The organism is Spiribacter sp. 1M189 (assembly GCF_040838345.1).
GTDB lineage: Bacteria > Pseudomonadota > Gammaproteobacteria > Nitrococcales > Nitrococcaceae > Spiribacter > Spiribacter insolitus.
Genome location: NZ_JBAKFF010000001.1, coordinates 733,775 through 961,835 on the forward strand (window position 1 = coordinate 733,775; position 228,061 = coordinate 961,835).

Consider the following 228,061-nt stretch of genomic DNA (forward strand, 5'->3'; position numbering starts at 1 on the left):
TTTCCACGAGAACGACTGCATGACTACGCCCATCACCACCATCTGCACTGGGTGGAAGACCCCACCAATACCGAGCTCTCCCAGGATCGCAATTACCTGCGGCATCGCGTCATCCCGCTGCTGAGCGCCCGGTGGCCCAGGGCCGCCGAGGCAGGCGGACGACTGGCCGGGCATTCGGCGCAGCAGCGGGATGCGCTGCGGACGTTGCTGGCCGATCATCGTCGTCAGTGGCCGGGCCCCGAGCATGGCCCGTTACCCCTCGATGCGCTTCGGCAGAGTGAGCCGAGCGTGCGCCCGGCCCTTTTGCGGGAGTGGCTCCGCGCCGGCGGGATGCCCGCCCCCGAGACATCCCGCCTGGAGCAGGGACTGGCGATGCTGCTGGAAGCCCGCGCAGATCGCCGACCTGCGCTGGTATGGGGGAAGTATCAGGTCCGGCGTCACCGCGAATGGCTCTACCGGCTGCCCTGGCCGCTACCGGAGGCCCCGGCGCCGGCGCCGGCCGAAGCCGCCGGAACGGTTTGCTGGGGCGGGCTCGGTCATCTTGTCGGCAAGACCGGTCCGGGACCCGGGGGATCGATCAGGGCCCCGCGGCCCGGGGAGCGGGTGGTCATGCCCCAGCGGCCGGCCAAACCGCTCACGGAACTGCTGCGCGAAGCCGGTATTGTTCCCTGGTGGCGCTCGCGCCTGCCGTTGCTCGAAAACGCGGATGGCGAGGTGCTTGCCGTGGGTGGTCTCGGCGTGACCGCCGCCGGGGTGGCGTTATGGGGAGGCGGCGGTATGGAGCCGGGCTGGATGCCAGTCGCGCCGGCGGATGGCCCCGATTGGAGGTGGCTCAGATCGCCCGCATGAAGGACGCCCGGACGGGCCGCAGATTGTGCGTCTTCCGGCCTTCTGCTAACTTTGTCGCCCGTCCCGTGGTGGCCTCCCGCCACCACGATCCGCCAGCAGGCCGACGGTATCATGACGCGATTCATCTTTATTACCGGCGGTGTCGTGTCCTCTCTGGGCAAAGGCATCGCCGCCGCCTCTTTGGGCAGCATTCTTCAGGCACGGGGGCTGAGCGTGACCATGGTCAAGCTCGACCCCTACATCAACGTGGACCCGGGCACCATGAGCCCGTTTCAGCACGGCGAGGTCTTCGTCACCGATGACGGGGCGGAGACCGACCTCGACCTGGGCCACTACGAACGCTTCGTGCGCATGCGGGCCAGCCAGGACAACAACTACACCACGGGGCGGATCTACGAGAATGTCATCCGCAAGGAGCGCCGTGGCGATTACCTGGGTGGCACCGTTCAGGTCATCCCGCACATCACCGACGAGATCAAGAGCTGCATTCAGCGGGGTGCCGGCAACGCCGATATCGCCTTGATCGAGATCGGCGGTACGGTGGGCGATATCGAGTCGCTTCCCTTTCTCGAGGCGATTCGTCAGATGGGCACGGAGCTGGGTCACGAGCGCTGTCTTTTCATCCATCTGACGCTTCTGCCCTGGATCGGGGCGGCCGGCGAGATGAAAACCAAGCCCACGCAGCATTCGGTGAAGGAACTGCGCAGTATCGGGATCCAACCGGATATCCTGGTCTGCCGCGCCACCATGGCGATCCCCGCGGAAGAACGCCGCAAAATCGCGCTATTCACCAATGTCGAACCGCGGGCGGTCATCTCCGCACTCGATGTCGACAACATCTACAAGGTGCCGGCCATGCTGCACGAGCAGGCGCTCGACAGCATCGTTGCCGAAAAGCTCGGCCTGGAACTGCCACCCGCCACCCTCAACGACTGGGATCACGTGGTTGAGGCCATGGAGGCGCCCACCGGCGAGGTCACCGTCGCGATGGTGGGTAAATACGTGGATCTGGCCGATGCCTACATGTCGCTCAACGAGGCACTGCGCCACGCCGGCATTCAGCACCGGCAGACGGTGAACATCCGCTATGTCGACTCCGAGGCGATCGAGCGCGAGGGTACCTCGCTGCTCAACGACGTCGACGCAATCCTCGTACCGGGCGGATTCGGCGAGCGGGGTATTGAGGGCAAGATCGCAGCGGCGGGCTATGCCCGACGCGAGGGGGTGCCGTTCCTTGGTATCTGCCTCGGACTGCAGGTGGCGGTGATCGAGTTCGCCCGCAACGTCGCCGGGCTGGATGGCGCGCACAGCACCGAATTCATCACCCATCCCCGGCATCCGGTGATTGCCCTGATCACCGAGTGGATGAACGCCGAGGGACTCAAGGAATACCGCGATGCCGATTCCGATCTCGGTGGCACCATGCGGCTTGGGTCGCAACCCTCGGAACTGGTGCGCGGGACGCGTTTCCATCGTATCTACGGCAAGGACGTCATCCGCGAGCGTCATCGACATCGCTATGAGTTCAACAACGGCTATGAGCGTCCACTCACGGAGGCCGGCCTGGTGATTGCCGGCTGGTCGGGTGACGGTCACCTGGCCGAAGCCATTGAACTGCCTGATCATCCCTGGTTCCTGGCCTGCCAGTTCCACCCGGAGTTCACCTCCACGCCGCGCGACGGGCACCCGCTCTTCGGTGACTTCATCGCAGCCGCCGCCGCTCACCGCAAGGCGCACGAGGAACGACAATCGTGAGCATGACCGTGCAGGGAAGCCCGGTCGGGCTGGATCAGCCCCTCTTTCTCATCGCCGGACCCTGTGTGGTGGAATCCGAGGCGCTCACCCTCGAGATTGCCGAGCGGCTCACCGAAATGACGCAGGCGCGGAATATCCCGTTCATCTTCAAGGCCTCGTATGACAAGGCCAATCGCTCATCGGCGCAGAGCTATCGCGGGCCCGGCATTTCCGCCGGGCTGGAGACGCTGGCCCGTGTGCGCGATTCCCTTGGCGTGCCGGTGCTTACCGACGTGCACGAATACACACCGCTTGATGAGGTGGCGGACGTCGTGGACTGGCTGCAGACACCCGCGTTTCTGTGTCGGCAGACCGATTTCATCCAGGCCGTGGCGGCCTGTGGCCTGCCCGTCAATATCAAGAAAGGCCAGTTCCTCGCGCCCTGGGACATGGGCAATGTCGTCGAAAAGGCGTGGGCTACTGGTAACCGTCAGATCACGGTCTGTGAGCGTGGTGTGAGCTTTGGCTATAACAATCTGGTCGCCGACATGCGCTCACTGGCGGTGATGCGTGAGACCGGCGCACCCGTCATCTTCGATGCCACCCACTCGGTACAGCTCCCGGGCGGGCAGGGGCAGGCCTCCGGCGGGCAGCGCGAACATGTACCGCTTCTCGCCCGGGCCGCGGTCGGTGCCGGTGTGAGCGGTCTTTTCATGGAAACCCATCCCGACCCGGAGACGGCGCTCTCCGATGGCCCCAACAGCTGGCCTCTCGATGCGCTGCCCGGTCTTCTGGATACCCTTGTCGCACTGGATGCCGTGGTCAAGCAGCACGGCTTCCCCGAAACGGATCTTCAACAGGAGTGAATCATGCCTAGCATTACCCGTGTCCATGCCCGCGAGATACTCGATTCGCGGGGCAACCCCACCCTCGAGGCCGAGGTGAGCCTGAGCGATGGCAGTGTCGGCCGTGCAGCCGTCCCCTCGGGGGCATCGACCGGGGCACGGGAGGCCGTCGAACTGCGTGATGGCGACAAGTCCCGGTACCTCGGCAAGGGGGTGCGACAGGCGGTGGCCAATGTGAATGGCGAGATCAACGACACCCTGAATGGTATGGAGGCGACGGAGCAGCGTGCCATTGATGAGCGGCTGATCGAGCTCGACGGTACCGACAACAAGGGGCGACTCGGGGCCAATGCGCTGCTCGGCGCCTCGCTGGCAGTCGCGCAGGCGGCCGCGAAGTCAGCCGGACAGTCGCTGTTCCGCTACCTGACGCCGGCGGAATCCTATGTCCTGCCGGTCCCGATGATGAATATCCTCAATGGCGGCGCGCACGCCAGCAACAGCGTCGATATCCAGGAGTTCATGGTGATGCCGGTGGGCTTCGAGCGCTTCAGCGAGGCGCTCCGCTGCGGCACGGAGATCTTCCACGCCCTCAAGAAGGTGCTGAGCGCGCGGGGGCTGTCCACTGCGGTGGGTGACGAGGGCGGATTCGCCCCCGACCTCCCCTCCAACGAGGCGGCCATCGAGGTCATTCTCGAGGCCGTGGAGCAGGCGGGCTACAAGCCCGGCGAGCAGGTCTGGCTGGCGCTGGATGCCGCCAGCTCCGAGTTCTGCGAGAACGGCGAGTACTTCCTTGCGTCCGAGGATCGGCGCTTCGACGCCGAGGGCTTTGCCGGTGTGCTCGCCGACTGGGTCTCCCGCTACCCCATCATCTCCATCGAGGACGGCATGGGCGAGGACGACTGGGCGGGCTGGGAAACGCTCACGCAGCGTATCAGCGAGGGTGTCCAGCTGGTCGGCGACGATCTGTTCGTCACCAATACGCAGATCTTCCAGCAGGGCATCGATCAAGGCATTGGTAATTCGATCCTGATCAAGTTCAATCAGATCGGGACCCTGACCGAGACGCTGGACGCCATCGCCATGGCCGACCGGGCCGGCTACTCCGCGGTGGTCTCCCATCGCTCGGGAGAGACCGAAGATACGACCATCGCCGATCTCGCCGTGGCGAGCACCGCGACGCAGATCAAGACCGGCTCGCTGTGCCGCTCGGATCGCGTGGCCAAGTACAACCAGCTCCTGCGCATCGAGGAGGAGCTGGGTGAAAAGGCTCGCTACGCCGGTGCGGACGCGTTCCCGAACCTGCGCCGCATGGGCGCCTGATCCGGTCCATGCGCTGGCTGGCCGCGGGGCTGCTTCTGATCCTGATCCTGCTACAGTCACGGCTGTGGCTGGGCGAGGGGAGCATCCCCGAGGTCATGCGTCTTCGCGAGGCCGTGGAGGCGCAACGCACCGAGAATGAACGACTGGATGAACGTAATCGCGCATTGGCGGCCGACGTGGCGGACTTACGTCAAGGACTGGATGGTGTCGAGGAGCGGGCCCGGCGGGATCTCGGCATGATCGGCGAGGACGAGCATTTCTACCGGGTCATCGAAGCCGATGAGTGAGCCACGTTACTGGGGCCTGGTCGCGGCGGCTGGACGCGGTCGGCGGATGGGTGACGACACGCGTCCCAAGCAATACCACAGGCTGGCGGGCCGCGAGGTCCTTGTCTGGTCCGTCGAGGCGCTGCGTCAGGTATCGGGGCTGGCCGGCATCATGGTGGTCCGGGCCGAGGATGATGATAACGACTGGGCGCGTCTGGACTTGTTGAGCGCCACGGACGTACGCAGCTGCCGGGGCGGCAGGACTCGCCAGATATCGGTGCTCGCGGGGCTTGAGGCCCTGCGTGGCTGGGGTGCCGAGGATACGGATCGCATCCTGATTCACGATGCCGCGAGACCGGCCGTGACACCAGCCGCCATTCGGCGCCTGATCGAGACCGTCGGCGATGACCCGGATGGCGGCCTGCTTGCCGTCCCGGCACGCGATACGCTCAAGCGCGCCGGCGAGGACGGGCGCGTCAGTGAAACACCGGATCGAACGGGGCTGTGGCAGGCCATGACCCCGCAGCTCTTTCCGCTTGGACGGCTTCGTGACGCACTCAAGGCTTGTGCGGATTCGGCGGTCACCGATGAGGCCCAGGCGATGGAGAGACAGGGTGCCCGGCCACTACTGGTGGTCGGTGATCCGGGCAATGTTAAATATACCTACCCCGAGGATGCGCGCTGGCTGGCGCATGCACTGCACCATCAACGAGAGGGGGCTGGCGGATGATGCGGATTGGCCAGGGGGTGGACGCCCATCGACTGGTGCCGGATCGCGACTTGATTCTGGGCGGCGTTCATATCGATTTCACCGAGGGGCTTGCCGCGCACTCCGATGGGGACGTCCTGCTGCATGCCATCAGTGATGCACTGCTCGGAGCCGCCGGCGCCGGTGATATCGGCCAGCACTTCCCGGATACGGATGACGCCTACGCCGGGATCGACAGTCGCATCCTGCTGCGGCAGGTGGCGTCTCACCTGCGTGAGGGCGGCTGGCGGGTGGTCAACGTCGACGCAACGGTGATCGCCCAACGGCCGAAGCTCCAGCCCTACCTCGAGTTGATGACGGCGAATATCGCCGGCGACCTTGGGGTCGGCATCGGGCAGGTGAACCTCAAGGCGACCACCATGGAGTGGATGGGCTTCACCGGGCGTGGCGAGGGTATTGCCGCCACCGCCGTGGCAATGATCGGGGACGCATGACCGCCCTGCCGGCATGGACGCGGGCCTGGGGCGATCCGATCGGGCATGCCCGGGTTGCGATGTGGCCCGAAGACTTTCAGGTCGACGAACGCCTCGGCTTCCTGCCCGAGGGAGACGGACCGCATCTGCTGGTGCGTATTCGTAAGTCCTGTCTGTCCACGGCCCGCGCGATGCAAGCGCTGGCGGGCTACTGGCAGGTGGAACGTCGCCAGATGGGCTATGCCGGGCGCAAGGATCGATATGCGCTCACCACCCAGTGGTTATCCGTACCCTGGCCACCCGGCGAGCCGCTCCCCTCCACCGGACCGATTCCTCTGGAGCACGAGCCGGACGCGAGCCTTGAGGTCATGAGCATTGCCCGCCATCGGCGGAAACTGCCGATTGGCGCGCTGGCCGGCAATGACTTCCGGCTGACGCTGCGCGATCTCGAGGTGTCCGCCGACGCGTTGCAGGCGCGTGTGGTGAGGATTGCGCGTCATGGCGTTCCCAACTACTTTGGGCCGCAGCGCTTCGGGCGCGATGGCGACAACCTGCTCCGAGCCCGTCAATGGTTCGCCGGCGAGCACCGGCCGCGCTCGCGGAATGACCGCAGCATGCTGCTCTCGGCGGCTCGCGCGGCGGTTTTTAACGCGGTCCTGGATACCCGGGTGCAAGCCGGTGACTGGCGTCGTGCCGAGCCTGGGGAGATCCTGATGCTCGATGGAAGGGGCAGCGTCTTCCTGGCCGATGCGGCTGACGCACCCCATAACGTTCGGCGGGCCGCGGGTCTGCGCGTGCACCCAACAGGACCACTGCCCGGAAGGCCGGGGCGGGGCCTCGGACTACCGGCACCCCTTGCGGCGCGGGAGAATCGAGTGATGCAGGATTGGGCCGACCTGGTTGAGGGCCTTTCTGACCAAGGTCTCGAGGCGGGGCGGCGGGCTCTGCGCCTGAGTGTGGGTGCGCTTGCGGTCAGACGTCTGGATGGGCGGACCTGGCAATTGGCCTTTCGGTTGATGCGGGGTGCCTACGCCACCACCGTACTGCGCGAGCTCATCGACTGGGACAACGCCTGATCAGCGTCGCAGGAGGACGTAGAGCGCCCCGGTGCCACCGTCCACCGGACGGGCGGAGCAGAAGGCAAGGACGTCATCGCGCTGGCGAAGCCAGCGGTCAACCTGTCCCTTCAGCACCGGGCCGGCATTGGATGAACGACGGCCCTTGCCATGGATCACGCGAATGCAGCCGAGATGCCGGCGATGACATTCATTGAGGAAATCCGTCAGCAGGCGCCGTGCCGAATCCACGGTCTGACCATGCAGGTCGAGTTCGGCCATGACACTGAATTCACCGCGACGGAGCCGCCGCAGTGTCCGGCGCTGCAGGCCGGGCCGTGCATAGGCCAGCGCCTCGCCAAGCTCCGCGCCGAGCTCGCTGCCATCGCGCTCGCCATGGGCAAGCTCCCTTAGTACGGCGCGGTCATCGGCATGGCGCTGGCCCGGCACGGGTGGCGGCCGTCTCCGGCGCAGTTCGGCGTTCTGGCGGGTACGAATCGGGCGCACGTCGGCCATCGCAGCGCGAAAAAGCGCGGTATCCGGGTCCTCGTCATGCATTGCTGGCTCCCGTGGCGCTTTGGGATCGGTATAGTACACGGGCGGTAGCGCTAGGAGAAAAGAGCAGCACATGAGAATTCTCGTCAGCAACGACGACGGTTATCGTTCCACGGGGATCGGCACACTCGCCGCGGCCTTGGCCGAGCGGGCCGAGGTGACCGTGGTGGCCCCCGAGCGGGATCGGAGCGGAGCCAGCAACTCTCTGACCCTCGACTGGCCGGTCCGTGTCCAGGAGGCCTCGCCCGGCGTCTACGGCGTGGAGGGTACGCCCACCGACTGTGTGCATCTGGCCATCACCGGCCTGCTCAAGGCGTTGCCCGATATGGTGGTCTCCGGCATCAATGCCGGCGGTAACCTCGGCGACGATGTGCTCTATAGCGGGACAGTGGCGGCAGCGATGGAAGGCCGGACACTCGGGCTGCCCGCCATCGCGATTTCGCTGGTCGGCAGTAACCCCCGGCACTATGATACCGCGGCCGAGGTGGCCCGCCGGCTGATGGACCGACTGCATAACGAGCCGCTTCCGGCCGATACCATCCTCAACGTCAATGTCCCCGACCGGCCCTGGGATGAGATCGGTGGCATCGAGGCGACCCGACTCGGGCAGCGGCATCGCGCCGAAGCGGCGATCCATGACCTGGATCCGAAGGGCCGTAGCATCTACTGGATCGGCCCGCCGGGCGCGGAGCAGGATGCCGGCCCGGGGACGGATTTCGATGCCATCAACCGGGGATATGTCTCGGTGACGCCCATTGAAGTTGATCTGACCCGTTATCCGGCCCTGGATCAGGTTGCCGGCTGGATCCAGGGACTGCGCTAATGGATGGACACCGGCTGCAGGGTATCGGGATGACCTCGCGCCGGACCCGCGAGCGCCTTGCGGCCCGCCTCGGTGATGCCGGTATCCGCGATGTGCATGTGCTCAACATCATCCGCCAGATCCCGCGACATCTGTTCGTCGACGAGGCGCTTGCCTCCCGGGCTTACGAGGACACGGCGCTGCCCATCGGGCACGGCCAGACCATCTCGCAGCCCTTTGTCGTCGCGCGTATGACGGAAATCCTCATCCGCAACGGCATGCCGGGGCGCGTGCTCGAGGTCGGCACCGGATCGGGATACCAGGCGGCGGTGCTCTCGGCGCTTGTCGAGCATGTGCACACCATCGAACGGATCAGGGCGCTGCACGAGCGAAGCCGGCGGTTGTTCCGTCAACTTGGCATCAGCAACATCCGCCAGCGACTCGGTGACGGGCATGCCGGCTGGCCCGCGGCGGCGCCGTTCGACGCCATTGTTCTCACCGCAGCGCCACCGGCGATCCCGCAGGTGCTCTTCGAGCAGCTCGGCGAGGGCGGCAAGTTGCTGGCACCGGTCGGGAATGGCGAGGCCCAGGAGCTGCGGGTCTACCACCGCGATGGTGACGCGCTTGTGGAAGAGGCGGTGGAGCCGGTGAGCTTCGTCCCCATGTTGGGTGGAACCGAGTAATGGCGGTTTTTACGCCGCTGTATGACCGGGTGCTGCGCTGGTCGGCGCATCGTCGTGCGCCCTGGCTGCTTGGTGCGCTCAGCTTTGCCGAGTCCTCGTTCTTTCCCATTCCGCCGGACGTCATGCTGGCTCCGATGAGCATTGCGCGCCCGAAGCGCGCGGTCCGTCTGGCCACGATTACGACGCTGACCTCGGTGGCCGGCGGGATCCTCGGTTATTTAATCGGCCTGCTGGGTCTGGAGCTGGTCCTCCCCCTGATCATCGATGCCGGGTATGAACCCGCCTATGAGCAGGCCCGGTCCTGGTTTACGCAGTGGGGCTTCTGGGTGGTCCTGGTGGCGGGCTTCTCGCCGATCCCGTACAAGGTCTTCACCATCGCCGCGGGCGCTATGGCGGTCGCCTGGCTGCCGTTCGTGATCGCCTCACTATTGGGGCGCGGCGCGCGGTTCTACCTGGTGGCCACGCTGCTGGCCTGGGGTGGTCCACGCGCCGAGCCATGGCTGCGTCGTTACATGGAGCGAATCGGGTGGTTGAGCGTCATCCTCCTGCTGGTGATCGTGCTCGCGCTGTCACTCTGAGGCTGCGGCTGGCACTGGTATCGCTGCTTATCGCCGTTGCCGGTTGCAGCGAATTCGACTACGCATCCGATCGCCATTTGCGTGAGGCCGGTATCAGCGCGGGCACGCCGGCGGCACACACCGTTCGTGAGGGCGACACGCTCTATCAGATCGCCTGGGCCTACGGCCTCGACTTCCGCGATGTCGCGCGCTGGAACGCGATCAATGATCCCTATGTCATCTATCCCAGTCAGCGTTTGCGTCTGCGCCCACCCCAGGGCACCACGGCGCGGAATACTGTCGCCAGGGCGCCGGAGGCAGCCAGCGGTTCGGATGATCCGGTCCGCCGGGACTCGGAGGAGCCGCGTGCGGTCACCCCGCGCGAACCCCTGAGCGGGCCGGTGGCATGGCAATGGCCGTCCGAGGGCCGGCTGGTCCGTCAGTATGATCCAGGGGCGCTCGGCAAACGGGGGATCGGTATCGCAGCGCCACCCGGCAGTCCCGTGAAGGCAGCCGGTGCGGGCGATGTCGTCTACAGCGGAGACGGTCTACCCGGTTATGGCAACCTCGTCATCATCAAGCACAACGAGCGGTTCCTGACCGCCTACGGCTACAATCGCGAGCTGCTGGTAGGAGAGGGTGATCGGGTTCGCGCCGGACAGACCATTGCGCGGATGGGTGCGAGCGGCCAGCGCGCGGGCGAGTTGCATTTCGAGGTGAGGGAACGCGGCGAGCCGGTCAATCCGGTCAGCTATCTGCCTTAGCGCCGGGTTTCATCGATCGATGATCAGCGCAGCGACGACGCGCCGACCCTCCGACATCAGCACGTTGTAGGTGCGGCAGGCCGAGGCGGTATCCATGATCTCCAGCCCGATGCCGGCCTGCAGCAGGCCGAGTATCAACTCGCGATCCGGAAACGTCTGCTGGGCGCCGGTCCCCAGCAGAACGACCTCGGGCTCCAGCTCGTGGACTGAGGTCAGATGCGCTTCATTGAGCGCCTGCAGCGAATCAGGTCCCCACTCGGTGACGAGCGTGTCGAGTGTCACCAACAGGCTCTCCGTGTGGCGGACGTCATTGATGCGGATCTCACCGTCCGCATAGCCCTGGATGTGATAGGCGCCCTCGGCGCCGTCTAGGCTCATCTTCATGCGCGCACGATAGCGAGCCGCAAGGGTCTCGGGCAAGTCAGGCCAGAACGCGTCGTTATTTGACACTGGCAGGGGGCAATTTTAGCGTTCACCGTTTATCATGATGGGGAGCGGAGGTGTTCCGCATGCACACTCAACCATTGGCCCGGGGTACTGCCTTGAACGAGGAATTCCAGCGCATCAAGCGCCTCCCGCCCTACGTGTTCAATATCGTCAATGAACTCAAGGCCCAGGCCCGCGCCCGCGGCGAGGATATCGTCGACTTTGGCATGGGTAATCCGGACCTCCCGACCCCGCGGCATATTGTCGACAAGCTGACGGAGGCCGCCCAGCGGCCGGATACCCACCGCTATTCGATGTCCCGCGGCATACCGCGTCTGCGCCGAGCCATCACGCGCTGGTATCACAGCCGCTATAACGTGGCGCTCGACCCCGAAACCGAGGCGATTGTGACCATCGGTTCAAAGGAGGGGCTCGCCCATCTGGCCCTCGCCACGCTGGGCCCCGGTGATGCAGTCCTCGTCCCCAATCCGGCCTATCCGATCCACCCCTATGGTGTGGTCATTGCCGGTGCGGATATCCGCCATGTGCCACTGGTCGAGGGCGGCGACTTCTTCACCGAGCTGGAGAAGGCCATCAAGGACACCTGGCCGAAGCCGAAGATGCTGATCATCAACTTCCCGGCGAACCCGACCGCGCAATGTGTCGATCTGGGCTTTTTCGAGCGTGTGGTCGAGATCTGCCGCGAGCATGGTATCTGGGTGGTCCACGATCTGGCTTACGCGGATCTGGTCTACGATGGCTATGAGGCGCCCTCGATCCTTCAGGTGCCGGGGGCCCGTGAGGTGGCGGTGGAGTCCTTCTCGCTGTCCAAGAGCTACAACATGCCGGGTTGGCGCGTGGGTTTTCTCTGCGGCAACGACAAACTGATCGCTGCGCTGGCGCGGATGAAGTCATACCTCGACTACGGCATGTTCACACCGATTCAGGTGGCGGCGATTCATGCGCTGGAAGGGCCGCAGGAGTGCGTGAGCGAAATTCGGGATACCTACCAGGGCCGGCGCGATGTGCTCTGTGACGGTCTCGAGGCGGCGGGTTGGCCGGTATCTCGGCCGAAGGCAACGATGTTCGTCTGGGCGCGTATCCCGGAACCCTACCGCGACATGGGCTCACTGGAGTTTTCCAAGAAGCTCCTGCGTGATGCCGGCGTGGCGGTATCGCCCGGTATCGGCTTTGGCGAATACGGTGACGAATACGTCCGGTTCGGTCTCATCGAGAACCAGCATCGGACACGGCAGGCCGTGCGTGGCATCAAGCAGATGCTGCGGCGGGATGGTCATGGGCAGTAACGAAAAGGGAGACAACCTCTTGGATCCGGTAAAGGTCGGGGTGCTTGGACTGGGGACGGTTGGCGGTGGCACCGTCAATCTGCTGGAACGCAATCGCGACGAGATCACCCGTCGCGCGGGCCGGCCCATCGACGTGGTGCGGGCGGCGGCCCGTCATCCCGATCGTCCGCGGACCTGCAGCACCGAGAATATCCATCTCGACTACGATGCCTATGCGGTGGTGGATGACCCCTCCATCGAGATCGTGGTGGAGCTCATCGGTGGCGAGACCCTGGCCAAGGAACTCATCCTGCGGGCCATCGACAATGGCAAGCATGTGGTCACCGCCAACAAGGCGCTGATCGCCCTGCATGGCAACGAGATCTTCGCCCGGGCGCGGGAGAAGGGCGTGACCATCGGTTTCGAGGCGGCTGTCGCCGGCGGCATCCCGATCATCAAGGCAGTGAGAGAGGGCCTGGTCGGTAACCGGATCGAGTGGCTCGCCGGCATCATCAACGGCACCAGCAATTTCATCCTCACCGAAATGCTCTACGCCGGCCGCGCCTTCGGCGACGTCCTGGCCGAAGCGCAGCGGCTTGGGTACGCGGAAGCTGACCCCACGTTTGACGTCGAGGGAGTCGACGCAGCGCACAAGCTCACGATCCTGGCCTCCATCGCCTTCGGCATCCCGCTGCAGTTCGATAAGGTTTTCATGGAGGGCATCGGTCAGATCAGCACCGATGACGTGGCCTATGCCTCGGAGCTGGGTTTCCGTATCAAGCATCTGGGTATCTGCCGGCGGGAGGGCGACGGCATCGGCCTGCGGGTCCACCCGACGCTGCTGCCGGAACGCCAGCTGCTGGCCAACGTCGATGGCGTGATGAACGCGGTCATGGTCAACGCCGATCCGCTCGGGCCCACCCTCTATTATGGGGCCGGTGCCGGTGCCGAGCCGACGGCCTCGGCGGTCGTGGCCGATCTGGTGGACGTCGTTCGGGAATTCACGCTCGAGCCGGAGAACCGGGTTCCCTACCTTGCGTTCCAGTCGCATTCGCTCTCGGACGAGCCGGTGGTGGGAATGGAAGCGGTGGAGACGGCCTATTATCTGCGTGTGGAAGCGCAGGACGAGCCGGGTGTCCTGGCCGACATCACCGGAATTCTCAGCAACGCCGGCATCAGTATCGAGGCGGTGATCCAGAAACAGCCGGCCCCGGGTGCCGAGACAGTCCCGGTCATTCTTCTCACCCATCGGGTTCGGGAGGCACGCATGAACGAGGCCTGCGAGCGCATCGAAGCGCTGGAGGCGATCCATGGCAATATCACGCGGATCCGTGTGGAGACACTGCTGTGAGCGGCGAGACTCGCTATACCGGCCTGATCGGCGCCTACGGCGACCGCCTGCCGCTGGCTGACAGCGCACGTCCCATCAGCCTGGGGGAGGGTAATACGCCGTTGATCCGGCTCGAGAACCTGCCGACCGCGCTGAGCCACGATGTCGAACTCTATGTGAAGTACGAGGGGCTCAATCCCACCGGTTCGTTCAAGGACCGCGGCATGACCGTGGCGGTGACCCAGGCGGTGGCCGAGGGCAGCGAGGCCATCATCTGTGCCTCCACCGGCAACACCTCGGCGTCAGCCGCGGCCTATGCCGCGCGTGCGGGGATCAAGGCCTTCGTGCTCATCCCGGATGGCAAGATCGCCATGGGCAAGCTCGCCCAGGCCATCATGCACGGGGCCGAAGTGCTGCAGATCCGCGGCAACTTCGATGACGGCATGCGCATCGTCAAGGAAATGGCGGAGCAGGCGCCAGTCAGCCTCGTCAACTCGGTCAATCCCTATCGCCTGCAGGGCCAGAAAACCGCTGCATTCGAGATCTGCGAAGCGCTCGACGGCGCTCCGGACTATCACTGTCTGCCGGTGGGCAACGCCGGAAACATCACCGCCTACTGGATGGGCTACAGCGAAATGGCGCTCACCCCCGGCCAGCAGGGAACAACGGCCTGCGGTTTCTGTGGCGGCGACTGCGCCTACCACCAGGGGCGGGTGGACAGCCGCCCGGTCATGGTCGGCTACCAGGCAAGCGGTTCGGCACCCTTCCTGCGTGGTGGGCCGGTGGCTCATCCCGAAACGGTGGCCACCGCCATCCGCATCGGTGCACCGCAGAGCTGGGACTATGCGCTCACGGCATCGCGCGAGTCCGGCGGCTGGTTCGATGAATTCACCGACGAGGCCATTCTCGAGGCCCAGTGGTTGCTGGCGAGCCGCGAGGGCATCTTCTGCGAGCCCGCCTCGGCGGTCTCGGTCGCCGGCGCCCTGCGGGATATCGAAAACGGCCGCATTCCGGCAGGAAGCCGCGTCGTCTGCACGCTGACCGGTCATGGGCTCAAGGATCCGGATGTCGCCCAGCGCCATGCCGAAGCGGCAGTGACCACGGTGGACGCGGACTCCTCGGCGGTTCGGCAGGCGATCCTCGGCAAGATGGCCTGAGGCCATGGCGAGGCGTGGTGAGCTGATCTGCCTGGCCCCGGGACTGCTCGGTCCCGTGCCGGCCACGTTGGCGGATGCCCTGCCGTCGGCCGGTCCGTTTCCGGTGCTGGAGGCACTGCTCGGCCGGGCTGGGCGGCGTCCAGCGGCTCGGGCGGATGGCGAGGGACTGCTCTGCGCGCTGGCGGAGCCTCCGCCCTCCGTGGGCGCGCTGCTGGCGCTTGGATTCGGCGTCGAAGGAGAGCGCGTCTGCTACCGGGCAGCCCCGACACATCTACGGCCGGATCGGGATCGGCTGCTCCTGTTCGCCGGTGACGCACTCAACCCGTCTGCCGACGAGGCCGCGCAGATTGCTCGCGATTTCAATCGCCTCTTCTCGGAAGATGGCCTGGAACTTCAAGCCGAAGACGGGAAATGGCTGCTTATTGCCGATGCAGCGCCTGGCCCGGATCTGCCGCCACTCTCGGCGGTTGCCGGGCGCTATCTCGATACCGTTATCCCGAACGAGGCCGCGGCGAGGCCCTGGCGCAAGCTGCTCAATGAAGTGCAGATGTTTCTGCACGACCATCCCGTCAATGCGGCCCGACAGGCGAGCGGGGAGTTGCCGGTGAACGGGCTCTGGTTCTGGGGCGGTGGGCGGCGTAATGATCTCGGCGTGGATCTGTCCATCCGTCGCATCCATGGCCACGATCCCCTAGTGCGCGGGTTGACCCGTGGCAGCAGCGGCGTGGAGCACGCGCCAAGCCTGCCGGCCCCCCGCTCACTGGCGGAAAGCGGGGCGGCGGTTTTCGTCTGGCCTGATGCGGAACGCGCCCTTCTGGGCGGAGACGCCGAGGCCTGGCTGGGTGCCCTGCAGCGGTTTGAGCATGAATACGCGGGAATCCTTCGTGATGTCGTCTTCCAGTATGGGGGGCGCGTGGAGTTGCGCACGGGGAATGGTTGGACCCACCTCATCGGCCCCGGCGACCGCTGGCGATTCTGGCGCCGCCCGCGCTCGCTGCGGGACTGGCTGGTGGTGGAATGAGCCAGACCCATGCGGTGGAAATCCGCGAGCGCGCCATCCCGACCGGTGGCGATGCGCTGCCGGCCACGCTCTCGCCGCTTCTGCGACGAATCTACCTTGGCCGGGGCGTAACAAGAGCCGATGAGCTCGACTATCGGCTGAATCAGCTTCCTCGCCCCGATTCGCTGAAAGATGTCGGGGCTGCGGGGTCGGTCCTCGCCGATGCCATCACCGGCGGTCAGCGGATCCTGGTGGTCGGCGACTTCGATGCTGACGGGGCGACCAGCACGGCACTTGCGGTTCGGGCCCTGCGTGCGATGGGCGCGGTCCATGTCGACTATCTGGTGCCCAATCGTTTTCGGTTTGGTTATGGCCTGACGCCGGAACTGGTGGAAGTCGCCCGGGATCACGCCCCGGATCTGATATTGACCGTGGATAATGGGGTCAGTGCACACGCCGGAGTCGCGGCCGCGCGGGCATTGGGTATCGATGTGGTGATCACGGATCATCACCTGCCGGGTGAGTCGGTTCCCGAGGCGCTCGCCATCGTCAATCCACATATCGGTTCCGCGGATTTCGACGGTCGTCACCTGGCGGGCGTGGGGGTGTGTTTCTATACCATGCTCGCCCTGCGTGCGGCCCTACGCGAGCGTGGCTGGTTCGGAGCGGAGCGTCCGGAGCCCGGACTGGTGGATAACCTCGATCTGGTCGCGCTGGGAACGGTCGCCGACGTCGTGCCGCTGGATCGTGTCAACCGCCTCCTCGTTGAACAGGGCCTGCGTCGGATCCGGGCTGGTCAGGCAACGCCGGGGGTGCTGGCGCTGCTCAATGCCGCCGACCGCGATCCGGAACGGATCAGCGCCATAGACCTAGGCTTTGGCGCCGCTCCCCGGCTCAATGCCGCCGGTCGCCTGGATGACATGAGTCGCGGCATCGAAACATTGCTGGCCCGCGGGCAGGATGAGGCCAACGCGCACGCCACGAGCCTGGAGGCGCTCAATCGGGAGCGTCGCATGCTGGAGCGCGAGATGCGGGAGACCGCCCTTGCCGATATCGAGGCCCATGTCAACGCGGCGGCCGGGGAGATGGCACCGATCCTCTGTCTGGTGGCAGACGATTGGCATCAGGGCGTGGTCGGTATTGTCGCGTCACGGCTCAAGGAGCGTTTCAGGCGGCCGGTGGTGGCCTTTGCACCCGCCGACAATGGCGAGTTGAAAGGCTCGGCCCGTTCCGTGCCGGGGTTGCATATGCGCGATCTTTTCGAGGCCCTGGATACGCGCAGCCGGGGCGAGCTGATCCTGCGTTTTGGAGGTCATGCAATGGCCGCCGGCCTGACGCTGCGGTCAGAGGATTTCGCCGCTTTCAAGGCAGGCCTGACCGAGCTCGCGCGGGAATGGCTGGGAGATGAGCCAGTGGGGGAAGCCCTCTGGACCGACGGCATCCCGGCACCGCAGGACTATTGCCTGGAGACGGCCTCGATGCTGCGCTATGCGGGTCCCTGGGGGGCAGGGTTTCCCGAGCCCGTCTTCCACGACCGTTTTCTGGTGCGCGGGCAGCGTATCGTCGGCGCGGATCACCTGAAGCTGCGTCTGAGCCCTCTCGGCGCAGCGGAGCGCGAGGTTGAGGCGATCGCATTCAACGCCGTAGACAATGGCTTTTCACAAGTACCCGGTGAGATCGAGGCGGTTTTCCGCCTCGACGTGAATCGCTACCGCGGGGTCGATCGGCTTCAGCTGGTCATCGACTACCTGGCCGCTGCCTGAACCGGCGACAGTCGGCCTGCCATCCGCGGACTGCCTCCGGCCTGAAGCTCGGCCAGGTCGGCAACCACTTCCACCGCTTCGTCCAGCAGAACATCCGGCAGCGCGTCCGGCTCCAGCGCGTCCAGACTCTCCAGCGGTTCGCGCCCATACGCCGTCAGCTGAGCGTTGACGGCATCGAGGCGAGCCGCCTCCGCCGCGTCGATTTCCGCACGGCGCTCGGCTTCATTGAGGGATACTGTCGTCCTTTCACGCTCCGACTCGAGCCGGGAGGCTTCCTTGGCCACCGCCTGGAGTGCAGGATCGAGCCGTAGCCGCCGCTGATGGTGGCGACGAAGGGTACTGACCATTCCATCCAGTTCGCTGAGCCGGTCATAGTCGGCGGAGCGGATCGTGTCCCAGGGCAGGGCGTTGTCCGCGGCGCGCTCACCCATTCCATCGCTGGCATGGGGGAATGGCATCTCCAGATCGGGTGTTACGCCCTCCAGCTGAGTGCTCTCGCCATTGATGCGGTAGAACTTTGCGATCGTCAGCTTGAGCCGGCCGCTCGGTGTCTGATCGTCACCCACGCCGAACCGCTCAAGCCCGACCAGGGTCTGTACCGTGCCCTTGCCAAAGGTCTGGTCGCCCATGACCACCCCGCGCCCGTAATCCTGCATGGCCGCTGCGAATATCTCCGAGGCGGAGGCGCTGCGACCGTCAACCATGACGCCGAGGGGGCCATCATAGACGGCGGGCTCGCCGGCCGGATCGGTCAGGACTTCGCGCCGGCCGTTACTGCGGTTAACCTGAACCACCGGGCCCTGGTTGATGAAGAGCCCGGTCATGCGTACCGCTTCTTCCAGCGAGCCGCCCGCATTACCGCGTAGATCGATGACGAGGCCGTCGATATCCGCCAGCGTTTCGCTCGCGAGTAGCTCACGGACATCGCGCGTCGTGCTGCGATAATCCTCGTCGCCGGCGTTCGCCGCACCAAAATCCGCATAGAAGGCGGGGACCTCGATGACGCCGATGCGCTGAAGGCCATTGTCCCGCTCCACTTCGCGGACTTCCGCCCGGGCCGCCTGCTCCTCAAGCTCAATCGTATTCCGGGTAAGCGTGATGACTCGCTCGCGGGAGTCACTGCCGCGCGTGCCGGGGAGTATGCGCAGATAGACCTCCGAACCCTTGGGGCCTCGGATCAGGTCCACGACATCGGCGAGCCGCCAGCCGACAACGTCCTGGATATCATCCGAGGCCTGGCCAACGCCGACGATGCGATCACCGGCCTTGAGCTGACCACTGGTCTCCGCCGGGCCGCCGGCGATGAGCTCGACGATCTCGACGAATTCGCCCTCGCTACTGAGCAGCGCGCCGATTCCCTCCAGGGAGAGCCGCATGTTGATATCGAAGTTCTCGGAGGTACGCGGTGACATGTAGCTGCTATGCGGATCGAACTCTCCGGCCCAGGCCGTCATGAAGACTTGGAAGACATCTTCCGCGGTGTACTGCGAGAGCGTTCTCGACAGACGCTTGTAGCGACCCTCCAGGGATTCCTGCACCTCGCTGAGGGGGCGGCCATTGAGCTTCTGCGTGAGGGCGTCGTTAACCACCCGCTTGCGCCAGAGTTCGTCCAGCGCTTTGGGTGAGTCCGCCCATTCGGCATTAGAGCGGTCGAGCTCGAGCGCTTCTGAGCCGTCGAAATCGAGACCGGAGCCGAGCACTTCGAGCGCGTAGTCGCTGCGCTCGTTCACGCGCTGCCGGTAACGCTCGAATATCGCGTAGGCGGTATCCAGGCGTCCGCTGTTGATTTCATCGTCAAGTTGATCGCTGCGCTCGGCGAAGGCCTCCAGATCGGCCTGGGTGAAGTAAAAGCGTTGCGGGTCGAGGGCATCGAAATAGGCCCGATACACCTTTCCCGAGAGCTGATCGTTGGTTTGCAGGTCGTTGTAGTGATACCGCGACAGCAGTTCGCCAACCACCTGCCCCGCGCGCTCCTGCAGGGGCGTCGGTTCAATCGCATCGGCGGCGAGTGAAAGGGCGGGCTGCGTCAACAGCAGCGTCGTCGCCAGCAGGGCGGATGTGAGTATGGCTCGGATCAATGGTGTTCCTCGTGCCTTCAGCAACTGTTACCAGTCTGACATCGTGCCGTGCAGGAAAATCCCCCGACAGATCTGCTAGCGTAGCCGCATCGCAACACTAGGGGAACCAATGTTCGTTGATTTTCGTTGGCCGAACTGGCAACGCGAAGCCACACCGGAGCTCGAAATCCTCAGCGCCGCCCCCGCGGATGAGGGCGTTGCCCGCGCGACACCGATCGTGTTCGTGCATGGCGCGTTCGTGGGCGGCTGGTGCTGGCAGGCGCATTTTCTGGATTACTTCGCCTCCTGCGGGTTCCATGCAATCGCCCCAAGCCTGCGTGGGCATGGGGAGAGCGGTGGGCACGAAAGGCTGGATACCTACGGGATTCGGGAGTACGTCGGCGATCTCGAGCGAGTCGTCGCCGATCTCGAAGGCCCGCCGCCCATCCTCGTCGGCCACTCCATGGGGGCGCTGGTCGTCCAGCGCTATCTGGAGCAGCACCCGGCATCCGCCGCGGTGCTGATGGCGCCGGTCCCACCACAGGGGCTATGGCCATCGACGCTGCGTATGGCCGTCGGCGATCCGTTGCTCTACGCGCAGTACGGGCTCATGCAGGCGTTTGGCTCGGGGGTGATCGACACCGATGTGGCACAGCGGGCCATTTTCTCGGAGCAGATGCCGGATGAAGCGCTCACGAATTATGCCCGGCGGGTTCAGCGCGAGTCCCAGCGGGCGCTTTGGGACATGAACGTGAATGCCGCGGGCCGTCCATGGCTGGCCTCAAAATCCGTCCCTATGCGGGTCCTCGCCGCGGGGGATGATGCCCTGTTCAACCTCGAGGAGACGCGCGCGGTGGCCAGCCTGTGGGGCTGCGAGTGGCGATCGCTACCGGGCATGGGCCATGCCATGATGCTCGAGTCGGGCTGGCAGCAGGCGGCCGACACCATCATCCGCTGGATCTGGGAGGCGGGTCTGCGCTAGCCGGGGCTACCAGCGGTATTTGTCCCAGAGCTCCGGATTGGCCCAATGGCGAGCGTTGAGCCAGTCCGGGGTGACCTTATAGTGGGCGATATCGAACTCATACCAGCGTCGACGGCCATCCCGATCCTGGCTGCTGGCCCATCGCTGGAAGCCCAGACCAATCAGTTCCTGCCGCCCAAGCTGCCCGTCAGCCTCCGCGCTGGCGATGACAAGGACACGGTCGGCATGCAGGTCACGCAGCCGACCCACCAGCTGGACCGCCGCTGTCGCCGATGGAAAAGCGGCAGCGCCGTCGATCACGGCCAGCGCGGCGCGAGGCAGCTTGTCGAATGACGCCTCCGCCACATCGGGATCGAGGAACATGACTCCCTGCCCGCCGAGCGCCGATCGAACGGCCGCGGCATCCGTAACGACCAGTGATGTGCCTTCACCGGCGGAGTCGATTGCGGTCTCCAGCAGCTCGAGCGTTTTCGGTATCTCTTTACTCACGCCGATTCCAGCGCATCGTGCAGGGCAACGAATGCCTCGGTGAGCTTGTGCCGCGGGGCCAGATCGATCAGTGGGCGAGCCGCCTGATGGGATTCGCGGACCTTGACCGATGCCGGCAGGAAGGGCTCGGCGACCGGGTTGCCGCGCTCGCGCAGCTCGTCGGTGAGTTCACGAGGAAGGCGGGCACGTGACTGGAACTGATTGACCACAATGGCCTCGATGTCGAGATCCGGATTGTGGTCGAGCCGTAATTCCTCGACGGCCGCGATGAGCTCGTCGAGCGCCTGCCGGGCGAAGGCATCGCAGTCGAAGGGCACGAGGCATCGATCCGCGGCGATCAGCGCCGAGCGGGTGTAGAAATTCAGCGCGGGCGGCGTATCGATATAGACCCGATCGAAATCTTCCAGCGCCGCGAGGGATTCGCGGAGTTTGTAGATCTTGTATCGGGACTCCAGCCGGCCCTGAAGGGTCTCGAGTTCGGGATGGGCGGCAACCACGGCCAGATTCGCGTACTGGCTTGGACGTGAAATATCCGCCAAATCGCGGGGATAGATACGAAAGCTCAGTGTATCTTCGAAGTAACCGGCAACTGTCTCCGCGGGGTCTTCCACGGGTTCGCCGAGCAGATAGTGCGTCGCGTTGGCCTGCGCATCGAGATCGATCACCAGGGTACGCAGGCCACGGTGGGCGGCGATCGCTGCCAGATTGCAGGTTATGGTCGATTTGCCGACGCCGCCCTTCTGATTGAATATTACCCGGCGCATATCGTCACTCCTGATAGACTGCCCCCGCCTGACCGTCAGTCTAGGCACGTCGTGTATCTGGGTCGAGAGTTCCTATGTTCAGCGTACTAAGACGCCTGCTCTTCATGATGCCACCTGAGCGCGCCCATGATCTGGCGCTGGGGTCGATGGATGGCCTCGCGCGGATTGGTGCGAAGGGGGTCATGCCGCCGCGCGTGGAGGACGAGAGGCGCGTGATGGGGCTGCCTTTCCGCAATGCCGTTGGCCTCTCGGCGGGGCTCGACAAGGATGGCGATCATATCCGCGGACTCGCGGCCATGGGGTTCGGTTTTGTCGAGTTGGGTACCGTGACGCCCCGTGGGCAGCCGGGAAACCCGACACCGCGTCTCTTCCGCCTGCCGGAGCGCGAGGCCCTCATCAATCGTCTGGGATTCAATAATCAGGGCGTCGATCACCTGTGTCAGGCGGTGAGGGCCGTCCGGGACCACGTCGACATCCCGATTGGGATCAATATCGGCAAGAACCGCGACACGCCGCTGGAGCGGGCATCAGAGGATTACTGTCACTGTCTACGGGCCGTACACGGCATCGCCGATTATGTGGTCGTAAACCTGTCCTCGCCGAACACCCCGGGACTGCGCTCGCTGCAGGCGGGGAATGAGCTGATCGGGCTCGTCCAGCGCCTGCAGGATGAACAGCGCGCTCTGCAAGCGGACGGCGCGCGTCACGTCCCGCTCGTGGTCAAGATCGCGCCGGACCTGACCGATGATGAACTGCGAGCGCTTGTCGACGCGTTGCTGGACTGTGGCATCGACGGCATTACCGCAACGAATACCACCATCGACCACAGTGCAGTCTCCGGCAGCCGCCATGCTGAAGAGACCGGCGGCCTGAGCGGTGCACCGCTTCGGGCTCGAGCCACGGAAGTCGTTCGACAGGTCCGCCGGCAGGCCGGCCCGGATCTACCGATCATCGCCGTCGGTGGGATCATGACGGCGGCGGATGCGGTGGAGAAAATGGAGGCCGGTGCCGATCTCGTCCAAATCTACACGGGTCTCATCTACAAGGGCCCGAGCCTGGTCCGCGAGGCTGCCGCCAACATCCGCGACCACTGCCCGGCGTCCCGGGACTTGTCCTGACGCCTCGCCCAATGGACAATCACCCCCGCTGGAGAGGTGGCAGAGTGGTCGAATGCGGCGGACTTGAAATCCGTTGAGTCCTCACGGGCTCCGGGGGTTCGAATCCCTCCCTCTCCGCCAGGCAAAGAAAGAGGGGCCTTGCGCCCCTTTTTCTTTGCCTGATGAAAGCCGGGGTTCGAACCCCCGGAGCAGGCAAAGGATGGTTCGACCAACTGCCGACAGGCAGTTGGGACGCCGAGCGTGGCGAGGCGCCCGAAGGGTGAGGCTCGAAGGGCCGAATCAATCCCTCCCTCTCCGCCAGGCAAAGAAAGAGGGGCCGTGCGCCCCTTTTTCTTTGCCTGATGAAAGCCGGGGTTCGAACCCCCGGAGCAGGCAAAGGATGGTTCGACCAACTGCCGACAGGCAGTTGGGACGCCGAGCGTGGCGAGGCGCCCGAAGGGTGAGGCCCGAAGGGCCGAATCAATCCCTCCCTCTCCGCCAGGCAAAGAAAGAGGGGCCGTGCGCCCCTTTTTCTTTGCCTGATGAAAGCCGGGGTTCGAACCCCCGGAGCATGCAAAGGATGGGTTCGACCAATCCCGGTCTAGAAGCGGTACTCGACACCGGCAGAGAAGCTGGGCGTATAGCGGAAACTCTCGAAGGTATCGCCGAGCATGCTGCTGCTGGCCGCCGTGCCCGACGTGGAGCGATCGGAATCGAGGGTGTCGGCAACCCCTTCAAAGGTGAGTCCCATGTCCAGTGACAGGCCGAGACGCCCCTGTGTGCCGAGGTCATTGTCCCAACCGACGCCAAGGTAGGTCCGCATATCCTCGGTGTCGAAGCCGGGCATGCTGAACGAGTTGGTCTCCAGGGGCTCTTCACCGTATAGCGCGCCACCCGTCATTCGCAGCCCGCTGTCGTGTATCGACCAGTCCACCAGCGCGGAAAACTGCATGGACTCATCCACCAAGGAAAACGCCGGGCGCCGAGTCTGACCGATATCCGACGAGTCGCGATTGACTCCGAAGCGGATGTCGAGGCGATCGCTCAGGTGAGAGGTGAGCTCGAGCTCAGGCTGAACCCCCAGTCGCCAGTCGGGCGACTGACCGTACACCACAGGAGCACTCGCCAGCGTTATGGCGACTGCCGTCAAAACCTTTCCTGTCATGCACTTAACGATCATGCCTCTATTATTGCGCAAACCGTTGGGAAAACGAACCCCTTTCAGCCCGATTTATGCCTGATACCGTGCTTTCCACTCAGCGTAGGGCATGCCGTGGATGAGTGCGCGCGCGGTTTCTTTGTCCAGCTCGATGCCGCGCTCGGCCGCGGCCTCCCCGTACCAACGCGCCAGGCAGTTGCGGCAGAACCCGGCGAGGTTCATGAGGTCGATATTCTGTACATCCGTGCGCTCTTGCAGGTGCGCGACAAGCGCGCGGAAAGCGGCGGCCTCGATCTCGGTGCGCTGCAGGTCATCCATCGCTTATATCCTCGGCAGACTGGTCCAATGCTTTTCGCGTTACATTATGGCAGGACACGAAGCAGTGTTTGGCGGAATCGGCTTCCTAAACATGAAAAGGGCAGGGTGATGCGAACGGCGGGAATAATCGGTGTGGCGCGAGTCTGCGCGCTGGCATGCTGTATGGCGATCCCTTCGCTCGTCATGGGTCTGAGCTACCCGCTGCCTCCGCCCAACGTGGATGTGGTCGGGCATGTGCAGAGGATCACGGCTGACCGTGAGGACACGCTGCTCGCGCTGGGGCGCGAATACGGTATCGGTTACGAAGAGATGCGTCGGGCCAATCCGGATGTGGATGTCTGGTTACCGGGGGAGGGGACGGAAGTCCTCATTCCGAGCCGGTTCATTCTGCCGGCGGCGCGGCGGGATGGCGTGGTCATCAATCTCGCCGAGATGCGGCTCTATTATTATCCGCCGGCCGATGCAGGGGAGACTCGCCGCGTCGAGACCTACCCTATCAGCGTCGGGCGCATGGACTGGGGAACACCGCTGGGCGAGACCCGAATCACCCAGAAGACCGAGGATCCGTATTGGTTCCCGCCAGAGTCCATCCTGACCGAGCGTGCCGCTCAGGGCCGGCCGCTACCAAGCGCCGTGCCACCAGGGCCGGATAATCCGCTTGGACGGCATAAATTGCGGCTCGATATTCCCGGCGGGGCTTACCTGATCCACGGCACCAACGAGCCGCGTGGTATCGGCATGCGCGTCACCCACGGCTGCATCCGGATGTTCCCGGAAGACGTGGAGTCACTGTTCGAGCGCCTCCCGGTCGGGGCGAACATTCAGATCGTCAATCAGCCCGTCAAGGCCGGCTGGATGGCCGGCGAGCTACTGATCGAGGCGCATCCCGTGCTGCCGGCAGACGCGGAGAATGCCTATGATCCGCTCAAACCACCGCCTATCCGGGATGCCGTACGCGCGGTCGCCGGCGTAATGGATGAGGGGCCGGCGCGCGTGGATCATGACCAGCTCGCCCGCACGGTCAACGCGGCGAGTGGCATTCCCGGCGTCATCTCGAGGCGGCCCGATGTCAGCCCGGAGGATACCGGTCACTGGTCGTCGGTGGTAAGGCAATAAAAAACCCCGCCGTGGCGGGGTTCTCGTGGGATCTACCGGAATAGATCCTACTTGTACATCGACTCTTCGAACATGCGATCGATCTTCTCGCTGTTCTCGTTAGCCGTGTCCTGAGCGGCGTTGGCGACCGTATCGGCACCCTCCGCGGTCACCATGGCCATGCTCGCTTCATCCATCGCGGCCTCGGACATGGCCCGGACCTCGTCGACCTGAGCCTGCAGATCATCGACGGAAGCCTGCGTGGCGCAGCCCACCAGCAGTCCCATGGAAGCGGTGGCAGCGCTCAGCTTGAGCAGCGTTTTGAGCGACTGGGTCATATAAAACTCCTTCGTATTGTCCTGACGTTTCAATCCGACGGACATCAGCGGCGGTCATTCGCCGTGATCGTCTGCGGCATGATTGCGCGCCGGCCGACGACTTTCAACCCCCGGAAAGGCTATTCAATCACCACCGGCGTGCCTATCTTGACAACGGAATGCAACGTTTCGATCTGCTCATTGGTCAGGGCGATGCAGCCCTCGGTCCAATGAAAGTCGCGATGAATGGCCGGGTTGCCGTTACCGATGCCGTGAAATCCAATATGGCCGCCCAGCGTCCCATCCTGCGGGAACTCTCCGTATTCGAGACCGATCTGGAGGGCATCGCTGTATTCGGCCTCTGTCATCGCGCCCCGCTGACGGGCATCGTCGAGATGGGCGAGGGTGGGATAGTTAATACCGATGAAAATATGAAAGCGGCTTTCCTGATTGAACCGGGTAATTCTGAATTCTCCTCTCGGTGTCGTCTGATCGCCCCTGAAATGCAAATCGGAAATCCCGCCCCGGCCGAAGGCGACATCGTCAAGGCGCATCAGCCGTTGGTCGCCACGCCAGACCTCGGTCACCGCCGCATCGGTATCGACACGAACCCAGACTTTGTCTTGACCGGGGGACGCGATTGCGGCGCTTGGGGTTATCAGCATCCATACGCCGGATATGGCGAGCAGCACCGCCGCCAGACGACTCATGGGAGATACCGGTAGAGATCGGCCATGCCGAATGGCCAATAGAGCGGCCGCGGCCGCTGCGGGCATTCGATGACGGGGATGAACTCGGCATAGGCGGCCTCAGCATCCGTATCGTCCATGATCTCGACGCACTCGACCGTCAGGCCGCGCCGCTGCACCACCGGCTCGAGTAGCTGCCAGGCCTCATCGCAGAGGTGGCACCCTGCTGTCGTGTAGAATCGAATGGATCCCATGTTCTGAACGTCTCATCAACACTTAGCCGAAAGCATAACGCGACTGCATCGCCAATGAGTATTACTGCGGATCTGCGCCTCAGCGTCGCCCCCATGATGGACTGGACCGATCCGGCGTGCCGGTATCTCCTGCGCCTGATCAGCCGGCATACGCGCCTGTATACCGAAATGGTTCCGGTCCAGGCACTCTGGCATGGCAGGGCCGAACGCTTTCTGGCCGGGCATCCCGCCGAGGCGCCCGTAGCGGTGCAACTGGGTGGCAGCGACCCGACGCAACTCGCCCATGCGACAGCGCTCGCCGAACAATGGGGTTACGATGAGGTCAACCTCAACGTCGGCTGCCCCAGCAGCCGGGTTCAGTCCGGGCGCTTTGGAGCCTGCCTCATGCGCGAACCGGAATTGGTCCGGGAACTGGTGGCTGCCATGCGCGAAGCGACGAAGCTGCCGGTGACCGTGAAATCGCGCATTGGAGTGGATGACGATGACCGTTTTGACCAGCTCTGCCGATTTACCGAGCAGATCATTGTCGGCGGGGCGGATGCGCTGATCGTGCATGCGCGGAAGGCTTGGCTTCATGGGCTCTCACCGAAACAAAATCGCGATGTGCCGCCGCTGCGCTACGAGACTGTCGCGGCGCTCAAGCACGACTTTGCCGATCTGCCGATCGTGCTCAATGGCGGAATCCGCAGCCTGGATCGCGCAGCGGAATGGCTGGGCCCGCTCGACGGTGTGATGATTGGTCGTGAGGCCTACCACAATCCCTGGCTGCTTGCCGAAGCCGATGCCCGCATTTTCGGTGATCGCGAACGGCCGTTGCCGGATCGCAAAACGGTGGCGCTTGCCTACCGGGATTACGTCGCCGCGCATTGGCATGCGCGAATCCCGGTGACGCGCTTCACGCGGCATCTGGCCGGACTCTTTCAGGGCCTCCCGGGCGCCCGTGTCTGGCGGCGGACACTCAGCGAGGCGGCCGGTCGCAAGGGCGCCGGGCCCGAGGTGATCGATGCCGCGCTCGCTGCGCGGGAAAGCGTGATCTCGACCGCCGACGACGTGGCGGGCATGGCCGTTTCGGTACGATAGACCGGCACTACTGAGGCAGGCCAAAAAATTTCCGGCTGGTGGATGCGGTCATTCTGCCGAGCGCGTCGGGATCGCCCCCCCTGAGCCTGGCGACGGCCTCGAGGACATGCGGCAGAAACGCGGGCTCGTTGCGTCGGTTTGCCGGTTTCGCAGGTAAACCACGGGGCAGAAGAAAGGGCGCATCGGTCTCGATCATTAAACGGCCGTCCGGGATATTGGGTAGGCATTCCCGTAGCGCGCCGCCGCGCCGTTGATCGGTCACCCATCCGGTGACACCGATATGCAGGTCAAGCTCAAGGCAGCCCTCGAGCAGGGCTTGGTCCCCGGTGAAACAATGCAGCACGGCTGCTGGGACATGCGGCCGATACTCTTTCATGATGGCGAGGAAATCGGCCTCGGCATCGCGCTGGTGAAGAAAGGCGGGACATCCCAGTCGGGCGGCGAGTTCGAGCTGTGCCGCGAAGGCGTGACGCTGAACGGGACGGGGCGAGAAGTCACGGAAATAATCCAGGCCCGTTTCCCCGATGGCAGCCGCCGCGGGCGCCTCGGACAGGGCCTCAAGCAACGGGACGCTGTCCTCTGACCATTCATCGGCATGATGCGGATGCACCCCGACGGTGGCGCGCATGGCGTCAGGATGTTCTGCCGCCATGGCAACCGCGGCGCGCGACTCCTCAAGACTGACGCCGGTGAGGATCATCGACGTGACCCCGGCGGCCGCGGCTCGCTCGATAGCGGCCGCACGATCTTCGTCAAAGCGCCGGTGGGTAAGGTTGACACCGATATCGACAAGGCCGTTGTACTTCATGCGGTCATTCTGCTGGAATTCCTGATGACGATGAATACCGAATACTGCGCTGACCAACGCCCGATGAACTGGGTGGGCGACTGGGCCGGACGACGCCGGTGCCTGACCCCCGAGCGTACTGCGCTGATTGATCCGGCGCGTGACCGGCGGCTGACGTATCGCGATCTCGATGACCGGGCGCGCCGCTGGGCGACCTGGATGGTCGACTCCGCGGGAATTGGGCAGGGCGACGTCATCGCGCTGCTGAGTCGCAATCGGCTGGAAGCCATCGAGATTTTCATGGCGGCGGGCAAGACCGGCGCTATCGTCGCGCCGGTCAGCCATCGCCTGAGTCCGGCGGAGGCCTCGGAGATTCTGTGTCGGCTCGATCCTGAGTGGCTGCTGGTGGATACCGACCTGATCGAGTATGCCGACAGTCTGGACGGGTCGGTTGCCGGCTTGCCAAGGCTCGTATTCGGTGGCACCGGGTGCAGCGCGGAAGTGGCGCTCGAAGCGGTCGTGCCGCGGCCCGTGAATCGCGCCCTGGCGCTGGCCGACCCGTGTCTGCTGGTGCATACGGGGGGCAGCACCGGACTCCCGAAGATCTGTCGCATCAGCCATCGACAGATGGTCTGGAATGCCATGGAGCTGCTGGTTGCGGCGCCGGACGGGCTTGCGGGCCGCCGCGAGCTGGTGCTCTTCCCGCTCTTCCACATCGGTGGCTGGAACACGATCCTGCCGATTCTATACGCCGGTGGATGCGCCGTGGTTCCGGCGGTATTCGATCCGGCGTCGGCCCTGAGCGCCATCGATGACTACGGGGTGAATCACCTCGGTGCCGTCGAGGCGATGCTCCAGGCCATGGCGGCGGCCCCGGCATTCGCGGCGGCATCACTGGACTCGCTGGAGGCCATTACCACCGCCGGTGCGCCCTGTGCCGAAGCCAGTATGCAACCCTTTCTGGCCCGTGGGATCACAGTCCGTCAGTCATACGGTCTCACCGAAGCGGGGCCGTCGAATTTCATCAACGCCCGGTCCGCGGCCGACCCAGAGAGCGCGGTCACTGAGCGGGCCAGCGTCGGCACGAGTTTCTTCCATTGCGATTACCGGATCGTCGACCCCGCCGACAACACGGTCATGGAAGGCGGCGAGTCCGGTGAACTGCAGCTGCGCAGCCCGCATGACTTCGACGGCTATCTGGATGATGCCGAGCAGGACCGGGCACGATGGACCGACGATGGCTGGATCCGGAGCGGTGACCTCGCCCGCGAGGACTCCGAGGGGCGCGTCTTCATCGTCGGTCGCATCGACAACGTGATTGTCAGCGGCGGGGAGAATATCGCCGCGGAGGAGCTCGAGGGGCTGCTCAGGCAGCACCCTGATGTTGAGGGCGTGATGGTCTTCGGAGTACCGGATACGCGCTGGGGGGAACGCCCCGTTGCCTGGTTGACCGGCCCGGCGCAGGATGCCCTTGCAGGCATTCGGTCATGGCTCGATGATCGGCTGGCGCGATTCAAGCATCCGACGACCCTGCAGGTCGTCGAGGCACTACCGTTGACCGGCGCGGGGAAACCCGACCGCCGTCGGGCCAGGGCGCATTACATGCAGACGAAAGGGGAGGGATGCTGATGACACCGGCGCGCATTCTGATCATCGCCGGATCCGATGCGGGCGGCGGCGCGGGCATTCAGGCCGACATCAAGGCGGTCACCGCGCTCGGTGGCTATGCAATGACGGCGGTCACGGCGCTGACGGCACAGAACACGCTCGGTGTGCAGGGCGTTCGCGGCGTTGAGCCGGCATTCATTCGTGAACAGATCCGGTCGGTACTGGACGATCTGGGCGCAGACTGTATCAAGACCGGCATGCTCCACGATGCCGCCGTGATTGATGCCGTGGTGGCGGAACTCGATGCCCGGGCCAACACTGTAACCGTGGTGGTTGATCCGGTCATGGTGGCCCAGAGCGGCGATCGGCTGGTGGCGGATGAAGCCATGGCGCATCTCCGCGATGTGCTCATACCGCAGGCCCGGCTCATCACGCCCAATATTCCCGAGGCGGAGGCCCTGCTGGGGCGGCCCATTGATGGCGTTGCGGCGATGCCGGCGGCGGCCGAGGCACTGCTCGACCTCGGTTGCCAGGCGGTGCTGCTCAAAGGCGGGCATCTGGCGGAAGAAGTCCTCGAGGATGTGCTGGCGACGCGGCAGGGCATCACCCACCTTCGCCATGGACGACTGACGACCACCAGTGATCACGGCACCGGCTGTACGCTGGCCTCCGCGATTGCCGAGGGGATCGGCCGGGGGCTCGACCTCGAGGTGGCGGTCCGGCGTGGACGCGACTATCTGCAGCGCGCCCTTGAGACCGCGGTTCCGCTGGGGCACGGCCATGGCCCGGTGAATCACGGTCATACGGTCATGCCATTCGGGCTGACGCCTGAGCCGCAATGATTGGCATAATGGGACGATGATTCGACTGTCCGCGAAAAGCCGATATGCGGTGAGCGCACTGATGCACCTCGCCATCCATAACGATGCCGGCGCGGTGCCCCTGTCGGAGGTGTCGGTCTGCCAGGGTATATCGATGTCCTACATCGATCAGATCTTCTGGAAACTGCGCCGCGCCGGGCTGGTCCGGGGCACACCGGGACCCGGCGGCGGCTATCGACTGGGACGGCCGGCCGAGGCGATTTCCATCGGTGAGGTGATCACGCTGATGGATGGCCAGGGGGGACCAAGGCGCGCGAATTCTCCGCTCGACGAGACACTCTGGTCAGGACTGGCGGAGCAGATCGAGAGGTTCCTGCGCGGCATCACCCTGGCCGATTTCGCCACCCGTCCGGAAATCCGCGAGGCCATGCGGCGTCAGTATGGTCGGGGGCCATGGCGGTGCGATGTCTGCGGGGCCCTGTCCAACCGTCGTCAGCTTCCCGGCGGAGCCAGTCGACCGTGACGTACGTAGTGACCGAACCCTGTATCCGGTGTCGTTACACCGACTGTGTCGAGGTCTGTCCAGTGGACTGCTTCCACGGCGGGCCGAATTTCCTCGTCATTGACCCGGTCGAGTGCATCGACTGTGCCGTCTGCGTGCCGGAATGCCCGGTGGATGCGATCTATCCCGACGACGAGGTGCCGGCGGATCAGCAGGAATATATTGCCCTCAATGAACGGCTGGCTCAGCAGTGGCCGGTGATCAAAGACCGCGAGGATCCTCCGCCGGACGCCGAGGAGTGGGAGAACGTCAGGGGCAAGCGCCACCGGCTCGAGGAATAGTCCGGGAGCGGCATCGTCTAGGCGGAGGCGGCCCCCTGACCGTAACGCCGCTCGACGTAGCGCTCGACAATCACCTTGAAGTCATCGGCGATGGTATCGCCCTTCAGGGTGACCGTCTTCTCGCCATCCTCGTAGACCGGCGCCACGGGTTTCTCACCGGTACCCGGCAGACTGATGCCGATATCCGCCTGCCGGCTCTCGCCGGGGCCGTTCACCACACAGCCCATCACCGCAAGGCTCATGGACTCCACCCCCGGATACTGTTCGCGCCACTCGGGCATCCGCTCCCGAACGTGGGTCTGGATCTCGTCGGCCAGCTCCTGGAAGAAGGTGCTCGTGGTCCGACCGCAGCCCGGACAGGCGGCCACCAGAGGAGTGAAATTCCGCAGGCCCATGGTCTGCAGGATTTCCTGGGCGACCACCACTTCCTGGGTTCGATCCCCGCCAGGCTCGGGGGTCAATGAGATTCGGATGGTATCGCCAATGCCCTGTTGCAGGAGCACTGAGAGCGCGGCCGTGGAGGCGACGATGCCCTTCGAGCCCATTCCCGCCTCGGTGAGGCCCAGGTGCAGGGGGTACTCACAGCGCGCGGCGAGATCCTGATAGACGCTGATGAGGTCCTGCACGCGGCTCATCTTGCAGGAGATGATGATCCGGTCGTGGGGGAGGCCCAGGGCCTCGGCACGCTCGGCGCTCTCCAGCGACGACACCACCACCGCCTCGCGCATGACCGCTTCCGGCGGCTGCGGATCGGCGCGTCGGGCATTCTCATCCATCAACCGTGAGAGCAGGTCCTGGTCAAGGCTGCCCCAGTTGACCCCGATGCGCACGGGGCGATCGAAGTCACGCGCGATTTCGATGATCTCGGCGAACTGCGGATCGCGGCGGCTGCCCTTGCCGACGTTGCCAGGGTTGATGCGTAGTTTCGCCAGTGCCTCGCCACACTCTGGGACCGCCTTGAGCAGGCGATGGCCATTGAAGTGGAAGTCACCCACCAATGGCACGTCGACGCCCATGTCATCCAGGCGGCGGCGGATGGCCGGGACGGCGCGGGCCGCCTCTTCGTTGTTGACGGTGATCCGCACCAGCTCCGACCCCGCCCGGGCGAGATCGGCCACCTGGATGGCGGTGCGGATCTCGTCGACGGTATCGGTGTTGGTCATGGACTGCACGACCACCGGTGCGTCGCCGCCCACCGTGACGTGGCCGACCTTCACCGGCACACTATGGCGTCTCTGATAACCGGGAATCTCATTCATACCCGCAATCATAAAGGATGGAAGCCGCATGATCGACGTCTACAGCTGGCCGACACCGAATGGTCATAAAGTCCACATCGCCCTTGAGGAGCTGGGCCTCGAGTACAATGTCCACGGCATTAACATCGGACAGGGCGACCAGTTCGGCGAGGACTTCCTGCGCATCAGTCCGAACAACAAGATTCCCGCCATCATCGATAGCGAAGGCCCGGACGGCGAGCCGATATCGCTGTTCGAATCCGGCGCCATCCTTCTGTATCTCGCCGAGAAAACCGGTCGACTGATACCGCAGGATGTCCGCGCCCGCTACGAGACCCTCGAGTGGCTGATGTTCCAGATGGGTGGCCTCGGGCCCATGCTGGGTCAGGCCCATCACTTCCGGCAGTACGCACCGGAGTCCATCGACTACGCGATCAAGCGCTACACCAACGAGGCTAGCCGACTTTATGGTGTGATGGATCGCAGACTCGCGGATCGCGACTGGCTGGCGGGCGGTGAATACACCATCGCCGATATCGCCTGTTATCCCTGGATCCGGCCGCATGAGAATCAGGGTCAGTCGCTGGACGATTACCCGAATCTCAAGCGCTGGTACGACGCCATCTCTGAGCGTGCCGCCGTTCAGCGTGGGGTTGCCGTCCTTGCCGATGCGCGTCCGCCGAAACTGGATGATGCGGCCAAGGAACAGCTCTTCGGCGCGACCCAGTACCAGAAGCGATGAAGGCGCTGGAAGAACTGCTTGGGGTGATGGCCACGCTCCGCGATCCGGAGCGCGGCTGCCCCTGGGACCGCGAACAGGATTTCCGCAGCATCGTGCCGCACACGCTGGAGGAGGCCTATGAGGTGGCCGATGCCATGGAGCGCGGCGATCGGGCGGCCATGCGCGACGAGCTGGGTGATCTCCTGTTCCAGGTCGTGTTCTATGCGCAGATCGCCCGCGAGGAGGGCAGCTTCGATTTCGACGCGGTCGCGCGCGGGGTGGTGGACAAGCTCATCCGGCGCCATCCGCATGTCTTCGGCGAACGCCGCGAGACAACGGCGGCGTCGCAGAAGGCCACCTGGGAGGCGATCAAGGCCGAGGAGCGTGCCGCCCGGACAGGTGGTGATCAGCCGCCCAGCGCGCTGGACGATGTGCCGCTCGGCCTGCCTGCGCTCACGCGCAGTCGCAAACTGCAGTCCCGAGCGGCGAGGGTGGGCTTCGACTGGCCTGAGCCCCACCAGGTGGCGGACAAGGTGCGCGAGGAGCTTGCCGAACTCGAAGAAGCGATGATGCACGCGCCGCGGGACCAGACCCATGTCCACGAGGAGATGGGCGACCTGCTTCTGGCCTGCGTCAACCTGGCCCGGCAGTTGGGCGTCGATCCCGAGCAGGCCCTGCGCGATGGCAACGTGAAATTCGAGCGGCGCTTCCGCGGGCTGGAGGGCATCCTGGCAGATGCGGGCGAGGCGCCGGAATCGGTTGACTTCGAGCGGCTGGAGGCGGCCTATCAGCAGGCCAAGGCGCGCGACGTAGGCAGCTGACCCGATTGTGGCGGCCGAACACCGAGGTCGATCATTGCAGAGGGCCCGGGTGAAATGATTAGGTGAGAGCTCTTACGTCATTGGACGCGATTCCCGGTAGAACGGCCGGTTCAAATGAAGGAGCGAGCATGAGTCTGACGGAAAAGCACTGCACCCCTTGCCAGGGCGGTATCGACCCGATGCCCCGGGGAGAGGCCGAACGCTACCTCGCCGATATTCCCGGCTGGGAACTCAATGAGGACGCCACGCGCATCAGTCGCCATTTCAAGACGAAGGACTTTGCCGAGGCGCAGGCGGTGGCCAACCGCGCGGGGGACGTCGCCGAGCAGGAGGACCACCATCCGGACATCCGTTTCGGCTATGGCTGGTGTGAGGTGGAGATCCACACTCATGCCATCGGTGGGCTGCATGAGAACGACTTCATCTATGCGGCCAAGGTCAACGAAGCCGTCGGCGGCTAGTCAGCGATTCCATTCCCCGGAGCGTCCGCCCCGTTTGTGATTGAGGCGGACGCCTTCAATGCACATACCCCGGTCCAGTGCCTTGCACATGTCATAGACAGTCAGCAGGGCGACCTGGACCGCGGTGAGTGCCTCCATCTCGACACCGGTGCTTCCCCTGGTTGCCGCCGTGACCTCGCAATGCACGGCGAGGTCGTCGGGATTCGGTGTCAGGCGCACGTCGATGTGGGTCAGGGATAGCGGATGGCAGAGCGGCACCAGGTCCGCCGTGCGTTTGGCGGCCATCACGCCGGCGACCCGCGCGGTGCCGAGCGCATCGCCCTTCTCCAGGTTGCCCTGTTGCAGCGCTTCGATGGCCTCCGCGCTCATGCGGATACGGCCCTCGGCCACGGCCACGCGGTGGCTGTCGGTCTTCCCACCAATGTCCACCATATGCGCCTCGCCACGCGCATTGAGATGGGGGAGTTCGCTCAACGGCCGTCCCTCAGCGAATACTTGGCGTCAACCGCCAGCTCATCATCGAGTTCATAAACCAGCGGATCACCGGTCGCGATCTCAACGCCGGTGATGGCCTCGTCGGAGAGTCCCTCCAGGTGCTTGACCAGGGCACGCAGACTGTTGCCGTGGGCCGCGATCAGCAGGGTGGGATAGTGGTTGAGGGCCGGCGCGATGTCGCTTTCCCAGTACGGCAGCACCCGGGCGAGCGTATCCTTGAGTGATTCGGTGGCGGGCAGCAGGCCAGGATCCAGCGCGGCATAGCGGGGATCATGCCGCGGGTGGCGCTCGTCGTCATCGGCCAGCGCCGGTGGTGGGGTGGCAAAACTCCGGCGCCATACATGAACCTGCTCGTCACCGTACTCCGCGGCGGTTTCGGCCTTGTCCAGGCCGGTGAGCGCCCCGTAGTGACGTTCGTTGAGACGCCAGTCCTTGATCATGGGAATCCAGAGCCGGCTGAGCACATCGAGGCTCATGAAGCCGGTGCGGATGGCCCGGGTCAGCACCGAGGTGTAAACGGCATCGGGCGCCAGCCCGGCCGACGCCATCAGACGGCCCGCCTCGGTCGCCTCCTCGCGGCCCTTCTCGCTCAGATCGACGTCATGCCAGCCGGTAAAGCGGTTCTCCAGATTCCAGATACTCTGTCCATGACGCAGCAGGATCAGACGTTTCATGCGCAGTGCGCCCCCTTCGTCGTTATCAGTCGAGCGGCTAGGATATCATCGCAGCCATGATCGATGAGGGGCAGGGCGTGCAGGACTGGCTGGCTATCTCGATTCCACGGCAACAGTTGTGGCTATGCCGGGGCGCGAAGCAGATCGCCGTATGGCCGGTATCCACGGCAGTTGCCGGTACCGGCGAGCGCCAGGGCAGTGGTGCCACGCCCAGGGGCTGGCATCGCATCCGGGCAATGATCGGCGCCTCGCTGCCGAAGGGCACGGTGTTCGTTGGCCGTCGTCCTACTGGCGAGATCTACCGTCCCGAACTGGCTGCGCGGGAGCCAGAGCGCGACTGGATCCTCTCGCGGATCCTGTGGCTGACCGGAACCGAGACGGGACGCAACCGCGGTGGGGCGGTGGATACCCTCCGCCGCTTCATCTACATCCATGGCACGCCGGAGACTGAACCCATGGGCGAACCGCGCTCCCATGGCTGCATCAGGATGCGCAGCGAGGATGTGGTTGCGCTGTTCGATCGCTGCCACCCCGGCATGCCGGTCCTGCTCGAGGATGGCGACTGATGCTCGGTCCACTCATGCTCGGCGTGGCGGGCACACGGCTCACCGGCGAGGAGCGGGATCGTCTCGCCCATCCCGCGGTGGGTGGCGTCCTGCTATTCGCTCGCAACTATGAAACACCGGAGCAGCTGCTCGAGCTGACCCGCTCGATCAAGGCGCTGCGCAACCCGCCGCTGCTGATCGCCGTTGACCAGGAAGGAGGGCGCGTGCAGCGCTTCCGGGATGGCCTCACGGCGTTGCCGGCGTTGGGCCGACTCGGGCAGGCAGCGTTGGAAGCACCGGCGCTGGCGCAGGAGGCCGCCCGGTCCGCCGGATGGATGATGGCATCGGAGCTGCGGGCACTGGGCGTGGACTTCAGCTTCGCGCCGGTCCTTGATCTGGATCGGGGCATCAGTCGCGTGATCGGCGATCGGGCCTTCTCGGGCTCCCCTGAGACGGTCGCGGCGCTCGCGCTTGCCTGGCAACGCGGGGCGCGCTCGGCCGGCATGAGCTGTGTCGGCAAGCATTTCCCGGGGCATGGCGGGACGGCACCGGACTCGCATGAGGCCAGCGCGGTGGATGATCGCGCGCTGGCCGATCTGGTACATACCGACCTGCTGCCCTTCCGCCGGCTCATCGACAACGGCCTCGCCGCGGTCATGATGGCGCATGTCGTATTCCCCGCGGTGGATCCGAGGCCTGCCGGATTCGCCCAGGCCTGGACCGGATATCTGCGCCGGACGCTGGGTTTCGAAGGGGCGATCTTCACCGATGACCTTGAGATGGCGGCCGCGGCGGTAGCGGGTGACCCGGCGGGTCGCCTGGCAGCCGCAATGGCCGCCGGATGTGACATGGCGATTTTCGGCAACGCAGGCCGCCGGGCCGACGCATTGCTGGATCGCTGCACTCACCCCAATCCGCTCTCGGCGCTACGACTCGCCCGTCTGCATGGTCGCGGCGGCGAGTCACTGGCCACGCTTCATGCAAGCCCGGCCTATCGGGAAGCCCGGAGGCAACTGGCTGGTCTCTGAACCCGACGCTATACTGACCGGTTAGGAAACCAACCGGGAGTCACAATGACGCAGGGTGTGGAACTCACCGCCTCGGAACTGGCCGGGGTAATGGAGCGGGCCGAGTGCCTGCATGACGCTAAGGCCATCGACGCCGCGCTGGACCGCCTCGCCGAACAGATCACCGAGCGGCTGACGGGATCCCGTCCGCTGGTGCTGGGCGTGATGACCGGCGCCATCGTGGCGATGGGGCGGTTGCTCAATCGGCTGGATTTTCCGCTCGAGATCGATTATGTCCACGCCACCCGATATCACAAGACCACAACCGGCCGCGAGCTGGTCTGGCTCGCCCGTCCGCAGACCCCTTTGCGGGATCGCCATGTGCTACTGGTCGACGATATTCTCGACGAGGGCCATACCTTCCGGGGATTGATCGCATCCTGCCGGGAAGAAGGGGCTGCGACGGTGCATACCGCCGTTCTTGCTGACAAGCCTAATCCCGGGCGGGTCCCCGGGCTGTCCGCCGACTTCGTTGGCCTGACCGTCCCGGAGCGTTATGTGTTCGGCTCCGGGATGGATTACAAGGGCTATCTGCGCAATATTGATGCCATTTACGCCGCCCACCCGGATGATGAGGACTGAGATCAGGCCCCGTCGGGTGTGATCTCATTGACGCGCACGAGAATGCCCAGCACTGGGTGATCGAGGTAGTGCTGCTGGTCGCTCCGCATCCGCCGGCTGGTACTCACGGCCCAGTGACGGTCCTCGGCCTCGGTGTAACGCAGCTCGGCCTCAACATGCAGAAAGCGCTGGCGATAAACCCGGATAAAACCGCTGATGCCCTCCGCCCGGAGCTGCATCGGCAGCGCGACTGGCTGGGCCTGGGCCGGGCCAACTCCCGGCTGTTCCCATGCGGCATGCCATAGTACGTCGAATCCTGCGCGACCACTGATCCGCCGTGCCGCGCGGCCGAGTGAATGCTCCGCTGCGGGGAGTTGCCGGTATCCGAGCGTGCCATTGTCATCGCGACGCAGCGGCCAGGCCATGGTCTCGGCCATGGCTTTCGCCTGAGGGCTGGGCCGCTCGGGACGTTCCGGATCAATGGGAGGTTGGGTGAAGAGCACCACCTCCACTCGATAGCGATCCGGGCCATCCGGCCCCTCGGCCGCCTGTCCCATGACAACGCCGGTACCCGTCAGCATCAACATCCCGAACAACGCGGCGAACAAGGGGCATTTCATCAAGCGGCCTCACGCAATGCCATGGAAGCGAGGAGCTGCTCGACAAGATCGATCCGCTCCTGCGCGGATTCGGTCTCACGCTGGAATCGCAGCCGCTCCTGTCCTTCCAGACGATACACCCCCGGCTGTTCCTGGACCATGCGGACAAGGGCGCCGGCATCCACCTGGGGCGCCTCGCCGAACTGAACGATCCCGCCACCGGGGCCAACCTCGAGGCGTTGAATACCCATGGCCTGAGCCTGCTGCCGCAGTCGCGCGACCTCCAGAAGGTTGCGCGCGGGCTCGGGGATGAGCCCGAAGCGATCGATCATCTCCACCTGCAGCTCGCGCAGTGCCTCAGCGCCCGTGGCGCTGGCGATGCGCTTGTAGAGCACCAGCCGGGTATGGACATCGGGCAGATAGTCCTCGGGAAGGAGCGCGGGGATATGCAGATCGACATCCGTACTCTGCTCGAGGGGTTGCTCCAGTGCGGGTTCCTTCCCGGATTTCAGTGACTGCACGGCACGGTCGAGGAGATCGTTGTAGAGGTTGAATCCCACCTCGTGGATCTGCCCGCTCTGACCTTCGCCCAGCAGCTCGCCGGCACCGCGGATCTCGAGATCGTGACTGGCCAGCGCGAACCCGATCCCCAGGTCCTCCAATGAGGCGATGGCGTCGAGGCGCTTGACGGCATCGGCCGTCTGGCTCCGTCGGGGTGGCGCGATCAGGTAGGCGTAGGCGCGATGATGAGAGCGACCCACCCGACCGCGTAGCTGATGCAGCTGGGCCAACCCCAGGCGGTCGGCCCGGTTGATGACGATGGTGTTGGCCGTGGGAACGTCGATGCCGCTCTCGATGATGGTCGTGCAGACCAGGATGTTGAAGCGCTGATGGTAGAAATCCAGCATCACCCGCTCGAGTTCCCGCTCGGGCATCTGCCCATGGGCGGTGCGCACGCGCGCCTCGGGCAGCAGCGTCGCCAGCTCCTCGGCGACGCGCTGGATGCTCTGGACATCGTTGTGGAGGAAGTAGACCTGGCCGCCACGATGCAGCTCCCGCAGGCAGGCCTCGCGGATCGTGGCATCGTCCCACTCGTTGACGAAGGTCTTCACCGCCAGACGCCGCGCCGGTGGCGTCGCAATGATCGACAGATCCCGCAGGCCGGCGAGGGACATGTTCAGTGTCCGCGGGATCGGTGTCGCCGTGAGCGTCAGCACATCGACATTGGCGCGCAGTCGCTTGAGCGCCTCCTTCTGACGGACGCCGAAGCGATGCTCCTCGTCGATGATCATCAGCCCCAGTCGCTTGAAACGCACCGATTTCTGCAGGAGCTTGTGCGTGCCGATGATGATATCCACCTTGCCGTCCGCGAGCGCGTCGAGGGTCCGGGCCTGCGCCTGTGACGACTGAAAGCGCGAGATCTGCTCGATGCGAACCGGCCAGTCGGCGAAACGGTCGGTGAAGTTCTGGAAATGCTGCTGGCAGAGCAGGGTGGTGGGCACCAGCACCGCCACCTGGCGGCCGGACTGCACGCCGGCGAAGGCCGCCCGCATGGCGACTTCTGTCTTGCCGAATCCGACGTCGCCGCAGACCACGCGATCCATCGGCCGTGTCTGCTGCAGATCCTGCAGCACGGCGTGAATCGCTGTCTGCTGATCGGGTGTTTCCTCAAACGGAAATTGCGCGGCGAAACGCCCGTAGTCGTCCTCCGGCACTTCGTGCGCCTCGCCCTGCTGCGCCTCCCGCCGGGCATAGATATCCAGCAGCTCCGCCGCCACGTCGCGCGCCTTCTCGGCCGCGCGACGTTTCGCCTTCTCCCACTGGCCGCTGCCAAGCCGGTGAAGCGGTGCGCCCTCATCCTCGGCGCCGGTATAGCGACTGATCAGATGCAGCGATGCGACCGGCACGTAGAGCTTATCCCCGCCGGCGTACTCCAGGGTGAGGAATTCAGTCGCCACGCCATCGACGTCGAGCGTCTGGAGCCCGTGGTAACGGCCGATGCCATGCTGTTCATGGACCACCGGCGCGCCGGCGCGCAGATCCGTTAAATCGCGGATGATCGCATCAGGGTCACGCTCCGGTGCCGACTTCCGGCGCCGCCGCTGTTCCGCACGCTCGCCGAAGAGCGCGGATTCCGGCACCACGGCAAGGCCCGCCTCCGGCAGTCGGAAGCCGACATCCAGCGGGGCCACGGTCAGGCCCAGCGGCGAGGGATTGGCGAGGAATGAGGGCCAGTCGTTGATCTCCCGAACCGAAAGTCCACCGGCCTGGAGCCGCTCGCGAAGCGCCTCCCGCCGGCCCGCGGTCTCCGCCGTCAGCAGCACGGAGCCATCGAATTCCTCGATGAAGCGCCGCAGCGGGGAAAGCCCGGATTCATCACCTGGCGCCACCGTCAGATCCGGCAGCGGACGCGCACCAAGGAGACGGTCGCGACTCCGCGCCACCTCGCGCGTGGGATCCGCCGGGATATCGATCCGGCCACCCTGGCGCAGGCCCTGCCGGACGGCATCGGGATCCAGGTAGAGCGATGCCGGCGCCAGGACCGGACGTTCGCGGTCGTGACGACGCTGTTCGTAACGCTCGTTGATCTGCGCCCATTCCGCATCGAGCTGGTCATCAACGGCGCCGACGCGCAGCGCCAGGGTCCCCGCCGGGAGGTAGTCGAACAGCGTCGCGGTTTCCTCGAAGAACAGAGGCAGGTATGACTCGATCCCGTTCGGGATGTGGCCGTCGCTGATCGCCTGGTAGACCGGACTGGCCGTGGGGTCGCCCTCAAAGCGCGCCCGATACTGCCTGCGGAATCGCTTGATGCCCTCATCGTCGGTGGGGAATTCATGTGCCGGGAGCAGCTCGACGGCGTCCAGTCGCTCGAGGCTACGCTGGGTCTCCGGGTCGAAGGTGCGGATGGTGTCGATTTCGTCGTCGAATAAATCGAGCCGGAATGGCGCCTCCGCCCCCATGGGATAGAGATCGAGAATGGCGCCCCGGACCGCGAATTCGCCGTGTTCCAGGACCTCGGACACACAGCGGTAGCCGCTCGCCTGCAGGGTACTGCGCATGGCTTCCAGTGCCAGGCGCTGGCCCCGCGCCAGGCGGACCACGGTCGCGTCGAGAAACGACGGTGGCGCAATGCGTTGCATGAGCGTGGCGGTTGGCACGATCACCACACCGGACTCCTTCCTTGGCAGACGGTGCAGGGCGCGCAGCCGCTCGGAGGTAATGTCCTGATGGGGCGAGAAGACGTCATAGGGGAGCACTTCCCAATCGGGCATGAGCTCGATGTCGTCGACGCCGAAAAACCGCAGCCCGCGGCGCAGCTGCTCGGCCTCTGCCGTCCCGGTGGTGATCAGGATCATCGGCCCGTCGTGTTGCCGGGCGGTTTCGGCGATGGCGAGGGCCGTGGCGTCACCCACGAGTCCCAGCCAGTCCTGCCGGTCGCCGGCGCCAGCGGGGAGGTCTTCGGTTATGAGCAGCGGTTTTGCGTTCGGCATTAGGATGCAGTCATGGATCAGGGGCAGGGAAGTCTACCCAAAGCGATGACGGTGCGAAACGGGATGAATGGCCGCGCTGCGCCCGGTAGACTGCGTTCATGGATTATGACGCACCGCTGGCTGCTGGCACCCTCGAGAGGCGCTATAAACGGTTTCTTGCCGATGTCACGCTTGCCGATGGCAGCCGGATCACTGCGCACTGTCCGAATACCGGATCGATGCTCGGTTGCGCCGAGCGCGGCATGCGCGTGTGGCTGTCGCGCAGCGACCGGCCCGGGCGCAAGTACGCCCACACCTGGGAGCAGGTGGAAGCGGTCGATGGCGTGCGCGTGGGGATACATACCGGCCGTACCAATCGGCTGGTCGCGGAGGCGCTTGAGGATGCGGCCCTCATGCCGGAAGTGGCCGGCGCCGGTCCGGTGCGCGCCGAGGTCAATGTTCCCGATGAGCCGATGCGCGCGGATTTCCGGCTTGAGGGCGACGGCCGATTCGTCGAGGTGAAAAACGTCACCGCGGCGGTCGAGGCCGGCATCGCGGTCTTCCCTGATGCGCCGAGCACGCGGGGCGTCCGCCATCTGGAGGTGCTCCAGCGGCTTGCCGAGCGCGGGGTCGGGGCGATGCTCATCTTCTGTGCCCAGCGCCCGGACGTCGACGAGATCCGGCCCGCTGATGTCATCGATCCGGCTTATGGCCGCGCCCTGCGCTCGGCCATCGCCGCCGGGGTGATGGTGCTGGGCGTCGGGGCAACGCCCACCGAGACGGGGATCCATGTGGACCGGCGGGTTTCGGTGGCCACATGATCAGACCGCTCCCGCTCTTCATCGGGCTGCGCTACACCCGTGCCCGCCGGCGTAACCGCTTCGTCTCCTTTATCTCGGCAAGCTCCATGCTCGGAATCGCCGTGGGTGTCATGGCCCTGATTACCGTTCTGTCGGTGATGAACGGCTTTGAGAAGGAACTCCGCGAGCGCATCCTGGGCATGGTCTCCCATGCAACCGTGCAGGGCCATGAAGGCGGGCTGAGCGACTGGCAGGCGCTGCTGCCACGCCTCGATGAGCGCAGTGACGTGATCGCTGCAGCCCCCTTCATCAATGGAGAGGTCATGCTGACCCGGGGCGCCGACGTCACCGGGGCACTGGTGCGGGGCATTGATCCGGCCCGTGAGACGGCGGTCTCGCGGGTGGCCAACAATCTGATTGAGGGAGACCTCGATACCCTTGCGGATGGCGAATACCGGATCATCCTGGGTAGCCGGCTGGCCGCGGAGCTGGGTGTGGGCACCGGTGATGCGGTCAGTCTCATCACGCCGGAGGTGCGCGCCTCGGCGGCTGGTATCCTGCCACGGCTTCGGCGCTTCGAGGTGGGTGGCATCTTTGAGGTGGACATGGCGCAGTACGACGGCTCACTGGCGCTGATCCATCTGGCGGATGCCCAGCGGCTGTTCCGCATGGCGGACACGGTGAGTGGAATCCGGCTCGAGTTCGACGATCTGATGTCGGCGCCGGCAAGGGTCCGCGAGATCGCCCGGGCACTGCCGGGCAACTACCTGGTCAGTGACTGGACCATGCAGCATCGGAACTTCTTCCGCGCCGTGGCGATGGAGAAGACCGTGATGTTCATCATTCTGATGCTGATTGTCGGGGTCGCTGCCTTCAACATCGTCTCCACGCTGGTCATGGCCGTGCAGGACAAGCAGTCGGATATCGCCATCCTGCGCACACTGGGAGCGCGACCGTTGACGGTCATGGGGATCTTCGTTGTCCAGGGCAGTCTGCTCGGCGTGGTCGGTACACTGTTCGGCACCGGCGCGGGCATTGCCCTGGCGATGAACGTCGAGACCATCGTCCCGGCGATCGAGCGGCTGTTCAGCGTGGAGTTCATCTCCGGCGATGTCTACCTGATCAGCGAACTGCCCTCGGATCTGCGCATGCCCGATGTCTGGCGGATCAGTCTCTCTGCCATCGCCCTGAGCCTGCTCGCCACGCTCTACCCGGCATGGCGGGCGGCGCGCACCGCCCCAGCGGAGGCCCTCCGCCATGAGTAGCCGTGAACCGGTGATCGACTGCCGCCACGTGGATAAGGCCTTCCGAGAGGGCGGGCTGGCTGTTGACGTCCTGCGCGGGCTGGAATTCCGTGTCGAGCCGGGGGAGCAGGTCGCAATCCTGGGCCGCTCCGGCTCAGGCAAGAGCACCCTGCTGCATCTGCTGGGTGGTCTCGAGGATCCCGATGCCGGGGAGATCCACGTGCAGGGACAGGCACTCTCGGGGCTCGGCCCGGCGGCGCGGGGCCGGCTTCGCAATCGTGCCCTGGGCTTCGTTTACCAGTTCCATCATCTCCTCGGTGAGTTTACGGCTGTAGAGAACGTTGCCATGCCGCTGCTGATTCGCGGCGATGCCATCCGGCCGGCCCGGGAGCAGGCGACGCGCATGCTCAAGGACGTCGGACTGGAAAAGCGCCTTCGTCATAAACCCGGAGAACTCTCCGGCGGCGAGCGCCAGCGGGTCGCCATCGCCAGGGCACTGGTCACCCGACCCGCCTGCCTGCTGGCCGACGAGCCCACCGGCAACCTGGACGGGCAGACCGCCGAATCCGTGCTCGCGCTCTTCCAGGATCTCAATCGTGCCAACGAAACCAGCGTCGTCCTGGTCACCCACGACCTGGAGGTCGCTGGGCGAATGGATCGACGGCTGAATCTCGCCGACGGGGTGCTGCAACCGGTCTGAGCCCCGTTGTTAGCCTGCCCTCCGGTCATTCCAGGGGGCGTGCATGGCAAGGGACGCGGGCGGGGTGCTGATCGCGCTGGCAACGGGACTGCTGCTGGCTGTGCTCCTACCCGCGCGCCTGACACCGGGCCTGCTGGTGATCGCGCCGCTCCTTCCCGCGCTCGCCCTCCACGACCGCCGAGCGCTTGCCGGATGGCTCGCCGCCGGCGTGATATATGGCCTGGTCTGGCAGGGGTGGGCCTATAGTCTCCGGCCGCCGGTGGATGCCGGGGATGCGGTCACGGTCGTCGGGCGAGTGGTCACCCTGCCCGAGGAAGATCACGGCCGGCAGCGTTTTCTGCTGCGCCCGGAAGCGATCGACAGCGAACAACGCGGCTTGCCTCGCCGTATCCGAGTGAGCATCTACGCGCCGTCGCCTCGTGTCAGCGCCGGCGAGCGCTGGCGGATGCAACTGCGACTGCGTCGCCCCCGCGGATTCATGAACCCGGTACGTTTCGACTACGAGCAATGGCTTGCGAGTCGGCATATCGATGCAACCGCCTATCTGCTCGTGCCGCATACGGCACAGCGGCTTGCTCCGGCCGCCGGGCTTATTCACTGGCGCAGCGAGCTCTCGGATCGGATCGGCGCCCTGAGCAGGACCACGGGGCCCGGCCGCGCGCTCCTGCAGGGACTCGTGACAGGCGACCGACGGGCATTCACCAACGAGATATGGGATGTGTTGCGCGCCACCGGGACGAGCCATTTGATGGCGATCTCGGGGCTGCATATCGGGTTGATGGCCGCCTTCGGCTATGGGTTGGGTGGACGCCTCTGGGCGTGGCTTCGCGTGCCGGGTCGGCGCCGGTTCACCGCGACATTGGCGGCGTTCTCGGCGGCCGGCGCCTACGCGGCGCTGGCGGGTTTTGCGCTGCCGACCGCCCGGGCCCTGGTGATGTTCACCGTCCTGGCCTTCGCCGCCCTTGCCGGGCGGCGTGTCGCGCCGTTTCGGATGCTTCTGCTGGCCGCTGTCATCCTGCTGCTGCTCGATCCGGCATCGGTGCTGGCCGCCGGCTTCTGGCTTTCCTTCCTGGCAGTCGCGGTCATTATTATGGTGGCAAGGGGACGGCGCCTGGGCGCCCTGAGCGGCCTGTGGAAAATCCAGATCGGGCTGCTGTTCGGGCTTGCCCCGATTTCCGGGCTTTTCTTCGGTAGCTGGAGCCCGCTCGGATTGATCGCCAACTTCATCCTGTTGCCGATTTTCTCCCTGGTCATCGTCCCCGGGGCGTTGCTCGGCAGCGCGTTGGGCGTCGTCTGGCCGTGGAGCGGGGAGACGTTGCTGAGCGCCCTTGCTCGCCTGCTCAATGGGCTTATGGCCGCAGGGAGCTGGCTGCACTCGATCGGCTTGACCGAGTGGCCGCTCAGCCCAGCCGGTGTCTGGCCCCTGTTGTGCATGGCCGCCGCGCTGATGCTGTTGCTTGCGCCGTCGGGCACACCCCTGCGCCTGCTGGCACTGCTCATGGCCGCCACGTTTTTTCTCGCCGAGCCAAAGGGCCTCCCCAGCGGCGCGGTCGAGGTGACGTGGCTCGAGGTGGGGCAGGGCAATAGTGCGGTGATCCGGACGGCGAATCATCTCCTCGTGATCGATACCGGACCGGCATGGTCCGGCGGTGGCAACGCGGCGGCCTTTACCCTGCTGCCGTTTCTTGCCGATCGCGGCATTCAGTCCATCGACCGGCTGATCGTCACCCATGCGGATCGGGATCACCGGGGTGGGCTCCCAGCGCTGGCCGAGGCGGTGGACATCGCGGCGGTCGATGCCGGAGAGCCGCTCCCGGCGTTTCCGGACGCGCGGGCCTGTCATGCCGGCATGCACTGGCAGGTCGATGGCATCCGCTTTGAATACCTGTGGCCGGAACAGGCCCGAAGCCGTGATGGAAACGCGGCCTCCTGTGTTCTGCTCATGGACGCGCCGGGCGGGCGGGTCCTGTTTACCGGAGATATCGATGCCGCCATCGAGCAGCGGATCGCGCGAGAGATCGAGGCGCCCGTGGCCGTCGTCGAGGCGCCCCACCACGGCAGTCGAACCGGCAGTAGCGGCGCGTTCCTTGATGCCGTCCGCCCGGCACACGCGGTCATCTCGGCGGGTTTCCGCAATCCCTATGGTATGCCTCACCCCGAGACGATCGAGCGGCTGCGCTGCCGACGCATTCAGGTGCACGATCTCGGTCGGACGGGCGCTCTGCGGCTGCGACTTCTTCCTGGCGAGGCACCGATCCTCCGGAGCATGCGCCTGCACTATGCTCGCCTGTCACATGAGTCGCCACGGCTGCGCCGCTTTCGGCAAGGCGGTCAAATCCATTATGATCGCCGTCACTATGCGGTTTCGGACGGGGAGATAGACCAGCCAACGTGTGGGAACTGATCAGCGCCGGCGGTTGGGTGATGGCCCCGATCATCGCCTGCTCCATTCTGGCGGTCGCCATCATCGCCGAGCGTCTCTGGGTTCTGCGCGGGTCGCGGGTCGCGCCGGCCCATCTGGTCCCCGAGGTCTGGCGCCTGCATACGGTCAGCGGGCTGGATTCGGTAGCGCTGCGTCGCCTGCGTGCCGGCTCTCCCCTGGGGCGGGTCATCGCCGCCGGAATCAGCCATGCCCACCAGCCTCGTGGCGAAATGCTGGAGCGCATCGAGGAAGTCGGCCGAATCGAAGCGCTGGGACTTGAGCGATACCTGAATACGCTGGGTACGATCGCGGCCATCACACCGTTGCTTGGACTGCTGGGCACAGTGATCGGCATGATTGATGTCTTCAGCACCATTGATGCGACTGGCCTTGGCGACAATCGTGCCCTCGCCGGAGGGATCGGCGAGGCGCTTGTCACCACCGGTGCGGGTCTGACGGTGGCCATCCCGACGGTGGTTGCCCATCGCTATCTCAGGGGGCGCGTCAACCGCCTGATCGTTGCCATCGAGCGCGAGGCGCTCAAGCTCGCCGAGGTCGTCAGCCGCAACGCAACCGCCGGAGGCAAGGCTTGAGACTGCCCACACGCGAACCGGATACGCCGGATATCAACCTGACCCCATTGATCGATGTCGTCTTCCTGATGCTGGTGTTCTTTGTCGTGAGCACGACATTCATCGAGGATCAGGCCCTGCAAGTCACGCTGCCGGTCGCCGATGCCACGGGAGAAGTCAAGCGGACGCCGGTGGTTGTGAGCATCGCCGCGGATGGCCGCATCCAGATCAATGGCGCGCCAGTGCCGGAGACGTCGGCGGGTCTGAGCCAGGCGCTTGAAGCGGTCCTCGCCGGCCGGACGGGCCGCGATGCCGTGCTGCTGATCCGGGCCGATCGCCGCGTTCCGCACGGCGAGGTGACACGCATCATGAGTAAGGCCGGGCGGCTCGGCTTCAGTACCGTCAGCATCGCCACGGCAAGGGAATCCACAGCCCCATGACCACGGCGCCAAAGACCGCGGAGACCCCGTCTTCACTACAGATCTACCGCCGGCTTCTGGGCTATGTCCTGGTTCACTGGCGCATCGCCATGATTGCCGTGGCCGGCATGATCGTCACCGGCGGCAGCGAGGCCGGGTTTGCATGGCTGGTCAAGCCAATGCTCGACTCTGGCTTCGTCGAGCGCGATCCGGCGGTGCTTCGGCTCATTCCGCTCGGCGTGCTCGGCATCTTTCTGATCCGCGGCCTGAGCAGCTTTGCCGCCCAGTACGGGACGGCCTGGATCAGTCGCCGCGTTATCGCCCAGCTCCGTGCCGAGGTATTCGACCGGCTGCTCACGCTCCCGCGGCGGTATTTCGACGATGCCTCCTCGGGCATGCTCCTGTCGCGCCTGACCTACAACGTCGAGCAGGTTGCCCAGGCGGGCACCAACGCCATGGTGATCATCATCCGTGACAGCGCCACGGTGATCTTCCTGCTTGGCTACATGGCCTGGCTGAGCTGGCAGCTCACGCTTACCTTCATGCTGCTGGGGCCGGTGGTCATCGGGGTCGTGTTGTATGTCAGCAAGCGCTTCCGCCGGCTGAGCCACAAGATCCAGCATTCGGTGGGGAGCATCGCCTATGTGGCCGAGGAGGCCATCGAGGGCAGTGACGAGGTTCGTATATTCGGCGCCCAGGATCAGGAGCGGGCGCGATTCGACGAGGCCAACCAGCGCAATACCCGTCAGTTCATGAAATTCGCCGGCACTCAGGCGCTCAGTACGCCGGTGGTGCAGTTCTGCGCCGCGCTCGCCCTGTCCATCGTGGTCTGGCTTGCCACCCTGGAAGGCAGCGTGACCACCGTCAGTGTGGGGACCTTCGTGTCGTTCATCACGGCGATGATGCTGCTCCTCCAGCCGCTCAAGCGCCTGACCAAGGTGCATGCGGAAATCCAGCGCGGCATTGCGGCCGGGGAGAGCATTTTCGAGATCATCGACGAAAACCCGGAACACGACCAGGGCAGTCATGCGCCGACGCGTGTCGAAGGCCGTATCCGCTTCGAGGGCGTGAATTTTGCCTATGAATCCGCCGGCGAGCGGGTCCTGCACGGGATTGATCTGGACATCCGCGCCGGCGAGACCGTGGCATTGGTGGGCAGGTCCGGAAGCGGCAAGACCACACTGGTCAACCTCCTGCCTCGGTTCTATGAACCCAGCAACGGCGCCATCCGGCTCGATGATGTCCCCCTGGCGGATTATCGACTCTCCGCGCTCCGTCGCCAGCTCGCCCTGGTTGGCCAGCAGGTAGTCCTCTTCAACGCCAGCATCGCCGAGAACATCGCTTACGGACAGGATCCCATGCCCTCGCGTGATGCGATCGTTGCGGCCGCTGAGGCGGCCAATGCGCGGGCCTTCATCGAGGCGCTGCCGAACGGCTTTGACACGGCGATCGGAGAGAATGGCGTCCTGCTCTCGGGCGGGCAGCGCCAACGCCTGGCCATTGCCCGGGCGCTCCTTAAGGATGCCCCCATCCTGATCCTCGACGAAGCAACCTCGGCGCTCGATTCAGAATCCGAACAGCACATCCAGTCGGCGCTGGCGCACTTGATCGAAGGGCGCACCACACTGGTGATCGCCCATCGTCTGTCCACCATCGAGCGGGCTGATCGCATTGTCGTGCTGGATGGCGGCCGTATCGTGGAGCAGGGCAGTCACGCCGAGCTGCTAGGGCGAAAGGGTGCTTACGCGGCGCTCCACCGGCTGCAGTTCCGGCAGCGCCCCGAGAGGGCACATGGCGATTGATCGCTATCCGGCGTTCTGGGACCGCAATGGTGTCAGCGCGGCAATGCTCAGCCCCCTCGAATGGGTGTTCCGGCGGGCGGTCGCCCGCCGTCGCGCCCGTGCCGACGCCGTGGCGCAGTGGATTGATGCGCCGGTGGTCGTGGTCGGCAATGCCAGCGTCGGCGGGACTGGGAAAACGCCACTGGTGCTCTGGCTTGTCGAGGCCGCCATGGCCTTGGGGTTCCGGCCCGGCATTGTTCTACGGGGCCATCGCAGCAGCGCCCGCGGCGTTGTGCCGGTAACGGCCGACAGCGATCCAACCATGGTGGGCGATGAAGCCGTGCTCCTCGCCCGGCGGACGTTCCGCCCGGTGGTGATCGGCGCGGACCGTGTCGCTGCCGGGCGGATGCTGCTTGAGACCGCCGCGGTGGATCTGGTCATCAGCGATGACGGGTTGCAGCATTATCCCCTCGGCCGCGATGTGGAGATCGCCGTCGTCGATGCCGACCGCGGGCACGGCAACGGCCGCTGTCTGCCCGCCGGGCCGTTGCGCGAGCCACTGGACCGGTTGAACGAGGTCGACCTGGTGCTCGGCAACGGGCGGCGGATGACCGAGGATGGCGGGATGTTCGAGATCGTGCCCGGATCGCTGCAGGCGCTGGCGTCATCCGGCGGGGTCGGCGAGCCGCCGGCACCCGGCCAAGCGGTTCATGCCGTTGCCGGCATCGGCCATCCGGAGCGTTTCTTTGCCACGCTGAGTGCGATGGGGTTTGTCATCCATGCCCACCCACTCGGCGATCATCACCATTTCCGGCCCGAGGATCTGCGTTTCGATGACGGGGCGCCGGTCATCGTCACCGAAAAGGACGCGGTAAAATGCAGGGCGTTGGCCCCGGTCAATAGCTGGTATTTACCCGTGGAGGCCCGGCCGGACGAGGCGACTGCGAGGCGTCTCAAGGACTTGCTGGAACTCGCTCAAGCGCGTTCTAAAAACCGCGAGGCAGGCTCATGACCGCGTTCACCGTTATCATCCCGGCCCGTCATGCCTCGACCAGGCTTCCCGGTAAACCGCTGCTACCGCTGGGCGGTCGGCCGATCATCGAACATGTCTGGAATGCCGCCGTGTCGAGCGGTGCCGATCGGGTGATCATCGCCACGGACCATACCGGCATTCGTGACTGTGCGACGGCCTTTGGGGCTGAAGTCTGCATGACCGGGACAGCGCACCGAAGCGGCACCGAGCGGATTGCCGAAGTTGTGCATACCGCTGGGCTTGATGATGAGTCCATTATCGTCAATCTGCAGGGCGACGAGCCGCTGATGCCGGGCTATCTCCTGGCCTTGGTCGCGGAGACACTTGCCGGCGCGCCCGAATCGGTGATGGCCACCCTCGCGACGCCGCTTATCGACGCCGACGAGTTGCATGACCCTCATGCAGTCAAGCTCGTGACCGGGCACGATGGCCGGGCGCTTTATTTCAGTCGCGCCCCCATCCCCTGGGACCGGGAAGGCCACCCGGCCTGGCAGATGTCGGTAGCCCGGCGTCATCTGGGGCTATATGCCTATCGGGCCGGTTTTCTCAAGCGCTATCCGATGCTGCCGAAAAGCCCCCTGGAAGAGCTGGAGCAACTGGAGCAGCTTCGCGTTCTACAGACAGGGGAGCGAATCCAGGTGGCGGAGGTCGTCGATCGCCCCGGGCATGGCATTGATACGGAGCGGGATCTAGCCGCGGCGGAGGCGGCGCTCATCCACCGCTCGTAATGGGTCAGCGTCACCCGCGCCCGCCTAGCGGACGGGGAAAATCCCTCGTCCGCTGTGCGAGACGCCATCAGTCGGCGTTGGGCTGGTCCGAGGTGTCACCATCCGCCGATGCCGCTGGCAGGCGAGGCCTCCCAGGCCAGCGCCGTGGATCGTCAGCCTGGGCAGATCGGGTCTGTGTGCATTCACTGCGGGCTGCCGTCTCCGAGTTGCCGCTACCGCCATTCGATCGGCGCCGTGTCCGGCTGCGGGGCTTCTGCTCCCCTTTACCCTCAGCCGCCGCCTTGCTCGCTTCGGCTGCCTCTGGCTCGGTTTTCTCCACCGGCTCGGCGTCTACCTTCTCGACCGGGCCGGCATCCTGTTCCTTCGCCTTCGCCTCATCAGGCGTTGCCGAGGTGCCTGCTTCGCTGCCCTGGCCGTTCCCACTGCGACGACGCCGGCGGCCGCCGCGCCGGCCACGCCGGCTACGTGAACCGCTTCCGGCGGCTCCAGCGGTCGCGGATTGACGGGCCTCGGCGCTCTCGGACGAGGTCTTTTCCGTGCTCTCGGTGGTTGACTCGACCGTCTCGGCGTCAGCAGGCTTTTGGTTACCCTCCGCAGTGGCCCGGGTTTTCTCGCTCTCCGCGCGTGGGCCAGCGGCCTTGCCATTGCCGCTGGTCGAGGCGCGCGAACGACGCTGGCCACTGCGTCGGCCGCCCTGACTGCTGCCCCCGCTGCTACCCCCACTGCTCCGACGTCGGCGGTCGCCGCTGCTGCGGCCGCGCTCACGCGGTGTACCGTCGCTGGCAGACGCCTCCGCCTCACCACTGGCGGTGGTGGCATGAGCGTCCGCGGATGCATCGCCGGCGGTTTCGGATTCGCCACTCACCAGGCGCTTGAGCCAGCCGATCAGGCCCGGCCCCCGTCCTGATTCGTCGGCGGCGCCGTTTCCCGTCGGCGTTGATGCGCTCGCGGCCGGTGCGCGCTCGGCAGGGGCGCTCTCCGCCTTGCGGGTTGGCGTTGGCGCCGGCGTGGCCGGACTGACACCACTCACCACTGGCTTCTCCGCCCGTGGACGTTCGGCCGTGAGCAATTCCTCGGCACGACTGGGCTGGATGTCTTCACCCGCCATCTGGTAACTCGTTTCGGCTTCCGTCTCCTCATCGGTACGCACCCGCTGCAGCTCGTAGTGGGGCGTTTCCAGACCGCGATTGGGAATGAGGATGACGTCGATGCCGTTCCGGGTCTCGATGGTATCGAGGATTCCCCGCTTTTCGTTGAGCAGGAATGTGGCCACGTCAACCGGCAGCTGCGCGACGACCTTGCCGGTTTTATCCTTCATGGCTTCTTCTTCGATGATCCGCAGCACCGAGAGGGCGAGGGATTCCACGCTGCGTACCGTCCCCTGGCCACTGCATCGGCTGCAGAGCTCAAGAGAGGACTCTCCGAGAGAGGAGCGCAGGCGCTGTCGGGACATCTCCAGTAGACCAAACCGGGAGATCCGACCGACCTGGACGCGCGCCCGATCCTGTTTGACCGCGTCACGGAGCCGGTTTTCGACCTCCCGCTGATTGCGGTTGGGGCCCATGTCGATGAAATCGATCACGATCAGACCGCCAAGATCGCGCAGGCGCAGCTGGCGCGCGATTTCCTCCGCGGCCTCCACATTGGTCTTGAGGGCGGTCTCTTCGATATCGGCGCCCTTGGTGGCGCGGGCGGAGTTGATATCGATCGAGATCAGCGCCTCGGTATGGTCAATGACGATCACGCCACCGCTGGGTAGCCGAACCTCGCGCTGGAAGGCCGATTCAATCTGGCTCTCGATCTGATAGCGGCTGAACAGTGGCACCTTGTCGTCGTAGAACTTGAGCTTCTGCAGGTTATGGGGCATCACCTGCTGGACGAACTCCCGGGCACGCTCATAGACATCGCGGTCATCGATGAGGATTTCGCCGATATCCGAGCGCAGGTAATCGCGCAGTGCCCGGATGATGACGTTGCTCTCCTGGTAGATCAGGAAGGGGGCGGACTTCGTCTCGGCCGCTTTCCCGACCGCGCTCCAGAGGTTGCGCAGGTAATCCAGATCCCACTGCAGCTCTTCGGCATTACGGCCGACGCCGGCGGTGCGCACGATCAGCCCCATGCCCTCCGGTACGTCGAGTTCCCTGAGGGCATCGCGGATTTCGTTGCGCTCAGGCCCCTCGATGCGGCGCGAGACACCGCCGGCCCGCGGGTTGTTGGGCATCAGGACAAGGTAGCGACCGGCGAGACTGATGAAGGTGGTCAGCGCAGCCCCCTTGTTGCCGCGCTCCTCCTTCTCGACCTGTACCACAACCTCGAGGCCTTCCTTGATGACGTCGGCAATGGAGGCCCTGGCGGGATCGGCGTCGCCGCTGAAGTACTCGCGGGCGATTTCCTTGAAGGGCAGGAAGCCGTGACGCTCGGCACCGTACTGAACGAACGCGGCCTCGAGGCTCGGCTCGACCCGCGTAATCCGCCCCTTGTAGATATTGGCCTTTTTACGCTCCCGTGCCGGTGTTTCGATATCCAGGTCGTAGAGTGACTGGCCGTCGACCAGTGCAACGCGCAGCTCTTCGGGCTGGGTTGCATTGACGAGCATTCTTTTCATGCCGAAATGATCTCCGGCGTCTGCCCCGTGTGTCCGCGCATGCGTCAGGCTGGCCGGCGCAGCACCAGTGGAGACTGGCGAGCGTCAACGGCAGGAGCGCCTCTTCAGAGGGCTCGGGGAGGCAACTGATTCGCAGAATCGCAAGACCCGTCATGGGGTATCCAATTGCGGGCGCCAGGGCAGGCGCATTGTCAGGTTGAATTTTGTCATCGTACCGGGCGACGGCCCCACGCCGCCGCCCGTGCAGCATTCTTTCCCGTCCGGAAGGGAGCGCACTCACACGCGTCTCTCTCACCCGCCAAACCGACGGAAGTGTAGCAATTTGCCGTTAATGCGTCCAAAAATAGCGCGAACTTGTGGCAGTCTTGCGCCTTGTCATCGAGCGGGAGCGTATATCAGTGGCAGGCGTGCGGACCGAGACCGTCCCTGAGGAACTCGCGGGGCAACGCATTGACAACTATCTGCTCCGCGTACTCAAGGGCGTGCCGAAGACCCGGATCTATCGACTCTTGCGGCGGGGAGAGGTGAGAGTGAATGGCGGACGGGCTCGACCGGCGACGCGTTTGAGCGCCGGTGATCGTGTCCGCATCCCGCCCGTGCGAGAGGCCACCGGCGGAGAACCGATGAAGCCCTCCGCACAGATCATGCGCCGACTCGAGGCCGCCATCATCCACGAGGACGAACGTATCCTTGTCGTTGACAAGCCATCCGGGCTCGCCGTGCATGGCGGCTCGGGCATCGCCTATGGCGTTGTGGAAGCGCTGCGACTGATGAGGCCTCAGGCCCGTTTCCTTGATCTGGCCCACCGCCTCGATCGGGAAACCAGTGGCTGCCTGGTGCTTGCCAAGCGTCGCTCCAGCCTGCGTGCTCTGCATGCCGAGTTTCGGGAGGGGCGGGTCGATAAACGCTACCTCGCACTCGTGCATGGCCGCTTCAGTGACGGCACCCGACGTGTCGAAGCTCCCCTGCGGCCCGAGGCCGGAAAGGGCGGTGAGCGCTTAATGCGGGTGCATCCGGAGGGGGTCAGCGCACGAACCGATTTCCGTTGTCTGCGGTCATACGGATCGTGGAGTCTGGTGGAGGCAATTCTGCACACCGGGCGAATGCACCAGATCCGCGCGCATGCGGCGTCCATTGGCCATCCGGTGGCCATGGATCATCGTTACGGCAGTCGTGTCGCCGACCAGGAGATTCGGCCCCTGGGGCTCCGTCGCCTGTTTCTGCATGCGTCGAGCCTTGGTTTCGAGGCGCCGCACTGTGGGCGCATCGAGGTCGAGACCCCTTTGCCGGATGAACTTGCCAAGCTGCTTGAGCGCCTTGCCGATGACTGATCAATAACATGGATCCAGCAGTTAGGAGTGGACCTGATGGGTGATGAGGAGAAATGGGCCAGAGAGAGCCTGCGCGAAATCGCCCTCGAGGGCATACGCGAGCGGCGCCGAGCCCGACGCTGGGCGATCTTCATGCGATTGCTCTTCCTGGCCGTCATCGTCACGTTGTTTTTCTTCACGCTGCGTCCCAGCCTGCAGATGGGCGAGAGCGCGGTCACCGGCCCGCATACAGCGGTCGTGCAAATCAACGGGCCGATCATGGCCGGCCGTCCCGCCAATGCGGACCGCATCATTCAGGGGCTGGAGGCGGCGTTCGAGGCCGCCGGCGCGCGGGGTGTGCTGCTGGAAATCAATAGCCCCGGTGGCTCGCCGGTTGCCTCAAGCCGGATCTATCAGGCCATCGACCGACTGCGCGAGGCCCACCCCGGGAAGCCGGTGCACGCCGTGGCCGGTGACATGATGGCCTCCGGGGCCTATTACGTTGCCGCCGCCGCCGATCAGATCCATGTCGACGGCGCCTCAATCATCGGCTCCATTGGCGTCGTGAGTCGGGGTTTCGGGTTCAGTGATGCCATCCAGCGGCTTGGTATCGAGCGACGCGTCTACACGGCCGGCGACGAGAAGGCCGGTATGGACCCGTTCACTCCACCCGAGCCAGGCCAGGTGGAGAGACTCCGGGGCATGCTTGACGGGATCCACGACCAATTCATTGCGGCCGTCCGCGAGGGGCGCGGCGACCGACTGACCGGCAATCCAGAGACGCTTTTCTCGGGTCGGGTCTGGACCGGAAGCCAGGGCATTGAGCAGGGGCTCGCGGACGGTTTTGGCAGCCCCGAGAGCGTCGCCCGCGAAGTGATCGGCGCACCCGATCGGGTGAACTACATGCCACGGCGCGGGCTGCTGGATCGGGCGCTGGAGCAGATCGGCAGCGCCGCGGTGGCCGCCTGGGTGGAGTTGCAAAGCCCGCTCAACCTGCGCTGATCAAGGGCGGACAATGCCGATGCGGGCAAGGAGCCTGGTGAGGGCAATCAGCGGCAGGCCGATGATCGCGTTTGGATCATCGCTCTGAATGCGCTCGAACAAGGCGATGCCCAGTCCCTCGGCGCGAAAGGCGCCGGCACAGTCGAGCGGCTTCTCAAGGTTGACGTAGCGCTCGATTGCGCTGCGGTTCAGTCGCCGGAAGTGTACGTGGGTCGGCACCAGCGCTACTTCGACATGCGCCGTATCGGGATCATAGACGGCGACAGCGGTGGACAGGGTGACCCGCTGACCGGAGGCATTCGTTAATTGCTCGATGGCCCGATCGATGCGCCCGGGTTTGCCAAGGATCTGCCCGCGGCATTCACTGCACTGATCCGAGCCGATCACGATTCGGTCGGGGTGTCGCTCGGCGACCGCCAGCGCCTTTTCTCGGGCCAGGCGACAGACATACTGGTCGGCCGTTTCGCCCGAAGCGATCGATTCATCGATCTCCGGGGCGATCTGTTCGAAATCCAGTTGCAGACGACCGAGCAGCTCGGCTCGATAGGGTGAGCTGGAGGCCAGTACGATTTCGGTCATTGACGTATCCTTCCGCAGCAGTTGGTTGATGGTCGACACTTTCAACGCGGGACGCAATGGAGTCATTGGCGCCGCACCGCGGGGCTTTGACAGGCATCGGCTCGCGGCCTACCATTCGACGGTTATGCAAGTGACTGAACTGCCGGCGCGAATCGAGCTCGATCGGCTCTCCCGCGGCCACCACGAATGGGCGGGATCCCTGCCGGCGGGGGCGACACCACGGCTCGCCGAGCTGGGTGCGTCACTGGGTAGTGCCGAGGCAGCGTTCTCGGTGGAGATTGGCGAGGACCGGCCCCGTGTCGAGGGCACATGCCTTGGCCGGGTCACGGTTCGGTGCGAGCGCTGCCTGGAGCCGATGGAAGTGACGGTTGCGGGCGAATTCGCGCTGGTGACGGTCGATCGAATCGAGGAAGCCGACGACCTGGGGCCGGATGAACCCGTCGTCGTCGCCTCCAGAGGGCAGCTCGACGTGTTGCCCATGATTGAGGACGAGCTCATTCTGGGGCTGCCGGTGGTATCGCGACATGAGCGCGCGGACTGCGACGGGGGTCAGCGGCACTTCGGGCCGCCGGGTGAATCGGCGCCCGCCAGAGACAATCCGTTCAACGTGCTCGAATCGCTCCGCAAGGGCGAAACGGGCGAAGATCACTAATCGAGTCAGATACAACGCAGGATCCATCATGGCCGTACAGAAATCGAAGAAGACCCCCTCCCGTCGCGGCATGCGTCGCAGCCACGACGCGCTCCAGGGGCCGACGCTGAGCGTGGACAGCGCTACTGGGGAGACCCATCGCCGTCACCACATCTCGGCGGATGGCTACTACCGCGGGCGGAAAGTGACCGCGGGCCGCGACGAGTAAGCCGTTGGCCAGACGGCCTAGAGGCCGCATCGGCTCCGCGCCGGTGCGGCCGTTGTTTATGGGCGGCACAAAGCGGCGTCTATGACTCAATCCTGTACGCTCGCGATCGATGCGATGGGTGGCGACTACGGTCCGTCGGTCACGGTGCCGGCGGCGCGGAAAGTCCTGCAGCGCCACCCCGAGCTCAGGCTGATCCTGGTGGGCGAACAGGCCGCTCTCGAGGCCGCTCTGGCGGGAACCAGTGAAGCGGATCGGCGACGTCTGACGATTCATCCCGCTTCCCAGATCGTGGGCATGGACGAGTCACCGTCCCAGGCGCTTCGCTACAAGCGCGACTCGTCGATGCGGGTGGCCATCAACCTGGTCAAAAGCGGTGAGGCCAACGCCTGCGTCAGCGCCGGCAATACCGGCGCCCTCATGGCCACGGCACGCTATGTCCTGAAAACACTCCCTGGAATCGACCGGCCCGCGATCTGCACCACCATTCCTTGTCGAGGCGGGCGCTTCCGCATGCTGGATCTGGGGGCCAACGTCGACTGCACCGCCGAGCATCTGTTTCAGTTTGCCGTCATGGGTGCGGTACTCGTCGAGGCCGCCGGTGACAGCGCCGACCCGCGCGTCGGCCTGCTCAACCTCGGCGAGGAAGAGATCAAGGGCAACGACCAGGTAAAGCAGGCCGCCCAGCTGTTACAGGACAGTGACCTTCAGTATGTTGGCTACGTTGAGGGAGACAACATGTTTCGGAACGTAGCTGATCTGGTGGTGTGCGACGGCTTCACCGGCAACGTGGCGCTGAAAAGCAGTGAGGGCGTTGCCGCGATGATCTCGCAGTACCTCCGCGAGGAATTCCAGCGCAACCTGCTCACTCGCATGGCGGGTCTGGTGGCTTTGCCGGTTCTCCGGGCACTGCGTCGAAGGCTCGACCCGAGGCACTATAACGGCGCCAGCCTGCTGGGGCTGCGCGGCGTGGTGGTGAAAAGCCATGGTGGCGCGGATGAGGTTGCCTTCGAGCAGGCCATTGAGACGGGACGCGTCGAAGCCATGGAGGCCATACCCACCCGCATCGACGCCCGCCTGGGCGAGCTGTTTGCCCGGGGGGCTGTTGAATGAACCGTTCACGCGTTGCGGGCACGGGGGGTTATCTGCCCGAGCGGATAATGACCAATGCCGAACTCGAGTCACTCGTCGACACCTCGGACGAATGGATCCGTGAGCGCACCGGCATCGCCCAGCGTCATATCGCCGCCCCCGAGCAGACCTGCTCCGATCTCGCCGAGGCCGCCTCGCTCAAGGCACTGGCCCAGGCCGGGCTGAACGCCGACGAGATTGATCTGATCATCGTCGCCACCTCGACGCCGGATCATGTCTTCCCGAGTACGGCTTGCCGCCTCGTCGAGCGCCTGGGCATGCCCTCCGGCGTGGTTGCATTCGATGTCGCCGCGGCCTGCTCAGGGTTTGTCTACGCGCTCGACGTTGCCGATCGATTCATTCGCACCGGCGGCGCGTCCCGAGCGCTGGTCATTGGCGCCGAGGTCTTCTCGCGGATCCTCGACTGGCAGGATCGCGGCACCTGCGTGTTGTTTGGTGATGGTGCCGGCGCCATCGTCCTGGAGGCGTCGGAGAAACCCGGTGTGCTCTCCACGCATCTCCACGCCGACGGGCGCCAGACACCGCTCCTCAATGTCCCCTGGGGGGTCTCGCAGGGCTATGAGCGCCTCGAGGATGAGCGCGGCAAGGTCAGCATGCGGGGTAACGAGGTCTTCCGAGTCGCCGTGCGCACACTTGGGGCACTGGTGGATGAGACCCTCGAGGCCAACGGCCTGGAGCGCGGCGATGTCGACTGGCTGGTGCCCCATCAGGCGAACATCCGCATCATGACCGCCACGGCGCGCAAACTCGGCCTGCCGCCCTCGCGAATGGTCAGCACGGTGGCCGAGCATGGCAATACCTCCGCGGCGTCCATACCGCTCGCCCTGGACCAGGCCGTTGGTGACGGCCGGATTCAGCGGGGTGATCTTCTGCTCCTGGAGGCATTCGGGGCCGGGTTCACCTGGGGCTCGGCACTGATTCGGTACTGAACGGAACCGGTAATGAAACAACGCTTAGATCTCGCCTTCCTTTTCCCCGGTCAGGGCTCGCAGTCCATTGGCATGCTCAGTGAACTGGCCGAACGCCATGCCGTCGTGCAGAAAACCTTTATAGAGGCCTCCTCGGCGCTCGGCGAGGATCTCTGGGCACTCGCCAGCACCGGCCCGGAGTCGTTGATCAACCGCACCGATCACACCCAACCACTGATGCTGACTGCCGGCATCGCGGTCTGGCGTGCCTGGCGCGAGGGTGGCGGCCCGCTGCCGGCACGTATGGCAGGGCACAGCCTAGGCGAGTACACCGCACTGGTGGCCGCCGGTGCCCTGGATTTCCCGGTGGCCGTGGAGCTGGTCCGCGACCGGGGCCGGTACATGCAGGCGGCCGTCCCGGAGGGGGAGGGTGCCATCGCCGCGGTCCTGGGCATCGACGATGCCAGTCTGGCGGTCATCTGCGAGGCCAACGCCGGTACGGAAGTCGTCGAGCCCGTGAATTACAACGCACCCGGTCAGACTGTGATCGCCGGCCATCGGGCGGCGGTCGAACGCACGCTCGAGGCCGCCCGCGAGGCGGGTGCGAAGCGGGCGGTCATGCTGCCCATGAGTGTTCCCGCGCATTGTTCGCTGATGACACCGGCGGCGGATCAGCTGGCGGCCCGGCTGGCGGATGTGCCGCTGCGTGCCCCCGATATTCCGGTCATCCATAACGTGGATGTCACGCTCAGCGCCGATCCGTCCGCGATTCGCCAACGGCTGGTCGCCCAGGTGCGCTCGCCGGTGCGCTGGACTGAGTGTATCCAGGCGCTGGCGGCGGGTGGCATCGAGCAGGCGGTGGAGTGCGGGCCGGGGCGCGTGCTGGCGGGTCTCAACCGCCGCATTGAACGGCGCATGAATATCCAGCCGATCCATGACCCGGACTCGCTGGCCAACGCTTTGAATACTCTGGAGGTCGAATGAATCTGCAGCTCAATGGCGAGGTCGCCCTGGTGACCGGCGCAAGTCGCGGGATCGGCGCCGCGATCGCAAAGCGGCTCGGGCGCAGCGGTGCGACGGTCATCGGCACGGCGACAAGTGACAGCGGTGCCGAAGGTATTACCGAGTCACTGACGGGTGCCGGCATTACCGGACGCGGCATGCGGCTGGATGTCCGTGACGCCGAACAGATTCCGGCGCTGGTGGCCGACATCGCGGGCAGCGAAGGTACGCCGTCCATCCTGGTCAACAACGCCGGCATCACCCGGGACAACCTGGCGATGCGGATGGGCGACGATGACTGGGACAGCGTAATCGAGACCAATCTTAACGCCGTATTTCGAGTTTCCCGCGCGGTACTCCGGGGCATGATGAAGGCGCGGCATGGCCGCATCATCAACATCGGCTCGGTGGTCGGGCTCATGGGCAATGCAGGGCAGACGAACTATTCCGCCGCCAAGGCCGGCCTGCTGGGTCTGACACGGTCGCTGGCCCGGGAAGTGGGCAGCCGCAACATCACGGTCAACGCCATCGCCCCGGGATTCATCGAAACCGACATGACCGATTCGCTGAACGACGGGCAACGCGCCGCGCTCACCGATCAGACACCGCTGCAGCGCCTGGGCCAACCGGACGACATCGCCGCCGCGGCCTGCTTCCTTGCATCATCGGCGGGCAGGTACATTACGGGTGAGACCATCAACGTCAACGGTGGGCTTTTGATGCCCTGACGGGTCGCTGAAGGGTCGCTGGCGGATTGCTGGCGGATTCCATAGAATACGGCGCGTTCGGGCACTGGCCCCAATTCCGCAATCCGAGAGGTAGGAGCGAGATGAGCAGTATCGAGGAAAGAGTCAAGAAGATCGTCGTTGAACAGCTGGGGGTGAAAGAGGACGAGGTGAACGCCGAAGCCTCCTTTGTCGACGATCTGGGCGCCGACTCGCTGGACACGGTGGAGCTGGTGATGGCCCTCGAGGAGGAGTTCGAATGTGAAATCCCCGACGAGGAGGCTGAGAAGATCACCACCGTCCAGCAGGCGATCGATTACATCAATCGCCATCTCGAGGAATAATCTCGGGCCTGGACCAGGGCTCGGACAACCCCAGGGTGAGCGGACGGGGCCGGCTTTGACCGGCCCTGTTTGCATGCCCGGAACACTGAGCGGGAGATTACGCGGGTGAACGGAAGAAGGGTCGTCGTCACGGGACTCGGCATTGTCTCCCCGGTGGGGAACGGGATCGAGCTTGCGTGGGACCGAATTAAAAGCGGCGAGAGTGGCATCGCACCGATCGCGCGTTTCGATACCGAACAGTTTGCAGTGCGTTTCGGTGGCGAGATCCGGGACTTTGATGTCACCGCGTATATCAGTCGCAAGGACGCCCGCAAGATGGATCCGTTCATCCATTACGGCATCGCCGCCGCCGTGGATGCGCTCGGCGACTCCGGGCTGGAGATCACCGAAGCCAACGCCGAACGCATCGGGATTTCGGTGGGCTCCGGCATCGGTGGCATCCACTCGATCGAGGAAGGCCATAAAAGCTATCTCGAGTCGGGGCCTCGCCGGATCACTCCCTTTTTCATCCCCAGCGCGATCATCAACATGGTCTCGGGCAACCTGTCCATCCTGCTGGGCGCCAAGGGTCCGAATGTCGCGACAGTAACGGCCTGCACCACGGCCACGCACAATATCGGCATGAGCGCCCGCATGATCGCCTATGGCGATGCCGATGCCATGATCGCCGGCGGCGCCGAATTCGCTACCACACCCACCGGGCTCGGCGGCTTCGCCGCGGCCCGGGCACTCTCTACCCGCAATGACGATCCCGAGGGGGCAAGCCGGCCCTGGGATCGCGACCGTGACGGCTTCGTCCTCGGCGATGGAGCCGGCATCCTCGTGCTGGAGGAGTATGAACACGCCCGGCAGCGGGGTGCCCCCATTTACGCCGAGGTTGCCGGCTTTGGCATGAGCGGCGATGCCCATCATATGACCTTGCCTGCTGACAGCGGGGAAGGGGCTCAGCGCTGCATGGACCTGGCATTGAAGGATGCCGGAATGAACCCTGATCAAATCGATTACATCAATGCCCACGGCACCTCCACCCCTGCCGGCGACCGCGCTGAGGTGCAGGCGGTGATGGGCAGCTTCGGGGAGCGCGCGAGACGGCTGCCGGTCAGCTCGACCAAGTCCATGACCGGGCATCTGCTGGGTGCCGCCGGCGGCGTGGAAGCCGTATTCACCCTCCTTGCCATGCGCGACGGAGTGCTACCGCCCACCATCAATCTGGATGCGCCGGACGAGGACCTCGATATGGACTTCGTGCCGCACGAGGCCCGCGACCAGAAGATAAGCGCGGCGCTCTCCAATTCGTTCGGCTTTGGTGGGACCAACGGCACCGTGATCTTCCGCGCCCTGGACGCGTGAGCCGGCGCGACATCGACTGCCTGGTGGATGGCCGTCCGGCGGCCAGCATTGCCGTGGCGGATCGTGGCCTCGCCTATGGTGACGGTCTCTTCGAGACCATTGCGGTGGTCGATGGGCAGCCCCGGCTGCTCCCGGCGCATCTCCAGCGTCTGCAACGGGGTTGTCAGCGCCTCGGCCTCCCTCCGTCGGACCAGGACGAGTGGCAGTCCGATCTCGATCAAATCGACCTGCCGTGCTACGGCGTACTGCGCCTCAGTGTCACTCGGGGTGTGGGTGGCCAGGGTTACGCACCACCGACATCGCTCCGCTGCACGCGGATCGCCCGTATCCTGCCCGCGCCGCGACGGCCGAGCGAGTGGTGGCGGGACGGCATCGACGTGCGCTGGTGCGACACCCGGCTCGCCATCCAGCCGGCGCTCGCGGGCATCAAGCATCTCAACCGCCTGGAACAGGTCCTCGCCCGCGCGGAGTGGCAGGACTCGACCATCGCTGAGGGACTGATGCGCTCGACCCGCGAAGAGGTCATCGAAGCGACCTCATGCAATATTATCGTTGACGCGGGTGACCGACTGCTGATCCCGGATACGCGGGCATGCGGCGTGGATGGCATCATGCAGCAGTGGCTCATCTCCCGCGCGCAGTCGAGCGGCATCGCCGTCGAGCGCGCAGCGTTGAATGCGGAGGCTTTGATGACATCTGACGGCGTCATGCTTACCAACAGCCTCATCGGGCTCTGGTCCGTCCGTCGCATCGAGCGCAGTCCTCTGCGGCGCTCGGCGCGGGCTCAGTGGCTCCAGGCGCTTATTGCCGACCATCGACTCGCCCTGATGCCCGGAGTGATGGCGCAGTGACCCGGCGGCGCGGCACCATCGCGGCCGGCGTGATGCTGCTGGCGCTGTCGGTCCTCGCAGCGCTTGCCTTCGCGCTCGCCGTCGAGCGGATCGAGGGGACGCCGCTGGAGACAGACGAGTCCGCGGTGATCGAAGTCCCCGCCGGGAGCAGTTTCGCCGCGGTTGCCGGGCAGCTCTCGGATCGCGGGCTGATTGACCACCCTTGGCTACTGCGTCTCTATGCGCGATGGAACGGTATGGCGAACCGCATACAGGCCGGTGAGTATGCAATTGAGCCCGGCACGACCGCGGCCGATCTGGTTCGGCGCATGGTCAATGGCGAGGTCGTTCAGTATTCGCTCACCCTCATCGAGGGCTGGCGTTTTGATGAGCTGCTCGCCGCCGTGCATGCGCATCCGGCCGTCAGGCGCACCCTCGAGGCCGATGCCACCGAGTCGCAGATCATGGCCGCGATTGACCGCGGCTCGATCCCCGCGGAAGGGCGTTTCCTTCCGGAGACCTATCACTTCCCGCGCGGGATATCCGATATCGATATCCTGCGAAGGGCGAATCGCGCGCTGGAGGCGACGTTGGACGACGCCTGGCAGAACCGGGCCGACGGGCTACCCATCGAAAGCGCGGATGAGGCGCTGATCCTCGCCTCCATCATCGAAAAGGAGACGGGCTTGGCCGAGGAGCGGCGCCGGATCGCCGGTGTCTTCAGCCGTCGGCTTGAGCGCGGCATGCGACTGCAGACCGATCCGACGGTCATCTACGGCCTGGGCGAGGCATTTGACGGCGATCTGCGGCGCATCCATCTGCGAACCGATACGCCATACAACACCTATACCCGCCACGGACTCCCACCCACGCCGATCGCGCTACCCGGGGCCGCAGCGATCCGGGCCGCCGTCGATCCAGCCGAGGGTGACAGTCTCTACTTTGTCTCCCGCGGCGATGGGAGCCATGTCTTCTCAGCCACGCTGGATGAACATAACGCAGCCGTGCGTCGCTACCAGCTGGGACAGGGAGGCTAGGCCCATGGGAGACGGGCGTTTCATCACTGTGGAGGGCATCGAAGGCGCCGGCAAGACGACGGCGATCGACATCATCCGCGACTGGGTGAAGGGGCAGGGGGGCGACCCGCGGCTCACCCGCGAGCCCGGCGGGACAGACCTCGGTGAGGAGCTCCGCGAGGTCCTGCTGCGACATCGGGATGGGGGCATGTCGGCCGAGGCCGAGGTGCTGCTCATGTTCGCCGCCCGCGCCGAGCACCTCGAGCGGGTCATCCGGCCCGCCCTGGCAGCCGGCCAATGGGTGATCTGCGACCGCTTCACCGACGCCAGCGTCGCCTACCAGGGCATGGGCCGGGGGCTTGGCATAGACCGCGTGCGGTCGCTTGGCGAATGGACCCACGCGGACCTCGCCCCGGACCTGACCCTGTGGCTGGATCTGCCAGTGGCACTCGGCCTTGAGAGGGCGGCGGGGCGCAGCCTGCCCGATCGCTTCGAATCCGAGCGAGCCGGTTTTTTCAAGGCAGTGCGTCGTGGCTACGCCGCCATCGCGGCGGATGAACCCGACCGGGTGCGGCGCGTTGACTCCAGTGGCCCGCCGGCTGAGGTCAGAGACGGCATTATCGCCGCACTGGAGGCCCGATTTGGTGGATGACGTCCGCGAGGTCGAGGCACCGCTGCCATGGCAGGCCGAGGCCTGGCGGCGCTTCCTGAGCGCGGTCGAGTCAGGACGCCTCGCACATGCCATCCTGCTCGGCGGTGCCGCCGGCACAGGCAAACGGCAATTAGCGCTCGCCATGATGGCCCGGCTGCTCTGCGAGGCACCCGGAGCCGACGCGGCCTGCGGCACCTGCCGCGGCTGCCGCCTGCGCATCGCCGGCAGCCATCCGGATCAGATGCTGATCGAGCCGGAGGCCGATGGCAGCGGCATCCTCAAGATCGAATCAGCCCGCGCACTGACCGAGTTCAGCCATCGCACGAGCCAGTACGACGGCTATCGCGTGGCGCTGGTGATGCCCGCCGAGGCGATGAACCGAAACACCGCCAACGCCCTGCTCAAGACCCTGGAGGAACCGCCGACCGGCATGGTGATCATCCTCGTCAGCCACGAACCGGGACGATTGAGCGCAACGATCCGCAGCCGCTGCCAGCACTACCGGCTTGGCACGCCGGCCCCGGCGCTGGCGATTGATTGGTTGCGGGCGCAGGGCGTTGCGGAGGCCGGCCAGATGCTGGAGTTGGCGGGCGGCAGTCCGTTGACCGCACTGGTGCTCGCCGGTGAGACGGGGACCCAGCGGCTGGACAGCCTGGTGACCGCCATCGACGATGTCGTATCCGGTCGCCGCGGCGTGGTGGAGGCAGCCGCGGAATGGCAGGCCGTGGGCGCTCTGGAGACGACACGGCTGATGCAGAGGCTCAGCGTTCAGCTGATGCGCGCCCAGGCCGACCCGGCTTCCGGCGTTGTCGGCCTCGCCGATGCGCCGGCGCTGCAGGCAAGGCTCGATCTGAAACGGATCAGCCGTATCTCCGATCGTCTGCTGGCGCTGCGCGCGGCCGCTGGGCAGAGTCTCAGCCGGGAGCTGTCCATGGAAGCGCTTTTTCTCGTCTGGAGTGAAGGATGATTGTTGACTCTCATTGTCATTTCCACCTCCTCGAACGCCCGGAGAGCGCTGATGTGGCGCTCGACGAGGCAAAACGGGCGGGTGTGGATGCCTTCCTGAACGTGGCCGTCGCTGCCGAGGAAAGGGATGTCCTGATCGCCTTCAGCGAACGTCACCCGGAGGTATTCACCTCGGTCGGGGTCCACCCCTGTGGCGAGGGTGCCGACCCATCAGCGGAGACGCTGGCGGCCATGGCGGATCACCCGGATGTTGTCGCCATTGGCGAGACGGGTCTCGACTATGGCGCCGGTCCGGGGGACTACGGCTGGCAACAGGCGCGTTTTCGCCGCCATATCGAGGCGGCACGACAGGCTTGTCGCCCGATCATCGTTCACAGCCGCATGGCGCCGGCGGACACGCTTCGTATTCTCCAGGAGGAGGGCGCCGAGGAGGTCGGCGGCGTTATCCATTGCTTTGTCGAGGATGCCGGGATCGCCCGGGGCATGCTCGATCTGGGCTTCTACCTGTCGTTGTCCGGCATCCTCACCTTCCGGCGCGCCGGGGCGTTGCGTGAGACCGCACGGGACCTGCCGATGGACCGACTGCTGGTGGAAACCGACTGCCCCTACCTGGCGCCCGTCCCGCACCGCGGACAGGAGAACCGACCGGCCTGGGTGCAGGAGGTCATCGAATGCCTGGCCGACCTGAAGAAAATGCCGGCGGTGCAGGTGGCCGATCGCACGGCGGAGAACTTTTTTGCCTGCTTCCCGCGGGCTCAAGCCGCGGTGGTCTCCGGCTAGACGAGCTGCTCGATGATGCGGAAGCCGGCCAGGTAGGTCCCCACGGCAGAGCCGATGGTGGCAAACAGGAATACCAACAGGGTCCTTGCAACCCGGTTCCGCCACCAGCCACGCCAGTCGGCGACCGCCTCACGGAGACTCCGGAAGTCCTCCACCCGCGGGCGACGGCTGAACAACTCAATCGCCGCCGCCACGAAGCCCGCACCAATCGTTGGATTGAGCGAGGTCAGGGGGGCCGCCAGAAAAGAACCGATGACGGTAAAGGGATGACCGCGGGCGAGAGCGGCGCCCAGTGCGCAGAGCCCGCCGTTGATCAGGACCCAGTCCGTGACCAGCTGCCAACCCAGATCGCTGCTGCGGCTGAAGCCAATACCGAAACCGGCCAGTATGACGGCCACGACCACCCATGGTATGACTTTCGGCCAGCGTGCCGGCGGCGGGATGGTCTCAAGCGCCTGGCGAACCGGCGTTGGCTCGGCGATCCCCTCGCTCAGCGCCGCCTCGAGTCCCGCCAGATGACCGGCGCCCACCACCGCCAGCACCCGGCGCGGCGGCGTCTCGGCCTCCTCGATCGATTCCAGCAGACGGGCGGCCATGTAACGGTCACGCTCGGCGATCAGCGGCTCGAACAGGGTGGATGAGCCGGCGGCGAATTCGCTGAACGTCGCCTCAAGCATGTCGCCCTGTTTGAGCTTCTCGATATCCGCGGCACTGACTTCATCCCGCGAGAACAGGCTTCCGAAAAGGCCCATGAAAAGGGACGGCCGCTGCCACCAGGGCACCCCCCGGTAGATGCGCTTGAGCGTGGTGCCGATATCGCGGTCGATCAACAGAAGGGGGAGGCGACGCCGCCTGGCGCCCCGCGCCGCCGCCTCGAGTTCGGCGCCGGGGCGGATATCGAACTGATCCGCAAGGCGCTGCTGATAGGCACCTAGCGCCAGACTGGCGATGACCATTCCAGCCCGGCCGCTGCGCAGCACCTGGAACAGATCCAGTTTCTCCAGGGCGGCGGGGTCGATCAGGCTCTGATAGCGGCTCTCGCAGAGCTCCACCGCCACCGCGTCATAGTCTTCGCGATCAATCTCCCGGCGCACGTCGACCACGCTCTGCGCCGAGACATGCGCGGTGCCAAGCAGCACGATTGTCGTATTACCGACGGTGACCTCGCGGATGAGATGGGTGTCCTCGGCCGGATGCATGTCTTCGCCTGCTGCTTGCCAGCCCGCGATTATCCACCAGCCGACCGCCCGGGTGCCAGCAGCTTGCGCAAATCGCCGACGGGCCGCGTATTGAGTACGTCACTGGCCGAGAGCCAGGCCCGTCGGGCCTGATCCACGCCGTGTCGCATGAAATCCAACTGCGCCGGGCTGTGCGCATCGGTCCCGATGACCAGCATGACACCGGCATCCCGGGCCGCCCGGGCATCCTGATCATTGAGATCAAGACGTTTCGGTTGGGCATTGATTTCAAGCGCAATATGGTTGTCAATGGCCGCCTCGAACACGCGGTCCAGATCCAGCGCAATCGGACCCCGCTGACCGATCAGCCGCCCGGTGGGGTGGGCGATGATGCGCATGAGCGGATGGGCCATGGCCTCAAGCAGGCGCTCCGTCTGCGCCCGGCGCGCCAGCGCCAGATCGCTGTGTATGGCACCGATGACGTAGTCTAGACGCTCGAGAATGGCATCGGGCAGGTCCAGCGCGCCATCGCTCAGGATATCGACCTCGCAGGACTTGAGGATGACCAGATCATCGAATCGCTCATTGAGGGCATCGATTTCATCGATCTGTCGGGCCAGCCGATCGGAATCCAGTCCGTGGGCCACTCGAACGGCCCGGGAGTGGTCGCTGATCCCGAGATACCCCCATCCGCGATCCTGCGCGGCCTCGGCCATTTCCGCCAGATCCGCCTTGCCATCGGATGCCGTGGTATGGGTATGCAGATTGCCGCGGATGTCCTGCCGTTCAATCAGCCCTGGCAGTGCATCGTTTTCAGCGGCCTCAATCTCGCCGCGATTCTCGCGCAGTTCCGGCGCAATCCAGGGCAGCGAGAGCGATTTGTAGACTGATTCTTCGGTATCACCAGCAACCGTTTGTTCATCCTTGAAAAGCCCATACTCATTAAGCTTGAATCCACGCGCCTGGGCCCGCCGGCGCAGGGCAATGTTGTGATCCCGCGACCCGGTGAAATAGTGCATCGCGGCCCCATAGGCGCCATCCGGCACGACCCGAATATCGACCTGCAGGCCACCCCGTAGACGCAGCGTCGTACGCGTCTCGCCGCTGGAGATGACCTCCGCGACATCGTCGTAGTGGGTGACGGCGCGCGAGACCGTCGCCGGATCGCCTGCCGTGACCACCACGTCGAGATCGCCCACAGTCTCCCGGCGACGTCGGTAGCTGCCTGCAATGGCCGCCTGATCGACGCCGGAGCGCTGTCGGATCCAGTCCAACAGCGGTTCCGCCATTTCCTCCGCGTCCGCCAGCAGGGTACGCGCCGGCGAATGACGGGCCTGGCGGTCGATCTCGTAGAGGATCCGCTGCTCGGTTTTCTCGCCAAACCCCGGCAGTGTCCGAATGCGCTGGTCGCGGGCCGCCTTGGCGAGCGCTTCAACGCTGGTGATGCCGAGGCCTTCATAGAGCGCATGGGCACGCTTGGGGCCGATTCCATTGATATCCAGCAATGCGGTCAGGCCGGCCGGCAGCCGGTCGGTGGCGGCATCGAGTCCGGCCAGATGACCGGTTTCGACGTAGCGTTCGATCTGGCCGGCAAGGTCATCACCGATACCGGGCAGTTCGCTGAGATCCTCGCCGGCGGCCAGCATGTCACGGATCGGGCGCGACTGATCGCGGACGGTGGACGCGGCGTTGCGGTAGGCGCGCAGCCGGAAGGGATTAGCCTCACCAATCTCCAGCAGGTCCGCGAGAGTCTCGAAGGCGTTGGCGATATCGCGATTACGCACGGGCATAGGGAATATGAAGTCCCGCCTGGACCCACCGTTCACTGCGTATAATATATATTATGTTAAATAATAGATTAATGGCGAAACGCCGATGAGACGGAGACCTGCTCCGGAACCTCAGGTACCCACTGCCCTCGAATAGCCATGGCCGCTGTTCACTACCGCAATCGTATCGAAGCCGCCAATCGGCTGGCCGACATCCTCTCCGACCAGAGCTGGACGGATCCGGTGGTGCTCGGCATCCCCCGCGGTGGTGTACCAATGGCAGACATTGTGGCAAGGCGCCTGGGCGCCGCGCTGGACGTCGTCCTCGTGCACAAGATCCGCGCCCCGGGCAATCCCGAATATGCCATCGGTTCGGTCGACGAGACCGGTCAGGTGACGCTTTCCGACGGAGTTGATGCGTCGGTGGATGATGATGCCGTCCACCAGGAGATCGAAGAGGAAAAGGCCGTTCTTATCGCCCGCCGTCGACGTTATGGCAAGCCCCGCCAGCGGCTTTCGAGCCGCGATGTCATCGTCGTCGACGACGGCGCGGCGACGGGCGCCACGGTCGTCGCCGCCGTGAATGCGGTGCGTAGGGATCAGGCGGCCAGCGTCACCATTGCACTCGGTGTCGCCGCGCCGGAGGTCATCCGGCAACTGAAGGAAGTCGCCGATGGCGTGATCTGCCCGAGTCAGCCAGCGGGGTTCATGGCGGTCAGCCAGGCCTTTGGCGAGTTCCCGCAGGTCAGCGACGAGGAAGTGGAAAGGATCCTCCCCGACTAGCCTGGGATAACGGCATCCCAGTGTTCGCGGATATCCCACTCCGCCGCGCTGAATCGCTCTGCCGGCACCTCAAGGACCGCGTCAATGAAGCGGGCCACCGCTTCCGGGCTGGTCAGCCCGCCCATCTCCTTGAGTGCGCGGAAGCGCTCCACGGCTGGGAAATCGGACGCATCCTGGGCCCGGATCAACGACTGCATGGGGGTATCCACCACCCCCGGGCGCAGACTGCCGATGGCGACGCCACTACCGGCAAGCTCCTGCTTGAGGACTTCGTAGACCATATAGAGCGCCGCCTTACTGGTGCAGTAGGCGCCCCATCCCGGTAGCGCACGATGGGCGGCGCCAGAGGAGATATTCAGGATACGGCCGCCCTCCTCCATCTGCGGGCTCATCAGGCGGGTCAGTGCAATCGGCGCCTCGAGATTGATCGCGAGGCTTCGGCGAATGGCCTGGGCTGACTGTGAGAGAAGCGGTCCGACCGGATCAATAACCCCGGCATTGTGAACGAGAAAGCGCACTGGCCGCTCGCCGACCGCCGCCCGCAGGGCCGCCTGGCCATCCTCCGTACTGATATCCGCCTGACAGGGCTCAACGCCCGTCTGCAGCGCTGCCAGCTCATCCAGGGGGCCGCGACGACGTCCCGCCACCACAACGATATGCCCCCGTCCCGCCAGTCGCAGGGCGAGCGCACGGCCAATACCGGTGCCGCCACCGGTGATGACCGAAACAGTCTGCGTCATTTTCATCCGCCCTCAATCCACACGCCGTACCGGCTCGCCGTCGAGCCAGCCACGGATATTCTCGACACTCTGATCCACGATCCGCTGTCGTGCGCGCTGGCTGCCCCACGCACTGTGCGGCGTGATCAAGAAATTCGGCAGCCCCGCCGCCAGCAGCGGATTGCCCGCCACCGGCGGCTCCTTAGATAGCCCATCCAGCCCTGCCCCGGCGATCTCGCCGGTGCGCAGCGCCTCGACCAGCGCCTTCTCGTCCAGCAGCGCGCCCCGGGCGGTGTTGATCAGCAAGGCACTGGATTTCATCCGCCTCAGCACCGCCGCATCAATCATCTCCCGGGTGGTTTCCGTCAGCGGACAATGCAGCGTCACGATATCCGCCTCGGTGATGCCGTCCTCAAAGCGAACGCGCCCTTCCCGTGGCGTCGTCACCCCGGGACGCTCCGCGATGATCACGCGCATACCGAGGGCCTCGGCCTTTCGCGCAACCGCCGCGCCCAGCGTCCCGTAACCGACCACGAGCAGCGTCTGCCCAGCCAGCTCCCTGATCGGATAGTCGAGGAAGCAGAAATCCGGTGACTGTTCCCAGCGCCCACGACCGACCGCATCGACGTAGTCCACCAGTCGTGTACACAGCGCCAGCATGAGCCCAATGGCGTGCTGACTGACCGCCTCGGTGCCGTAGCCGCGGCAATGGGTCACCGTTATCCCGCGAGCCCGGGCCGCCGCGACATCGATGTTGTCGACACCGGTCGCCACCACATTGATCAGACCAAGCGATGGGCAGGCGTCCAGCGTTGCCGCGTCAATCACCACCTTGTTGGTGATGATGATCTCCGCGCCGTCGATATGCTCGACACGCTGATCCGGCGACGTTCGGCCATGGCTGACCCAGTCGGGGCACAGTGCATCCAGCGCCCGGAAATCCAGATCGCCATGTTCCAGGGTATCTCGATCGAGGAAAACCGCCCGTGCCATGTTCTGCCCATATGCTGCCAATGCCTGTCCCAAAGCTTACCGAAGGCACCGGGTTATGCACAGTTGCGGTGCGATGGCGCTTTGCTGCGACGCGCGATGACGGGATAAGGCATTTGGGCGAATGTGACAAAGCATATTCTAATTTATAACCTGCAAGCTATTGTTATTATTGGATAAGTAAGATCTGGCGAAGATTCATCCAATTTGACGAGACCCCGCATGTTACAAGGGCTTTGGGCCGATCATCGGTAAAGCATCCACAATCTTATCCACAGGTTTTGTGGACAAGATTCGCAACCGCTATGCTGCTCGAATGCAGATCGGCCCGCACAAAATCGAAGGTGTCGTCTTCCTCGCCCCCATGGCGGGCGTCACCGACCGGCCCTTCCGCGTGCTCTGCCGCCGGCTCGGCGCCGCGCTCGCCGCCTCAGAGATGGTCGCCTCCAACCCCGCGCTGCGCGAGACACGGAAATCCCGCCTCAAGCGAGACCATCGCGGCGAACCCTCGCCCCGCGTTGTCCAGATCGCCGGGGCCGATCCCGGCACAATGGCAGAAGCAGCGCGATTCAACGCCGACCAGGGCGCCGAGATCATCGACATCAACATGGGCTGCCCCGCCAAAAAGGTGAATCGCAAGCTGGCCGGTTCGGCATTGCTCGCCGATGAGGTGCTGGTCGGGCGCATTCTTGACGCCGCGGTGGCAGCAGTGGATGTCCCGGTGACGCTGAAGATCCGCACTGGCCCCAGCGCCGATCAGCGTAACGCGGTCCGCGTCGCGCGAATCGCGGAAAAAGCCGGTATCGCCGCCCTGGCGCTGCATGGGCGGACCCGCGATCAGCATTACCGCGGCGAGGCAGAGCACCAGACCCTGGCAGCCGTCAGGCAAGTCATTGATATCCCGTTAATCGGCAACGGGGATATTACGACCCCAGCCGAGGCGCGCCGATTGCTCGAGCGTACGGGCTGCGACGCCGTCATGATCGGCCGCGCCGCCCAGGGCAGACCGTGGATATTCCGCGAGGCGCAGCATTTCATCGACACCGGCGAGCGCCTGCCCCCTCCCGCGGCCGCCGAGATCCAGGCCTGGATGCTGGGTCATCTGCGGGCGCTGCACGAATTCTATGGGCCGGTTCAGGGCGTCCGGGTGGCCCGCAAGCACATTGGCTGGTATCTGCAGGGGCTGCCAGGCGGTGAGGCCTGGCGCCGGGAACTGATGGGCGTCGATCAGGCTGACCGGCAGCTGAGCCTCGCCGCGGAGGCGATCGCCGCTGTGACGGGCTGTGTCGATCCGGCACAGCCCGTGGTCGAATCAGCGCATTAACCGCCGCCGCGGCTTGATCGGCAACTGGCCACGCCAGTAGATAATCATGAGCAGACCGAAGGCCATGCCGCCCAGATGGGCGAAGTGCGCCACACCCGACATTGAGCCGGTCACCCCGGCATAGAGCTCGAACGCACCGTAGAGGATGACGAAATACTTCGCTTTGATCGGTATGGGCGGGAATAGCAGCATCAATTGCTGATTGGGGAACATCATCGCGAAACCGAGCAGGATCCCGAAGACCGCCCCGGATGCCCCGATGGTGGGGTAGATGCTGCCGCTGTCCGCCGCCATGGTGGCGACGATGAGCTGAATCAGGCCGGCGCCCACCAGGCAGACCAGATAGTAAACCAGAAACGGTCGCGAGCCCCAGAAGCGCTCCAGCGCAGTGCCGAATATCCACAGCGCGAACATATTCACGAACAGATGCAGCATGCCGCCATGCAGAAATCCGTAGGTCAGCAACTGCCAGATCTCGAATCCGGGGATGCCACCCCCGCCGAGGCGGGCGTTCAGGCCTTCCGTGCCGAGGGGCCAGAGGCCGAAGCCGACCACCATGGCGGGGCCGAGCAGCAGATAGGCCACAAAGCCGAGCCCATTGGCTATCAGCATCGTGAGCACGACCGGCGTATCATTCAGATTTCGTGGTCCCATGGCGGCATGATACGGCGGCCAACGGGACGCACGCCACTTGTCCGCGACGCTGGCCGGCGTTAGCGTGCGCGCATCACCGCCGAGGACTCATCGGAACCATGGCCGACAACACGGGCATTACGGCTCATCCGCTGCGTGACGCGCTGCTCCGCGAGGCGCATGCGCGTCCGTTCGAGAGCCTCGACGGACCGTTGCAGGTATCCCACCTGGTACTGCATACCGGAACCAGTGGCCGCAGTGCGGAGGTCGCGCACATGACCGAGCTCTGCGAGCGGCTGCAGATTGATCCGCCCGACGCCGAGGCCGGTCACTTCATCCTCGAGGCCCGCGGATTTCGCCTGCGCTGGGAGCGTCACACCGAGTTCTCGACCTACACGGTGTTCGTCAACGGCGATGAATCGGAGCCGTTCGCCGCACCGGCCATGCAACGGCTTCCCGCTCAATGGCTACCGGGGCTGCCGGGCGAACTGCTTGCGGCGATGCATGTCAGCCTTGTGCCGGCGGCCCGAGCCGATACCAGCCAGGCCGCCCTCGCCCGCTGCTTCCAGCCCGATAGCCTCGCCGGCAGCCGGTGCAGTGGGGGCGCTGCCACGGTGTGGACGGACTTTCTCGCCGACAGCGACGGATTTCTGCGCTTCCTGGTGGTGGATGAGGCGCTCAACCCCATGCAGGCCGGACGACTCGTCCAGCGCCTTCTGGAGCTCGAGACGTACCGGTTCATGGCATTACTGGGGTTCCCGCTTGCGCGTGAGCTGTCCCCGGATATCACCGATATGGAATCCCGGTTGGGGACCCTCATGGACCGACTCTCCACCGTCGCCGAACTCGCCGATGAGCGCGAGCTGCTGACTGCGCTCTCCGAGCTCTCGGCCCGGGTTGAGCGCATGATGGCGCGGACCAACTTCCGCTTCAGCGCCACCGCCGCCTACGGGACGCTGGTGCGCCGGCGTCTGAAGGTCCTCCGCGAGCAGCGCATCGAGGGCATGAGCACGCTGGATGAGTTCATGGAGCGGCGACTGGCGCCGGCTTTGGATACCTGTGTGCATATGGGTGAGCGCCTGGAACGGGTTTCCAGCCGCGTCAGTCGCGCCGCGAATCTGCTAAGGACCCGGGTGGACGTCGCCCTCGAGGCCCAGAACCGTGACCTCCTCGATTCCATGAACCGTCGCGCCCGACTGCAGCTGCGGCTCCAGGAAACGGTGGAGGGGCTCTCGGTCGTCATCATCAGCTACTACGCAGTCTCGCTCTTTGGCTATGCGTTCAAGGGCCTGAGTGAGTCTGGGCTGGGAATCGAGGCTGATATCGCCACTGCCCTCAGCATTCCGGTGGTCGTCACCATCGTGGCCATCGGTATGCGCCGGGTGCGAGGTAAGGCTCTGCGCGACGATGCCGACGCGGGCTGAATGGCGCGAGGCCATTCGGCGCCGCTGGCCGCTGCTCTGGCGGATTTCCATCGCTGTAGCCATCGCCAGTGGCATGGTTGCCCTCTGGCAGGTGTACAACCTCGAGGCCTATACCGAGCTGGGCCGTCTGCTCGAGATCGGCAGCCGGCTCCGGGAACAGCCCTGGGCGGTTCCCGTCGTCATCCTGCTCTATATCGCTGCCGGGATCGCGTTTGTGCCGCTGACCGTCATGGTGGTCGCCACGATCATCGTCTACGGCCCGGTCGGCGGCTTCATGCTGGCGAACACTGGAACCATCGCCTCGGCAGTGAGCAGCTTTCTGCTCGGCCGTCTGCTGGGCGCGGAACCGCTGCGACGCCTCGGCGGCCCCACGCTGAAACGCCTTAATGCCCAGGCGGGGCGGCATGGAACAATGATCGTCACCGCTCTGCGCGTCATGCCAGTCGCGCACTTCCATGCCGTGAGCCTGCTCTCGGGCGCCTCGGCCATCGGCTTCTGGCCCTATCTCAGCGGCACGCTCATCGGCACGGTCCCGGGGATCGCCATCATCGCGGCGGTCGGCAACCAGACCAAGCGTCTGCTCCTCGAACCGGATCTGGGCGGTTTAATGGTGCTGACCACGTTAGGGGCGTTCAGCATGCTCGTCTTTTATGCAATGCGGCGCTGGATGCGCCGGTACGCGCCCGCCTCGGGCGATGATACGGAACAGTAATGACTGGTCTGCCGGGGCAAACCCCTTTAGACTTCGCTGCCAAAATCACCTGTGCAAGGAGGACTGAGAACCATGGATCACATCGGGCAAATGCAGCGCACCATCGAACGCCTGACCAGTCCCGGACGGGGCATTCTGGCCGCCGATGAGAGCTACCCCACCATCACCAAGCGACTGTCCGACCATGGCATCGAGTCCACCGAAGAGAACCGGCGTTTCTACCGTAGCCTGCTCTCCAGCACGCCGGGTATTGGCGAATATGTCAGCGGCATCATCTTTTTCGAGGAAACGCTGGGGCAGCGTAATGATGATGGCGTCATGATCCCGGAGGCCTGCGAACGGCAGGACATCGTTCCGGGGATCAAGGTGGACAAGGGCCTGGTTGAGCTCGCCGGCAGCGGCGGCGAGAAGGTGACGCAGGGCCTGGACAATCTGGGCGACCGCCTGGACGGCTACCGCGATCAGGGCGCGCTGTTCACCAAGTGGCGTAACGTCTACAGCATTACGGCCCATACGCCGGGAAGCCAGGCGCTCGAGGCCAATGCGGAGGTGCTTGCCCGGTATGCTGCCATCGCCCAGTCACGCGGCATGGTGCCGATCGTCGAGCCCGAGGTCCTCATGGATGGCGACCATGACATGGCGCGCTGCGCCGAGGTGACTGAAGCGGCCCAGAGCGCCGTTTTCTCGGCACTGCGCCGGCACAATGTCATCCTCGAGTGCATGATCCTCAAACCGAATATGGTGCTGCCCGGCAAGAGCCAGCCGCGGCCGAGCCCCGAGGTCTGCGCCGAAGAGACGCTACGGGTGCTGCGCCGGACGGTCCCGGCGGCGGTGCCGACCATCAACTTCCTCTCCGGGGGCCAGACCTGCGAGGAGGCCACCGCCAATCTCAACGCGATGAACCGTGCCGACGGAGCCAAGCCCTGGGTGCTGAGCTTCTCCTACAGCCGAGCGCTGCAGAATCCCGTTCAGGCCGCATGGAACGGCGATCCGGCCAACAAGGAAGCGGCACAGCGCGCCTTCCTGCATCGCGCCAGGCTCAACTCGCTGGCACGCAAGGGTGAATACGATCCGTCGATGGAGACGACATCCGCCTGATCCAGCGACGGCAGAAAGGCAGCAATATGAAAAGGCTGGCATCCCATCGGTGCCAGCCTTTTTTCATGGGCAGGTCACCCATTGGACGAACCGCATCAGCGAATCACGATAAAGAAGGCGCCACTGCCGCGGCGCACGTTCAGCAACAGCTGATCCGCGCCTTCCACACGATCGCGGAACTCCGCCAGGGAGCGCACATCCTGCCGGTTCACCGAGGTGATGACGTCGCCGGGGCGGAGGTATTCCGCTGCCGGGCTTCCGGGCGCCACCTCGGCCACCAGCACGCCACGGACTTCCCCGAACAGCGGTGAGCGCTCATCCACCTCGCTGAAGGTCGCCCCGGCGAGTCCCGGATGCATGGAATCGGCACTTACCTGCCTGGTCGCCGGATCCGCCACAATAGCGGTGGTCGTACGTCTCTCTCCGTCGCGCACATAAGCGAGGTTCACCTCATCGCCGATGCGCAGCAAGCCGATGGCATTGGCCATGGCGTTGGCATCGGATACTGGCGTCCCGTTCACCTCCACGATAACGTCACCCGCCTCGAGCCCGGCCTCTGCGGCTGGTGAATTGGGTGTCACCTGGGCGACGAGCGCGCCGTTCGGGCGCTCGATATCAAACGCCTCGGCCATCTCCGGGGTCAGATCCTGGACCCTTACGCCCAGCACCCCGCGCTGGACCTCGCCGTACTCGATGATCTGCTCCATGACCTGGCGGGCCATATTCACCGGGACGGCGAACCCGATGCCGATATTGCCGCCGCTGCGAGAAAGGATCGCCGTGTTGATCCCCACCAGCTCACCACGCAGATTGATCAGTGCGCCGCCGGAGTTGCCGGGATTGATCGAGGCATCGGTCTGGATAAAGCTCTGCAGTCGGGCGCCGCCGTTACCGGGAAGCGTCCGCTCCAGCCCGCTGACAACACCGGTGGTCACGGTGTGTTCAAGACCAAACGGATTACCGATGGCCATCGCATAGTCACCGACCCGCAACTCGTCGGAGTCGGCCATGGGCAGTGCGGCGAGAGCGTCCGCGTTGACCTGCAGCACGGCGATGTCCGTCTCGGGATCGGAACCGACAGTTTCGGCTTCCAGCTCACGACCGTCATTGAAGGTGATCTGGATCTGATCGGCGTTGGCAATGACATGGTGATTGGTGAGGATATAACCGGCATCGGCATCCACCACCACGCCGGAGCCCAGGGACTGCACCTGGCGCTGCCTAGGCTGTTCCGGCACGTCGAAAAAGCGCCGGAAGAACGGGTCGTTGAGCAGCGGATTGGATTGCGCCTCCACAGTTCCCGAGGTCGAGATGTTCACCACCGCCGGCGAAACCTGCTCCACCAGCGGCGCGAGACTGGGCATGCTCCCGTCGGGATTGATGATCTGACCCGGCGCGGTCATCGGCACAGCAAGCAGCAGCAGGGTGGCCACCGCCAGTAGGCGTCGAGCCGGGGCGAAACGGGTGAGGGTTGGCATCGTTACATGTTCTCCAGACAGCGATCACTCAAAAACCTTATTGTGGTCGCCAGCGGGTTTTTTCAAGGTATCCGGTTTACACCCGCCACCCATCGCCCCCACCCTCGGCGGTGAACGTCGCCAATACCAGTGAACGGAGTGAATATGAGCGATGAGACTCGACGCAAGGCCTTGCTGGTCGTCGATATGCAGCCCGATTTCATGGAAGGCGGGGCGCTGGCCACCGAGGACGGCAGCTCGATCATCCCGGCGGTCCGCGAGCTCATGCTGAGCGGACGCTACAGCGACATCGCCGCCACCCAGGACTGGCATCCGCCGGGCCATGTCTCCTTCGCCAATACGCACGATGCGGAGCCCTTCAGCGTGATCTCACTCTACGGGCATGATCAGGTGCTCTGGCCGGATCACTGTGTTCAGACCACGCCCGGGGCCGAGCTTCACGCCGACCTGCCCTGGGAAATGGCCAGTGTCATCATCCGCAAGGGCGAAGACCCCTGGGTGGACAGCTACAGCGGCTTTCTCAACAACTGGAACAGCAACGGCGAGCGGCCGGCCACCGGACTGGCCGGCTGGCTTCGCGACCGCGGCATCACCGCCGTCGACTGCTGCGGACTCGCGCGGGATTACTGCCTGAAATGGACGGCCCTCGACGGCGCCGCCGCTGGCTTCGAGACCGGCTTCCTCTGGGACCTCACCCGACCGGTGGACGGCAACGGCGACCCGGACGTGCGTACCGACCTGGATCAGGCCGGCGTGCGGGTGATCCGCGGCAACGGACTGGGCGACTGATCGGCCGGCCCCGGCGTCCGGGGTCAGTGTTCGCGTGTGGCCCGGAATTCGATGTCGGGCCAGCGCTCCTCGGTCAGCTGCAGGTTGACCCGTGACGGCGCGATGTAGGTCAGTGCCCCCGAGACATCCTCGGCCAGGTTCTCCTGCTGGCGGTCCCGGAAACGGGCCAGTTGCTTCGGGTCGTCGCTGTCGACCCAGCGGGCGGTGGAGACGCCGACCGGCTCGAACTGGCAGTCAACGCCGTACTCGCTCTTCAGCCGGAAGGCGACGACGTCGAACTGCAGCGCCCCCACCGCCCCGACGATCAGGTCATTACTGACCAGCGGCCGGAACAGCTGCGAGGCGCCCTCCTCGCAGAGCTCAACCAGGCCCTTCTGCAGCGCCTTCATGCGCATGGGATCCCGCAGCACCGCCCGGCGGAAGAGCTCCGGGGCAAAGTTCGGGATACCCGCGAACTTAAGCGCCTCGCCCTGGGTGAACGTGTCCCCGATGCGGATCGTTCCATGGTTGTGCAGCCCGATGATGTCCCCCGGATAGGCGGTTTCCACATGGTCCCGATCCGACGCGAGGAAGGTGATGGCGTTGGCGATCTTCACATCCTTGCCGATACGCACATGGCGGACTTTCATGCCGCGCTCGAAGGCGCCGGAGCAGACCCGCATGAAGGCGATGCGATCGCGATGATTGGGGTCCATGTTGGCCTGGATCTTGAAAACAAAACCACTCAGCGTGGTCTCCTCGGGCTCGACAACCCGCGACTCAGTCTCGCGTGGCTGGGGCGGCGGGGCATGCTCGACAAACCGATCAAGCAGCTCACGCAGGCCGAAATTATTGATCGCCGAGCCAAAGAATACCGGCGTGAGCTCGCCGGCGAGATAGGCCGCCTGATCGAAGGCATTGCCCGCCTCGCGCACCAGCTCGACCTCGTCGCGCAGCTCCTGCGCCTGGTCACCGAGCACTTCATCAAGGCGCGGGTTATCCAGTCCGTCGATGGATTCGCCCTGCTGGATGCCGCCGTCGTGGTGGGCATCGTAGAGATGCACTCGATCGTCCAGCAGATGGAAGACGCCGCGAAAGCGCTTGCCCATGCCAATGGGCCAGGTCACCGGGGCGCAGCGGATCTTCAGGATCCGCTCGACCTCGTCCATCAGGTCCATGGGGTCCCGGCCCTCGCGGTCGAGCTTGTTCATGAAGGTCATGATCGGTGTGGTCCGCAACCGGCAGACCTCCATCAGTTTGATGGTCCGGTCCTCAACGCCCTTCGCCGCATCGATCACCATCAGCGCCGAGTCCACCGCGGTCAGGGTGCGGTAGGTGTCCTCGGAGAAGTCCTCATGGCCGGGCGTGTCGAGCAGATTGACGATGCGCTCGCGGTAAGGGAACTGCATGACCGAGGACGTCACCGAGATGCCCCGCTCCTTCTCGAGCTCCATCCAGTCGGAGGTGGCATGACGGTTGGACTTGCGCCCCTTGACCGTCCCCGCGAGCTGGATGGCGCCACCGAAGAGCAGGAGCTTCTCGGTCACCGTGGTCTTGCCGGCATCAGGATGGGAGATGATGGCGAAAGTGCGACGGCGGGCCGCCTCGCGGGCAATGATGTTGTCTGACATTAATGCTGGATGCTGTTCGATGCAGGTTGGCCCGACACGACCCGGTCGAGCCACGATGGTTCGCCAGTCATTATGCCGGAAAAGCTCACGAATTTGACCCGGGCGGTTTACAATGGGGGCTGTGATTTCGAATACGGCACCATTCTGGCAACGCAAGACGCTGGCCGAGCTCTCCTGGCCGGAATGGGAAGCGCTCTGCGACGGCTGCGGTCAATGCTGCCGCCACAAGCTCGAGGACGCCGACACCGGCGAGGTGTTCCCGACGCGGGTGGCCTGTCAGCTTCTCGACACGCATGATTGCCGTTGCAGCGACTATGACAACCGCCACGCCGCGGTGCCGGACTGCATCCAGCTCACCGTGGAGAAGGTGGCCCGCTTCGACTGGCTGCCGGCCAGCTGCGCCTATCGCCGGCTTCATGAGGGACGCGACCTGGCCTGGTGGCATCCGCTGGTATCCGGCGACCCGGAAACGGTGCACGAGGCGGGGATATCCGTGCGGGGTGAACTGGTCAACGAGAAAGCGCTCGGCGACAACGCGGCGCTCGAGGATTACGTGGAGGAGACGCCATGGACATGAGTGCCTACCCGCTTCTGGAGGGGATCGACGAGCCGGCCCACCTGCGGGAACTGCCCCAGGGCCAGCTGCCGCGCCTCACCGAGCAGCTCAGGGACTTCCTGCTTGAGAGCGTCGCCCGCTCCGGGGGGCACCTGGCGGCTGGGCTCGGCGCGGTGGAGCTCACCGTCGCGCTGCATTACGTGCTCAACACCCCCTACGACCGGCTGGTCTGGGATGTCGGCCATCAGTGCTATCCCCACAAGATCCTCACCGGACGGCGGCGAGAGATCAGCCGGGTGCGCAAGATCGATGGCCCGGCGGGCTTCCCGGTGCGCGACGAAAGCCCCTACGACACGTTTGGCGTCGGCCACTCCAGCACCGCGATCAGCGCCGCCCTCGGCATGGCGCTCGCGAGCCGCAACCGGGGCGATCAGCGCAAGACCTGCGCGGTCATCGGCGATGGCGGCCTGACCGCCGGCGAGGCGTTCGAGGCGCTCAACCATGCCGGCGACGTCCGCCCCGACCTGCTCGTCGTCCTCAACGATAATGAAATGTCCATCTCCGAGAATGTCGGTGCGCTCAACAAGACCTTCGCCCGGCTGCTCGCCGGCGGGGTCTACGGCAACTTCCGCGCCGAGGCGAAGAACATGCTCGAACATATGCCCACCCCCATGCGCGAATTCGCCAAACTGGCTGAGGAACACGTCAAGGGCATGCTGGTACCGGGCACCTTCTTCGAGGAACTCGGCTTCCAGTACTTCGGCCCGGTGGACGGCCATGACGTCGACGAGCTGGTGACCGTCCTCGGCCGGCTGCGCGAGATGGACGGCCCACGGATCCTTCACTGCGTCACCCGTAAGGGCAAGGGCTACGCCAAGGCAGAGGCCAATCCCATCGCCTACCACGGCGTGAAGGCCTTCGACCCGGCCGCGGGCCTCAAGTCATCGGCCGAGCCGGCGCCACCCACCTACACCGAGGTGTTCAGTGACTGGCTCTGCGACATGGCCGAGCAGGAACCCCGGCTCTGGGGTATTACCCCGGCCATGCGCGAGGGCTCGGGGCTTGTGGAATTCGCCAGGCGTTTCCCCGACCGGTATCTGGACACCGCCATTGCCGAACAGCATGCCGTGACGCTGGCCGGCGGTCTGGCCTGCGAGGGCGAGAAGCCGGTGCTCGCCATCTACTCGACTTTCCTGCAGCGCGGCTATGACCAGCTCATCCACGACATCGCCCTGCAGAATCTGCCGGTGCTCTTCGCGCTGGACCGCGCCGGGCTCGTCGGCGCCGATGGCGCGACGCATCATGGCGTGTTCGATTTCAGTTACATGCGCTGCCTGCCCAACCTCACCATCATGGCGCCGGCGGATGAGCGGGAGTGCCGGCAGATGCTCTCCACCGGCCTCAGTCTTGATGGCCCGGCCTCGGTGCGCTACCCGCGCGGCAAGGGGCCCGGCGCCGTTCCGGACCAGTCCCTCGAAACCCTGCCGGTGGGTCGTGCCGAGATCCGGCGTGAGGGCCGGGATGTCGCCCTCCTCGCCTTCGGGACGATGGTTGCGCCGGCCGAGGCCGTCGCCGCGGAGATCGATGCCACCGTGGTCAACATGCGCTTCGTGAAGCCGCTGGATGAGGCCTGCATCCGTGAGATCGCCGAGCGGCACGAGCGAATCATCACGCTCGAGGAGAACGTCACCGCCGGCGGTGCCGGCGCGGGCGTCGCCGAGGCTCTCGCGGCCATGCGGCTCGAGCGCGAGCTGCTGCATATCGGCCTGCCCGACAGCTTCGTACACCACGGTGAGCGCGATGAGCAGCTCGAACTGGTTGGCCTCGATACGGCCGGTGTTCGTGACCGGATCGTGGCATGGCTCGGCCGTGAGGTTGTCAGCCCGGTCTCCAGCCAGTAGGGTTCAGCGACTTGGAAAGCCCTTCCCCCAATGCCGCCGCACTCCGACATGCCAGGGCCATGTCGCGGGAGTCGTGGCCTGCGGATACCCATGAATCAGAAATCCAGTTACAACTACGATGAACTGATCGCCTGCGGGCACGGTGAACTGTTTGGCCCGGGCAACCCGCAACTGCCCGTGCCCAACATGCTGATGTTCAATGCCATCACGCACATCGACGATGATGGCGGTGAATACGGCAAGGGGCTCATCGAGGCCGAGCTGGCCGTCAAGCCCGATCTTTGGTTCTTCGGCTGCCACTTCCCCGGCGATCCGGTCATGCCGGGCTGCCTTGGGCTCGATGCGCTCTGGCAGCTTCTTGGCTTTTATCTCGGCTGGATCGGTGGTCAGGGCAAGGGACGCGCGCTCGGCTGCGGCGAGGTCAAGTTCACCGGTCAGATCCTGCCGGATAACGCCGTGGTCAACTATCGGCTGGACGTCAAGCGCGTCATCCGGCGCAAGCTGTATATGGGGATTGCCGACGGACAGGTCACCGTCGATGGCGAGGTCATCTATCGGGCCATGGACCTGAGAGTCGGTCTATTCCAGAATCCGCAAAGCAGCCTCTAGGAGGATAGAATCTTGCGGCGAGTGGTGGTCACCGGCATGGGCATCGTCTCGTGCCTCGGCAACGACACGGCGACCGTGACCCGCGCCCTGCGCGAGGGTCGGTCGGGTATTCGTTTCAACGACGCCTATGCGGAGCGTGGCCTGCGGAGTCAGATCGCAGGCCGACCGGATATTGATCTCGACGCGGCGATTCCGCGCCGGGCCCGTCGCTTCATGGGCGATGCGGCGGGCTACGCCTATGTGGCCATGCAACAGGCCATCGAGCAAGCTGAACTGCCGGCGGAGTCCGTCTCCGACCCCCGGACCGGCCTGATCGTCGGCTCTGGTGGCGCCTCTACCGAAAACGTCGTACGCGCCGCGGATACGCTGCGCGAGCGCGGTGTACGCAAGATCGGGGCCTTCGCGGTCCCCAAGGTCATGGGCAGCACAACCTCCGCCTGCCTGGCCACCCCGTTTGCCATCAAGGGCGTCAACTACAGTATCTCCTCGGCCTGCGCCACGAGTGCACACTGCATCGGGGCGGCCATGGAGCAGATCCAGCTCGGCAAGCAGGATGTGGTCTTCGCCGGCGGTGGCGAGGAAGAGCACTGGAGCCTGACCATGCTCTTTGATGCGATGGGTGCCCTTTCCACGAGCTACAACGAGACGCCGGAACGGGCCTCAAGGCCCTTCGACCGTGACCGCGACGGCTTCGTGATCGCCGGTGGCGGCGGCATGCTGGTACTGGAATCCCTCGACCATGCACAAGCCCGTGGCGCGCCGATCCTCGCCGAGCTGGTGGGCTATGCGGCCACCTCGGATGGCTATGACATGGTGGCGCCCTCCGGTGAGGGTGCGCAGCGCTGCCTCGCCGAAACGCTGCGAATGGCCGAAGCGGGCCATGACCAGCCGGTGGATTACGTGAATGCCCACGGTACAAGCACCCCGGCTGGAGATATCACCGAGCTGCGGGCCCTTGAGGCGGTTTTTGGCGAGTCGATGCCGCCGGTGAGCTCAACGAAGTCGCTGACCGGTCATTCCCTGGGCGCCGCCGGTGTCCAGGAGGCGATCTACAGCCTGCTCATGATGCAGGGCAGCTTCATCGCAGGCACAGCGAATGTCGAGAACCTCGACCCGGATGCCGAGGGCTACCCGGTGGTGACCGAAACCCAGGCGGACCAGTCACTGGACCTGGTACTCAGCAACAGCTTCGGCTTCGGCGGCACCAATGCGACGCTGGCGTTCCGCCGATATGGGGACTGACGTCCGGGGAAAACGGATCAACCGCAGGGGATAACGCCTCAGACGAGGTGCCGTCCCCCGTCGAGGCCGATGCTGCGCCCCGTGATGTAGGGGTTGTCCAGAAGGAACTGTATCGTGCGAACGGCGGCCTCTTCGCCCGGCGCGATGCCCAGCAGGGATTTCTTCAGGGCTTTTTCCCGGTAGGCCTCGCTGTCTCCCTCGTTGAACATGATCAACGCCGGCGCAATGCTGTTCACCTTCACCCTGGGTGCCATCAGACGCGCGAACGACAGCGTCAGATTGTTCAGCGCTGCCTTGCTGGCAGCGTAGGCAATATGCTTCGCGCTGCCTCTCTCGACGACGTAGTCGGTCATGTGGACGATGTCCGCGACCGACTCGCTGTTTTCAAGTAACTGTCGACAGGCGAGATTGATGCGATAAGGCGTCATGGCGTGAATCTGCATCATCGTCGTCATCACCTCGGCAGGATCCGAGTCCGGGCTTTCCGGCAGCCAGTCCGAGGCGTTGTGAATGATCGCCCGGAGGGTGACCGTTTCTTCCTTGAGGCGGTTGAGAAAGTGCTCGATACCCTGGTCGGTGCCGAAATCGGCGTGGAGGCAACGGGCGCCGGCCTCCGCCAGCTCATCCACCGCAGGCCGACGGGTGCGATAGGTGGCAATGACGGGGAGGTCCTGTTCGAGGCAGTGCTTCGCGAACGCGAGCCCGATGCGCTGACCCGCACCGGTGATCAGGATGGGGGAAGTCATTGGCTGCTCCGGTTGATGGCTGTCGCGCAACCCTTGTCCTGCAGTCGCTGCAAATCAAGTGATGGTGCCCGGAGTGGGACTCGAACCCACACGGCCGAAGCCTCGGGATTTTAAGTCCCGTGCGTCTACCAGTTCCGCCATCCGGGCGAAGGACTGGAGGCTAGGGCCGGAATCGAACCGGCGTACACGGCTTTGCAGGCCGCTGCATCACCACTCTGCCACCTAGCCATCAAAAAACCCCGACCGCGGACGATCGGGGTGATCTGTCTGGAGCGGGAAACGAGACTCGAACTCGCGACCCCAACCTTGGCAAGGTTGTGCTCTACCAACTGAGCTATTCCCGCGTCGCAGATCACTATTCTAGTGAGAGCCGCTTTTCTGTCAACCCTGACTATTCCGATTCGCGGTCATTGCCGGATGTCTCGATACCATCCAGCGTCCGCAGGGCAGCGCCGAGATACAGCACCATGGAATAGAGCGTGAGCCCCGCGGCGATGTACAGCAGGACCAGGCCAACCGGCCAGCTCGGAATACCGGCAATCTCGTGGCGGTAGAGGAGCAGCACGATGGCCACCATCTGCGCCGCCGTCTTCACCTTGCCGGCCATGCCGACCGCCACACTGGATCGCTGACCGAGCTCGGCCATCCACTCCCGCAGTGCCGAGACCGCGATCTCGCGCCCGATGATGATCGCCGCCGGTACCGCGGTCAGTGCCGTCGGTGCCTCCACGACGACGATAATCAGTGCGATCGCCACGATGAGCTTGTCGGCCACCGGGTCGAGGAAGGCGCCGAAGGGTGAGACCTGGTTCCAGCGGCGCGCCAGGAAGCCGTCCAGCCAGTCCGTGAAGCTCGCCAGCGCGAACACAATCGCCGCGGCCGCGTTCGCCCAGGGCGCGGGCAGCAGAAAGAGCAATCCCAGCACTGGGATCATCAGGATCCGCAACCAGGTGAGGATGTTCGGCAGGGTCATTTCCATGGCTTTGAGCCTATCACGCCGTCGGTTACCCGTTGAGGTGTCCGTGAATGCGTTCGGCAAGTGCCGTGCTGATGCCGGGTACCCGGGAGAGATCCTCAACCCCCGCCCGCTTGATGCCCTTGAGCCCACCGAACTGCTTCATCAGCGCCTGTCGGCGTTTTGGACCCAACCCGGCGATCTCCTCCAGGCTCGACTGATTGCGGGATTTACCACGGCGACTGCGATGGCCGGTAATCGCGAAACGATGCGCCTCATCACGCACCTGCTGGAGCAGATGCAGCCCCGGTGACTCCGGTGCCAGGCGGATGCTGTCCGGTCGGCCGGCCACCAGCAGCACTTCCTCTCCGGCCCGGCGCCTTGGACCCTTGGCGATGCCCACCGGCATCACGCCCTCGATCTGCAGATCCTCCAGCACCCCCTCGGCCTGTCGCAGCTGTCCCTCGCCGCCATCGATCAGGAGCAGGTCCGGGGTGGTACCCTCCCCCTCGCGGAGTCGCCGGAAGCGGCGTTCCAGGGCCTGGTGCATCGCCGCGTAGTCGTCCCCGCCGGTAATGCCTTCAATGTTGAAACGCCGGTAGTCGTCCTTGATGGCGCCCTCGCGCCCGAAGACCACGCAGGAGGCGACCGTCGCCTCGCCACGGGTATGACTGATATCGAAACACTCGATGCGCTCGGGGATCTCGTCCAGCGAGAGCGCCTGCTGTAGATCCTCGAAGCGCCGTTCCATGATCGCCTCGCTGTCCATGCGGGCGCTGAGCGCATGCTCCGCGTTGCGCTCGGCCATATCCATCCAACGACGCCGGTCGCCACGCAGGCGCGAGGCGATCCGCACCCGATGGCCCGCATCATGGCCGAGGGCCTCCTCCAGGACTTCCCCGTCGGTCAGTTCATGACTGACCAGCAACTCCCCCGGCGTCGTCTCGCCGAGATAATGGCGGGCAATAAAGGCGTAGAGGATCTCCTGCGGTGTTGTCTCGGGGGGTGTGCGCGGGAAATAGGTCTGATTGCCCAGGTTCTGGCCGTCACGGATCACGAACACCTGCACGCAGGCCAGATTCTCGCGCAGCCGGCAGGCGATCACATCCACATCCCCGCGCGCCCCGGAGACATACTGGCGTTCCTGGATCCGGCGCAGGCTGGTGATGCGATCCCGAAGCCTGGCCGCCTGCTCGAAATCCAGCGCCTCGGCGGACGCCTCCATGCGCCCGACCAGTTCATCGACCACCTCGTTGCTCTGCCCCGAGAGAAACATCTCGACATGGCGGACGTCCCGGGCGTAGTCCGCCTTGCTGATGTAGCCCACACACGGCGCCGTACAACGGCCGATCTGGTACTGCAGGCAGGGCCGCGAGCGATGCCGATAGAAGCTGTCCCGACACTGGCGCACGGGAAAGACCTTCTGCAGATGATTGAGTGTCTCACGCACTGCGCCGGATGAGGGAAACGGACCGAAATGGCGCCCCTCCCCCCGCCGCTGACCACGATGGAAGGACAGCCGCGGGAAATCCTGCTGCGTCGAGAGATGGATATAGGGGTAGCTCTTGTCGTCGCGCAGCAGAACGTTATACCGCGGTCGATGCTCCTTGATGAGGTTGTTCTCGAGAATCAGCGCCTCGGCCTCGGTATGGGTGACCGTGACCTGAAGGTCGGCCACCTGGCCCACCAGGGCCTGGGTCTTGGCATTGTGGGCGCCCTTGCGGAAATAACTGCTCACCCGGCGTTTGAGGTTGCGCGCCTTGCCGACATAAATCACCGTGCCGGTGTCATCGAACATGCGATAGACACCCGGCCCCGTCGGCAGGGTCTTGAGCACCGGATCCGGATCGAAACGACGGCTCTGAGTCATGACGCCATTCTAGCGCGGCGGGCGGGAGGCCGATCCAGTCGTCTGACCGCCCCCCGTCCGCCGCATGGTCGATCAGGGCTCAGTCGTCACCGGGAATACCGCCCGCGGTCAGCGCCCTTGGATCGAGCAGCCGCTCGAGCTCATCATCGGAGAGGTCGGTCATCTCCCGGGCCAGCTCCATGAGGGGACGCCCCTCAGCATAGGCGCGCTTGGCGATTTTCGCGCCCAGCTCATAGCCGATCACCGTATTCAGTGCCGTCACCAGAATCGGATTCCGGCCCAGTGCCTCCTCAAGGCGCGCCTGATTGACGCTGAAGCCGGCCACCGCCCGATCGGCCAGGGCCCGCGAGGCATTGGCCAGCAGCGAAATGCTCTGCAGCAGGTTCTGCGCGATCACCGGCAGCATTACGTTGAGCTGGAAGTTCCCCGACTGCCCGGCCACGGTAATCGTCGTGTCATTGCCGATGACCTGGGCGGAGACCTGTGCCACGGCCTCCGGGATCACCGGGTTGACCTTGCCCGGCATGATGCTGCTACCCGGCTGGAGCGCCGGCAGGGCGATCTCCCCGAGACCGGCCAATGGCCCGGAGTTCATCCAGCGTAGGTCGTTGCTGATTTTCATCAGGCTCACCGCCACCACTTTGAGCTGGCCGGAGAGCTCCACCGCAGCGTCCTGGGCACTGAGGCTCTCGAAGCGATTCTCGCTCTCGCGGAACGGCAGCCCGGTGCGGCGCACCAGCGCCTCGGCCACCTTGCCGCCAAAGGCCGGGCGGGCATTGATACCCGTGCCGACGGCGGTGCCGCCTTGGGCGAGGGCATGGACCCGGGACAGCGCATCCCGCATGCGGGCCTGACCCTGGCGGATCTGGTAGGCCCAGCCGCCGACCTCCTGCCCCAGGGTGACCGGCATGGCGTCCATCAAATGCGTGCGGCCGGTGGTGGTGACCTCACGCAGCTCGGTGGCGCGCGCCTCGAGGGTTTCGGCGAGATGATCCAGCGCCGGCAGCAGCTCCTCGGCGCAGGCCACCGCCGCGGCGACATGAATGGCGGTGGGGATCACATCGTTGCTGCTCTGGCTCATGTTGACGTGGTCATTGGGATGGACGGTATCCCCCAGCGATGCCGTGGCGAGGTGGGCGATCACCTCATTGGCGTTCATGTTGCTGCTGGTGCCGGAGCCGGTCTGGAAGATATCCACCGGAAAATGGGCATCATGCGCACCGCCGGCCACTGCCTCGGCGGCCTCGACGATGGCCGCACTGATCTTCGCGTCCAGATCACCCAGCGCCTGGTTGGCCTCCGCCGTGGAGGCCTTGACCAGGCCAAGCGCCTGGATGAAGCGCCGCGGCATGCCCTGCCCGCTGATGCCGAAGTTGTCCACGGCCCGCTGGGTCTGCGCGCCATAAAGCGCATCCGCCGGCACCTGGAGTTCGCCCATGCTGTCCGATTCGGTACGGAATCCCTGCTGGTTCATCATCATCTCCCCGGTTCTTGTAAACTGATGTTTTCACCCACAACGGGTCGGAGGCCATGGAGCTCAGTCAACTTACCGCCATTTCCCCCATTGACGGCCGTTACGGACGTAAGACCACGGCGCTGCAGCCTCTGGTGAGCGAATACGGCTTGATCCGCCACCGCGTCATCGTCGAGGTGGAGTGGCTGAAGGCGCTGGCCACGGAGGGCGCGATCACCGAAGTGCCACCGCTCAGCGACGCCGCGGCGCGGGCGCTCACCCGGATCGCGACGGATTTCGACGAGGCCGATGCCGACCGCGTGAAGGCCATTGAGGCCACCACCAACCACGACGTGAAGGCGGTCGAGTACTTCATCAAGGAGCGCATGGCCGATCAGCCGGAACTGGCCGCCATCACCGAGTTCGTTCACTTCGCCTGTACCTCGGAAGACATTAACAATCTCGCCTACGCCCTCATGCTCCGTAGTGCGCGCAATGATGTATTGCTCCCGGCCGTGGATCAAATCATCGATCGCCTGGCAGGCATGGCGGCCGAGCATGCCGAGACACCGATGCTCGCCCGGACCCACGGGCAGCCCGCTTCGCCGACGACCCTGGGCAAGGAATTCGCCAATGTGGCGGCACGGCTCCGGCGCCAGCGCGCGCAACTGGCCGTGGTTCCGATCCTCGGCAAGATCAATGGCGCCGTCGGCAATTTCAATGCCCATGTCAGCGCCTATCCGGAAATCGACTGGCCTGCATTCTCGAAACGTTATATCGAAAACCTGGGACTGGACTACAACCCGTGGACAACCCAGATCGAACCCCATGATGGCGTCGCCGAGTTGTTCGACGCACTGGCGCGCGTGAACACCGTCGGCCTCGATCTGGTCCGGGATCTGTGGGGCTACATCGCCTTTGGCTACTTCCGCCAGCGCACCGTCGAAGGCGAGGTCGGCTCGTCGACCATGCCGCACAAGGTCAACCCCATCGATTTCGAGAATGCCGAAGGTAATTTCGGCATGGCCAACGCCGTGCTGGAGCACCTGGCGCGGAAGCTCCCGGTCTCGCGCTGGCAGCGCGACCTGACCGACTCCACGGTGCTGCGCAACATCGGTGTGGGGCTCGCCCACAGCGTCATAGGCTATGAGGCCATCATGCGCGGTATGGGTAAGCTGGCAGTGGACGAGGACCGGCTCGCGGCCGACCTCGATGCCAACTGGGAGGTGCTGGCCGAGGCGATTCAGACGGTCATGCGCCGGCACGGCATCGCCGAGCCCTATGAAAAGCTCAAGGCGCTGACCCGCGGCAAACGCATCGACGCCGCAGGCCTGCAGCGGTTCGTCGACGGCCTTGATCTGCCCGAGTCGGTGCGCGACGAGCTCAAGGCGCTGACGCCGGCCCGTTATACGGGGCTCGCGGCCCGTCTCGCCAACGATCTCGCAACGACTCGCGATTAAGGGCGAGCCACTGTAGGGCAATGATCGGCATGGCGGCCTGAATGCCGCCCTGGCCCACCATGGCGATCGCCTCCTCCGCGGGCAGCACATGCAGCCGGATGTCCTCGCCCTCGGCCGGGTTGCCATGGCCTTCTAGCCGCAGATCCCGGCTGTCCACCGGCGCGCAGAACAGGTGCACCGTCTGCGATGTGCCGCCGGGGCTGACCAGATAGTGGGTGATCGGCACGAGCTCGCCCAGCTGGCAGTCCGCCTCCTCCACTGACTCGCGCCGCGCGACGTCTTCCGGCGTCTCGCCCGGCTCGACGATCCCGGCGACCGTCTCCAGCAGCCATGGCCCCAGCCCGCTCTCCAGTGCGCCGATGCGGAACTGCTCCACCAATACCACCCGGTCCGTCCAGGGGTCGTAAGGCAAAACGCCCACCGCATGCCCGCGCTCGAAGCGCTCGCGGACCAGCGTCTCGCTCTGTCCACCCGCAAACAGGGCATGGCGGAGGGTAAAGCGGCTCACCCGGAAGAAACCGTCGTAGACCGTCTCCCGGGCGACGATCTCATAGTCCCTGCTCAAGGTTGCTCCTCCCTTGTGTCGCGTCAACGGGTGAAAAGCGCCATGGCCTCGGCATGCCCCGTGTGCGGAAACATGTCCATGATGCCGGCGCACTCCAGACGGTAGCCGTGCTCATGGACAAGCTGGCCGGCATCCCGCGCCAGTGTCGACGGCCCGCAGGAGACGTAGACAATGCGCTCGGGCTGCAGCCGGCCAATCGCGGGCAACACCTCGAGCGCGCCAGAGCGCGGTGGATCCAACAGCACGCGATCAATTGGGCCGCCGAGGGATTCCGCTGTGGGTTCCAGCGCGGTGAGATCGGCGGCCGTGAACCGGGCATTTTCGATGCCATTGGCGGTGGCGTTCTCGCGGCCGCGTTCGACCAGCGACTCGGCGCCCTCCAGCCCGATCACCTCCGCGGCTCGCCCGGCCAGCGGCAGCGTGAAATTGCCCAGCCCACAAAAAAGATCGAGCACTCGACTGGCCGACTCCGCGTCCAGCAGATCCGCGGCCTGGTTCACCATCTGCCGATTAATGGCGGCATTGACCTGGGTGAAATCGGTCGGCGCGAAGGCGAAATCGAGATCGAAGTCGGGCAGGCGATAGTGCAACCGCATCATCTCATGCCCCAGGGGCGCCACGGTGGACTCATTGCCCGGCTGCTCGAAGAGCAGAAGCCCCTGACGGGTGCCGAACTCGATCAATGCCTCGCGATCGGCCGGCGCCAGCGGGCGGAGATTACGGAAGACCAGCCCGACTTCCTCATCACCGGCGGCCACCTCAATCTGGGCGATCCGGTCGGGGATGCTGAGCCCGCGGACGAGCTCGGCGAGGGCCGGCAGTAGCGCCCCGACCCGCGCATCGAGCACATGGCAGCTGTCGATATCGGCCACGAACGGGCTGAAGCGCTCCCGGAACCCCACCAGAACCCGGTCACCCTTTCGTGGCACGTACTTCACACCCAGTCGGGCCCGCCGGCGATAGCCCGCCGTCGGTCCGGTGAGCGGCGCCAGCCAGTGATCCGGCGAGACACCGCCCACGTGGGTCAGCAACTCCGCCAGCGCATCGGCCTTGTGACGCACCTGCGCGGCCGGGTCCATGTGTTGGAGACTGCAGCCGCCGCAGACACCGAAATGGGCACAGGGCGGCTCGACCCGATCCGTGGATGCCTCGCCCACCACCTCGAGCGCCTGGCCTTCTTCCTGGCGCCGACGGCGGCGGCGGATCTCGGCGCTCACCGTCTCGCCGGGCAGCGCCCCCTGGATGAAGGCCGTCCGATCCTCGCGCTGACCGATGCCGCGGCCTTCGTGACTCAGCCGATCGATCTCGATCTCCATGGGCGCCTTCGGCAGGCGCCGGCCGCGTCGTCCCCCCATGCCGTCAGCCCGTCCAGGCCGCGAGGAACTGGTCGAGATGCGGCTTGCCGGCCTCGGCCAGGACCTCACGGACCCGCTCGCACTCGCGCTCATGCCCGGCCCTATCCAGATCACCGCGCATCAGCCGAAAGCGCAGCCAGAGAAGATAGGTATTCAGCACATCATGCTCACAGTAGTCGCGCACCCCAGGGAAGTTGCCAGCCGCGATCTCGTGGCGCACCGCGGCGCCACTCATGCCCAGCTTGCCCGGCATCCCGCAGAGCGTCGCCACCTGGTCCAGCGGTGCCACGGCCCGACCCGAATGGCCGGCGAGAATGTCCATCAGATCGGTGTGCCGGTCGTGGAAGCGGTTCTGGTAGTTGTTGAAGCGAAAGCTGCGGTCCTGATCGCCGTTCTCCCAGTACCGCGGTGCACTCAGGCCATGGATGAGCGCCCGATAATGCAGCACCGGGAGATCAAAACCGCTGCCGTTCCAGCTCACCAGGGTCGGTACGTAGCGTTCGATGCCCTCGAAAAAGCGTTCGATCAGCGCCGCCTCATCATCACCGCCATCACCCAGCGAGAAGACCGTGAAGCGATCGCCGATGCAGGCGGCCACCGAGATGACCACCACGCGGTGCAGCGGCAGGCGCAGGAAGTCCGTGCCCGTCTCCTCGCGGCGCATCGCCAGCAGCGCCTCGGCGACATCAGCGTCGTCGAGGCCCTCAAGGCCATGCAGGCGCCGACCGCCGGCCACATCCGGGACGGTCTCGATATCGAAGGCGAAGACATTCATTGATCTGGGAACACACCGCTGGAGAGATAGCGATCGCCACGGTCGCAGACGATGCTCACGATGGTCGCATTCTCCACCTCGCGGGCGATCTGTAACGCCGCCCAGAGCGTGCCGCCACTGGAGATGCCGGCGAAGATGCCTTCCTCGGCGGCAAGCCGACGGGTCATGTCCTCGGCCTCGTCCTGCGCCACCTCGACGATGCGATCGACGCGCGCGGGCTCGAAGATTTTCGGCAGGTAGGCCTCGGGCCACTTGCGAATGCCCGGGATGCTGGCCCCCTCGCGGGGCTGGGCGCCGACCATCTGAATCTCCGGGTTCTGCTCCTTGAGATACCGGGAGACGCCCATGATGGTACCGGTGGTGCCCATCGAGGCGACGAAATGCGTCACGGCGCCCGCCGTGTCGCGCCAGACCTCTGGACCGGTCCCGCGATAATGCGCGCCCCAGTTGTCGGGGTTGGCAAACTGATCGAGCACGCGGCCGCGGCCCTCGGCCTGCATCCGCATGGCCAGGTCGCGGGCGCCCTCCATGCCCTCTTCCTTGCTCACGAGCACCAGCTCGGCCCCGTAGGCCCGCATCGAGGCGCGGCGCTCCGTGGTCATGTTGGCCGGCATGATGAGCACCATCCGGTAGCCCTTCACCGCCGCCGCCATGGCAAGGGCGATGCCGGTATTGCCACTGGTGGCCTCGATGAGCGTATCACCGGGTCGGATCTCGCCGCGGGCCTCGGCCTGGGTGATCATGTTCATGGCCGGACGGTCCTTGACCGAGCCCGCCGGATTGTTGCCCTCGAGCTTGAGCAAAACGGTGTTGGATCCGGTATCCGCCAGGCGCTGAAGCCTTACCAGCGGGGTGTTACCGACGCACTGATCAACGGTTGGATATGTCATGCCGAGAGTGTAACGCAGTATAATCCGGTGATGGATATCCAGCCGATCGCCACCATCCGCAGCGACTTCGAGGCCCGGTTCGGGATCCCGCGACAGCCGGGCCTGGTCCCGGCGGCCACCGCAGAGGTGCTGTTCAACCCGCCCTACGACGACCCGGACGCGCTCCGCGGCCTACAGGGCTGCAGTCACATCTGGCTGATCTTTGGCTTCCATGCCATTGATAACAGCGAATGGCGGCCCACTGTGCGTCCGCCCCGACTTGGGGGTAACCAGCGCTACGGCGTATTCGCCACCCGAGCCCCGTTCCGGCCCAACGGGCTGGGGCTCTCGCTGGTCCGCCTTGAGGGGGTGCTCGACGAACCGGCCCGCGGCCTCGCCATCAGCGGCCAGGACCTGCTGGACGGCACGCCGGTCTATGACATCAAGCCCTACATGCCCGCCATTGAGGCGCTTCCCGATGCGCGCCCACCGATTGGCTTCGAGGGGCGACCCGAGACCATCGCCGTGAGCTGGAGCCCGGCCGCCCGCGCCGCACTCCCCGATACATCGCCACAGCTCGGCGAACTGATCGAACAGACCGTGGCCGCCGATCCCCGGCCGGCCTACCAGCGCGGCGATGGTGAAACCCGCTACGGCATGCGCCTGCACGGCCATGAGGTAACTTGGGAGGCCGACGGCACGCAGGCCCGGATCACCGCAGTGGCGCCGGTCACCGACTCGGATCGGGATACCCCCTAGACAAACCGGCGCGGAATGCGCCGCTGCCAGTTACGCGAGAAAACCCGCTGGCCGCCTTCCCAGGCATCCAGTTCGGCAGAGACTTGGAAGGCCTCGGTATCCGCCTGCAGTAACGTGCGTGTGCGGGTTTCCACGTGCCAGTCTTCGCGGCGCAGGGTGCGATGGGCGATTACCTCGCCTTCGATGCTGCCGAAATCATCGCCGACCGATCGATAGGACTCCCAGGTCCGGTCGCGCATGACCAGATCGACATCCTCGATGGCCTTGGCGCCCTCATCCATGATGACTTCCAGCTCCGAGGCGGAGGTCTCCAGATCGCGATGGACCCGCCACCGGCGCTCGGGCGCCCGTTCCTGGACCACCCGCACGGGCTCCTCGTAGTCCGGCGCCGCAAATGCGACCTGATCGTCCAGCTCGGTGGGGGTCCGCACCGGTAGATCCAGCGCGGTCCCGGCGCCGATGACCTGCAAGCAGACCGGCTCCGGCGACGGCCAGGCCAGCGGCCAGTAGGAGGTCGACAGCGACAGGCGCAGGCGGTGGCCGACGGTAAAGCGATGCCCCAGGTCGTTGAGCTCGAGCCTCACCTCATAGTCCTCGCCGGGCACCAGTTCGCGCGGCTGGTCATGACCGGCATAGTGGTTGAGGTTGAGAACGCCATAGGTCACGCGGGTTGCCTTGCCGTCAACGGCCACATCGGAGAGTCGGGCCGCCACCTGGGCCACCGGCCGGTCGACCCGAAAGCGCAGCCGCAGCACCGGCGCGCCGAGCAGCTCCAGCGGCGCATCGAGGGGATCGGTCTCGAACACCAGCGCACCGCCATCCTCTTCGCGCTGGTCGTAGGGCAGATCCGGCCCGGCGGCGTAGCTGCACCATTTGCCGGCGAACAGCCCCAGGCTGAGCGGTGACTGCAGGATGAAAGGCGCCTCGTCATCGGCCATCGGCTCCGGGCGCAGATGGCTGCCCCGCCCCGGGTAGAGCGTCCGTGTCGACACCATGGGGGACGGCCACTCCGCCTCCCCCACCCAGCGGCCGGGGCGATGGTGGTAGCGGGTGGCCGGCTCGGCCGCCTCCTGAACCCAGGCGCGGAGCATGGGCTCGTCCATGATCCGCGTGTCCTCGTCCTTGAGCCATTGATCCCACCAGCGCTTGGTCTCCTGCTGGAAGGCGATCGCGGGCCCGGGAACGCCCTGATGCGGGTACTTGTGACTCCATGGACCCACCAGCCCCTGCCGCGGGACGGTGAGATTCCGGAGCATACGGAATACGGCGTCGGTATAGCCGTCGGCCCAGCCGCTCACCGCCATGACCGGACACTCGATGGCGCTGTAGTCCTCGCAGACCGAGCCGTGACGCCAGTAATCATCGCGACTCTGATGCTCGAGCCACTCGATGATCCAGGGCTCGTTCGCCTCCAGGCGTTGATGCCAGAGCGTGCGCCAGGGCTCGCCGCGGAGGGCCGGATCCGGCGGCATACTGTTGTAGGCGAACATCACCGACGCCCACGAGAGATTGTCGCCGAGCAGGCAACCGCCCATATAGTGGACATCATCGGCATAGCGATCATCGGTGGAACAGACCGTGACGACGGCCTTGAGCGCCGGCGGCTGCATGGCCGCGATCTGCAGGCCGTTAAATCCGCCCCAGGAGATGCCGATCATGCCCACGCCGCCGTCACACCAGTCCTGCCGGGCCAGCCATTCGATCACCGCGTAGCCGTCATCCAGCTCCTGCTGACAGTACTCGTCGGTGAGCAGGCCCTCCGACTCGCCGCTGCCGCGCAGGTCGACCCGGATGCCGGCGTAGCCATGCTCGGCAAGCCAGCGGTGCATGGTTTCGTCCCGGGCCCTTGTATGGTCCCGCTTGCGATAGGGGATGTACTCGAGAATCGCCGGCACCGGCTTCTCGCCAGCATCGTCGGGTCGCCATATCCGGGCCGAGAGTTCCACGCCATCGGCCATCGGGATGCGGACGTCCTCTTCGATGCGCACTGCCATCAGCCCTCCTTCGTCGGCTTGCTCTCATCTGTCAGGGCGACATGGGCCGGCGGGGCGTTGCCGGCCTTGTCCTCGCCGAAATAAAGCGTCATGTGCGGGAACGGAATCGATATGCCCGCGTTGTCGAAGACTTCCTTGACGTAACGGTTGTAGGCCCGGCCGACCGCCCATTGCATGCCCGCCGTGCTGCGGATGCGGACCCGCACCTTCACTGAGCTCTCGGCCAGCGCCGTCACGCCGTCCACCTCGAGCGGACCCGTGACCTCCGGGGCGATGTCGCCATCGCCGCAGAGCCGTTCGTAGGCCTTTTGAAGGTGCTCGACGACGTCGCCGATGTTCTCGCGATAGGCCACTTCGTACACCCCGAGGTGGTAGCCGAAGTCGCGGGTGTAATTCGAGACCGTATCCACCGAGGAGAACGGCACGATATGCAGCGTGCCGGAGAGATCGCGAAGCCCCACGGAGCGGATGCTGAGTCGCTCGACGGTACCGCTGATCCCCGCCGCGGTAATGAAATCATCGGTGTGGATGGCGTCCTCGAGCTGAATGAACACACCCGTAATAATGTCCTGGACCAGCTTCTGAGCGCCAAAACCGATGGCCAGACCGATCACGCCGGCACCGGCGATCAGCGGACCGATGTTGATGCCGATCTCGGCGAGCGCCACCATTCCGGCCAGTGTGACGATGGCAATGGCAAGGGCATTGCGGAACAGCGCCAGCAGCGTTTTCTCCCGCGCCCCGGGCGCCCCGCTGCCGGTATCCGGGTTGAGCCGATCCTCGATCCAGCTCGCCGCCATGATCCAGACAGCGACCGCGAGTATGCCGATGCCGAGCAGTGCCCCCACGGCGCCCATGACACTCTCGCCACCGCTGCTCTCCATCCAGGCGCCGAGGTCGATGAGCCGCCAGGCATCCGCGATCAGGGCAAGAGCGATGACGGCCAGCAATAGATGAACCACACCGAGCAGCTTGGGAAGCCAGTGATTCAGCCGTGCCTGGATCATCGGCATCCGGGTCCGCACCGCTGCCGGCAGATAGCGGCCGATGCGAGCCAGACTACTCAACCAGTGCCCGATAAAGCCGGCAATCAGCATGATGACAACGCTCAGGGCGCTCGCCTCAACGGTGAATTGCAGAACGGCGGGGGGTGCCGCCACCAGCAGCGCCGCCATCACGATGCTGTAGAGCCCCGCCAGCAGATGCCAGACCGGCGCGAGCACACGCGTCAGCGGCCGGAGGAAAAGCCCCCTGCGACGATGACCGAGGTCAAGAAGCCAGGCCCGGACCGCCGCCCGGGCATCCCGTAGGGCGGCGAGGACGCCGGCCAGCACGATGACCACGATAATCAGCTGGGCAAGCTCGGCGAGTGCCGGGACTTGTAAGGCGATGCCGGGCACAGCGAATACCAGGCCATAGGTGCCGGCCCGAATCAGCGCTGACAGCCGGGATTCCCAGGATGTCGCGCCGGCATCATCCATCGGCAGGACCCGGGCCGAGCTGGCCCTTGGCTCGAGAAAGGCATTCAGCGCCAGTCGGCCGATCTCGGCGATGACGAAGGCCAGCGCGAACTGGCTTGCCGCCGTCGCCCAGGTTGGTGCCGGCACCAGGCCCACCAATACCGCACCGTATGCAATGGCGGCGACGACGGCGATCTTGACTGCGTGGATCCCCACTGCGGCGACGATCACGGTGGCACCACGCAGTGGTGCGAGCCCCGCTGCGCCGGAGCGCTGCCAGACCGCCAGGCGATCGATGAGTTGGTCGCCTTGCCCGCGCAGGATGCGCTGGAGGACAAGGATGAGGACGATCAGCGCGAAGAGCCTCAGGGCCGCCAACGCCTGAGTGGGATCCGCCAGCTGGGCGAGTATCCCCGGCAGTGCCGGCAGTTCCTCGGCGAGCTGTGACAGCCAGTCGAACAGGCCGCTGCGCCATTGATCGAGCTGTCCGGCCAACGCTGGCCATTGACCTTCACTCATGCCGGCTCCTCTCGGTTGAATTCAGAATATCGGCTCATCAGCAGATGGCGTAAACCGCGGCAGGATAACAAAAAGCGCTGGCAGAAAAATTTTGTTGCATCGCACCAACGCCATTGTTATATTGCACTGCAACAAGACATTGCAGCGTCTTGGATCGACAAGGTAACCGGAGGTATGACGTCATGACGAACGAAACTTTCAGCAAGGTTAACGAGCAGACCGAGAAGATGTTCATGGGCCCGACCCGTGATTACGCCAAGCTGGCCATGGACTATGCCGAGAAGATGATCGACGCCCAGATGGAAGCGGCGAAGACCTACACGGACATCGGCATGAAGCAGGCCCGTGCCGCCCTCGAGATCAAGGACACAGAGGCCCTCAAGGCCTATGCCGAGGAGCAGCAGAAGGTGGCCAAGGAGATGAGCGAGCGGGTCAAGGGCGATGCCGAGAAGGTGGTCGCCATGAATCAGGACTTCGTCAACGAGGCGCGCAAGCTCGTCGAGAGCAACGTCAAGACGGCCTCCGAGGCGGCGACTCCCAAGTCCAAGTAAGTTCGGCCCGGCCGGATCGGAAAAAAGGCCGTCGGGGTATTCCCGGCGGCCTTTTTGCGTTAATAATTGATAAAAATAAAAAAAAGATCCGTCAGCACCGGGAGGAGTCCGCCATGCAGTCCGCCGCCACGACCGCCGCTCAACATCAACCCATTGAGGTCCGCCGCGTCGGCATCGGCGCGCCATTCCGCTGGCTGGCCGCCGGCCTGCGCGATATGGTCGCCATGCCCGTTGCAAGCCTCGCCTACGGGGTGATCTTTGCCGTGGTCGGTTACGCCCTGGTCACCCTGTCGAGCAGCCGCCCGCACCTGCTCTCGGCGGCGGTTTCGGGCTTCTTTCTCGCCGGCCCCTTCCTCGGCATGGGCCTCTACCGGCTGAGCCAGTGCCGTGAGGCGGGTGAGCCCACGACATTTCGGGATTCGGCGACCATCTGGCGGAGTAACCCCTGGTCCATCGGACTTTTCGGCGTGCTCCTCGCTTTTGTGCTGCTGTCCTGGGAGCGGATCTCAGCGATCCTCTTCGCGCTCTTTCACGGCGCCTCGCTGCCGGTCACCGACGGCGGCTGGACGGATGTTCTCCTATCCGCCGCGGATCCGGCCTTTATTGCCGTCTATCTGGCCATTGGGGCGGCACTCGCCGCCGGCGTATTCGCCATCAGCGCCATTGCCCTGCCGCTCCTCATCACCGGGCCGATCGATCCGGTGACGGCCGCGATCACGAGCGTCAGGGCGACCCTGGCCAACCCGGGCGTGATGCTCCTCTGGGCGGCATTGATCGTCGCGCTGATCACCCTTGGCATGTTGAGCGCATTCATCGGCCTGATCGTCGCCATGCCCCTGGTCGCCCATGCCAGCTGGCATGCCTGTCGGGATCTGACGCTGGAGCGCTGACCTTATCCGTTGCGGCAGGTATGCTGGACGGATGATCGCCCGGTATACCCGCGCCGGCCTCCTGGCCCTGGCTGCCCTGCTCTCCCTGCCCGCGTCGGCTCAGCCGGATGGCGCGCCGGTCGTCCTCGCTCCGGTGGAGATGGCGGCGATTGAAGAACGGGTCGAGGCGGTGGGTGAATCCCGAGCCGAACGCTCCGTTACCCTCTTTACCCACGCCGCCGGCCGCGTCGAGACGGTTGACATCGAGGCCGATGAGCGCGTCTCGGCCGGTGATCTGTTACTCGCCCTGGAATCGGAGAGCGAGCGCAACGCGCTGGCGAGCGCCCGGGTCGAACTGGCCGACGCCCGAAAACTCCTCGATCGTTACGAACGCACCATCGGTTCGGGCGCGGTGCCACCCACCACAATCGACGCCGCGCGACGCGATGCAGAGCTCGCCCGTCTCGAGCTGGAGCGTGCCCGGATCGATCTGGCGGATCGCGTCCTGCGTGCGCCTTTCGATGGTCATACGGGACTGACCGAACTCGAGCCCGGTGACCGCGTCGATGAAGACACCGCGGTTACCACCATCGATGACCGGAGCAGCCTGCGCGTGCGATTCCGCCTCGCCGAGCGGTATTTCGGTGACCTCCGCCGTAACGACCGGGTGGAAATGCGCCCTTGGTCGGATCTCAGTCAGCCCGTGGAGGGCGTGATCCGGCGTGTCGACAGCCGCATTGACACGGACACCGGGACATTCGCACTCGAGGCCGAGGTGCCCAACCCGGACGATCGCCTGCGGCCGGGCATGCGCTTTCGGGTCGGCGTCACCCTGTTCGGACCGCAGCATGCCGGCATCCCCGCCACCGCCCTGCAATGGGGTGATGACGGCGCCTATGTCTGGCTGATCCGCGATGATCGGGCCGAGCGGACCGGCGTCAACCTGGTCGCCCGTGATGGCGACCGAGTGCTGGTGGACGGGCCGCTCGAGGCGGGCGACGAGGTGGTCAGCGAGGGTGCCCAGCGCATGCGGCCCGGCCTCGAGGTCCGGCGCATCGACGCCGCCGATCTGGACGACTATCCGCCCGTGAACGCCGTATCCGCGGCGGACCAGCGATGAGCGATGCGCCCCGCGGACTTCCGGCCCTCGGCATCCGACGGCCGGTGCTGGTGGCGGTGATCAACCTGCTCATCGCCATCGCCGGGATCGCCGCGCTGCTCGGCGTCGAAGTCCGGGAGCTGCCGGATGTCGACCGGCCGCGGGTGACCGTCACCGCCCAGTACCCCGGCGCGGCACCGGAGACCATGGACGCCGAGGTCACTCGCGAGCTCGAGGGGGCCGTGGCGCGTGTCTCGGGCGTGCGCTCCATCAGCGCGTCCAGCGAGGAGAGCAGCACCCGGATCGTGGTGGAGTTCAGCGCCGACGTCGATCTGGATGCGGCCGCCGCCGATGTCCGCGAGGCGGTCAGCCGCGTCGCGCGTGGGCTCCCCGATAACGTCGAGCAGGTCAACATCATCAAGGCCGATCAGGACGCGAGCCCGGTGGTGCGCGTGGCGGCGAGTGCACCCCAGCTCAGTCTGGATGCGCTCACCCGGCGGGTCGAGACCGACATCGTCCCCGCCCTTGTCTCTATTCCCGGCGTCGCCGATGTCCGGATCTACGGCGACCGGCAACAGCAGCTGCGCGTCGCCGTGGATCCGCTGCGTCTCGCCGCGCATGGGCTGGATGTCGGCGATGTGATCGAGCGCCTGGAGGATGCTGATCTCGACATCCCCGCCGGCAGCTTCCGCAGTTCGGCGCTCGAGCTTCGGGTACGGGCCGATGCCGCATTGGCCGCGCCGGACCGCATCGCCGCGCTGACGCTGGAACCCGGGCTGCGGGTCGGTGATGTCGCCAACGTCATCCTCGCCCCGGCGGATGCCCGCAGTCAGGTCCAGCTCAATGGCGAGCCCATTCTCGGCATGGGCATCATTCGCCAGGCGCAGTCGAATACCCTGGAAATCAGTGCCGCGGTGGACCGTGTGCTGGTCGAGCTCAACGACCGTTTCGATGATGTATCGCTGGTCAAGACCTCGGATGACGCCCTGTTCATCCGCGGCGCGATCATCGAGGTACTGATCACACTCGCCGCCGCCACGCTGATCGTCATCGCGGCGATCTGGCTTTTCATCGGCTCCATCCGGGCAACCCTCATCCCCGCCATCACGATTCCGCTGGCGCTCACTGGCACGGTGGCCGCGATCTGGGCGTTAGGCTTTTCCGTCAACCTGCTCACCCTGCTCGCCCTGGTGCTGGCGACCGGACTGGTCGTGGACGATGCCATTGTCGTGCTCGAGAATATCCAGCGACGCCGGCGCCTTGGGCTCGAATCCAGTGCCGCGGCGCTGCTCGGCACCCACCAGGTGTTCTTCGCCGTGGTGGCCACCACCGTGGTGCTGATCTCCGTGTTCGTGCCGATCTCGCTGCTACCGAGCACCGCCGGCCGGCTGTTCCGGGAATTCGGCGTGGTCCTCGCCGTGGCCGTGGGGATTTCCTCGTTCGTAGCCCTGTCCCTGGTCCCGGCGCTGGCAGCCCGCGTTCTGAGGACACCGGTCGAGCGTGGCCCGATCAACCGTCGATTGTCCCGGCTTGGTGAAATCATCGCCAACGGCTACCAGCGCAGCCTCGGCCAGCTCATTGCCCATCCCTGGCTCACTGCCGGCCTCGCCCTGCTGGTGCTGGGCCTCGCCACCGCGCAGTTCACCCGGATCGACCAGGAACTCCTCCCCCAGGAGGATCGGGGGCTGCTCTTCGTCGTTGGCAACGGGCCGGACGGGGCCGGCGTCAAGTACAGCCAGAATGAGGCCTGGCGCATGCAGGCCCGCCTCGAGCCCCTGGTCGAGCGCGGCGAGATCAGCCGCCTGTTCACCATTGCCGGGCGCTGGGACCCCAACCGGGTCCTGATCGTCGCGCCGCTCGCCCCCTGGGCCGAGCGCGAGCGCGGCCAGCAGGCCATCGCCGCGGATGTACGCGCCGCCCTCGCCGATGTGCCCGGCGTCAACATTCGGGTTGGCAGCCCCAACAGCCTGGGCCTGAGAGGCGTGGGCAGCGGCCTGGAAATTGCCTTGCTGGGCAACGACTACGCGCGGATCTATAGCGCCGCCCGAGCATTCAGCCGAGAGATCGAAGCGACATTACCGGGGCTTGGCAGCGCGAGGATCTCCTACTCGCCGACGCAGCCACAGCTGCGGGTCGACATCGACCGCCAGCGCGCCGAGGCGCTGGGCGTGCCGGTGTCGGGGCTGGCGGAGACCCTGGAGGCCATGATCAGCGGCCTGGAGATTGTCGATCTGAACATTGCCGATCAGGCCGTCCCCCTGCGCGTGGAAGCGCAGAGCGGGCTCGTCGATGGCCCGCAGGATCTCGGTAATCTGCGCGTCCGCTCCGACAATGGCGCGTTGGTGCCCCTGTCGAGCCTCGTTACCCTGCGCGAGGAAGGCGTCGCCGCGGAACTCGATCGCGAGGCCCAACGCCGCGCCATCAACATCGATCTCGCCATCGACGATGGCTACCCGCTCCAGACAGCGATCAGCGACCTGCGCGCGCTCGCCGACGAGACACTGCCTGCGGGGGTGAGCATGATCACCATGGGTGAAGCAGAAACGCTGGAGGAGACCCGACGCGAGGTCTTCATCACCTATGCACTGGCGCTGCTGGTGGTGCTGCTCGTGCTCACCGCCCAGTTCGAGAGCATCATGAGCGCCCTTGTGGTGATGGGGACCGTGCCGTTTGGACTGGCCGCTGCGGTATTCGCCCTCACGCTGAGTGGGACCAGCATCAATGTCTACTCGCAGATCGGGCTTATTCTGCTCATCGGGCTGATGGCAAAGAACGGCATCCTGCTTGTCGAGTTCGCCAATCAGCTGCGCGATCAGGGCGAGACACTGCGCGACGCCGCCCTCCGCAGCGCCCGGGTAAGACTGCGGCCGGTGGCGATGACCATGATCGCCACGGTCCTGGGCGGCCTGCCCCTGATCCTCGGTGGCGGCGCCGGGGCGGAGTCGCGCGCCGCCATTGGCTGGGTGGTCTTCGGCGGGCTGGGCATCGCCGCGGTCTTCACGCTCTATCTCACCCCGGCGCTGTATCTCCTGCTTGCCCGATTCGGCCGCCCGCGGGCCGCGGCGATGGACGAGCTGGAGCGGCAGCTGGATCAACCGGAGAGCGCGAGCACCACGAGCATGGCGGGCAAGGCGAACAGGTGACTGAGCACAATGGTGCCGGCCGCAAGTGCGCTGTCGCCATCCATTCGCTGGACAAGCACGTAGGAGGCCGCGGCCGTCGGGCAGGCCAGGAAGATGAGAGCCAGGCGGATCTCCTCGCTACCAAGCCCGATCCACACGGCGAGCCCGAAGCCCACCAGCGGCGCCAGTGCCGTTTTCATCAGTGCCCCGGTAACGGCCCAGCGCCGCTGCCCCCGAAGCCGCGTGGCATGCAGGCCTGCACCGATGCCGATCAAAGCCAGCGGTAGGGCCATCTGACCCACCGCCGAGAGCGTCCGGTCAAGGAATACCGGGAACTCCCAGCCGCTCAAGGCGATGAGGATACCGATCAGCGAGGCGATCAGGATCGGGTTGCTCGCCAGGCCGCGCAGCACTCGTTTGCTGGCCGTAATGGGATGCGACTGGCCCGGCAGCTGCAGGAGCACCACGGCCATGACGTTATAGAGGATAACCAGCGGGACGAAGGCGATCAGCGCCGCCGACTCGACGCTGCCCGCGGACTCGGTACCGGCGACCGAATAGATCACCACCGGTAGCCCGACGAAGGCGAGATTGCCACGGAATGTCCCGTGGACGAACGTGACCCGTGAGCGGGCCGGCAGGCGGGCGATCACCCCGACCAGCGCCGAGACCGTGATCAGGATGAAGGTTGTCCCCATCATCACGGCGAGGATCCCACCAACGCTGCCAAACGCCGGCGTAGCCCCGCCGATTCGATCAATGAGCAGGGCCGGCAGGCCCACCCAGTAGGTCAGCCGGTTGAGCTCCCCGACAGCCGGCGAGGAGATGAAGCCGGTCCGGGCCAGCAGCCAGCCCAGCAGAATGACCAGGACGACCGGCGCGAGGATCTGCAGAACGGCGAGCAGCGTGGCCTCCCCGCCTTAGCGTCGATCGTCGTCGCGGCGCTCGTATTCGCCCTCGATCACATGAACCGTCTTCTCATCCTGACCACCCGGCCCGTCGCCGGGACCCGGCCCGGCTGGCCCGAAGCGCACCGCCATTCGCGCCAGCGCCAGGCGCACCAGCCAATGGCGGGTCACCGGAATCAGGCAGAGAAAGCCGAGGAAATCAGTGATGAGCCCGGGTGTGAGCAGCATCGCCCCGCCGAGGATGAGCGCCACGCCCTCGAGCAGTTCCACCGCGGGCAGCGCGCCGCGGTCGAGGTTCTGGCGCGCCCGCGCCAGCGTCTGCAGCCCCTGCTGACGCAGCAGGGCCGTGCCGATGAGCGCGGTGAGAAGACAGAGCCCAATGGTGGGCAGTGCACCAATGATCCCGCCCACCTCGATGAGCAGAAACAGCTCTGCCAGGGGAATCGTCACGAAAAGGACAAGGAGAAGTGGCACGATCACTCCACGCTGGGATTCATTGGGTGGGAAGGGTAACATCGATTGCGTCACAACGGCGGATCGGAGGACGATGCCGATGGCCGCATGCAACACCCGAAAAATCGCCGCCTGCCTGTTATTCGCGGGCATCCTGCCGGCCACCGCGGCCGCCGGGTTCGATGAATGCATCGGCGGGATCCGCAGCGAGGCCATCAGTCGCGGCATCGAACCCGCCACCGCCGACCGGCTGCTTGCCAACGTTACACCCAGTGAGCGCGTCATCGAGCTCGACCGCCGTCAGCCGGAATTCACGGCCACACTCCATGATTACCTCACGGCCCGAGTCAACGAGGCACGTATCGACAAGGGGCGTGCGCTGCTCGATGAGCATGCCGAGCTGCTGCAGGCGATTCAGCGCGATTATGGCGTCCCCGGCCGTTACCTCATCGCCTTCTGGGGGCTGGAGACCAATTTCGGCAGTTACACCGGCCGAATGCCAACCGTCCAGTCGCTGGCCACCCTCGCCTGCGACCGCCGCCGGGGCGAATTCTTCCGCGAACAGCTCCTGGCCGCACTGCACCTCGTTGATGAGCGGACGCTCGAGCCGGAACAGCTGCAGGGATCCTGGGCCGGCGCCCTCGGTAACTTCCAGTTCCTGCCCAGCGTCTATCGCGAACACGCCGTCGATGCCGATGGCGACGGCCGCAAGGATCTGTGGGACAGCCTGCCGGATGCCGCCGTCTCCGCCGCCGCCTTCCTCCGCGCCCGGGGCTGGGCGCCCGGCGAGCGCTGGGGCCGTGAGGTGCAGCTCCCAGATGGTTTCGACTACGGCCTCGCCGAGCGCGAACAGCCACTGCGGGACTGGCGGGATGCCGGCATCCGGGCAGCCGACGGCGGGCCCCTGCCCGTCGCCGATCTCGAGGCCCGACTGCTCATTCCGGCCGGTGCCGATGGCCCGGCCTTCCTGGTCTACCGGAATTTCGATGTGATCATGCGCTGGAACCCGTCCCGGTTCTACGCGCTGTCCGTGGGGCTGCTGGCCGACCGGCTCATTGGTGCCCCGCCACTCAGCAATCCGCCCCCGGCGGAAGAACCCCTGCGCATTGAAACGGTCAGCGCAATACAGGAAGCACTCAACACGCGGGGGTTTGACGCCGGCCCCGTGGATGGTCGCATCGGCAGCAACACACGTCGCGCGCTGCGCGCTTTCCAGGCCGACGCAGGTCTGGTGGACGACGGCCATCCCGACCCCGACACCCTCGCCGAACTTGGCATCCACCAATCAGGGAGATGAGACGATGTGGAATGATCTGATGCGGCGCTGGATGGAACTGGCACTCTGGTGGGTTCCCGGCCAGCGCAACGATCAAAAGCCCGCCAGTCAGGAGGCCGCCGAGCAAGAGAAGGCGCCGCCGCGCGCCCCGGAGACCCCGGCACAGGCGCCCGCCGCGGAGGCCGAGCCCGAAGCGCGCGAACCCGCACCCCAGCCGGCGCCGGCCGCCGAGGCCAGTGGCGATCTCAAGGGAATCAAGGGGATCGGGCCGGCCATGCAGAAACGACTTGCGACGCAGGGGATCGCCACACGCGCGGATCTGGCGACGGCTGACCCGGACAAGCTCACCGAGGCGCTCAAGGCCGATCGGGCGGTGATCTCCCGCGCCCAGGTGGCGCGCTGGATCGAGGCCGCCCAGGCCTGATCGTCCGCCGGCGGACTGCCTCGGCCTAGTCGGCCTGCAGCACCGCCGTCACCACGGCCGCGGTCAGCATGACGCCAAGCAGCACCCAGCCGGCAATGGCCTGGGGCGTCAGCCGCTTGTGTCCAGAACGCTCTTCCGCCGGCCGGGCCGCGGCGCGTCGGCGGGACTGGATCACCAGAAAGGCGACCAGCGCCACGGCCGCGGTGAGCAGGATCTGTTTGATCATTATCCGGAATCTCCGTTGAGCTGACGGGCATAGACATCACCGGAGCCGGCGGTGTCGGCGTTGGCGCGCAACCAGTCACGCATCCACGCCGGCGACTGCCAGGCCGCCGAGACCATTCTCCGACGCTCGCCGATCGTGGCGTTGAATCGGTAATCACCCAGTGCCTGCAGGCGATCGATACAGGCTAGCGCACGTGCCCCGCTGCCGCTGACATACTCGAACGATAACGCAGGCAGCGGCTGGGCCAGTCCCGCAAGGACCGCCTCCTCCGCGCCTTCGACATCGATCTTGCAGAAGGCCGGCACACCGAAGCGCCCGATCAGATCCTCCAGCGTCACCACTTCGACCGTCACTTCGCGCTCCCATTGCACATCGGCAAAGCCCGGATTGGCCCGACCGATCTCCCGACGCCACTGGTGATTGAGCGTGGCCAATGTCGGATGCCGGTCGCTCATCGCGAGCGTCGCCGTCCCCCGGGATTCACCCACCGCCTCGTCAAGCACCCGGGCATCGGCGTAGCGCCGCAGCCGCCAGGCGAGCGCACGCCGCAGACCGGGCTGGGGCTCGACGGCCACCACCTGCCCGCCCAGCGCGGCGAAGGCCAGGCTGCGGTCACCCAGATGGGCGCCGATATCGAACACCGGTGCGCCGGGTCGCACAAAGGGCCGGTAGAACCGCCGCAGACCAGGCTGACGCCAGGGCGCGCCATAGATCAGCAGTGATCGGGCAAGGCCCATGAGCTGTCGCGCATTCATTGCCAGACTGTCACCCCCACCCAGACACCTCCCGCCACAATCACGGCGCCCAGCCCGGCGCCCACCAGCAGCGCCATGCGGCCACCGGCGACGCCGGCGGCCAGTCCGAGCTTGACCGCGGTGTTGGCCATGGCCGCAATGATAATGCCACGCTGTGCGACCTCCGCCTGCATCCCCTCCGACGCCATCCGCGACAGGGACAGCGTAATGGCATCCACATCGGTGAGCCCGGAGACGAGCGAGAGGGCATAGACGCCGGCATCCCCCGCGGTCCGCCGCAGGCCCTCGGCCGCCACCATGACAATGGCCAGCAGCACCGCGAAGCGCAGTGCCGTTGTGAGCTCGAAGGGCTTCTGCATCGGTGGATGGCTCGGCGCATCCGTAATGCGTCGGGCATTCAGGGCAAGCCCCAGGGTGGCGAGCCCGCCCACCACGGTGATCAGCGCCACCGGCGCGTACAGACTGGGCAGCATCTCCGGGCGAACGGCACCCACCAGCACGAGGATACGCGGGAACATGGTGGTACTGGCCATGACCACGGCGGCGGCGAACAGCGGCTGGTAGGCCTGTTGGCCACGCGCCGCCCGCGACAGCGTGAGGGTCAGCGCCGTCGACGAGGCCAGCCCCGCGAAGAACCCGGTCAGCAGAATGCCGCGCCGCGCGCCGGTGAGTCGTACGGCGAAATGCCCGACAAAACCGATGGCGCTGATCAGCACCACCATCAGCCAGAGCGTGTGCGGATTCAGGGTATCCCAGGGTCCGTATCCCTTCTGCGGCAGGAACGGCAGGATCACCGCGCTGATGAGCGCGAGCTGCAGGATGGCCCGCAGCTCGGGGCCGTCGATGCTGCGCAGCAGTTCATGCAACCGTGGCTTGAAGCCGAGCAGAACCGCCGTCACCACGCCACCGGCCATGGCCAGCAATGGCTCCTCGAGACTCGCCAGCACACCCAGCAGAAACGCCAGGATGGCCGCCACCTCGGTGGTGATGCCGTAGTCACCGCTCACCCGGACCATGCGGCGGTAACCGAGAATCACCAGGCCCAGCACGCCGGCGAGGGCCACGGGGACGATGGCGTGACCCAGCCGGTCACCGATCAGCCCGGCGACACCGCCGGCCAGCGCGATCAGCATGAAGGTGCGGATGCCTGCAATGCGCTCGCCCTCACCGGCACCGCGCAGCCGCCAGCCGCGCTCCAGGCCGATCACCGCGCCCACCATGAGCGCGACGCCCAGCCCCAACAAATGCTCGGTGTTCACCATTGCGTTACCCTAGCGGTTTGATCCCGCGGTGGACCATCCTCATGCGTAGACTCTGGCTGATCGATGCAAGTTACATCCATGCCAACAATCTTGCGCTGCTCGGCAGCCAGCGGCGGATCGACTACCTGCGCCTGCGCCAGTTGATCGAACGCGAGCTCGGACCACTATGGCGGGGCTATTTCCTCAATTCCGCTCAGGATGAGCCCAACGACGGTCGCGATCGCTTCCACAACTGGCTCCAGACCGCCGTGCCCCATGGCCCCAACCTCATCGTCAGGCTCTATGGACTGAAAAGCGAGCGCGTGCGCAATGCCTGGTGTGCCGACTGCGGCACCAAGGTGGACCTGCACTGCCCGCATGGCAACGGCAGCCATCGGCTTTTCAACCAGCGGCAGATGGGGGTGGACGTGGGTCTGGCTTCGCTGGCCCTGATTCACCGCGACCGCTACGACGGCCTGGTGCTCTCCTCAGGCGACGGTGATCTGATGGACGCCGTCGAGCATCTCTCGGAATATGGCAAGCGGATTGAGCTCGCCGTGTTCAGCACCGGCGTGGCCACCGACCTGCAGGCCCGATCCGATCGGGTGCTGTGGCTCGATGATCACCTGCCGGCACTGACCGGCGAGGACGACGGGGCGCCGACGGGCTGAACCCGCCGATGCCCCGCGCGCGGCGCGTCGGCCTCAGTCCCCGGCGCTCCCCGCACCCTGATGACCCAGCGCCCGGGCCTGATCCAGGCGCGGATGCTGGCTGCAGAAGGCCTCTGCCAGGGTCCCGGTACGGGTCTCCTCGGCATCCATCGCCTTGAGGGTCTCGGCGACCGCATAGGTACACGCCAGAACATCCCGGGTGCAGGCGCTCTCGGAGATGGTGTGCATGTTGCGGATGGGCATGCCCACCGAGGTCGCGGCGCAGTCGACGTTGCCGAGCACACCGGCCATGCCGTCGGTGCCGGTATCCGCACCCACCACGTCACGCTGCATGGGGATGTCGTTGTCCCGGGCGACCTGCTCGATGCGGCGATTGAGCTGCTCGCTCACGATGGCGCCGACGCTCATGGTAAAGCCCTTGCCCATCTCGATGGGGGCCATGCGCTTGTCGCCAATACCGGGGGCGGCGACGTAGTCGTGATTGACGTCCACGCCGATGATGACATCGGGGCGCATCTCCCCGACCAGCACACGACTGCCGAAGCGGCCGATTTCCTCATAGGTGGCCGCGGCAAAGAGCATGCGGATGTGCTTCGCACCCCCCGACTCGGCGACCAGTCGGGCGGCCTCGGCGGCGACGAAGCAGCCCAGGCCGTTGTCGAGATAGGCGCCGTAGAAGGTGTCGGGCCCGAACCCATGGCGGATCGGCCGGTTCATGAGGATGCTGTCCCCCGGACGGATCCCCAGCGCCTCGATCTGCTTTTTCTTGTCCTTGCCGTGGATCTGCAGCTCGACATAGAGCTGCTCCTTGCGCACGCCCTTCTCGCCGGCACGCAGTTTGGGATCCGCGAAATGAATGGCCCCCAGCGCCTCCACGGTGCCGCCGTCGAGGCGACGATACTCGCCCGGTGCCTCGGGATCCTCGCTGAAGATGCTGACCTCGTGGCCGAGCAGCGTGGTGGGCAGGAAGGAATCGCTGTTGATCCAGACCTTGCCGTCCTCGCCGATGCTGCGCACCTGCATGCGGATCTTGTCGGCATGGCCGATTACCATCACGGTGAACAGATCATCACGCCCGGGATGGGTGTCCAGGACCACACCGGCGTGCCCCTTGAAATTCCGTACCGCCCAGCCTTCGGGGGCAAAGCTCTCGAAATGGGGCTTGAGCACGCCCTCGGTCATCGCGGCCTCGAGGCCGATCGGGCTCGGTGCGGCGAGGATATCGTGCATGAGCTGGAACTGGGCATCCGGCATGGATGTTGTCCAGGGCTTGGCGTTATCGGCCATATTCAGGCTCCCTGTTGTCGTTTAACGCAGGTTGATCGACCGATAGGATAACGTGGAGCCGTCACCGGGAGCAGCCCGTCATCCAGCAAGCCCTGAAGATCGTTCCCGCCGAAGTGCGCCCCGCGGCACCGCACCGGGCCCTCTGGCAGGGTCCGTGGGGCACGCTGCTGCTCATCGGCAACGCCCGTGTGCTGGTCGCTGCGCGCTTTCAGGGAGGCTGCCCGGCCGGTGACACCGCGTCACCGCCCGATCCCCTGCCCGCCCCCTGGGGCCTGCATCCCACGCTGCGGCTCGCGCTCACGGGCACGGACTTCCAGCTCGCCGTCTGGCGATCCCTGACGCGCATCGCCTCCGGCGAATGCGTCAGTTACAGTGAGCTCGCCGCGGCGGTCGACCGGCCCCGGGCGGTGCGCGCCGTCGCCAGCGCCGTCGCGGCCAACCCGCTACCGGTGGTGCTGCCCTGTCACCGGGTCATTCGACGCGACGGCGGCCATGGCGGCTACATCGGCGGGGCGTCGCGCAAACGTCGACTCATCCATTGGGAGACCAACCACGGGAGTCACCCGAGATGTTCATAGAGCAGCCCGAGGCAACCCATTCGGCCGGCCTGGACCGGCTCGCGGCATTCCTGCCCCACGCCGGAGGTGACTATGCCCGCTGGCGCAACCACGACTTCGGCCCCGAGGGCGACAACCGCGTATCCGGCCTCTCCCCCTGGCTGCGCCATCGGCTGCTGCTCGAGGAGACGGTCATCGACACGGCCATCGATCGACACGGCCTGGATGGCGCCGAGAAGTTCATCCAGGAGGTCTGCTGGCGGACCTACTGGAAAGGTTTTCTCGAGCGCCGCCCCGTGCACTGGCACGACTATCATGGCGACTGTGACGAGGCGCGGCGGCAGCAGGCGAAAGACCGACGACTGGCCGCGGATATCGACCGCGCCCTCGCCGGGGAGACCGGCATTGCGGCTTTCGACGCCTGGGTGCACGAACTGCGCGACACCGGTTATCTACACAACCATGCCCGCATGTGGTTCGCCAGTATCTGGGTCTTCACCCTCGAGCTGCCCTGGGCGCTGGGCGCGGACTTCTTCCTGCGCCATCTGCTCGACGGCGATCCGGCCTCCAATACCCTCTCGTGGCGCTGGGTGGCCGGCCTGCATACGCCGGGCAAGGCCTACATCGCCCGGTCCTCCAACATCAACAAGTACACCAACGGCCGCTTCAACCCCGGCTATCAGCTCAACACACAGGTCACGCCACCCGAGGGCATCGAGCGACCGCCCGTGGGGCCCTCACCGACCGTCGCGGACTGGCGGTTGACGCCCGACTCCGGCCTGCTCATCACCGAAGAGGACCTGTTGCCGGAGACACTGCTCGGCGCTCCGGACTGGCCGCTGGTCGTGGCCGTGCAGACCACCGACTGGCGCAGTCAGGGCTCGGTGTCCGATCATGTCCGGCGCTTTGCCCGCTCGGGCCTGGAAGCGGCGCTCGCCCGCAACCCCGGCGCCCGACAGGAAGGCCCCGTCGAACTGATCAGCGAAGCCGATGCCGAGGCAGTGCGCGACGCCGCCCTCGCCGCCGGCGTCGATCAGCTCCTCACCCCGTGGGTCCCCACCGGCCCGAGCGCCGATGCCATGGCGATGCTGGATGGCGTCCTCGAAGCCGCCGGCATCCGCCGCCAGCCGGTCCTGCGGGACTGGGATCGGCTGCACTGGCCGGCCGCCACCCACGGCTTCTTCCGCTTCTGGAAGGCGGCCCGGCCGCTGATTGTCGAACGTCAGGCCGGGCGCCGCGCGTGATCGATCTGAAAGCCCAGGATCTCCCGGGCTTCCCGGGAGCGGGCCAGCAGATCCGCCTGGTCATGCCCGCCCAGAAAGACCTCGGCGAGCTCGTAGCTGTAGCTGTCCTGAAAGCGCAGGGCCGAGAGGTCCTGGCCGGGTTGCACGAGCACCCGGACCCGGGCCTCCAGGAAGCGCGTCCGCAGGCGCTCGACATCCGCTGCTGAGGGCACGCGGCTGACCCGGCCGGGCTGGAACACGCGCAGCATGAACTTCGCCGCCATGCGGTATTCGCCCTGCCGTTGCGGGAAATCCGGCGCCTCGCCGAGCCCCAGGTTCACCATCACCTGGAAGTGCGAGGCACCATCGACCATGTGAAAGATCGGCGAGTGCGACTTGGAACAGCGCGCGTTCACCTCAAGCAGCGCCAGGGCATCGCTGCTGCGATTCCAGAAGAATTCCATGTTGAACGGGGCATCGTCGTAGCCGGTCCGGGCCATCACGCGCGTCGCCGCATCGATCATGCGCCGCTGGACACGGCGCGGCAGGCGGGAGGGATACTGGTAGCGGTTGAAGCTCGAGCGGTGACGGCCTTCGCGAATGGAGTCCACCACGCCATAGACCGTCACCTCGCCGCCCTGCACGTAGCCCTCCAGCGTGCACTGCTGGCCGGCGCTGATGATGCCCTCGGCAATGCAGTGATAGCCGCCCACCGGGGCAACGTCTTCCGGCAGATCCGCCTTCTCGAGAATGGCGTTGAAGGGATCGCCAAACTGGTGAATGCCCTCGCGGATCTGCCGGATCGCCTCCCGGAATTCGCTGTGGTCGTGGATGCGAAAGCCGAGATACGAGGAATGGGCCTTGATGGGCTTCAGCCAGAAGGGGAACGCCAGACTGAGGTGCTCCGCCGGGTCATCTGCGAACGGGTCCACCCAGTCGAAGGGCGGGGTGAGATCGGGCACCGCGGCCTGCTGCTCGAGCCGGGCCCAGTATTTGTGCTCGAGCTTGAGGACCGGCACGAGCCCTGCCCCGGGCAGTGCGCGGCGCTCGCGCAGGATGGGCACCATCGTGCTGGTGGGGAAGTCCCAGTAGGTGCAGACCGCATCCACAGAGCCCGGAAAGTCATCGAGAATGCGTTCGCTTTTCTCGAGCATGCGATCCACCGGAAAGGTTTCCGGATGGATCGCCTCGTCGTGCGCCAGGAGCTGGCGGAAGCTCAGCGACTCGGCGCCCTGGATCGTGGCGAGCTGCTCACGATGGAAGCCATCGAGACCGTAAATGAAGACATTGCGGGTTCCATCCAACATCGCCTCCCCGGCCCGATTCCTCCGGGCCGTCTGCTAACCGGAACGCTTTAATGCCGAGAGGGTCGGCACCCCTGCAACCGTTCCGTCAGCATGCGCGATGGGAAGTTCCTCGTCACCATCATTAAGGACGTTCGCCCGTCCGACGATCAGCGGATCGACATTGCCGATGCGCGGGATGTCCTTGCCGTTGTAAGGCAGATGATGAAGGACATAGCGCATGGCATTGAGCCGCGCCCGCTTCTTGCAGTCCGACTTGATGACGATCCATGGCGCCTCGGAGGTGTCCGTGTAGAAGAACATCTGCTCCTTCGCCGTGGTGTAGTCCTCCCACTTGTCCAGCGACTGCCGGTCGATGGGGCTCAGCTTCCACTGCTTGAGCGGATGCGCCTCGCGGGCCTTGAAGCGCCGGCGCTGTTCATCGCGACTGACCGAAAACCAGAACTTGACCAGCGTGATACCGGAGCGGACGAGGTTGCGCTCGAACTCCGGCGCCTGGCGGATGAACTCGGCGTACTCATGATCATCGCAGAAGCCCATCACCCGCTCGACGCCGGCGCGGTTGTACCAGGAGCGGTCGAACAGCACGATCTCGCCGGCCGTGGGCAGATGCTGGACGTAGCGCTGGAAATACCACTGACCCTTCTCGATCTCGGTGGGCTTGTCCAGCGCCACCACACGCGCACCGCGGGGGTTGAGGTGTTCCATGAAGCGCTTGATGGTGCCGCCCTTGCCGGCGGCATCCCGACCTTCGAAGAGGATGACCACGCGGCTGCCGGTCTCCTTCACCCAGCGCTGGAGCTTGAGCAGCTCGCGCTGCAGATCGTATTTCTGCTTCTCGTAGGTCTTGCGCTTGAGTCGATACTTATAGGGGTAACCGCCCTCGCGCCAGTTATCGGCAAGCTCCTCGTCGGACATGCGGCTGCCGGTCTTTCGCGCGACCTCTTCCTGCATAAGCGCCTTGCGCAGCATGACCAGGTCATCCGGCGAGGCCTCCTCGACGATGGCCGAGATATCCTCGGCAAGCCGGGAGAGCGACTGCTTGGCCGCGCGGGCCCGCTTGCCCTTGCCGCTGCCGGCTTCCCGCGCCGTATCCGCGGCATTCGAGGCGATGTCACGCAGCGCGTACTCGGTGGTCTTCATCGCCCCCTCGCCGGCGCGACGGGCCTCGTACTCGCGGATCCCGGCCTCGCTCAGGTCCGGCGGCATATCGCCGGTGCTGATGTCATCGCGGCTGCGACTGCGCTCACTCCCCTTACTCGCCATGTCTTATCCTTTCTCCGGTTTACAGCACTTAAAGCCTAACCGATTGACTGGAAAAGAAAGCTGATCTGGGGCAAGTCCAGCCCGAACCCCTAGAGCAGGACGCGTTCGACCCCGCCGTCACGGGCCCGCTCGACGAATCGCGCCGACCAGTCCTCGCCCAGCAGCTGCCGGGCCATCTCGGTGACGATGTAATCCGCCTCTACGCCGGTGTCCTCGCGGTAGCGCGAGAGCCCCTGCAGACAGGCCGGGCAACTGGTCAGCATCTTCGTCGTGCCCGGTGCCGCCACCGGCTCGCCGGTGAGCGCCTCGAGCCCGCCGTTGATCTCCTCTTCCTTGCGGAAGCGGACCTGGCTGGCGATATCCGGCCGCGCCACCGCAAACGTGCCCGCCTCGCCGCAGCAGCGGTCATTGAGCGGCACGGACTGGCCCATCAGTTCGCTTGCCACCGATTCGCCGCGGCGGGTTTTCATGGGCGTATGGCAGGGCTCGTGGTACATGTACTGCACCCCTTCAACGCCATCAACGCCGAAGCCCTTCTCGAGCAGATACTCGTGGATATCCAGCAGCCGGCAGTCCGGAAATATCTGCTGGAATTCGTATTTCAGCAGCTGATCCATGCAGGTGCCGCAGGACACCACCACGGTGCGGATGTCGAGATAATTGAGCGTGTTGGCCACCCGATGGAAGAGCACCCGGTTCTCGGTGCTGATCGCCTGGCCCTTCTCGATGTCCCCCGATGAGGTCTGCGGGTAGCCACAGCACAGATAACCCGGTGGCAGGACCGTCCGCGCGCCGGCCTCCCAGAGCATGGCGAGGGTCGCCAGGCCGATCTGGCTGAAAAGCCGCTCGGAGCCACAGCCCGGGAAGTAGAACACCGCCTCGGCGGCCTCATCGGCGCGCTGTGGATCGGCGATGATGGGCACGATGCCCGGATCCTCCGCTCCCAGCAATTGCCGCATGGTCTGGTTGGGCAGCTTGCCCGGCATGGGTTTTTTAAGGAAATGCACCACCTGAGCCGGTACGCCGGAGAGATCCCGGGTCGGTTTTGGCCGCCGGCTCACGGCGCTGTCCGGTACGCCGCCACGCGTCCCGGCCATACCCGCCTGGCGGGCCAGGTAGTGCCCCAGGCGCTGGGAGCCGTAGCCCCACTCGATCATGCCCCGACGCATGATCTTGATGCGGCGGGCATCCTGGATGTTGAGAAACGCCATGGACGCCTTTGAGACCAGGCTCTCCCGGCGCTTGCCCCGCTGCTTGAGGGCATGGCGCATCTTGATGGTGACATCGCCGTAGTCGATATCCACCGGACAGGGCGTGAGGCAGCGATGGCAGATCGTGCAATGGTCGGCGATGTCGTTCATCTCCGCCCAGTGCTGCAACGACAGCCCGCGCCGGGTCTGCTCCTCGTAGAGGAACGCCTCGATGAGCAGGTTGGTGCCAAGGATCTTGTCCCGCGGCGAATACCGCAGGTTGGCCCGCGGAACATGGGTGGTGCAGACCGGCTTGCACTTGCCGCAGCGAAGACAGTCCTTGATGTCGTCATTGAGCGCGCCGAGCTCGCTCTGCTCGAGGATGAGCGCCTCCTCGCGCACCAGTTGCAGCGAGGGCGTGTAGGCATCGGCGAGCCCGCTGCCGGCGACGAGCTTGCCGCGGTTGAAGCGATCCTGGGGATCCACCCGCGACTTGTACTCGCGGAAGCGCTCGACCTGCTCGGCGTCCAGATACTGGAACTTGGTCAGGCCGATGCCGTGCTCGCCGGAGATCACACCACCGAGCGACCGGGCCAGCGCCATGACCTCATCCACAATGCCATCGGCTTCTTTCATCATCCCGTAATCATTGGAGTTTACCGGGATGTTGGTATGCACGTTGCCATCGCCGGCATGCATGTGCAGCGCGACGAACAGACGCCGCCGACGGCCCTCGGCGTGGATCTCATCGAGTCGCCGGCGCAGGGGCTCGAAATCGCGGCCGTCATAGATCTCATGGAGCTTGGCCGCCACCGATGCCCGATAGCTGATGCGCAGATCCCGGCGCAGCAGCAACTGAATCACGGTATCGCCGGGCTGGACTGCCTGGGCGGCTTCCTCATCAAGGCAGTCGAGGCAGTCCGCCACCGGCGCGTCGAGCTGATCCAGAATGCGCCGCCAGCGCGTCTCGGCCTCGTCGAGCCTCGCCAGCGCGGCCTGACGCTTGCGGGCGAGGATGCTATCCCCCTCGGCGCTTGCCTTGAGGTCCTCGCGGGCATGGTAATCGGTGCGGGCCTGCAGCTCGGTGAGCGGGCCGAGCAGCCAGGCCCGGGCCGAATCCAGGATCTCGAGCTTGTTGTGCAGGCTGCGGATGATGTTGATGCGCTCAATGCCCTCGCTGTAATCCGCCAGCCGGTGGATGGGGATGACGACGTCCTCGTTGATCTTGAAGGCATTGGTATGGGCGGCGATGGCCGCCGTGCGGCCGCGGTCCGCCCAGAAGGTCCGGCGTGCCTCCGGCGAGGTGGCGATAAAGCCATCCGCATCCCGCGCCTCGACCCGCGCTACCATGGCCTCGGCCGCGGCCTGGCAGGCGGCTTCGTCATCGCTCGCCAGATCCGCCAGCAACAGCATCCGCGGCCGCGTGCCACGATCGCCCTTGGGCGCATAGTCGACGGCGCGGATATAGCGCTCGTCGAGGTGTTCCAGTCCCGCCAGGGCGACGGTGGGGTTGGCCGCGACATCCTCGATGATCTCGACGATGGCCGGCACCGCCTGGTGCAGATCGCGGCCGTGGAATTCCATGCACACGGTCCGCATGTGCGCGGGCATGACATGCAGGATGAACCGCGCCGAGGTGATCAGCCCGTCGCAGCCCTCCTTCTGCACGCCGGGCAGCCCGCCGAGGAACTTGTCGGTGACGTCCTTGCCGAGTCCCGCCTTGCGCAGGCTCGCGCCGGGGAAGGCCAGTACCGTCGGCTCGCCCCGCGGCGTCCGGCCATCGGGCCCGTAGCGGGTGATGCGAAAGCGCACTTCTGCCTGGTCATGGATCTTGCCGAGGTTGTGATCCAGCCGCTCGACATCGATCCACTCCGCATCCGGCGTGACCATGCGCCAGCCGGCGAGGTTGTCCAGCGTCGTGCCCCATAGCACGGCCTTCTTGCCGCCGGCATTCATCGCGACATTGCCGCCGATGGTGCTGGCATCCCGCGAGGTCGGATCGACGGCGAAGACATAACCCGCGGCATCGGCGCGATCCTCGACACGCCGCGTGACCACACCCGCCTCGGCCCGGATGGTGGGTACCGGATCGGCCATGCCCGGCAGTGAACGCATTTCCACCTGGCCCAGGCCCTCGAGCTTCTCGGTATTGATCACCGCGCAGTGCTCATGCAGCGGGATGGCACCGCCGGTATAGCCGGTGCCGCCGCCGCGGGGAACTACGGTGAGGTCGAGTTCGACGGCGGCGGCCACCAGTCCGGCCATCTCCGCTTCGGTATCCGGTGTGAGAACGACGAAGGGTACCGCCACCCGCCAGTCGGTGGCATCGGTCTGATGGGCCACCCGGGTGAGGCCGTCGAAGGCGATGTTGTGCTCGGCGGTGACGCGGGCGAAGGCCTTGCGGGCCCGCTCGCGCAGGGCCTGTGTGGCGGGGAATGCGGCCTGGAAGTCCGCCACCGCCTGACGACAGCGGCCGGCCAGCGCCAGCGCCTCCGCATTGCCGTCGGCCCGGGCCTCGATCTGCTCGAGGCGATGGTTCATGGCGGCGACCAGCGCCTCGCGTCGGCCCTGATTGTCGAGCAGATCCTCCTGGATATAGGGATTGCGCCCCACCACCCAGAGATCGCCCAGCACCTCGAAGAGCATGCGCGCCGAGATACCGGTGCGGCGTTGGGAGCGCAGCCGCTCCAGCGTGTCCCAGCCATCGGCACCGAGATAGCGGTGGACGATCTCGCGATCGGAAAACGAGGTATAGTTATAGGGAATCTCGCGGATTCGGGCGGGGGCGGCGGTAGCCATGGCGGGCGCACTCCGGGGCGTCGTGAATGGGCTCATGGTACGCCAGTCGCGCGATGAGTGCCCGCGGCAACCTTGCGCCGGATCAAAACGATGCCGAAATCCGACTGCTGTTTTCGCAATGGGGGATATGAAAGAATAGCGCGCGATCTGAATTGCCCATGCAGCAAAAGAGAGCATCACTATGAGCACAATCCAGGTTCCCGCCGACGGCGCGCGGGTCACTCTTGAGAACGGCGTTCTGAATGTCCCCGATAACCCGATCATCACCTACATCGAGGGTGACGGCATCGGCGTGGACATCACGCCGGTCATGCAGCGGGTCGTGGATGCCGCGGTCGAGAAGGCCTATGACGGCAAGCGCAAGATCCACTGGATGGAGGTCCTCGCCGGCGAGAAGGCCAACAACGAGCTGGGCGCCTGGCTGCCCGACGAGACCGTGGAGGCCATCCGCGAGTACCTCATCTCGATCAAGGGCCCGATGACCACGCCGGTGGGCGGCGGCATCCGCTCGCTCAACGTCGCCCTGCGCCAGGTCCTGGATCTGTACGTCTGCCTGCGCCCGGTGCGCTGGTTCAACGGGGTCCCCTCGCCGGTGAAAAACCCCGACCAGGTAGACATGGCGATCTTCCGCGAGAACACGGAGGACATCTACGCGGGCATCGAATTCGAGGCGGGCTCGGAGGAGAACCAGAAGTTCAAGGAACTGCTGGCCGAGCATTTCCCGTCGGCCTACGCCAACATCCGCTTCCCCGAGGAATGCGGATTCGGTATCAAGCCGATCTCCCGCGAGGGCACCGAGCGCCTGGTGCGCGCCGCGATCCGTTATGCCATCGACAACAAGCGCAAGTCGGTGACCATTGTCCACAAGGGCAACATCATGAAGTTCACCGAGGGCGCCTTCCGGACCTGGGCCTACGAGCTCGCGGAGCGCGAATTCGGCGAGGAGACCTACACCTGGGCGGAGTGGGAGCGCACCGTGGCCGAGAAGGGCCAGGAAGCGGCCAACGCCGAGCAGGATGCCGCCGTGGCCGCGGGTAAAGTGCTGGTCAAGGACTCGATCGCCGACATCACCCTACAGCAGGTGCTGACCCGCCCCACGGATTTCGAGGTCATCGCCACCATGAACCTGAACGGCGACTACCTCTCCGACGCGCTGGCCGCGCAGGTGGGCGGTATCGGCATCGCCCCGGGCGGCAACATCAACGAGCAGACCGGCCATGCCGTGTTCGAGGCGACCCACGGCACCGCGCCGAAGTACGCCGGCAAGGACATGGTCAACCCCGGCTCGCTGGTCCTCTCCGCGGAGATGATGCTGCGCCACCTGGGCTGGAGCGAGGCGGCCGACCTCATCCTCACCGGGATGGATGCGGCCATTGCCAGCAAGCATGTGACCTATGACTTCGCCCGCCTGATGGACGGCGCGACCAAGGTGAGCTGTTCGCAGTTCGGCGAGGCGATGATCAAGCGCATGCAGGACTGAATCCCGTCTCGATGCAGCGGCTGCGGGGCAGACCATGAGCGGCAGCGAACACCACTACCAACAGGTGGCCTCCGCGGCCCGCTGCATTCATGACGGGTTCATCCGCTATAACCGCCAGTTCCGGCGGATCACCGCCCGGGCCGGGCGGCGCTTCGAGGAACGGGACTGGAAGGGGCAGATGGCGGATATCGCCGCCCGAGTCGAGCTCTACGAGCTCTGGGCCGGGCGCACCGTCAAGGCCCTGAATGCCGAGCTCGGTGGCGATCTCGCCGACCACGATTTCTGGGCCGAAGTGCGCGAGTGCTTCGGCCTGCGCGTGGAGGCGGTGCCCGACGCCGGCTTCATGAAGACCTTCTTTAACTCCATCACGCGCCGGGTGTTCGGTACCCGCGGCGTCAACGGGGCGGTGGAATTCGTCCAGCCCCCGCCCGAGGAAGGCATCGAGTCGCTCACCATGCGGCGCTATCCCTGCTGGAATGATCTCGACGCCGTCTGCGGGCGGGTCCTGCAGGACTATTGCTTCCGGCGGAGCTATGCCGAGAAGGCCGGCGATGCGCGCTGGATGGCCGACACCATCCGCGGGCAGCTCGGCGGTGCCGCAGCCGATGCCGACTGCCTGCGACTTGAGTTCATCGACACGCATTTTTTCCAGGGCACGCGGGCCTACCTGGTCGGACGATTGCGCCTGATGGACGGCACCCGCCCCATCGTCGTCGCCCTGCGCAACAGCGACGAGGGCATCCGAGTGGATGCGGTGCTGCTCACCGCCGAGCAGATTGGCGTGGTGTTCTCCTACACCCGCTCCTACTACTTCGCCGACCCGACCTCGGTGGTGGCGGCGGTGCAGTTCCTCAAAGACATCCTGCCGCGCAAGCCCATCGACGAGCTGTACACGGTGCTGGGCCGCCTGCGCCAGGGCAAGACCGAGCGCTATCGGCAGCTCATGCACCATCTCTCGGATACGCAGGATGATTTCGTGCATGCCGCCGGCGAGGCGGGGCTGGTGATGATCGTCTTCACCCTTCCCTCGTTCAATCTGGTCTTCAAGATCATGCGCGATGTCTTCCGGCCACCGAAGACCACCACCCATGATGACGTGCACCAGAGCTACCGCCTGGTCTCGCGGCATGACCATGCCGGCCGGCTCATCGACACCCAGCATTTCCGCAACCTCGAGCTGCCGCGCGACCGCTTTTCCGAGGCTCTGGTCGAGGAGCTGCGGCGCGAGGCGCCGCGCACGGTGGGCATCGACGGCGATCAGCTCGTCTTCCGCCATGCCTATGTCGAGCGCCGGGTCCGCCCCCTCAACCTCTACGTCCGCGAAGTGGACGAGGCGGAGGCGAAGCGGGTCATCCTGGATTACGGGCGCTGCATCAAGGACCTGGCCGAGACCAACATCTTCGCCGGCGACCTGCTGCTGAAAAACTTCGGCGTCACCAGTTCCGGGCGGGTGGTGTTCTACGACTACGACGAGGTGCTGCTGGTCACCGACTGCAGCTTCTACGAACTGCCCGAGCCGGATGAGGATTTCCCGCTGATGGACCACGGCACCACGCGCTTTGTGGGGCCGAAGGATATCTTCCCCGAAGAGTTCATCCGCTTTCTCGCCATGCCCGCCTCCCTGCGCCAGTCCTTCCTCGAGGCGCACAGCGACCTGCTCACCGCCGACTACTGGCGCGACGTCAAGCGCCGACGGCTCGCCGGCGAGGTCGCCGAGATCGTGCCCTACGCGCGCCAGAGCGTGGCGCCCCGGCGCATCGAGCTCTGATCCAAACCGGCGGCGGTCAGTCGTCGCCCAGAATGACCCGCGCGGTCTCCGGCGAGATCAAGCCCTGCTGCTGGAGCCGCTGAACGGACTGACCCATGGTCTGCATGCCCATGGCCTGGCCGGTCTGCAGGGCGTTGGGGATCTGCGCGAGGTTGCTCTCACGGATGAGATTACGGATGGCGGGGACGGCCACCATGATCTCGAAGGCCGCCACCCGGCCGCCGCCCTGGCGCTTTAACAGGCTCTGCGAGATCACCGCGAGCAGCGACTCGGCGAGCATCGCCCGGACCTGCGCCTGCTCGTCCCCCGGGAACGTGTTGATGATCCGGTCCACACTGCTCGCCGCGGTGCGGGTATGCAGCGTGCCGAAGACCAGATGCCCGGTCTCGGCGGCGGTCAGCGCCAGACGGATGGTATCCGGGTCACGCAGCTCACCCACCAGGATGACATCGGGGTCCTCGCGCAGGGCGGCACGCAGGGCATGCTGGACATCGTGGGTGTGGTGCCCCACCTCGCGCTGGGTGATGAGCGCGCGGTTGCAGCTATGGACGAACTCCACCGGGTCTTCGATGGTGAGGATATGCTCGGGGTACTGGCGATTGCGGTGATCCACCATGGCGGCCAGGGTGGTGGATTTACCCGAGCCCGTAGGGCCGGTCACCAATACGAGGCCGCGGGCGCGGTCGGCGATCTGCTGGACCACCGGCGGCGTGCCCAGCGACTGGAGCTGCGGAATCTCGCTGGGGATGGCCCGGAGAACGATGCCGGAGCCGTTGAGCTGCTCGTAGACATTGACGCGAAAACGCCCCGCGCCGGTGACCTGCAGGGCGAAGTCCACCTCGCGGTGATCGCGGTAATCCGCCCGCTGCGGCTCGTCCATGAGATCGAGGATGGCCGGCTCCAGGTCCTCGGCGGCGATCGCACCCTGATCGAGGGTCTGCAGATCGCCATCGAGCCGGACCAGCGGCGGCACACCCGCGGCGACATGGAGGTCGGAGGCCCCCATTTGGGCTGCCTTGATGATGAGGGCTTGAAGATCCATTGAAGCTCCCGTGGGCTTGATAGCACGGCCGGAGCCTATCATCCAGGCGTAACAGCAGCCGCGGACGCCACGCTAACAATCCCTGAACTTCCGGTCCTTTTGGTATCAGTGAAACGGTCTGAAATTCCATACCGAGTGCTAACCTCAATTTCCGCGAACGACAACGTCCACGGACGCAGGTGGCAAGCCGGCGAGGGAACTGGGGCTCGAACAGACGAGTCATCGGGGATGTGTGCCCTTGTCAGCCGGGACCGACATGGACTGCCAACCCAACGAACGATGGAGTACAGGAACGTGAAAATCAGGAATCTTAGAAACACCAACGCCCGCCAACTCATTGCCGAGCGCAAGGAGCGGGGGTTCACCCTCATCGAGCTGGTGATCGTGCTGGCTGTGCTCGGTGTTCTGGCGGCACTCGCGATTCCGCAGCTCACCGGACTGCAGGCAGAGGCGGAATTGCAAAGCACTGCCATCAATATTTCGAGTGAGGCAACGGAAGCATTTGCAACAGCTTTTGTCACCGATGGCTCTAGTGGGTGGGATTCCATTGCAAATGCATGCTCCACAGCCGCGGGTCTTTCCTCAAATGGGTCAAGTTACACAGTTTCAGAAACCGACGACAACGATGACCCGTCAGTTGAAATCACCGTCCCATACGACAATTCCGGCGTAATCTCCACGGCGACATGCTACGTCTACAATGACACCAGTACTTAGGGCTATTTAGCCGGATGGCGGGAGACTTCAACCTCTTTCGTGAAAAGCGCACTCTGCACCAAGACCAGAGTGGTATCCACTTCGCCCAGTCCTCGGTGGCACTTTCGGTGCTGTCGGAGGACGGGGCGCGGGTGGAGCTCTGCGTCAACCGGCCATGCGGTCGGGAGGATGCGGCGGCGGTTCTGGCTGATCTGGTCGCTGAGCATGGTCTGCGGGGAACGCCAGCCTACGTCACCCTCAGTCGTGGCGACTACGACACCCAGTATGTCGACCTGCCGGGGATCAGTGACGCGGAGCTGCGCGATGCCCTTCAGTGGCGGGTGACCCCGCCCGGTGTAATGAGCGCTGATGAGATCGTCGCCACCGGGATCCGGCTGAGTAACGACCGCGCCGGTGGCACCGACGGGGCACCCCTCGTCCGGGCCACGGTAATGCCACGCAGCACCCTTGACCGGATTACCGATGCCGTTCTTGGCGCCGGGCTGGATTTGCGGGCCGTATTCCCGCGGGAAACGGCGCTGATCACGCTGGCACGACGCGGCGTCTCGCACGAGGCAGCGGCCACGGGCCGGGACGATCCGGAACCGCCGGTGCTATCGGTGTTTGTCGGGCCGCGCAGCACCGGCATTGCGATCGCTCGGGACAATAACCTCTATCTGTCGCGAACGCTCCAGATGGAGGTTGCATCCGAGGCGGGACTCACCACCAGTCAGCAGGAGCTTCTGGTCAACGAGTGTCTTCGCACGGCGGAGAATTTCAATAAGCGCCTGTCAACGGTCGCTCTCACCGACGCCTGCATCGGGCCCGCATTCCATGGGATGGATGAGGTCCGTCAGGCGCTGACCGAGGCGCTTGGGATTGAGTGCCGGGTGTTGAGCCTGCCACCGGACATCGAACCGGCGGACGAGTCGACCGCCGCCACGGCGGCGACGCCTCAGGGCATGCTGGCCGTTGCTGGGACGCTGGACGTGTCCCTGCCAGAGAACGCCTCCCTCTATCGCCGGCCGCCCAAGACGCGTTCGGCTACCTCCCCTGCCGTGCTCACGGCGGGGCTGGCGGCGGCGACCGCGGGGCTTGTCGTTATCACTGGTATTCAGTCATTGCTGCTTAACAGCGGACAGCAGCAACTGGACGCGGCGCAGCGTGAGCGCGATGCGTTGCAGGAACAGGTCGCCTCGCTGCAGGCTGAGACGGAGGGCATCGAGAATGTCGAACCTTCGCCGGAACTCATTGCCGAGCGTGACCGGATAGAGCGCCGGCGGGCCTTCTACGTCACGATCCTTGACGACTTCGAAGGCGTGGACACCTCCCTGAAGGAAGGATTCTCCGGGCCACTGCAGGCCCTTGCCCAGACCCCCGTGGACGGCCTCTGGTTGCATGAGATTGCCATCGACGCGGATGATGTGACGCTCCGCGGGCATGCGTTGAGCCCGTTTGAGGCCGAGACATTGGCGGATCGGCTCGAGTCGCAGCCCGCCTTCTCGGACTGGTCGCCGGAATCCATTGATATCGGCGAACCCGTCGCGCAGGGCAACGACATCACTGCCAGGGCTTTCACCATTCGCGGCGATGGCCTGCTGGCTGTGGCTGCCCCTCGTAAGACGGATAACAACCGATCAACGCAGGAGGCCACCGGTTTACAGGCCCTGTTGCAAGGCCTTAGAAACAGCAATGAATGAACGCCTTCGACAGGTGCCGGTTCTCTGGGCCCGCTACGCCCGCCCGATTCGGCGGTTGGCCGCGTCAACCAGCGCCTGGTTGATGGGGCGGACAGCGCGCGAGCGCGTGCTGCTTTTCGGTGCCGTGTTCCTGATAATCGCCACCTTCTGGCAGCAATCATTCTTCTCGCCGGCTGCCACCGAACTCTCGGGTGTGAATGCCCGGCTGACGAGCGTGGAGACTCAGCGTGACCAACTCCGCGCCAGCATCGAGCGGCTCGAGCAACGCCGGCAAATGGCCGAAGACCCGGATCAGCCCGTGCGCGAGGAGATCGCGGCATTGCAGGATGAGGTGGAGGAACTCAATCAGGCGCTCGTCAAAAGGGGGCTCGACTTCATCGCCACCGTGCCGATGCGCACGGCCATGGCGACGGTCCAGGATCGCATCGAGGCACCGGATGCACCGAGGCTCATCAGTTTCGAGCGCCGCCCGGGCACTGGCATCACCACCACGGGTGAGAGTGCCGTGGATGATCTCGACATACGACATCGTGAGTTCCAGATGGTGTTTGAAGGCGGCTATCAGCAGACAGTGGCGTTCCTGGATTCCCTGGAAATGGACGATATCCAGCTTGTCTGGCGCTCTCTCGATTACGAGGTGACCGAGTATCCCGAGGCCCGGATCACCGTGAGGTTTGATCTCTATGCACCCGCCGATCTTGATTAGGCTTCTACCGGCAGCGGGGCTGATTGCCCTGCTCACCGTATCGCCCGTGGTCATCGGCCAGGGGCTGATCGATCCGACGGCACCCCCGGCGATCCTGCGGGCGTTGAATGAAGCACGGCCGGAGGATACGCCGCGCAACGCCGCGGCCACCGACGAACCGGCAGGTGCGCCAGAGGCGACCCCGCAACTGCCGGCAGGGCCGTCTTTGGTCGTGAGCGAACCCATTGCCGGCGAATGGCGGACGCGCGCTGTAGTGGGCAGGGAGATCATCAGCGCGGGTGACACGGTGGAGGTGGGTGAAGTGATGCGGGTAAACGAAGGGGGGCTGGTCATCGCCACCGACGATGGTAAGCGCAACGAACCGGTGGTGAAACACGACGTCATCAAGCATCGCCCCGGCGAACGGGCAGAGGATAACTAAGGAATGCGACCAACCCGAATCTTACTGCTGGTGGCGATGGCGCTCACACTGGCCGGCTGTGCGGCCACCGGCGGTATGTCCCCTGGCGAGCGAAACGCCGCGATCGGCGAGATGATGACCGGCGGCAGTCAGGCCGCCACTGCGACGGATGAGGATGTTCCGCCCCTGCCGGAGGCGGCCCGTGAGATGCTCACCCCGCCGCCGCTTGAGACTGACGCACCGGCCCCCGTGCAGGAGCCCCGCTTCGACATCACGGCAGACCGGGTTGCGGTCGCCGAGTTCTATCATGGGCTTGTGGAAGACACGCCGTATAACGTGGTCGTTCATCCCGAGGTGGCCGGTACGGTCTCATTACGCCTGAATGATGTCTCGGTGCCGGAGGTGATGGATATCCTCAGCGAGGGATATGGCTATCACTACCAGCGCACGGACGGATCCTACCTCGTCCTCCCCTCCGCCCTGGAGACGCGGGTCTTTCGGCTTGATTACATCAATGTCCAACGCGAGGGCGTCTCCGGGACAAGCATCACGGGCGGCGAGATCACTTCTTCCGAGGAGGAAGATGACGCGAATGACTCCGGCGAGGTCAACGGCAGTTCATTGATCACGCGATCGAGTTCGCGGATCTGGTCAGATATCGAGACGGCCATCGAGGAGATCATCGCCGGCAACCGCGACGACGGACCCGAGACGCAGAACGCCTCACCCGATCCTGAAATGGAAGGTCCGGACGAAGGCGATGCCGCCCGGGTGGTGATCAGCCCGGAGGCCGGCGCGGTGGTGGTGCGGGCGAGCCCGGAGGTGCTTGATCAGGTCGAGCGGTTTATGTCGGGGCTGCAGGCCACACTGAACCGTCAGGTTATCCTTGAAGCCCGGATCGTCGAGATCACGCTCAGCGATGAGTTCGAGGCCGGCATCGACTGGGATCTGGTGGGCAACACGTCGGGCCGCGAGACCACCGTCGACCTGACGCCGAGCGGTTTCCAGAGCGGGTCCGGTCTCTTCGAGCTCGGTATCGTGCGCAACGGCTCGTTCAACGCCACCATCGACGCGCTCCAGGAACAGGGCGATGTCATGGTGCTGTCCTCCCCGCGGGTGTCCACGCTCAACAATCAGAAAGCGCTCATCAAGGTGGGCACCGACAGCTTTTTCCAGACCGGCGTGCAGTTGGATACGACCATCTCCGATGGCAATACCCAGACCGATGTGGATCCCGAGTTCCGCTCGTTCTTCTCGGGCATTTCCTTGGATGTGACGCCGAACATCAATGCGGATGGCTTTGTCACACTTCATGTCCAGCCGTCGGTCTCCAACGTCACCGAAATCCCGCGCTCGGTGCAGATTGCCGGCGGTGAGACCATCGAGTTCCGGCTTGCCAGCAGCGATGTGCGTCAGTCCGACTCCATCGTCCGGGCCCGCAACGGCGACCTCATCGTCATCGGCGGCCTCATGGAGCAGCGCGAGGAGACCATTGATGCCGCGGTTCCCGGTCTCGGCCAGATCCCGCCGGTGAACCTGCTCTTCAGCCGCCAGCGCCAGGTATCCGAGAAGATCGAACTGGTCATCCTGCTGCGGCCGACGGTGGTGGAGGAAGACACGTGGCGGAGGGCGATCGATACCCAGTTGGAGCAGATGCTATGAGCATTCACTGGTCAATTCCGGCACTTACCATCACGGCATTGCTGTTGGGCATGAGCCCGGTCGCCCTCGCGCAATCCGAGAATCTCGAGCGTGCACCGTCTGAAACCGCTTCGGATGAGCGTGCCCTGACGCTCTACCATGAGGGCAAGCGGGCCATGGAAACGGGTGATCTGGCCACGGGCGCGAGGCATTTCCGGGAGGCGTTATCGCTGGATGATCGCCTGCAGCCCGCACGGCGGGACTATGCGCGCATCCTCATGGCCGCCGGTCGACCGGATCGGGCCCAGGCCGTGTTGGCACTGGGTCTGGAACTGTCGCCACGTGACGGGGCCACGGCCCGCATGCTGGCCCGGGTGGCCCGGGAGAATGGCGATCTTGATCTGGCCATCCGCGCACTGGAGTCGATACGACCGGATACGGACGCGGAGGAGACCACCCTGCGGGCGAACCTGGCGACCCTATACCAGGCAACCGGGAACTATAGCCAGGCTGCCAGCCTCTACGCCGAGTTGCGTACCGTGGAGCCGGCCGCACCGCGCTGGATTCTGGGTGAGGCCCTGGCGCTGGATTATGCCGGCGTGACGACGGATGCCGCCTTTGCCTGGTCGGCGCTGATCGCTCACGACGAGATCGACCCATCAGTCCGGCGCTACGCCGAGGCGCGCATCGCGGCGCTACGCGATGCCCAGGTACCCTACGGAGACTGACGGGAGATGGCCGTCGCGCGACCCACTCGCCCGCAGCGCCTCGGTGATCAGCTCATCGAGCGCGGGCTCATTGATGAGCAGGACCTCAAGCTCGCGCTGGATGAGCAGAAGCGCTCCGGCCTCGCCCTGGGCGAGGCGCTGGTACAGACCGGCCGCATCACCGAGCGACGGCTTAACGAGATTCTTGCCGAGCACTACGGCATCCAGGCGGCGGATCCCAACCAGTACTGGGTGGATCAGGAGACCGCCAGCCAGTTGCCCGAGGAAGCCGCCCGTCGCTTTGGCGCGGTCATCCTTGAGGAGCGCAGCGATGACTTTCTCGTCGCCACCGACGACCCGGGGGATGTCATGGCGCTCGACGAGATCGAGCGCATCCTGCCCAAGCCGGTGGAATTCCGCCTTGCCGGGCGGCAGGAGATCATTGATGTCATCAATCTCGTCTACGGCCGCTCCGACGAGCTGGAGAGCATTGCCGACGAGATCAGCGAAGAGCTCGAGGGCACGGACGAGATCGATCTCACCAACCTCACGGTGGGCGCGGGACGGGCAAGCTCGCCGGCGGTGCGGCTGCTGAAATCGCTGATGGACGACGCCATCCAGCGTGGTATATCCGATATCCATATCGAACCGGATCAGAAACTGCTGCGCATCCGCTCGCGCAAGGATGGCATCCTGCATGAGCGTCTGGTGCGCCAGGGTAATATCCAGAACGCCCTGATCTCGCTGCTCAAACTCATGGCCGGACTCAACATCACCGAGCGCCGGCTGCCGCAGGATGGGCGTTTCCACACCCGTATCCAGGGCCGGAGTGTCGATGTCCGCCTCGCCACCCTGCCCCAGCAGCACGGCGAGAGCGTGGTGCTGCGGCTGCTCGACCAGAATGCAGTGGTCACCTCACTGGACCAGACCGGCATGAACGACGAGATGCTCACCCGCTTCAGGCGGCTAATCGGCATCCCGAACGGACTGATCCTCGTGACCGGCCCGACCGGCTCGGGTAAATCCACCACGCTCTACGGCGCGCTCAGCGAGATGAATTCACCGGAGGTGAAGATCATCACCGTCGAGGACCCGGTGGAATACGCCCTCTCCCGCGTCACTCAGGTCCAGGTGCACGAGCAGATCGGACTGGATTTCGCCCGCGTGTTGCGCACAGCCCTGCGACAGGACCCGGACATCGTCATGGTCGGTGAGATCCGCGATTCGGAGACCGCCGAGATCGCCCTGCGCGCGGCCATCACCGGCCATCGCGTGCTCTCGACGCTGCATACCAACGACGCGGTCTCCTCGGCCAATCGGCTGCTGGACATGGGCGTGCAGCCATTCATGCTCGCTGCGGCGCTGCGCGGCGTCGTCGCCCAGCGCCTGCTGCGGCGGGTGTGCCCGCAGTGCAGCGAGCCACGGCCGGCGAACGATGATGAGATCGCCTGGCTGAAGCGCGCCGGGCAGGCGGATCCGGCCTCTTTGCTGATCCACGAGGGAGAGGGCTGCCCGTTCTGTGAGCATAGCGGCTACAGCGGCCGCGTCGGGCTCTTCGAGCTGGTGGAAGTGGATGATGGCATGCGGGATGCGCTTCGGCGGAGCAATATCAGTGAGTTTTCCCGGCTCGCCCACCAGTCACCGGCCTACCGGCCCATTCAGGACATGGCGCTCGAATTCATCCGGCGCGGTACCACCAACGTCATGGAAGTGATCCGGGTATTTGGCGAAGTGTCCGCGGAGGAGAACTGACGTGCCCCGCTTCCGCTACCGGGCGAGAACCGCGGAAGGCCAGCTCATTCGGGGCGAGGTCGATGCCGACGACCAGCGCGGTGCGGCGAACTATGTCATGAACCTCGGGGCGACACCGCTGGCGCTGGAACCAGAAAACGATGAAAAGGTTGGTGCCAGCACGGATGTCGGCGAGTTGCTCGCGCGCTATTTCGGCCGCCCCGTGCCACTCACCGACCTCATCATCTTCGCCCGGCATTTCCGTTCACTGCTGCATGCCGGCGTCCCGGTGATCCGCGCCCTGCGCGGTCTGGCGGATAATGCCCAGAATGACCGGCTGAAAAAGTCGTTGCTGGATATCGCCATTAACCTTGAAAGTGGTAGTGCCCTGGCGGAGAGCATGAATCAGCACCGCTCGGTATTCCCGCCGCTGTTCATCCACATGGTGCGCGTCGGGGAACAGTCCGGTCAGCTCGAGACGGCACTGGCACGCATGGCGGATAACCTCGAACAGGAGCGCCTCACCCGCGAGCGGATCAAATCCGCCCTGCGCTACCCGATTTTCGTCCTGATTGCGATTGTCGGGGCCTTCCTGGTCGTCAATCTATTCGTCATCCCCACCTTTGCGCAGCTCTTCGAGAGCCTGAATACCGAACTGCCCTTCGCGACACGCATCCTGCTCGGCATGTCGAATTTCATGCAGCAAAACGGCATTGCCCTGTTGGTGATGGCCGTGGCGGGCGGATTCTTCCTGCGCTCCTACCTGCGCACCGACGCCGGCCGGCTGCAGTGGGATCAGTTCAAATTGCGCCTCCCCATCGCAGGCCCGGTCCTGCGGCGTGCCCTACTGGCGCGTTTCGGGCGGACTTTTGCCATGGCCCTGCGCGCCGGCGTCCCGCTGCTCACCGCCATCGATTCGGTGGCTGAAGCCACCGATAACCGGTTTGTGAGCAAAGGCATCAAGGGGCTGCGCGCGGGTATCGAGCGTGGCGAGAGCCTGCACAGCGTCTGCAAGCAAAGCGGGCTTTTCACGCCCATGGTGCTGCAGATGCTCGCCGTCGGTGAAGAGACCGGCCAGCTTGCCGACCTGATGGATCAGGTTGCCGCGTTCTACGAAAGCGAGGTCGAAGCCGATCTGAAACGACTGCCCTCCTACATCGAGCCGATCATGGTGGGCTTCATCGGGTTACTCGTGCTCGTCCTCGCGGTGGGCATCTTCATGCCCGTCTGGCAGATGAGCTCTGCGTTCGGATGAGGCCGCAGGGCGGGTTCACATTGATGGAGATCGTCATAACGATCGCCGTGCTTGGGATCCTGGCGGGCGTCGCGTTCAACGTCAGTGGTATCGGTGGAAATCGAATCTCAGAAGTGCTCCGTGCAGAAGATCGAGTAAAGACAGAGCTCCGCAGAGCGCGAGCCGAAGCCTTATATCGGTTACCAGAGATGGATGGGAACAGTGAGCAACCCTTTATTGCACTGATCGACGCTTTTGCATCGGATGCTTCCGTCTGTCCTGAAGAGGTACCCTTTCTCCATCCTATCGGTGAGGTGGATGCCAACTCTGTCTCCTGCTCGGGTTGTGCCGGATGCCTTTCAGGCAACAATATAAAAATCAAAATATCGATAGATTCCACAGAGCGCTGCCTGCAACTGATCTCTGCAAATGGGAAGATTAACGAGATTGATTGCTGACAAAGAGTCAAATAATCTTCACTGCAGCCGTCAGTTTCGTGGCCGGCATCAGGACGGCGTAACCCTGATTGAACTCATCATCGCGCTCGTCATCATCGGTATCGCAATGGCTACCATTACCTCAATGGTCGTCTTCAGTTTTGATGCAATTAAAACCAATACAAATTATGCCGCGAGTATCCGCACGGCTGAATCCTGTTATGAGACGCTGCTGTCACTGCATGAAAACAATGCATGGCGGTGGAACCAGCCTGATAACAATGACACCCCATACGCAGGATGTAATGCAGAGGTATGGAGCGAACTGAACATTAACAGCATCGCCAGCGACTGGTTACCTGATAACTCCGGTCGACGAACACTCCTCGTAAACGCGTGTCGTAATGACAATTTCCCCAGCTCGCTGGAATGTCAACAGATCAACGTCGACGGTCCTTCCACATGGTTTAAAATCCCCGTAACTGACGGGAGCAATCTTGAGCTCCTGGTCCCCAATGATTGAGGGTTCATCGCGATGAGCGATATGAGAAACCGGGCAATGCGAAGTCATTACGGCTTCACGCTGCTGGAAATCGTGGTAACACTGATCATCCTCGGTATCGTTGCAGCCGTTGCGAGCACACCACTCATAACACTCATCCAGTCCCGAGATTCAATCAGTATGGCTGCCTCCGAGCAGTCGGATAACGACTACGCGCTTGCACGCATGGCAACGCAAATACGCCTTAGCGAGACCGATGGTATTGACCGCTGCAATGCAACGGAGCTCTGGATACGGGGTGACAGTGGCCCGGATGCCGCCGCCACGCAGTACACTTTCACGGCGGGTCAGATACTGGTGAGCGAAAAGATACTCGTGGAAAACGTGGACAATCCAGATGCGGGCGGTGAAAAACTATGTGACATTGTGGATGACGGTCTAAGGCTCTATCGTTTAGCCTTCCGGGTTGATGGCGAACTATTCGCCGTCCGAGCCTTTAAACGTGATGCTGGCCCCCAGTGACAAATAACCCGAGGTTAATCGTGTCAACCAACCCGAGTCGATCCACGCAGGTGAAGCAGGACGGTATAGCGATCATATCGGGCCTTGTTGTTATAGCGGGCGTCGGTACTGTCGCCGCAGGCACGATGGCGGCGATACAGAACAACACCGTCAAGGAGAACGAACAGCTCCGGCAGATGCAGGGTATCAGTATCGCTGACGCCGCTCGTACGAACATGGGGGCCGGCCGGGACAGGCAAACAGTGAGCTTCGAAGTCACGAACACGATGTACGAGCAGGACAAGTCGCAAGTTGTTGACGACGGAAGCGATGTGGAGGGCTACTACAGCTCAGGCCCGGCAAAGTTTGGGTACGAATTCTGGGTCGGCACCGGGGGGAACACGGAGGATGGTGGTTCCTCGGGCAGTGAAAGTTGGGGAAGTATGCCGCAGGCTTGTGGCCAAGATGGGGGCATCATTTGTGAGTGGGGCTCGGATACAACCGTAAAGGGTCCGATTCGATTCGATGTTCCAGGTCGGGAGGTCGTATTCAAGGTCGGAAAGAACGTGGACGTAACCTTCGAGGGACCCGTTGTCGTCAAAGGAACACTCGTATTCAGAGACTGGAACGAAGGCAAAAAAAGCTTGTGTTTTAGAGGCCCCGTTGCTGTAACGGGCGCTTTCGCACCGATGCCACTGAAGCCGTATGGTGGCGCTGGAGGGGATACGACATGCGGGACTGTATCAAGCGGAAAACACTCTACGTTCGAAAAAGAACTATACGTAGGAGGGGAACTTGACGGCAATGAAAACAAGATCTCGTTAGCGAACAACCCAGACTCGATAGACCTTCCTGGTGACGGTGGGTATACCCTAGCCGATGCAATCGATGGAACGGTGGATGTTGGTGGTCAGAGCATTACCTGGGCCTTCACTAATCCGGTTGTAGCGAGTGGATCTGACCTGGACGCTGGAGATGGCGACGGCTCGACCGGAGGTGGTGACGGAGCCGGTGAAGCAGAGGGGTCCAGCAGCAGTTCTTCCTCGTCCACCTCGTCGGCGTAATACTTGATCTTTCCTAACGCGGTTGGATAGTGCCCATTGCTTGGAGTAGCGCCTTACTTCGCTATTATTCTCGGCGCGCTTCTAGGCAGCTTCCTCAACGTCGTCATCTCACGCGTCCCGGCGCAGATCGACTACGCCGCCCGACAGACGGACCGCGCTGAGGGCGAGCCAGGCTCCCCTCCCCCGCCGGGCATCGCCTGGCCGGGTTCACACTGCCCGGCCTGCAAACACCCGATCCGCATCCGGGACAACATCCCCATCATAAGTTGGCTGATGCTGCGGGGGCGCTGCCGCGACTGCAGCGAGCCGATTCCGCTACGCTATCCGGTCACCGAGCTCTTCACCGCCATCATCACGGCGGTTGTCGTACTGCGCTTCGGCATCGGCGACCTGACGCTCCTGCTGCCCATGCTGCTTTTGAGCTGGTGGCTCATCGCCATGGCGGTGATTGACCTCGAGACCCGCCTGCTCCCGGATGCGCTCACCCTCAGCGGGCTATGGTTAGGGCTGTTATTCAGCGTGTCCACTGGCTTTATCAGCCCCACCATGGCGATCATTGGCGCCGCGGTAGGCTATGCATCGCTCTGGCTGATCAACACGGGCTACGTCTGGCTGCGAGGACATGACGGGCTGGGGTATGGGGACTTCAAGCTCTTTGCCATGATCGGGGCCTGGGGTGGCGTCGAAACGCTCTTGGCCACCAGTCTGATCGCCCCGATCTGTGCGCTGCTGATCGCTGTGGCCCAGATCCCCCGCCAGGGATTCAGCAGCCGCCGGGAGATGCCATTCGGCCCCTATCTCGCCCTCGGCGGCTGGATCGCCATTATGGCGCCGCCTTCTATTGCGGTCTGGCTACCGCCTTGGGCGGGGTGACACGGATCAGCCGTAAAGCACGGCGATCTGCGGCTCAACTTTCCTGAAGTGCTCGATCATCATTGGATCGAAATGGCGGCCCGCATCGCCAATAAGCTGCTCCCGGGTTTCCTCGCGGTCCCATGCCCGCTTGTAGGCCCGCTCTGAACGCAGGGCATCATAGACGTCAGCAATCGCGACGATGCGCGCCTCATCAGCGATCTCTGTTCCTCGTTTGCCACGGGGATAACCCGAGCCATCCCACTTCTCGTGATGATCGAGGGCGATCGTCGCCGCCAGTTTGAGGACCCGTCGGCTGGAATGCTCGAGGATGGAGTGACCGATCCTGGTGTGTTCCATCACTTCTTCGAACTCCTCTGCGGTGAGGCGGCCCGGCTTGTTCAGGATCTGATCCGGGATGGCGATCTTACCGAGGTCATGGAGCACCGATGCCAGGGCGAGGTCATCGATTTCCGAGCTCGGATAACCGAGTGACTGCGCGATCAAACGCGTGATGTGCGCGACCCGCTCGACATGCGCCGATGTCTCCGAGGAGCGGAACTCCACCACCTCGCCGAGCCTGTGAATCACCTCGAACTGGGTATCCAGTATCTCCTGATGGAGGCTGTTGTTCTCCATCGCCCGACAGATGTGACTGAGGAAGACGTTGATCAAGGAGTGGTCAAAGCTGTCCAGCAGTCCCACACCGTCGAAGAGCAGCACAAAGGTGCCGAGACTGTCCGACGAGAAGGCACAGGCGAGCGCGTTATCCTCGAGCACCGATCGTTTCTGACTGAACGCCGTCATCACTGTCTGCATGTGATCTGATCCGAGAACGCTCTCGGCATGCAGCTCCGGGAGGAGTTCGAAACGGCCGGTACCGGCAATCGACCGAACGTTGCTCCCTACTCCGTCCATGAAGAATGCAGCGGCGTCGATGTCCCCTTCGGATTTCAGGAGGACCACATCCGGATTGGACTGCATGAGATTCGAGAACTGGGTGATGGCGGTCTGTACGAACGTCCGCTGGCTCTCCAGCCGGTAGAGGTCGGCTGCTTCGCTGATGATTTGGTTGAAGCCCTCTCGACTCGCACGAATGGTCCGGCTGTCGCAGTAACTCTTGATCGACGTGTGGACGGCCGTGTAGAGCTTGGTCGCGGTCAGCTCCGTCTTCTCTTTGTAATCGTTGATGTCGTACCGCCGGATGACCTCTTTCTCCGGCGCGGAGCCCGGCTCGCCGGTCCGCAGTATGATGCGCGTGCTTTTCTCGCCCAGCGTCTCGCGGATGAACTCGACGATCCTGAGGCCCGCGTCGGCCTGATCCATCACCACATCCAGCAGCACCAGGGCCACATCCGGATGCGCTCGCAGGAGCGAGAGGGTCTGGGCAACGTCGTAGCTGTCGAGAAACTCGATTGGCTGCCCCAGATAGACATAGTCGTCCAGGGCCAGCTTGCTCATGACGTGAACTTCCTCATCGTCATCCGCGACGAGGACTTTCCATGGCTTCGAGACGACCTCGCCCCGTGTCTCGGTCTCCGGCGCAAAGCTCAGCCGATCATCGCTCATCCGTGTCGCCTCATGGTGAATACGAACCGGGCACCGACCGCCGGCTGTTCGAGTTTTATCGTGCCATTCAGGCGGTTTTCCACCAGCTCGCGCACGATCGACATGCCTAGCCCTGTCGACGCCGGGTCATCACTGCCGCTGACGAAGGGATCAAATAATGTCTCGACCATGCCCTGTGGTATGCCTGTCCCGTTGTCCGTGTACAGCACTTCAACCATTCCGATATTGGCCGTGGCCTCGATCTCAATCCTTGCCGGACGGGCATCCACCCTCTGCGAAAACCCGTGACGAAGGGAATTCACGACAAGATTCGAGACGATTTGGGAGAGTACGCTCGGGCTTTCAAATACGACAATATCTTTCGGTATATTCACCAATACGTCGACATTTCGCTTCTCTAGAAGCGGCTTTAGCTGCTCGATAATATCTAAGATATAAGCATGCAGCCAGAGCTTTTCCCGCTCGTGCCGACGTGCGTCCTTGGAAAAGCTTCGAAGCCCATTAATGATCTTCGCCGCTCGGGCCAGGTTGGAGTCGACCAGCCGGGCTGCCTCGCCAGCCGCATGCAGGAACGCCTGCATCTGGCGTTGGGTGAGTTCGCCGCGCGCAAAACTCGTCTCGAGGCCTGCGATTTTGTCGCTCAGGTGCGAGGCGCTTGTGATGCAGACGCCGAGGGGCGTGTTGAGCTCATGAGAGACTTGAGACACCAGGTCGCCCAGCGGGGCGAGCTCCTCCATCTGCTTTACGAGTCGTCTGAGCCTCGAGAGCTCATCTTCAAGGGCCTTCTCCCCGGCGATGTCCTCGCACTCGATCCAGAACTGATCATCCCCGCACTGCAGGGCCCAGAACCGAAGTCCATCATGATCCAGCGTGACATCCAATGCAGCCGGTTGGGAAAGTTCTCGAAAGATTTTTTCAGGAATACCTGGAAAAATGGCATGCAGGGTCGTGACACGACTTGCCGAATCATCCATCAGGTCTCGCGCGGGGTGGCTGGCCGATTCGATGTGGCCCGTCGAATTGATGATGAAAATGGCCCGGTCGTCGATGCCCTCGATCGGAACGGCCAGATGCCAGATGCCCGGCGACACCGGTTTTTCGCTCATTGTTTTATTTTGGCCCGTGAAACCGGATGAAATCATCCAACGGTAGCGGGCGACCGAAGAGATAACCCTGGACCGCCTCACAGCCGGCCTCGCGCAATACCTCCAACGTACACGGGTCCTCGACGCCCTCGGCGAAGACCTCCATTTCGGCGGCATGCGCTTCGCGGACGCTCCTCTCCACCAGTGCGCGCTTGTCGCTGTCCGCGACCAGGTTCTCGACCCAGGAGACATCCAGCTTCAGACGCGAAAAGGGTTGATGATGGGTGGTGGGATGCGGCTCGCCAATCCGCCAGTCATCCATGGCAAAGCCAATCCCGTAGGCCTGCAGTCGCGCACAGGCGTCGATATCTTCGTCGGTGAGCTCCATGGCCTCGGCTTCGGTGAGCTCGAAGGTGACGAGCCCTGGCACCAGTCGCCCATCCCTGGCGGCCTCCTCCACCGCATTGAGCAGCCAGTCGCTGCGCAAATCGGATGCGGTCAGGTTCATGGACAGACCGAAGCGCTCATCCAGGGACTGCAGTCGGGAAACATCCAGACAGACCCGCTCCAGCACCATGCGCGTCACTCCCCCGATCATCCCAAATTTCTGCGCCAACGGGACGAACGCCTCAGGGGCAATAATATGGCCATCATCGCTGCGCCAGCGCAGCAACGCCTCGGCCCCGATCAAATCGCCGCTCGCAGGTGAGAAAACCGGCTGGTAGACCAGGAAGAACAGACCGCGGTCGATGGCCTCGCGCATGGAACCGACGGTCACCGGAGGGCCGGTATCGTCGGCGTCGGCCATCAGGGCCAGAACATCCGTCTGGAAGCGGTCCAGCGCTTCGATCAGTCGCTCATCCGGCAGCACATTTCGCACCCGCCGGTCTTCCTGCCCCTGTTGAATCCGCAACCAGCCTTCGTCACAAAGCCAGTGCAGATGATAATGGATGCCTGCTTCGGAATAAGGCAACTCGTAGATGAGCTGCTTCATGGTCAGGCTCTTGCCGCGCTCGTGGCCGACCGCCACCTCGATACAGATATCCAGTGGGATGTTGGAGGTCGCCGCTGGCAGTGTGTCACCGATGTGATAGCGAATGGCCTGTGCCAGTAACGCGGCATCCAGCGCGCGGTGGGTATCCTGGCTGGCTTTTTCACCGGAATCGCGATTGTCCATTCGCCCCTCTGCGGTATGTTCTCGTCTTGCTGCCACTCGTTCGCCTTGGATTTCTCAGTCGTTTATTGGATATTCAGACCTGAAATCCCTGTTCATCGTTCAGTCTGCCCTTGACTCTCCAGGAGCAATGCCTACTCAAGGCGGCTCGGCAATCGGGATGCCGGTGCCCGTTGGCAACACCTTTCCGCCGTCGGAATATCAGCGCAATAACCCCTCCGCGGTCATCGACCCACCTGTGACGCTCATGCCGCTTCTACCCGGTTCCGGCCATTCGACTTGGCCTGGTAAAGGGCGTCATCCACCCGACGGAACCAGGCGCGCAGGCCCTCGCCCATCCGGTACTGACTCACACCCAGTGAGATACGCACCGGATCCAGATCGCGGCCGATGGGTGTCCGCTCGACCTGCCGGCGCAGCGATTCGGCCACCGAGACCGCACCACGACGATCGGTGTCCGGGAGGATCAGCGCGAATTCCTCGCCCCCCCAGCGCACCAGATAATCTGATGCGCGCAGCCGAGATCGAACACTCTTCACGACCGATTTCAGCACCTTGTCGCCGACATGATGACCGAATTCGTCGTTGATCGCCTTGAAATGATCCAGATCGAAGAGGATCAGGGCCAGGGGGTGCGGACCGGTGTCAGCCCGGCGGATTTCACGTGCAAGGATGTCATCGGCGAACCGTCGGTTGTGCGCACCGGTCAATGGATCGTGGTTAGCGGCCTGCCAGAGTTCGCGCTCGAAAACCCTCTGCTCGGTGCGATCTCGCAGGATAATGACGGCACCCATCGACTCGCCGTGGCCGATCGACATGGCCTTGGCCGAGACCTCCAGGTGAATCGTGCTGCCGTCCGAGTGCCTGACAGTGACCCGTTGATCCGCAAGCGGTACGCCCGTGCGCATGACCCCGCGGATTCGCTCCAGGAGATCAACCTCTTCGACGATCATAACGGCGTCGAGGGGACGCTCGATGCGGGCACGCCGCAATGGATCGAGCCATTGCTCCCAGGTCTTCTCGCAAAGCAGTCGCCCCCGATCGATCTCCAGCATACGTTCTGCTGCCGGGTTCATGAGCGTGACTCGGCCCGCGGGGTCAATCCCGACGATGCCCTCGCTGATGCTCTCGAGGATACGTCGATTCGCATGCTCGAGCTCTATCTCATGGGTAATCTCGCGCTGGACCGAGACATAGAAATCCTGGCCGGTCTCGGCATCCTCAAGGCGGGAGATGCTCCAACGCACGATATAGGGCTCACCGTTTTTGCGGTAATTGACCGTTGAGCCCTCGAAGGCCTCGCCCGCCAGTAACTGCTGGCGCAGGCGCTGCAAAACCGTTCGGTCGGTCGCCGGCCCCTGCAGAATACGCGGCGTTTCACCAATCAGCTCTTCAAGCGAATAGCCTGTCTTCCGACAGAAGGCGCGATTGGCGTAGACGATTCGGGGGCCGGGGGCGGCCAGTTGTGTCTCAGTCACGAGCACGGAGTCGTATACCTGCTCAACCAGTCTGGCGAGCACGGATTGGTCGGATAGTGATTCCATGATGATGACATTAAGAACAATCTAGTAGATAGGCTAACGCTAAACACCGAGCGGGCCCACACTGTCATCACTCGATAAAGCCCATTAATTCCATGGATGAATCTTAAGATGTTTGCTCTGCCGGTACATGCTACTTTGGCGGAATGAAGCGAAGCATCCGATTGCTCGGCCTGGCCGTTGTGATTCTTGGCCTCGGTTTCGGCGTCACCGCGAACTTCTACCAAGATCATCTGGAGACCGTGGATGACGAGCGCGAGCGCGCCAGAAACGCACTCCAGCAGGCCGGCGACCTGATCGCTGAAAGGACGGCCGAAGCCGTTGTCACCCGAGACCTTGCGGCGATTCATCGGGAGCTGGAATTTCTCGCGACGGTGCCGATCATTCAAACCGTGCAAATCTACGATTTCGCCGGCAACCCGCTACTCGAGGTTCAGAAAACGGGTCGGGAATTGTCTTTTTCAGAGGCTTCCGACAGTCAACTCCAATCGCCGCAGTCCGGTTTTCATGCCCAGTTTCCCGGCCTCACGCATGTCACGCCCATCCACCTGGATCGGGCCACCATTGGCTGGGTCGAGGCCGCCGCCAATCGTGAGCTCACCGAGTCGCGGGTCTCGTCGAGTTTCTGGCGTTTCCTGCTCGAATCCTTCCTCGTGTGGTGCCTGCTGGGATTGCTGGTGGTCATCATCTTTCTCCAGGCCCGCTTCCAGCATCGCCTGGAGCGGCGGCTGCGCATTGATGAGGTCACCGGTGAGCTGTCCCGTCACGGATTCAAGCAGCGTTGCGGCAACGGCCAGCGCCAGGAGAGCGGTGTACTGTTCCTGCTCGACCTTAAGAATCTCAAGTCGATCAACGACGGCCATGGCATCACCACCGGCGACCGTGTTCTGTGGAAGGTCGCGGCAGCGCTCCGGGCTTATGTGGGCCCACATGCCGATATCGCTCGCCTCAGTGCAGATGATTTCGCCATCGTTGCCCCCTGCAGCGACTGGACATCCGCCGAGCAGCTCGCCGGCGAGCTGATTGACGCAGTCAGGTCCGCTGACCTGAGTGATATCAGGGACATCGGCCGAATCCGAGCGCATGCCGGCATTAGCCTCATCGGGCCAGAGGATGATCTTTCGCAGCGGCTCTCAGAGGCGGACATGGCGCTGTGTCAGGCCAAGCAAACCAGCCCATCCGGATTTATGCGGGCCGACGACGCCTTCCTCGATGCCTCTCGGGAACGGGGTGAGACGGTAACCGAGCGCGATATCCGACGGGGACTGAAACAGGGCGAGTTTGCCTACTTCATCCAGCCGCTGATGGATACCTACGTTAATGAGATTGTTGGCTACGAGGCGCTGATCCGGTGGCGCGTCGACGGCGAGACCCTCTCGCCGGCCGTTTTTCTTGATCGCTTCAAGGAGGCGATCAAGGACCCGGAGTTATATCAGTGCGTTGTCGCGATGCGCCGTGAGCTCTCGCAGCGCGCCGCTCGTAATGGCGTCGGTCTGCTCGCCTACAACATACGTCTTGAGGACCTGCCAAGGCTGGCCACGAGCGAGCGGTTCCTGAATGATTTCGGTGCCGACGCCGGCAATGGCCTTCAGATCATGATCGAGGTCTCCGAGAGCGGCCTCCCCCGGTCATTGGGTGACGACCTCTCCGATCTTAAGTCCGCCTGGACGCGGATTCATGATGAGCGAAGCGTCCTGGCACTCGATGACTTCGGCGCCCTGGAGAGCAATCTCTACCGGCTGCGGGAGCTCGATATCGATTACGTCAAGATCGACAAGGCGCTGATCTCGACCGTCGAAGCCGACCCCAAGGCACAGGCCATCGTGCGCTCGATCGCCACGCTCTGCAGGGATCTGCATATTGCGGTCATTGCGGAAGGCATCGAGCGCGAAGCCCAGGCACGCATTATCCGCACGCTGGGCATCACCTTACAGCAAGGGTTCTACCATGGCCGGCCCCAGCCTGCGGACCATTACCTCAACCCATAAATCGGGCCCATCTGCCCCCGCCCTGCTCCTTCGCCCGATAAGCCGCCTGGTCCGCGCGCCGCAGTAGCAGATCGCCATCCACCGGGGCATGGGGGTCAAAAGCGGCCATGCCGAGGCTCGCTGAAACCTGCACGATGACCGGCGGGGAATCCAGCCTGATCGGCTCTTCGACGACGGCAAGGATATCCTCGATGGCATCGTCGGATCGGTTACCGCCCAGCACCAGCACAAACTCATCACCCCCGAGCCGGGCTGCCGTCTCACTGCGATGGAGATGCGCCTGGAGCCGCTCCGCGACTTGAATGAGCACCTTGTCACCGGCTTCATGTCCATGCTGGTCATTGATCGGCTTAAATCCGTCGAGATCCAGCATGCACACGCGAAACGAGGCGTGCCGCTCTTCGGCCCGGGCCATGGCCTTCTCGAGCTGATCCGCCAGCAGGCGGCGGTTCGCCAGGCCCGTCAGCGGATCGTAGCTTGCGATCCAGCGAAGCTCCGCCTCGTAGCGCAGGCGGGCCCGGATATCCCGAAAAACGGCCACATGATGCTGCGTTTCCTGGGAACCGTCCCGGACCGTGGAGATGGAGGCTTCCGCAGGCAGCGACTTCCCCTCGCGACTGCGATAACGCACCTCACCGTTCCACTCACCGCTTCCGTGATCCAGCGCCTGGACCATCTCGGGTAGCAGCGTCTGGCTTTCCGTCGGGAAGAAAATCAGGCTGACGTGACGATGCTGGATTTCATCAAGGGTATAGCCAAGCAGTTCGGTGAACGCCCGATTGACATCCAGTACACGATGGTTGGCATCGGTAATGATGATGCCTTCGCGACACGCATCAAAGACACTCGCGGCGAGCTTGAGCCGGGTTTCCGACTCTTTTTCCTGATGCCTTGCCCACCAGATTGCCGCTGAGACAACGAATATGACAAGCAGTACGCCGAACAGCCCGATAGCCAGCTCGTGACGCACCACAAATTCCATCAGGCTCGAGCGGGGCCAACGCCGCGTAGACTGTCCATAGTCCCTGCACCGTAGTCCTTTAGAACCATATGCATCCATGAATTTCGCAAACGAAGTTCAGGGATAACTTTTATCGGATACTGGTTATTGCACCCATCCCAAGATGACATGGGATCGCCCCTCGCGGGGCGATCCCTCCGGGCGCATTAAAGACTAAGCGGCTTGCGTAGGTGAAGCGCTCGCTAGCCCATTTTCACCTGATAGGCATGTGCTGCCTTGAGCACAACCGACTCACACCAGTGTCGGCCAACCAGCTGCATACCAACCGGCAGCCCCGCAGAGAAGCCGACCGGTATACTGATTGCTGGATGACCCGAAATATCGAAGGCAGCGGTGTTCTGCAGATTGCCCAGGGCTCCCGCAAGAATACTCGGTAGGCTATTGTCGGCGGGACGCTTGAAGGCCTTCATGGCGGTGGTAGGCAGCACCAGCAAGTCACACTGCTCGAGCGCCGCATTGTAATGTGCCGTGAGACGGCGACCGAGGTTCTGGGCCTTGCCATAGTAATGCCGATTGTATTTTTCCGACATGTAATGACCGGCCAGCACGGTCATCTTCACAGTGTCGCTGAAGTCGTGACCGCGCGCACGACGGGCACGACCGTAAAAATCCATCAGGTCCGTGCTGTAGTGACCCTTGGAGTTAGTGCCGTAGGCATCACCACGGATCATCAGTTCAGTCGCCCCTTCAAATGCGATCGCGGACCACAGCGCCATGGCATCACGATGCATCGGCACTGAGACCTCCAACGTGCTGGCGCCGGCCCGTTCAAGCACGGCAATCCCCTCGCGGACGGCATCGTCTACATCCGGCTCGCTGACGCCCGGAATGCCAAAACCTTCGGTCAGTACGCCAATCCGAAGCCCGCTCAGGTCCTCAGCGAGTGAGCCAACATAGTCACCGACCTGGACGTCATACTGTCGAGGATCCAGCCCGTCGGGTCCAGCAAGCACCTCGAGCATCCGCGCACAGTCCTCGGCGGTCCGCGCCATGGGCCCCACATGATCGATGGTCTTCTCAATGGGGAAGATGCCCGTATAGGGCACCAGCCCATGCGTGGGTTTGAGTCCGTAACACCCGCTCCAGGAGGCCGGAAGACGGATCGAGCCGCCTTGATCACCACCGAGGGCCATATCCACCTCACCGTTGGTCACAACAACCCCACTACCGTTGGAAGAGGAGCCAGCGAGGCGCTCAGGATCATGTGGGTTGACCGGCTGCGGCTCGGGATAACCCGTGCATCCCCCGCCGTCGAAGCAGAACGCTGGGACTGCCGTCTTGCCGACGATATGCGCGCCGGCATCGAGCAGCCGAGTCACAACCGTCGCATCTTCCTGGGGAACAAACCCCTCCATCACCGCTGAACCATTCAGCATGGGTACGCCGGCGAGCGAGATATTGTCCTTGAGCGCCACCGTCCGACCTACCAGCGGCCCCTCTTCGGCACCGGGGACCGAGCACTTCCAACTCCAGCCATTCAGCGGGTTGTCATCCCCGGTGGGTCGGTAGCCGATCTCCAAGCGCGGATACTTGACCGGCAGACGCTCGTCCGCTAACTCGTCAATCCGGTCATAGATCGCCATCGCCTCAGAGATCGCTGACTCGAAAGCGCCCAGCTCCTCTGGAGTTAGATCAAAGCCGTACTCGTCGGATACGGACTCAAGCATCTTCAGACCAGGTCTCTTTACTGTCATTGCAGTCCCCCCCAGGGGCAGTATTGATTAGAGTAATGAACCGCCCCGGGTATCGCGGAGGCTCACTGGTTTAAGTCATGCCGCCTCAGGGACAAGTGCTTCGGTGCGGCGCTATTAGTTTGCCTCAGCCTCTGCCGGTGGGGTATACCCGAACCATTCCATCAGCCGATGCTCAATACCCCAGCCGACTTAAAAGGTATAACAGCGAATAGAACGGCTGCGCTCGATGTATCAGCGGACGGAGAGGATATCGACGAAAAGAAAGCACCCAGATTAAGTTTCCTCCACTTCTTCCTCGACCACGAACTCATCAGCGAAGCCACACTCCTTCATGATCGCGCTCTGCTGGAGTGCCTCGTATTCACCTTTGAGCTGCGAGAGCTCCTGCTCCTTGTCATCCCCACCTATGAAAAAAAGCCTCTCGCGGGGCTATTTTTGTATCTGGCGGAGAGGGTGGGATTAACTCGCCCCTCGCGGGGCTCGCCCTCCGGGCGCCTCGCCGACGCTCGGCGTCCCAACGGCCTGTGGCCGTTGGTCGAACCCATCATCTGTTCCTTCGTGGGTTCGAACCCCAGTTCTGTCAGATACAAAAAAAGCCCCTCGCGGGGCTATTTTCGTATCTGGCGGAGAGGGTGGGATTCGAACCCACGAAGGGCGGTTAAGCCCTTACTCCCTTAGCAGGGGAGCGCCTTCAGCCGCTCGGCCACCTCTCCGATGTCAATGCGGAGGATACGGGATCAGCACCTCATTCGTAAACCGGCCGCAATGGACTCAGGCTTCCTTCGGGGTTTCATCGTCATCCGCCGGGCCGTTCTCCCCGCGGATGCGCTCGTAGATTTCTTCCCGGTGAACGGTGACGTCCTTCGGCGCCTTGACACCGATCCGCACCTGATTGCCCTTAACGCCAAGGACAGTCACTGCGACGTCGTCACCTATCATCAGGGTTTCGCCGACCCTGCGCGTCAGAATGAGCATTCCGACATCTCCTCATTGTTCTGCAACCGCACGCCGGTTGGACTGCCGGCCGGCCGCATAAGATCCCTGCCCAAATGAGTAACCGGCCCTGTACATCGACAGCCCCCGACCGGTTCGCTTTTAGAATTTATTTCCACTGATTGTATATTCCTGCGCGGGGGCTGTCTCCCCCGCATCACCAACCAGTCGGCCTAATTCTTCGCCGGCTCACCCTCGACCGTTACCGTCTGACCGGACTTGTCATCGAGTTCGAAGGCCTTATGTAGCGCCCGTGTGCCGAGCTCCAGATACTTCTCGTCGATCACCACCGAGATCTTGATCTCCGAGGTGGAGATCATCTGAATATTGATGCCTTCGGCTGCCAGGGCGTTAAACATCAGACTCGCCACGCCCGCGTGTGAGCGCATGCCGACGCCCACCAGCGAGAGCTTGACGATACTGCTGTCGCCGAAGACCTCGCGGGCACCCAGTACACCGGCCTGCTTGCGCAGGATATCCAGGGCGCGTTCGTACTCGCTCTTGTTGACGGTGAACGTAAAGTCGGTCAGCCCATCATTGCTGATGTTCTGCACGATCATGTCGATTTCGATGTTGGCATCCGAGACCGGCCCCAGGATCTGGGCGGCGATCCCCGGCGTATCCGGCACACCAATCATCGTGAGCTTGGCCTCATCGCGATTGAACGCGATCCCGGCGATCAGGGGCTCTTCCATACTGCCCTGCTGCATGTCTTCTCCTTCCATCGTGATCAGCGTGCCGGGGCCATCCTCGAATGAGGAGAGCACCCGCAACGGAACCTGGTACTTGCCGGCGAACTCGACGGCGCGGATCTGCAGGACCTTGGAACCGAGGCTCGCCAGCTCGAGCATCTCTTCGAAGGTGATCTGCTCGAGTCGTCGGGCGGTCGGGACCACCCGAGGATCAGTGGTGTAGACGCCATCCACATCCGTATAGATCTGACACTCATCCGCCTCCAGTGCGGCCGCCAGCGCCACCGCCGTGGTATCGGAACCGCCGCGGCCCAGGGTGGTGATCGAGCCGTTCTCATCGACTCCCTGAAAACCGGCGACGACGACAATGCGACCCGAGCTGAGGTCATCGCGGATGATCTCGGCGTCAATGTCCTGGATCCGCGCCTTGCTGAACGCGCTATCGGTGAGGATGCGTACCTGCGCCCCGGTATAGCAGCGCGCCGGCGCGCCCAGGCGCTCCAGCACCATGGTCAGCAGCGCGATGGTGACCGTCTCGCCGGTGGAAAGGATCAGATCGAGTTCCCGGGGGCGGGGGATCGTCGTCTGCGCGGCAGCGTGGGCGAGATCGGTCAGCCGATCGGTCTCGCCTTTCATGGCAGAGACCACGACCACGACATCATGCCCGGCATCCCGCGATGCCATCACCTTGCGGGCGACGTTTTCGATCCGTTCGATGTTGGCGACGGAAGAGCCACCAAACTTCTGGACAATCAGGGGCATGCCTATCCTTTCTTGTTTTCCAGGTGATCCTGAACCCAGGCTGATACCGAGGCCAGTGCGGCGGGGAGCGCCTCCGGATCACTGCCGCCGGCCTGGGCAAAATCCGCCCGACCACCGCCACGACCGCCCACCTGGCCGGCCACGTGATTCACCAGGTTGCCGGCCCGCAGCCGATCGGTGAGATCCGATGTGACGCCCGCCACCAGCCGGACTTTCTGGTCGTCGCTGGCCGCCAGTACGATGACCGCGGTGCCGAGCTTGTTCTTGAGTTGGTCGACCGTATCGCGAAGCGACTCGCCGCCTTCCTCGATCCGGGCGGCGAGTACCCGGACACCCTCGATTTCGAGGGCATTGTCAGCGAGCTCACTACCCGCCTGGCTCGCCAGGCGCTGCTTGAGCCGGCCCAGTTCCCTCTCCAGTTCACGGACCTTGTCGGTCTCCTGATCGAGCCGCATCAGGACGTTATCCGGTGACACCCGGAGCCGGTCGGCGGCCTGCTGCAGTGTGCGGGCCTGTGTCTGCATCCTCTCGATGGCCGCCGCGCCAGTCACCGCCTCGATACGGCGCACGCCGGCAGAGACGCCACCCTCTGTCGTGATCGCGAACAGACCGATGCGGCCCGTACTCTCGATATGGCAGCCGCCACAGAGCTCGGTGGAGAACCCGCCAAAACGCACGACCCTCACCCGATCGCCGTATTTCTCGCCAAATAATGCCGTCGCGCCCATTTCAATGGCGCGGTCGTAATCCGTCTCAAAAATCTCGGCGTCGTCGTCGCGGCGAATCCAGGCGTTGACCAGCACCTCGATGTCCTCGAGCTCGTCTGCCGTAATCGGTTCGAAATGCGCGAAATCAAAGCGCAGCCGGTCGGACGCGACCAGCGATCCCTTCTGATGAATGTGCTCGCCGAGCACCTCGCGCAGCGCGGCATGAAGCAGATGCGTCGCGGTGTGGTTGAGCGCCGTGCGATGGCGGCGTGCCGCATCGATCCGTGCATCAACCGCATCACCGAGCTGCAGCCGGCCGCTGACCATCTGCCCCAGATGACCGCGGGCCTGCGCGTAGCGCTGGGTGTCCTCGACCTTGAATTCCACGCCGGAGGCGATCAGGTACCCGGTATCACCCACCTGACCGCCGGCCTCGGCATAGAACGGTGTCCGGTCGAGGATGACCATCCCCTCGTCACCGGGCTCAAGGGCATCGACTGCCCCGCCATCGCGGTACAGCCCGATCACCTGGGCGGCGTCCTCGATGACATCGTAGCCACTGAAGGTGGTCGTACCGCCAAAATCCGCCGCACCACCGTACTCGGCGCGGAAAACGCTCGCCGCGCGCGCGCGCTCACGCTGCGAGGTCATGGCTGTCTCGAATCCTTCCATGTCCAGATGCAGCCCCTGCTCTCGGGCCACGTCCGCGGTCAGATCGACTGGAAAGCCATAGGTGTCGTAGAGCTTGAAGACTGTCTCGCCGGGCACGGTATCGCCATCGAGGTGCTCGAGGTCATCGGCAAGCAACCGCAGCCCCTGCTCCAGCGTTTCCCGGAAGCGGACCTCCTCCTGACGCAGTACGCGCTCGACCAGCTCCCGGTTGTTGGGCAGCTCCGGATAGGCTTCGCCCATCTCCGTGATCAGCGGCGCCACCAGCTTCCAGAAAAAGGGCTCCTCGACACCGAGCTTATAGCCATGGCGGACGGCACGGCGAATGATCCGGCGCAGGACATAGCCGCGTCCCTCATTACCCGGCAGCACTCCGTCGACCACCAGGAAGGCGCAGGCGCGGATATGGTCGGCGATCACCCGCAGTGAGCTGCTCTCGCGATCCTCGGTACCGGCGAGGCGCGCCGCGGCGTCGACCAGGTTGCGGAACAGATCGATATCGAAGTTGTTGGTCACGCCCTGGACCACCGCGGCGACCCGCTCGAGCCCCATGCCGGTGTCGATGGACGGCTTTGGCAGCGGCGTCAGCGCGCCGTTGGCGCCGCGGTCGTACTGCATGAACACCAGATTCCAGATCTCGACGTAACGGTCGCCATCCTCCTCCGGTGTCCCGGGAGGGCCGCCGGGAACCTCCGGGCCGTGGTCATAGAAGATCTCGGAACAGGGGCCGCAGGGCCCGGTATCGCCCATGGACCAGAAGTTGTCCGCCGCGCCGATGCGAGAGAACCGCGACGGATCCACACCCACCTCGTCGAGCCAGATGGACGCCGCCTCGTCGTCCTCCTCGTAGACCGTCACCCACAGACGCTCGGCGGGGAGCTCCAGCGTTTCGGTGAGGAATGCCCAGGCATATTGGATGGCATCGCGCTTGAAATAATCACCGAAACTGAAGTTGCCGAGCATTTCGAAGAACGTGTGATGCCGGGCGGTGTAGCCCACGTTCTCAAGATCATTGTGCTTACCGCCGGCGCGCACGCAGCGCTGTGAGCTGACCGCCCGCTGGTAGGGACGCTGTTCACGCCCAAGGAAGACGTCCTTGAATGGCACCATCCCGGCATTGGTGAACAGCAGCGTTGGATCATTCGCCGGCACCAGTGGGCTGCTGGGGACGATCTCGTGACCGCGCTCGGCGAAGAACGTCTGGAATGCCCTGCGAATATCTGCGCTGCTCTTGTTCATGCCCTTTCGCTTTTAGCTGCCCGTGTCCGCATCGTCTTCGGCGGCTGCATCAAGCACTCGCCGGACCTGTTCCGCACTGAAACCCCGATTCGACAGAAATCTGGCCTGCCGCGACCACTCGCGCCGGTCCGCCGGCGCCATCCCGAAGCGACGCCGCCAGGCCGCGCGACAATGCACAAGCCAGCTATCGTCGACAAGTTCGAGCGCATGGTCAATGATTTCGGCGCTCACCCCACGCGCCTGGAGCTCGGAGCGGATCTTGAGCGGTCCCTGGCCGTTCTCGACACGGGTACGCGAGAACACCTCCGCGAACCGCTCGTCGCTGAGCAGCCCTTGCGACTCCAGCGCATCAAGTACCGGGAGAATATCGTTCCGCATAAAGTCACGCGCCTCGAGCTTTCGTTGAAGCTCAAGGCGCGAATGCTCACGTCGGGCGAGCAGGCGAATACTGCAATCGTGTATCGCCGCCGCGTCGTCGTCTGCCTCTTCCATGCGGCTCAGGCGTCGGCCTCGCCCTCTTCAGCCGGATCTTTCTCCTGATCCCGTACCGGTGCCTTCAGCAGTTGTTCGCGAAGGGCACGGTCGATGGACTCGGCGATCTCCGGATGATCCTTGAGGAAATTGCGGACATTGTCCTTGCCCTGGCCGATACGGTCGCCATTGTAGCTGTACCACGCGCCGGACTTGTCGACGAGGCCGTGCTTGACACCCAGGTCGATGAGCTCGCCCTCGCGGGAGATGCCCTCACCGTAGAGGATCTCGAACTCGGCCTGGCGGAAGGGCGGCGCCATCTTGTTCTTGACGACCTTGACCCGGGTCTCGTTGCCGATGACCTCATCGCCCTTCTTGATGGCACCCACACGGCGGATGTCCATGCGCACCGACGAGTAGAACTTCAGCGCATTACCGCCGGTGGTGGTCTCCGGGCTGCCGAACATCACGCCGATCTTCATGCGGATCTGGTTGATGAAGATCACCGTGGTGTTGGAGCGCTTGATATTGGCCGTGAGCTTGCGCAGCGCCTGGGACATGAGCCTTGCCTGCAGGCCGACGTGCGAGTCACCCATCTCGCCTTCGATCTCCGCCTTGGGCGTCAGCGCCGCAACGGAATCGACGACGACGATGTCGACGGCGCTGGAGCGGACCAGCATGTCGGCGATCTCCAGCGCCTGTTCGCCGGTATCCGGCTGCGAGACGAGCAGCTCGTCGACGTTGACGCCGAGTTTGCCGGCGTAATCGGGGTCGAGTGCATGCTCCGCATCCACGAATGCCGCCGTGCCACCAGCGCGCTGGGCCTCGGCAATCGCCTGCAGGGTAAGCGTCGTCTTACCGGAAGATTCCGGGCCGTAGATTTCGATGACGCGGCCGCGCGGAATACCGCCCACACCCAGCGCAACATCCAGTGTGAGTGAACCGGTGGAGATCACCGGCACATTGCCGACGGCACGGGCATCGCCCATGCGCATCACCGCGCCCTTGCCAAACTGCTTTTCGATCTGGCCGAGGGCTGCGCCCAATGCCTTCTTGCGATCTTCGTCCATGCTCAACCCTTGGTAGATAAACCGTTAATCGAACCAGAATTATCCCATAGTCCCGGTAAACCGCCCACCCCGCCGGTCGCCACTCAGACACCGTCGAGCCGACGGGGAGCGGCGAGCGGCAATGTCCGCAGCCGCTCGTAACGCGGTCCGTTGTCGGGCATGGGCTCAACACCGCGCATGAGCGCCACCTCGCGCACGGGCCAGATCGGGATGCCCCCGGGAATCGGGGGTGAAGCGGCCCGCCGGGCCAGCGTGACATGGGGCCGGAATGGCAAATGGCCAGGCTGGTGACCAAGCGGCCTGAGCGCCTCCACCAGCGCCGCCTGGAGCGTGATCAGCGGCACCGGACGGTCCGGCAGCCCCATCCAGGCAATGCCGCCATGACGCCAGTGCCCGGCCACCTCGAGCCGCAGCTCGAAGCCTGGCGAGGCGGCCACCACCCGTCCGACCGCCGCGAGGATGGCCTCCGCCGTGTACCCCTTACCGAGGAAGACCAGCGTCATATGCCAGTCCGCCGGGTCGACGCGCCAGGCCTGCTCATCACCGGGGGCAAGCTCACAGTGAGCAAGGCCGGCTCGTACCGGCTGGGGCGGATCGAGCGCGATGAAATGGCGGATGCGCGGGTCAGGCGTCGACATCAACGTCAAGTCGCCTCAGCAGGCCACCGAGGGCAAAGGCCACGCTCTGCCGACGCACGGCTTCGCGGTCACCGGCAAAGACAACCGATTCGGCGGCCACGGCCCGGCCCGGGGCCGCCCAGGCGAACCAGACCAGACCGACGGGCTTTTCAGCACTCCCGCCACCCGGGCCCGCGACGCCGGTAATGGCCACTGAAACACGCCGCCCATCACCACCCCGAGCGCCTTCCGCCATCGCCTCGGCGGTCACCTGGCTTACTGCACCCGCGGTGGCGAGCGCCTGGTCAGGGACGCCCAGCAGCCGCTGCTTTGCCGAATTGCTGTAGGTAACCAACCCGCAATCGAACCAACGTGAACTGCCAGCGAGATCGGTACAGGTCTTCGCCAGCCAGCCGCCGGTACACGACTCGGCGGTGACCAGCAACAGCTCCCTGGCGAGCAGAACCTCGCCAACTCGCGAGGCCAGCTGGTGCAGCGCCGGATCCGTCGCGTCCTCACCCACGCCGGAAATCAGCGAACCACCGTGACCGGACAGGCCGCATGGTGCAGCACACGCTGGCTGACGCTGCCGAGCAGCAATTCCTTGAAACCGCTGAGCCCGCGCCGGCCGATGACGATCATGGGCGCTTCCTCCTCCGCGGCATGCTCAACAATCGCCTCGGCGGGGCTGCCGCCAATGATCTGCTCCTGGACCTCGACGTCCGTCGCGCCGATCACCTCCCGGGTGGCGGCGAAGGCCTTCTCGGCGCTCTGATCGCGCAGCCGCGCAAAGGAATCCGGCGAGAAGTACTCAAGATCCTCGGGATGGGGCGCCGCGGTGGGCAAGCCGAACATCTCCACCGGATCGGTCGGAAAGGCATACAGCAGCCGCAGCGGGATGCCCAGCCCCTTGGCGAGACCCGCGGCATAACGCGCCGCATCGCTGGCACCTTCGGATCCGTCCACCGGAACCAGGATGACTTCAGGTTGGTGATTCATGGTCATGACTCCTTATGATTTCACCCGGAGATTGCAAGGCCCATCTCGGTCATCATGGGCTCAAACACCCCACCGACGAAATAGGCAATGAGCGCGGCTCCGCCACCCATCAGCAGGGTCTCGATACCGGCACGCATCCGACCCTCGCCAACGATCACGCCCTTGACGAAGCCGATCCCGAAGAAGGTGATCGCCGTCAGGGTACTGCTCACGGCAAAGGCGATGTCCACACCGAGCATGGGGAGCATGAATGGCAGCAGCGGAATGGCCCCCACCAGCACGAAGGCCCCAAAGGTCCAGAGCGCAGCGCGGATCGGGTCAACGCCCTCGAGCTCCAGGCCATGCTCCTCGCGCAGCATGGTATCCACCCAGAGCGATTCGTCGGATGAAATCGTATCGACGATCTTCTCCAGGACATCACCCTCGAAGCCCTTGCGGGCAAAAATCTGCCGAATCTCCTCGCGCTCGCCGTCGGGCACCTGTCGGATATGACGGTTTTCGGTGGCCCGGGCCTGAGCGACGGCGTCGCGATCGCTCTTCACGCCCTGGTAGTTGCTCACGCCCATGCTGAAGCCATCGGCAATCAGACTGGCGAGCCCCAGGCTGAACGCGACGACGCCCGGAAGCCCGGCACCGGCCACACTGGCCACCACGGCAAAGGTGGTCACGCAGCCATCGATGCCACCCAGAATGGCATCGCGCAGGTAACTCGGCTGACGGCCTGCAGCGAGTCGACGCTCAATGTCTTCGGGATGATGACTGTGCTCGAGTTCTGCCATCCGTGATCCTGCCGGCGTATCATTAGGGGGATCGAAAGAATGCCACAAAGCCCAGGCTTTTCGGAGGGACGCGGATCATGGCTTTTCGCATTGCCATCAACGGCTTCGGCCGCATTGGGCGGAGCGTGCTGCGTGCCATGCAGCAGCGCCAGGACGCCACGGGACTCGAGATAGCGGCGATTAACGAGCCCGCCGATCCGGAGTCCATCGCCCTCCTGACCCGCTATGACAGCAACCATGGCACCCTGAGCGAGAATGTCACCCTGATACCGGAAGGCATCCGTGTCGGAGAACAGCGCATCAAACTGCTGCCCGGCGTCGACGCCGCCGATGCACCCTGGGCGGCCTACGACATCGATGTGGTCATGGATTGCTCGGGTCAACCCGGGACCCGGGCTTTGGCCGAGGCGCATCTGAGCGCCGGGGCCGGGCGTGTGATCTATTCCCAGCCCGCCAGTGCCGATGTGGACATGACTGTCATCCCCGGGTTCAATCACCACAAGCTACAGGCGGAGCATCGCATCCTCTCCGCCGGCTCCTGCACCTCGAACTGCATCATCCCGGTGCTGGATGTCCTCGGCAGTGCCTTTGGTATCCGCCGTGGCACGGTCACGACCATCCATTCGGCCATGAACGATCAGCCGATCTCGGATACGCTGAGTGGCGACCGACTACGGCTCAATCGCGCGGCACTGAATGCCGTCACGCCGGTGAATACCGCACTCGATCGGGGAATCGCCCGGCTCATGCCGGAGATGGACGGACGTTTCGAGTGCCTGCATCTGCGCGTGCCGACCAGCATGGTCTCGGCCCTGGATCTGACGCTGGAGCTGGATTGCGGTGCTCGCCCCGCCGAGGTGCTGGGCTGCCTCAACGACGCCGCCAATGGGCAATACCGAGGCATCCTGGGGGCCTGCCCGGACCCGGTCAGTTCGCTCGACTTTGCGCATGACCCGCGCTCGGTGATCGTCGATCTCACCCAGCTCCGTGTCATCGACAACCAGCTCATCAAGCTCGTCTGCTGGTTCGACAATGAGTGGGCCTTCGCCAACCGCATGATCGACATCGCGCTGCGCACCGCCGGCTTCCCGTCCCTGGAGCAGCGCCGTGGCCCGATGACCGCGGTCCACTGACCCAGATCAGAAATCGAGCGGTCGGACCCGCAGGGTCCAGACCGCCGGGCCCTCCTCCACCGGCGTGATCTCGAATCGACCCGGGTAGGTGCTCGCGATGTAGCCGGGCAGGTGCTCGGGCGGCGACGGGAAGACCAGCAGGATATCCTCACCGGGTTGCAACGCCATGAGGGTATGCTCAACCAGGGCGAGCCGGGTCTGCGGCCGATGCAGGCGCAGGTCGATGACGCCGCCCGGATAATGCGTCGCGCCCATTCAGAAACCGAGCGCAGAGGTGTCATCGAAGCCGGTGGAATCGCCAAGCGCGGAGATCAGCGCCGGCTCATCCATGGCGGCGAGGGCCGCCGCGGCCTCGCGCTGCGAGTCGGCGGCGATCGCGAGCTTGCGCACCTCGCCGCCACCGGCCGCGTTGAAGACCAGATAGTAGGTACCGTAGGAGGCAAAGAGGATGTCAATGCTCCATTCCGTGCCCTGGCCGTCGACCAAGCGACGCATCCCTTACCTCCATGAATGCTAGAGTCCGCGGTTTCACTGCCAAGGATTACATGGACTCAACGTCGCAGAAAGGCCCCTCGACGCCGATCGTCCTGCTACTGCTCTGGTCGACCGGGCTGTATCTGCGCCTGACGGTACTGGTGGCGCCACCGCTGGCCCCCCGTATCGCGCATGACCTGGACCTGGGCCAGGCCGCCACCGGGGCACTCACCACCCTGCCCATCCTCATGCTGGCCGTGGCCGGACTGGCCGCTTCCTGGCTGATCAGCCGCATCGGCGCCCGGCGCACGCTGATCGCGGCGCTGGTGCTGGTGGCATTCAGTTCCTCGGCCCGCGGGCTGGGTGACGTGCCTGCGCTTTTCATCGCGACGGCCGTCATGGGTATCGCCATCGCCGGCATCCAGCCGGCCCTGCCCACCCTGCTCACGGAATGGTGGCCGTCACGCATCGCACTGGGCACAGCGGTCTATATGAACGGCATGCTGGTCGGCGAGGTGATCGGCTCGACGCTGACCCTGCCGATCATGCTGCCGCTCGCCGACGGCGACTGGCGTCTGGCGCTGGTGTTCTGGTCGCTGCCGGCGCTGATTCCGGCTTTGGGCGTACGCCTTCTCAGCCGCCCACGGCGTCCCGACGATGATGACTCCGGGCACTGGCTGCCAGACTGGCGTAAACCGCTTGTCTGGCAACTGGGCATCCTGCTCGGCGCGAGTGGCTCTATCTTTTTTGGCACCAACGCCTACATGGGCAGCGTACTGGCGGGGCGTGGCGACGGCGAACTGCTCACCGAAGCGCTCGTCATGTTCAATACCACGCAGCTCCTCGCCTCGGCGCTGATGTTCTGGCTTGGTCGCCACTGGATCGGCCGCGCCCTGCCGCTGATGATGCTGATGGGGGTCGGTCTGGCCGGGCTCACCGGCTTTGTCATACTGCCGGGCTGGGCCGGGCTGGCGATGCTGGTGCCGACGGGCCTCGCTGCCGGGATGCTGCTGATCCTGATGGTCGCACTGCCGCCGCTCTACACCCGCGGTACCGACACCGCCGCACTGGCCGCCACCATGTTCGCGGTCGGCTCGATCACGAACTTTTTCGTGCCACTGCTTGGCGGGGTGGTTGCGGACATCACCGACAGCCCGCCTCTCGCGATCCTGCCCATCCTGCTCTACGGCGCCGTGGCCCTGCCGGTGGTACGACGGCTCCCCGAGCGTCCGGACTTGTCCCACGAGTAGAAATGCATGGGTGGAAGGTTGACCCACTCGCACTCCACAAGGGGCTCGCCCATGATGGCGCGACCACGGCGCAGGACGGCATCGCGAAACTGGTAGGCCATGAAGCGGCCGCCCGGCGCCAGCACCCGCCAGACCTCGGCAAGAATTTGATGGGCAGTTTCCTCGGGCATCGTGGAGAATGGAATCCCCGAGAAGATCACATCCGGTCGGGGCAGATCATGGGCCCGGAGAATGGCGGCGAGATCCTCGGCGCTGCCCTCCGCCACGATCAGACGGGGGTCGCGGATGGCCTGCAGACGGCGTACAAATTCCGGGTTCGTATCCACCGCCAGCAGCTGCGCGTCCGCCGGCATTTCCGCCAGGACCGCTCGTGTCGTGCCCCCGGTGCCGGGGCCGAGCTCGACCACGGTCTGGGCCTGTCCTGCGTCGATAACCCGGCCGATGCGCCGCTCGAGGAAGCGTGAACTGGGAACCAGCGACGCCACTTCCCTTGGCCGTGAGAGGAATCCTCGCAGGAACGCCAGCCGCTCGCCCATATCCGCCATACCCTCATGACTCCCTTGATTGCCATGCGCCCACAGGGCATCGTTGCCCCATGATCATTCGATTCCTGCGCAGCATGATGGGTGGCAACGGTGCGGACAATCCCCCGAACGTCGCCGCCGAGACGGAATATCAAGGCTATACCATTACCGCGATACCGATGAGCGACCCAGGCGGATGGCGGATCCGCGGGCGGATCAGCATCGAGGTCGACGGCACACCACGGGCAACAGAGTTCGTCCGGGCGGATGTCTACGGCAGCCAGGAGGTCGCCGCAGAAATGACGATCACAAAGGCGCAGCGCCTGATCGACGAACAGGGGCTGCGCCTATTCGGAGACTCCCACTAGCCGGGTCAGATCATATACTGGCCGCCATTGATGCTGAGCGTCGAACCGGTGACGAACGCGGCTGCATCGCTCGCCAGATAGGCTACCGCCTGACCGATCTCTTCGGCCTCGCCCAGGCGATTCACCGGGATCTGGCCGACGATCTTCTCGAGCACGTTTTCCGGCACGGCGGCGACCATCTCAGTGCCGATATAGCCCGGGGCCACCACATTGGCGGTGACGCCCCGACGCGCGTTTTCCTGAGCGACCGACTTGGTGAAACCGACCAGCCCGGCCTTGGCAGCCGCGTAGTTGGCCTGGCCCATCTGGCCCTTCTGACCGTTGATCGAGGAGATCTGGATGATCCGGCCGAAGCCGCGGTCGCGCATGCCGTTGATGACGGCCCGAGTCATGTTGAACGCCGAGGTGAGGTTGGTGCGGATGACCGCGTCCCAGTCCTCGGCGGACATCTTGTGCAGTGTACCGTCGCGGGTGATGCCGGCGTTGTTCACCAGCACATCCACCGGACCGTGCTCGGCCTCGACACCGGCCACACCGGCTTCACAGGCCTGGAAATCGGCAACATCCCACTTGCTTGTGGGGATGCCGGTGTCGCGGGTGAACGCGGCGGCCGCCTCGTCATTGCCCTGGTAGGTCGCCACCACCTGGTGCCCTGCATCGCTCAGCGCCCTGGCGATGGCCGCGCCAATCCCCCGGGTCCCTCCGGTGATCAATGCCGTTCTTTTCATCCTGCGATCCTCCTCAATCGTCGGCTAGATTGTCGCCCCGACCTTAACCACCCCAGCGCCGCCCTGACCAGCCGCACCGCAACATAGCCATTCCAATGGCGGGTCGAAAAGGTACAATCCGGGGTTTTTCCGACCTGCCACGGGAGCATCATGAACGGCAGTGCCGAGCGTCGGGTACGACGCCTGCAGGAGCATGGAGAGCGCGGACTGCTCGCCGGCAGCCGCCAGGGCCTGGAGAAGGAAAGCCTGCGCGTGACGCGGGATGGCCAGATTGCGCAGACACCGCATCCGGCGGGTCTGGGGTCGGCGCTGTGCCACCCGGAAATCACCACCGACTACTCCGAGGCGCTGCTGGAGTTCGTCACGCCGGCCTATGTCCATGGCAGCGAGGCGCTGGCGCGGCTGCGCGACCTGCATCGCTACACCTATGCGCAGATCGGTGACGAGCTGCTCTGGGCCACTTCCATGCCCTGTATTCTGGGCGGCGATCGAAGCATCCCCATCGCCGACTACGGCCGCTCCAACATCGGCCGCATGAAACATGTCTACCGACACGGGCTGGACTGGCGCTACGGCCGCAGCATGCAGGCCATCGCCGGCATCCATTTCAATTACTCGTTCAGCGAAGCCTTTCTGCGCGCCGTCCAGTCGCGCGAAGGCGACGATCGCTGCTTCGCCGCCTTTCGCTCGGATTTCTACTTCCGCCTGATCCGCAACTTCCAGCGCTATGGCTGGCTCCTGCCCTATCTGATGGGTGCCTCACCCGCGATCTGCAAATCGTTCACGGGGGGCCGGAACCTGGATTTCTCCGAATTCTCGCCCAACACCTTCTACGCCCCCTATGCGACTTCGCTGCGCATGAGCGACATCGGTTACAAGAACAATGCCCAGGCCGCGCTGGAGATCAGCTACAGCGACCTCGACGCCTATGTCGAGAGCCTGCGCACGGCGATCGGCACGCCGGATCCGGAATACGCCCGTATCGGCACCTGCGTGGATGGCGAATGGCGGCAACTCAACACCAACGTCCTGCAGATCGAGAACGAGTACTACAGCTTCGTGCGCCCCAAGGCGATCGCGCACTCGGGCGAACCACCAACCCATGCCCTGCGACGGGCCGGCGTTGAGTACATCGAGATACGGGCACTCGATCTCAACCCGTTTGACCCGGTAGGCATTCATCCCGACCAGATTGCATTCCTCGAGACACTGCTGCTGTTCTGCCTGCTCCAGGACAGTCCGCCCATCGATGCGCTTGAGCAGCATCACATCAACGCCAACCAGGGTCTGGTCGCCCGAGATGGCCGCAATCCCGCCCTCACGCTCTACCGCGGAAATGGCGAACGCGTTGGGCTGCGCGAGTGGGCCGCCGAGCTCTTCGATGCCATGAAAGGCCCCGCGGAGCTCCTCGATGAGGTCCACCAGGACGGCCGTTACAGCCGGATTCTCGAATCGTACCGACTGTCGGTGGACGACGCCGATCACACGCCATCGGCGCGGATCCTGGAGGAAATGCGGACGAAAGGCGAGGAATTCGTCGAATTTGCCCTGCGCATCTCCGCCGCCCACGCGGAGACCATCCGCGACTGGCCGCTCACCGAGGACACCTGTCAGCGCCTCGGTGCCGAGGCGACACGCTCACTGGCCGAGCAGGCGGCCATGGAGGCAGCCGACGAGCCATCTTTCGAACGCTTCCTCGCCGACTACTTCGCCCGGGAGTCGACCGGCGGTAGTTGAATCGTCATCACCGCCCTCGCAGTCTCGAGGGCATGGAGATGCCCGCACTATCATCACTGGCCGGCCTCTTCCTCGGGGCCGCTCTCGCCTTCCTGGCAGTCGTCGATGGCCTCGCCCCGGCGCTGAATCGCTATCAGCGGCATATCGCCGACACGGCGGATGGTGACCTGAGAGCCCAATTCGTCGATCTGCCACCCCGCAAGCTGCTATTACTGGCGCTGGGACTCGGCGCCTCGCTGGGCACCGCCGTTGCGCTGTTCCTCCCCTGGCCGATCGCCGTCGTCGCCGCGCTCGGTGGACTCGCACTGCCCCGCGTGGTTGTCGTCATCATCCGTCGGCGGCGCCAGCGTGCCATTATCCGTCAGCTACCCGATGCCCTGCAGGCGCTCGCCGGATCACTGCGGGCCGGTACCAACATCGGCCGGGCCATGGAGCTCGTGTCACGCCGCTATGCGCCGCCGCTCGGCGAGGAGTTCAGCCTGATGCTGAGCCGGCAACGCCTGGGCGAGGACCTGGAGAGCGTGCTCGAAGGGTTCGTCGACCGGGTACCCACCGAGGAGACCGCACTCTTTCGCAACGCCGTACTGATCTCTCACCGGGTCGGCGGTGATCTCGCCGATACACTTGAGACGCTGGCCTCGACACTGAGAGAGCGTGCCCAGGTCGAAGAGCGCATCGATGCACTGACCGCCATGGGACGCATGCAGGGTCGTGTCATGTGCCTGTTGCCCGTAGGCATTGGTGCCATGCTCTATCTCCAGCAACCGGAGATGATGCAGCGGCTTTTCACCGATCCCATTGGATGGGTGGTCCTCGCCGTCATCAGCATCATGATGGGGCTTGCGGTGATATCGATCCGGCGTCTGGTGGCCATCGATGTCTGAATGGAATGCGCCGCTCGCCGTCGGCCTGCTTGGCCTTGCCGCCGGGGCGGCCGTTGTCGGCCTGATCGAGCTCGCCACCCCGCGACACTGGCGACGCAACGATCCCTGGCGTGATCCATCCCCGCCACTTTTTCGCCTGCTCCTGCCGATTGCCCGAGTGATTGCCGAGCGCTTCGACCTCCCCCGCAAGGGGCAACGCCGCGCCCTCCAAAAGCGACTGGAGCGGGCGGGCATGGGCTACGCATTGCTACCCGCCGAACTCGCGGTCCTGCGATGGCTCACCGCGGCGGTCTGCCTGGTGGCAGGTGTCGCGGCAATGCCAGCGTCGCGATCCATGGGACTGACCGGCCCCTGGCTGCCGATTGCAACGATGGTACTGGGTCATGCGTATCCGATGATCTGGTTGCGCGACCACGGCCTGCGACGGCAGAACCGCATCGCCCGGCAGTTCCCGGCGATGCTGGAACTGCTGGGGCTCTCGGTGCGCGCGGGTCTGAGCTTCAGCGCCGCGCTCCCGCAATGTACCGCGCATCTCGAATCCGGCCCGCTGCGTGAGGAGATGCAACGCGTGGCGCGTGAGATCCGCACCGGCACGAGCCGCCAGGAGGCCCTTGAGCGCATGGCGCAACGCGTTGATCTGAATGCCGTACACGGGTTCGTCGCCGCCATCGGCCAGGCCGCGGAGACCGGTGCCGCCATCAGTCAGACGCTGACGGACCAGGCGGCACAACGTCGGCGCGAGCGCTTCGCCGCTGCCGAGAAGAAGGCCAACGAGGCCCCCGTGAAGATGCTCCTGCCGCTGGTCGGGCTGCTCTTCCCGGTGACCTTTCTGATCATCGGGTTCCCCATCGCCCTGCAATTTCTGGAGGGAGGCCTGCTTTGAAGCCGTTGATACCGGATGGATCCATTATCACCTGCCGCACCGCTGACGCCGAGGCAAGGCTCCGAATCATGCTGGCCGACCGGTGGCTGTCACGACTCGTCGGGTTGCTCACGACGGCCTCGCCACCGCCTGCGGACTCCGGCCTGCTCCTGCTACCAGGGGGCAGCGTGCACACCCTCGGCCTGCGCTATGACATTGACGTCGCGCATCTCGACGCCGATCTACGGGTGCTGAGGCATCGGTCGGCCGTGCGGCCGGGCCGCTTCGTCCGGGCGCCGGCTGGAACGCAGGCCACGCTTGAAACGGCCGCCGGCGTCCTGCCCGCGGACCTTACCGGCCACTGCTTCGAAATCGCGCAGGTGGCGGCATGAGGCGCCGATCCACCACCATGACCGCACTGTGCCTGCTGGCCATCGCACTGCAGGGCTGTCTTGCCACCGCCGGTCTCGATCGCCCAGCACCGCTCGAGCAGCTGGATAGCGCCGATCAGGCGCTGGCGCAGGGTGACCTGGAGACGGCCCAGCGTGGCTATGAGGACGCCATCGCGGCATCACCGGATCTCATCTCACCGCATTTCCAGTTGGGGCTGATTGCCTATGGCCGCGGTAACGATCGCTCGGCGATCCAGCGTTTCAACGCGGTCCTCGAGCGCGATCCCGGCCATGTCCTTGCCACCTACAACCTCGCCATGGTGCATCTGCAACGTGCCCGCGCCCTGCTGAAGCGCCACGAATCACTGGCCCCGGTGAGTGCCGGCCGCCCCGGGCTGCTGGCCGTGCGTCGGGCGATTGAATCGTTGGGGCAGACCCGGACCGCCGATCGCTGAGCATGCCTGGGCTGCTCTCCGGCCTGCTCGGCATCATCGCGCTACCCCCGACTGATCTCACCCTTGCCGGCCTTGTCTGGCTGGTGCCGTGGCTGAGCCGAGTGAATCGGCCTCGTTATGAGCGGATCGTCAACGCACTGCTCAGCATCGGCCTGCCACTCGGCTATGCCCTCGGCCCCTTGCTGTCCGGCGAGACCGCTGCCGTCCTCGCTGCCCTATGCCTCGCCATGGGGCCGTTCGCGCTGGTCGGCGCGATGGTGGCCGACGCGGATGGCCAGACCAGCGGACAGCGGATCATTCTCTGTCTCGGTGTCCTGTGTCTGCTCCTGAGTGTCGTTCGGCAGTTCGGCATGCCGCTTTCCCTGAGCGTTTTTGCGCCGGTGTCGGGTGCCCATCTGCAGCTAGTCCGGGCGGGCGGTCTGATCGCGGCCGATCTTCTCATCGCCGGATTCCAGTGCCTGCTCGCCGTGGCAGTGATCCGCGTTTCGACACGGCAATGGCAGCGCCGGAAAGCACTTCTCAGGGTGAGTCTCGCCACAACGACGCTCATTCTTCCGCCCCTGCTGGTCCAGCTTACTTCGCAGACCGGTCAGCGCTTTCCAACGCGGACGATCGCTGTCGTTCAGACCGATCTCAAACCCTGGGAGCGGGACCGGGCCAGTGCCGATGGCATGCTTGAAAGAATCCGCGCGCGCCAGGCGCGTCTGCAGCGGACGGCGCAGGCGCTTGGCGCGGATCTGGTGGTATGGCCCGAGTCGTCGGCACCGGGCTATCTGTCCCCGGCCTGGAGCGCCGGCGAGGCCTCCGGTCTGCGGCATTTCCGTCATGGCTACCGCTATGCATCCCCCGGGTCGGTCGCGAGTGTTGTCCGCGCCCAACGAGCCGGTGGAGACGTCCGGCTTTGGCCCAAACACCGGCCCATCCCCTTTGCCGAATCCTACCTTGCCACCCTGGGTAAGCCAGAGATGTCGACGACCCCGACCGCCGCGGGGCTCATGCCGCTGATCTGCTCCGACGCCAGTCACCCGCGGGCGCTGCGCGCGGTTACCGACGCCGACACCGGGCTGATCATCAACCCGACCAACAATGCCTATCTCGGCAGCCCGTTTCTGGCTCGAATTCATCAACGTGCCATCCATCGTGCGACCGCGCGGGCGGGTCTACCGACACTGGTGGTCGCCAACGGCGGCCCAAGCGCCCTCCTCCACCCCGACGGCCGGCAAGAAACGCTTCTCGGTGCCTACGAGCAGGGCGTCGCCCGGGTGACGGTGACACCCCGACGAATGGGCATTGCGCTGCCAGGAATCGCTCTGTCGGGACTCATCGCTGTGAGTCTTGGCATGCAGATTCTGCTTGCCGACGGGCGGATTGCCGCCGCGCGGGCCCGTCATTGCCGATGGCGGATGATCGGCTGGCTCCTGATCCTGCCAACCTTCACCCTCATGAACGGGCTGGCGCAGCCCTCGATGCTGATTGCGCAGGCGCAGGCGGACATCGGCCGTCCGCCAACCGCCCCGGCCGGCACCATGGCCATCCATTCGCCGGAGGCGCCGCATCGGGGCAGCATCGCGCTCCTTGCCCGAACCTTCGGCCTGGCCGTGGACTGGCGGGACGTCCCAGAGGACCCCGAGCGCGCGAGTGAGTGGCTCTGCCGCAAGACAGGGCTGAGGCTCCCCGAAACCCCGATCGGAGCGGTCGCTGCACCGGCATTGGGATTTTATGTCTCGAGCGATGGCCCTCAGGCCGTGCGCTGGATTCCCGGCGGTGAACCGGTCGCCTGGGATGCGGCATCCGGCGAATTCCAGCCGGTTGCACCGGCCGCCGTTCGCTGGCTGACCACCGCCGAGTCATCGGATCAGTGCCGCCCGGCGGCGATGCCGGCTTGTAAGACCGACGGTACTGGGCGCTGCGCCGATCGCCCCATAACCTCGAAGACGAACGCATTCACCCGTCAAGCCTGGAGGTCCCGATGACCATTCACCGCCGACCCTCGCAATGCAACGACAGCCACCATCGAGAGCAAGGGCAGGGCATGTCCGAGTACATCATCATCACCGCGCTGATTGCCGTCGCCGGGATCGGCATTTTCTCGGCATTCGGCGACACCATCTCCAGTCAGGCCGCGGCGATGGCCCGAGAGATGGCCGGCCAGGACGGCAGCAGCCAGGTGGATCAGGCGGACAGCGACTCACAGCGCGCCGCTGACCGCGCTTCCCAGGAGGAAACGCTGCAGAATTTCAATGAGCAGAACTGATCCACAGGGCGGCCAGATCATGCCGGTACTGCTGGCAAGCCTTGCCATCGGCGTCGCCGCGATTTTCATCAGCCATCGGGTGAGCCGGGCGCTCACCCAGGAATCGGTTGTGGTCAACGCGGCCGATGCAGCGGCCTACAGCGGTGCGAGCTGGACCGCCCGTCGTCTCAACCTGATTGCCTACACCAACCGTGCGCTGGTGGCCAATCATATTGCGGTTGGCCATCTCGTGGCCTACATCAGCTGGTTGCGGTACATGGACAAGGGGGTGGAGCGTGTCAACCGCTACGCTCGCTACCTGCCCTATGTCGGCGCCGCGACCACGGCTGCTGAACGCACCGTCGCCGCCGCCCTGCTCGGATCCGAGAAGGCCGCCGGTCTCACGATCCGTGGCGTCGACCTGCTGCATCGCTTGATGGCGGTGACTCAACTGGACGCCCGTCAGAACCTGCGACCGGCCCGAGTGGACGAGGTAATGCGTCGCGTCGCGCACCAGTATGACGAGGCGCTGAAGATCAACCACCAGAAGGCGACGGACGCCATCCCTCAGCCCTATCAAGCCGCCATGGAAGGCCTGCTGCTCGGCCGCCGGGTCTCTGCCTATTTCAAACTCGAGCGCAGTCGCACGGGCGGTGATCGCGGTTATTTCACCCGTCTGGTGGCCCGGACCATCGACCACGACCCCCGACTGCGGCGCTGGTTACGCGGCAGCCGATCGCGCACGGCGCGCGGCTTCGGTGGCGGCGGACGCACATGGCGTCTGTCACTTCCGCTCACCGTGCGCTTCCGTAAGCAGGGCAATACCCACCAGCCGCCCCTTCCCGATGCCGGTGGCTGGCGTTCGGCGGACCGGCTGCAGGTGGGTTTTTTCAACGCCGAGAAGCTCGACTGGGGCAGCTGGATAACGCTGGCTCGGGGCCGTGCCGATGCCGACCGGCTGGCGGGAAATTACCGCGGCGTGCGCAATTACACCCGCCTGCGTGATCGCCGCCCGGATGAGGAACTTCTGCAGATCCCGGCACTGGTGACCACCCCACTGCCCGGAGGAGACGAGGCGCCGGCGATCAACGCCCATCTGAGCGTGGCCAGTGTGCGCTATCACATCCCGAGTCAGTGTCGCCGGGGCTGTCCCGCGCCGGATGAAACGGCGAGCCTTTTCAATCCCTACTGGGAAGCCGCCCTGGTACCACCATCCCTACCGGGGCTGCCGTGAAGAGACAACGCGGCGCCGCGCTCTCCGAGTCTCTCGTCGGCCTGATGGCCATCCTGCCGGCGTTCTGGGCCATGGATTACCTGGGCCGGTTGCACGATATGCAACGTGCGACCGTCGCCAGCGCACGGTATGCGGCCTGGGAAGAAACGGTCGGGCGGAGTGCCGGCCCCGTCATGGATCGCCTCATCGATGACCGAATCCACGGCAGCGACCGCACCGGGCTGGTGAGTGATCGCCGTCTCCGCTCGCTGCAACCAGGCGCCAACCCCCTATGGAAAGACCGAAGCGGTGACCTGCAGCCCGATGACCCCTCGTCACCGCGGAGACCCCGGCGGGGTAAGGCCGCGTCGCTGCCGGACTCTGGCCTGGCGGTGCGAACGCTCGCTCATGGCGATTCGGTACCGCGGCTTGCCGGACTCGGCGGCCTCTCCGGGGGGATGCTCGGTCTGGAGCGCGAGGAGATGCCGATACATCAGGTGGATCTCGCCGCGAAGCCGCGTCTGGAAGGCAGCGACGATGCGGGTCTCGTCCGCTTCACGGCCAGGGCGGCCATCAGTCCCGGTGCCTGGCAGGCCCTGGATGATCGGGAATTCCAGCACCGCACCGAGCGCATCGTCGCCAGTGAGCCCGTCGACACATTATCGCAACCCGCCCAGCAACTGGGCCGTTTTTTCATCTTCAAGGAGGGACGCTATGCCCGATCCACGGACTTCATCCCACCATCCCGAATCCAGCCGCAGAGGCGCTAGGGCGATGGTCGCCACCACAGCCGCATTGCTACTGACTGGACTGCTGACAGCCGCCTCAGCGCACGCTGCATTTGACTGCGAGCTCCGCCTCGACACCGTCACCCTGCCCGGCGATGCCACGGAGGTATTGCGCGATGAAACCCTGAGAATCAACGATCAGCCATTCTGCTATGTCGGCTTCGAGACCGATCTGCCGCCGGCCGAGGTCATTGATCGCCAGGCGGCCGTGTGGAAGCAGGAGGGCGGCCAACTCTTCGGTCCGCGGCCCGGATCCAATGATCGTCCGCATACGCTCTTCTTCGCCGCCGACGGTGAAACCCGGCATCTGGAGGCCATCAGGGAGGACGAGTCGACTGCTGTCACGGTGAGCATCATGTCGGCGACGGCCGACGAGCTGACTCCGCCGCCCTCCTCCGCTCTGCCATCCGGCCTCCGGCCGCTCTACGAACAGCGCAACCGTCATGGATCCACGACGGTGATCGATACGGCGATCGCCCCGGCACCCGCACTGCAGCGGCTCACCGATCACTTGCGCGATCGCGGATGGGTACTGACGTCCCGCGCCGAGGGTCCGCTGGGCCTCAAGACCCGCTCGATGCATCGCCGCGAGCACCGGCTCGAGATCGGTGCTCTGCCGGATGGCGAGCGGACCGCGATGGTCGTCAACCGGATTCGTCGGGGGCTCAGCGATGAGTAGCGCCGAGTATCTGGCCGTGACCGCCGGAATCGCGGGTGTCTGGACCGGCATCGAGGGGGTGATCGGCTGGCTCGACCGGCACGAGTCCAGCCTGCTCTGGAGCCTCGCCCTCCCGCTCTAGGCGAGATTGCATCGAGGACGCTGCCATGAGTCCACTCAAACGCGGTGCATTGCTGACGCTGGGTGCGCTGGCCGCCGGCGCTGCCGGCGTCTGGTTCGGCGACCGCCATCTCGCGCAGCGCGCAATGGCGCTGGAGGCGTCTTACCGCGAGGCGCATGAAACCCGACAGGTCATTGTCGCCGCCCGCGATCTCGCCGAGGGCAGGCTATTGGCCGAGGATGATGTCGCACTGCGCGAGGTGCCGGCCACTTATTTGCACGATGACGCCGTCAGCGCAGCCGGCTGGGGCGGTCTCGCCGATGCCCGGCTGCGTACCGCCATCGCCGCCGGAAAACCGATCCTCCCGAGCCATATCCGCAACACCGTCCAGACCCGATTGGCCGAGCGGATCTCACCGGGGGATCGTGCCATCACCATCCCGGTCTCCGGCGGTGGGGAGATCGCCGGGCTGCTCACCCCCGGTGATCGTCTGGATCTTATGCTGACCCATCGCAACGCCGCGGAGCGGCAGACCGTCCCGTTGCTCGATGACGTCCCCATCCTGGCCACGGGAGCGCAGTTCAACCCGGATCCGGAAAGCGATCCACGCATGGGTTATGACGATCTCACACTGGCCGTCTCCCCGGTGGAGGCTGCGCGGATCACCCACGCGCTCGCGATTGGCGATATCCGGGTGGTGCTGCGCGCCGACTCGGATGATGGATCGGTCCGCGACTACCGTATCGACGCCCAGGCGTTGACGGGCGGGGAGCGTACCGAAGACGAAGTCGACAGCCATCCACCTGTGGAGCTCATCATCGGAGGCCGGCAGTGAAACGACTCGGCTCGCTCATCTTTCTCCTCAGCGTGCTCTGGAGCGGCGCAGCCCACGCGATCGAAATCACTGTGGGCCACTCCCACGTCGTCGAAGCCGAAGAGGTCACCCGCGTGGCGCTTGGTGACGGTGATCTGGCCGAAGTCGAGGTCCTTGGTAATGGCGAGGGGGTTCTCCTCATCGGCCGGGCGCCGGGTCGCACCGATCTGCGCCTGTGGTCCGCAGACGGCGACCCGCACCATATGCCACTCACCATCCAGCCACGCTCCCAGGAGCGCACGGATCAGCGGCTAGAGCAGCTTGCGGGTCGGGTTGATGGCATTGAAATCGAGCCGACCGCGCAGGGTTATCTGGTCACCGGTGAGCCCACCACCGAGCGCGACCGACGTCGCCTTGACAGGCTGCTGGACGCCTATCCGGATGTAACGGACTTCACCGATCGTCCCGCTGCCACAGAGACGCCGACGGTGCAGGTCAAGGCGCGATTCGTCGAGCTGCGCAAATCCATGCTGCGTCAGATCGGACTCGACTGGGCCACGCGTTCACCCGGGATCAGTTTTGCCTACGCCTCCGATCTGTATACCAACGACGTCTTCCGCGGCAGCGCCGGGGATTTTCTGCCCACCGACGCCCTGCCTCTGGATATCGGCCAGGGCAACGGCTATCTGGGAATCGGGGTCAGCCTGACTGCGATGATTGATCTGCTCGGACAGTCCGGCGAGGCACGGGTCATCGCCGAACCCATGCTCTCCGCGCTGAGCGGTTCCACGGCGGAGTTCCAGGCCGGCGGCGAGGTTCCGATCCCGGTACAGGGGGAGGACGGGAACACCTCCGTGACCTTCAAGGACTACGGGATCCTGTTGAAGGTCGCGCCGAGAGTGGGTCATGACGCGCATATCCGAACCAGCGTCGAGGTCGAGGTCAGCGATGTCGATGAGTCGATGACCGTGCTGGGCGTCCCGGGTTTCTCCGTCCGCAGTGCCGTGACCGAGATGAACGCACGCAGTGGTGAAACACTACTCATTGCCGGGCTCATTGATGATCAGCAGTCGCAGGCCGTCAGTCAGGTGCCGGGGCTGGGTGACCTGCCAATCATCGGTGAGCTCTTCAAATCGCGCCGCTTTCAAAACGAGCAGACCGAATTGGTGGTGCTGATCACCCCTACCCTGGGCACGGCCGCCGGTGGTCGCGACAGGGTCGGCGCGACGAGTCCCGCCACTGACGAACGTATCACTCCCTCCACCCGTCTACCCCTGGAGCCGCTTACCAGTGAGTGAATTCACGCTGCATTACCGGGATGACACCGGCGCAAGGACACTGCCACTCGCCCCGGCATCGAAGCACCTCATCGGCACCAGCCGTCGCTGTGACCTGCGCCTTAGCGGCAGTGGCATAGCCCGACGCCATGCCGAGCTGAGAGTGGATGAGCAGGGCACGCACATCCGCGTGCTGGGCAATCGACTGGCGATGACGGTCAACACCGAGCCAGTCCGGCAGGCGGGCCCGCTGGCGCCCGGCGACGAGATCACCATTGGTGATGTCCAGCTGCAGCTGGACGCCGCCGCCGAGGCGGCCGGCACGGCGCCGGTCGAGGCCGAACGCTTCGAATCATCGGCGCCGGCGTCGACGCCCGCTATCGAGCCCCAGCATGCCCCCATCTCCCCGGCACTCGTCCGTCGCTTCCAGGAAGCGATCAGTGAGCGACTTGATCTGTACCGACGCGACATCCTGCAGTCGCTCTCCACGGAACGCCTGCGCGAAGAGGCCACCGCTACGGCCTGGGCGTTGATCGAGGCGGGAGAGCTCGCATTGCCCGCCGAGACGGATGCCGAACGGGTGGTCGCTGCGGTGGTGGCCGAGACGGTGGGCCTGGGGCCGATTGAGGCGCTGATGGATGATCCGGCGATCAGCGAGATCATGGTCAACGGGCATGAGCAGATCTATGTCGAGCGTAACGGGCAGCTGGCGAAGACCAATTTGCGCTTCAGCTCGGCCGGCTCGCTTGCCAGTGTGCTCGATCGCATCGTCTCGCCACTGGGACGGCGCCTCGACGAGGGCTCACCGCTGGTGGACGCACGCCTGCCGGATGGCTCCCGCGTGAACGCGATCATCCCGCCCCTGTCGCTGACTGGCGCAACGCTGACCATCCGTCGCTTCAGTCAGCAGCATATCGGCCTCGACGAGCTGATCGGTTTCGGTGCGCTGGACCACGCCATGGCCGCGTTCCTGAGGCTTTGTATTCATCGCCGACGCAATATCCTCATTTCGGGCGGGACAGGGACCGGCAAGACCACCGTGCTGAATGCATTATCCGCGCATATCGACGAATCGGAGCGCATCGTCACCATAGAGGATTCCGCCGAACTCCGACTCCAGCAGGATCACGTCGTCGCGTTGGAGTCACGGCCAGCCAATATCGAGGGCAGCGGCGCCGTCCCGATTCGTGATCTGGTGCGCAATGCCCTTCGAATGCGTCCCGACCGCATCCTTGTGGGTGAGTGTCGAAGCGGTGAGGCACTCGATATGCTGCAGGCAATGAACACCGGCCATGACGGCTCACTGACCACGGCGCATGCGAACTCACCGAGGGACGCGCTGGCACGGCTCGAGGTCATGACCCTGATGGCCGGGATGGACCTTCCAGCCCGTGCCATCCGCGAGCAGATTGCCTCGGCAATCGACCTTGTTGTCCAGCTCAGCCGATTCGGAGATGGTTCGCGTCGGGTCACCGCCATCACCGAGGTCGCCGGCATGGAGGGCGAGCAGATACTGCTCAACGAGCTGTTCGTTTTCGAGTCCGGGCCGAGCGGTCGTCAGGGATCCGGCGGACGCCATCGTCCCACCGGCCAGCTTCCTGCATTCTATGAGGACCTGCGGGCCGAGGGCGTTGTGCTGGACCTGACACCGTTCCAGCCGCCATCGGTTTCGTGATGAGAGGCCGCGTCATCGACCGGATCAGTCGCCCAGGTTTTCCATGATGCCATTCCAGAGCGGATCGATGTTCTCCTTGAACCGCTCATGAAGGCCGACACCCTCGGTCGTGATACGGCTTGGCCGGTTATGCGAATCGATCGGGTGTCGATACGCGGTCTCCTCGGGAGAGGCGAGCTCCCGTCCGATGACGTCCATGTCGAGGCCGAGGAATTGCCCGATGCGCCGGGCCTCGGCATATGGGTCATGGACAAGATCCTCATACCGCACCCAGAGCACCGGGTTGGGCAGCACAACCTCCATGAATTTACAGCAGACCGTGTATTTCGCGATGTATCGACCAATCTCGTTGAGGTCGAAATAGGCCCTGTTACCGGTGCTGTAGTATCGGAAATAGATCGTCACGCCAACATCCAGCAGGTCCCGCGTACACAGAATGACCGGCATATCCGGGTACCAGAGGCCGAGTACCGGCAGCAGCCCGAGGTTGGTGGGCATGGTATCCAGCCAGTAGCGCTTGTCGTCCATAAGTGAGCGCCTTGCGAGGTAGCCCCATGCATCCGCCTGCGCCCGGGAGCGCTCCACCGAGGCCAGATACTCCACCCGATCCCGTCCGCCGAGCTGTTCGTTCATCGCATAGCGGGTCATGAACGACTCGCCCAGATTGCCGACCTGCGGATGCCGCGCGAGCAGTGCCTCGACAAGGCTTTTGCCGCTCCTGGAGGGGCCGAAGATGAAGGCGAGTCGGGAATCAGATAGACCGTAGTCGGCGCGCGTCGCGTAATAGCGCCGGGAGAGCCCCGCCTTCTGCCACGTGCGCAAAGTCTTCGCAGGATGCTGGCCCTTGGAGACGCGCCGGCTGAATAGCAGCGTGTTCGCCCGGCGGTAGGCCAGGAAAGCCTCGCGATCATGGCCGCAGGCGAGATGAAGGTTGCCAAGGGCGAAGGCACTGAGCGCCTGGCCATTTACGCTCAGCCGGGGATCCTTGCTCATGCGTTCCAGGCGCCCGAAAAAGGGGCTGGATTCGTCCGGTCGCTCCAGTCTGGAATATTCGTAGAGCAGTCCGGGACTGCGCGGCTTCTCCTCGAGGAGCGAGCGCAGCGTTCCGATGGCGGCGGCCTGGTTGCCGTCGTCGCGCTCGCGTTCAAACAAAAGCCGTCGTGTTCGCCAGTGATCGGGGTGCTGGTCAAGGAGTCGCCGGAAAACCCGGTCGCTGGCCTCGCGCTCGCCCAGCTTGTCCATCACACGCGTTTTCAGCGATAACAGCAGCGGATCGTCAGGTGCGACGGCGAGGGCGCGCTCGATTGGCTGGCGCGACTTCTGCCAGCGGCCCAATGTCGTGAGCACCCGGGCGTCGAGCCGGTCGACATCGAAACATTGGCCGAACTGCGCCCTGAGCCGCTCGACCTCGGCTTCGGCATCATTCGCGAGGCCCGCGTCCAGCAGGCCTTCAACCCGCTTTCTGGCCGCTCTCAGCGCCTCCGGCCCGCTGATTCTGTCCGGTCCGTCCAAGACGCAATTACATGAACCCGAGCTGCAGCCGGGCCCGCTCCGACATGCGATCCTGGGTCCAGGGCGGCTCCCAGGTAAGTTCCACTTCGGCGGCTTCCACGCCGGTGACCTGCTCGACCGCCGCCTTGACCAGAATCGGCATCTGACCGGCCACTGGACAGGCCGGCGATGTGAGCGTCATGAGCACATCGACGAAGCCATCCTCATCGACATCGATCTCGTAGATCAGACCAAGCTCATAGACATCCACTGGGATTTCGGGGTCGTAGACCCCGCGCAGCGCCGTCACGACCCCTTCCTGGATTGTTTCCACCGATGGACGCTCGGCCATTCGCCTACTCCGTGGTGACCTCGCCCTTTTCCTCCAGGGCGGCCTGCAACGTGTGCCAGGCCAGCGTCGCGCACTTCACCCGCATCGGGTAATCCCGAACGCCGGCGAGCACGCCCAGCTTGCCCAGCGACGGGTCGGGCTGGGCGTCATCATCGGTCACCAGATGGTGGAAGCGGTCAAAAAGCGACTTCGCTTCCTCAACGGTATGCCCCTTGAGGGCCTCGGTCATGATCGAGGCCGACGCCGTGGAGATGGCACAGCCCTGCCCCTGAAAACCGATATCCTCGATCCGGCCCTCATCGTCCAGCCGCAGTTCGAGATGGATCTGATCACCGCATAGGGGGTTATACCCATCCGCTTCATGATCATGCGGATCGATCCCGTGGAAGTTCCGGGGCTGTTTGTTATGGTCCAGGATCACTTCCTGGTAGAGCTCACGCAGATCGGACATGGCTAGCCAAAAAACTCCCTGACGCGTTTGAGACCATCGACCAGCGCGTCGACATCATCCCGGTCATTGTACAGCCCGAAGGAGGCACGCACGGTAGCCGCGACGCCGAAGCGCTTCATCAGCGGCTGGGTGCAGTGATGGCCGGCCCGCACGGCGACGCCCTCCATATCGAGGATGGTCCCCATGTCATGAGGGTGGGCCCCGTCGAGGACGAACGACACCACACCCGCCTTATGCGGTGCGGTGCCGATGACCCGAAGCCCGTCGATCTCCGCCAGCCGCTCGTTCGCGTAGCCGAGCAGGGACTGCTCGTGCGCCACAATGGCCTCGCGGTCCGCCGCCTCGATGTACTCGAGGCCAACACCCATGGCGATGACACCGGCGATATTCGGTGTGCCAGCCTCGAAGCGCTGCGGCGGCGGCGCGTAGGTCGTCTCCTCGAAGCTCACCGTGCGGATCATGTCACCGCCACCCTGATAGGGTGGCATGACATCCAGATGCTCGAGCCGACCCCACAGCACACCCGATCCACTGGGCCCGTAGGTCTTGTGGGCCGAGAAGACATAGAAATCCGCTCCCATGGCCTGCACGTCCACCGGCATATGCGGCGCCGACTGCGCCCCGTCCACCAGCACCGGAATATCCCGCTGGTGCGCCGTGGCGATGATTTCTTCCACCGGATTGATCGTGCCCAGCGTATTGGAGACATGGACCACACTGATGAAGCGGGTCCTGGCGCTGATCCGCTCGCGCAGGCCATCCATGTCCAGGCTGCCATCATCGAGCACCGGCGCGACCACCAGTCGCGCGCCGGTCGCCTCGGCAATCATCTGCCAGGGGACGATGTTGGCGTGATGCTCCATCCCGGTGATCAGGATCTCGTCATCGGCCTCGAGCCGCGGCCTCACGAATGACTGGGCGACGAGGTTGATGGCTTCGGTCGCGCCACGGACGAAGACGACCTCGCGCTCGTCCGCGCCGTTGATGAACCGCTGCACGGTCCGCCGGACGGCCTCGTAGGCCTGCGTCGAACGCTGCGAGAGTTGGTAGACCCCGCGATGGATATTGGCGTAGTACTGCTCGTAGCACTCCCGCTCGGCATCGATCACGCACTGGGGCTTCTGCGCGCTCGCCGCGCTGTCCAGAAACGCCAGGCGCCGGCCATTCATGGGCCGCTGCAGGATCGGGAAATCCGCCCGCAGACGATCAACGTCGAGGACGCTTTCCGTCGCGGGCCGCTGCGATACGCTCACGCTCAAAGAATCTCTCCGATGTCCGCATCTTCCACGCCAAGACGCCGCATGAGGACGCGGCGGACGTGATCGCGGACGCCACTGACACGGAACATGTCAACAATCTCGCCGGCAAACGCCAGGGTCAGCATGCCCTGGGCTCCTTCGGCGCTGATGCCCCGGGTGCGCAGATAGAACAACGCCTCCTCGTCGAGCTCCCCGACGGTGGAGCCGTGAGTGCACTTGACGTCATCCGCGAAGATCTCAAGCCGCGGATTGGAGTGCGCCAGGGCCCGCTTGCCGAGCACGAGGTTGCGGTTTTCCTGCACGGCATCGGTCTTCTGCGCGCCCTCGAACACCTTGACCAGGCCGTCGAACACGGTCTCGGAACGCCCCTGGAGGATGCCCTTGAAGCGCTGCCGGCTGAAGCAGTTCTCCACCCGGTGATTGAACCAGGTGTGGAAGTCGGTGAACTGCCGGCCCTCGGTGAGGTAAATGCCGTTGCAGTCGATCTCGCCGCCCTCACCTTCCAGATCGGCCACCAGATCAAGCCTCGCGAGCCGACCGCCGTCAGCAACGAACGCACCCCGCAGAGAGGCATCCCGCTGGGCCGCCAGATTGACCGTGCCGATATTCATCGTGGCCACGCCGTCTTCCTGCAGGCGGCTGTAGTCGAGAATCGTGTTCTGCCCGGCCGAGAGCTCGCTGACCGGACAGACGAGTGCACCGGCCTGGTCATCACCGATGAATCGCTCGACCACCCGCACCTCGGCGCCATCCTCGGCCTCCACCACAAGCCGCGGGTAGATCGCGCGGCGGTCGGCCTCGGCCGTCGTGATATGCGTGACGGCGATGGGCTTTTCGATCATCGCGTCACGGGCCACATGGATATAGGCGCCATCCACGAAAAACGCCGAATTGAGGGCGGCGAACGGATGCCAGTCGATGTCGGCGCGGGCCCCCAGGGCCGCGGCCAGCCGCTCCGGCGGGTTGCCGTCATACTCGCTGAACGGCGTCACGGTCAGCCCCTTCGCCAGGTCGGCCAGATCCGAGAGGTCGGCGGCGAGTCGCCCATCGACAAAGACCAGGCGATAGCTGTCACCGAGATCGCCGAGTCGCTCTATCAGCTCCTTCGATGCGACTCCCTGAGAGTCGGCGAGCGGGAAGTGCTCGGCGGTCACCGGGCGCAGGTTGGTCTTGCGCCAGGCTTCCTCACGGGCACCCGGAAAACCCCGCGCCTCGAAGGCCCGGATACCACGCTCGTGGAGGGTATCGAGCCACTCGGGCCCGACGTCGGTGCGCCCCTCGAACTCTTCGAGGTAGACGCTCTTTGGCTGCACAGCTGCTTCCATTGGTCTCGTCCCCCGCGCTTACGCTGCGGCCTCGTCGATGCCCTCGTAGCCCTTGCTCTCGAGCTCTTTGGCAAGCTCCTTGCCACCGGTCTTCACGATCCGGCCGTCCATGAGGACATGCACCACGTCGGGCACGATGTAGTCGAGCAGGCGCTGATAATGGGTGATCACGAGGAATGAACGGTCCTCGGAGCGCATGGCATTGACGCCCTCGGAAACAGTCCGCAGGGCATCGATGTCGAGGCCGGAGTCGGTCTCGTCCAGAATGCCGAGCTGCGGCTCGAGCACCGACATGTGGAAGATTTCGTTGCGCTTTTTCTCACCGCCGGAGAAGCCCTCGTTCACGGGGCGCTGCAGCAGCGTCTCGTCGAGCTTCACTCTCTTGGCCCGCTCCCTGACGAGCTCAAGGAATTCCATGGCGTCGATCTCGCCCTCGCCACGGTGCTTGCGCATGGCATTGACCGCGGCCTTGAGGAAGTAGGTATTGGAGACACCGGGGATCTCTACCGGGTACTGGAAGCCCAGGAAGACACCCTCGCGCGCCCGCTCCTCGGGATCCATCTCGAGCAGGTCCTGGCCGTTGAAAAGGACCTCGCCCTGAGTGATCTCATAGGCGTCGTCACCCACCAGCGCCTTGGCCAGCGTGCTCTTGCCGCCGCCATTGGGGCCCATGATGGCGTGGACCTTGCCGGGCTCGATGGTCAGGTCGAGGCCCTTGAGGATTTCTGCTCCCTCCACGTTGACGTGCAGGTTGCGGATTTCGAGCAGTGCCATTGTTTTGCTCCTGAATCAATTCGTTCGAAAAGGTTAACCCCGGCGGGACAGACTGCGTCCGTCCCGCCATCGGGAAGAATTAGCACCCGCGTCAGCCGACCGAGTCCTCGAGGGTGATCTCGAGCAGCTTCTGTGCCTCGACGGCGAATTCCATCGGCAGCTCGCGGAAGACCTCCTTGCAGAACCCGTTGACGATCAGCGACACGGCGTCCTCTTCGGAGATGCCACGCGACATGCAGTAGAGGATCTGATCCTCGCCAATCTTCGAGGTGGTCGCCTCGTGCTCAAGCTGCGCGGTGCTGTTGTTCACATCGAGATAGGGGAATGTATGCGCACCGCACTCCGAGCCCATCAGCATGGAATCGCACTGCGAGTAGTTGCGTGCATTCTCGGCCGTCGGCGCGATCCGCACCAGACCCCGGTAGACCTGCTGTCCCTCCTGGGCGGAGATGCCCTTGGAGACGATGGTGCTGCGGGTGTTCTTGCCCATGTGGATCATCTTGGTGCCGGTATCGGCCTGCTGGCGCAGCCGGGTCACGGCAACGCTGTAGAACTCGCCCACCGAGTTGTCGCCGCGCATCACCACGCTCGGGTACTTCCAGGTGATCGCCGAGCCGGTCTCGACCTGGGTCCAGGAGATCTTGGAGTTATCGCCGGCACACAGGCCCCGCTTGGTGACGAAGTTGTAGATGCCGCCCTTGCCGTTGGCATCGCCGGGGTACCAGTTCTGGACCGTCGAGTACTTGATCTCGGCGTTATCAAGCGCGACCAGCTCCACCACCGCGGCATGCAGCTGGTTCTCGTCGCGCATCGGCGCAGTGCATCCCTCGAGATAGGAAACGTAGCTGCTGTCCTCGGCGATGATCAGGGTGCGCTCGAACTGACCGGTATTGGCCGCGTTGATACGGAAATAGGTGGACAGTTCCATCGGGCAGCGCACGCCCTTGGGGATGTAGACGAACGAACCGTCCGTGAACACCGCCGAGTTGAGCGCGGCAAAGAAGTTGTCATTGGCCGGGATCACCGTGCCGAGGTACTTCTTCACCAGCTCCGGATGCTCCTGGACCGCCTCCGACATGGAGCAGAAAATGATGCCCTGCTCCGCCAGCTTTCCCTTGTACGAGGTCGCCACCGAGACCGAGTCGAAGACCGCGTCCACGGCGACACCGGCAAGCATCTCCTGCTCATGCAGCGGAATGCCGAGCTTGTCGTAGGTCTCCTTGATCTCGGGGTCGATGTCATCAAGGCTCTGTGGCTTGTCCTCGTCGCGCTTGGGCGCGGCGTAGTAGGAGATCGCCTGGAAGTCGATCGGGTCGTAGTGGACGTACTGCCAGTCCGGCTCCGGCATGTTCAGCCAGTTCCGGTACGCCTCGAGCCGCCATTCCAGCAGCCACTCCGGCTCGTTTTTCTTGGCCGAGATGAAGCGGATGACATCCTCGTTGAGACCGGGCTCGACCCGATCCTCCTCGACATTGGTCACGAAGCCGGCTTCGTAGCCCTTCTGGGTGAACCGTTCGATGGTCTCAGTGCTCGCGGACATGACGCACTCCGGTAAATTCCAGCGTATGAACCTGACCGCTGCCACCGCCGTCCTCGGCGGTGGTCATTTCGGCCAACGTGATTTCGGACAACGCGTTCAGCACCACATCGTTGATGCGGCTCCAGACGTTGCTGATGTTGCACTGACTGCCGTACTGACAGGCCTCCTGCCCATCCTCGATACAGTCGGTCAACGCAATCGGCCCCTCCAGTACGGTGATGATCTCGGCGATGGAGATCGACTCCGGCCGTCGGGCCAGCCCGTAGCCCCCCTTCGCACCCCGGTAGGAGACGAGCAGGTCACTCCGGGCAAGATGCTTGAGAATCTTGCTGACAATGGGCTGCGGCAGCCCCCTCGCCTCGGCGAGGGCACCGGCATTGAAACGGGCCTCGGGTTCCCGCGCCATCAGCGTCAGGATCCCGATGCCGTAGTCCGTTTCGCGGTTCAGCCTGATCATATGGGGAGATTATAAAGTAATCAGGACTGCTTTGGTACATTTTAAACTGGAAAATTTACCGCAGCGCCTCATCGGCACTGCCCGGGTCCTCCTCGCCGGCCACGGAATACCACTCCTCTGCTGCGGCCGCCCGCGACCGGGTCGGGTCAATCGCCGACCGACCACCGGACACGGCCGCCGCCAGTGAGGTGATCCGCGACCAGTCGCCCGCGGCCACCGCATCGCCGGGCGCCAGCCAGCTGCCACCGACACAAAGGACATTGGGCAGCGCCAGGTAATCGAGGTAGTTACCCGGACTGATCCCGCCGGTGGGACAAAACTGCACCGCAGGAAAGGGTCCGGCCAGGGCCTTCAGCGCGCCGACCCCACCGTTTGCTTCAGCCGGGAAGAACTTAAGCCGGTCAAAGCCGGCCTCAACCGCTCGCATCAACTCAGAGGGCGTCGAGATGCCGGGCAGCAGCGGAATGTCGACATTCAACGCCGCACCGATGAGCGTGTCGGTCAGGCCGGGGCTCACCAGAAAGCGGGCCCCGGCATCCCTGGCCGCGATCGCATCCGCCGCCCGGGTCAACGTGCCGACACCGACCAGGGCCTCGGGCACCTCGCGGGCAATCGCCTCGACGGCCGGAAGCGCCGCCGGCGTGCGCAGGGTCACCTCAAGTACCGGCAGCCCACCGTCCACCAGCGCACGAGCCATCGCCGGCGCGGTGTCCGCAGCGTCGATGGCGAGCACCGGGATAACGGGTGCACGCGTCATGAGCGCATGAATGGACAACAACGTTTCGCTCATGACCCAACCTCCTCTTGCGGGCTAAAGCTGATGGCGCCGTGCTCGGCGCTCCCGGCCATGGCACGGAATGCCGCGAACATCTCCCGGCCAATGCCATGTTGCGGCTCATTGGTCGCCGGCGTGGACGAGCGGTTCGCCCATTCGGCCGCTGGCACCCTGACCTCGAGAAGACCAGCCTCGGCATCGAGCCGGATCACATCGCCATCGCGGATTCGGCCGATCGCTCCTCCACTCACCCACTCCGGGTTGAGGTGAATGGCCGCGGGCACTTTCCCGGACGCTCCGGACATACGGCCATCGGTCACCAGCGCCACGCGCTGACCCCGAGACTGCAGGACGCCAAGCTCCGGGGTGAGCTTATGGAGCTCAGGCATGCCATTGGCCCGCGGCCCCTGTCCGCGGACAACACAGACGAAATCGCCCTCTAGCTCACCGGCACGGAAGGCAGTCAGGACCTCCTGCTGATCATCAAAGACCCGGGCCGGGGCTTCCACCACACGGTGCTCGGGCTTGACGGCGGAAACCTTGATGACCGCACGCCCGAGATTGCCCTGCACAACCCGAAGCCCGCCATCCGGGCTGAACGGCTCCGCCACGGGACGCACCACATCGCTGTCGGCGGACTCCGCCGGGGCATCCCGCCAGGCGACGCCGCCCTCGGCCAACATCGGTTCTCTGGCGTAGGCGGCCAGGCCCTCACCGGCCACGGTCATGACATCCTCGTGCAGCAGGCCTGCGCCAAGCAGCTCGCGGACGAGAAAGCCCATTCCGCCCGCGGCATGAAAGTGATTCACGTCCGCCTGGCCGTTGGGATAGATCCGCGTGAGCAGTGGCACCATCCGCGAGAGCGCATCAAAATCGTCCCAGTTGATGTGAATACCCGCTGCCCGGGCGATCGCCACCAGATGAATGGTGTGATTGGTGGAGCCACCGGTGGCCAGCAGGCCGACAATGCCGTTGACGATGGCCCGTTCGTCGATCACACGGCCGATCGGGGTGTATTCCTCGCCATGCGCCGTAATCTCCATGATGCGATGACCGGCGGCGATGGTCAGGGCATCACGTAGGGGCGTGTTGGGGTTGACGAACGCCGAACCCGGCAGATGCAACCCCATGACTTCCATCAGCATCTGGTTGCTGTTCGCCGTGCCGTAGAAGGTGCAGGTGCCCGGACCGTGGTAGGACTTTGACTCGGACTCCAGCAGCGCATCGCGCCCGACCTTACCCTCCGCGTAGAGCCCGCGGATGCGCGCCTTCTCTTCATTGGGCACGCCGGTGGTCATCGGCCCGCCGGGGACAAAAATGAACGGGATGTGACCGAAATGCAGGGCACCGATGAGCAGCCCCGGGACGATCTTGTCGCAGACGCCGAGGCAGAGGCCGCCGTCGAAGGTGTTGTGGGAGAGCGCCACCCCGGTGGCCATGGCAATCACATCACGACTGAAAAGGGAGAGCTCCATGCCCGTCTGCCCCTGGGTAACGCCGTCGCACATGGCGGGTACGCCGCCGGCGAACTGGGCGGTACCCCCCGCCTCTCTGACCGCCTGCTTGAGCAGGGCGGGAAAGCGCTCGAGGGGCTGGTGCGCCGAGAGCATGTCGTTATAGGCCGAGACGATCCCGACATTGGGCTTCTGCAACCCCTTCAAGCGCGCCTTGTCGCCGTCGGGTGCCGCCGCGAAGGCATGGGCAAGGTTGGTACAGGACAGACTCGTGCGCATCGGCCCGTCGTCAGCGGCGGTCTGCAGCCGCTCGAGGTAGGCACGGCGATCGTCGCGACTGCGCTGGCGGATACGCTCGGTAACCCCGGCGACCGCTGCGTTGAGCTCTGGCATGCATTCCTCCGTTGTTCGTTCACGCGCGTCGACGTAATTTTACTACATGCTCATCGTTTTTGCCGCAGCTGTAGTTCAACTATAGCGATCTTCGCGTTACTATAAATGTAGTTTTACTACAGCTATGCACGGGGAGGCGTGGTGCAGTCACCGGAACCCTTCGACCTGATCCTGTTCGGCGCCACCGGCGACCTGGCCATGCGCAAGCTTCTCCCGGCTCTCTATCGCCGTCATCGCGCGGGCCAGCTCCCGGACGACGGTCGAATCATTGCAACGGCGCGCAGCGAACTCGATCGGGAGACCTTCATCGAGCGGGTCGACGGTGCCTTCCAGGAACGCCTGGATGCCGAAGAACGGGATGCCGACGACTGGCAGGGCTTCGTCGAGCGCCTGCAATTCGTCTCGGTGGACGCCGCCGAACCCCGGGGCTTCGGCGATCTTGGCGCCGTGCTGCGTGATCGCGACGACCGCACGCGTGTTTTCTACCTAGCCGTCGCCCCCCGGCACTTCGTTGACATCTGCGAACACCTGCAGGCCGAGGAGCTGGTCACTGATCGCTCCCGGGTCGTGCTGGAAAAGCCGCTGGGCCACGATCTGGCCTCCGCCCAAGCGATCAGCGAGCGCATCGGCGCCATCTTTGCCGAGGATGCGATCTACCGGATCGACCATTATCTAGGCAAGGAGACGGTCCAGAACCTGATTGCGCTGCGTTTCGGCAACATGCTGTTCGAACCGCTCTGGCGCCGGGACTGGGTCCGGGACGTACAGATCAGCGTGACTGAACAGGTCGGCGTAGACGGGCGCGCCGGGTTCTACGACCGCACCGGTGCACTCCGCGACATGGTGCAGAACCACCTGCTGCAGCTGCTCTGCATCATCGCCATGGAGCCGCCGACCAATATCGGGGCTGACGCGGTGCGCGACGAAAAGCTCAAGGTCCTGCGCGCCCTCACACGCCTCGAGGGGCAGCATGCGCTGCGCAACACCGTCCGTGGCCAGTATCGCGCCGGCGCGATCGCCGGCCAACCGGTTGACGGCTATCTCGACGAAGAGGGTGTCCCGGAGGACAGTCGCACCGAGACCTTCGTGGCGATTCGTGCGGAGCTTGCCAACTGGCGCTGGGCCGGCGTGCCTTTCTATCTGCGAACCGGCAAACGCCTGCAGGAACGCGCCGCCGAGATCGTGGTGAATTTCCGCGATGTGCCGCATTCCATTTTCGATGTCACCTACGGCGCCGGCCAGCCCAATCGACTCGTCATCAAGCTGCAGCCGGATGAAGGGGTACGGCTGCATATGATGGCGAAATCGCCCGGAGATCGCATGCAGCTCCGGCCCGTATCGCTCAATCTGGACTTTGCCGAGGCCTTCCAGCAACGCCAGGCCGACGCCTACGAGCGGCTGCTTATGGACGTCCTGCGAGGCCGCCTGACGCTTTTCATGCGGCGTGACGAGCTCTATGCCGCCTGGGATTGGGTCGAACCGATACTGGATGCCTGGAACGAAGCCGGTGATGCGCCCAAGCCCTACACCGCCGGAACCTGGGGGCCGGCGGCATCGAGTGCCCTGCTCGGCCGTGAGGACGCAAGCTGGCACGAGGAGAGCTGAACATGGGGATCGGACGCGCGACGCCGGCCACACAAACCCTGGAGGCCGCACAGCGGTTCGCCAGCCCGGCGCAGACGGCTGGCGCGCTTGCACAGCGGGTGAGCGAGGTCATTCGCTATGGCGTAAAGGCCCGCGGGCGAGCCAGCCTTCTGGTACCGGGCGGGCGGACCCCCATACCGGTATTCGAGCGGTTGCGGACGCTCGCACTACCCTGGGACCAGGTCTACGTGAGCCTGACCGACGAACGCCGCGTGCCTGAGGATGATGAGGCCAGCAATGCCCGGTTGGTGCGCACCCACCTGCTCCAGGAAGATGCCGCGCGCGCCCACTTCTACCCGCTCCACCGTGAAGGCGTCGGGGAACGCGCCGACGAGGCGGCCTGCGGCGCGGCACTTGGCCTGCTCCCACGCCCTTTCGATGCGGTGATCCTGGGGATGGGCAGCGATGGCCATACCGCCTCGATGTTTCCGGATGATCCGGCGCTGTCGCGGGCACTGGATACCGCCACAGACTCGCGCTGCGTCGCGACACAGGCACCGGATGCCCCCTATGCACGCCTGACGCTTACGCTCAATACGCTGCTGCAGAGCCGCTGGATAGCCTTGCACATCACCGGGGCGGCGAAGTGGGCAACGCTACGGAAAGCAGTCGACGGCGGAGATACGCACCGATTCCCCGTCCATGCCCTGCTCAACCAGCGCCATGTGCCAGTCCATGTCTACTACTCGCCCTGACACGATGCCCGTGCTGGTCGCCGATATCGGTGGCACTAATGCCCGCGCTGGCCTCATCACTGAGCCCGGGCGCGAGCCGGGCACGGTTTTCAGCCGGCCCACCGCGGACTTCCCTGGCTTGGCCGGCTTCCTGCAGGCGGCGATGGCGCAACTCGGCGGCGAGCATGTCCCTTCCCGGGTCATATGCGCGGTCGCCAGTCCACTGAATGACGATACCGTGCGCCTGACCAATGCGGGATGGACATTTTCCATCTCCGCGACCCGACAGACCCTGAGGCTCGATCACCTGGTGCTGGTCAACGACTGGGTGGCACAGGGCTGGGCGGTCACTCGTCTGTCCGAGTCGCATCGGGTGCAACACAACGCCGGCCACCCGGCGGCGGATGCCCCACTGCTGGCCCTCGGGCCCGGCACCGGGTTGGGCAGCGCTTTGATTACCCGGCTCGGCAGCCAGTGGTCGGTATTCGCCACCGAGGGTGGACATATCAGCCTCGGGATCACCAGCCGGCGCGAGGCGGAAATCGCCCTCTACATTCACCAACGCTTCGGCCACTGCAGCGCCGAGCGGGTTGCTTCCGGCGTTGGCATGGAGGCGGTCCACGACGCGCTCCGGGCGATCGATGGCCATCCGCCACGAGCGCTCAGCGCGGAGGCCATCGCACGGAAGGCCGTTGCGGGCGATCCGCTGTGCGCCGAGGTGCTTGAACGGTTCACCGCCGCCCTGGGCTCGGCCGCCGGCGATCTGGCGCTCGCCACCGGTGCTCGGGGCGGGATCTATCTGGGCGGTGGCATCATCCCGGCACTCGGCGATGCGTTCGATTGGACCTGCTTCCTTGAGCGGTTTACGGCCAAGGGGCGTTTCCACGACTACCTCGCCGCCATCCCGGTCTATGCCATCCAGCACCCGGCACCGGCGCTGCTGGGGCTGTCCGTCTACCTGGAGGCGCAGGCGTGAGTGAAGCGGAATCCAACGACCCGGCGCGGCGCGGTCAGAACACGCCGCTGCTTGAACAGGTCCGGACCTTGATGCCCGAACTCTCCCCCTCGGAGCGCAAGGTGGCCCTGCATATCCTGGCGCGGCCGCATGCGGCAATGGATCAGGCCATCGGCGTCATCGCCGCCGCCGCTGATGTCAGCGAACCCACCGTGGTGCGGTTCTGCAAGCGGCTTGGCTATCGTGGTGTCCAGGGCTTCAAGATGGCCCTCGCCCGCAGCCTGGCCACCGGCCTGCCACCGACGCCGATGGGCCTCGAGAGTGATGAGCCGCTGGAAGAGCTCGCCGCCAAGGTGATGGACCGGCAGATCGCCACGCTGATCCACACGCGCAATCAGTTGCCGCATGATCGCCTGGAGCGGGCAATTGATCTGCTCGCCGGAGCAAGCCGGATCGAACTCTTCGGCCACGGTGCGTCCGGGCTCGTTGCCCAGGACGCCCAGCACAAGTTCTTTCGCCTGGGGATGCCCGTGGCCGCCTATACCGATCCCCACAACCACGCCATCTCGGCCACCGTGACGCCTCGGGATGCGGTCATCATCGCCATTTCGCACACCGGCCGCAGCGGCGATCTGCTGCAGAGCCTGCGGGTCGCCCGTGACCGCGGCGTTCCGGTGATCGGTATCACGGCGCCTGGCACGCCACTGGCCCATCTCGCCAGTGTCACCCTGAATGCCGAGGTCGACGAAGATACCGACATCTACACGCCAATGCTCTCCCGTCTCGCCCATCTGGCCCTGCTGGATGTCCTTGCGGTGGGCGTCGCCCTGCGCGGCGGCTCGCACACCCAGGCGCGCCTGGCCCGCATCAAGCAGACCCTCAACCAGCGACGGGAAATCCCGGATTCGGATTGACCCAGGCCTTGGGGAACTGGCTCTCGAGCTGGCCCTCGCGATTGAGGCGCGCCACCCCCAGCCCATGGCCGGCATGGGTCAGCAGCACAAAGCCCGGGCCGTCCAGCGGTTTCGCCGCTTTCACGTCATCCAGCGCGATCGGCTGACGCCGCAGAAAGGCGGCCGTCTGAGTAGCATCCAGCGCCACACAATTGCGGGTTGCTGCCGGAGCGAGCCACAGGGCCAGTGCGGTGGTGGGCTTGAAGGGTTTGACCTGTAACCCGATCGCCGCCAGCCCGAAGGCATCCGGCTGTGCCCGGGCCGGCCATGATTGCCCGGCGACACGGTAGTGGAGATACCGACCGCCATCCGGCCCGGCCTCCAGCCCGCGCAGACAGGCGGCATCAATGCCAAAGCGGGTGAGTACGGCGTCGGTCGCCGGATCCGCCGGTAAGGTCTGGGACGCTTCATGGGCGGGCTCTGCCCGAGATTGACCCATCGCCTCCCCGGGCGCCCCGTGGCGATGAAGGACGACGACGAAAAACCCGCCGGTATCCGTGATGCCCGGCCATATCCGCAATGCCCGAGCCAACCTCGGGTCATACCGCTGCCCCGCCCATTCCTTAACACCCTCCGAGACGGCAAAGCCCTCGACCGAGGCCGTCTCCACGCTCAGGCGATCCCCATGGTGGCGCAGGATGGCATCGACCACGGCCTCATTTTCTTCCGGTGCGTAGGTACAGGTGGAATAAACGATCCGCCCGCCGGGCCGACACAGGCGCACGGCCCGATCCAGCAGCCGCGTCTGCCGTGCGGCGAGATCATCCCGCTCGCGCTCATCGATCCGGCGCGCCACCTCGCGTCGATGCCGTCGGTATTTCCGCCAGGTTCCCTCGCCGCTGCAGGGCGCATCCACGAGCACCCGGTCGTAGGGGCCGGTCACCCCGGGCAGCGACTCCCCTGCTCCCCGGTGGATCAGGACATTGCGTAGCCCCAACCGCCGAACGAGCTGACGCAGTGCGGGGAGCCGTCCGGACTGGAGTTCATTGGCCACCACCAGGCCGCGATTGCCCATGGCGAGCGCCACTTGGGCCGTCTTGTTGCCGGGTGCGGCACAGAGGTCGAGAACCCGTTCACCGGGCTGTGGATCCAGCAGTCTGACCGGCAGTTGTGCCGCCTCCTCCTGGACCTGGAACAGCCCGGCGAAATAGCCCCAGTGCTGCCCCGGGGATGCATCGGGACGAAGCCGCAGGCTGCTGGCATCCCAGTCAGCCGGGGACGCCGGCAAGCCCGCATCGGCAAGAAGACTGATGAGTTCGGTGGCGTTGATGCGCTCGGGATGAGGTCGCAGGCTGACGGGCTGAGGGTGTAGCAGCGCGGCTGCAAAACCGGGCCAGTCCGGGCAGATGGAACTATAGCGCCGCAGCGCCTCGACCGGACTCAAGGCCTCAGCCAGTCCCGCATGTAGGCCCGCACCAATGGCGTATGATCCTCACCAGGCAGCCCATCCAGCGCGGCCTCCACGGCCTCGTCGCCGGCCTTCGCACGAACCCGTTGCATGAGGGCGTGGAAGAACTCGCGGTCGAACTCGGGATGCCCCTGGATAGTCAGGGTGCGGCCGCGGCGGCTGGCATACCAGGGACACTGGTCGCTCGTCGCCAGGCGCTCAAAGCCCGGCGCCGGCTCGATCACCTGATCCTGATGCACCGCCAGCAGCGATAGGGCTTCGCCCGGGCCGCGTCCGCCGAACGGCCGTTCACAGCGCACCGGGTAGGCACCGAGATGCCAGCCGAGCCCGGATCGCTCCGTCCGTCCGCCAAGCGCCGAGTGAATGAGCTGGTGGCCGAAGCACACACCGATCAGTGGTATGCCCGCGGCGTCGATTTCCCGGACCAGCGCCTGCAACGGACCAACCCACGCCGGATCCTCGTGGACACTGGCGCGACTGCCGGTCACCAGCCAGCCATTCGCGTCATCGCAGGACGCCGGCCATTCGCCGTCGTGAACACGGTATCCCACGGCCTCAAGATCCTGCCGCGGATCCGCCAGCAGGTCCTCGAACAGGGCGAGATAGGATGACCAGCGCGTCGTCAGCTCCTCATGCAGATCGTCACAGAGGAGGACACCAATGCGCTTGATATCCGTGGATCGGTTCATCTTTTCAGGATGCCACCGTCCGGGACGGTCCGCGACCCCGGGCGGTCATCCATCGGCGGATCGCGGTGCGCAGACCCCGCCGCTCACCAGCGCCCTTTGCCGCGGGGGAGCGGGTTGGCTCGTTGGGCACACCGGGGGCGACCGCCTCGCGGGCACGCCGTATCTGCCCGTGGAGATAGTGCGAGAACGCGCCCTGGGCGCCGAGCCGCGCAATGAAACGCAGCATGGCGTCACGCAGGGACTCGCGGTGCAGGCGCTGACGGAGCGATAGCCCGATCTCGGCAAGTTCCGCATCCATTCGACCCGCCGCACCGTAGACACGAACGAACTCATCGAGCCGCTCGATCTGGGCCTCCAGATCCCAGCCCAATTCGTCGGCGATCAAAAGGAATTGCTCCTGCACCGGATACTCCGCAGTTTTCGGTGAATGACTGAAACTGCGGACATTTTCGCGCTGCAACATTGAACCGACAAGCGACGTTTCGGCATGACGCCGTGTCCTGTCGGGCAAAGAAGAAATCGCCAGCGATGGCTCAGCCCGGAAGAACTCCGATCAACCGCCGCCAGCGCCATCACGCGCGGCAGCTGAGAGGTCGCAGTCATATTTAGAACGCGTAGCCGATTTCTACCGAGGCGATATCCACACCCGGGTTGCTGTTGTAGAAACGGGCGTTTGAGGTGTGCTGGAGACGCAGCCCGAGAATAAGCCCGCCGCGCGGCGCCCAGGCGACACCGACATGGCTGGTGAACTGCAATGGCCCACCCAGATCCTTGCCGTTGCCGTCATGCCGTGAGATCAGCGTTGGCTGCAGACCAAGAGTGAATCGCAGCGGAGCAGCGGACAGGCGACGCTCGATGGCCGGCCCGACCGCCGCAACGGCGGTATCCCGATGACTCCCGGACCACAGGCCGAGCACCATGTCCCAACGTGCGTTCCAGCGCCGGAGACCAAACCGGTCAAGCACTGCGCGCTGCATGACCGGCGCGGACCGGCGATAGTAGAGCTCGAAGACATCGAAGCCGTCACCGCTACCGCTGCGCAGCCCGGTCTCACGCATCAGCGGCGCTCCCTGTGTCTGCGCGGGAGCGGGCGATGCCAGCGCCAGAGAAGCCACCAGCCCCAGTGTCAAAACACCAAGCCATCCCCCAATGCGGTGTCTAACCCCCATATGATTCCCCTGATCAGAATGTAGGGGGAGGATTATAGCGGGATTCCTTCATGCCAAGGACCGCTGCGCGGAAGAGCTGCCCATGGCGCCGGCAGAGCGCGTCGATGTCGCGATCGTATCCGCCACCAATGACCGCCGCGACCGGGATCCCCCGGCGGCGCGCCGCCTCCATGACGAATCGATCACGCCGAAACAGACCGGAGTCGCTGAGACACAAGTGCCCGAGGCGATCCGCCGAGTGCACATCAACCCCGGCATCATAGATGACGAGACTCGGCTGCTGCTCGTCGAGCAGACGCGGCAGCACTCCGGCCAGCGTTTCGAGATAGTCGTCGTCCCCAAGGCCGCTCTCGAGTGGCATGTCCAGATCGCTGACGGCCTTGCGGGCAGGGAAATTTCGCGCCGCATGCATGGAAAAGGTGAAGGCCCGCGGCTCGTTGGCGAGCAGTCGCGCCGTCCCGTCGCCCTGATGGACGTCGAGATCGACGATCAGCACCCGGTCCACCACCCGTCCCGCCAGTAATGTTCTGGTCGCAACCGCGATGTCATTGAGCAGACAGTAACCACTGGCGAAGTCGGCGTGGGCGTGATGGGTTCCACCCGCGGCATTCAGTGCCAGGCCATTCTCAAGGGCAAGCCGCGCGGTGAGACAGGTGCCGCCGGTTTCCAGGCGAACCCGCCGGACCAGCGCCTCCGACCAGGGGAAGCCGCTTCTGCGCTCGGCCGCGCGATCAAGCGTGCCGGCGAACAGCGCGTCCAGGTAGTGGGCCTCATGCACGGTCTCCAGCTCAGCACGCGAAGCGAGCGGCGGCAGATACCACTGAAATTCAGATTCAAAATGAACCAGCTGATGTTTCAGAATACTAAATTTGGCCATCGGAAACGGATGGGATGCCGGCATCCGAATGGTGTAGTCCGGGTGATGGACCGCGGCGATTCTCATGTCCCCCCTCTTGCGTCTGCGTATGTCCCGGCGGGATCAAACGGGCGATTATCGACTCTAAGCTCAGGGTGTACGAACCAGTCAAAAATCTGCATTCCAAAAACCACGACTGAATGGACATATCAACCCGAACAACTCAGCGCCTTACCCAGGGACTCCACCTGAGCATGGGGATCGTGAACGAACTGCTGGATGCTCGTCCACGAGAGCTCGATGAAGCCATCCACAGGGCACTCGAGCGACTCGGCCGATTCACCGAGTCGGACCGCACCTATGTGTTTCGCATCCGCGATGACGTTGCGCTGGACAACACGCATGAGTGGTGTGTCGATGGCGTCGAGCCGATGATCGGTATGTTGCAGGACCTGCCGGTGGACATCGCCGATGTCTGGTGGGAGACGTTCGCACGCGGCGATGTCATTGAAATTGCCGACGTGGACGCCCTCTCCGATGCGCGGCTCGAGAAGGGCACCCTGCAGGCGCAGGGCATTAAGTCCCTCCTGGCTGTCCCCTTGGTCATCCATGGCGAAGTGGCCGGATTCATGGGCTACGACTCAGTGCATTCCTACCGGCGGTTCCTGGCCGGCGAGATCGACCTCATACGCAATGTCGCCAAAGTGGTCGCTTTTACCCTGGACAAGCGCGATCTCGACAAAAGGGCTCGGCGGGCTTTTCTTGATCCGGTCACGCGCATGCCCAACCGTCACAGCCTGGACAGGGCAATGACCGGCCGACCCGCGAATGCGAAGACGCATGGATCTCATGACGCGTTGATCTTTATTGACCTGGACGACTTCAAGCAAATCAATGATCTGCATGGTCATGCCGTGGGCGATATCGTCCTGCGAACACTCGGCCAGCGGATCGATCGCCTGCAACGGGCGGATGATGCAGGCTATCGCTACGGCGGCGATGAATTTGTGGCGATCATTAGCGACCTGGACAGGGATTCCGAGAAGGCTCGTCAGGAGGCGATGGCGGTCGCCCAGCGACTGGTCGAAAGTATTAATAAACCGATCAACATCCCGATGGATAGCGGCGCCGAGCAGCTAACCCTCACGGTGCATGCAAGCGCCGGCGTGGTCGTCGCCGATGGCCCGGCAGCCGATTGGGAGACGCTGCTGGAGCGGGCAGATCAGGCGATGTATCAGGCCAAGGCCGCCGGCGAGCCGGTCGGTCTGGACTGAGATATGGCCATCGCCGCGACGATCGGCGGATAAACCTCCTGCCGCGCCCGGTTCAGGGCGACCCCACTTGCGCTTCATATCGCCGGGCACGACACTCTACCGTCGCTTATTTGCGCCATCGGGGCCCGTATGCAATCGGTCGTCAACATTGCGCTGCCGTTCTTTGCGCTGATCTTCACCGGCTATCTGGCGGCACGGGGTCGGATGCTGGGTGAGACAACGGTCGCCGGGCTCAATACCTTTGTGTTCTATTTTGCGCTGCCGGCGCTGCTACTCATCAAGACCTATGAGGCACCAGCCGCCACCGGGGCGGTGCCCGAACTGCTGGCAAGCTACTATCTGCCGGGCATCATGCTATTTTTCGTGGCGCTTTTGTTGGGACGTCGACTCTTCCGTCTGCGCCCCGCCGATGCCGCCATTCAGGCCCTGGGTGGCGTGTTCTCCAATGTTGGCTTTATCGGCCTGCCCCTTGTGATCCTGCTCTACGGCAGCGAGGCAGCGCTGCCAGCGGTGCTGATCGTGATGGGCGACACCATCATCATGCTGGGCCTGGCGACTGCAGTGATCGAGGCCGATCTTGGCAGTGGTCGGCGAAACCGGGCGCTACTTAAGCAGATCAGCGTTGGCGTCATCCGTAACCCCATTGTGACCGCCGGCCTGATCGGCGTTACCCTCAACCTGATCGCCGTGCCCGTGCCGGAACCTATCCTGCGCTACGGCGGTTTGCTGGCCGACGCCGCTGGACCATGCGCCTTGTTCGCGCTCGGCGCGACCCTGGCGGGGCGCCCAGTCACCGAGGGCGCGCTTGAGACCGGCTATCTGGTGTTGCTTAAACTCTTCATCCACCCGGCGCTGGTCGCGGCCATGGCGGTCTGGGTGTTCGACCTGCCGCCGGTCTGGGCGGCGGTCGCTATTCTGCAGGCAGCGCTGCCCATCGCGGCCAACGTCTATGTGCTCGCCCAACGCTACCAGCGCCGCGCCGAGGCGGTATCCACGGCGATATTCGTCACGACGGCGGTCGCCGTGGTGACCATTTCGGCACTGGTTAGCTGGCTCGGGTAATAAGAGACTGTAAGGAATGGTCGGGGTGAGAGGATTTGAACCTCCGACCACCTGCACCCCATGCAGGTGCGCTACCAGGCTGCGCTACACCCCGACTTGAGATTGGAAGGATACACTAGAGCCTTTACGACGCCAATATTGCCCGTCCTCCACCGAATCAGGGAGCCTCGGCGTAGAGCGCCTCGAAACGGTCATTATACTGTCGAAAACCCGCGAGCAGCACCGGATCGAATTTGTTCTCCATCCCCAGCATTTCCTCGACGGTTGCCTCATGAGACCAGCCGGGTTTGTACGTCCTGGCCGACCGCAGCGCATCGTAGACATCGCATAGGCTCATGATTCTGGCTGCCAGCGGTATCTGTTCGCCCTCAAGCCCATCCGGATAACCGCCGCCCTGCCAGTTCTCATGGTGACTGCGCGCAATATCGCGGGCCAGCGACATGGTGGGCCGATCCATGCCCTCACTCCGCTCCATCATGGTGGTGATGATCTGTGCCCCGAGCACGGTGTGCTTCTTCATTTTCTCGAATTCCGCCGCGGTCAGCTTGCCGGGCTTCTTGAGAATTCCGTCGGAAATGGAAATCTTCCCCAGGTCGTGGAGCTTGACCGCATTGGCGAGCTCGTCGACTGAAAAAGTGAGCTCTCGGGCGCGTTCTGTGCCCGCAAGCCATCGGTACACCTCGGCCGCGTACAACGACACCCGATCAATATGCTGCCCCGTCTCCGTGTCGTGCGCGAGGGACATCACCGCCACACCGTCGAAGAATTTCTTCCGAGCCTGCTCCAGACTGTTTCGGTACCACTCGCCCAGCACGCTTGTCCCATAGAACGAGACCATTCCACCAACAGCGATCACCACCCCATGGAACGCCCAGGTCTTCGGCTGCAGCAGATAGGGCGCACCATTGGCCGGCAGTGGTGCCACTATGTCCGCATTGATCAGGACGATGGAGATCGCAAACAGCCCGAGCTGGAACAGGACCAGTGCAATCAGCCGCGTCAGATCGAAGACGATGGAGGCCATGGCGAGTGCGATGAACAGGAAGATTGCACCGATCGAGGCGATACCGGTGTTCAGCAGCGCCACGGAGCCCATCGCCGTGAAAAGACCATAAAGAACAAGACCAATGCGGGATGGACGCCAACGCGCATGGACGCGCCAGAGCAGGAATATGCCAATTGCAACGATCCACATCGCGGCGAACTTTGGTTGGAACCCTTCGATGGTGACGCGAATGAACGACAGCACCATCACCAGCCCGGCACCAACGACCATCGCAGCCATCACGCGCTTGAGGATCGCCCGCTGGAGGTCGTCGGAGACGAGGTTATCGAGCCTGGCGCCGGGGTACAGCCTCACGGCGATTCCTCCACCCGCATATACCTGCGCCAGACACCATCGAACTTTTGTTGACAAAACATGAAGCTATCCAGAATACGTGGATCGAATTTGTGTCCCATCCGGGCTATCTCATCAACCGTATCCTGATGTGACCATGCCGGCTTGTAGGGTCGCTCAGACCGCAGCGCATCGTAGACGTCGCAGATACTGACTATCCTCGCTGCCAGCGGGATTTCACGACCAGAAAGACCGTCCGGATAACCCCCACCGGTCCAGTTTTCATGGTGCCAGCGCGCGATATCCCGGGCCAACTCCAGGGTCTCCCGATCCACCCCCCGACACTTATCGGCGATCTGCTCGATCAAACGCGCACCAACATCGGTATGGGTCTTGATGATCTCGAACTCTTCGGGCGTGAGGCCACCGGGTTTCTGAAGCACGCTGTCAGGGATCGAAATTTTTCCGAGATCGTGGAGCCGCGAGGCTTTTTTCAGTTTCTCCAAATCGAAATCGGGCGTCCAATCTTCACCATAGGTACCTTCCGAGAGCAATTCGTAGAGAATTTCTGAATAGTCCTCAATGCGGAAAATATGCTCACCCGTTTCCGTGTCACGAGCGAGCGACATCAGCCCCAGGCTATGATAGAAATTCTGCCGCGTCCGGTCCGCGATCTCGAAATAGAATCGGACCAGAACAGCCGTGGCATAGACGACCACCACTGATGCAATGCTCAGCAGAATGGAGTGCAACACCCATATTAGGGGGTTGGTGAGGAACGCCAAGCCAGTGGACGGAACCGGAGTAAGGCGACCCGTTTGAATCAGAAAAGTCACACCCATGAGAAGAATGAATTTAAGCAACACCAGCCCCAGGACATGCTTCAGACGCAGGCCAATGGCGGCCATCGATACCGCCAGCATAAAAAAGACGGGGCCCATCGAAGCCATTCCCACAACGACGAAGGCCCCAAACGCCATCGCCGTCCAGCTCAGCCATAGCAGCAATGAAATCTGACCGATCGATAGCCAGCTGCGGAAAAGATACGCGCCGACTGTCAGGCCGCTGGCGACCCAGAGGAAAGCGAACAGTGGCTGCCAGCCCTCCATCACGACCCGGGAAAGCGTCACGATCAGCAGTGCGAGCGCCGCAATCGTAATGGCCGCCAGAATATTCTGTATGATCTTTCGGCGCAGATCCTCCGCGGCCTCGTTGAACGAAATCCCGCGGATCCCGACAAATGCCTCAATATCCGGATTAGGCCGCCCGGGAATCAGTGACCTCATCCGCCAGCCCCCTCCCCGCATGCAAGCCGCGGGGCGTCGCGGGTCCTCGAAAAGGCGACGGTGGGGCCGCTTTTCGCCTTCGCACGATAAAGCGCATCATCGGCGGCCTGAAGAAGAGGCTCGGGATCGCAAGGACCATCATGTTCGCAATGCGCGAGGCCGACGGAAACACTCACCTCGCAATGACTTCCATTGGAACCGGTGAATGAACGATGACGGAACGCGGCGCTGATCCGTTCGGCGATGCCCGATGCCTCAGCCTCTCCCACCCCACCGAGCACAACGGCGAACTCATCGCCCCCCAGCCTCGCCACTCTATCGCGCTGGCGTATCTGCTCACCGACTACCTCAACGACGAAAAGAAGCACCTCATCGCCAACCGGATGGCCGTAACGATCATTGATCGCCTTGAAGTCATCCACGTCCAGCAGCAGTAGTGCACCACCTGCATGGGGTGGATCCTCGGCTATGCGACTAATGAGTTCATTAAAACCGCGTCGATTCAAAACGCCGGTTAGCGGATCCTGAATATCTCTTTCCATGAACTCGTCAATGAGCCGCGTGCTGATGCGGGAATTATGGCGCACTCCACATAGTATAATGACGAATGCGAACAGCGCCGACGCACCATGCAGATCGCTGGACCGCACTACATCATCGGCGAGGAGCGTTTTCGGTTGCACACCGAAAATAATTGGTGCAAACCACTCTAGCGCAGCAATATAAACGATGAGTGCCATACCTGTGGCCATCGCCCATTTCCAACCAAGAAAAAGCCCGGACGTTATCAGTGGTGCAATGAGAATCATCAGAAAAGGCGATTGCAATGCGCCGGTCACTGTGATCAGACCCGCGGAGGCAAGCGATATACCAATGATCAAAACCCAGCCACTCGCCAGTGGCCGATGTAGCCCGACAAGAGACATTGATACAAGCCCAGAAAGCAACATAAGTGTTGTAAATAACTGTGTTATTCCTGGGCTCATCTTATCGAGCACCAACAGCAAGACAAATCCCCCCACTGACATGATAATGGCCCAGTGGGTGAGCAGATTCGTGCGATTCGCCTCGAGAATGAGTTCCAGACTTCTACGATCCGCCATCACACACCATTATTGCAGCCGCCAGTTCAAAGTCAGGAAAACGCCCTGCCGCGTGTAGCTTGCCCCAGGGAATGTCGAATCGTTTTTCTTTTTTCGGAGCTCGAGGCCAAGATCGAAATCCGGCGTCAGCGCGCGGACGACATTAACGAATCCCATGCGGATGTTGTTCTGGCCGCCATCGGTTACGCCGCCACGATAATCCTTGATCCGATTGAGATAACCGATGGCGAGGCGCATCCGCGGCGTCAGGCGATGACTCAGCCCTGCCCGATGCGTCGTGCGTTCGGTAACCGCCTGCCGAATCCTGCCCGCACCGAGCTCACTGCCTTCCTCAAATCGATGACGACTGCTGAAGCGCAGCCGGGAGCGCTGACTCATGCGAATGGAGAGTCGGGCATCCCAGGACGTGATAGTCCGCGAAGCAAGCCCCGGCGAGTCGAAGTCCTTCCGGAGCGGTCCGGCCATCACCCTTCCGGATACGCCAGAGGACGGCTTCCAACTGATACCGGCGAGCAGGGCGGTGTCATGACTCGATAGCGAACTGTCGGCCCATTGATAGCGGAAATCGACATAACGCCCCTCTAGAATCAAACGGGTCGTCTCGGTTGCCTCCCAACCCAGCATCGCCTCGAGTCGGGGGCTGTTGTAGTCCTCCGACTGCGTGTTGGATCCATTGGCCCCCGGTATCGATGAGGCCGCGGTGCGGTTATTGGCATAACGATTCCAGCGATACCCCATACCGAGTGCGTACGAACCCGCTCCATCGAAAATCTTCCGCTCGTACGTTCCGCCGAGCGTCGCGACTTCCTGGATATCGCCCTGCTCATCGGCAACGCGATTGTTCTTGTTCACCGGTCTGGTCCATCGCCGCGCAAGGAGGCTCAGGTTCAGGTTACCGGCGTCGCCCAGCGTCTGGTACCGATCTGCCGAGAGGCGGTGATCCACGCGGCTGTGATCGCTGGCACGGCTGTAATAGCGAAGGCGGGGGGCATAGCGCATGGAATAGCGTGCCGATGGCGTCCCCGCGCGATAACCGAGCGCCGGGGCAATCTCAGTCACGCTTGACCCCTTTTCCTCCCCGGAGGGGGCCTGACGTATATTGTCATCATAGCCCTGTGCCGCCCCGAGCCCCCAATGGAATCCGGGCGGTGGCGCTTCATTCATTCCTGCGCTGACCTGTGCGTTCACGAGCCCCCAGGCGATGGGTATCGCCAGAAACATCAGCTTGCGCTTCATCATCGCCCTTGCGTTCTTATGTCGCGCTGGATCAACCGCTCAATGTGAGGCTGGCGCTCACTCATCGCCTCCGGCGGCAAGGGTCTTGCGTAGAGAAATCCCTGATGCTCGCTGACCCCCATATGGAAGAGCTTCCGCGCCTGATTGACGGTCTCCACCCCCTCGGCAACCACCCTCAGGCCGAGTCTCTGCATCATCGTCACCAAGCCTGCAACGGCCGCCTCGGACCGAGGGTTGGAATCGAGCTCATCGATCAGCTTTTTGTCGAGCTTGACAATGGACACCGGCAGATCCGCGATTCGATCAATATTGCTCGCTTCACGCCCGAAATCATCGAGCGCCAGCTCAACGGCTTGTGCCGTCAGGCTTTCTGCCTGGTTCTGCAAATGGCTCTGTATCAGTTCACCCGATGCGCTGGCTTCGCTAAGCTCGACGACGAGCCGATAACTGAATTCCGAGCGGATCCGTTCAGCCAGGCGGATCAAGCGATTGAGGTTCTCTTCATGGTATATGAAGTCAAGGCTCAGATTGAGGCTGATGAATTTTCCAATGTCTTCCGGCAACGCCTTCAACACTCGACAAATATTCGTCTCAATATGGTGAAAGCCATCCGGATATTCGACGAGTTTCTTATAGTCCTGCAAAAAGACGGGCGGCGCGTGAATGGTCCCATCTGCGGTAACCCAGCGGATCAATGTTTCATACCCCGCCAGAACACCAGCACTCATGGACACAATCGGCTGAATGAAAAACTGGATTTCGCCGTTTTCCAGTGCAGCCTCTACCGACGCCGCATCAACCAGTTGCCCTCCGACCATGCGTGCCGCGAAGAAATCCTCGTCGGCGAAGCAACTCCGATTCTTACCCATGCGCTTCGCCGTGCGCATTGCTTCATCAGCCCATCGAAGCGCGGAATCAATCTCGTCGCCCGGCATGAGCCTCGCGATCCCGCCAGAGACCGTGCATTGAACCGTCGTACCGCATAGCGTCACGTCCCCGGCGGAAATTGAGTCGCGTATCCTTTCATCCAGATGCTTTGCCGCCGCCCAGCCCGGCCAATCGGTGATAACCGCAAACTCTTCTCCTCCCATCCGCACGGCAATCGCACCAGGGCCCTTCGTCGCGTCAAGCGTCCGAGCCACGACGCGCAACAGGGCGTCACCGACGGTATGGCCCCAAAGATCGTTGGTACGCTTGAAATCATCAATATCGTAGGAGAGCAAGGCGATGTCATAGGGGCTCTTGTTCTCCGGGAACAGCCGCTCCAGGATCCTGCGACTGAAAACGCCGGTGAGCGGATCGGTCACGCTCTGCACTGCAAGTTCCCGGGATCGGTCAAGCAGGTCCGACTGCTGCTGCCTTAACCCCCGCAGGATATAGAATGTCACCAGCAGCCCGCCGGCGATCAGTGCCAGCATCAGGATGATGAGCCGGACATAATCCTCCCAGCCCGCCAGGCGTGCACTGCGCTCCCGATCCCGTTTCTCAATAATGGCGTCGAGCGCGCCCAGAACGCCGCCCCGGATCGTGCCGGACGCCCCCGCAAGCGAACGATAGAGCGGCATCCAGTCTGCGGATCGATGTTCAGGCGCCAATGCGTCAAAGCGCATCGCCCATTCGTCGCGACGCTTCAGAAGCGTTTCCGTGAATTGCGAGAGGGCCGGCCCACCGAGCTGATTGGTGATCGAGGCGACCGCGACACCGATCCGGCTGTAGAAGATGTCGAACTTCTGCTTCAACTCGGCGAAGTCCTCATCCGACACCCCGCCATCCTTGGCGCGCATCGTGAGGTAATGGTCGAACGTGTTAATGAGACGCAGGTAATCTGTCTCGAGCTGGAAGATCGTCCAGCTGTAATTGTCACTACCAATCGACCGGTTCTCTGCGATGTCCTTTTGAACATCAACGGCCAGATAGACAGCCACCGAAAACAAGGCGACCAACAGGGCCGCAAGCAGCGTCACCGTCAGGCGATCATGGAGCCAGCCAAACCTTGGGCTAACGACCTCATCAGTGCCCGCGCGATGAAGATCAACATTGACGCCGGCCGCGCCTGGCGCAGCGGGCACACCAACTGACGGCGCCACCGGATGTTCTGGCATGCCGTCGCTACCGATGAATGATGATTTCTTTCAGTTGCCAGACACTGAGACTATAGAACCTTTCCTGCTGGAGTGCCGGGTCGGAATCGAACGGAAACATCAGCCAATAGGGGCCTTGCTCTCGCACGCTCATCCGCCGACCATCCCGGAGAAAGGCGATGATCGGTGCGTCTTCCATCATGGCGGACATCGGGAATTCAACCTGATAGTCATTGAGCGCCCGGAGGGTGAGGCCCTCCGGTACCTGCTCGACTACAGAAAGCAGATCCGCCAGCGTTGGGCCCTCAAACGAACTGGTGCCGTCGGTCCACGGCGTCGCGGTCTGGAATGAGCGCTGGGGTAATGCAGCCAGCTCCTGATCGTCGAAGCGCTCGACAACTTGGCCCGTCTCGTCGCGGATGACGAGGGTCGCCGCCGACACCGACGATAGGTAGAGAACGCCGCCAAGCATTATCAATACAAGCCAGCACGGGGAAAATCTCTGCAAGATCATAAAATTACCGTGGAATTCCTTATTATAGTGAGTGCCCTAGGGCCTTGGCGCCGCGATCCTGACCGGAACGCCATGCCCCTTAGCCCTTAATTCGAACTTCACCTATAAGGTATACGGCAATCAACCTGGGCAGCCAGGAGATGCCCCTGAAAACCCCGTCCTTTCGATCGGTCAGCTTTTGTGTGTTTTGTTCGCTGTGCGACTTTTTGGGCCTTCGCTATATGCGAAAGCCCAATTAACTAACAGCTGAGACGCTTTGGGATTGCTTACGGTGCTTTCAGCGCTTGAGCTCGGCGAGGACTGCTTCGAGTTCGCTGCGCATCTGACGGATCACCTGCTGGCGCTGGTTGGCGTCGTCCTTGGCCGTTTCGCCGGAGAGCTGCTGGCGGGCACCGCCAATGGTAAAGCCCTGCTGATAGAGCAGACCCCGGATCTGACGAATGAGAATGACGTCCTGACGCTGGTAATAGCGCCGGTTGCCGCGCCGCTTGACGGGATTGAGCTGCGGGAACTCCTGCTCCCAGTAGCGCAGCACATGGGGTTTGACCGCGCACAGCTCACTGACCTCACCGATGGTGAAGTAGCGTTTCGCCGGGATCGGCGGCAGCTCGTCGTTACTGCTCGCGTCCAGCATAGGCCTCCACCCTCGATTTCAGTTTCTGCCCAGGCCGGAAGGTCACCACCCGCCGCGCAGAGATGGGGATCTCCTCGCCGGTCTTTGGGTTGCGTCCCGGGCGTTCATTCTTATCCCGCAGATCGAAGTTACCGAATCCGGAAAGCTTGACCGGCGTGCCATCCTCGAGGGCGCTCCGGATTTCCTCGAAGAAGCTCTCGACAAGTTCCTTGGCCTCACGCTTGTTCAGACCGACTTCTTCGAAAAGCCGCTCGGCCATATCGGCCTTGGTCAACGCCATTCGTGCCCTACTCCCTCAATTCCGCACCGAGCGACTCGCCCAGTGCGCGAATAACGTCCTGCTGGATGCGATCAACTTCTTCATCGGTAAGAGTGCGGGAATAATCCTGCACAATCAATCCCATGGCGAGACTTTTACACCCGTCTTGGACGCCCTTGCCCCGATAGACGTCAAAAAGCTGCAGCGACTGCAGCGACTGCCCGGCGGCTTTACTGATGCACTCACGCACCGATTCCGCCGTCACCGACTCGGCCACGACCACGGCGAGGTCCCGCCGGATGGCCGGATAGCGCGAGATCGGCTGGAATGCCGGCAGGGATCGATCCTGGAAGGCGGACTGCTCCAGCTCGAAGAGGTAGACCCCCTTGTCGAGATCCAGATCACGCGCCTGTTGCGGGTGCAGCGCCCCGACCCAGCCGATTGGCCGGTCATCGAGATAGACCCGCGCCGCCTGCCCCGGATGTAATGCCGGATGGCTCTCCGGCCTGAAGTGGCACCGCCGCTGGGGTGAGGCGAGCGTGATAAGCGCCTCGACATCGCCCTTGATATCGAAAAAGTCGACCGGCCGACTGGCATCGGCCCAGTGCTGGACATGCGCGGAGCCGGTCACCACACCGGCAACAACCGGCGTCTGCTCCAGATCTTCAAGCGTGCCACGGAAACGCAGCCCGGCCTCGAACAGCCGGACACGGGCCATCTGCCGATTTTGATTGTGAATGACCGCGCCAATCAGCCCGGGCCAGAGGGAACTGCGCATCACGCCCATGTCGCTCGATAGCGGGTTGGCCAGCGCGAGCGGCGTGTGTTCCGGATCCAGCGCCGACTGCAACCCCTCGGAGACGAAGCTGTAGGTGATGGCCTCCTGGTAACCGCGGTCCACCAGCAGCGAACGGATCCGAGCCAGCGTCACCCGCGACTCGGATTCCGGCGGAATACTCGCGGGCAGCGCCGTGCGTCGCGACGGAAGGCGGTCGTAGCCATGGATACGGGCGATTTCCTCGATGAGATCCACCTCGCGGGCAATATCGAAGCGCCAGCTCGGTGCAACGATTTCCCAGTGCTCGCCCTTCTCCTCAGGCACCATGCCAAGGCGGGTAAGCGTCTCGCGCATCGCCTCCTCATCGATCGCCGTGCCGAGCAGCGCATTGACGCGCGTCGGGCGGACTGTCACCCGCCGCTCCTGCGGCAGATGCACCGCGTCCACGGCCTCCGTCACCGGACCGGGTTCTCCCCCTGCATGGGCCAGCAGCAGCGCCGTCGCACGCTCCATCGCCTCGCGACAACGCTCGGGATCAACGCCCCGCTCGAAGCGATGGGAAGAGTCCGTATGCAGCCCGTATTCCCGGGCCCGTCCGGCGATGGCCGCCGGCGCGAAGAAAGCGGCCTCGAGGAAGATATCGGTCGTGCCGTCACTGACCGCCGTCGCCTGGCCACCCATCACGCCAGCCAGCGCCACCGGCTTTTGCTCATCGGCGATCACCAGCGTGTCCGCGCCCAGCGAGACGGTGTCGCCATTGAGCAACTCAAGACGCTCGCCGGGTCGTGCCTGCCGGACCCGTATACCGCCAACGAGCATCGCCAGATCAAAGGCATGCATGGGCTGTCCCAGCTCAAGCATGAGGTAATTGGTGATGTCGACCACGATCCCCAGCGGCCGAATGCCCGCCCGGCGCAGGCGCTCAGCGAGCCAGGTAGGGGTCGGCGCCTGGGTGTTGACGCCATGAACCACCCGGCCGCAGTACCGCGGGCAGTCCGCCGGGCTTTCCAGCGTCACCCCGAGGGTCGCCTCGGTGGTGGCAGGAACCTCCTCGATCGCGGGCACGGCCACCGGATTGCGCGTGAGCACGCCGACCTCGCGGGCAACGCCGGCCATGCTCAGGCAGTCGCTGCGGTTGGGCGTGAGCTCCACCTCGATCACCGGATCGTCCAGATCCAGCCAGTCGCGAAGATCCGCGCCGACCGGGGCCTCGGCGGGAAGCGCCATGAGCCCGGCGCTTTCCTCCGAAAGCCCCAGCTCCCGCGCCGCGCAGAGCATGCCGAAGGACTTGATACCCCGCAGCTTGGCCGCCTTGATCTTCATGGCCTCGGGCAGCCGGGCCCCGACCCGGGCAAAGGGCGCCTTCAGCCCAGCGACGGCGTTCGGTGCGCCACAGACAACGGTTTTCGGTTCATCGGTACCATCGTTCACCTGGCAGACCCGCAGGCGCTCGGCGTCGGGATGCTGTTCGCATTCGGTGATCTCACCGACGACAACATCGCTGAACGCCGGTGCCGCCGTTTCGACGGCATCCACCTCGAGGCCTGCCATCGTGAGCCGTTCAGCCAATTCTGAAGTGGCCTCCGGGACCGCCACCCATTCACGTAACCAATGTTCGCTGATTCTCATGCAGCGCTCCTAGCGGAACTGACGCAGAAAGCGCAGATCATTCTCGAAAAAGATTCGCAGATCGTTTACCCCGTAGCGCAGCATCGCGAGCCGCTCGACGCCCATGCCAAAGGCATAGCCCGTGTAGCGCTCGGCATCGATGCCAGCGGCCTCGAATACGGCCGGGTGCACCATCCCGCAACCGAGTATCTCCAGCCAGCCACTGCCGCTACAGACCCGGCATCCGTCGCCATAACAGAACATGCACTCCACATCCACCTCGGCAGAGGGCTCGGTGAAGGGGAAATAGGAGGGCCGAAAGCGCAATGCCAGATCGGCCTCGAAGAACTGCCGGACGAAGTCCTCCAGTACGGCCTTGAGATCGCCGAAGGTCACGCCCTCGTCCACCACCAGCCCCTCGACCTGATGGAACATCGGCGTGTGGGTGAGATCGGAGTCGCAACGATAGACACGACCGGGCGCGATCACGCGGACTGGGGCGCCTTCAGCCTCCATCACCCGGATCTGTACCGGGGAGGTGTGCGTGCGCAGCAGATGACGTGCGTCGAAGTAAAAAGTGTCATGCATCGCCCGGGCCGGATGATCCGCCGGAATATTGAGCGCCTCGAAGTTGTGGTAGTCATCCTCCACCTCAGGGCCTTCGGCAATCGCGAAACCGACGCCGCGGAACATCGACTCGATGCGCTGTAATGTCCGGGTGATTGGGTGCAGCCCGCCCGGTGACTCGGCGCGGCCCGGGAGTGTGACATCCACCCGATCGGCCTCCAGCGCGGCATCGAGCTCGGCTTGTTCCAGCGCAGCGCGGCGTGCCTCAATCCGCTCGGTCACGCGCTGCTTGGCGGCATTGATCGCCTGACCAGCGGCCGGTCGCTCGTCGGCTGGAAGCTTACCCAGCTGCTTGAGCTGCTCGGTCAGCCGGCCTTTCTTGCCCAGGTAAGCGACCCGGACCTCCTCGAGCGCGGCCACGCTGCCGGCTTCATCGACGGCGGCCTCGGCCTGCTCGGTCAATGCCTGGAGCTCGTCACTCATGGTTCATCCCGTCTGGAGACAAAAAAAGGGGGAAGACAGCGGCCTTCCCCCGGCTGGCCGTCCCTGCCGGGACAATCAGGCCAGCGCCGCCTTGGCGCGCTCGGCGAGCGCAGCAAAACCGGCCTCATCGTGCACGGCCATATCGGCGAGCACCTTGCGATCGATCTCGATCTCAGCCTGCTTGAGGCCGTTCATGAGCCGGCTGTAGGAAAGCCCGTTCGTGCGGGCGGCCGCGTTGATGCGCTGGATCCACAGCGCGCGGAATTCGCGCTTGCGTACCCGGCGATCCCGGTAGGCGTACTGGCCGGCCTTAATGACCGCCTGGTTGGCTACCTTGAACGTCTTCCGACGCGCACCGTAATAGCCTTTCGCCTTGCCGAGGACCTTCTTGTGGCGGCGGCGTGCAATGACGCCACGCTTTACTCTGGCCATCTTCCGAATCCTCTCTGTTCAGTATGATTTCAAACGTATGGCAGCAGCCGCCGGATGGCCGGCGTGTCCTGCTCCGATACCAGCGTGGTGGCACGCAGCTTCGCCTTCCGCTTCGCATCCTTTTTGGTGAGGATGTGATTGTGGAAAGCATGCGCCCGCTTGTATCGACCGCTCGCGGTCTTGCGGAAACGCTTGGCGGCGCCACGGTTCGTCTTGATCTTAGGCATGAACCGTTTCTCCGTTGCCACAAACAAGAACTCCCGGCGGTGCCGGGAGATCACCCGATGGAGGCCGGAGCCTCCGCTATTTCCCCTTCCGGGGAGACATCGTCATCACCATCAACCGGCCTTCCATTCGGGGGCGCTGATCAACGGTGGCATGATCCTCAAGGTCCTTCTCGACCCGCTCGAGCAGCTCGGCACCCAGCTCCTGATGGGCCATTTCACGGCCGCGGAACCGCAGCGTGACCTTGACCTTGTCACCATCCTCCAGAAACTTTTTCAGGTTCCTGAGCTTGACGTCGTAGTCGCCCACGTCCGTTCCGGGCCGGAATTTCACTTCCTTGACCTGGATCTGCTTCTGCTTTTTCTTGGCGGCCTGCTGCTTCTTCGACTGCTCGAATTTCCATTTTCCGAAATCCATCACCCGGCAGACGGGCGGATCGGCGTTGGGATCGAGCTCCACGAGATCCAGATTCACGGTCTGTGCCCGCTGTACGGCTTCGGGCGTTTCGACGATGCCGACCTGTTCGCCGTTTTCGTCGATCAGGCGGACGCGGGGCACCTGGATGTCTTCGTTGATCCGCCGGTTCTCACCGGCGCCGGGCTGCTGGCGACGTGCCCCCGGCTTTCTGCGTATAGCGATGCTTCAGTCCTCCACAAGCGTTCGGCCCAGACGCGCCATCTCGCCATCCAGGCGTTCAGCGAATGCCTCAAGCGACATCGCGCCAAGGTCCTCGCCTGCCCGGGTGCGAACGGCGACCTGGCCCGATTCGCGCTCCTGATCTCCGACGACCACCATATACGGCACCCGTCGAATCGTATGTTCGCGAATCTTAAAGCCGATCTTCTCGTTCCTCAAGTCGCACTCGGCTCGAAATCCCCGCCCGGTCAGATGCTTCCGCACGCTCTCGGCATAATCGGACTGGCGATCAGTGATATTGACCACCTGCACCTGCACCGGCGCAAGCCAGACCGGCCAATCACCGCCATAGTGTTCGGTAAGTACACCGATGAAGCGCTCGAAGGATCCGAAAATCGCCCGATGCAGCATCACTGGCACCGCGCGGTCACCCGCCTCGGTGACGTATTCGGCATCCAGTCGTCCGGGCATCGAGAAATCGACCTGCATGGTGCCGCACTGCCAGACCCGATTGAGGCAGTCGCGCATGGACAGCTCGATCTTAGGCCCGTAGAACGCGCCCTCACCCGGATTCAGCGTCCAGTCCATCCCCTTGGTCTCAAGTGCCTGCTCGAGCGACGCCTCGGCGCGATCCCAGAGCGCGTCCTCGCCGACACGTTTGTCCGGACGGGTTGACAACGCCACCTGGACATCATCAAAGCCGAAGTCGCGATAGACACTGAAGGCCAGGTCGAGAAACGCGGCGACCTCGTTCTGGAGCTGATCCTCGGTGCAGAAGATGTGTGCATCGTCCTGGACGAAATTGCGCACACGCATCAGCCCGTGCAGCGTTCCCGACGGTTCGTTGCGGTGGCAGTTGCCGAACTCCGAGAGCCGTAGCGGCAGGTCGCGGTAACTTTTCAGCCCCTGGTTGTACACCTGCACGTGGCAGGGGCAGTTCATGGGCTTGACCGCGTAGTCGCGATGTTCGGAGTGCGTCGTGAACATGTCCTCCCGGAACTTCTCCCAGTGGCCCGAACGCTCCCAGAGGCTGCGGTCAACCAGCTCCGGCGTGCGGATCTCCTGGTAGCCATGCGCCTCGAGCCGACCCCGCAGGTAGTCCTGGAGGATGGTGTAGACACGCCAGCCGTTGGGGTGCCAGAACACCATGCCGGGGGACTCGTCCTGGAGGTGGAACAGATCCTGGCTGCGGGCAATGCGGCGATGATCGCGCTTCTGCGCCTCTTCCAGGAATTTCATGTGCGCTTTGAGCGCCTTGCGGTCGGCAAACGCCGTGCCATAGACCCGCTGCAGCATCTCGTTGTTCGCGTCGCCGCGCCAGTAGGCACCAGCCAGCTTGGTGAGCTTGAAGGCCTTCAGAAACCGCGTGTTGGGGACATGCGGCCCGAGGCACATGTCGACGTATTCCTGGTGATGGTAGAGCGCCATGGCCTCGACGTCGGCGAGGTTCTCGACCAACTCGACTTTGTAGTTCTCGCCACGCTCGCGGAATAGCTGAAGGACCTCGTAGCGCGGCGTCACCTGCTTGATGACGTCGTACTCCTGATCAATCAGCTCGGCCATGCGCTGCTCGATCCGTTCCAGGTCCTCCGGATGAAAGCCGTCGTCAAAACGGATGTCGTAGTAGAACCCGTCCTCGATGACCGGGCCGATGGCCATCTGTGCCTCGGGGTAAAGCTGCTTGACGGCCTGACCGAGCAGGTGGCAGCACGAGTGCCGGATAATATCGACACCCTCGGGATCTTTGGGGGTAATGATCTGCAGCTCGGCATCCGCCTCGATCAGATCACAGGCATCGACCAGCTCGCCATTGACCCGTCCGGCAACCGTTGCCTTGGCCAGGCCGGGGCCGATGTCACGGGCAATATCGAGAACGGAGACCGCCTCAGCATAGTCACGCTGACTGCCGTCGGGAAGGGTTATCTGGGGCATCGAAAGGCTCCACAGTGGTGACCGATACCAGGGGCCACATGCATTTGTTCGCAGAAAAGGCGTGGTAGGCGCGAGTGGATTCGAACCACCGACCCCCACCATGTCAAGGTGGTGCTCTAACCAACTGAGCTACGCGCCTGTCGTTGAGAGGGTAAGTATAGCGGGATTGGGCGGCGTTGCCAATTAGCGGATCCCAAGCATGTATGCACGAAGCTGTCGCTCCTCCCGCATCACATAGAGGACCAGAACGTCGCTCTCACCCTCGCGATAAAAAATGCGACACGGTGGCACCACCAGTTCGCTGTATACCGAGTCAGGGAGCTCCGGAGGGATTCGCTCGGATTGAGGGAAGTCTCCCAAGCGCTTGGTCTTGTTGAACATTTCTTGGACCAAACGACTTGCGGCAGCAGGACTATCCAGGGCAATATACTCAGCGATGGCATCCAGCCCCTGAAGGGCAGGCTCCGTCCAGACTACTTCAGCCATTTAGCCATTTTTTCCGTGGCCTCACTCTGGCTGTACGTTCTTCCCTCAAGTACCGCACGCTCTCCCCTTGAGAGCCCCTCAAGCAGTTCCAGTCGGCGCTGCATGAACTCGTAATCCTGCACATCGACAAGGTACGCTGATGGCTGGCCGTGCTCGGTGATCAGGACCGGCTCTTTGGACCCGTGCAGCTCAGCCAGGATCTTTGTCGCTTGGCGCTTGAGGTTCGTAACAAGTTCAACTTTCACGGGATGACCCTCAATCAGGCTAAAAGTGACACTATAGTATCACTTCCCGGGCGGGACAATCGGCCAATTTACTTGTCGCGACCGGCCAACATCATTGCCGGCGGATAGCTTCAGAGAGCAGCCGCAGGCCGACCTCACTGATCCGCTCATCGGATTCGCGGGCCCGCACGACGAGCTCGATGGGTCCGAGCGGCACACGATCGCCGATCTCCGGTCGCGGCAGCTTGCGTTGCATGTAATCGCCGACGCTAAGCCCCGCCCCGGCCGGGTCGATCACCGCACCATAGGCGTCCACCAGCGTGGCCACCGGCGCGGTGGGCGCAATGGCGAAGTCGCCGAAGGCCGCGCTATTGGTACGGCTCTCCTCTGCGGAGGCAGCGAACAAATGATCAAGCGCCGAGGCATAGCGCGGCGACATAAAGATGTAGACGTAATCATCGGGCTGCAGTCGCCCTGCCTTGCGGAAATGCATTGAGCGGCCTTCCCGCAGCACCAGCGCCGGCCGTGCCCATCGCGGCAGCCGGGCCCCACCCACCACCGGGCTGCCTGGCATGACGTGGTAGACGACGAGTTCGTGATGGGCGCCACCCGGCAGTTCCAGCTCGATCTTCTCGACCGGCCCCAGGCGCTGCGGGACGATCATGCCGAGCCAGCGCGCCACCGGCTTGATCGTCCAGCCCTGCACGAGCATCGAGGTCAGCACCATGATGAACGCCGCGTTGAAGAAGAGCTGCGAGTTCTGAAGCCCGCCCAGGAAGGGCAGGATCGCGAGCAGAATCGACACCGCCCCGCGCAGCCCAACCCAAGAGATGAACGTCACCTCGCGCAGCGAAAACCGAAACGGCAACAGACACAGCCCCACCGTAAGCGGGCGAGCGACGAACATCAGGAAAAGGCCGAGGCCGACGGCCTGTATCGCGATATCGGGGAATTCCGAAGGCGTCGCGAGGAGCCCGAGGACGAGGAACATCAGGATCTGGGCAAGCCAGGTCATCCCGTCCTGGAATCGCCGCAGCTCGGTTCGCTGGGGCACCGCCCGGTTGCCAGCCACGAGCCCGGCGACATAAGCGGCGATGAACCCACTCCCACCCAACTGCGCGGTGGCGGCGAACACAAGCAGCGCACCCACCAGAACGAACACCGGATACACGCCGGCATCCAGCTCGATCGCGTTCATGAGCCGATGCAGCAGGTAGCCACCTCCCAACCCCAAAGCGATACCAAGCCCCATCTGCAGGCCAAACCCGATGAGAAGCGAGGTGGTAAATCCGCCCAGTCCGCTTTGCTGCGCCACCAGCTCGACGAGCGTTGCCGCGAGGAAGATCGCGATGGGGTCATTGGAGCCTGACTCGACGCCCAACGTGCCCCGAACGCGGCTCCGCAGCGTAATACCGCCGGCCCGCAGCAAAAAGAAGACGGCTGCGGCATCCGTCGAGCTGATCAACGCACCGAGCAGCAGCGCCTGCGGCCAGGTGAGGTCAAACAGGCAATGGGCCGCCACCCCGAGCAGTCCCGTCGTCAGCACGACCCCCACCGTAGCCAGGGTGATGGCGGGAGCCGCAACCCGGCGAAAGGCCGCGATACGGGTACCAAAGCCTGCATCGAAAAGGATGACGGCAAGGGCGATACTGCCGATGAGATAGGCGCCCTGCTGATCATCATAGGCCAGCCCGAGGCCATCCTCGCCGGCGATCAGCCCGATCAGCAAAAAGACCAGCAGCAAGGGCGCGCCGAAGCGAAAGGCCAGCACACTGGTCAGGATGGACACCAGCACCAGCGACGCACCGATCAGGACGAGCGGTGCCAGCCAATCAATCATGCATAGACCTCGAAGCAATCGTGGGATCGCCTGGCGCGCCAGCCGACTGCTCGGCCGCCACGGATGCGCCCGGCGAATTACGCGCCCTGCTTAACGTAGCCGATTCGCCCTCGCGGAGAAACCGCGGGACGCCGCCAGACGTCAATCGGGCAATCCGAATGACAATGCAAGAGACGGCGGCTGAGACCATCCGCGCGCTGAGAGAAGAAGACGACCGCCGATAATGCTCTACGCTGATACGAGCGCTGTTCTACCGTTTTACCGGGCTGAGAGGAATAGTGCCGCTGTCGAGGCGATTTTCATGGAGAATGCCGGGCAAATCGGACTCAGCCCGCTCGTGCGCGTGGAGGCGGCCTCGGCCATCGCCCGTTGGCACCGCACCGGCGAGATCACCGCATCACAGGCCCGACGGATCGAGTCCGCGCTGCAAGCCGATATCGCGGCTGACCGCTATCGACACGTACCGCTGCCGGGCGACGTTTTTGAACAGGCGCTGCAGTGGCTATCGCTGCGTGAGACGAGATTACGAACTCTGGATGCCCTCCACCTGGCAGCGGCAGCCCAACAGGAAGCTTGCCTGCTGACCGCGGACCAGAAACTGGCGGAGGCAGCGCATGCTCGATGTGGTGTGTGAGACACTCGAGTCCATCGCCAACGCTCGCTGAGCCCCCGATTCGCCAGCCCGAGGCAAAACCTAGCCGGATACGCCACGCTGACTACCCGACCGATCCAGTTTTGCGGTCCACCATGCGATAACAGGCGTCAGCACTACCGTGGGGCCAAGCCAGACCAGGATGGATGGCAAATGGCCCAGGTTGACCACCGCGGTGGCAGTCAGGGTGGCAATCGTCCCGGCAAGCATGCGGCTTAGATGGCGGGCTATCCTCGGCGTACCAGCAATCGGGCCACGCTTCCAATGCCGCCAGTCGCCTAACGACAGCGTAACGCCGATCATTCCGAATACGATCAAGACGATGGATGGGTGGAATTCACCGGTGCTAAGAATGAAGAGGCCCCAGCCAATCATGCCCGTGCCGATGAGCGCCATCCCCAACCCAGCCGCTCGGTCGAGCTTGCCGTCGGCACCGCTGCGCACCATGGCAGCACGCCAACCCGTGAAAACGAGATAGAGCGTAAACAGGCTTATCGCCAGCAGGAAGGCATTAAAACGCAGCAACCCGAGGACAATGGCGCTGACGCCGACCGCCAGCATGGCCAGCGCGTAGATTCTTCCAAACCGCCTGTGGGCGCTGGCGCCCTTTCGACTGAAAATAGCGACCCCGGCGGAGGCGAGTGCGATCGCGCCCGCCGTAATGTGCGTAAACAGTATGATATTGAACATGAGTATCAGCACTGGACCTGACTCCCGGTGACAAACCAACGGCATCGCCAAACTAATCGGGGAGAAAAGATCGTGACGAGGGAAAATGCGCGAATGGGGACATCATTACGCGGACGAGGGGCTTGGTGTCGTTGACGATGCGTGAACGCCTAATGGCCACGCTACCGTACCTGGTATTGCCTCTGGGCAGCGGTTTAGTCCTTGGCGTGATCGGCCCTTTCGGCACTTATGAGCGCCTGCCCCTGCAGCTGAGAGTGCCTTACTGGGTGATCGTCTTTTCACTCAATTGGCTGATTGCTGATGCGCTCATCCGCCGTGTCGAACGGATGTTCAATCATCACCGACGCGGTAGCGCCCTGTTCACCCCTCTGGCCGGAGCGCTGCTTGCCGCGCCACCCGCGACTGGCCTCGTCGCCCTGGCCAATGCGGTCTCCGGCATTGGCTGGCCGGAGAATATCGTGCGCCTGGCCGGCCAGGTTCTGTTCCTGCTCATCGCAGTATCCATCGCGGCTTTCCAGTGGCGGAGAATCCTTGCTCAAGGCTCCGATGACAAAATCGGTGAACCACCAGAGACGCCGACGGACGAGAGCGATCACCCTGACCCGACGATCCGCATAGATGATTCGGGCGTCAAAATGTTCATGGCGCGACTCACCGATTCATGCGGTGAGTATCCGCTGTGTCTTCAAATGCAGGACCACTACTTGATCACCTATCGCGAGGCGTCGTCTGAGATGATTCTGTGCCGAATGGAGGATGCCGCCCGCGAACTCGAGTGCCTCGGTCGGCGGGTGCATCGATCCTGGTGGGTTGCGGAACGCGCAATCGAGGCGGTCGAGCGCGATGGAAATCGCATTTGCTTGCGGCTGATCAATGGGCTTCGAGTTCCAGTTGGCCGCTCGTTCCGCCATTCCCTGAAGGACGCGGGCTGGGTCTGAATGCAGTGGCGCTGGCACCAACTGGTACGATCTGACCGCGTGTACTGCCATTTTTTTTAAAGCTGGAGTCTTAGCATCATGACCAATGCGCCATCCCTGATCTTCTTTGCGGGCAGCGCCCGTGAGGATTCGGTGAACAAGAAAATTGCCCGTGTCGCCGCCAGGATGGCGGAAGCGGCCGGTGCCGATGCCACTTTCATCGATCTGCGCGATTACCCCATGCCGCTTTACGACGGTGATCTGGAAAGCCGGGATGGCCTGCCCGAGGCAGCGGTGGAGCTGAAAGCCCTGTTCCGCGACAGTGACGGATTATTCGTTGCTTCGCCCGAGTACAACAGCTCTCTGCCACCGCTTTTGAAGAACACCATCGACTGGGTATCGCGACGAGCCTCGGCGGATGAACCACCGCTGGTTGCCTATAAAGGCAAGGTGGCGGCGATTGCTGCTGGCTCTCCAGGCGGATTGGGTGGTCTGCGGGGGCTCGTGCCGCTTCGCATGCTGCTCGGCAACCTCGGCATGCATGTCGTGCCCCAACAGCTCGCCATCTCGGGCGCCGCGACTGCGTTTGATGACGATGGCCAATTGATGGAGCCCGACCGTAAGGCTGCGCTGGAGGGCGTGGTCAAGCAATTTGTCGAGACAGCGCAGGCGCTCAAGCCAGGCTGAGCCATCCGTCAGCGCCCCCGCACGGGTCGCGTTGATGCCGGCATCATGCGGACTACCGCATGTCCTGCAGGGCAATGGACTTTGCAGCGCTGATAAAAAATATTCAGACTATCGCGCCACTGTTCAGGTCACCATTCCGACGAGCCCCGCTTGGGCGCGACACCACATTCAGCATTGGGGAGGAGAGAACGCCGTGTCCCTTTGGCTCATTGTGCTCATGGCGCTGTTGCCGCTGGCGACGGTCGCCGTTTTCCTTGTCATACTGCGCTGGCCCGCCAAATATGCCATGCCCCTTGCCTACGCAGTCGCCGTGGCTGTCGCCCTGGGTTTCTGGGGCACTGATCTGAACATTGTCGCTGGGGCCTCGGTCAACGGGGTCGTCATCGCGCTGAATATCCTGTTCATCGTCTTCGGTGCCATCCTGCTCCTCTACACGCTGCGTGAGAGCGGCGCCATCGAAGTCATCCAGCGGGGCTTTGAGGATATCTCGCCGGATCGTCGTATCCAGGCGATCATCGTGGCCTGGCTGTTTGGCGCACTGATCGAGGGCGCCTCGGGATTCGGGACGCCGGCGGCCATCGCTGCCCCGCTCCTCGTGGCCCTCGGCTTTCCTGCAATGGCCGCCGTTGTCTCGGCGATGATCATCCAGTCGACACCGGTCTCCTTCGGCGCGATTGGCACCCCGATCATCGTTGGCGTCAACGCGGGCCTGTCGGACCAGTCGGTCACCGACCGAATGGTCGAGGCCGCCGGCATTCCCTACGCCGAGTATCTGGACCAGATCGGCATGCAGGTGGCGATGCTGCACGGCCTCGTCGGTGTCTTCATTCCGCTGATCATGGTGGGGATGCTGACGCGGTTTTTCGGCGAGAAACGCTCCTTCATCGAGGGTCTGCGCGCCTGGCCGTTTGCGCTGTTCGCGGGCATCGTTTTCGTGGTGCCCTACTACACGGTCGCGGCTTTGCTCGGCCCGGAGTTTCCGGCACTGATCGGCGGCCTGATCGGTATTGCGATCGTCATACCGGCTGCCCGCCGCGGCTGGTTCATGCCAAAGGACACTTTCGACTTCGAGCCCCGGGATCGCTGGCAGCCGGAGTGGATCAGCGCGCTCCAGGACGCCTCGGGGCCCACGCGTGACGGGAGCAAGCCACTGTCCCAGTTCCAGGCTTGGCTGCCCTACATCATCGTGGCGGGTCTGCTGGTCATCACGCGAGTGATACCCCCGGTCACGGATGCCCTGCGATCGGATGCCGTGACGCTGTCCATTCCCGATATTTTCGGATCCGGTATCAGCGCCGCATCCCAGCCCCTCTATCTGCCGGGCTTCGTGCTGCTCGTGACCTCATTGATCACGTATTTCCTTCATCAGATGTGGCACCACGGCAACTATCGCCGCGCCTGGACAACCGCCGGCAGGACCATCGTTGCCGCCGGCTCGGCGCTGATCTTCGCGGTGCCGATGGTCCAGGTCTTCATCAACTCTGCGCCCGACGGTCACGACACCGTGGCTGCGATCCAGGCTTCCCTGGCGAATGGCGTGACGTTGGGGACACTGGATCAGATTGCCAGCATGCCGGAGATGCTCGCCCAGGGCGTCGCCGCGCTGACCGGTCAGCTCTGGCCACTCTTCGCGCCCACCGTGGGCGGGCTGGGCGCTTTCCTCGCCGGCAGCAACACGATCAGCAACATGATGTTCTCGTTCTTCCAGATCTCCACGGCGGAGCAGATCGGCCTCGGCTCGTTCGGCGCCTCCATGGTGGTGTCCTTGCAGGCGGTTGGTGGCGCCGGTGGCAATATGGTGACGGTGCATAACGTGGTTGCCGCCTCCGCCACGGTGGGACTGCTCGGCCGCGAGGGCGACGTCATCCGCAAGACGCTCATCCCGATGGCCTATTACATGATCGCCGCCGGTCTACTGGGAATGGCCATCATTAACGGTGGTCTAAATGCCTGGTATGCCGGTTGGGTCGGCTTCCTGGCCGTCGCGCTGGTGTTCATGCTCACCAATCGAGGGAGGAAATAGCGATGGCCGTGATCACCTGCATTGATGATCTCAAGCGCCTTTACAAGCGCCGTGTCCCGAAGATGTTCTACGACTACTGCGAGACCGGCAGTTGGAGCGAACAGACCTTTCAGGAGAATACGAGCGACTTCCGCTCGATCTACTTCCGCCAGCGCGTCGCCATCGACATGACCCGGCGCACGACGGCGGCCCGCATGCTGGGTCAAGAAGTGAGCATGCCGGTTGCCCTGGCGCCGGTGGGGCTGACGGGGATGCAGCATGCCGATGGCGAGATACTGGCGGCACAGGCGGCCGAGGAGTTCGGGGTGCCCTTCACGCTCTCCACGCTGTCGATCTGCTCCATCGAGGATGTCGCGGCGAAGACCACCAAGCCCTTCTGGTTTCAGGTCTACACGCTCTCCGATGACGATTTCATGCGCCGGCTCATGGAACGCGCCCGGGCGGCGAACTGCTCGGCAATCGTCATCACACTGGATCTCCAGGTCCAGGGCCAGCGCCACAAGGACCTCAAGAATGGCCTGAGCGCACCGCCCAAGCTCACCATCAAGTCAATCGCCAACCTCGCCACCAAGCTCTCCTGGGGCGTGGAAATGCTCGGCGCCACCCGGAGGACCTTCGGCAATGTGGTGGGTCATGCGAGCGGCGTCACCGATTCCCGTTCGCTGTCGTCATGGACCGCCGAGGCCTTCGACCACTCCCTCGACTGGGATCGGGTCAAAGAGCTCATGGACATGTGGGGCGGCAAGGTGGTCCTCAAGGGCATCATGAACCGCGAGGACGCGGAGCGTGCCGCCGAACTGGGTGCCGACGCCATCGTCGTCTCCAACCACGGAGGTCGTCAGCTGGATGGTGCACTCAGCAGCATCCGGGCGCTCCCCGATATCCTTGAGGCGGTGGGTGATCGCTTGGAGGTCTACTTCGACAGTGGCGTGCGCTCCGGCCAGGATATCCTCAAGGCCCTCGCGCTGGGTGCCGATGGTGTCATGATCGGCCGCGCCTGGGTCTACGGACTCGGCGCCATGGGCAAGGAGGGCGTCACCAAGTCGCTGGAAGTGCTCCACAAGGAGCTCGATACCACCATGGCGCTCTGTGGCCATCGCGACATCAATCAGGTCGGCCGCGATATCCTGCACGTCCCCCGGGATTTTGGCGGACGCTGGGCCGAATGAGAGGTAGCGCATGCATGAATTCGGAATGATGGGGCCGATGGGCTGGGTTATGTCTGTCCTTGCAATTCTCCTGTGAGCCAGTCGCTAAGCCGCGTTTGGGAGAGCGACGGAGCCGAGAGCGCAGCCAGTTCCGTCCGTAGCGCCTCGAGGTCATCAAAGGTATCCGTATCGGTCCTCCGCGGCAGGAATTCCACGGGGACTCCGCCGCCACGGATTCCGCCGACCAGGTCATTCAGCGTTGTCGCCTCGCTGTAGGCAACGCCAGTCCAGCGCTCTGGGGCGAGCGGAATACCGGCGGCGAACAGGTAAAATCCCCCGTCCAGCGCCGGGCCGATCACACAGGCACCCGGTCGCCTCTCGAGCCGTTCAATTGCCTCAGCAACGGCCGCCGGCGTCAGCTGCGGGCTGTCCGTACCCATCAGGATCACCGCATCATGGGACTTCGCAAGCGCCGAGTAGACCGTATGCAAACGCTCTCCCAGAGGCCCCTCTCCCGTCCAGATCGCCGGAAATGCCCGCCATTGCCCCAGATGGACCGCCTGCGGTTCGGCGACGGCCCAGTGCGGACGTAACGCCAGCGGGTAGCGCTCCGCAAGGGTACCAACCGTCTCCGCCACCGCGGCGACGCTGAGTCGGTAGAACGCCTGCGCATTCGATAGACCGATATCCCGGGCAAGACGCGTCTTGACCGGCGATAGACCGGTGGTTTTCGCGAAAACGGCGACCGCGACTTTCATCCCGCCCGCCGCCTTCGCAGGCGCTTCCATTCCGGCCAGGCCTGCCTGAGCCAGATGGACTGGTGGTGCAGCGTGGTCCGCAGCCACCCATGCCGCACATATTTCCGCGCACTGGTATAAATGATCTCGCCCACGGGCACCACATCGATGCCCTCCTGGCGGGCCCGCCAGACAAAGACATGGTCCTCGCCGTACGGCAGATCCTCGCGGAAACCACCGAGCGCCTCGAACCGCTCGCGCGCGATGCAGAATCCCTGATCACCGAAGGGCACCTTCAGCCACCGTGAGCGAAGGTTCGCCCCCAGGCTGCTCAGCGACATCAACCATGGCGATCCGTCGCGGAAGGCGAGATCGAGATAGAACAGCCCGCCCGGTTCTCTATCGATCGCCTGCTGGAGCGCCTCCATGCTGCCCGGCGTCAGGCGGGAGTCCGCATGCAGGAACCAGAGGTAATCGCCGCGGGAGGACCGGGCGCCTGCGTTCATCTGCGGCCCCCGCCCCGGCGTGGCCTGCAGGGACCGGACACGCTTGCCGTGGAGGGGCCCGATGGATTCGTCGAGGCCATCCCCCGCCGAGCTCACGAGGATGACCTCAAGAGGCCCCGGCAGACCGGCGATATCGTCCAGCAGCGTTTGCCACTGGTCCTCGCCCGGTGCCACAGGAATGATGATGGAGAAACGCCGCATCACTACTGCCTGAGCACGTCGAGCCATTCACGTTTCGCCTCGGGGATCTTGTCGTCCGGAGTCAGCAATGCGGTGGACAGCGTCTCGCGATAGGCCGGGTCGACCGGCGGGAGCGGCGTATCCAGCAAGGCCAGCAGGAGCGTCTTGGCATTCTCGACAGACCCGCCATATCGCGCGATGACGTCGGCCACGCTGACATGCTGCGACGGATCATCCATCCAGCAGTCATAGTCCGTGACGATGCCGATGGTGGCATAGGCGAGCTGCGCCTCACGGGCGAGGAATACCTCCGGGATATTCGTCATGCCCACCAGATCGCATCCGGCCATGCGCAGGAAATGGCTCTCCGCCCGCGTACCAAGGCGTGGCCCGTCGACGCAGGCATAGGTCTTGCCCGTCTGCAGCGCGAAGCCGCACTGCTCTGCCCAATGGCTGATCCAGGCCGTAAGGTCAGGACAGGTGGGATCCGCCGTTGAGACATGGGCCGCTACGCCATCTCCGAAGAAGGTCTTCTCCCGCGGGCCTTTGACGAAGTCGAAGTATTGATCCGGGATGACGAACTCGCCCGGTGAGATATCCGCTCGCAGGCTGCCGGTGGCTGAAAAACCGATGATCTGCCGGGCCCCGAGTTTCTTCAGGGCGAAGATATTGGCGCGGTAATTGATCTCATGGGGCAACAGACCGTGATGCCGGCCGTGGCGTGGCAGAAAAAGGACCGTCCGATCCTTGAAAGCCGCCCTGACGACGGGCGCGGAAGGCGGACCGAAGGGGGTGTCCACGGCTACCTCCTCAAGGACCTTTAGGCCATCGATCTGATAGATCCCCGTGCCACCAATGATCGCTAGCATGTGCCAATCACTCCTCACTTTTTCTGCCCTTTATACTGGCAGCGGATGGCGCGCGGGAATACGGGTTATTGCGGATGCGCTCCGCCGCCCCGCCAGCGACGATATATCGGGTTCATGAGAGAGGTGCACCATGCCCGAAGAACATGATCTCGTCATCATCGGCGGTGGTGTCGGCGGTCTGGTCACGGCAAGCGTTGCCGGGCAGCTCGGACTCGATGTGGTCCTGATCGAGCGCGAGCCGGCCCTCGGCGGCGATTGCCTCCACTATGGCTGCGTCCCGAGCAAGACGCTCATCCGGAGTGCGGGGGTTGCCCATACCGTCAGGCGCGCCGGTGACTTCGGGATTGATACCTCGCCCGGCGCATCCGATCTCGGCGCCGTAATGGATCGCGTAAAAGCGGTCATTGCGCGAATCCAGCATCATGACGACCCGGACCGCTTCCGTGGCTACGGCGTCGATGTCCGGTTTGGGGAGGCGGCATTCCAGGACGCGCACACGGTGACGATCAAGGGGGAGAGAATCCGGGGTCGCCGCTTCGTGATCGCCACCGGATCGCGGCCGGCGGTACCACCCATACCCGGCATCGAAAGCGTCCCCTACCTCACCAACGAGACCATTTTCTCGGAGCGTCAACTGCCCGCCCGACTCGCCGTGGTGGGTAGTGGCCCCATTGGTACCGAGCTTGCCCAGGCCTTCGCACGCCTCGGCAGCCGAGTCACGCTGATCGAGGCAGGCCCGCGCCTTTTGCCCAAGGATGATCCCGTCCTGACCGCGCAGCTTCAGGAACACCTCTTAGGCGAGGGTGTCGAGGTTCGGGTTAATACCCGGGTTGCCAGTGCAGAGACCGCCGGCGATGCGGCGGTGCTCGAACTCGACCACGATACGGCGTGCGAGGCGCGGACTTTCGACCGTGTACTGATCGCGACGGGGCGCGTGGCCAACACCGAGTCCATCAACCCACAGGCCGCCGGCCTGACGCTGGATCGCGATGGTACGCTCGAAGTCGATAACCGGTTGCGGACCAGCCAGCGACATATCTACGCGGTGGGCGACTGCGCAGGCCCTTACCCGTTCACCCACATGGCGGAGTACCAGGCCGGCATTGTCATCAGCAACGCGATATTCCGCCTGCCACGAAAGGCGAACTATGCCGTTGTGCCCTGGGTCACCTACACCGATCCGGAACTGGCCCAGGTTGGCATGACCACCACTGCGGCGGATGCAGCGGGCCTGGATTACGAGCGCGCGACGTTTCCCCTGGCGGATGTCGATCGGGCGATCGCGGAGGGCGAAACGACCGGTGAACTGCGACTCCTCATCCACAATGGACGCATTATCGGCGCCAGTCTGCTGGCACCCCACGCTGGCGAGATCATCCACGAACTCGCGCTGGCCATCACCGAGCGTGTCCCGCTTCGACGGCTCGCCGGCATGATTCACGCCTACCCCACCCTTGCCCAGATCGGCAAACGCGCCGCCGGGGGTTACTATGCCCCAAAGCTGTTCTCGGCGCGGACACGCAGGCTGGTCAGATGGATCAATCGACTGCTGCCGTAGGTCGCGGCCTGCGATGGACCATTCTCGCCGGCATGTTGATTGCGATCGGTGTCGGCGTGCTGACCCGCGATCAAATCAACCGTGAGGCCATCATGAGCTGGCTGGCAAGCCTCGGCCCATGGGCAGGGCTCGCCTTCGTGGCCGCCTACGCCATCGGGGCGGTTGCCTTTCTGCCGGGGCTCGTCTTCACGATCGCCGGCGGCGCGCTGTTCGGCCCGGTCTGGGGTACCTTCTACAGCCTCATCGGCGCCACGCTTGGTGCGACACTTGCCTTTCTTGCTGCACGGCATGGAATGGGCGACTGGGTTGCCCGGCGGACCGGACGCCGGCTGGAGAGACTGCAGGCGGGGATTGATCGAGAGGGCTGGCGCTTCGTGGCGCTGATGCGCCTGGTGCCGCTAGTCCCTTTTAACCTGCTCAATTACGCGCTGGGACTGACGCGCATCCGTCTGCGCACTTACGTGGGCACGACACTCCTTGCAATGACACCCGGCGCATTCGCCTATGTATGGGTGGGACATGCCGGCCGGCAGGCAATTGCTGGTGGTGGCAATGTCATTCAAAGTGGACTCATTGCGGTCGCCCTGATCGCTTCCATGGCCTTTCTGCCCCGTCTGGTGCGCGCCTTTCGCACCCCTGCACCGACGGCTGACGCGCCCGGCCACCGACAGAGCCGACCGAGTGAAAACGATCAATGAGGCGACCCAACCGATGAGCCAGCCCGCCGAGACCCGAAACTATTTCCTGGATCCCACCAAGTTCCGGAATCCCGAGCAAACAGCCAGTGGCGAAACCCGGGCCCATGTCACGCTGAAAAAGCTCGAGACGCTCTGGATCAACACGGGCACGCTCTGTAATCTCACCTGCCGCAATTGTTATATCGAGTCGTCACCCAGCAACGACCGCCTCGAGTACATCCGTCATGCCGAGGTCACGGCTTATCTGGATGAAATCGCGCAGGAAGGGCTCGGCACACACACCATTGCCTTCACCGGCGGCGAACCCTTTCTCAACCCCGACATGCTGGCCATTCTCGAGACTACGCTCGCCAGGGGATTTGACGTCCTCGTCCTGACCAATGCGACACGACCCATGCTGCGCCCACGGATCAAGCGGGGTCTGCTCGCCTTGAACGAGGACCACGGCGAACGTCTCACCCTGCGCGTCTCCATTGATCATTTCGACCCGGCCTGGCACGAACACGAGCGCGGTGCCGAGACCTTCGAGCCGGTCATCGAGGGCCTGCAGTGGCTGACGACCAACGGCTTCAACATCGATATTGCCGGCCGTCTGTTTGCCGGTGATGACGAGGCAACCATGCGGGCAGGCTATGCCGCGCTCTTCGCGGCGCGTGGCATCCAGCTCGATGCCCAGGCGCCGAACAAGCTTGTGCTGTTCCCGGAGATGGACGCCCGGCTCGATGTGCCGGAGATCACGACGGGCTGCTGGGACAAGCTCGGCACTCACCCGGATGCGATGATGTGCGCAAGCTCGCGGATGATCGTCAAGCGCAAGGGGGCTGAACAGCCCAGTGTCATCGCCTGCACCCTGCTGCCCTACGACGAGCGATTCGAACTGGGCCATCGTCTGTCCGATGCGCAGCAGACCGTCGCGCTCAACCACCCACACTGCGCGCAGTTCTGCGTCCTGGGCGGCGCCAGCTGTAGCGGATGATGAAGGCAGAGCCAATGGACACCAGAAAAATCACGTTCGAGGGACACAGCGGCCACACACTCAATGCCCGGCTCGATCTGCCGGATGGGCCGATACGAGCGGCCGCGCTGTTTGCGCACTGTTTCACCTGCTCGAAGGACATTCCGGCGGCGCGGCGTATCGCCGGACGACTGGCCGCCCAGGGCATCGCCGTGCTGCGCTTCGATTTCACCGGACTGGGTCATTCCGAGGGCGAGTTCGAGAACACGAATTTCACCTCAAACGTCGAGGACCTGCGGCTGGCCGCTGACTACCTGCGGGAGAACGTGGCCACACCGCAACTGCTGATCGGTCATTCGCTGGGCGGTTCAGCGGTGATCAAAGCGGCACCGCAGATCGATGGCGTGCGCGCCGTCGTCACCATCGGCGCGCCGGCCGATCCGGGCCATGTCTCGAAGAATTTCGCCGAACAGCTTGATGTGATCCGGGAACACGGCGAAGCCCAGGTGGATCTGGCGGGACGGCCATTCACCATTCGCCGACAGTTTCTGGATGACATCACCGAGGCCAGACTGGACGAGGCAATGAAACAGCTGCACGCGGCGCTGCTGGTGCTCCACTCGCCGCAGGATACGATCGTCGGCATCCGCAACGCCGCCGAAATCTTCCAGGGGGCCATGCACCCGAAGAGCTTCATCACGCTGGACGATGCCGATCATCTGATGACGCGGTCTGAGGATGCCGACTATGCGGCCGATGTCATCGGCGCCTGGTCGACGCGTTATATCCAGCTGGCCGATGAAGCGCCACCCGCGGGGGCACCCGAGGGCGTTACCCGGGTCTCGGAGGTCAGTCCAACGGGCTTTCGGCAGGACATCAATGTGTCGGGCAAGCACATGCTGACCGCCGATGAACCCGTCAAGCTGGGTGGCACAGACCGCGGCCCGTCACCCTACCAACTCGTGGCGGCCGGTCTGGGTGCCTGCACCAGCATGACCATCCGTATGTTCGCCCGGCGGAAGAACATCCCGCTGGAGCATGTCTACACCGACGTGACCCACGACAAGGAACACCGCAGCGACTGCGAGCACTGTGGCGAGAAAGGCGCTCGCCTCGATGTCTTTCATCGCCGGATCCATCTCGCCGGCGAACTCAGCGCCGAGGACCGCCAGCGGCTGCTGGAAATCGCCGACAAGTGCCCCGTGCATCGGACCCTCGAGTCCGAAATCGTGGTCGAAACCGTGCTGACGGACGGCCGGGATTGATCTAGCCCGTCTGCTCCAACAGAGGCAGATGCCGCTTCTGGTCCTCCGCTAGCTCCACATCATGGACGACGAGAATCGGCTGATCGGCGTGACGGACGAGCCATTCGGTGGCCGAGCCATGCAGGAACTGCTGCAACCCGGTGCGGCTCCTCGTGCCCATGGCGATGAGGTCCGCCTCCCACTGCTTTGCATGCTCGCTGATCGTCTCGGCGGCGCTGCCCACCGCCACGGCCATCTCCTCGTCATCGCGCTTCCAGCGCTC

Annotated in this window: 225 protein-coding genes and 7 tRNA genes (2 of these 232 cut by a window edge); 125 read left to right on the forward strand and 107 right to left on the reverse strand. The window is 64.4% G+C overall.

Features of this window, described 5'->3' with window-relative positions; genetic code table 11:
* From tilS to truD, 8 genes are all read left to right on the forward strand, one after another.
* Positions 1–849, forward strand: partial view of a tRNA lysidine(34) synthetase TilS gene (gene tilS, locus V6X30_RS03690; RefSeq protein WP_367983300.1) — the 3' portion only. Its footprint begins 501 nt before the window's first position; 849 of the gene's 1,350 nt are visible here — the last part of the coding sequence; the start codon falls outside the window, past its left edge; it ends in the stop codon at positions 847–849.
* A gap of 111 nt (positions 850–960) precedes the next feature.
* The gene (locus tag V6X30_RS03695; RefSeq protein WP_367983301.1) at positions 961–2,604 is read left to right on the forward strand and encodes a CTP synthase; all 1,644 of its coding nucleotides are present in this window, start codon (positions 961–963) and stop codon (positions 2,602–2,604) included.
* A 2-nt stretch (positions 2,605–2,606) separates the two neighbouring features.
* Entirely contained in the window at positions 2,607–3,449 is an 843-nt protein-coding gene (gene kdsA / locus V6X30_RS03700) for a 3-deoxy-8-phosphooctulonate synthase (RefSeq protein WP_367984529.1), read from the forward strand.
* Between the two features lie 3 nt (positions 3,450–3,452).
* Entirely contained in the window at positions 3,453–4,748 is a 1,296-nt protein-coding gene (gene eno, locus V6X30_RS03705; RefSeq protein ID WP_367983302.1) for a phosphopyruvate hydratase, read from the forward strand.
* Between the two features lie 8 nt (positions 4,749–4,756).
* Positions 4,757–5,035, forward strand: a complete 279-nt coding sequence (gene ftsB / locus V6X30_RS03710) for a cell division protein FtsB (protein ID WP_367983303.1) — start codon at positions 4,757–4,759, stop codon at positions 5,033–5,035.
* Positions 5,028–5,744, forward strand: a complete 717-nt coding sequence (ispD, locus tag V6X30_RS03715; RefSeq protein ID WP_367983304.1) for a 2-C-methyl-D-erythritol 4-phosphate cytidylyltransferase — start codon at positions 5,028–5,030, stop codon at positions 5,742–5,744. The genes ftsB and ispD overlap by 8 nt, the downstream gene beginning before the upstream one ends.
* Positions 5,744–6,217, forward strand: a complete 474-nt coding sequence (ispF, locus tag V6X30_RS03720; RefSeq protein WP_367984530.1) for a 2-C-methyl-D-erythritol 2,4-cyclodiphosphate synthase — start codon at positions 5,744–5,746, stop codon at positions 6,215–6,217. Before ispD ends, ispF begins: the two co-directional genes overlap by 1 nt.
* Positions 6,214–7,272: a tRNA pseudouridine(13) synthase TruD gene (truD, locus tag V6X30_RS03725; protein WP_367983305.1), complete on the forward strand. Its 1,059-nt coding sequence runs from the start codon at positions 6,214–6,216 to the stop codon at positions 7,270–7,272. The genes ispF and truD overlap by 4 nt, the downstream gene beginning before the upstream one ends.
* On the opposite strand, the gene V6X30_RS03730 is transcribed toward truD, so the two are convergent.
* Positions 7,273–7,809, reverse strand: coding sequence for a Smr/MutS family protein (locus tag V6X30_RS03730; RefSeq protein ID WP_367977863.1), 537 nt, complete (start codon positions 7,807–7,809; stop codon positions 7,273–7,275).
* Positions 7,810–7,879: 70 nt separating this feature from the next.
* Between V6X30_RS03730 and surE the strand changes: the two genes are divergently transcribed.
* The 4 genes from surE to V6X30_RS03750 are packed head-to-tail and all read left to right on the forward strand — an operon-like array spanning position 7,880 to position 10,612.
* The gene (gene surE / locus V6X30_RS03735) at positions 7,880–8,629 is read left to right on the forward strand and encodes a 5'/3'-nucleotidase SurE (RefSeq protein ID WP_367983306.1); all 750 of its coding nucleotides are present in this window, start codon (positions 7,880–7,882) and stop codon (positions 8,627–8,629) included.
* Entirely contained in the window at positions 8,629–9,291 is a 663-nt protein-coding gene (locus V6X30_RS03740) for a protein-L-isoaspartate(D-aspartate) O-methyltransferase (RefSeq protein WP_367983307.1), read from the forward strand. Before surE ends, V6X30_RS03740 begins: the two co-directional genes overlap by 1 nt.
* A complete protein-coding gene (locus tag V6X30_RS03745) occupies positions 9,291–9,869 on the forward strand; it encodes a YqaA family protein (RefSeq protein WP_367983308.1) in 579 nt (192 codons plus the stop codon). The genes V6X30_RS03740 and V6X30_RS03745 overlap by 1 nt, the downstream gene beginning before the upstream one ends.
* Positions 9,818–10,612 carry a peptidoglycan DD-metalloendopeptidase family protein gene (locus V6X30_RS03750; RefSeq protein WP_367983309.1) on the forward strand — a complete coding sequence of 265 codons (795 nt, stop codon included), beginning with the start codon at positions 9,818–9,820 and terminating at the stop codon, positions 10,610–10,612. Before V6X30_RS03745 ends, V6X30_RS03750 begins: the two co-directional genes overlap by 52 nt.
* 9 nt (positions 10,613–10,621) lie before the next feature.
* Here V6X30_RS03750 and V6X30_RS03755 read toward each other — a convergent pair whose 3' ends face one another.
* Positions 10,622–10,996, reverse strand: a complete 375-nt coding sequence (locus tag V6X30_RS03755) for an Mth938-like domain-containing protein (protein WP_367983310.1) — start codon at positions 10,994–10,996, stop codon at positions 10,622–10,624.
* 158 nt (positions 10,997–11,154) lie between these two features.
* On the opposite strand from V6X30_RS03755, the gene alaC reads away from it, so the two are divergent.
* Genes alaC through recJ form a run of 5 tightly spaced genes read left to right on the forward strand, consistent with a single transcriptional unit; the run spans position 11,155 to position 17,574 of the window.
* Positions 11,155–12,345 carry an alanine transaminase gene (alaC, locus tag V6X30_RS03760; protein ID WP_367983311.1) on the forward strand — a complete coding sequence of 397 codons (1,191 nt, stop codon included), beginning with the start codon at positions 11,155–11,157 and terminating at the stop codon, positions 12,343–12,345.
* Between the two features lie 19 nt (positions 12,346–12,364).
* Complete coding sequence (locus tag V6X30_RS03765) at positions 12,365–13,675, forward strand: homoserine dehydrogenase (RefSeq protein WP_367983312.1); 1,311 nt, start codon at positions 12,365–12,367, stop codon at positions 13,673–13,675.
* A complete protein-coding gene (gene thrC, locus V6X30_RS03770) occupies positions 13,672–14,811 on the forward strand; it encodes a threonine synthase (protein WP_367983313.1) in 1,140 nt (379 codons plus the stop codon). The genes V6X30_RS03765 and thrC overlap by 4 nt, the downstream gene beginning before the upstream one ends.
* 4 nt (positions 14,812–14,815) lie before the next feature.
* Positions 14,816–15,832 carry a hypothetical protein gene (locus V6X30_RS03775; protein WP_367983314.1) on the forward strand — a complete coding sequence of 339 codons (1,017 nt, stop codon included), beginning with the start codon at positions 14,816–14,818 and terminating at the stop codon, positions 15,830–15,832.
* Positions 15,829–17,574: a single-stranded-DNA-specific exonuclease RecJ gene (gene recJ / locus V6X30_RS03780; protein WP_367983315.1), complete on the forward strand. Its 1,746-nt coding sequence runs from the start codon at positions 15,829–15,831 to the stop codon at positions 17,572–17,574. Before V6X30_RS03775 ends, recJ begins: the two co-directional genes overlap by 4 nt.
* Here recJ and V6X30_RS03785 read toward each other — a convergent pair.
* Positions 17,556–19,652, reverse strand: coding sequence for a carboxy terminal-processing peptidase (locus V6X30_RS03785; RefSeq protein WP_367983316.1), 2,097 nt, complete (start codon positions 19,650–19,652; stop codon positions 17,556–17,558). The two genes, recJ and V6X30_RS03785, sit on opposite strands and share 19 nt — an antisense overlap.
* A gap of 109 nt (positions 19,653–19,761) precedes the next feature.
* On the opposite strand from V6X30_RS03785, the gene V6X30_RS03790 reads away from it, so the two are divergent.
* Positions 19,762–20,613: an alpha/beta hydrolase gene (locus V6X30_RS03790; RefSeq protein WP_367983317.1), complete on the forward strand. Its 852-nt coding sequence runs from the start codon at positions 19,762–19,764 to the stop codon at positions 20,611–20,613.
* A 6-nt stretch (positions 20,614–20,619) separates the two neighbouring features.
* On the opposite strand, the gene V6X30_RS03795 is transcribed toward V6X30_RS03790, so the two are convergent.
* Positions 20,620–21,102, reverse strand: coding sequence for a DUF6231 family protein (locus tag V6X30_RS03795; protein WP_367983318.1), 483 nt, complete (start codon positions 21,100–21,102; stop codon positions 20,620–20,622).
* A complete protein-coding gene (locus V6X30_RS03800) occupies positions 21,099–21,866 on the reverse strand; it encodes a ParA family protein (RefSeq protein ID WP_367983319.1) in 768 nt (255 codons plus the stop codon). The genes V6X30_RS03795 and V6X30_RS03800 overlap by 4 nt, the downstream gene beginning before the upstream one ends.
* Positions 21,867–21,940: 74 nt before the next feature.
* On the opposite strand from V6X30_RS03800, the gene V6X30_RS03805 reads away from it, so the two are divergent.
* Entirely contained in the window at positions 21,941–22,984 is a 1,044-nt protein-coding gene (locus V6X30_RS03805; protein ID WP_367983320.1) for a quinone-dependent dihydroorotate dehydrogenase, read from the forward strand.
* 30 nt (positions 22,985–23,014) lie between these two features.
* Positions 23,015–23,104: transfer RNA gene (locus V6X30_RS03810), tRNA-Ser, on the forward strand.
* A 460-nt stretch (positions 23,105–23,564) separates the two neighbouring features.
* On the opposite strand, the gene V6X30_RS03815 is transcribed toward V6X30_RS03810, so the two are convergent.
* Both V6X30_RS03815 and V6X30_RS03820 read right to left on the reverse strand, forming a co-directional pair.
* On the reverse strand, positions 23,565–24,113 hold the full coding sequence (locus V6X30_RS03815; RefSeq protein ID WP_367983321.1) for a hypothetical protein: 549 nt from the start codon (positions 24,111–24,113) through the stop codon (positions 23,565–23,567).
* An 81-nt stretch (positions 24,114–24,194) separates the two neighbouring features.
* Entirely contained in the window at positions 24,195–24,440 is a 246-nt protein-coding gene (locus V6X30_RS03820) for a DUF1244 domain-containing protein (protein ID WP_367983322.1), read from the reverse strand.
* Between the two features lie 162 nt (positions 24,441–24,602).
* On the opposite strand from V6X30_RS03820, the gene V6X30_RS03825 reads away from it, so the two are divergent.
* Positions 24,603–25,556, forward strand: a complete 954-nt coding sequence (locus V6X30_RS03825) for a L,D-transpeptidase family protein (protein ID WP_367983323.1) — start codon at positions 24,603–24,605, stop codon at positions 25,554–25,556.
* A 47-nt stretch (positions 25,557–25,603) separates the two neighbouring features.
* Here the strand turns inward: V6X30_RS03825 and V6X30_RS03830 are convergent, their stop codons facing one another.
* From V6X30_RS03830 to V6X30_RS03840, 3 genes are all read right to left on the reverse strand, one after another.
* The gene (locus V6X30_RS03830; RefSeq protein WP_367983324.1) at positions 25,604–25,873 is read right to left on the reverse strand and encodes an Lpp/OprI family alanine-zipper lipoprotein; all 270 of its coding nucleotides are present in this window, start codon (positions 25,871–25,873) and stop codon (positions 25,604–25,606) included.
* Positions 25,874–25,992: 119 nt separating this feature from the next.
* Positions 25,993–26,562: a L,D-transpeptidase family protein gene (locus V6X30_RS03835; protein ID WP_367983325.1), complete on the reverse strand. Its 570-nt coding sequence runs from the start codon at positions 26,560–26,562 to the stop codon at positions 25,993–25,995.
* Positions 26,559–26,795: a glutaredoxin family protein gene (locus V6X30_RS03840; protein WP_367983326.1), complete on the reverse strand. Its 237-nt coding sequence runs from the start codon at positions 26,793–26,795 to the stop codon at positions 26,559–26,561. Before V6X30_RS03840 ends, V6X30_RS03835 begins: the two co-directional genes overlap by 4 nt.
* Positions 26,796–26,849: 54 nt before the next feature.
* On the opposite strand from V6X30_RS03840, the gene dusA reads away from it, so the two are divergent.
* Entirely contained in the window at positions 26,850–27,875 is a 1,026-nt protein-coding gene (gene dusA, locus V6X30_RS03845) for a tRNA dihydrouridine(20/20a) synthase DusA (RefSeq protein ID WP_367983327.1), read from the forward strand.
* 7 nt (positions 27,876–27,882) lie between these two features.
* Here dusA and V6X30_RS03850 read toward each other — a convergent pair whose 3' ends face one another.
* The gene (locus tag V6X30_RS03850) at positions 27,883–28,683 is read right to left on the reverse strand and encodes a TatD family hydrolase (protein WP_367983328.1); all 801 of its coding nucleotides are present in this window, start codon (positions 28,681–28,683) and stop codon (positions 27,883–27,885) included.
* A 24-nt stretch (positions 28,684–28,707) separates the two neighbouring features.
* On the opposite strand from V6X30_RS03850, the gene V6X30_RS03855 reads away from it, so the two are divergent.
* From V6X30_RS03855 to fdxA, 4 genes are read left to right on the forward strand one after another with little or no spacing between them, the layout of a single operon-like run.
* Entirely contained in the window at positions 28,708–30,291 is a 1,584-nt protein-coding gene (locus V6X30_RS03855; RefSeq protein WP_367983329.1) for an AMP-binding protein, read from the forward strand.
* A complete protein-coding gene (gene thiD, locus V6X30_RS03860; RefSeq protein WP_367983330.1) occupies positions 30,291–31,112 on the forward strand; it encodes a bifunctional hydroxymethylpyrimidine kinase/phosphomethylpyrimidine kinase in 822 nt (273 codons plus the stop codon). Before V6X30_RS03855 ends, thiD begins: the two co-directional genes overlap by 1 nt.
* Before the next feature lie 19 nt (positions 31,113–31,131).
* Positions 31,132–31,614 (forward strand): Rrf2 family transcriptional regulator, encoded by a 483-nt coding sequence (locus tag V6X30_RS03865; RefSeq protein WP_367984532.1) that lies wholly within the window; start codon positions 31,132–31,134, stop codon positions 31,612–31,614.
* Positions 31,611–31,934 (forward strand): ferredoxin FdxA, encoded by a 324-nt coding sequence (gene fdxA, locus V6X30_RS03870; RefSeq protein ID WP_367983331.1) that lies wholly within the window; start codon positions 31,611–31,613, stop codon positions 31,932–31,934. The genes V6X30_RS03865 and fdxA overlap by 4 nt, the downstream gene beginning before the upstream one ends.
* A gap of 17 nt (positions 31,935–31,951) precedes the next feature.
* Here fdxA and ispG read toward each other — a convergent pair whose 3' ends face one another.
* Positions 31,952–33,193, reverse strand: coding sequence for a flavodoxin-dependent (E)-4-hydroxy-3-methylbut-2-enyl-diphosphate synthase (gene ispG, locus V6X30_RS03875; protein ID WP_367983332.1), 1,242 nt, complete (start codon positions 33,191–33,193; stop codon positions 31,952–31,954).
* Positions 33,194–33,221: 28 nt separating this feature from the next.
* Here ispG and V6X30_RS03880 point away from each other — a divergent pair, with 28 nt between their 5' ends.
* The 3 genes from V6X30_RS03880 to V6X30_RS03890 all read left to right on the forward strand — a co-directional run bounded on the left by V6X30_RS03880 (position 33,222) and on the right by V6X30_RS03890 (position 35,175).
* A complete protein-coding gene (locus V6X30_RS03880; protein WP_367983333.1) occupies positions 33,222–33,914 on the forward strand; it encodes a glutathione binding-like protein in 693 nt (230 codons plus the stop codon).
* On the forward strand, positions 33,911–34,714 hold the full coding sequence (mazG, locus tag V6X30_RS03885; RefSeq protein ID WP_367983334.1) for a nucleoside triphosphate pyrophosphohydrolase: 804 nt from the start codon (positions 33,911–33,913) through the stop codon (positions 34,712–34,714). The genes V6X30_RS03880 and mazG overlap by 4 nt, the downstream gene beginning before the upstream one ends.
* Before the next feature lie 128 nt (positions 34,715–34,842).
* Complete coding sequence (locus V6X30_RS03890; protein WP_367983335.1) at positions 34,843–35,175, forward strand: 4a-hydroxytetrahydrobiopterin dehydratase; 333 nt, start codon at positions 34,843–34,845, stop codon at positions 35,173–35,175.
* Here the strand turns inward: V6X30_RS03890 and moaC are convergent, their stop codons facing one another.
* Positions 35,176–35,649, reverse strand: a complete 474-nt coding sequence (moaC, locus tag V6X30_RS03895) for a cyclic pyranopterin monophosphate synthase MoaC (RefSeq protein WP_367983336.1) — start codon at positions 35,647–35,649, stop codon at positions 35,176–35,178.
* Positions 35,646–36,335, reverse strand: a complete 690-nt coding sequence (gpmA, locus tag V6X30_RS03900; protein ID WP_408022366.1) for a 2,3-diphosphoglycerate-dependent phosphoglycerate mutase — start codon at positions 36,333–36,335, stop codon at positions 35,646–35,648. The genes moaC and gpmA overlap by 4 nt, the downstream gene beginning before the upstream one ends.
* 65 nt (positions 36,336–36,400) lie before the next feature.
* Here gpmA and V6X30_RS03905 point away from each other — a divergent pair, with 65 nt between their 5' ends.
* Genes V6X30_RS03905 through V6X30_RS03915 form a run of 3 tightly spaced genes read left to right on the forward strand, consistent with a single transcriptional unit; the run spans position 36,401 to position 38,538 of the window.
* Positions 36,401–36,910, forward strand: a complete 510-nt coding sequence (locus tag V6X30_RS03905; RefSeq protein ID WP_367983338.1) for a L,D-transpeptidase family protein — start codon at positions 36,401–36,403, stop codon at positions 36,908–36,910.
* Positions 36,910–37,917 carry a beta-N-acetylhexosaminidase gene (nagZ, locus tag V6X30_RS03910; protein ID WP_367983339.1) on the forward strand — a complete coding sequence of 336 codons (1,008 nt, stop codon included), beginning with the start codon at positions 36,910–36,912 and terminating at the stop codon, positions 37,915–37,917. Before V6X30_RS03905 ends, nagZ begins: the two co-directional genes overlap by 1 nt.
* Before the next feature lie 45 nt (positions 37,918–37,962).
* The gene (locus tag V6X30_RS03915; protein WP_367983340.1) at positions 37,963–38,538 is read left to right on the forward strand and encodes a hypoxanthine-guanine phosphoribosyltransferase; all 576 of its coding nucleotides are present in this window, start codon (positions 37,963–37,965) and stop codon (positions 38,536–38,538) included.
* Between the two features lie 2 nt (positions 38,539–38,540).
* Here the strand turns inward: V6X30_RS03915 and V6X30_RS03920 are convergent, their stop codons facing one another.
* The gene (locus tag V6X30_RS03920) at positions 38,541–39,098 is read right to left on the reverse strand and encodes a CsiV family protein (RefSeq protein WP_367983341.1); all 558 of its coding nucleotides are present in this window, start codon (positions 39,096–39,098) and stop codon (positions 38,541–38,543) included.
* A gap of 38 nt (positions 39,099–39,136) precedes the next feature.
* A complete protein-coding gene (gene mfd, locus V6X30_RS03925) occupies positions 39,137–42,607 on the reverse strand; it encodes a transcription-repair coupling factor (RefSeq protein WP_367983342.1) in 3,471 nt (1,156 codons plus the stop codon).
* Positions 42,608–42,705: 98 nt separating this feature from the next.
* Here mfd and sfsA point away from each other — a divergent pair, with 98 nt between their 5' ends.
* The 9 genes from sfsA to kdsB are packed head-to-tail and all read left to right on the forward strand — an operon-like array spanning position 42,706 to position 52,285.
* The gene (gene sfsA, locus V6X30_RS03930) at positions 42,706–43,407 is read left to right on the forward strand and encodes a DNA/RNA nuclease SfsA (protein ID WP_367983343.1); all 702 of its coding nucleotides are present in this window, start codon (positions 42,706–42,708) and stop codon (positions 43,405–43,407) included.
* Positions 43,404–44,651: a lipoprotein-releasing ABC transporter permease subunit gene (locus V6X30_RS03935; RefSeq protein WP_367983344.1), complete on the forward strand. Its 1,248-nt coding sequence runs from the start codon at positions 43,404–43,406 to the stop codon at positions 44,649–44,651. The genes sfsA and V6X30_RS03935 overlap by 4 nt, the downstream gene beginning before the upstream one ends.
* Positions 44,644–45,330, forward strand: a complete 687-nt coding sequence (gene lolD / locus V6X30_RS03940; protein ID WP_367983345.1) for a lipoprotein-releasing ABC transporter ATP-binding protein LolD — start codon at positions 44,644–44,646, stop codon at positions 45,328–45,330. The genes V6X30_RS03935 and lolD overlap by 8 nt, the downstream gene beginning before the upstream one ends.
* A gap of 43 nt (positions 45,331–45,373) precedes the next feature.
* Entirely contained in the window at positions 45,374–47,734 is a 2,361-nt protein-coding gene (locus V6X30_RS03945) for a DNA internalization-related competence protein ComEC/Rec2 (protein ID WP_367983346.1), read from the forward strand.
* A complete protein-coding gene (locus tag V6X30_RS03950) occupies positions 47,722–48,345 on the forward strand; it encodes a MotA/TolQ/ExbB proton channel family protein (protein WP_367983347.1) in 624 nt (207 codons plus the stop codon). The genes V6X30_RS03945 and V6X30_RS03950 overlap by 13 nt, the downstream gene beginning before the upstream one ends.
* Entirely contained in the window at positions 48,342–48,764 is a 423-nt protein-coding gene (locus V6X30_RS03955) for an ExbD/TolR family protein (RefSeq protein WP_367983348.1), read from the forward strand. The genes V6X30_RS03950 and V6X30_RS03955 overlap by 4 nt, the downstream gene beginning before the upstream one ends.
* Positions 48,761–50,545 carry a lipid A export permease/ATP-binding protein MsbA gene (msbA, locus tag V6X30_RS03960; protein ID WP_367983349.1) on the forward strand — a complete coding sequence of 595 codons (1,785 nt, stop codon included), beginning with the start codon at positions 48,761–48,763 and terminating at the stop codon, positions 50,543–50,545. Before V6X30_RS03955 ends, msbA begins: the two co-directional genes overlap by 4 nt.
* Complete coding sequence (gene lpxK, locus V6X30_RS03965; protein ID WP_367983350.1) at positions 50,535–51,536, forward strand: tetraacyldisaccharide 4'-kinase; 1,002 nt, start codon at positions 50,535–50,537, stop codon at positions 51,534–51,536. The genes msbA and lpxK overlap by 11 nt, the downstream gene beginning before the upstream one ends.
* On the forward strand, positions 51,533–52,285 hold the full coding sequence (kdsB, locus tag V6X30_RS03970) for a 3-deoxy-manno-octulosonate cytidylyltransferase (RefSeq protein WP_367983351.1): 753 nt from the start codon (positions 51,533–51,535) through the stop codon (positions 52,283–52,285). The genes lpxK and kdsB overlap by 4 nt, the downstream gene beginning before the upstream one ends.
* A gap of 67 nt (positions 52,286–52,352) precedes the next feature.
* Here the strand turns inward: kdsB and rne are convergent, their stop codons facing one another.
* A complete protein-coding gene (rne, locus tag V6X30_RS03975; RefSeq protein ID WP_367983352.1) occupies positions 52,353–54,890 on the reverse strand; it encodes a ribonuclease E in 2,538 nt (845 codons plus the stop codon).
* Between the two features lie 398 nt (positions 54,891–55,288).
* On the opposite strand from rne, the gene V6X30_RS03980 reads away from it, so the two are divergent.
* Both V6X30_RS03980 and V6X30_RS03985 read left to right on the forward strand, forming a co-directional pair.
* A complete protein-coding gene (locus tag V6X30_RS03980) occupies positions 55,289–56,221 on the forward strand; it encodes an RluA family pseudouridine synthase (RefSeq protein ID WP_367983353.1) in 933 nt (310 codons plus the stop codon).
* Positions 56,222–56,257: 36 nt separating this feature from the next.
* On the forward strand, positions 56,258–57,202 hold the full coding sequence (locus V6X30_RS03985; RefSeq protein WP_367983354.1) for a S49 family peptidase: 945 nt from the start codon (positions 56,258–56,260) through the stop codon (positions 57,200–57,202).
* On the opposite strand, the gene V6X30_RS03990 is transcribed toward V6X30_RS03985, so the two are convergent.
* Complete coding sequence (locus V6X30_RS03990; RefSeq protein WP_367983355.1) at positions 57,203–57,781, reverse strand: Maf family protein; 579 nt, start codon at positions 57,779–57,781, stop codon at positions 57,203–57,205.
* A 130-nt stretch (positions 57,782–57,911) separates the two neighbouring features.
* Between V6X30_RS03990 and V6X30_RS03995 the strand changes: the two genes are divergently transcribed.
* The 13 genes from V6X30_RS03995 to V6X30_RS04055 all read left to right on the forward strand — a co-directional run bounded on the left by V6X30_RS03995 (position 57,912) and on the right by V6X30_RS04055 (position 68,363).
* Positions 57,912–58,433: a YceD family protein gene (locus V6X30_RS03995; protein ID WP_367983356.1), complete on the forward strand. Its 522-nt coding sequence runs from the start codon at positions 57,912–57,914 to the stop codon at positions 58,431–58,433.
* Between the two features lie 28 nt (positions 58,434–58,461).
* Entirely contained in the window at positions 58,462–58,641 is a 180-nt protein-coding gene (gene rpmF / locus V6X30_RS04000) for a 50S ribosomal protein L32 (protein WP_367983357.1), read from the forward strand.
* 81 nt (positions 58,642–58,722) lie between these two features.
* Positions 58,723–59,751, forward strand: coding sequence for a phosphate acyltransferase PlsX (plsX, locus tag V6X30_RS04005; protein ID WP_367983358.1), 1,029 nt, complete (start codon positions 58,723–58,725; stop codon positions 59,749–59,751).
* Positions 59,748–60,719 (forward strand): beta-ketoacyl-ACP synthase III, encoded by a 972-nt coding sequence (locus tag V6X30_RS04010; protein WP_367983359.1) that lies wholly within the window; start codon positions 59,748–59,750, stop codon positions 60,717–60,719. Before plsX ends, V6X30_RS04010 begins: the two co-directional genes overlap by 4 nt.
* 12 nt (positions 60,720–60,731) lie before the next feature.
* The gene (gene fabD, locus V6X30_RS04015) at positions 60,732–61,682 is read left to right on the forward strand and encodes an ACP S-malonyltransferase (protein WP_367983360.1); all 951 of its coding nucleotides are present in this window, start codon (positions 60,732–60,734) and stop codon (positions 61,680–61,682) included.
* Positions 61,679–62,428 (forward strand): 3-oxoacyl-ACP reductase FabG, encoded by a 750-nt coding sequence (fabG, locus tag V6X30_RS04020; RefSeq protein WP_408022354.1) that lies wholly within the window; start codon positions 61,679–61,681, stop codon positions 62,426–62,428. Before fabD ends, fabG begins: the two co-directional genes overlap by 4 nt.
* A 101-nt stretch (positions 62,429–62,529) precedes the next feature.
* Positions 62,530–62,769 carry an acyl carrier protein gene (gene acpP / locus V6X30_RS04025; RefSeq protein WP_367966719.1) on the forward strand — a complete coding sequence of 80 codons (240 nt, stop codon included), beginning with the start codon at positions 62,530–62,532 and terminating at the stop codon, positions 62,767–62,769.
* 105 nt (positions 62,770–62,874) lie between these two features.
* Positions 62,875–64,119, forward strand: a complete 1,245-nt coding sequence (gene fabF / locus V6X30_RS04030) for a beta-ketoacyl-ACP synthase II (RefSeq protein WP_367983361.1) — start codon at positions 62,875–62,877, stop codon at positions 64,117–64,119.
* On the forward strand, positions 64,116–64,970 hold the full coding sequence (gene pabC, locus V6X30_RS04035) for an aminodeoxychorismate lyase (RefSeq protein ID WP_367983362.1): 855 nt from the start codon (positions 64,116–64,118) through the stop codon (positions 64,968–64,970). Before fabF ends, pabC begins: the two co-directional genes overlap by 4 nt.
* Positions 64,967–65,986 carry an endolytic transglycosylase MltG gene (mltG, locus tag V6X30_RS04040; RefSeq protein WP_367983363.1) on the forward strand — a complete coding sequence of 340 codons (1,020 nt, stop codon included), beginning with the start codon at positions 64,967–64,969 and terminating at the stop codon, positions 65,984–65,986. Before pabC ends, mltG begins: the two co-directional genes overlap by 4 nt.
* Before the next feature lie 4 nt (positions 65,987–65,990).
* Positions 65,991–66,617, forward strand: a complete 627-nt coding sequence (gene tmk, locus V6X30_RS04045) for a dTMP kinase (RefSeq protein WP_367983364.1) — start codon at positions 65,991–65,993, stop codon at positions 66,615–66,617.
* Entirely contained in the window at positions 66,610–67,584 is a 975-nt protein-coding gene (gene holB, locus V6X30_RS04050; RefSeq protein WP_367983365.1) for a DNA polymerase III subunit delta', read from the forward strand. Before tmk ends, holB begins: the two co-directional genes overlap by 8 nt.
* A complete protein-coding gene (locus V6X30_RS04055) occupies positions 67,581–68,363 on the forward strand; it encodes a TatD family hydrolase (protein WP_367983366.1) in 783 nt (260 codons plus the stop codon). Before holB ends, V6X30_RS04055 begins: the two co-directional genes overlap by 4 nt.
* On the opposite strand, the gene V6X30_RS04060 is transcribed toward V6X30_RS04055, so the two are convergent.
* Together V6X30_RS04060 and polX are read right to left on the reverse strand one after the other, a co-directional pair.
* Positions 68,360–69,562: a TraB/GumN family protein gene (locus V6X30_RS04060; protein WP_367983367.1), complete on the reverse strand. Its 1,203-nt coding sequence runs from the start codon at positions 69,560–69,562 to the stop codon at positions 68,360–68,362. The genes V6X30_RS04055 and V6X30_RS04060 overlap by 4 nt on opposite strands.
* A 29-nt stretch (positions 69,563–69,591) precedes the next feature.
* Positions 69,592–71,331, reverse strand: a complete 1,740-nt coding sequence (gene polX, locus V6X30_RS04065; protein ID WP_367983368.1) for a DNA polymerase/3'-5' exonuclease PolX — start codon at positions 71,329–71,331, stop codon at positions 69,592–69,594.
* Positions 71,332–71,469: 138 nt separating this feature from the next.
* Here polX and V6X30_RS04070 point away from each other — a divergent pair, with 138 nt between their 5' ends.
* Positions 71,470–72,093, forward strand: a complete 624-nt coding sequence (locus V6X30_RS04070; RefSeq protein ID WP_367983369.1) for a phosphoribosyltransferase — start codon at positions 71,470–71,472, stop codon at positions 72,091–72,093.
* Here V6X30_RS04070 and V6X30_RS04075 read toward each other — a convergent pair.
* Together V6X30_RS04075 and V6X30_RS04080 are read right to left on the reverse strand one after the other, a co-directional pair.
* Complete coding sequence (locus V6X30_RS04075; protein ID WP_367983370.1) at positions 72,090–72,839, reverse strand: SDR family NAD(P)-dependent oxidoreductase; 750 nt, start codon at positions 72,837–72,839, stop codon at positions 72,090–72,092. The genes V6X30_RS04070 and V6X30_RS04075 overlap by 4 nt on opposite strands.
* 6 nt (positions 72,840–72,845) lie before the next feature.
* The gene (locus V6X30_RS04080; protein ID WP_367983371.1) at positions 72,846–73,805 is read right to left on the reverse strand and encodes a D-2-hydroxyacid dehydrogenase; all 960 of its coding nucleotides are present in this window, start codon (positions 73,803–73,805) and stop codon (positions 72,846–72,848) included.
* Between the two features lie 313 nt (positions 73,806–74,118).
* Here V6X30_RS04080 and dusB point away from each other — a divergent pair, with 313 nt between their 5' ends.
* The gene (gene dusB, locus V6X30_RS04085; protein WP_367983372.1) at positions 74,119–75,126 is read left to right on the forward strand and encodes a tRNA dihydrouridine synthase DusB; all 1,008 of its coding nucleotides are present in this window, start codon (positions 74,119–74,121) and stop codon (positions 75,124–75,126) included.
* Here dusB and V6X30_RS04090 read toward each other — a convergent pair.
* A complete protein-coding gene (locus V6X30_RS04090; RefSeq protein WP_367983373.1) occupies positions 75,115–75,780 on the reverse strand; it encodes a rhomboid family intramembrane serine protease in 666 nt (221 codons plus the stop codon). The genes dusB and V6X30_RS04090 overlap by 12 nt on opposite strands.
* 98 nt (positions 75,781–75,878) lie before the next feature.
* On the opposite strand from V6X30_RS04090, the gene V6X30_RS04095 reads away from it, so the two are divergent.
* From V6X30_RS04095 to V6X30_RS04105, 3 genes are all read left to right on the forward strand, one after another.
* A complete protein-coding gene (locus V6X30_RS04095; RefSeq protein ID WP_367983374.1) occupies positions 75,879–77,183 on the forward strand; it encodes a DUF3422 family protein in 1,305 nt (434 codons plus the stop codon).
* Complete coding sequence (locus V6X30_RS04100) at positions 77,167–77,895, forward strand: TVP38/TMEM64 family protein (RefSeq protein ID WP_367983375.1); 729 nt, start codon at positions 77,167–77,169, stop codon at positions 77,893–77,895. The genes V6X30_RS04095 and V6X30_RS04100 overlap by 17 nt, the downstream gene beginning before the upstream one ends.
* Before the next feature lie 72 nt (positions 77,896–77,967).
* Positions 77,968–78,993: a class I fructose-bisphosphate aldolase gene (locus tag V6X30_RS04105; RefSeq protein ID WP_367983376.1), complete on the forward strand. Its 1,026-nt coding sequence runs from the start codon at positions 77,968–77,970 to the stop codon at positions 78,991–78,993.
* 95 nt (positions 78,994–79,088) lie between these two features.
* On the opposite strand, the gene V6X30_RS04110 is transcribed toward V6X30_RS04105, so the two are convergent.
* Positions 79,089–80,471, reverse strand: a complete 1,383-nt coding sequence (locus V6X30_RS04110; protein WP_367983377.1) for a DegQ family serine endoprotease — start codon at positions 80,469–80,471, stop codon at positions 79,089–79,091.
* 144 nt (positions 80,472–80,615) lie between these two features.
* Here V6X30_RS04110 and V6X30_RS04115 point away from each other — a divergent pair, with 144 nt between their 5' ends.
* On the forward strand, positions 80,616–81,260 hold the full coding sequence (locus V6X30_RS04115) for a nicotinamidase (RefSeq protein WP_367983378.1): 645 nt from the start codon (positions 80,616–80,618) through the stop codon (positions 81,258–81,260).
* A 23-nt stretch (positions 81,261–81,283) separates the two neighbouring features.
* Here the strand turns inward: V6X30_RS04115 and V6X30_RS04120 are convergent, their stop codons facing one another.
* Entirely contained in the window at positions 81,284–82,870 is a 1,587-nt protein-coding gene (locus V6X30_RS04120) for a peptide chain release factor 3 (RefSeq protein ID WP_367983379.1), read from the reverse strand.
* 112 nt (positions 82,871–82,982) lie between these two features.
* Here V6X30_RS04120 and V6X30_RS04125 point away from each other — a divergent pair, with 112 nt between their 5' ends.
* The 4 genes from V6X30_RS04125 to fabB all read left to right on the forward strand — a co-directional run bounded on the left by V6X30_RS04125 (position 82,983) and on the right by fabB (position 87,178).
* Entirely contained in the window at positions 82,983–83,447 is a 465-nt protein-coding gene (locus V6X30_RS04125) for a YcgN family cysteine cluster protein (protein ID WP_367983380.1), read from the forward strand.
* The gene (dxs, locus tag V6X30_RS04130; protein WP_367983381.1) at positions 83,438–85,327 is read left to right on the forward strand and encodes a 1-deoxy-D-xylulose-5-phosphate synthase; all 1,890 of its coding nucleotides are present in this window, start codon (positions 83,438–83,440) and stop codon (positions 85,325–85,327) included. The genes V6X30_RS04125 and dxs overlap by 10 nt, the downstream gene beginning before the upstream one ends.
* Before the next feature lie 90 nt (positions 85,328–85,417).
* Entirely contained in the window at positions 85,418–85,936 is a 519-nt protein-coding gene (fabA, locus tag V6X30_RS04135) for a bifunctional 3-hydroxydecanoyl-ACP dehydratase/trans-2-decenoyl-ACP isomerase (RefSeq protein WP_367983382.1), read from the forward strand.
* 12 nt (positions 85,937–85,948) lie between these two features.
* Entirely contained in the window at positions 85,949–87,178 is a 1,230-nt protein-coding gene (gene fabB, locus V6X30_RS04140) for a beta-ketoacyl-ACP synthase I (RefSeq protein WP_367983383.1), read from the forward strand.
* Between the two features lie 38 nt (positions 87,179–87,216).
* Here fabB and folM read toward each other — a convergent pair whose 3' ends face one another.
* From folM to V6X30_RS04175, 7 genes are all read right to left on the reverse strand, one after another.
* Entirely contained in the window at positions 87,217–87,954 is a 738-nt protein-coding gene (folM, locus tag V6X30_RS04145) for a dihydromonapterin reductase (RefSeq protein ID WP_367983384.1), read from the reverse strand.
* A 32-nt stretch (positions 87,955–87,986) separates the two neighbouring features.
* Positions 87,987–88,071, reverse strand: a tRNA-Leu gene (locus tag V6X30_RS04150).
* A 7-nt stretch (positions 88,072–88,078) separates the two neighbouring features.
* Positions 88,079–88,152 (reverse strand) — tRNA-Cys (locus V6X30_RS04155).
* A gap of 40 nt (positions 88,153–88,192) precedes the next feature.
* Positions 88,193–88,268, reverse strand: a tRNA-Gly gene (locus V6X30_RS04160).
* Between the two features lie 47 nt (positions 88,269–88,315).
* Complete coding sequence (gene pgsA, locus V6X30_RS04165; protein ID WP_367966753.1) at positions 88,316–88,903, reverse strand: CDP-diacylglycerol--glycerol-3-phosphate 3-phosphatidyltransferase; 588 nt, start codon at positions 88,901–88,903, stop codon at positions 88,316–88,318.
* A gap of 25 nt (positions 88,904–88,928) precedes the next feature.
* Positions 88,929–90,749: an excinuclease ABC subunit UvrC gene (uvrC, locus tag V6X30_RS04170; RefSeq protein ID WP_367983385.1), complete on the reverse strand. Its 1,821-nt coding sequence runs from the start codon at positions 90,747–90,749 to the stop codon at positions 88,929–88,931.
* A 79-nt stretch (positions 90,750–90,828) separates the two neighbouring features.
* The gene (locus V6X30_RS04175) at positions 90,829–92,223 is read right to left on the reverse strand and encodes a class II fumarate hydratase (RefSeq protein ID WP_367983386.1); all 1,395 of its coding nucleotides are present in this window, start codon (positions 92,221–92,223) and stop codon (positions 90,829–90,831) included.
* 56 nt (positions 92,224–92,279) lie between these two features.
* Between V6X30_RS04175 and purB the strand changes: the two genes are divergently transcribed.
* Positions 92,280–93,662: an adenylosuccinate lyase gene (gene purB, locus V6X30_RS04180; RefSeq protein ID WP_367983387.1), complete on the forward strand. Its 1,383-nt coding sequence runs from the start codon at positions 92,280–92,282 to the stop codon at positions 93,660–93,662.
* On the opposite strand, the gene V6X30_RS04185 is transcribed toward purB, so the two are convergent.
* From V6X30_RS04185 to cysM, 4 genes are read right to left on the reverse strand one after another with little or no spacing between them, the layout of a single operon-like run.
* Positions 93,586–94,227, reverse strand: a complete 642-nt coding sequence (locus V6X30_RS04185; RefSeq protein ID WP_367983388.1) for an NUDIX domain-containing protein — start codon at positions 94,225–94,227, stop codon at positions 93,586–93,588. The genes purB and V6X30_RS04185 overlap by 77 nt on opposite strands.
* A gap of 23 nt (positions 94,228–94,250) precedes the next feature.
* Complete coding sequence (gene rlmD / locus V6X30_RS04190) at positions 94,251–95,582, reverse strand: 23S rRNA (uracil(1939)-C(5))-methyltransferase RlmD (protein ID WP_367983389.1); 1,332 nt, start codon at positions 95,580–95,582, stop codon at positions 94,251–94,253.
* Positions 95,583–95,586: 4 nt separating this feature from the next.
* Entirely contained in the window at positions 95,587–96,357 is a 771-nt protein-coding gene (locus V6X30_RS04195; protein WP_367983390.1) for a 3'-5' exonuclease, read from the reverse strand.
* The gene (gene cysM, locus V6X30_RS04200) at positions 96,354–97,247 is read right to left on the reverse strand and encodes a cysteine synthase CysM (protein WP_367983391.1); all 894 of its coding nucleotides are present in this window, start codon (positions 97,245–97,247) and stop codon (positions 96,354–96,356) included. Before cysM ends, V6X30_RS04195 begins: the two co-directional genes overlap by 4 nt.
* Before the next feature lie 30 nt (positions 97,248–97,277).
* Here cysM and tsaA point away from each other — a divergent pair, with 30 nt between their 5' ends.
* Positions 97,278–97,985 (forward strand): tRNA (N6-threonylcarbamoyladenosine(37)-N6)-methyltransferase TrmO, encoded by a 708-nt coding sequence (gene tsaA, locus V6X30_RS04205; RefSeq protein WP_367983392.1) that lies wholly within the window; start codon positions 97,278–97,280, stop codon positions 97,983–97,985.
* Here the strand turns inward: tsaA and V6X30_RS04210 are convergent.
* Positions 97,982–99,979, reverse strand: a complete 1,998-nt coding sequence (locus V6X30_RS04210; protein ID WP_367983393.1) for a CocE/NonD family hydrolase — start codon at positions 99,977–99,979, stop codon at positions 97,982–97,984. The genes tsaA and V6X30_RS04210 overlap by 4 nt on opposite strands.
* On the reverse strand, positions 99,979–101,958 hold the full coding sequence (locus tag V6X30_RS04215) for a mechanosensitive ion channel domain-containing protein (protein ID WP_367983394.1): 1,980 nt from the start codon (positions 101,956–101,958) through the stop codon (positions 99,979–99,981). The genes V6X30_RS04210 and V6X30_RS04215 overlap by 1 nt, the downstream gene beginning before the upstream one ends.
* 182 nt (positions 101,959–102,140) lie before the next feature.
* On the opposite strand from V6X30_RS04215, the gene V6X30_RS04220 reads away from it, so the two are divergent.
* The 4 genes from V6X30_RS04220 (at position 102,141) to V6X30_RS04235 (ending at position 107,620) form a co-directional block, all read left to right on the forward strand.
* Positions 102,141–102,509 carry a phasin family protein gene (locus V6X30_RS04220; protein ID WP_367983395.1) on the forward strand — a complete coding sequence of 123 codons (369 nt, stop codon included), beginning with the start codon at positions 102,141–102,143 and terminating at the stop codon, positions 102,507–102,509.
* A 113-nt stretch (positions 102,510–102,622) separates the two neighbouring features.
* Positions 102,623–103,399 (forward strand): DUF2189 domain-containing protein, encoded by a 777-nt coding sequence (locus V6X30_RS04225; RefSeq protein ID WP_367983396.1) that lies wholly within the window; start codon positions 102,623–102,625, stop codon positions 103,397–103,399.
* Positions 103,400–103,430: 31 nt separating this feature from the next.
* Positions 103,431–104,498: an efflux RND transporter periplasmic adaptor subunit gene (locus tag V6X30_RS04230; protein ID WP_367983397.1), complete on the forward strand. Its 1,068-nt coding sequence runs from the start codon at positions 103,431–103,433 to the stop codon at positions 104,496–104,498.
* The gene (locus V6X30_RS04235) at positions 104,495–107,620 is read left to right on the forward strand and encodes an efflux RND transporter permease subunit (RefSeq protein ID WP_367983398.1); all 3,126 of its coding nucleotides are present in this window, start codon (positions 104,495–104,497) and stop codon (positions 107,618–107,620) included. The genes V6X30_RS04230 and V6X30_RS04235 overlap by 4 nt, the downstream gene beginning before the upstream one ends.
* Here V6X30_RS04235 and V6X30_RS04240 read toward each other — a convergent pair.
* Together V6X30_RS04240 and V6X30_RS04245 are read right to left on the reverse strand one after the other, a co-directional pair.
* Positions 107,569–108,504, reverse strand: coding sequence for an AEC family transporter (locus tag V6X30_RS04240; protein ID WP_367984536.1), 936 nt, complete (start codon positions 108,502–108,504; stop codon positions 107,569–107,571). The two genes, V6X30_RS04235 and V6X30_RS04240, sit on opposite strands and share 52 nt — an antisense overlap.
* 15 nt (positions 108,505–108,519) lie before the next feature.
* Positions 108,520–108,981 carry an FxsA family protein gene (locus V6X30_RS04245; protein WP_367983399.1) on the reverse strand — a complete coding sequence of 154 codons (462 nt, stop codon included), beginning with the start codon at positions 108,979–108,981 and terminating at the stop codon, positions 108,520–108,522.
* Between the two features lie 79 nt (positions 108,982–109,060).
* Here V6X30_RS04245 and V6X30_RS04250 point away from each other — a divergent pair, with 79 nt between their 5' ends.
* Positions 109,061–110,257, forward strand: a complete 1,197-nt coding sequence (locus V6X30_RS04250) for a lytic murein transglycosylase (RefSeq protein ID WP_367983400.1) — start codon at positions 109,061–109,063, stop codon at positions 110,255–110,257.
* Positions 110,258–110,261: 4 nt separating this feature from the next.
* Positions 110,262–110,660 (forward strand): helix-hairpin-helix domain-containing protein, encoded by a 399-nt coding sequence (locus tag V6X30_RS04255; protein ID WP_367983401.1) that lies wholly within the window; start codon positions 110,262–110,264, stop codon positions 110,658–110,660.
* Between the two features lie 25 nt (positions 110,661–110,685).
* Here V6X30_RS04255 and V6X30_RS04260 read toward each other — a convergent pair whose 3' ends face one another.
* Genes V6X30_RS04260 through V6X30_RS04270 form a run of 3 tightly spaced genes read right to left on the reverse strand, consistent with a single transcriptional unit; the run spans position 110,686 to position 112,903 of the window.
* The gene (locus V6X30_RS04260; protein WP_367983402.1) at positions 110,686–110,886 is read right to left on the reverse strand and encodes a hypothetical protein; all 201 of its coding nucleotides are present in this window, start codon (positions 110,884–110,886) and stop codon (positions 110,686–110,688) included.
* A complete protein-coding gene (locus tag V6X30_RS04265; protein WP_367983403.1) occupies positions 110,886–111,641 on the reverse strand; it encodes an FkbM family methyltransferase in 756 nt (251 codons plus the stop codon). The genes V6X30_RS04260 and V6X30_RS04265 overlap by 1 nt, the downstream gene beginning before the upstream one ends.
* Complete coding sequence (locus V6X30_RS04270) at positions 111,638–112,903, reverse strand: MgtC/SapB family protein (RefSeq protein ID WP_367983404.1); 1,266 nt, start codon at positions 112,901–112,903, stop codon at positions 111,638–111,640. Before V6X30_RS04270 ends, V6X30_RS04265 begins: the two co-directional genes overlap by 4 nt.
* A 41-nt stretch (positions 112,904–112,944) precedes the next feature.
* Between V6X30_RS04270 and V6X30_RS04275 the strand changes: the two genes are divergently transcribed.
* Complete coding sequence (locus tag V6X30_RS04275) at positions 112,945–113,553, forward strand: NYN domain-containing protein (protein ID WP_367983405.1); 609 nt, start codon at positions 112,945–112,947, stop codon at positions 113,551–113,553.
* Between the two features lie 33 nt (positions 113,554–113,586).
* Here V6X30_RS04275 and V6X30_RS04280 read toward each other — a convergent pair whose 3' ends face one another.
* Entirely contained in the window at positions 113,587–114,840 is a 1,254-nt protein-coding gene (locus tag V6X30_RS04280) for a M28 family peptidase (protein WP_367983406.1), read from the reverse strand.
* Between the two features lie 113 nt (positions 114,841–114,953).
* Here V6X30_RS04280 and V6X30_RS04285 point away from each other — a divergent pair, with 113 nt between their 5' ends.
* Together V6X30_RS04285 and V6X30_RS04290 are read left to right on the forward strand one after the other, a co-directional pair.
* Positions 114,954–115,418 (forward strand): methylated-DNA--[protein]-cysteine S-methyltransferase, encoded by a 465-nt coding sequence (locus V6X30_RS04285; RefSeq protein WP_367983407.1) that lies wholly within the window; start codon positions 114,954–114,956, stop codon positions 115,416–115,418.
* Positions 115,409–116,641, forward strand: coding sequence for an FAD-binding domain-containing protein (locus V6X30_RS04290; protein ID WP_367983408.1), 1,233 nt, complete (start codon positions 115,409–115,411; stop codon positions 116,639–116,641). The genes V6X30_RS04285 and V6X30_RS04290 overlap by 10 nt, the downstream gene beginning before the upstream one ends.
* Here the strand turns inward: V6X30_RS04290 and V6X30_RS04295 are convergent.
* The 3 genes from V6X30_RS04295 to V6X30_RS04305 form a co-directional block, all read right to left on the reverse strand.
* A complete protein-coding gene (locus tag V6X30_RS04295) occupies positions 116,620–117,927 on the reverse strand; it encodes an ATP-grasp domain-containing protein (RefSeq protein ID WP_367983409.1) in 1,308 nt (435 codons plus the stop codon). The two genes, V6X30_RS04290 and V6X30_RS04295, sit on opposite strands and share 22 nt — an antisense overlap.
* Positions 117,928–117,960: 33 nt before the next feature.
* Positions 117,961–119,190 carry a polyphosphate kinase 2 gene (ppk2, locus tag V6X30_RS04300; RefSeq protein WP_367983410.1) on the reverse strand — a complete coding sequence of 410 codons (1,230 nt, stop codon included), beginning with the start codon at positions 119,188–119,190 and terminating at the stop codon, positions 117,961–117,963.
* Between the two features lie 89 nt (positions 119,191–119,279).
* Positions 119,280–123,179 carry a DUF3683 domain-containing protein gene (locus V6X30_RS04305; RefSeq protein WP_367983411.1) on the reverse strand — a complete coding sequence of 1,300 codons (3,900 nt, stop codon included), beginning with the start codon at positions 123,177–123,179 and terminating at the stop codon, positions 119,280–119,282.
* Positions 123,180–123,354: 175 nt separating this feature from the next.
* Here V6X30_RS04305 and icd point away from each other — a divergent pair, with 175 nt between their 5' ends.
* Together icd and aceK are read left to right on the forward strand one after the other, a co-directional pair.
* Entirely contained in the window at positions 123,355–124,659 is a 1,305-nt protein-coding gene (gene icd, locus V6X30_RS04310; protein WP_408022367.1) for an NADP-dependent isocitrate dehydrogenase, read from the forward strand.
* A gap of 34 nt (positions 124,660–124,693) precedes the next feature.
* Positions 124,694–126,427: a bifunctional isocitrate dehydrogenase kinase/phosphatase gene (gene aceK / locus V6X30_RS04315; RefSeq protein WP_367983413.1), complete on the forward strand. Its 1,734-nt coding sequence runs from the start codon at positions 124,694–124,696 to the stop codon at positions 126,425–126,427.
* Positions 126,428–126,443: 16 nt separating this feature from the next.
* On the opposite strand, the gene V6X30_RS04320 is transcribed toward aceK, so the two are convergent.
* Positions 126,444–127,469 carry a type IV pilus twitching motility protein PilT gene (locus V6X30_RS04320; RefSeq protein ID WP_367983414.1) on the reverse strand — a complete coding sequence of 342 codons (1,026 nt, stop codon included), beginning with the start codon at positions 127,467–127,469 and terminating at the stop codon, positions 126,444–126,446.
* 294 nt (positions 127,470–127,763) lie between these two features.
* Here V6X30_RS04320 and V6X30_RS04325 point away from each other — a divergent pair, with 294 nt between their 5' ends.
* From V6X30_RS04325 to V6X30_RS04385, 13 genes are read left to right on the forward strand one after another with little or no spacing between them, the layout of a single operon-like run.
* On the forward strand, positions 127,764–128,186 hold the full coding sequence (locus tag V6X30_RS04325; protein ID WP_367983415.1) for a Tfp pilus assembly protein FimT/FimU: 423 nt from the start codon (positions 127,764–127,766) through the stop codon (positions 128,184–128,186).
* Between the two features lie 14 nt (positions 128,187–128,200).
* The gene (locus tag V6X30_RS04330) at positions 128,201–129,865 is read left to right on the forward strand and encodes a PilN domain-containing protein (protein ID WP_367983416.1); all 1,665 of its coding nucleotides are present in this window, start codon (positions 128,201–128,203) and stop codon (positions 129,863–129,865) included.
* The gene (locus tag V6X30_RS04335) at positions 129,858–130,571 is read left to right on the forward strand and encodes a hypothetical protein (RefSeq protein WP_367983417.1); all 714 of its coding nucleotides are present in this window, start codon (positions 129,858–129,860) and stop codon (positions 130,569–130,571) included. Before V6X30_RS04330 ends, V6X30_RS04335 begins: the two co-directional genes overlap by 8 nt.
* Entirely contained in the window at positions 130,564–130,992 is a 429-nt protein-coding gene (locus V6X30_RS04340; protein WP_367983418.1) for a hypothetical protein, read from the forward strand. The genes V6X30_RS04335 and V6X30_RS04340 overlap by 8 nt, the downstream gene beginning before the upstream one ends.
* Before the next feature lie 3 nt (positions 130,993–130,995).
* On the forward strand, positions 130,996–132,633 hold the full coding sequence (gene mshL, locus V6X30_RS04345) for a pilus (MSHA type) biogenesis protein MshL (RefSeq protein WP_367983419.1): 1,638 nt from the start codon (positions 130,996–130,998) through the stop codon (positions 132,631–132,633).
* Positions 132,630–133,340 (forward strand): tetratricopeptide repeat protein, encoded by a 711-nt coding sequence (locus V6X30_RS04350; protein ID WP_367983420.1) that lies wholly within the window; start codon positions 132,630–132,632, stop codon positions 133,338–133,340. The genes mshL and V6X30_RS04350 overlap by 4 nt, the downstream gene beginning before the upstream one ends.
* Positions 133,341–133,346: 6 nt before the next feature.
* Positions 133,347–135,071 carry a GspE/PulE family protein gene (locus tag V6X30_RS04355; protein WP_367983421.1) on the forward strand — a complete coding sequence of 575 codons (1,725 nt, stop codon included), beginning with the start codon at positions 133,347–133,349 and terminating at the stop codon, positions 135,069–135,071.
* Between the two features lies 1 nt (position 135,072).
* Positions 135,073–136,305 carry a type II secretion system F family protein gene (locus V6X30_RS04360; protein WP_367983422.1) on the forward strand — a complete coding sequence of 411 codons (1,233 nt, stop codon included), beginning with the start codon at positions 135,073–135,075 and terminating at the stop codon, positions 136,303–136,305.
* A complete protein-coding gene (locus V6X30_RS04365) occupies positions 136,302–136,742 on the forward strand; it encodes a pilus assembly FimT family protein (RefSeq protein ID WP_367983423.1) in 441 nt (146 codons plus the stop codon). The genes V6X30_RS04360 and V6X30_RS04365 overlap by 4 nt, the downstream gene beginning before the upstream one ends.
* The gene (locus V6X30_RS04370; protein WP_367983424.1) at positions 136,714–137,244 is read left to right on the forward strand and encodes a type II secretion system protein; all 531 of its coding nucleotides are present in this window, start codon (positions 136,714–136,716) and stop codon (positions 137,242–137,244) included. Before V6X30_RS04365 ends, V6X30_RS04370 begins: the two co-directional genes overlap by 29 nt.
* A 12-nt stretch (positions 137,245–137,256) precedes the next feature.
* Complete coding sequence (locus tag V6X30_RS04375; RefSeq protein ID WP_367983425.1) at positions 137,257–137,745, forward strand: type II secretion system protein; 489 nt, start codon at positions 137,257–137,259, stop codon at positions 137,743–137,745.
* Positions 137,746–137,795: 50 nt separating this feature from the next.
* A complete protein-coding gene (locus V6X30_RS04380; protein WP_367983426.1) occupies positions 137,796–138,788 on the forward strand; it encodes a hypothetical protein in 993 nt (330 codons plus the stop codon).
* A 36-nt stretch (positions 138,789–138,824) separates the two neighbouring features.
* Positions 138,825–139,661, forward strand: a complete 837-nt coding sequence (locus V6X30_RS04385; protein WP_367983427.1) for a prepilin peptidase — start codon at positions 138,825–138,827, stop codon at positions 139,659–139,661.
* A gap of 6 nt (positions 139,662–139,667) precedes the next feature.
* Here V6X30_RS04385 and V6X30_RS04390 read toward each other — a convergent pair whose 3' ends face one another.
* From V6X30_RS04390 to V6X30_RS04405, 4 genes are all read right to left on the reverse strand, one after another.
* Positions 139,668–141,209, reverse strand: coding sequence for an HD domain-containing phosphohydrolase (locus V6X30_RS04390; protein ID WP_367983428.1), 1,542 nt, complete (start codon positions 141,207–141,209; stop codon positions 139,668–139,670).
* Positions 141,206–142,315 (reverse strand): sensor histidine kinase, encoded by a 1,110-nt coding sequence (locus V6X30_RS04395; protein ID WP_367983429.1) that lies wholly within the window; start codon positions 142,313–142,315, stop codon positions 141,206–141,208. Before V6X30_RS04395 ends, V6X30_RS04390 begins: the two co-directional genes overlap by 4 nt.
* A 4-nt stretch (positions 142,316–142,319) precedes the next feature.
* Positions 142,320–143,471 carry an EAL domain-containing protein gene (locus V6X30_RS04400; protein ID WP_367983430.1) on the reverse strand — a complete coding sequence of 384 codons (1,152 nt, stop codon included), beginning with the start codon at positions 143,469–143,471 and terminating at the stop codon, positions 142,320–142,322.
* 242 nt (positions 143,472–143,713) lie between these two features.
* Complete coding sequence (locus tag V6X30_RS04405) at positions 143,714–145,012, reverse strand: sensor domain-containing diguanylate cyclase (protein WP_367983431.1); 1,299 nt, start codon at positions 145,010–145,012, stop codon at positions 143,714–143,716.
* Positions 145,013–145,155: 143 nt separating this feature from the next.
* Between V6X30_RS04405 and V6X30_RS04410 the strand changes: the two genes are divergently transcribed.
* Positions 145,156–146,997, forward strand: coding sequence for an EAL domain-containing protein (locus V6X30_RS04410; RefSeq protein ID WP_367983432.1), 1,842 nt, complete (start codon positions 145,156–145,158; stop codon positions 146,995–146,997).
* On the opposite strand, the gene V6X30_RS04415 is transcribed toward V6X30_RS04410, so the two are convergent.
* From V6X30_RS04415 to V6X30_RS04470, 12 genes are all read right to left on the reverse strand, one after another.
* A complete protein-coding gene (locus V6X30_RS04415) occupies positions 146,987–147,979 on the reverse strand; it encodes a diguanylate cyclase domain-containing protein (protein WP_367983433.1) in 993 nt (330 codons plus the stop codon). The genes V6X30_RS04410 and V6X30_RS04415 overlap by 11 nt on opposite strands.
* A 221-nt stretch (positions 147,980–148,200) precedes the next feature.
* The gene (locus tag V6X30_RS04420) at positions 148,201–149,712 is read right to left on the reverse strand and encodes an amidase (RefSeq protein ID WP_367983434.1); all 1,512 of its coding nucleotides are present in this window, start codon (positions 149,710–149,712) and stop codon (positions 148,201–148,203) included.
* Positions 149,713–150,333: 621 nt separating this feature from the next.
* Positions 150,334–150,425, reverse strand: a tRNA-Ser gene (locus tag V6X30_RS04425).
* A 58-nt stretch (positions 150,426–150,483) separates the two neighbouring features.
* Positions 150,484–150,687 (reverse strand): carbon storage regulator CsrA, encoded by a 204-nt coding sequence (gene csrA, locus V6X30_RS04430; protein ID WP_367983435.1) that lies wholly within the window; start codon positions 150,685–150,687, stop codon positions 150,484–150,486.
* 191 nt (positions 150,688–150,878) lie between these two features.
* Positions 150,879–152,159, reverse strand: coding sequence for an aspartate kinase (locus V6X30_RS04435; protein WP_367983436.1), 1,281 nt, complete (start codon positions 152,157–152,159; stop codon positions 150,879–150,881).
* Positions 152,160–152,161: 2 nt separating this feature from the next.
* Entirely contained in the window at positions 152,162–154,774 is a 2,613-nt protein-coding gene (alaS, locus tag V6X30_RS04440; protein WP_367983437.1) for an alanine--tRNA ligase, read from the reverse strand.
* 12 nt (positions 154,775–154,786) lie between these two features.
* A complete protein-coding gene (locus V6X30_RS04445) occupies positions 154,787–155,266 on the reverse strand; it encodes a regulatory protein RecX (protein WP_367983438.1) in 480 nt (159 codons plus the stop codon).
* Positions 155,267–155,271: 5 nt separating this feature from the next.
* Positions 155,272–156,315 carry a recombinase RecA gene (recA, locus tag V6X30_RS04450; RefSeq protein WP_367983439.1) on the reverse strand — a complete coding sequence of 348 codons (1,044 nt, stop codon included), beginning with the start codon at positions 156,313–156,315 and terminating at the stop codon, positions 155,272–155,274.
* An 83-nt stretch (positions 156,316–156,398) separates the two neighbouring features.
* Positions 156,399–156,953: a 2'-5' RNA ligase family protein gene (locus tag V6X30_RS04455; RefSeq protein WP_367983440.1), complete on the reverse strand. Its 555-nt coding sequence runs from the start codon at positions 156,951–156,953 to the stop codon at positions 156,399–156,401.
* Positions 156,940–157,455 carry a CinA family protein gene (locus tag V6X30_RS04460; RefSeq protein ID WP_367983441.1) on the reverse strand — a complete coding sequence of 172 codons (516 nt, stop codon included), beginning with the start codon at positions 157,453–157,455 and terminating at the stop codon, positions 156,940–156,942. The genes V6X30_RS04455 and V6X30_RS04460 overlap by 14 nt, the downstream gene beginning before the upstream one ends.
* An 8-nt stretch (positions 157,456–157,463) precedes the next feature.
* Positions 157,464–157,931: a universal stress protein gene (locus tag V6X30_RS04465; protein ID WP_367983442.1), complete on the reverse strand. Its 468-nt coding sequence runs from the start codon at positions 157,929–157,931 to the stop codon at positions 157,464–157,466.
* A 20-nt stretch (positions 157,932–157,951) separates the two neighbouring features.
* Positions 157,952–158,710 (reverse strand): VIT1/CCC1 transporter family protein, encoded by a 759-nt coding sequence (locus V6X30_RS04470; protein ID WP_367983443.1) that lies wholly within the window; start codon positions 158,708–158,710, stop codon positions 157,952–157,954.
* A 77-nt stretch (positions 158,711–158,787) separates the two neighbouring features.
* On the opposite strand from V6X30_RS04470, the gene V6X30_RS04475 reads away from it, so the two are divergent.
* On the forward strand, positions 158,788–159,843 hold the full coding sequence (locus V6X30_RS04475) for a type I glyceraldehyde-3-phosphate dehydrogenase (RefSeq protein ID WP_367983444.1): 1,056 nt from the start codon (positions 158,788–158,790) through the stop codon (positions 159,841–159,843).
* A gap of 6 nt (positions 159,844–159,849) precedes the next feature.
* On the opposite strand, the gene V6X30_RS04480 is transcribed toward V6X30_RS04475, so the two are convergent.
* The gene (locus V6X30_RS04480; RefSeq protein WP_367983445.1) at positions 159,850–160,098 is read right to left on the reverse strand and encodes a DUF2249 domain-containing protein; all 249 of its coding nucleotides are present in this window, start codon (positions 160,096–160,098) and stop codon (positions 159,850–159,852) included.
* A complete protein-coding gene (locus V6X30_RS04485; protein ID WP_367983446.1) occupies positions 160,099–160,338 on the reverse strand; it encodes a hypothetical protein in 240 nt (79 codons plus the stop codon).
* A gap of 50 nt (positions 160,339–160,388) precedes the next feature.
* Between V6X30_RS04485 and V6X30_RS04490 the strand changes: the two genes are divergently transcribed.
* Entirely contained in the window at positions 160,389–161,567 is a 1,179-nt protein-coding gene (locus tag V6X30_RS04490; protein ID WP_367983447.1) for an MFS transporter, read from the forward strand.
* Here the strand turns inward: V6X30_RS04490 and V6X30_RS04495 are convergent.
* Positions 161,501–162,112, reverse strand: a complete 612-nt coding sequence (locus V6X30_RS04495) for a class I SAM-dependent methyltransferase (RefSeq protein WP_367983448.1) — start codon at positions 162,110–162,112, stop codon at positions 161,501–161,503. The genes V6X30_RS04490 and V6X30_RS04495 overlap by 67 nt on opposite strands.
* Positions 162,113–162,162: 50 nt before the next feature.
* Between V6X30_RS04495 and V6X30_RS04500 the strand changes: the two genes are divergently transcribed.
* Complete coding sequence (locus V6X30_RS04500) at positions 162,163–162,459, forward strand: HlyU family transcriptional regulator (RefSeq protein ID WP_367983449.1); 297 nt, start codon at positions 162,163–162,165, stop codon at positions 162,457–162,459.
* A 5-nt stretch (positions 162,460–162,464) separates the two neighbouring features.
* On the opposite strand, the gene phbB is transcribed toward V6X30_RS04500, so the two are convergent.
* Positions 162,465–163,187, reverse strand: coding sequence for an acetoacetyl-CoA reductase (phbB, locus tag V6X30_RS04505; protein WP_367983450.1), 723 nt, complete (start codon positions 163,185–163,187; stop codon positions 162,465–162,467).
* A gap of 150 nt (positions 163,188–163,337) precedes the next feature.
* On the opposite strand from phbB, the gene gshA reads away from it, so the two are divergent.
* Genes gshA through V6X30_RS04575 form a run of 14 tightly spaced genes read left to right on the forward strand, consistent with a single transcriptional unit; the run spans position 163,338 to position 176,296 of the window.
* Positions 163,338–164,924: a glutamate--cysteine ligase gene (gene gshA, locus V6X30_RS04510; RefSeq protein ID WP_367983451.1), complete on the forward strand. Its 1,587-nt coding sequence runs from the start codon at positions 163,338–163,340 to the stop codon at positions 164,922–164,924.
* A 38-nt stretch (positions 164,925–164,962) separates the two neighbouring features.
* Positions 164,963–165,808 carry a type II secretion system F family protein gene (locus V6X30_RS04515; protein WP_367983452.1) on the forward strand — a complete coding sequence of 282 codons (846 nt, stop codon included), beginning with the start codon at positions 164,963–164,965 and terminating at the stop codon, positions 165,806–165,808.
* Positions 165,801–166,691 carry a type II secretion system F family protein gene (locus tag V6X30_RS04520; RefSeq protein WP_367983453.1) on the forward strand — a complete coding sequence of 297 codons (891 nt, stop codon included), beginning with the start codon at positions 165,801–165,803 and terminating at the stop codon, positions 166,689–166,691. The genes V6X30_RS04515 and V6X30_RS04520 overlap by 8 nt, the downstream gene beginning before the upstream one ends.
* The gene (locus V6X30_RS04525; RefSeq protein WP_367983454.1) at positions 166,688–167,062 is read left to right on the forward strand and encodes a DUF192 domain-containing protein; all 375 of its coding nucleotides are present in this window, start codon (positions 166,688–166,690) and stop codon (positions 167,060–167,062) included. The genes V6X30_RS04520 and V6X30_RS04525 overlap by 4 nt, the downstream gene beginning before the upstream one ends.
* Positions 167,059–167,517: a tetratricopeptide repeat protein gene (locus V6X30_RS04530; RefSeq protein WP_367983455.1), complete on the forward strand. Its 459-nt coding sequence runs from the start codon at positions 167,059–167,061 to the stop codon at positions 167,515–167,517. The genes V6X30_RS04525 and V6X30_RS04530 overlap by 4 nt, the downstream gene beginning before the upstream one ends.
* Positions 167,518–167,519: 2 nt before the next feature.
* Positions 167,520–169,490, forward strand: coding sequence for a carbon-nitrogen hydrolase family protein (locus V6X30_RS04535; protein WP_367983456.1), 1,971 nt, complete (start codon positions 167,520–167,522; stop codon positions 169,488–169,490).
* Entirely contained in the window at positions 169,487–169,771 is a 285-nt protein-coding gene (locus V6X30_RS04540; RefSeq protein WP_367983457.1) for a Flp family type IVb pilin, read from the forward strand. The genes V6X30_RS04535 and V6X30_RS04540 overlap by 4 nt, the downstream gene beginning before the upstream one ends.
* Positions 169,758–170,984 carry a hypothetical protein gene (locus tag V6X30_RS04545; RefSeq protein WP_367983458.1) on the forward strand — a complete coding sequence of 409 codons (1,227 nt, stop codon included), beginning with the start codon at positions 169,758–169,760 and terminating at the stop codon, positions 170,982–170,984. The genes V6X30_RS04540 and V6X30_RS04545 overlap by 14 nt, the downstream gene beginning before the upstream one ends.
* Positions 170,981–171,733 carry a hypothetical protein gene (locus V6X30_RS04550; RefSeq protein WP_367983459.1) on the forward strand — a complete coding sequence of 251 codons (753 nt, stop codon included), beginning with the start codon at positions 170,981–170,983 and terminating at the stop codon, positions 171,731–171,733. The genes V6X30_RS04545 and V6X30_RS04550 overlap by 4 nt, the downstream gene beginning before the upstream one ends.
* Positions 171,734–171,737: 4 nt before the next feature.
* A complete protein-coding gene (locus V6X30_RS04555; protein ID WP_367983460.1) occupies positions 171,738–172,430 on the forward strand; it encodes a hypothetical protein in 693 nt (230 codons plus the stop codon).
* Positions 172,423–172,551 (forward strand): hypothetical protein, encoded by a 129-nt coding sequence (locus tag V6X30_RS04560; protein ID WP_367983461.1) that lies wholly within the window; start codon positions 172,423–172,425, stop codon positions 172,549–172,551. The genes V6X30_RS04555 and V6X30_RS04560 overlap by 8 nt, the downstream gene beginning before the upstream one ends.
* Before the next feature lie 25 nt (positions 172,552–172,576).
* Positions 172,577–173,365: a Flp pilus assembly protein CpaB gene (gene cpaB, locus V6X30_RS04565; RefSeq protein WP_367983462.1), complete on the forward strand. Its 789-nt coding sequence runs from the start codon at positions 172,577–172,579 to the stop codon at positions 173,363–173,365.
* On the forward strand, positions 173,362–174,642 hold the full coding sequence (locus V6X30_RS04570) for a type II and III secretion system protein family protein (RefSeq protein WP_367983463.1): 1,281 nt from the start codon (positions 173,362–173,364) through the stop codon (positions 174,640–174,642). Before cpaB ends, V6X30_RS04570 begins: the two co-directional genes overlap by 4 nt.
* Positions 174,635–176,296, forward strand: coding sequence for an ATPase, T2SS/T4P/T4SS family (locus tag V6X30_RS04575; RefSeq protein WP_367983464.1), 1,662 nt, complete (start codon positions 174,635–174,637; stop codon positions 176,294–176,296). Before V6X30_RS04570 ends, V6X30_RS04575 begins: the two co-directional genes overlap by 8 nt.
* A gap of 24 nt (positions 176,297–176,320) precedes the next feature.
* On the opposite strand, the gene V6X30_RS04580 is transcribed toward V6X30_RS04575, so the two are convergent.
* The 10 genes from V6X30_RS04580 to edd all read right to left on the reverse strand — a co-directional run bounded on the left by V6X30_RS04580 (position 176,321) and on the right by edd (position 186,567).
* Positions 176,321–177,808 carry a tetratricopeptide repeat-containing sulfotransferase family protein gene (locus tag V6X30_RS04580; protein WP_367983465.1) on the reverse strand — a complete coding sequence of 496 codons (1,488 nt, stop codon included), beginning with the start codon at positions 177,806–177,808 and terminating at the stop codon, positions 176,321–176,323.
* Between the two features lie 7 nt (positions 177,809–177,815).
* Positions 177,816–178,139: an SUF system Fe-S cluster assembly protein gene (locus V6X30_RS04585; RefSeq protein WP_367983466.1), complete on the reverse strand. Its 324-nt coding sequence runs from the start codon at positions 178,137–178,139 to the stop codon at positions 177,816–177,818.
* 4 nt (positions 178,140–178,143) lie between these two features.
* Positions 178,144–178,590, reverse strand: a complete 447-nt coding sequence (sufU, locus tag V6X30_RS04590) for a Fe-S cluster assembly sulfur transfer protein SufU (RefSeq protein WP_367983467.1) — start codon at positions 178,588–178,590, stop codon at positions 178,144–178,146.
* A 2-nt stretch (positions 178,591–178,592) separates the two neighbouring features.
* Positions 178,593–179,843: a cysteine desulfurase gene (locus tag V6X30_RS04595; RefSeq protein ID WP_367983468.1), complete on the reverse strand. Its 1,251-nt coding sequence runs from the start codon at positions 179,841–179,843 to the stop codon at positions 178,593–178,595.
* A gap of 2 nt (positions 179,844–179,845) precedes the next feature.
* On the reverse strand, positions 179,846–181,174 hold the full coding sequence (gene sufD, locus V6X30_RS04600) for a Fe-S cluster assembly protein SufD (RefSeq protein ID WP_367983469.1): 1,329 nt from the start codon (positions 181,172–181,174) through the stop codon (positions 179,846–179,848).
* Between the two features lie 18 nt (positions 181,175–181,192).
* Positions 181,193–181,948, reverse strand: coding sequence for a Fe-S cluster assembly ATPase SufC (sufC, locus tag V6X30_RS04605; protein ID WP_367983470.1), 756 nt, complete (start codon positions 181,946–181,948; stop codon positions 181,193–181,195).
* A gap of 91 nt (positions 181,949–182,039) precedes the next feature.
* Positions 182,040–183,488 (reverse strand): Fe-S cluster assembly protein SufB, encoded by a 1,449-nt coding sequence (gene sufB, locus V6X30_RS04610; RefSeq protein WP_367983471.1) that lies wholly within the window; start codon positions 183,486–183,488, stop codon positions 182,040–182,042.
* Positions 183,472–183,945, reverse strand: a complete 474-nt coding sequence (locus V6X30_RS04615; protein ID WP_367983472.1) for an SUF system Fe-S cluster assembly regulator — start codon at positions 183,943–183,945, stop codon at positions 183,472–183,474. The genes sufB and V6X30_RS04615 overlap by 17 nt, the downstream gene beginning before the upstream one ends.
* Before the next feature lie 55 nt (positions 183,946–184,000).
* The gene (gene eda, locus V6X30_RS04620; protein ID WP_367983473.1) at positions 184,001–184,735 is read right to left on the reverse strand and encodes a bifunctional 4-hydroxy-2-oxoglutarate aldolase/2-dehydro-3-deoxy-phosphogluconate aldolase; all 735 of its coding nucleotides are present in this window, start codon (positions 184,733–184,735) and stop codon (positions 184,001–184,003) included.
* Positions 184,732–186,567, reverse strand: coding sequence for a phosphogluconate dehydratase (edd, locus tag V6X30_RS04625; RefSeq protein WP_367983474.1), 1,836 nt, complete (start codon positions 186,565–186,567; stop codon positions 184,732–184,734). The genes eda and edd overlap by 4 nt, the downstream gene beginning before the upstream one ends.
* Positions 186,568–186,708: 141 nt before the next feature.
* On the opposite strand from edd, the gene zwf reads away from it, so the two are divergent.
* Genes zwf through V6X30_RS04645 form a run of 4 tightly spaced genes read left to right on the forward strand, consistent with a single transcriptional unit; the run spans position 186,709 to position 190,754 of the window.
* A complete protein-coding gene (gene zwf / locus V6X30_RS04630; protein ID WP_367983475.1) occupies positions 186,709–188,172 on the forward strand; it encodes a glucose-6-phosphate dehydrogenase in 1,464 nt (487 codons plus the stop codon).
* 2 nt (positions 188,173–188,174) lie between these two features.
* Positions 188,175–188,906, forward strand: a complete 732-nt coding sequence (pgl, locus tag V6X30_RS04635; protein WP_367983476.1) for a 6-phosphogluconolactonase — start codon at positions 188,175–188,177, stop codon at positions 188,904–188,906.
* Positions 188,887–189,861, forward strand: a complete 975-nt coding sequence (gene glk, locus V6X30_RS04640; RefSeq protein ID WP_367983477.1) for a glucokinase — start codon at positions 188,887–188,889, stop codon at positions 189,859–189,861. Before pgl ends, glk begins: the two co-directional genes overlap by 20 nt.
* Complete coding sequence (locus V6X30_RS04645) at positions 189,858–190,754, forward strand: SIS domain-containing protein (RefSeq protein ID WP_367983478.1); 897 nt, start codon at positions 189,858–189,860, stop codon at positions 190,752–190,754. The genes glk and V6X30_RS04645 overlap by 4 nt, the downstream gene beginning before the upstream one ends.
* On the opposite strand, the gene V6X30_RS04650 is transcribed toward V6X30_RS04645, so the two are convergent.
* The 5 genes from V6X30_RS04650 to V6X30_RS04670 all read right to left on the reverse strand — a co-directional run bounded on the left by V6X30_RS04650 (position 190,720) and on the right by V6X30_RS04670 (position 195,002).
* Positions 190,720–192,177, reverse strand: a complete 1,458-nt coding sequence (locus V6X30_RS04650) for an RsmB/NOP family class I SAM-dependent RNA methyltransferase (protein ID WP_367983479.1) — start codon at positions 192,175–192,177, stop codon at positions 190,720–190,722. The genes V6X30_RS04645 and V6X30_RS04650 overlap by 35 nt on opposite strands.
* Positions 192,174–192,890, reverse strand: coding sequence for a type 1 glutamine amidotransferase (locus V6X30_RS04655; RefSeq protein WP_367983480.1), 717 nt, complete (start codon positions 192,888–192,890; stop codon positions 192,174–192,176). Before V6X30_RS04655 ends, V6X30_RS04650 begins: the two co-directional genes overlap by 4 nt.
* Before the next feature lie 4 nt (positions 192,891–192,894).
* Positions 192,895–193,293 (reverse strand): hypothetical protein, encoded by a 399-nt coding sequence (locus V6X30_RS04660; protein WP_367983481.1) that lies wholly within the window; start codon positions 193,291–193,293, stop codon positions 192,895–192,897.
* A 202-nt stretch (positions 193,294–193,495) separates the two neighbouring features.
* Positions 193,496–193,948, reverse strand: a complete 453-nt coding sequence (locus V6X30_RS04665) for an acyloxyacyl hydrolase (protein ID WP_367983482.1) — start codon at positions 193,946–193,948, stop codon at positions 193,496–193,498.
* Between the two features lie 124 nt (positions 193,949–194,072).
* Positions 194,073–195,002, reverse strand: coding sequence for a histone deacetylase family protein (locus tag V6X30_RS04670; protein WP_367983483.1), 930 nt, complete (start codon positions 195,000–195,002; stop codon positions 194,073–194,075).
* Between the two features lie 167 nt (positions 195,003–195,169).
* Between V6X30_RS04670 and V6X30_RS04675 the strand changes: the two genes are divergently transcribed.
* Together V6X30_RS04675 and V6X30_RS04680 are read left to right on the forward strand one after the other, a co-directional pair.
* Entirely contained in the window at positions 195,170–196,189 is a 1,020-nt protein-coding gene (locus V6X30_RS04675; protein ID WP_367983484.1) for a GGDEF domain-containing protein, read from the forward strand.
* A 129-nt stretch (positions 196,190–196,318) separates the two neighbouring features.
* On the forward strand, positions 196,319–197,251 hold the full coding sequence (locus V6X30_RS04680) for an AEC family transporter (protein ID WP_367983485.1): 933 nt from the start codon (positions 196,319–196,321) through the stop codon (positions 197,249–197,251).
* A gap of 17 nt (positions 197,252–197,268) precedes the next feature.
* Here V6X30_RS04680 and V6X30_RS04685 read toward each other — a convergent pair.
* From V6X30_RS04685 to V6X30_RS04775, 19 genes are all read right to left on the reverse strand, one after another.
* A tRNA-Pro gene (locus tag V6X30_RS04685) sits at positions 197,269–197,345 on the reverse strand.
* 63 nt (positions 197,346–197,408) lie between these two features.
* On the reverse strand, positions 197,409–198,611 hold the full coding sequence (locus V6X30_RS04690; protein WP_367983486.1) for an HD-GYP domain-containing protein: 1,203 nt from the start codon (positions 198,609–198,611) through the stop codon (positions 197,409–197,411).
* A complete protein-coding gene (locus V6X30_RS04695; RefSeq protein ID WP_367983487.1) occupies positions 198,608–199,876 on the reverse strand; it encodes an HD-GYP domain-containing protein in 1,269 nt (422 codons plus the stop codon). Before V6X30_RS04695 ends, V6X30_RS04690 begins: the two co-directional genes overlap by 4 nt.
* A complete protein-coding gene (locus V6X30_RS04700; RefSeq protein WP_367983488.1) occupies positions 199,873–200,979 on the reverse strand; it encodes a GGDEF domain-containing protein in 1,107 nt (368 codons plus the stop codon). Before V6X30_RS04700 ends, V6X30_RS04695 begins: the two co-directional genes overlap by 4 nt.
* 9 nt (positions 200,980–200,988) lie before the next feature.
* The gene (locus V6X30_RS04705) at positions 200,989–202,218 is read right to left on the reverse strand and encodes an outer membrane beta-barrel protein (protein ID WP_367983489.1); all 1,230 of its coding nucleotides are present in this window, start codon (positions 202,216–202,218) and stop codon (positions 200,989–200,991) included.
* Positions 202,215–204,317: an EAL domain-containing protein gene (locus V6X30_RS04710; protein ID WP_367983490.1), complete on the reverse strand. Its 2,103-nt coding sequence runs from the start codon at positions 204,315–204,317 to the stop codon at positions 202,215–202,217. The genes V6X30_RS04705 and V6X30_RS04710 overlap by 4 nt, the downstream gene beginning before the upstream one ends.
* Before the next feature lie 7 nt (positions 204,318–204,324).
* Positions 204,325–204,768, reverse strand: a complete 444-nt coding sequence (locus V6X30_RS04715) for a hypothetical protein (protein ID WP_367983491.1) — start codon at positions 204,766–204,768, stop codon at positions 204,325–204,327.
* A gap of 319 nt (positions 204,769–205,087) precedes the next feature.
* A complete protein-coding gene (locus V6X30_RS04720) occupies positions 205,088–205,444 on the reverse strand; it encodes a MerR family transcriptional regulator (RefSeq protein ID WP_367983492.1) in 357 nt (118 codons plus the stop codon).
* On the reverse strand, positions 205,425–205,724 hold the full coding sequence (ihfA, locus tag V6X30_RS04725; protein ID WP_367983493.1) for an integration host factor subunit alpha: 300 nt from the start codon (positions 205,722–205,724) through the stop codon (positions 205,425–205,427). The genes V6X30_RS04720 and ihfA overlap by 20 nt, the downstream gene beginning before the upstream one ends.
* A 7-nt stretch (positions 205,725–205,731) precedes the next feature.
* The gene (pheT, locus tag V6X30_RS04730) at positions 205,732–208,110 is read right to left on the reverse strand and encodes a phenylalanine--tRNA ligase subunit beta (protein ID WP_367983494.1); all 2,379 of its coding nucleotides are present in this window, start codon (positions 208,108–208,110) and stop codon (positions 205,732–205,734) included.
* A 9-nt stretch (positions 208,111–208,119) separates the two neighbouring features.
* Positions 208,120–209,139 carry a phenylalanine--tRNA ligase subunit alpha gene (gene pheS / locus V6X30_RS04735; RefSeq protein WP_367983495.1) on the reverse strand — a complete coding sequence of 340 codons (1,020 nt, stop codon included), beginning with the start codon at positions 209,137–209,139 and terminating at the stop codon, positions 208,120–208,122.
* Positions 209,140–209,214: 75 nt separating this feature from the next.
* Positions 209,215–209,571, reverse strand: coding sequence for a 50S ribosomal protein L20 (rplT, locus tag V6X30_RS04740; protein WP_367983496.1), 357 nt, complete (start codon positions 209,569–209,571; stop codon positions 209,215–209,217).
* 29 nt (positions 209,572–209,600) lie between these two features.
* Positions 209,601–209,798, reverse strand: coding sequence for a 50S ribosomal protein L35 (gene rpmI / locus V6X30_RS04745; RefSeq protein WP_367966841.1), 198 nt, complete (start codon positions 209,796–209,798; stop codon positions 209,601–209,603).
* 76 nt (positions 209,799–209,874) lie between these two features.
* On the reverse strand, positions 209,875–210,435 hold the full coding sequence (gene infC, locus V6X30_RS04750) for a translation initiation factor IF-3 (RefSeq protein WP_456242966.1): 561 nt from the start codon (positions 210,433–210,435) through the stop codon (positions 209,875–209,877).
* Between the two features lie 3 nt (positions 210,436–210,438).
* The gene (gene thrS, locus V6X30_RS04755) at positions 210,439–212,364 is read right to left on the reverse strand and encodes a threonine--tRNA ligase (RefSeq protein WP_367983497.1); all 1,926 of its coding nucleotides are present in this window, start codon (positions 212,362–212,364) and stop codon (positions 210,439–210,441) included.
* 62 nt (positions 212,365–212,426) lie between these two features.
* Positions 212,427–212,503: transfer RNA gene (locus tag V6X30_RS04760), tRNA-Val, on the reverse strand.
* A gap of 44 nt (positions 212,504–212,547) precedes the next feature.
* Entirely contained in the window at positions 212,548–212,850 is a 303-nt protein-coding gene (locus V6X30_RS04765) for a type II toxin-antitoxin system RelE/ParE family toxin (RefSeq protein WP_367983498.1), read from the reverse strand.
* On the reverse strand, positions 212,838–213,095 hold the full coding sequence (locus V6X30_RS04770; RefSeq protein WP_367983499.1) for a type II toxin-antitoxin system Phd/YefM family antitoxin: 258 nt from the start codon (positions 213,093–213,095) through the stop codon (positions 212,838–212,840). Before V6X30_RS04770 ends, V6X30_RS04765 begins: the two co-directional genes overlap by 13 nt.
* A 91-nt stretch (positions 213,096–213,186) precedes the next feature.
* Positions 213,187–214,914 (reverse strand): potassium/proton antiporter, encoded by a 1,728-nt coding sequence (locus V6X30_RS04775; protein WP_367983500.1) that lies wholly within the window; start codon positions 214,912–214,914, stop codon positions 213,187–213,189.
* Between the two features lie 223 nt (positions 214,915–215,137).
* Here V6X30_RS04775 and V6X30_RS04780 point away from each other — a divergent pair, with 223 nt between their 5' ends.
* Entirely contained in the window at positions 215,138–215,548 is a 411-nt protein-coding gene (locus tag V6X30_RS04780) for a type II toxin-antitoxin system VapC family toxin (protein WP_367983501.1), read from the forward strand.
* A 60-nt stretch (positions 215,549–215,608) separates the two neighbouring features.
* Here V6X30_RS04780 and V6X30_RS04785 read toward each other — a convergent pair whose 3' ends face one another.
* Positions 215,609–216,268, reverse strand: coding sequence for a DUF2306 domain-containing protein (locus V6X30_RS04785; RefSeq protein WP_367983502.1), 660 nt, complete (start codon positions 216,266–216,268; stop codon positions 215,609–215,611).
* Positions 216,269–216,393: 125 nt separating this feature from the next.
* Here V6X30_RS04785 and V6X30_RS04790 point away from each other — a divergent pair, with 125 nt between their 5' ends.
* The 4 genes from V6X30_RS04790 to V6X30_RS04805 all read left to right on the forward strand — a co-directional run bounded on the left by V6X30_RS04790 (position 216,394) and on the right by V6X30_RS04805 (position 221,052).
* A complete protein-coding gene (locus tag V6X30_RS04790) occupies positions 216,394–217,194 on the forward strand; it encodes a LytTR family DNA-binding domain-containing protein (protein ID WP_367983503.1) in 801 nt (266 codons plus the stop codon).
* A gap of 78 nt (positions 217,195–217,272) precedes the next feature.
* On the forward strand, positions 217,273–217,860 hold the full coding sequence (locus tag V6X30_RS04795) for an NADPH-dependent FMN reductase (protein WP_367983504.1): 588 nt from the start codon (positions 217,273–217,275) through the stop codon (positions 217,858–217,860).
* 193 nt (positions 217,861–218,053) lie between these two features.
* On the forward strand, positions 218,054–219,883 hold the full coding sequence (locus V6X30_RS04800; RefSeq protein WP_367983505.1) for an L-lactate permease: 1,830 nt from the start codon (positions 218,054–218,056) through the stop codon (positions 219,881–219,883).
* Positions 219,884–219,885: 2 nt separating this feature from the next.
* The gene (locus tag V6X30_RS04805) at positions 219,886–221,052 is read left to right on the forward strand and encodes an alpha-hydroxy acid oxidase (protein WP_367983506.1); all 1,167 of its coding nucleotides are present in this window, start codon (positions 219,886–219,888) and stop codon (positions 221,050–221,052) included.
* 47 nt (positions 221,053–221,099) lie between these two features.
* On the opposite strand, the gene V6X30_RS04810 is transcribed toward V6X30_RS04805, so the two are convergent.
* From V6X30_RS04810 to mtnP, 3 genes are read right to left on the reverse strand one after another with little or no spacing between them, the layout of a single operon-like run.
* On the reverse strand, positions 221,100–221,789 hold the full coding sequence (locus V6X30_RS04810) for a TIGR04282 family arsenosugar biosynthesis glycosyltransferase (protein ID WP_367983507.1): 690 nt from the start codon (positions 221,787–221,789) through the stop codon (positions 221,100–221,102).
* Positions 221,786–222,502: a TIGR04283 family arsenosugar biosynthesis glycosyltransferase gene (locus V6X30_RS04815; protein ID WP_367983508.1), complete on the reverse strand. Its 717-nt coding sequence runs from the start codon at positions 222,500–222,502 to the stop codon at positions 221,786–221,788. The genes V6X30_RS04810 and V6X30_RS04815 overlap by 4 nt, the downstream gene beginning before the upstream one ends.
* Positions 222,478–223,323 carry an S-methyl-5'-thioadenosine phosphorylase gene (mtnP, locus tag V6X30_RS04820; RefSeq protein WP_367983509.1) on the reverse strand — a complete coding sequence of 282 codons (846 nt, stop codon included), beginning with the start codon at positions 223,321–223,323 and terminating at the stop codon, positions 222,478–222,480. The genes V6X30_RS04815 and mtnP overlap by 25 nt, the downstream gene beginning before the upstream one ends.
* Before the next feature lie 130 nt (positions 223,324–223,453).
* On the opposite strand from mtnP, the gene V6X30_RS04825 reads away from it, so the two are divergent.
* Genes V6X30_RS04825 through V6X30_RS04840 form a run of 4 tightly spaced genes read left to right on the forward strand, consistent with a single transcriptional unit; the run spans position 223,454 to position 227,799 of the window.
* Entirely contained in the window at positions 223,454–224,881 is a 1,428-nt protein-coding gene (locus V6X30_RS04825) for a dihydrolipoyl dehydrogenase family protein (RefSeq protein ID WP_367983510.1), read from the forward strand.
* Positions 224,857–225,579, forward strand: a complete 723-nt coding sequence (locus tag V6X30_RS04830) for a TVP38/TMEM64 family protein (protein ID WP_367983511.1) — start codon at positions 224,857–224,859, stop codon at positions 225,577–225,579. The genes V6X30_RS04825 and V6X30_RS04830 overlap by 25 nt, the downstream gene beginning before the upstream one ends.
* Before the next feature lie 13 nt (positions 225,580–225,592).
* Complete coding sequence (locus V6X30_RS04835; protein ID WP_367983512.1) at positions 225,593–226,555, forward strand: radical SAM protein; 963 nt, start codon at positions 225,593–225,595, stop codon at positions 226,553–226,555.
* Positions 226,556–226,569: 14 nt separating this feature from the next.
* Positions 226,570–227,799 (forward strand): bifunctional alpha/beta hydrolase/OsmC family protein, encoded by a 1,230-nt coding sequence (locus V6X30_RS04840; RefSeq protein WP_367983513.1) that lies wholly within the window; start codon positions 226,570–226,572, stop codon positions 227,797–227,799.
* A gap of 1 nt (position 227,800) precedes the next feature.
* Here V6X30_RS04840 and V6X30_RS04845 read toward each other — a convergent pair whose 3' ends face one another.
* Positions 227,801–228,061: the 3' portion of a universal stress protein gene (locus V6X30_RS04845; RefSeq protein WP_367983514.1), read on the reverse strand. 213 nt of this gene lie beyond the right edge of the window; only the last 261 of its 474 coding nucleotides appear in the window; its start codon lies beyond the right edge, outside the window — the gene reads right to left on this strand; it ends in the stop codon at positions 227,801–227,803.

Coding starts and splice junctions, on each gene's coding strand:
- ispF (WP_367984530.1), top strand. CDS start 5,744: ATGCGGATTGGCCAGGGGGTGGACGCCCATCGACTGGTGCCGGATCGC.
- truD (WP_367983305.1), top strand. CDS start 6,214: ATGACCGCCCTGCCGGCATGGACGCGGGCCTGGGGCGATCCGATCGGG.
- phbB (WP_367983450.1), bottom strand. CDS start 163,187: ATGAAAAGAACGGCATTGATCACCGGAGGGACCCGGGGGATTGGCGCG.
- V6X30_RS04665 (WP_367983482.1), bottom strand. CDS start 193,948: ATGCGTGAGACCGGGCTGCGCAGCGGTAGCGGTGACGGCTTCGATGTC.
- V6X30_RS04255 (WP_367983401.1), top strand. CDS start 110,262: ATGTGGAATGATCTGATGCGGCGCTGGATGGAACTGGCACTCTGGTGG.
- V6X30_RS04815 (WP_367983508.1), bottom strand. CDS start 222,502: ATGGCTCGACGTGCTCAGGCAGTAGTGATGCGGCGTTTCTCCATCATC.
- lpxK (WP_367983350.1), top strand. CDS start 50,535: ATGGCGATTGATCGCTATCCGGCGTTCTGGGACCGCAATGGTGTCAGC.
- V6X30_RS04500 (WP_367983449.1), top strand. CDS start 162,163: ATGATCATTCGATTCCTGCGCAGCATGATGGGTGGCAACGGTGCGGAC.
- V6X30_RS04680 (WP_367983485.1), top strand. CDS start 196,319: ATGCAATCGGTCGTCAACATTGCGCTGCCGTTCTTTGCGCTGATCTTC.
- V6X30_RS04060 (WP_367983367.1), bottom strand. CDS start 69,562: ATGCATCCGGCCGAGGACACCCATCTCATCCGCGAGGTCACCGTCGGT.
- uvrC (WP_367983385.1), bottom strand. CDS start 90,749: ATGACTCAGAGCCGTCGTTTCGATCCGGATCCGGTGCTCAAGACCCTG.
- recJ (WP_367983315.1), top strand. CDS start 15,829: ATGAGCCAGACCCATGCGGTGGAAATCCGCGAGCGCGCCATCCCGACC.
- pheT (WP_367983494.1), bottom strand. CDS start 208,110: ATGAGAATCAGCGAACATTGGTTACGTGAATGGGTGGCGGTCCCGGAG.
- V6X30_RS04075 (WP_367983370.1), bottom strand. CDS start 72,839: ATGAAAATGACGCAGACTGTTTCGGTCATCACCGGTGGCGGCACCGGT.
- V6X30_RS04225 (WP_367983396.1), top strand. CDS start 102,623: ATGCAGTCCGCCGCCACGACCGCCGCTCAACATCAACCCATTGAGGTC.
- V6X30_RS04370 (WP_367983424.1), top strand. CDS start 136,714: ATGGGAAGATTAACGAGATTGATTGCTGACAAAGAGTCAAATAATCTT.
- V6X30_RS04520 (WP_367983453.1), top strand. CDS start 165,801: ATGTCTGAATGGAATGCGCCGCTCGCCGTCGGCCTGCTTGGCCTTGCC.
- V6X30_RS04555 (WP_367983460.1), top strand. CDS start 171,738: ATGGTCGCCACCACAGCCGCATTGCTACTGACTGGACTGCTGACAGCC.
- mazG (WP_367983334.1), top strand. CDS start 33,911: ATGAAGGCGCTGGAAGAACTGCTTGGGGTGATGGCCACGCTCCGCGAT.
- fabA (WP_367983382.1), top strand. CDS start 85,418: ATGAATCAGAAATCCAGTTACAACTACGATGAACTGATCGCCTGCGGG.
- V6X30_RS04175 (WP_367983386.1), bottom strand. CDS start 92,223: ATGAACCAGCAGGGATTCCGTACCGAATCGGACAGCATGGGCGAACTC.
- sufC (WP_367983470.1), bottom strand. CDS start 181,948: ATGGCACTGCTCGAAATCCGCAACCTGCACGTCAACGTGGAGGGAGCA.
- V6X30_RS03890 (WP_367983335.1), top strand. CDS start 34,843: ATGAGTCTGACGGAAAAGCACTGCACCCCTTGCCAGGGCGGTATCGAC.
- cpaB (WP_367983462.1), top strand. CDS start 172,577: ATGAGTCCACTCAAACGCGGTGCATTGCTGACGCTGGGTGCGCTGGCC.
- V6X30_RS03920 (WP_367983341.1), bottom strand. CDS start 39,098: ATGCTGACGGGTACCGGCGTTGTCATGGGACAGGCGGCCGAGGGGCCG.
- V6X30_RS03985 (WP_367983354.1), top strand. CDS start 56,258: ATGGGTGATGAGGAGAAATGGGCCAGAGAGAGCCTGCGCGAAATCGCC.
- V6X30_RS04010 (WP_367983359.1), top strand. CDS start 59,748: ATGAACCGTTCACGCGTTGCGGGCACGGGGGGTTATCTGCCCGAGCGG.
- V6X30_RS03825 (WP_367983323.1), top strand. CDS start 24,603: ATGGCGATCCCTTCGCTCGTCATGGGTCTGAGCTACCCGCTGCCTCCG.
- msbA (WP_367983349.1), top strand. CDS start 48,761: ATGACCACGGCGCCAAAGACCGCGGAGACCCCGTCTTCACTACAGATC.
- V6X30_RS03905 (WP_367983338.1), top strand. CDS start 36,401: ATGATCGATGAGGGGCAGGGCGTGCAGGACTGGCTGGCTATCTCGATT.
- V6X30_RS03820 (WP_367983322.1), bottom strand. CDS start 24,440: ATGGATGACCTGCAGCGCACCGAGATCGAGGCCGCCGCTTTCCGCGCG.
- edd (WP_367983474.1), bottom strand. CDS start 186,567: ATGCCAGAGCTCAACGCAGCGGTCGCCGGGGTTACCGAGCGTATCCGC.
- fabD (WP_367983360.1), top strand. CDS start 60,732: ATGAAACAACGCTTAGATCTCGCCTTCCTTTTCCCCGGTCAGGGCTCG.
- sufU (WP_367983467.1), bottom strand. CDS start 178,590: ATGTCCGATCTGCGTGAGCTCTACCAGGAAGTGATCCTGGACCATAAC.
- V6X30_RS03800 (WP_367983319.1), bottom strand. CDS start 21,866: ATGCGCCGGGTAATATTCAATCAGAAGGGCGGCGTCGGCAAATCGACC.
- V6X30_RS04350 (WP_367983420.1), top strand. CDS start 132,630: ATGAGCATTCACTGGTCAATTCCGGCACTTACCATCACGGCATTGCTG.
- V6X30_RS03695 (WP_367983301.1), top strand. CDS start 961: ATGACGCGATTCATCTTTATTACCGGCGGTGTCGTGTCCTCTCTGGGC.
- V6X30_RS04465 (WP_367983442.1), bottom strand. CDS start 157,931: ATGAATCACCAACCTGAAGTCATCCTGGTTCCGGTGGACGGATCCGAA.
- V6X30_RS04055 (WP_367983366.1), top strand. CDS start 67,581: ATGATTGTTGACTCTCATTGTCATTTCCACCTCCTCGAACGCCCGGAG.
- tsaA (WP_367983392.1), top strand. CDS start 97,278: ATGGATATCCAGCCGATCGCCACCATCCGCAGCGACTTCGAGGCCCGG.
- V6X30_RS04810 (WP_367983507.1), bottom strand. CDS start 221,789: ATGAAAGTCGCGGTCGCCGTTTTCGCGAAAACCACCGGTCTATCGCCG.
- kdsB (WP_367983351.1), top strand. CDS start 51,533: ATGACCGCGTTCACCGTTATCATCCCGGCCCGTCATGCCTCGACCAGG.
- V6X30_RS04420 (WP_367983434.1), bottom strand. CDS start 149,712: ATGACAGTAAAGAGACCTGGTCTGAAGATGCTTGAGTCCGTATCCGAC.
- V6X30_RS04210 (WP_367983393.1), bottom strand. CDS start 99,979: ATGGCAGTGCGCATCGAAGAGGACGTCCGCATCCCGATGGCCGATGGC.
- V6X30_RS04455 (WP_367983440.1), bottom strand. CDS start 156,953: ATGTCGACGCCTGACCCGCGCATCCGCCATTTCATCGCGCTCGATCCG.
- V6X30_RS04655 (WP_367983480.1), bottom strand. CDS start 192,890: ATGAACCGATCCACGGATATCAAGCGCATTGGTGTCCTCCTCTGTGAC.
- V6X30_RS04270 (WP_367983404.1), bottom strand. CDS start 112,903: ATGGTGAACACCGAGCATTTGTTGGGGCTGGGCGTCGCGCTCATGGTG.
- ppk2 (WP_367983410.1), bottom strand. CDS start 119,190: ATGGCGAGTAAGGGGAGTGAGCGCAGTCGCAGCCGCGATGACATCAGC.
- V6X30_RS03790 (WP_367983317.1), top strand. CDS start 19,762: ATGTTCGTTGATTTTCGTTGGCCGAACTGGCAACGCGAAGCCACACCG.
- V6X30_RS04375 (WP_367983425.1), top strand. CDS start 137,257: ATGAGCGATATGAGAAACCGGGCAATGCGAAGTCATTACGGCTTCACG.
- mshL (WP_367983419.1), top strand. CDS start 130,996: ATGCGACCAACCCGAATCTTACTGCTGGTGGCGATGGCGCTCACACTG.
- V6X30_RS04715 (WP_367983491.1), bottom strand. CDS start 204,768: ATGCTTGGCGGCGTTCTCTACCTATCGTCGGTGTCGGCGGCGACCCTC.
- V6X30_RS04105 (WP_367983376.1), top strand. CDS start 77,968: ATGGATCACATCGGGCAAATGCAGCGCACCATCGAACGCCTGACCAGT.
- rlmD (WP_367983389.1), bottom strand. CDS start 95,582: ATGGGGGGACGACGCGGCCGGCGCCTGCCGAAGGCGCCCATGGAGATC.
- V6X30_RS04445 (WP_367983438.1), bottom strand. CDS start 155,266: ATGGAAGAGGCAGACGACGACGCGGCGGCGATACACGATTGCAGTATT.
- dusA (WP_367983327.1), top strand. CDS start 26,850: ATGAGTATTACTGCGGATCTGCGCCTCAGCGTCGCCCCCATGATGGAC.
- ispD (WP_367983304.1), top strand. CDS start 5,028: ATGAGTGAGCCACGTTACTGGGGCCTGGTCGCGGCGGCTGGACGCGGT.
- V6X30_RS03805 (WP_367983320.1), top strand. CDS start 21,941: ATGTTCAGCGTACTAAGACGCCTGCTCTTCATGATGCCACCTGAGCGC.
- dusB (WP_367983372.1), top strand. CDS start 74,119: ATGCAGATCGGCCCGCACAAAATCGAAGGTGTCGTCTTCCTCGCCCCC.
- V6X30_RS04235 (WP_367983398.1), top strand. CDS start 104,495: ATGAGCGATGCGCCCCGCGGACTTCCGGCCCTCGGCATCCGACGGCCG.
- sufB (WP_367983471.1), bottom strand. CDS start 183,488: ATGTCCGCGAGCACTGAGACCATCGAACGGTTCACCCAGAAGGGCTAC.
- polX (WP_367983368.1), bottom strand. CDS start 71,331: ATGCCCGTGCGTAATCGCGATATCGCCAACGCCTTCGAGACTCTCGCG.
- csrA (WP_367983435.1), bottom strand. CDS start 150,687: ATGCTCATTCTGACGCGCAGGGTCGGCGAAACCCTGATGATAGGTGAC.
- V6X30_RS04545 (WP_367983458.1), top strand. CDS start 169,758: ATGAGCAGAACTGATCCACAGGGCGGCCAGATCATGCCGGTACTGCTG.
- V6X30_RS04825 (WP_367983510.1), top strand. CDS start 223,454: ATGCCCGAAGAACATGATCTCGTCATCATCGGCGGTGGTGTCGGCGGT.
- V6X30_RS04480 (WP_367983445.1), bottom strand. CDS start 160,098: ATGGGCGCGACGCATTATCCGGGCGGCGTCATCGACCTGCGCCTGCAT.
- ihfA (WP_367983493.1), bottom strand. CDS start 205,724: ATGGCGTTGACCAAGGCCGATATGGCCGAGCGGCTTTTCGAAGAAGTC.
- V6X30_RS04410 (WP_367983432.1), top strand. CDS start 145,156: ATGAAGCGAAGCATCCGATTGCTCGGCCTGGCCGTTGTGATTCTTGGC.
- tmk (WP_367983364.1), top strand. CDS start 65,991: ATGGGAGACGGGCGTTTCATCACTGTGGAGGGCATCGAAGGCGCCGGC.
- V6X30_RS04320 (WP_367983414.1), bottom strand. CDS start 127,469: ATGGATCTTCAAGCCCTCATCATCAAGGCAGCCCAAATGGGGGCCTCC.
- surE (WP_367983306.1), top strand. CDS start 7,880: ATGAGAATTCTCGTCAGCAACGACGACGGTTATCGTTCCACGGGGATC.
- ftsB (WP_367983303.1), top strand. CDS start 4,757: ATGCGCTGGCTGGCCGCGGGGCTGCTTCTGATCCTGATCCTGCTACAG.
- V6X30_RS04540 (WP_367983457.1), top strand. CDS start 169,487: ATGACCATTCACCGCCGACCCTCGCAATGCAACGACAGCCACCATCGA.
- V6X30_RS04355 (WP_367983421.1), top strand. CDS start 133,347: ATGGCCGTCGCGCGACCCACTCGCCCGCAGCGCCTCGGTGATCAGCTC.
- V6X30_RS04675 (WP_367983484.1), top strand. CDS start 195,170: ATGGGGATCGTGAACGAACTGCTGGATGCTCGTCCACGAGAGCTCGAT.
- V6X30_RS03835 (WP_367983325.1), bottom strand. CDS start 26,562: ATGAGTCGTCTGGCGGCGGTGCTGCTCGCCATATCCGGCGTATGGATG.
- V6X30_RS04090 (WP_367983373.1), bottom strand. CDS start 75,780: ATGGGACCACGAAATCTGAATGATACGCCGGTCGTGCTCACGATGCTG.
- V6X30_RS04780 (WP_367983501.1), top strand. CDS start 215,138: ATGCTCTACGCTGATACGAGCGCTGTTCTACCGTTTTACCGGGCTGAG.
- V6X30_RS04790 (WP_367983503.1), top strand. CDS start 216,394: ATGCGTGAACGCCTAATGGCCACGCTACCGTACCTGGTATTGCCTCTG.
- V6X30_RS04305 (WP_367983411.1), bottom strand. CDS start 123,179: ATGGCTACCGCCGCCCCCGCCCGAATCCGCGAGATTCCCTATAACTAT.
- V6X30_RS03945 (WP_367983346.1), top strand. CDS start 45,374: ATGGCAAGGGACGCGGGCGGGGTGCTGATCGCGCTGGCAACGGGACTG.
- V6X30_RS04535 (WP_367983456.1), top strand. CDS start 167,520: ATGCCTGGGCTGCTCTCCGGCCTGCTCGGCATCATCGCGCTACCCCCG.
- V6X30_RS04230 (WP_367983397.1), top strand. CDS start 103,431: ATGATCGCCCGGTATACCCGCGCCGGCCTCCTGGCCCTGGCTGCCCTG.
- V6X30_RS04220 (WP_367983395.1), top strand. CDS start 102,141: ATGACGAACGAAACTTTCAGCAAGGTTAACGAGCAGACCGAGAAGATG.
- thiD (WP_367983330.1), top strand. CDS start 30,291: ATGACACCGGCGCGCATTCTGATCATCGCCGGATCCGATGCGGGCGGC.
- nagZ (WP_367983339.1), top strand. CDS start 36,910: ATGCTCGGTCCACTCATGCTCGGCGTGGCGGGCACACGGCTCACCGGC.
- eda (WP_367983473.1), bottom strand. CDS start 184,735: ATGAGCGAAACGTTGTTGTCCATTCATGCGCTCATGACGCGTGCACCC.
- V6X30_RS04840 (WP_367983513.1), top strand. CDS start 226,570: ATGGACACCAGAAAAATCACGTTCGAGGGACACAGCGGCCACACACTC.
- V6X30_RS04125 (WP_367983380.1), top strand. CDS start 82,983: ATGGGGGCTGTGATTTCGAATACGGCACCATTCTGGCAACGCAAGACG.
- V6X30_RS04070 (WP_367983369.1), top strand. CDS start 71,470: ATGGCCGCTGTTCACTACCGCAATCGTATCGAAGCCGCCAATCGGCTG.
- V6X30_RS04475 (WP_367983444.1), top strand. CDS start 158,788: ATGGCTTTTCGCATTGCCATCAACGGCTTCGGCCGCATTGGGCGGAGC.
- lolD (WP_367983345.1), top strand. CDS start 44,644: ATGAGTAGCCGTGAACCGGTGATCGACTGCCGCCACGTGGATAAGGCC.
- aceK (WP_367983413.1), top strand. CDS start 124,694: ATGAGCGGCAGCGAACACCACTACCAACAGGTGGCCTCCGCGGCCCGC.
- V6X30_RS04495 (WP_367983448.1), bottom strand. CDS start 162,112: ATGGCGGATATGGGCGAGCGGCTGGCGTTCCTGCGAGGATTCCTCTCA.
- thrS (WP_367983497.1), bottom strand. CDS start 212,364: ATGCCCCAGATAACCCTTCCCGACGGCAGTCAGCGTGACTATGCTGAG.
- V6X30_RS04830 (WP_367983511.1), top strand. CDS start 224,857: ATGGATCAATCGACTGCTGCCGTAGGTCGCGGCCTGCGATGGACCATT.
- V6X30_RS04765 (WP_367983498.1), bottom strand. CDS start 212,850: ATGGCTGAAGTAGTCTGGACGGAGCCTGCCCTTCAGGGGCTGGATGCC.
- V6X30_RS04330 (WP_367983416.1), top strand. CDS start 128,201: ATGGCGGGAGACTTCAACCTCTTTCGTGAAAAGCGCACTCTGCACCAA.
- V6X30_RS04390 (WP_367983428.1), bottom strand. CDS start 141,209: ATGAGCGATGATCGGCTGAGCTTTGCGCCGGAGACCGAGACACGGGGC.
- V6X30_RS04195 (WP_367983390.1), bottom strand. CDS start 96,357: ATGAATGTCTTCGCCTTCGATATCGAGACCGTCCCGGATGTGGCCGGC.
- V6X30_RS04560 (WP_367983461.1), top strand. CDS start 172,423: ATGAGTAGCGCCGAGTATCTGGCCGTGACCGCCGGAATCGCGGGTGTC.
- V6X30_RS04435 (WP_367983436.1), bottom strand. CDS start 152,159: ATGCCCCTGATTGTCCAGAAGTTTGGTGGCTCTTCCGTCGCCAACATC.
- mfd (WP_367983342.1), bottom strand. CDS start 42,607: ATGCCGAACGCAAAACCGCTGCTCATAACCGAAGACCTCCCCGCTGGC.
- V6X30_RS04485 (WP_367983446.1), bottom strand. CDS start 160,338: ATGCGTCGCTTGGTCGACGGCCAGGGCACGGAATGGAGCATTGACATC.
- V6X30_RS04280 (WP_367983406.1), bottom strand. CDS start 114,840: ATGGCCGATAACGCCAAGCCCTGGACAACATCCATGCCGGATGCCCAG.
- V6X30_RS04275 (WP_367983405.1), top strand. CDS start 112,945: ATGCGTAGACTCTGGCTGATCGATGCAAGTTACATCCATGCCAACAAT.
- V6X30_RS03915 (WP_367983340.1), top strand. CDS start 37,963: ATGACGCAGGGTGTGGAACTCACCGCCTCGGAACTGGCCGGGGTAATG.
- ispG (WP_367983332.1), bottom strand. CDS start 33,193: ATGAATGAGATTCCCGGTTATCAGAGACGCCATAGTGTGCCGGTGAAG.
- V6X30_RS04290 (WP_367983408.1), top strand. CDS start 115,409: ATGTTCATAGAGCAGCCCGAGGCAACCCATTCGGCCGGCCTGGACCGG.
- plsX (WP_367983358.1), top strand. CDS start 58,723: ATGACTCAATCCTGTACGCTCGCGATCGATGCGATGGGTGGCGACTAC.
- V6X30_RS04530 (WP_367983455.1), top strand. CDS start 167,059: ATGAGGCGCCGATCCACCACCATGACCGCACTGTGCCTGCTGGCCATC.
- V6X30_RS04705 (WP_367983489.1), bottom strand. CDS start 202,218: ATGATGAAGCGCAAGCTGATGTTTCTGGCGATACCCATCGCCTGGGGG.
- V6X30_RS03935 (WP_367983344.1), top strand. CDS start 43,404: ATGATCAGACCGCTCCCGCTCTTCATCGGGCTGCGCTACACCCGTGCC.
- recA (WP_367983439.1), bottom strand. CDS start 156,315: ATGGACGAAGATCGCAAGAAGGCATTGGGCGCAGCCCTCGGCCAGATC.
- V6X30_RS03755 (WP_367983310.1), bottom strand. CDS start 10,996: ATGAAGATGAGCCTAGACGGCGCCGAGGGCGCCTATCACATCCAGGGC.
- V6X30_RS03855 (WP_367983329.1), top strand. CDS start 28,708: ATGACGATGAATACCGAATACTGCGCTGACCAACGCCCGATGAACTGG.
- eno (WP_367983302.1), top strand. CDS start 3,453: ATGCCTAGCATTACCCGTGTCCATGCCCGCGAGATACTCGATTCGCGG.
- V6X30_RS04265 (WP_367983403.1), bottom strand. CDS start 111,641: ATGAATGCGCGACAGCTCATGGGCCTTGCCCGATCACTGCTGATCTAT.
- V6X30_RS04720 (WP_367983492.1), bottom strand. CDS start 205,444: ATGCTGGACGCGAGCAGTAACGACGAGCTGCCGCCGATCCCGGCGAAA.
- V6X30_RS03745 (WP_367983308.1), top strand. CDS start 9,291: ATGGCGGTTTTTACGCCGCTGTATGACCGGGTGCTGCGCTGGTCGGCG.
- V6X30_RS04250 (WP_367983400.1), top strand. CDS start 109,061: ATGGCCGCATGCAACACCCGAAAAATCGCCGCCTGCCTGTTATTCGCG.
- V6X30_RS03830 (WP_367983324.1), bottom strand. CDS start 25,873: ATGACCCAGTCGCTCAAAACGCTGCTCAAGCTGAGCGCTGCCACCGCT.
- V6X30_RS04215 (WP_367983394.1), bottom strand. CDS start 101,958: ATGAGTGAAGGTCAATGGCCAGCGTTGGCCGGACAGCTCGATCAATGG.
- V6X30_RS04100 (WP_367983375.1), top strand. CDS start 77,167: ATGCCGACGCGGGCTGAATGGCGCGAGGCCATTCGGCGCCGCTGGCCG.
- gshA (WP_367983451.1), top strand. CDS start 163,338: ATGAACGGCAGTGCCGAGCGTCGGGTACGACGCCTGCAGGAGCATGGA.
- V6X30_RS04415 (WP_367983433.1), bottom strand. CDS start 147,979: ATGGAATTTGTGGTGCGTCACGAGCTGGCTATCGGGCTGTTCGGCGTA.
- V6X30_RS04515 (WP_367983452.1), top strand. CDS start 164,963: ATGCCCGCACTATCATCACTGGCCGGCCTCTTCCTCGGGGCCGCTCTC.
- pheS (WP_367983495.1), bottom strand. CDS start 209,139: ATGAGTGACGAGCTCCAGGCATTGACCGAGCAGGCCGAGGCCGCCGTC.
- purB (WP_367983387.1), top strand. CDS start 92,280: ATGGAGCTCAGTCAACTTACCGCCATTTCCCCCATTGACGGCCGTTAC.
- V6X30_RS03730 (WP_367977863.1), bottom strand. CDS start 7,809: ATGCATGACGAGGACCCGGATACCGCGCTTTTTCGCGCTGCGATGGCC.
- V6X30_RS04395 (WP_367983429.1), bottom strand. CDS start 142,315: ATGAGCGAAAAACCGGTGTCGCCGGGCATCTGGCATCTGGCCGTTCCG.
- rpmF (WP_367983357.1), top strand. CDS start 58,462: ATGGCCGTACAGAAATCGAAGAAGACCCCCTCCCGTCGCGGCATGCGT.
- V6X30_RS04405 (WP_367983431.1), bottom strand. CDS start 145,012: ATGGAATCACTATCCGACCAATCCGTGCTCGCCAGACTGGTTGAGCAG.
- V6X30_RS04795 (WP_367983504.1), top strand. CDS start 217,273: ATGACCAATGCGCCATCCCTGATCTTCTTTGCGGGCAGCGCCCGTGAG.
- V6X30_RS04115 (WP_367983378.1), top strand. CDS start 80,616: ATGAGCGATGAGACTCGACGCAAGGCCTTGCTGGTCGTCGATATGCAG.
- V6X30_RS04700 (WP_367983488.1), bottom strand. CDS start 200,979: ATGGCGGATCGTAGAAGTCTGGAACTCATTCTCGAGGCGAATCGCACG.
- V6X30_RS04490 (WP_367983447.1), top strand. CDS start 160,389: ATGGACTCAACGTCGCAGAAAGGCCCCTCGACGCCGATCGTCCTGCTA.
- alaS (WP_367983437.1), bottom strand. CDS start 154,774: ATGAACAAGAGCAGCGCAGATATTCGCAGGGCATTCCAGACGTTCTTC.
- rplT (WP_367983496.1), bottom strand. CDS start 209,571: ATGGCCAGAGTAAAGCGTGGCGTCATTGCACGCCGCCGCCACAAGAAG.
- pgl (WP_367983476.1), top strand. CDS start 188,175: ATGGGGATCGGACGCGCGACGCCGGCCACACAAACCCTGGAGGCCGCA.
- cysM (WP_367983391.1), bottom strand. CDS start 97,247: ATGACATATCCAACCGTTGATCAGTGCGTCGGTAACACCCCGCTGGTA.
- sufD (WP_367983469.1), bottom strand. CDS start 181,174: ATGGAAGCAGCTGTGCAGCCAAAGAGCGTCTACCTCGAAGAGTTCGAG.
- V6X30_RS04775 (WP_367983500.1), bottom strand. CDS start 214,914: ATGATTGATTGGCTGGCACCGCTCGTCCTGATCGGTGCGTCGCTGGTG.
- V6X30_RS04710 (WP_367983490.1), bottom strand. CDS start 204,317: ATGCCAGAACATCCGGTGGCGCCGTCAGTTGGTGTGCCCGCTGCGCCA.
- V6X30_RS04695 (WP_367983487.1), bottom strand. CDS start 199,876: ATGAGGTCACTGATTCCCGGGCGGCCTAATCCGGATATTGAGGCATTT.
- V6X30_RS04120 (WP_367983379.1), bottom strand. CDS start 82,870: ATGTCAGACAACATCATTGCCCGCGAGGCGGCCCGCCGTCGCACTTTC.
- V6X30_RS03880 (WP_367983333.1), top strand. CDS start 33,222: ATGATCGACGTCTACAGCTGGCCGACACCGAATGGTCATAAAGTCCAC.
- sfsA (WP_367983343.1), top strand. CDS start 42,706: ATGGATTATGACGCACCGCTGGCTGCTGGCACCCTCGAGAGGCGCTAT.
- mtnP (WP_367983509.1), bottom strand. CDS start 223,323: ATGCTAGCGATCATTGGTGGCACGGGGATCTATCAGATCGATGGCCTA.
- V6X30_RS04110 (WP_367983377.1), bottom strand. CDS start 80,471: ATGCCAACCCTCACCCGTTTCGCCCCGGCTCGACGCCTACTGGCGGTG.
- V6X30_RS04400 (WP_367983430.1), bottom strand. CDS start 143,471: ATGGACAATCGCGATTCCGGTGAAAAAGCCAGCCAGGATACCCACCGC.
- V6X30_RS04295 (WP_367983409.1), bottom strand. CDS start 117,927: ATGTTGGATGGAACCCGCAATGTCTTCATTTACGGTCTCGATGGCTTC.
- V6X30_RS04365 (WP_367983423.1), top strand. CDS start 136,302: ATGAGGCCGCAGGGCGGGTTCACATTGATGGAGATCGTCATAACGATC.
- fabG (WP_408022354.1), top strand. CDS start 61,679: ATGAATCTGCAGCTCAATGGCGAGGTCGCCCTGGTGACCGGCGCAAGT.
- V6X30_RS04080 (WP_367983371.1), bottom strand. CDS start 73,805: ATGGCACGGGCGGTTTTCCTCGATCGAGATACCCTGGAACATGGCGAT.
- rne (WP_367983352.1), bottom strand. CDS start 54,890: ATGAAAAGAATGCTCGTCAATGCAACCCAGCCCGAAGAGCTGCGCGTT.
- V6X30_RS04335 (WP_367983417.1), top strand. CDS start 129,858: ATGAATGAACGCCTTCGACAGGTGCCGGTTCTCTGGGCCCGCTACGCC.
- glk (WP_367983477.1), top strand. CDS start 188,887: ATGTCTACTACTCGCCCTGACACGATGCCCGTGCTGGTCGCCGATATC.
- V6X30_RS03840 (WP_367983326.1), bottom strand. CDS start 26,795: ATGGGATCCATTCGATTCTACACGACAGCAGGGTGCCACCTCTGCGAT.
- V6X30_RS04835 (WP_367983512.1), top strand. CDS start 225,593: ATGAGCCAGCCCGCCGAGACCCGAAACTATTTCCTGGATCCCACCAAG.
- V6X30_RS03990 (WP_367983355.1), bottom strand. CDS start 57,781: ATGACCGAAATCGTACTGGCCTCCAGCTCACCCTATCGAGCCGAGCTG.
- V6X30_RS03740 (WP_367983307.1), top strand. CDS start 8,629: ATGGATGGACACCGGCTGCAGGGTATCGGGATGACCTCGCGCCGGACC.
- V6X30_RS04615 (WP_367983472.1), bottom strand. CDS start 183,945: ATGATCAGGCTGAACCGCGAAACGGACTACGGCATCGGGATCCTGACG.
- V6X30_RS03850 (WP_367983328.1), bottom strand. CDS start 28,683: ATGAAGTACAACGGCCTTGTCGATATCGGTGTCAACCTTACCCACCGG.
- V6X30_RS04585 (WP_367983466.1), bottom strand. CDS start 178,139: ATGGCCGAGCGTCCATCGGTGGAAACAATCCAGGAAGGGGTCGTGACG.
- V6X30_RS04470 (WP_367983443.1), bottom strand. CDS start 158,710: ATGGCAGAACTCGAGCACAGTCATCATCCCGAAGACATTGAGCGTCGA.
- rpmI (WP_367966841.1), bottom strand. CDS start 209,798: ATGCCTAAGATCAAGACGAACCGTGGCGCCGCCAAGCGTTTCCGCAAG.
- V6X30_RS04095 (WP_367983374.1), top strand. CDS start 75,879: ATGGCCGACAACACGGGCATTACGGCTCATCCGCTGCGTGACGCGCTG.
- V6X30_RS04670 (WP_367983483.1), bottom strand. CDS start 195,002: ATGAGAATCGCCGCGGTCCATCACCCGGACTACACCATTCGGATGCCG.
- V6X30_RS04260 (WP_367983402.1), bottom strand. CDS start 110,886: ATGATCAAACAGATCCTGCTCACCGCGGCCGTGGCGCTGGTCGCCTTT.
- acpP (WP_367966719.1), top strand. CDS start 62,530: ATGAGCAGTATCGAGGAAAGAGTCAAGAAGATCGTCGTTGAACAGCTG.
- V6X30_RS03775 (WP_367983314.1), top strand. CDS start 14,816: ATGGCGAGGCGTGGTGAGCTGATCTGCCTGGCCCCGGGACTGCTCGGT.
- V6X30_RS04805 (WP_367983506.1), top strand. CDS start 219,886: ATGGCCGTGATCACCTGCATTGATGATCTCAAGCGCCTTTACAAGCGC.
- pgsA (WP_367966753.1), bottom strand. CDS start 88,903: ATGGAAATGACCCTGCCGAACATCCTCACCTGGTTGCGGATCCTGATG.
- kdsA (WP_367984529.1), top strand. CDS start 2,607: ATGACCGTGCAGGGAAGCCCGGTCGGGCTGGATCAGCCCCTCTTTCTC.
- dxs (WP_367983381.1), top strand. CDS start 83,438: ATGGACATGAGTGCCTACCCGCTTCTGGAGGGGATCGACGAGCCGGCC.